The 230686-nt window shown below is 37.9% G+C and carries 183 protein-coding genes, 4 tRNA genes, 2 other RNA genes and 5 pseudogenes (2 of these 194 only partly in view); 92 read left to right on the top strand and 102 right to left on the bottom strand.

The genetic code is table 11. From position 1 onward, the window contains the following. The 4 genes from DBO93_RS04775 to DBO93_RS04760 all read left to right on the top strand — a co-directional run. On the top strand, window positions 1–1766 hold the 3' portion of the coding sequence (locus tag DBO93_RS04775; protein WP_239059116.1) for an SLC13 family permease. 10 nt of this gene lie to the left of the window's left edge; only the last 1766 of its 1776 coding nucleotides appear in the window; the start codon falls outside the window, past its left edge; it ends in the stop codon at window positions 1764–1766. Between the two features lie 427 nt (window positions 1767–2193). Next, window positions 2194–2697, top strand: a complete 504-nt coding sequence (locus tag DBO93_RS04770) for a (2Fe-2S)-binding protein (protein ID WP_108455301.1) — start codon at window positions 2194–2196, stop codon at window positions 2695–2697. Then, window positions 2694–4997: a molybdopterin cofactor-binding domain-containing protein gene (locus tag DBO93_RS04765; protein WP_204100647.1), complete on the top strand. Its 2304-nt coding sequence runs from the start codon at window positions 2694–2696 to the stop codon at window positions 4995–4997. Before DBO93_RS04770 ends, DBO93_RS04765 begins: the two co-directional genes overlap by 4 nt. Then, the gene (locus DBO93_RS04760) at window positions 4994–5686 is read left to right on the top strand and encodes a hypothetical protein (RefSeq protein ID WP_108455300.1); all 693 of its coding nucleotides are present in this window, start codon (window positions 4994–4996) and stop codon (window positions 5684–5686) included. Before DBO93_RS04765 ends, DBO93_RS04760 begins: the two co-directional genes overlap by 4 nt. Window positions 5687–5869: 183 nt before the next feature. On the opposite strand, the gene ffs is transcribed toward DBO93_RS04760, so the two are convergent. The 12 genes and pseudogenes from ffs to pspA all read right to left on the bottom strand — a co-directional run bounded on the left by ffs (window position 5870) and on the right by pspA (window position 15469). Further along, an RNA gene (gene ffs, locus DBO93_RS04755) (signal recognition particle sRNA small type) lies at window positions 5870–5966 on the bottom strand. Between the two features lie 90 nt (window positions 5967–6056). Beyond that, the gene (locus DBO93_RS04750; RefSeq protein ID WP_239059115.1) at window positions 6057–6650 is read right to left on the bottom strand and encodes a 1-acyl-sn-glycerol-3-phosphate acyltransferase; all 594 of its coding nucleotides are present in this window, start codon (window positions 6648–6650) and stop codon (window positions 6057–6059) included. Window positions 6651–6667: 17 nt separating this feature from the next. Further along, complete coding sequence (locus DBO93_RS04745; RefSeq protein WP_108455299.1) at window positions 6668–7528, bottom strand: DUF3014 domain-containing protein; 861 nt, start codon at window positions 7526–7528, stop codon at window positions 6668–6670. Between the two features lie 76 nt (window positions 7529–7604). Further along, a complete protein-coding gene (gene maiA / locus DBO93_RS04740) occupies window positions 7605–8246 on the bottom strand; it encodes a maleylacetoacetate isomerase (RefSeq protein ID WP_108455298.1) in 642 nt (213 codons plus the stop codon). Window positions 8247–8311: 65 nt separating this feature from the next. Beyond that, window positions 8312–9862, bottom strand: coding sequence for a transcriptional regulator TyrR (gene tyrR / locus DBO93_RS04735; protein ID WP_108455297.1), 1551 nt, complete (start codon window positions 9860–9862; stop codon window positions 8312–8314). A gap of 112 nt (window positions 9863–9974) precedes the next feature. After that, window positions 9975–10313 carry a 4a-hydroxytetrahydrobiopterin dehydratase gene (locus DBO93_RS04730; RefSeq protein ID WP_108455296.1) on the bottom strand — a complete coding sequence of 113 codons (339 nt, stop codon included), beginning with the start codon at window positions 10311–10313 and terminating at the stop codon, window positions 9975–9977. A gap of 9 nt (window positions 10314–10322) precedes the next feature. Then, window positions 10323–11123, bottom strand: a complete 801-nt coding sequence (gene phhA, locus DBO93_RS04725; protein WP_108455295.1) for a phenylalanine 4-monooxygenase — start codon at window positions 11121–11123, stop codon at window positions 10323–10325. 209 nt (window positions 11124–11332) lie between these two features. After that, on the bottom strand, window positions 11333–12346 hold the full coding sequence (locus DBO93_RS04720; RefSeq protein WP_239059114.1) for a TIGR01620 family protein: 1014 nt from the start codon (window positions 12344–12346) through the stop codon (window positions 11333–11335). After that, window positions 12343–13772: pseudogene (locus DBO93_RS04715) on the bottom strand (YcjX family protein). Before DBO93_RS04715 ends, DBO93_RS04720 begins: the two are co-directional and overlap by 4 nt. A gap of 274 nt (window positions 13773–14046) precedes the next feature. Beyond that, the gene (pspC, locus tag DBO93_RS04710; RefSeq protein ID WP_108455293.1) at window positions 14047–14520 is read right to left on the bottom strand and encodes an envelope stress response membrane protein PspC; all 474 of its coding nucleotides are present in this window, start codon (window positions 14518–14520) and stop codon (window positions 14047–14049) included. Further along, entirely contained in the window at window positions 14517–14744 is a 228-nt protein-coding gene (gene pspB / locus DBO93_RS04705) for an envelope stress response membrane protein PspB (protein ID WP_108455292.1), read from the bottom strand. Before pspB ends, pspC begins: the two co-directional genes overlap by 4 nt. A 53-nt stretch (window positions 14745–14797) precedes the next feature. Beyond that, window positions 14798–15469 (bottom strand): phage shock protein PspA, encoded by a 672-nt coding sequence (pspA, locus tag DBO93_RS04700; protein WP_108455291.1) that lies wholly within the window; start codon window positions 15467–15469, stop codon window positions 14798–14800. Between the two features lie 191 nt (window positions 15470–15660). On the opposite strand from pspA, the gene pspF reads away from it, so the two are divergent. The 6 genes from pspF to DBO93_RS04670 all read left to right on the top strand — a co-directional run bounded on the left by pspF (window position 15661) and on the right by DBO93_RS04670 (window position 22076). Then, entirely contained in the window at window positions 15661–16761 is a 1101-nt protein-coding gene (gene pspF / locus DBO93_RS04695) for a phage shock protein operon transcriptional activator (protein ID WP_108455290.1), read from the top strand. Window positions 16762–16770: 9 nt separating this feature from the next. Next, window positions 16771–18390, top strand: coding sequence for an ABC transporter substrate-binding protein (locus tag DBO93_RS04690; RefSeq protein WP_108455289.1), 1620 nt, complete (start codon window positions 16771–16773; stop codon window positions 18388–18390). A 1-nt stretch (window position 18391) separates the two neighbouring features. Beyond that, a complete protein-coding gene (locus DBO93_RS04685) occupies window positions 18392–19321 on the top strand; it encodes an ABC transporter permease subunit (RefSeq protein ID WP_239059113.1) in 930 nt (309 codons plus the stop codon). Between the two features lie 87 nt (window positions 19322–19408). Continuing rightward, a complete protein-coding gene (locus DBO93_RS04680) occupies window positions 19409–20302 on the top strand; it encodes an ABC transporter permease subunit (protein ID WP_108455288.1) in 894 nt (297 codons plus the stop codon). After that, window positions 20302–21294, top strand: coding sequence for an oligopeptide/dipeptide ABC transporter ATP-binding protein (locus DBO93_RS04675; protein ID WP_108455287.1), 993 nt, complete (start codon window positions 20302–20304; stop codon window positions 21292–21294). Before DBO93_RS04680 ends, DBO93_RS04675 begins: the two co-directional genes overlap by 1 nt. Further along, complete coding sequence (locus DBO93_RS04670; protein ID WP_108455286.1) at window positions 21291–22076, top strand: ATP-binding cassette domain-containing protein; 786 nt, start codon at window positions 21291–21293, stop codon at window positions 22074–22076. Before DBO93_RS04675 ends, DBO93_RS04670 begins: the two co-directional genes overlap by 4 nt. Window positions 22077–22254: 178 nt before the next feature. On the opposite strand, the gene DBO93_RS04665 is transcribed toward DBO93_RS04670, so the two are convergent. The 14 genes from DBO93_RS04665 to DBO93_RS04600 all read right to left on the bottom strand — a co-directional run bounded on the left by DBO93_RS04665 (window position 22255) and on the right by DBO93_RS04600 (window position 36939). Then, a complete protein-coding gene (locus DBO93_RS04665; RefSeq protein WP_108455285.1) occupies window positions 22255–24162 on the bottom strand; it encodes a SurA N-terminal domain-containing protein in 1908 nt (635 codons plus the stop codon). Window positions 24163–24484: 322 nt separating this feature from the next. Further along, on the bottom strand, window positions 24485–24994 hold the full coding sequence (locus DBO93_RS04660; protein ID WP_239059112.1) for a cytochrome c-type biogenesis protein: 510 nt from the start codon (window positions 24992–24994) through the stop codon (window positions 24485–24487). Continuing rightward, window positions 24994–25545, bottom strand: coding sequence for a DsbE family thiol:disulfide interchange protein (locus DBO93_RS04655; RefSeq protein WP_108455284.1), 552 nt, complete (start codon window positions 25543–25545; stop codon window positions 24994–24996). Before DBO93_RS04655 ends, DBO93_RS04660 begins: the two co-directional genes overlap by 1 nt. Window positions 25546–25549: 4 nt before the next feature. Further along, the gene (locus tag DBO93_RS04650; RefSeq protein WP_108455283.1) at window positions 25550–27538 is read right to left on the bottom strand and encodes a heme lyase CcmF/NrfE family subunit; all 1989 of its coding nucleotides are present in this window, start codon (window positions 27536–27538) and stop codon (window positions 25550–25552) included. 148 nt (window positions 27539–27686) lie between these two features. Next, complete coding sequence (gene ccmI, locus DBO93_RS04645; RefSeq protein ID WP_108455282.1) at window positions 27687–28946, bottom strand: c-type cytochrome biogenesis protein CcmI; 1260 nt, start codon at window positions 28944–28946, stop codon at window positions 27687–27689. 501 nt (window positions 28947–29447) lie between these two features. Further along, window positions 29448–29723, bottom strand: coding sequence for a nucleoid-associated protein HU-beta (gene hupB / locus DBO93_RS04640; RefSeq protein ID WP_085302046.1), 276 nt, complete (start codon window positions 29721–29723; stop codon window positions 29448–29450). Between the two features lie 287 nt (window positions 29724–30010). After that, entirely contained in the window at window positions 30011–32359 is a 2349-nt protein-coding gene (lon, locus tag DBO93_RS04635) for an endopeptidase La (RefSeq protein WP_108455281.1), read from the bottom strand. A 151-nt stretch (window positions 32360–32510) separates the two neighbouring features. Continuing rightward, complete coding sequence (gene clpX, locus DBO93_RS04630) at window positions 32511–33788, bottom strand: ATP-dependent protease ATP-binding subunit ClpX (RefSeq protein ID WP_108455280.1); 1278 nt, start codon at window positions 33786–33788, stop codon at window positions 32511–32513. Between the two features lie 92 nt (window positions 33789–33880). Further along, window positions 33881–34480 carry an ATP-dependent Clp endopeptidase proteolytic subunit ClpP gene (clpP, locus tag DBO93_RS04625; protein WP_108457750.1) on the bottom strand — a complete coding sequence of 200 codons (600 nt, stop codon included), beginning with the start codon at window positions 34478–34480 and terminating at the stop codon, window positions 33881–33883. A 128-nt stretch (window positions 34481–34608) separates the two neighbouring features. After that, window positions 34609–35916, bottom strand: a complete 1308-nt coding sequence (gene tig / locus DBO93_RS04620; protein ID WP_108455279.1) for a trigger factor — start codon at window positions 35914–35916, stop codon at window positions 34609–34611. A 406-nt stretch (window positions 35917–36322) separates the two neighbouring features. After that, a tRNA-Pro gene (locus DBO93_RS04615) sits at window positions 36323–36399 on the bottom strand. A gap of 37 nt (window positions 36400–36436) precedes the next feature. After that, window positions 36437–36512, bottom strand: a tRNA-His gene (locus DBO93_RS04610). Between the two features lie 7 nt (window positions 36513–36519). Next, a tRNA-Arg gene (locus DBO93_RS04605) sits at window positions 36520–36596 on the bottom strand. Window positions 36597–36862: 266 nt separating this feature from the next. Further along, window positions 36863–36939: transfer RNA gene (locus DBO93_RS04600), tRNA-Pro, on the bottom strand. A gap of 277 nt (window positions 36940–37216) precedes the next feature. On the opposite strand from DBO93_RS04600, the gene folD reads away from it, so the two are divergent. Further along, complete coding sequence (folD, locus tag DBO93_RS04595; protein ID WP_108455278.1) at window positions 37217–38071, top strand: bifunctional methylenetetrahydrofolate dehydrogenase/methenyltetrahydrofolate cyclohydrolase FolD; 855 nt, start codon at window positions 37217–37219, stop codon at window positions 38069–38071. A gap of 129 nt (window positions 38072–38200) precedes the next feature. Here the strand turns inward: folD and cysS are convergent. Beyond that, window positions 38201–39582, bottom strand: a pseudogene (cysS, locus tag DBO93_RS04590) (cysteine--tRNA ligase). A gap of 225 nt (window positions 39583–39807) precedes the next feature. Between cysS and DBO93_RS04585 the strand changes: the two are divergent. Beyond that, a complete protein-coding gene (locus tag DBO93_RS04585; RefSeq protein ID WP_108455277.1) occupies window positions 39808–40299 on the top strand; it encodes a peptidylprolyl isomerase in 492 nt (163 codons plus the stop codon). A gap of 24 nt (window positions 40300–40323) precedes the next feature. After that, window positions 40324–41094, top strand: coding sequence for a UDP-2,3-diacylglucosamine diphosphatase (locus DBO93_RS04580; protein WP_108457749.1), 771 nt, complete (start codon window positions 40324–40326; stop codon window positions 41092–41094). Window positions 41095–41279: 185 nt separating this feature from the next. On the opposite strand, the gene DBO93_RS04575 is transcribed toward DBO93_RS04580, so the two are convergent. Beyond that, window positions 41280–42167, bottom strand: a complete 888-nt coding sequence (locus tag DBO93_RS04575) for a LysR family transcriptional regulator (protein WP_108455276.1) — start codon at window positions 42165–42167, stop codon at window positions 41280–41282. Window positions 42168–42313: 146 nt separating this feature from the next. On the opposite strand from DBO93_RS04575, the gene DBO93_RS04570 reads away from it, so the two are divergent. The 3 genes from DBO93_RS04570 (at window position 42314) to DBO93_RS04560 (ending at window position 44402) form a co-directional block, all read left to right on the top strand. Next, window positions 42314–43036: an outer membrane beta-barrel protein gene (locus DBO93_RS04570; protein ID WP_108457748.1), complete on the top strand. Its 723-nt coding sequence runs from the start codon at window positions 42314–42316 to the stop codon at window positions 43034–43036. A gap of 35 nt (window positions 43037–43071) precedes the next feature. Then, window positions 43072–43422, top strand: a complete 351-nt coding sequence (locus DBO93_RS04565; RefSeq protein WP_108455275.1) for a hypothetical protein — start codon at window positions 43072–43074, stop codon at window positions 43420–43422. A gap of 209 nt (window positions 43423–43631) precedes the next feature. Beyond that, entirely contained in the window at window positions 43632–44402 is a 771-nt protein-coding gene (locus DBO93_RS04560; RefSeq protein WP_108455274.1) for a siderophore-interacting protein, read from the top strand. 118 nt (window positions 44403–44520) lie between these two features. Here DBO93_RS04560 and DBO93_RS04555 read toward each other — a convergent pair whose 3' ends face one another. From DBO93_RS04555 to DBO93_RS04545, 3 genes are all read right to left on the bottom strand, one after another. Continuing rightward, window positions 44521–46401 carry a DUF885 domain-containing protein gene (locus tag DBO93_RS04555; protein WP_108455273.1) on the bottom strand — a complete coding sequence of 627 codons (1881 nt, stop codon included), beginning with the start codon at window positions 46399–46401 and terminating at the stop codon, window positions 44521–44523. A 394-nt stretch (window positions 46402–46795) separates the two neighbouring features. Next, window positions 46796–47239, bottom strand: a complete 444-nt coding sequence (locus DBO93_RS04550) for a DoxX family protein (protein WP_108455272.1) — start codon at window positions 47237–47239, stop codon at window positions 46796–46798. A gap of 60 nt (window positions 47240–47299) precedes the next feature. Continuing rightward, window positions 47300–47893 (bottom strand): NAD(P)H-dependent oxidoreductase, encoded by a 594-nt coding sequence (locus DBO93_RS04545; RefSeq protein WP_108455271.1) that lies wholly within the window; start codon window positions 47891–47893, stop codon window positions 47300–47302. 343 nt (window positions 47894–48236) lie between these two features. On the opposite strand from DBO93_RS04545, the gene DBO93_RS04540 reads away from it, so the two are divergent. The 5 genes from DBO93_RS04540 (at window position 48237) to DBO93_RS04520 (ending at window position 53768) form a co-directional block, all read left to right on the top strand. After that, window positions 48237–49088: a pirin family protein gene (locus DBO93_RS04540; protein WP_108455270.1), complete on the top strand. Its 852-nt coding sequence runs from the start codon at window positions 48237–48239 to the stop codon at window positions 49086–49088. A 248-nt stretch (window positions 49089–49336) separates the two neighbouring features. Further along, a complete protein-coding gene (locus DBO93_RS04535) occupies window positions 49337–51244 on the top strand; it encodes a monovalent cation:proton antiporter-2 (CPA2) family protein (protein WP_108455269.1) in 1908 nt (635 codons plus the stop codon). A gap of 13 nt (window positions 51245–51257) precedes the next feature. Beyond that, window positions 51258–52160 carry a LysR family transcriptional regulator gene (locus DBO93_RS04530; RefSeq protein WP_108455268.1) on the top strand — a complete coding sequence of 301 codons (903 nt, stop codon included), beginning with the start codon at window positions 51258–51260 and terminating at the stop codon, window positions 52158–52160. 118 nt (window positions 52161–52278) lie between these two features. Further along, window positions 52279–52971, top strand: coding sequence for a pirin family protein (locus DBO93_RS04525; RefSeq protein ID WP_108455267.1), 693 nt, complete (start codon window positions 52279–52281; stop codon window positions 52969–52971). A 65-nt stretch (window positions 52972–53036) separates the two neighbouring features. Beyond that, window positions 53037–53768 (top strand): sulfite exporter TauE/SafE family protein, encoded by a 732-nt coding sequence (locus tag DBO93_RS04520; protein WP_108455266.1) that lies wholly within the window; start codon window positions 53037–53039, stop codon window positions 53766–53768. A gap of 74 nt (window positions 53769–53842) precedes the next feature. Here DBO93_RS04520 and DBO93_RS04515 read toward each other — a convergent pair whose 3' ends face one another. Further along, complete coding sequence (locus tag DBO93_RS04515) at window positions 53843–54607, bottom strand: tRNA isopentenyl-2-thiomethyl-A-37 hydroxylase MiaE (protein ID WP_108455265.1); 765 nt, start codon at window positions 54605–54607, stop codon at window positions 53843–53845. A gap of 564 nt (window positions 54608–55171) precedes the next feature. On the opposite strand from DBO93_RS04515, the gene DBO93_RS04510 reads away from it, so the two are divergent. Both DBO93_RS04510 and DBO93_RS04505 read left to right on the top strand, forming a co-directional pair. Continuing rightward, window positions 55172–55453, top strand: a complete 282-nt coding sequence (locus DBO93_RS04510; protein ID WP_108455264.1) for a hypothetical protein — start codon at window positions 55172–55174, stop codon at window positions 55451–55453. A 214-nt stretch (window positions 55454–55667) separates the two neighbouring features. Further along, window positions 55668–56267 (top strand): Yip1 family protein, encoded by a 600-nt coding sequence (locus DBO93_RS04505; protein ID WP_108455263.1) that lies wholly within the window; start codon window positions 55668–55670, stop codon window positions 56265–56267. Window positions 56268–56370: 103 nt separating this feature from the next. Here DBO93_RS04505 and purF read toward each other — a convergent pair whose 3' ends face one another. From purF to fabB, 11 genes are all read right to left on the bottom strand, one after another. Continuing rightward, complete coding sequence (gene purF, locus DBO93_RS04500) at window positions 56371–57888, bottom strand: amidophosphoribosyltransferase (protein ID WP_108455262.1); 1518 nt, start codon at window positions 57886–57888, stop codon at window positions 56371–56373. 32 nt (window positions 57889–57920) lie between these two features. After that, window positions 57921–58403, bottom strand: coding sequence for a CvpA family protein (locus DBO93_RS04495; protein WP_108455261.1), 483 nt, complete (start codon window positions 58401–58403; stop codon window positions 57921–57923). A 71-nt stretch (window positions 58404–58474) separates the two neighbouring features. Further along, complete coding sequence (locus DBO93_RS04490; protein ID WP_108455260.1) at window positions 58475–59107, bottom strand: SPOR domain-containing protein; 633 nt, start codon at window positions 59105–59107, stop codon at window positions 58475–58477. An 18-nt stretch (window positions 59108–59125) separates the two neighbouring features. Next, window positions 59126–60400: a bifunctional tetrahydrofolate synthase/dihydrofolate synthase gene (folC, locus tag DBO93_RS04485; protein ID WP_108455259.1), complete on the bottom strand. Its 1275-nt coding sequence runs from the start codon at window positions 60398–60400 to the stop codon at window positions 59126–59128. A gap of 10 nt (window positions 60401–60410) precedes the next feature. Next, window positions 60411–61268, bottom strand: coding sequence for an acetyl-CoA carboxylase, carboxyltransferase subunit beta (gene accD / locus DBO93_RS04480; RefSeq protein WP_108455258.1), 858 nt, complete (start codon window positions 61266–61268; stop codon window positions 60411–60413). Window positions 61269–61569: 301 nt separating this feature from the next. Further along, a complete protein-coding gene (gene truA / locus DBO93_RS04475; RefSeq protein ID WP_108455257.1) occupies window positions 61570–62352 on the bottom strand; it encodes a tRNA pseudouridine(38-40) synthase TruA in 783 nt (260 codons plus the stop codon). Between the two features lie 144 nt (window positions 62353–62496). After that, complete coding sequence (locus DBO93_RS04470) at window positions 62497–66306, bottom strand: FimV/HubP family polar landmark protein (protein WP_108455256.1); 3810 nt, start codon at window positions 66304–66306, stop codon at window positions 62497–62499. A 270-nt stretch (window positions 66307–66576) separates the two neighbouring features. Continuing rightward, a complete protein-coding gene (locus DBO93_RS04465; RefSeq protein ID WP_108455255.1) occupies window positions 66577–67602 on the bottom strand; it encodes an aspartate-semialdehyde dehydrogenase in 1026 nt (341 codons plus the stop codon). A 22-nt stretch (window positions 67603–67624) separates the two neighbouring features. Then, complete coding sequence (locus DBO93_RS04460; RefSeq protein ID WP_108455254.1) at window positions 67625–68743, bottom strand: 4-phosphoerythronate dehydrogenase; 1119 nt, start codon at window positions 68741–68743, stop codon at window positions 67625–67627. 39 nt (window positions 68744–68782) lie between these two features. Then, complete coding sequence (locus tag DBO93_RS04455; RefSeq protein WP_108457747.1) at window positions 68783–69133, bottom strand: 5-carboxymethyl-2-hydroxymuconate isomerase; 351 nt, start codon at window positions 69131–69133, stop codon at window positions 68783–68785. A 196-nt stretch (window positions 69134–69329) separates the two neighbouring features. After that, window positions 69330–70541: a beta-ketoacyl-ACP synthase I gene (gene fabB, locus DBO93_RS04450; RefSeq protein ID WP_108455253.1), complete on the bottom strand. Its 1212-nt coding sequence runs from the start codon at window positions 70539–70541 to the stop codon at window positions 69330–69332. A 171-nt stretch (window positions 70542–70712) separates the two neighbouring features. Between fabB and mnmC the strand changes: the two genes are divergently transcribed. Continuing rightward, entirely contained in the window at window positions 70713–72728 is a 2016-nt protein-coding gene (gene mnmC, locus DBO93_RS04445; RefSeq protein WP_239059111.1) for a bifunctional tRNA (5-methylaminomethyl-2-thiouridine)(34)-methyltransferase MnmD/FAD-dependent 5-carboxymethylaminomethyl-2-thiouridine(34) oxidoreductase MnmC, read from the top strand. 118 nt (window positions 72729–72846) lie between these two features. Here mnmC and DBO93_RS04440 read toward each other — a convergent pair whose 3' ends face one another. From DBO93_RS04440 to DBO93_RS04430, 3 genes are all read right to left on the bottom strand, one after another. Next, window positions 72847–73119 carry a YfcL family protein gene (locus DBO93_RS04440; RefSeq protein ID WP_239059110.1) on the bottom strand — a complete coding sequence of 91 codons (273 nt, stop codon included), beginning with the start codon at window positions 73117–73119 and terminating at the stop codon, window positions 72847–72849. 79 nt (window positions 73120–73198) lie between these two features. Next, complete coding sequence (locus DBO93_RS04435; protein ID WP_108455250.1) at window positions 73199–74332, bottom strand: ATP-NAD kinase family protein; 1134 nt, start codon at window positions 74330–74332, stop codon at window positions 73199–73201. A gap of 61 nt (window positions 74333–74393) precedes the next feature. Then, the gene (locus DBO93_RS04430; RefSeq protein WP_108455249.1) at window positions 74394–74924 is read right to left on the bottom strand and encodes an elongation factor P hydroxylase; all 531 of its coding nucleotides are present in this window, start codon (window positions 74922–74924) and stop codon (window positions 74394–74396) included. A 356-nt stretch (window positions 74925–75280) separates the two neighbouring features. Between DBO93_RS04430 and DBO93_RS18890 the strand changes: the two genes are divergently transcribed. Then, window positions 75281–75973 (top strand): response regulator transcription factor, encoded by a 693-nt coding sequence (locus DBO93_RS18890; protein WP_239059109.1) that lies wholly within the window; start codon window positions 75281–75283, stop codon window positions 75971–75973. An 85-nt stretch (window positions 75974–76058) separates the two neighbouring features. On the opposite strand, the gene DBO93_RS04420 is transcribed toward DBO93_RS18890, so the two are convergent. The 4 genes from DBO93_RS04420 to DBO93_RS04405 are packed head-to-tail and all read right to left on the bottom strand — an operon-like array spanning window position 76059 to window position 79187. Beyond that, complete coding sequence (locus tag DBO93_RS04420) at window positions 76059–76844, bottom strand: CsgG/HfaB family protein (protein WP_108455248.1); 786 nt, start codon at window positions 76842–76844, stop codon at window positions 76059–76061. A 4-nt stretch (window positions 76845–76848) separates the two neighbouring features. Continuing rightward, window positions 76849–77265 (bottom strand): curli assembly protein CsgF, encoded by a 417-nt coding sequence (locus DBO93_RS04415; protein ID WP_108455247.1) that lies wholly within the window; start codon window positions 77263–77265, stop codon window positions 76849–76851. A 17-nt stretch (window positions 77266–77282) separates the two neighbouring features. Next, window positions 77283–77675: a CsgE family curli-type amyloid fiber assembly protein gene (locus DBO93_RS04410; protein ID WP_108455246.1), complete on the bottom strand. Its 393-nt coding sequence runs from the start codon at window positions 77673–77675 to the stop codon at window positions 77283–77285. Between the two features lie 57 nt (window positions 77676–77732). Beyond that, window positions 77733–79187 (bottom strand): curlin, encoded by a 1455-nt coding sequence (locus DBO93_RS04405; protein ID WP_108455245.1) that lies wholly within the window; start codon window positions 79185–79187, stop codon window positions 77733–77735. A gap of 801 nt (window positions 79188–79988) precedes the next feature. Here DBO93_RS04405 and DBO93_RS04400 point away from each other — a divergent pair. Beyond that, entirely contained in the window at window positions 79989–82487 is a 2499-nt protein-coding gene (locus DBO93_RS04400) for a S8 family serine peptidase (RefSeq protein ID WP_108455244.1), read from the top strand. Between the two features lie 277 nt (window positions 82488–82764). Here the strand turns inward: DBO93_RS04400 and nhaA are convergent, their stop codons facing one another. Next, window positions 82765–83979 (bottom strand): Na+/H+ antiporter NhaA, encoded by a 1215-nt coding sequence (nhaA, locus tag DBO93_RS04395; RefSeq protein ID WP_204100646.1) that lies wholly within the window; start codon window positions 83977–83979, stop codon window positions 82765–82767. 246 nt (window positions 83980–84225) lie between these two features. Between nhaA and DBO93_RS04390 the strand changes: the two genes are divergently transcribed. After that, complete coding sequence (locus DBO93_RS04390) at window positions 84226–84696, top strand: Lrp/AsnC family transcriptional regulator (protein WP_108455243.1); 471 nt, start codon at window positions 84226–84228, stop codon at window positions 84694–84696. Between the two features lie 67 nt (window positions 84697–84763). On the opposite strand, the gene DBO93_RS04385 is transcribed toward DBO93_RS04390, so the two are convergent. The 4 genes from DBO93_RS04385 to grpE all read right to left on the bottom strand — a co-directional run bounded on the left by DBO93_RS04385 (window position 84764) and on the right by grpE (window position 90198). Further along, window positions 84764–85435: a hypothetical protein gene (locus tag DBO93_RS04385; protein WP_108455242.1), complete on the bottom strand. Its 672-nt coding sequence runs from the start codon at window positions 85433–85435 to the stop codon at window positions 84764–84766. Between the two features lie 344 nt (window positions 85436–85779). Then, window positions 85780–86922, bottom strand: coding sequence for a molecular chaperone DnaJ (gene dnaJ / locus DBO93_RS04380; protein WP_108455241.1), 1143 nt, complete (start codon window positions 86920–86922; stop codon window positions 85780–85782). Between the two features lie 316 nt (window positions 86923–87238). Beyond that, on the bottom strand, window positions 87239–89161 hold the full coding sequence (gene dnaK / locus DBO93_RS04375; protein WP_108455240.1) for a molecular chaperone DnaK: 1923 nt from the start codon (window positions 89159–89161) through the stop codon (window positions 87239–87241). Window positions 89162–89562: 401 nt separating this feature from the next. Then, window positions 89563–90198: a nucleotide exchange factor GrpE gene (gene grpE / locus DBO93_RS04370; protein ID WP_108455239.1), complete on the bottom strand. Its 636-nt coding sequence runs from the start codon at window positions 90196–90198 to the stop codon at window positions 89563–89565. Window positions 90199–90383: 185 nt separating this feature from the next. On the opposite strand from grpE, the gene nadK reads away from it, so the two are divergent. From nadK to bamE, 4 genes are all read left to right on the top strand, one after another. Then, window positions 90384–91265: an NAD(+) kinase gene (nadK, locus tag DBO93_RS04365; RefSeq protein ID WP_108455238.1), complete on the top strand. Its 882-nt coding sequence runs from the start codon at window positions 90384–90386 to the stop codon at window positions 91263–91265. A gap of 4 nt (window positions 91266–91269) precedes the next feature. Next, the gene (locus tag DBO93_RS04360) at window positions 91270–92022 is read left to right on the top strand and encodes a transporter substrate-binding domain-containing protein (RefSeq protein WP_108455237.1); all 753 of its coding nucleotides are present in this window, start codon (window positions 91270–91272) and stop codon (window positions 92020–92022) included. A 148-nt stretch (window positions 92023–92170) separates the two neighbouring features. Continuing rightward, window positions 92171–93835: a DNA repair protein RecN gene (gene recN / locus DBO93_RS04355; protein WP_108455236.1), complete on the top strand. Its 1665-nt coding sequence runs from the start codon at window positions 92171–92173 to the stop codon at window positions 93833–93835. Between the two features lie 105 nt (window positions 93836–93940). Beyond that, entirely contained in the window at window positions 93941–94288 is a 348-nt protein-coding gene (gene bamE, locus DBO93_RS04350; RefSeq protein WP_182256252.1) for an outer membrane protein assembly factor BamE, read from the top strand. 133 nt (window positions 94289–94421) lie between these two features. On the opposite strand, the gene DBO93_RS04345 is transcribed toward bamE, so the two are convergent. Further along, window positions 94422–94808 (bottom strand): RnfH family protein, encoded by a 387-nt coding sequence (locus DBO93_RS04345; protein WP_108455234.1) that lies wholly within the window; start codon window positions 94806–94808, stop codon window positions 94422–94424. A 33-nt stretch (window positions 94809–94841) separates the two neighbouring features. Continuing rightward, the gene (locus tag DBO93_RS04340; protein ID WP_108455233.1) at window positions 94842–95273 is read right to left on the bottom strand and encodes an SRPBCC family protein; all 432 of its coding nucleotides are present in this window, start codon (window positions 95271–95273) and stop codon (window positions 94842–94844) included. 151 nt (window positions 95274–95424) lie between these two features. Here DBO93_RS04340 and smpB point away from each other — a divergent pair, with 151 nt between their 5' ends. From smpB to DBO93_RS04290, 7 genes are all read left to right on the top strand, one after another. Continuing rightward, window positions 95425–95910, top strand: coding sequence for an SsrA-binding protein SmpB (smpB, locus tag DBO93_RS04335; RefSeq protein ID WP_108455232.1), 486 nt, complete (start codon window positions 95425–95427; stop codon window positions 95908–95910). A gap of 93 nt (window positions 95911–96003) precedes the next feature. Then, window positions 96004–96353, top strand: a transfer-messenger RNA (tmRNA) gene (ssrA, locus tag DBO93_RS04330). A gap of 278 nt (window positions 96354–96631) precedes the next feature. Further along, complete coding sequence (locus tag DBO93_RS04325; protein WP_108455231.1) at window positions 96632–97084, top strand: hypothetical protein; 453 nt, start codon at window positions 96632–96634, stop codon at window positions 97082–97084. Between the two features lie 403 nt (window positions 97085–97487). Further along, window positions 97488–97946: a hypothetical protein gene (locus tag DBO93_RS04315; protein ID WP_108455229.1), complete on the top strand. Its 459-nt coding sequence runs from the start codon at window positions 97488–97490 to the stop codon at window positions 97944–97946. A gap of 569 nt (window positions 97947–98515) precedes the next feature. Next, window positions 98516–99274, top strand: coding sequence for a TIGR04255 family protein (locus DBO93_RS04300; protein WP_108455227.1), 759 nt, complete (start codon window positions 98516–98518; stop codon window positions 99272–99274). A gap of 2 nt (window positions 99275–99276) precedes the next feature. After that, window positions 99277–99852 carry a hypothetical protein gene (locus tag DBO93_RS04295; RefSeq protein ID WP_108455226.1) on the top strand — a complete coding sequence of 192 codons (576 nt, stop codon included), beginning with the start codon at window positions 99277–99279 and terminating at the stop codon, window positions 99850–99852. 2 nt (window positions 99853–99854) lie between these two features. Then, window positions 99855–100694: a hypothetical protein gene (locus DBO93_RS04290; protein ID WP_108455225.1), complete on the top strand. Its 840-nt coding sequence runs from the start codon at window positions 99855–99857 to the stop codon at window positions 100692–100694. Window positions 100695–100902: 208 nt separating this feature from the next. Here the strand turns inward: DBO93_RS04290 and DBO93_RS04285 are convergent, their stop codons facing one another. Both DBO93_RS04285 and DBO93_RS04280 read right to left on the bottom strand, forming a co-directional pair. Continuing rightward, the gene (locus DBO93_RS04285) at window positions 100903–101562 is read right to left on the bottom strand and encodes a spondin domain-containing protein (RefSeq protein ID WP_108455224.1); all 660 of its coding nucleotides are present in this window, start codon (window positions 101560–101562) and stop codon (window positions 100903–100905) included. A gap of 356 nt (window positions 101563–101918) precedes the next feature. Continuing rightward, window positions 101919–103046, bottom strand: coding sequence for an aminotransferase class V-fold PLP-dependent enzyme (locus tag DBO93_RS04280; RefSeq protein WP_108455223.1), 1128 nt, complete (start codon window positions 103044–103046; stop codon window positions 101919–101921). A gap of 409 nt (window positions 103047–103455) precedes the next feature. Here DBO93_RS04280 and DBO93_RS04275 point away from each other — a divergent pair, with 409 nt between their 5' ends. The 4 genes from DBO93_RS04275 (at window position 103456) to DBO93_RS04260 (ending at window position 105872) form a co-directional block, all read left to right on the top strand. After that, a complete protein-coding gene (locus DBO93_RS04275) occupies window positions 103456–104577 on the top strand; it encodes an AI-2E family transporter (RefSeq protein ID WP_108455222.1) in 1122 nt (373 codons plus the stop codon). Between the two features lie 232 nt (window positions 104578–104809). After that, window positions 104810–105112, top strand: coding sequence for a DUF883 domain-containing protein (locus tag DBO93_RS04270; protein WP_108455221.1), 303 nt, complete (start codon window positions 104810–104812; stop codon window positions 105110–105112). A 26-nt stretch (window positions 105113–105138) separates the two neighbouring features. Continuing rightward, window positions 105139–105594 (top strand): phage holin family protein, encoded by a 456-nt coding sequence (locus tag DBO93_RS04265; protein WP_108455220.1) that lies wholly within the window; start codon window positions 105139–105141, stop codon window positions 105592–105594. Beyond that, window positions 105591–105872 (top strand): hypothetical protein, encoded by a 282-nt coding sequence (locus DBO93_RS04260; RefSeq protein ID WP_108455219.1) that lies wholly within the window; start codon window positions 105591–105593, stop codon window positions 105870–105872. Before DBO93_RS04265 ends, DBO93_RS04260 begins: the two co-directional genes overlap by 4 nt. 144 nt (window positions 105873–106016) lie before the next feature. Here the strand turns inward: DBO93_RS04260 and DBO93_RS04255 are convergent, their stop codons facing one another. Further along, window positions 106017–106397, bottom strand: coding sequence for a VOC family protein (locus DBO93_RS04255; RefSeq protein WP_108455218.1), 381 nt, complete (start codon window positions 106395–106397; stop codon window positions 106017–106019). A 384-nt stretch (window positions 106398–106781) separates the two neighbouring features. Here DBO93_RS04255 and DBO93_RS04250 point away from each other — a divergent pair, with 384 nt between their 5' ends. The 8 genes from DBO93_RS04250 (at window position 106782) to DBO93_RS04215 (ending at window position 115578) form a co-directional block, all read left to right on the top strand. Then, a complete protein-coding gene (locus tag DBO93_RS04250; protein ID WP_108455217.1) occupies window positions 106782–108857 on the top strand; it encodes a TonB-dependent siderophore receptor in 2076 nt (691 codons plus the stop codon). 336 nt (window positions 108858–109193) lie between these two features. Continuing rightward, window positions 109194–109793: a PepSY-associated TM helix domain-containing protein gene (locus DBO93_RS04245; protein ID WP_108455216.1), complete on the top strand. Its 600-nt coding sequence runs from the start codon at window positions 109194–109196 to the stop codon at window positions 109791–109793. Window positions 109794–109811: 18 nt separating this feature from the next. Further along, on the top strand, window positions 109812–110354 hold the full coding sequence (locus DBO93_RS04240) for a DUF2271 domain-containing protein (protein ID WP_108455215.1): 543 nt from the start codon (window positions 109812–109814) through the stop codon (window positions 110352–110354). Window positions 110355–110362: 8 nt separating this feature from the next. After that, entirely contained in the window at window positions 110363–111169 is an 807-nt protein-coding gene (locus tag DBO93_RS04235) for a DUF4198 domain-containing protein (RefSeq protein ID WP_108455214.1), read from the top strand. Between the two features lie 490 nt (window positions 111170–111659). Beyond that, complete coding sequence (locus tag DBO93_RS04230; protein WP_239059108.1) at window positions 111660–113201, top strand: dipeptidase; 1542 nt, start codon at window positions 111660–111662, stop codon at window positions 113199–113201. A gap of 166 nt (window positions 113202–113367) precedes the next feature. Further along, complete coding sequence (locus tag DBO93_RS04225; RefSeq protein ID WP_108455213.1) at window positions 113368–114093, top strand: SDR family oxidoreductase; 726 nt, start codon at window positions 113368–113370, stop codon at window positions 114091–114093. Window positions 114094–114115: 22 nt separating this feature from the next. Further along, window positions 114116–115012: an amidohydrolase family protein gene (locus DBO93_RS04220; protein WP_108455212.1), complete on the top strand. Its 897-nt coding sequence runs from the start codon at window positions 114116–114118 to the stop codon at window positions 115010–115012. Window positions 115013–115119: 107 nt separating this feature from the next. Continuing rightward, window positions 115120–115578, top strand: coding sequence for an Lrp/AsnC family transcriptional regulator (locus DBO93_RS04215; RefSeq protein WP_108455211.1), 459 nt, complete (start codon window positions 115120–115122; stop codon window positions 115576–115578). Between the two features lie 171 nt (window positions 115579–115749). Here the strand turns inward: DBO93_RS04215 and DBO93_RS04210 are convergent, their stop codons facing one another. Next, entirely contained in the window at window positions 115750–116934 is a 1185-nt protein-coding gene (locus DBO93_RS04210; RefSeq protein ID WP_108455210.1) for a mandelate racemase/muconate lactonizing enzyme family protein, read from the bottom strand. A gap of 62 nt (window positions 116935–116996) precedes the next feature. Continuing rightward, the gene (locus tag DBO93_RS04205) at window positions 116997–117767 is read right to left on the bottom strand and encodes a class II aldolase/adducin family protein (protein ID WP_108457742.1); all 771 of its coding nucleotides are present in this window, start codon (window positions 117765–117767) and stop codon (window positions 116997–116999) included. A 147-nt stretch (window positions 117768–117914) separates the two neighbouring features. On the opposite strand from DBO93_RS04205, the gene DBO93_RS04200 reads away from it, so the two are divergent. Continuing rightward, window positions 117915–118676, top strand: coding sequence for an NRDE family protein (locus DBO93_RS04200; protein ID WP_108455209.1), 762 nt, complete (start codon window positions 117915–117917; stop codon window positions 118674–118676). Window positions 118677–118698: 22 nt separating this feature from the next. Here the strand turns inward: DBO93_RS04200 and DBO93_RS18680 are convergent, their stop codons facing one another. Then, window positions 118699–118875, bottom strand: a complete 177-nt coding sequence (locus DBO93_RS18680) for a hypothetical protein (protein ID WP_162533723.1) — start codon at window positions 118873–118875, stop codon at window positions 118699–118701. A gap of 480 nt (window positions 118876–119355) precedes the next feature. Between DBO93_RS18680 and DBO93_RS04195 the strand changes: the two genes are divergently transcribed. From DBO93_RS04195 to DBO93_RS04175, 5 genes are all read left to right on the top strand, one after another. Next, window positions 119356–120582, top strand: a complete 1227-nt coding sequence (locus tag DBO93_RS04195; protein WP_108457741.1) for a threonine/serine exporter family protein — start codon at window positions 119356–119358, stop codon at window positions 120580–120582. A gap of 31 nt (window positions 120583–120613) precedes the next feature. After that, complete coding sequence (locus tag DBO93_RS04190; RefSeq protein WP_108455208.1) at window positions 120614–121222, top strand: TetR/AcrR family transcriptional regulator; 609 nt, start codon at window positions 120614–120616, stop codon at window positions 121220–121222. A 40-nt stretch (window positions 121223–121262) separates the two neighbouring features. Continuing rightward, window positions 121263–121874: a PilZ domain-containing protein gene (locus DBO93_RS04185; protein WP_108455207.1), complete on the top strand. Its 612-nt coding sequence runs from the start codon at window positions 121263–121265 to the stop codon at window positions 121872–121874. 463 nt (window positions 121875–122337) lie between these two features. Next, window positions 122338–122556, top strand: coding sequence for a hypothetical protein (locus DBO93_RS04180; protein WP_108455206.1), 219 nt, complete (start codon window positions 122338–122340; stop codon window positions 122554–122556). A gap of 76 nt (window positions 122557–122632) precedes the next feature. Continuing rightward, window positions 122633–122881 (top strand): hypothetical protein, encoded by a 249-nt coding sequence (locus DBO93_RS04175; RefSeq protein ID WP_108455205.1) that lies wholly within the window; start codon window positions 122633–122635, stop codon window positions 122879–122881. A 165-nt stretch (window positions 122882–123046) separates the two neighbouring features. Here DBO93_RS04175 and DBO93_RS04170 read toward each other — a convergent pair whose 3' ends face one another. Both DBO93_RS04170 and DBO93_RS04165 read right to left on the bottom strand, forming a co-directional pair. After that, complete coding sequence (locus tag DBO93_RS04170; protein ID WP_108455204.1) at window positions 123047–134422, bottom strand: Ig-like domain-containing protein; 11376 nt, start codon at window positions 134420–134422, stop codon at window positions 123047–123049. Window positions 134423–134934: 512 nt separating this feature from the next. Further along, window positions 134935–135186 (bottom strand): hypothetical protein, encoded by a 252-nt coding sequence (locus DBO93_RS04165; protein WP_108455203.1) that lies wholly within the window; start codon window positions 135184–135186, stop codon window positions 134935–134937. A gap of 549 nt (window positions 135187–135735) precedes the next feature. Between DBO93_RS04165 and DBO93_RS04160 the strand changes: the two genes are divergently transcribed. From DBO93_RS04160 to DBO93_RS04150, 3 genes are all read left to right on the top strand, one after another. After that, window positions 135736–137058, top strand: coding sequence for a M24 family metallopeptidase (locus tag DBO93_RS04160; protein WP_108455202.1), 1323 nt, complete (start codon window positions 135736–135738; stop codon window positions 137056–137058). A 135-nt stretch (window positions 137059–137193) separates the two neighbouring features. Then, on the top strand, window positions 137194–137778 hold the full coding sequence (locus DBO93_RS04155) for a TetR/AcrR family transcriptional regulator (protein ID WP_108455201.1): 585 nt from the start codon (window positions 137194–137196) through the stop codon (window positions 137776–137778). A 147-nt stretch (window positions 137779–137925) separates the two neighbouring features. Further along, window positions 137926–138540 carry an ABC transporter substrate-binding protein gene (locus DBO93_RS04150; protein ID WP_108455200.1) on the top strand — a complete coding sequence of 205 codons (615 nt, stop codon included), beginning with the start codon at window positions 137926–137928 and terminating at the stop codon, window positions 138538–138540. 79 nt (window positions 138541–138619) lie between these two features. Here the strand turns inward: DBO93_RS04150 and DBO93_RS04145 are convergent, their stop codons facing one another. Then, window positions 138620–141079, bottom strand: a complete 2460-nt coding sequence (locus tag DBO93_RS04145; protein WP_108455199.1) for an acylase — start codon at window positions 141077–141079, stop codon at window positions 138620–138622. 337 nt (window positions 141080–141416) lie between these two features. After that, window positions 141417–142361: a LysR family transcriptional regulator gene (locus tag DBO93_RS04140; protein WP_108455198.1), complete on the bottom strand. Its 945-nt coding sequence runs from the start codon at window positions 142359–142361 to the stop codon at window positions 141417–141419. Between the two features lie 138 nt (window positions 142362–142499). Between DBO93_RS04140 and DBO93_RS04135 the strand changes: the two genes are divergently transcribed. The 6 genes and pseudogenes from DBO93_RS04135 to DBO93_RS04110 all read left to right on the top strand — a co-directional run bounded on the left by DBO93_RS04135 (window position 142500) and on the right by DBO93_RS04110 (window position 151218). Beyond that, window positions 142500–143684 carry an efflux RND transporter periplasmic adaptor subunit gene (locus DBO93_RS04135; protein ID WP_108455197.1) on the top strand — a complete coding sequence of 395 codons (1185 nt, stop codon included), beginning with the start codon at window positions 142500–142502 and terminating at the stop codon, window positions 143682–143684. A gap of 9 nt (window positions 143685–143693) precedes the next feature. Continuing rightward, window positions 143694–146845 (top strand): annotated as a pseudogene (locus tag DBO93_RS04130) (multidrug efflux RND transporter permease subunit). Continuing rightward, window positions 146838–148250 (top strand): TolC family protein, encoded by a 1413-nt coding sequence (locus DBO93_RS04125; RefSeq protein ID WP_108455196.1) that lies wholly within the window; start codon window positions 146838–146840, stop codon window positions 148248–148250. The pseudogene DBO93_RS04130 and the gene DBO93_RS04125 overlap by 8 nt, the downstream one beginning before the upstream one ends. Window positions 148251–148261: 11 nt before the next feature. Continuing rightward, window positions 148262–149293, top strand: a complete 1032-nt coding sequence (locus DBO93_RS04120) for a zinc-binding dehydrogenase (protein ID WP_108455195.1) — start codon at window positions 148262–148264, stop codon at window positions 149291–149293. Window positions 149294–149549: 256 nt separating this feature from the next. Continuing rightward, window positions 149550–149942: a BlaI/MecI/CopY family transcriptional regulator gene (locus DBO93_RS04115; RefSeq protein ID WP_108455194.1), complete on the top strand. Its 393-nt coding sequence runs from the start codon at window positions 149550–149552 to the stop codon at window positions 149940–149942. Continuing rightward, window positions 149935–151218, top strand: coding sequence for a TonB family protein (locus DBO93_RS04110; protein ID WP_162533721.1), 1284 nt, complete (start codon window positions 149935–149937; stop codon window positions 151216–151218). Before DBO93_RS04115 ends, DBO93_RS04110 begins: the two co-directional genes overlap by 8 nt. Before the next feature lie 231 nt (window positions 151219–151449). Here DBO93_RS04110 and DBO93_RS04105 read toward each other — a convergent pair whose 3' ends face one another. The 11 genes from DBO93_RS04105 to trmJ form a co-directional block, all read right to left on the bottom strand. Further along, complete coding sequence (locus DBO93_RS04105; protein ID WP_162533720.1) at window positions 151450–153876, bottom strand: EAL domain-containing protein; 2427 nt, start codon at window positions 153874–153876, stop codon at window positions 151450–151452. Window positions 153877–154308: 432 nt separating this feature from the next. Then, window positions 154309–157983: an Ig-like domain-containing protein gene (locus DBO93_RS04100; RefSeq protein ID WP_108455191.1), complete on the bottom strand. Its 3675-nt coding sequence runs from the start codon at window positions 157981–157983 to the stop codon at window positions 154309–154311. Window positions 157984–158207: 224 nt separating this feature from the next. Then, window positions 158208–158546: an ISC system 2Fe-2S type ferredoxin gene (gene fdx, locus DBO93_RS04095; RefSeq protein ID WP_108455190.1), complete on the bottom strand. Its 339-nt coding sequence runs from the start codon at window positions 158544–158546 to the stop codon at window positions 158208–158210. A 4-nt stretch (window positions 158547–158550) separates the two neighbouring features. After that, window positions 158551–160413 carry a Fe-S protein assembly chaperone HscA gene (gene hscA, locus DBO93_RS04090; protein ID WP_108455189.1) on the bottom strand — a complete coding sequence of 621 codons (1863 nt, stop codon included), beginning with the start codon at window positions 160411–160413 and terminating at the stop codon, window positions 158551–158553. Between the two features lie 97 nt (window positions 160414–160510). After that, the gene (gene hscB, locus DBO93_RS04085; protein ID WP_239059107.1) at window positions 160511–161044 is read right to left on the bottom strand and encodes a co-chaperone HscB; all 534 of its coding nucleotides are present in this window, start codon (window positions 161042–161044) and stop codon (window positions 160511–160513) included. A 21-nt stretch (window positions 161045–161065) separates the two neighbouring features. Beyond that, entirely contained in the window at window positions 161066–161389 is a 324-nt protein-coding gene (gene iscA / locus DBO93_RS04080) for an iron-sulfur cluster assembly protein IscA (RefSeq protein WP_108455187.1), read from the bottom strand. A gap of 14 nt (window positions 161390–161403) precedes the next feature. Next, window positions 161404–161787, bottom strand: a complete 384-nt coding sequence (gene iscU, locus DBO93_RS04075; protein WP_081148934.1) for a Fe-S cluster assembly scaffold IscU — start codon at window positions 161785–161787, stop codon at window positions 161404–161406. 18 nt (window positions 161788–161805) lie between these two features. Then, window positions 161806–163020 carry an IscS subfamily cysteine desulfurase gene (locus tag DBO93_RS04070; protein WP_108455186.1) on the bottom strand — a complete coding sequence of 405 codons (1215 nt, stop codon included), beginning with the start codon at window positions 163018–163020 and terminating at the stop codon, window positions 161806–161808. A gap of 29 nt (window positions 163021–163049) precedes the next feature. Next, window positions 163050–163559, bottom strand: a complete 510-nt coding sequence (gene iscR / locus DBO93_RS04065; RefSeq protein ID WP_081148931.1) for a Fe-S cluster assembly transcriptional regulator IscR — start codon at window positions 163557–163559, stop codon at window positions 163050–163052. A 196-nt stretch (window positions 163560–163755) separates the two neighbouring features. Continuing rightward, entirely contained in the window at window positions 163756–164565 is an 810-nt protein-coding gene (gene cysE / locus DBO93_RS04060; RefSeq protein WP_108455185.1) for a serine O-acetyltransferase, read from the bottom strand. A 71-nt stretch (window positions 164566–164636) separates the two neighbouring features. Then, on the bottom strand, window positions 164637–165386 hold the full coding sequence (gene trmJ / locus DBO93_RS04055) for a tRNA (cytosine(32)/uridine(32)-2'-O)-methyltransferase TrmJ (RefSeq protein WP_108455184.1): 750 nt from the start codon (window positions 165384–165386) through the stop codon (window positions 164637–164639). A gap of 399 nt (window positions 165387–165785) precedes the next feature. Here trmJ and suhB point away from each other — a divergent pair, with 399 nt between their 5' ends. Beyond that, window positions 165786–166589, top strand: a complete 804-nt coding sequence (gene suhB / locus DBO93_RS04050; protein WP_108455183.1) for an inositol-1-monophosphatase — start codon at window positions 165786–165788, stop codon at window positions 166587–166589. Between the two features lie 566 nt (window positions 166590–167155). Here the strand turns inward: suhB and hppD are convergent. The 5 genes from hppD to DBO93_RS04020 all read right to left on the bottom strand — a co-directional run bounded on the left by hppD (window position 167156) and on the right by DBO93_RS04020 (window position 175174). Next, window positions 167156–168199 carry a 4-hydroxyphenylpyruvate dioxygenase gene (gene hppD, locus DBO93_RS04045; RefSeq protein WP_108455182.1) on the bottom strand — a complete coding sequence of 348 codons (1044 nt, stop codon included), beginning with the start codon at window positions 168197–168199 and terminating at the stop codon, window positions 167156–167158. Between the two features lie 375 nt (window positions 168200–168574). Next, window positions 168575–170383, bottom strand: a complete 1809-nt coding sequence (locus DBO93_RS04035; protein WP_108457740.1) for a DEAD/DEAH box helicase — start codon at window positions 170381–170383, stop codon at window positions 168575–168577. Window positions 170384–170751: 368 nt separating this feature from the next. Next, complete coding sequence (locus DBO93_RS04030; RefSeq protein ID WP_108455180.1) at window positions 170752–171570, bottom strand: hypothetical protein; 819 nt, start codon at window positions 171568–171570, stop codon at window positions 170752–170754. A 552-nt stretch (window positions 171571–172122) separates the two neighbouring features. Then, entirely contained in the window at window positions 172123–174513 is a 2391-nt protein-coding gene (locus DBO93_RS04025; RefSeq protein ID WP_108455179.1) for an ATP-binding protein, read from the bottom strand. Window positions 174514–174688: 175 nt separating this feature from the next. Next, the gene (locus tag DBO93_RS04020; RefSeq protein ID WP_108455178.1) at window positions 174689–175174 is read right to left on the bottom strand and encodes a zinc ribbon-containing protein; all 486 of its coding nucleotides are present in this window, start codon (window positions 175172–175174) and stop codon (window positions 174689–174691) included. A 467-nt stretch (window positions 175175–175641) separates the two neighbouring features. On the opposite strand from DBO93_RS04020, the gene leuS reads away from it, so the two are divergent. From leuS to lipA, 13 genes and pseudogenes are all read left to right on the top strand, one after another. After that, a complete protein-coding gene (leuS, locus tag DBO93_RS04015; RefSeq protein WP_108455177.1) occupies window positions 175642–178233 on the top strand; it encodes a leucine--tRNA ligase in 2592 nt (863 codons plus the stop codon). A gap of 134 nt (window positions 178234–178367) precedes the next feature. Continuing rightward, the gene (lptE, locus tag DBO93_RS04010; protein WP_108455176.1) at window positions 178368–178874 is read left to right on the top strand and encodes an LPS assembly lipoprotein LptE; all 507 of its coding nucleotides are present in this window, start codon (window positions 178368–178370) and stop codon (window positions 178872–178874) included. A 9-nt stretch (window positions 178875–178883) separates the two neighbouring features. Beyond that, on the top strand, window positions 178884–179927 hold the full coding sequence (gene holA / locus DBO93_RS04005) for a DNA polymerase III subunit delta (protein WP_108455175.1): 1044 nt from the start codon (window positions 178884–178886) through the stop codon (window positions 179925–179927). Continuing rightward, on the top strand, window positions 179914–180573 hold the full coding sequence (nadD, locus tag DBO93_RS04000) for a nicotinate-nucleotide adenylyltransferase (protein WP_108455174.1): 660 nt from the start codon (window positions 179914–179916) through the stop codon (window positions 180571–180573). Before holA ends, nadD begins: the two co-directional genes overlap by 14 nt. A gap of 178 nt (window positions 180574–180751) precedes the next feature. Next, a complete protein-coding gene (gene rsfS, locus DBO93_RS03995) occupies window positions 180752–181069 on the top strand; it encodes a ribosome silencing factor (RefSeq protein ID WP_108457739.1) in 318 nt (105 codons plus the stop codon). Between the two features lie 11 nt (window positions 181070–181080). Further along, window positions 181081–181551, top strand: a complete 471-nt coding sequence (rlmH, locus tag DBO93_RS03990) for a 23S rRNA (pseudouridine(1915)-N(3))-methyltransferase RlmH (RefSeq protein ID WP_108455173.1) — start codon at window positions 181081–181083, stop codon at window positions 181549–181551. A 3-nt stretch (window positions 181552–181554) separates the two neighbouring features. Beyond that, window positions 181555–183534 (top strand): penicillin-binding protein 2, encoded by a 1980-nt coding sequence (gene mrdA / locus DBO93_RS03985; RefSeq protein ID WP_108455172.1) that lies wholly within the window; start codon window positions 181555–181557, stop codon window positions 183532–183534. Continuing rightward, window positions 183534–184648 (top strand): annotated as a pseudogene (rodA, locus tag DBO93_RS03980) (rod shape-determining protein RodA). The gene mrdA and the pseudogene rodA overlap by 1 nt, the downstream one beginning before the upstream one ends. 50 nt (window positions 184649–184698) lie before the next feature. Next, on the top strand, window positions 184699–185607 hold the full coding sequence (locus DBO93_RS03975) for a septal ring lytic transglycosylase RlpA family protein (RefSeq protein WP_108455171.1): 909 nt from the start codon (window positions 184699–184701) through the stop codon (window positions 185605–185607). Between the two features lie 175 nt (window positions 185608–185782). Continuing rightward, complete coding sequence (locus DBO93_RS03970) at window positions 185783–186970, top strand: serine hydrolase (protein ID WP_108455170.1); 1188 nt, start codon at window positions 185783–185785, stop codon at window positions 186968–186970. Window positions 186971–187291: 321 nt separating this feature from the next. Beyond that, window positions 187292–187555 (top strand): DUF493 family protein YbeD, encoded by a 264-nt coding sequence (ybeD, locus tag DBO93_RS03965; RefSeq protein ID WP_108455169.1) that lies wholly within the window; start codon window positions 187292–187294, stop codon window positions 187553–187555. Window positions 187556–187627: 72 nt separating this feature from the next. Then, complete coding sequence (gene lipB / locus DBO93_RS03960; RefSeq protein WP_108455168.1) at window positions 187628–188290, top strand: lipoyl(octanoyl) transferase LipB; 663 nt, start codon at window positions 187628–187630, stop codon at window positions 188288–188290. After that, window positions 188280–189248 (top strand): lipoyl synthase, encoded by a 969-nt coding sequence (gene lipA, locus DBO93_RS03955; RefSeq protein ID WP_108455167.1) that lies wholly within the window; start codon window positions 188280–188282, stop codon window positions 189246–189248. Before lipB ends, lipA begins: the two co-directional genes overlap by 11 nt. Window positions 189249–189462: 214 nt before the next feature. Here the strand turns inward: lipA and aroC are convergent. After that, window positions 189463–190553: pseudogene (gene aroC / locus DBO93_RS03950) on the bottom strand (chorismate synthase). Between the two features lie 101 nt (window positions 190554–190654). Continuing rightward, on the bottom strand, window positions 190655–191578 hold the full coding sequence (gene prmB / locus DBO93_RS03945; RefSeq protein WP_239059106.1) for a 50S ribosomal protein L3 N(5)-glutamine methyltransferase: 924 nt from the start codon (window positions 191576–191578) through the stop codon (window positions 190655–190657). 84 nt (window positions 191579–191662) lie between these two features. On the opposite strand from prmB, the gene smrB reads away from it, so the two are divergent. Beyond that, the gene (gene smrB / locus DBO93_RS03940) at window positions 191663–192205 is read left to right on the top strand and encodes an endonuclease SmrB (RefSeq protein ID WP_108455165.1); all 543 of its coding nucleotides are present in this window, start codon (window positions 191663–191665) and stop codon (window positions 192203–192205) included. Between the two features lie 23 nt (window positions 192206–192228). Here the strand turns inward: smrB and sixA are convergent, their stop codons facing one another. Next, window positions 192229–192714, bottom strand: a complete 486-nt coding sequence (gene sixA / locus DBO93_RS03935) for a phosphohistidine phosphatase SixA (protein WP_108455164.1) — start codon at window positions 192712–192714, stop codon at window positions 192229–192231. A gap of 290 nt (window positions 192715–193004) precedes the next feature. Here sixA and DBO93_RS03930 point away from each other — a divergent pair, with 290 nt between their 5' ends. The 3 genes from DBO93_RS03930 to DBO93_RS03920 all read left to right on the top strand — a co-directional run bounded on the left by DBO93_RS03930 (window position 193005) and on the right by DBO93_RS03920 (window position 200994). Continuing rightward, complete coding sequence (locus DBO93_RS03930; RefSeq protein WP_108455163.1) at window positions 193005–195800, top strand: insulinase family protein; 2796 nt, start codon at window positions 193005–193007, stop codon at window positions 195798–195800. Window positions 195801–196055: 255 nt separating this feature from the next. Further along, window positions 196056–200570 (top strand): EAL domain-containing protein, encoded by a 4515-nt coding sequence (locus DBO93_RS03925; RefSeq protein WP_162533719.1) that lies wholly within the window; start codon window positions 196056–196058, stop codon window positions 200568–200570. 142 nt (window positions 200571–200712) lie between these two features. Next, window positions 200713–200994, top strand: a complete 282-nt coding sequence (locus DBO93_RS03920; protein ID WP_108455161.1) for a hypothetical protein — start codon at window positions 200713–200715, stop codon at window positions 200992–200994. Between the two features lie 224 nt (window positions 200995–201218). Here DBO93_RS03920 and DBO93_RS03915 read toward each other — a convergent pair whose 3' ends face one another. From DBO93_RS03915 to fadI, 3 genes are all read right to left on the bottom strand, one after another. Next, on the bottom strand, window positions 201219–201422 hold the full coding sequence (locus tag DBO93_RS03915) for a hypothetical protein (RefSeq protein ID WP_108455160.1): 204 nt from the start codon (window positions 201420–201422) through the stop codon (window positions 201219–201221). Window positions 201423–201668: 246 nt separating this feature from the next. Continuing rightward, complete coding sequence (gene fadJ / locus DBO93_RS03910; RefSeq protein WP_108455159.1) at window positions 201669–203819, bottom strand: fatty acid oxidation complex subunit alpha FadJ; 2151 nt, start codon at window positions 203817–203819, stop codon at window positions 201669–201671. Then, window positions 203819–205126 carry an acetyl-CoA C-acyltransferase FadI gene (gene fadI / locus DBO93_RS03905; protein ID WP_108455158.1) on the bottom strand — a complete coding sequence of 436 codons (1308 nt, stop codon included), beginning with the start codon at window positions 205124–205126 and terminating at the stop codon, window positions 203819–203821. The genes fadJ and fadI overlap by 1 nt, the downstream gene beginning before the upstream one ends. Window positions 205127–205380: 254 nt before the next feature. On the opposite strand from fadI, the gene DBO93_RS03900 reads away from it, so the two are divergent. From DBO93_RS03900 to DBO93_RS03865, 8 genes are all read left to right on the top strand, one after another. Then, window positions 205381–206337 carry a MoxR family ATPase gene (locus tag DBO93_RS03900; protein ID WP_108455157.1) on the top strand — a complete coding sequence of 319 codons (957 nt, stop codon included), beginning with the start codon at window positions 205381–205383 and terminating at the stop codon, window positions 206335–206337. A 15-nt stretch (window positions 206338–206352) separates the two neighbouring features. Then, window positions 206353–207360, top strand: coding sequence for a DUF58 domain-containing protein (locus tag DBO93_RS03895; RefSeq protein WP_108455156.1), 1008 nt, complete (start codon window positions 206353–206355; stop codon window positions 207358–207360). After that, window positions 207348–207923 carry a DUF4381 domain-containing protein gene (locus DBO93_RS03890; protein WP_108455155.1) on the top strand — a complete coding sequence of 192 codons (576 nt, stop codon included), beginning with the start codon at window positions 207348–207350 and terminating at the stop codon, window positions 207921–207923. Before DBO93_RS03895 ends, DBO93_RS03890 begins: the two co-directional genes overlap by 13 nt. Further along, window positions 207920–208939 (top strand): VWA domain-containing protein, encoded by a 1020-nt coding sequence (locus DBO93_RS03885; protein ID WP_108455154.1) that lies wholly within the window; start codon window positions 207920–207922, stop codon window positions 208937–208939. The genes DBO93_RS03890 and DBO93_RS03885 overlap by 4 nt, the downstream gene beginning before the upstream one ends. A gap of 1 nt (window position 208940) precedes the next feature. Then, window positions 208941–210815 (top strand): VWA domain-containing protein, encoded by a 1875-nt coding sequence (locus DBO93_RS03880; protein WP_108455153.1) that lies wholly within the window; start codon window positions 208941–208943, stop codon window positions 210813–210815. Then, window positions 210809–212473, top strand: a complete 1665-nt coding sequence (locus DBO93_RS03875; RefSeq protein WP_239059105.1) for a BatD family protein — start codon at window positions 210809–210811, stop codon at window positions 212471–212473. Before DBO93_RS03880 ends, DBO93_RS03875 begins: the two co-directional genes overlap by 7 nt. A 188-nt stretch (window positions 212474–212661) precedes the next feature. Continuing rightward, a complete protein-coding gene (locus DBO93_RS03870; RefSeq protein WP_239059171.1) occupies window positions 212662–213177 on the top strand; it encodes a sigma-70 family RNA polymerase sigma factor in 516 nt (171 codons plus the stop codon). After that, the gene (locus DBO93_RS03865) at window positions 213170–213883 is read left to right on the top strand and encodes a DUF3379 family protein (protein WP_108455151.1); all 714 of its coding nucleotides are present in this window, start codon (window positions 213170–213172) and stop codon (window positions 213881–213883) included. Before DBO93_RS03870 ends, DBO93_RS03865 begins: the two co-directional genes overlap by 8 nt. Before the next feature lie 122 nt (window positions 213884–214005). Here the strand turns inward: DBO93_RS03865 and putP are convergent, their stop codons facing one another. Next, complete coding sequence (gene putP / locus DBO93_RS03860; protein ID WP_108455150.1) at window positions 214006–215490, bottom strand: sodium/proline symporter PutP; 1485 nt, start codon at window positions 215488–215490, stop codon at window positions 214006–214008. Window positions 215491–215779: 289 nt separating this feature from the next. Between putP and DBO93_RS03855 the strand changes: the two genes are divergently transcribed. Beyond that, the gene (locus DBO93_RS03855) at window positions 215780–217000 is read left to right on the top strand and encodes an HDOD domain-containing protein (protein ID WP_108455149.1); all 1221 of its coding nucleotides are present in this window, start codon (window positions 215780–215782) and stop codon (window positions 216998–217000) included. Window positions 217001–217168: 168 nt separating this feature from the next. Here the strand turns inward: DBO93_RS03855 and galE are convergent, their stop codons facing one another. The 12 genes from galE to rfbA all read right to left on the bottom strand — a co-directional run. Next, window positions 217169–218179, bottom strand: a complete 1011-nt coding sequence (gene galE / locus DBO93_RS03850; protein WP_108455148.1) for a UDP-glucose 4-epimerase GalE — start codon at window positions 218177–218179, stop codon at window positions 217169–217171. Between the two features lie 52 nt (window positions 218180–218231). Next, the gene (locus DBO93_RS03845; RefSeq protein ID WP_108455147.1) at window positions 218232–219188 is read right to left on the bottom strand and encodes a DHHA1 domain-containing protein; all 957 of its coding nucleotides are present in this window, start codon (window positions 219186–219188) and stop codon (window positions 218232–218234) included. A gap of 12 nt (window positions 219189–219200) precedes the next feature. Then, window positions 219201–219797 carry an adenylyl-sulfate kinase gene (cysC, locus tag DBO93_RS03840; RefSeq protein WP_108455146.1) on the bottom strand — a complete coding sequence of 199 codons (597 nt, stop codon included), beginning with the start codon at window positions 219795–219797 and terminating at the stop codon, window positions 219201–219203. Between the two features lie 11 nt (window positions 219798–219808). Then, window positions 219809–221536, bottom strand: coding sequence for an SLC13 family permease (locus DBO93_RS03835; RefSeq protein WP_108455145.1), 1728 nt, complete (start codon window positions 221534–221536; stop codon window positions 219809–219811). Between the two features lie 157 nt (window positions 221537–221693). Continuing rightward, complete coding sequence (gene cysN / locus DBO93_RS03830) at window positions 221694–223097, bottom strand: sulfate adenylyltransferase subunit CysN (protein WP_108455144.1); 1404 nt, start codon at window positions 223095–223097, stop codon at window positions 221694–221696. A 93-nt stretch (window positions 223098–223190) separates the two neighbouring features. Next, entirely contained in the window at window positions 223191–224090 is a 900-nt protein-coding gene (gene cysD, locus DBO93_RS03825; protein ID WP_108455143.1) for a sulfate adenylyltransferase subunit CysD, read from the bottom strand. A gap of 134 nt (window positions 224091–224224) precedes the next feature. After that, a complete protein-coding gene (gene pgi / locus DBO93_RS03820; RefSeq protein ID WP_108455142.1) occupies window positions 224225–225871 on the bottom strand; it encodes a glucose-6-phosphate isomerase in 1647 nt (548 codons plus the stop codon). A gap of 117 nt (window positions 225872–225988) precedes the next feature. After that, a complete protein-coding gene (gene galU / locus DBO93_RS03815; protein WP_108455141.1) occupies window positions 225989–226891 on the bottom strand; it encodes a UTP--glucose-1-phosphate uridylyltransferase GalU in 903 nt (300 codons plus the stop codon). Between the two features lie 312 nt (window positions 226892–227203). Next, on the bottom strand, window positions 227204–228304 hold the full coding sequence (gene rfbB / locus DBO93_RS03810; protein ID WP_108455140.1) for a dTDP-glucose 4,6-dehydratase: 1101 nt from the start codon (window positions 228302–228304) through the stop codon (window positions 227204–227206). Between the two features lie 29 nt (window positions 228305–228333). Beyond that, complete coding sequence (rfbD, locus tag DBO93_RS03805) at window positions 228334–229230, bottom strand: dTDP-4-dehydrorhamnose reductase (RefSeq protein WP_108455139.1); 897 nt, start codon at window positions 229228–229230, stop codon at window positions 228334–228336. 29 nt (window positions 229231–229259) lie between these two features. After that, window positions 229260–229808 carry a dTDP-4-dehydrorhamnose 3,5-epimerase gene (rfbC, locus tag DBO93_RS03800; protein ID WP_108455138.1) on the bottom strand — a complete coding sequence of 183 codons (549 nt, stop codon included), beginning with the start codon at window positions 229806–229808 and terminating at the stop codon, window positions 229260–229262. Then, on the bottom strand, window positions 229808–230686 hold the 3' portion of the coding sequence (rfbA, locus tag DBO93_RS03795; protein WP_108455137.1) for a glucose-1-phosphate thymidylyltransferase RfbA. It continues 3 nt past the right edge of the window; the window shows 879 of its 882 coding nt (coding positions 4–882); its start codon lies off the right edge, out of view; the stop codon is at window positions 229808–229810. Before rfbA ends, rfbC begins: the two co-directional genes overlap by 1 nt.

Raw genomic sequence — 230686 nt, 5'->3', positions numbered from 1 at the left:
CAGATCTCCCTAATCATCATGCATTAGCGGTTTTGTTAATCACCGTTTTAGCATTATATTTATTTCGCCGTGAAGATATACCGCTAGAAACCTCATCGCTAGCTGTGATGGCTATATTATGTGTAATGTTTGCAGTTTTTCCATTTTCAGTTGATGGTGTTCACTTTGAACCCAGTACTTTATTTTTTGGTTTTGGCCATGAGGCTTTGGTGACCGTTTGTTCATTAATGATTATTGGTCACGGTATTGTGCGGACCGGTGCGTTAGAACCGATTGGACGATATTTAGCTAAGTTATGGAAAATCAGTCCTGCGTTGTCATTGTTAATTACACTTGTGCTAGCTGGAACTTTAAGTGCTTTTATAAATAATACGCCCGTTGTTGTATTGCTCCTGCCTATTTTAATCAGTGTATCTTTGCGAACTAAAACTGACTCGTCACCCATGTTATTACCCATGGGGCTTGCCACTTTAGTGGGCGGTATGGCAACCACTATTGGTACTTCAACCAATTTACTGGTTGTTAGTATTGCCAGCAATATGGGCGCAGCTGAATTTGGCCTTTTTGACTTTGCTAAACCAGCACTTATTGCTTCCGTTGTCGCGGTTATTTATTTATGGCTTGTAGCACCTAAGCTGCTGCCAAGTAGATCCCCTTCAATGCCTGACACATCGCCTCGGATTTTCAGTGCTTATCTTAATATTAATGAAGAAAGTGCTGTTAACGAAAAAACTATCACTGAAATAATTGCCCTAACAGACGGACAATTAAAGATAGAAAGTATTCAGCGCGGACCTGAAAATAAAAATATTATTCCCTTACCAGATACCGTACTCATTGTTGGTGACAGATTAAAAGTTCATGATTACCCGGACAGACTTAAAGAATACGAAACAGTACTTGGTGCCACCTTATTTTCAGGTCAGCATAAAGTTGATGAAGAGCATCCTTTAAAAGCTGAAAAACAAATTTTAGCTGAAATTGTCATTATTGCTGGTTCAGGTATTGAAGGTCGTACCTTACAAGAAGCTAACTTTATTAATAAACACGCCATCACCGTTGTTGCCTTACATAGAGCAGGTAAGGCTATGGAGATTGGGCGTAATGGTATTGGTAAAACCCGCTTAAAAATTGGCGATGTACTCCTTGTTCAAGGTGAAATAGAACAAATAGCCTTATTAAAAGAAAAACCGGGGTTATTGATAATAGATGGTGCAGAATCATTACCACAAACAAGTAAAGCGCCAATAGCATTAGGCACATTGCTCGCTGTGGTTGTAACGTCAGCTATTGGTATTTTACCCATTGAAATTAGTGCGGTTTGTGGTGTGTTAATCCTATTACTGACTAAATGCTTAGACTGGCAAGAAGCTTCTTCTGCGCTAAGCACTCAAGTTATATTAATTGTTGCAGCATCATTGGCGTTAGGCTCGGCTATGATGATGACTGGCGGCGCAGAATATATAGCACAAGTATTTGTTGCTTTATCATATGGTTTACCTCCAGGTGGAATTTTAGCGGCATTAATGTTGTTACTAGCCATCTTAACCAATATTGTTTCTAACAATGCTGCAGCAGTTATAGGAACGCCCATTGCGATTTCCGTGGCTAGTCAATTAAATCTATCGCCAGAACCTTTTATTTTAGCGGTATTATTTGGTGCTAACCTAAGTTACGCAACGCCTATGGCTTATAAAACCAATTTATTGGTCATGAATGCGGGGGTTATAAGTTTTCTGACTTTATGCGTATTGGTATTCCGTTAATTATACTGATGTGGATAACACTTTCTTTACTTCTAAACTGGATGTATTTATAACTGAGCCGCACAGTAGATATATTTAAAGGCAAGGTATTGATTTAATTGATACTTTGCCTTCCTCCCTTCTCAAGCTTTTGATATACAATCAATTATTATCTTCACTACATCACTAAACCGCATATACAGATAAAATATAAATGACTTTTTCATACCAAAATATAAGCATGCTAAATGTGTTATTAATAATCGATTATCTAATGCACTTGGGTTTCCCCGCACATAAAATTTAACAGCTACGGCCAGAGCAAACTTCTCAATACGCACTGGGCTTAGCTGACATTACTCATAACGCAAATTAAATGACAATATTGCAAGTATATGAGCTAGTATTAAAGGTATAAATTAATAAAGAAATATATAAAGGACTCACTATGGTGACGTTTACCTTAAATGGCAAAAATGTTGAATCTAACTCCCCACAAGATACACCACTACTTTGGGTTATTCGCGATGAATTAGGATTAAAAGGCACCAAATTTGGCTGTGGCATAGCTATGTGTGGCGCATGTACAATACATATTGACGAACAAGCGGTACGTTCTTGTAACTTTCCGCTTAAGCAAGCTCAGGGCAAAGTTATCACCACCATTGAAGGACTGAACGATTCTCATCCATTACAAAAAGCTTGGGTAGAAGAACAAGTGCCACAATGCGGCTATTGTCAGTCTGGACAAATTATGCAAGCGGCTACCTTACTAAAATACTACCCCTCACCAACAGATGAAGAAATTGTTACGCACATGAATGGCAATTTATGTCGTTGTATGGCTTATCATCGGATTAAAAAAGCGATAAAGCGCGCAGCGAAAGTAACAGACACCGATATAAGTGGTGTTAATATTTATTATCCAGATGAGCAGGAGATTCAATCATGAGCATCTCAGATAAAGGTAAAGACAACATCGACCTTTCTCGACGCAACCTACTGATTGGTTCAGTAGGTGCCGCTTTCATGGTAGCTTTTGCACCATCACTACTTGCTCAGCAATCATCAGTTAACAAAATGCTAACTGACAAGAATTTTTCTCCAACAGTTTGGTATGAAATAGATCAAAACGGCGTTATTAAGGTTAATATCGCACGCGCCGAAATGGGTCAGCATGTAGGTACTGCATTAGCTAAAATTGTTGCTGAGGAACTAGGGGCAGACTGGAATGACGTTATTATTGAGCATGTAAACACCAATCCAAAATGGGGTTACATGGTTACAGGTGGCTCTTGGTCAGTATTTCAAAGTTATGAGCCATTATCACGCGCAGGTGCTGCTGGCAGAGCCATTCTCATTGAAGCTGGCGCAAAAGCGTTAAATAAATCAATAGCAGATTGCCACGCAGAAAATGGCTTTGTCGTTTGTGGTCAGCAACGCATCAGCTTCGCTGAGTTGATTAAAACACAACAATTTAATAAAACAGTTTCTGCTGACGAGCTTAAAAACTATGCTATCAAGTCACGCAAACATCACACGATTATAGGTAAACAAAGTCAAGCCTTAGATATACCACCTAAAGTTAATGGTACTGCGGTTTACGGTATTGATGTTGAAGTGCCGGGTATGATTTTCGCACGTCCTGTAGTGCCGCCATCGCGATACGGAAATAAAGTTGAATCCGTTGATGACAGTAACGCTAAAAAAATTACTGGTTATCAAGGTTACAAGGAATTATCAGACCCAAGCGGTTGGCTTGAGGGCTGGGTTGTCGTTTTTGCTGATAATTACCCCGCTGCTGTTCAAGCAGTTGATAAAATAAAGGTCAGCTACCTTCACAACGATGCTTTGAGTATTTCTGAAGCTGATATACAAAATCGCGGTAAAGCTTTAATTGCAGATCAAGAGGCAGGCGCATTGCTAGTTGATGTCGGCAATACCGCTACCGCGCAAGAAAGTGCAGCTAGTCAATTCGACTCGACTTATACAACTTCTAGCGCAATGCATTTTCAGCTTGAGCCAGTCAACGCAGTTGTTGAATTTAAAGAGGGTGTATGGCACGTCCATAGTGGTAATCAATGGCAATCACTTACGCTCCCAGCAGTCGCGAAAGCTCTTGAAGTAGATGACTCACAAGTTATTATTCATCAATATTACTTAGGCGGTGGATTCGGTAGACGATTATTTGGCGACTACATGATCCCAGCAGTATTGGCGGCAAAAGCCATAGGTAAACCGGTAAAAATGGTATTTACCCGTGAAGATGACGCTCATTTCGATCAACCTCGCTCGCCTAGTGTCAGTAATTTAAGTGCCACACTTAATGACGACAATGAGGTTATTGGCATTGAGCACAGATTTACCTCAGGTTGGCCAACTAAAGCGATGGCAGCAGGATTTTTAGCGCCAAGTAAAGATGGTAAGAAAAAAATTGATATGCTTTCTGCAAGCGGTTCAGATCACTGGTACTCATTGCCGAACCACAAAGTGCTAGTTTATAACAATGATCTAGCACAAAAAACATTTGTTCCCGGCTGGTTAAGATCAGTAGGACCAGGTTGGATCCAATGGAGCGTTGAATCATTCATGGATGAACTCGCCCATAAAAGCGGACAAGATCCTGCAGAGTTTAGACTCGCTTTACTTGATGCTCAGGGACGACAATCTGGTAGTGCACCTCATTCAGTCGGTGGCGCTAACCGTTTAAAAAATGTTTTGAACGAATTAACTAAAAAAGTAGATACCCAACAAACTCTGCCTAAAAACCAAGGTATAGGTATCGCATTAAGCTTTGGTCAAGAGCGGTCTATGCCCACTTGGGTTGCATTAGCTGCACATATTGAAGTACACCCTGAATCAGGCAAGGTGACAGTAATAAAACTGACCTGTGTTGTTGATTGTGGTGTTGTTGTGCATCCGGACGGTGCGCTGGCGCAATTAGAAGGCTCTTTGCTATGGGGTGTCAGTCTAGCTCTGCATGAAGGTACCGAATTTAAAAACGGACAAGTAACAAGTAGCAATTTACATAACTACTTTCCATTGCGTATGAAAGACGTACCCGATATGGATATTTCGTTTGTGGAAAGTGATGAATTTCCCGTCGGTCTTGGGGAACCAGGCACTACAGTAGTTGCTCCTGCAATTGGTAACGCAATTTTTAACGCCATAGGGCTCAGACTCAAGTCATTGCCAATGACTCCACCGGTTGTAAAAGCCATGATTGAACAAAAACAAGGGGACACAGCATGAGCAGGTTAATTAAAGCCAGTGTTAGCGCCTTAGTGTTAAGCATAACGGGCATCTCAGTATCAGCCTTAGCAAATGACCCTTATCAAGCGTTTATCGACAAACCTACGGCAGCAACTGCCATTGAATATATGCACCAAGTTGCAACCCACCCGCGCTGCAAAAATTGTCATGGTGTTGTTGATAAAGAAGGTAGTTTTTATCCAACGGTTGGCGACAACCGTCGCCCTCACCCGATGAACATTACTGTTGCTAATAATGTTGTGCTATTTAAAGATGGCGAGACATTCAAACAGGTACCCGGTGTTGTATTAAGCTGTGCTTCTTGTCATCAACATAGTAATGGTGATAAAAAAGGTATGCCCCCAGGTAATATAGCACCAGCGATGCCAGGGTTTGTATGGCATATGCCACAGCAAAACATGATTATTCCTGAAGGGATCACTGTTGAGCAATTATGTAACAAGTGGCTTGATCCTGAACACAACAGCAGCCATTTAGCTCAACGTGGTGGTAAAGATGACCTTGTAACGTTCAAAAAAGAGTTTCATGAACACCACGCAAAACTTGATCCACTTGTAGCATGGAGTTGGTCACCTGGCCCAGGAAGAGAAAAAGCTCCGGGACAACACCAAGACTTCGTCAGAGCAGTAGGAGTATGGATAGATGCTGGAGCGCCTTGCCCAAAATAAGCCATTAAACTAACGCCAACATATTTATTCTGCTAGTAATGAAGGTCATTACGGCATTGAGGGTACTGAAGATAAAGAGTTTTAGTCGGGAGTATGAAGCAACATACTGTAAATAAACGCTAGCAATAGTGAAGCATTAGAATTTTTTGTAGATAACTGATTTAAAAGAAGATTGGGTGGCAACCCTAATAGCCACACTCCGGCACATGAGTCGTCTGCTGCGGTTGCTTCCTTCCGGACCTGGCCGAGTTCACAGAGTATCATTGCGGAGGGACCAAAAGGGTCACCATAGTAGCGTCAAAACAAACTCTTCAACGCGGCGCGAATTATCGCTAAACAATAGCTTGGTTGCAAGCCCTAGTTAATAAAATTAAACTGCTTGTGGTTTTTTTGCACAAACATTAGCAAATACCTGCTTAAATTCTACTAATTCTTGATTTATATCACCGGTAATAATAACGGCGTGGTGAAATTTCACTTCTTTTTTAAAGAAATCAAAACTTACGGGTACCACAGGAACATTAGCTTGTTTAGCAATATGTAAAAAACCAGTTCGCCACTCTACTGTTTTGCTTCTAGTCCCTTCTGGCGCAATACCTAAAATGAATTTCTCGTTGGAGTTAAACTCATCAACAATTTGCCCCACAACCCCATGACTATGATTACGATCGACACCAATACCCCCTATCCCGTTTAACAAGGATTTAATTGGCCAACGAAATAGACTTCCTTTCGCCAAAAAGCGTACTTTAAGGTTTAATGTAAACATGACCCCAATACCGACAAAAAAATCCCAATTTGAGGTATGCGGTGCAACGGCAAGAATAAATTTAGGTTGCTGAGGTAATTCGCCAATAATTGTCCAACCACACCGCATCATTACTTGTCGTGAAAAACGGCTTAATAGACCATAATTACGGGTTGCTATACATTCGGGTACAGTCGGTATTATCATTTTTTTCATTTACTGCGTACCAAGGATTAACGTGCTCTAGCTAGTTTTTCATTAATTTCTAGCATCACTGACTTAATAACAAGTAAATTTTCTTTGCCGAGTCTTAGTAATAGCTTTTCAGCATCATCTAATGACTCTAAAGACTCATCTTTGTATTTATACATAACACTTGGTCGTTCTAATTCTGGTTGAGTTTTAGGAATTTCCATGTCTAAAACTTTAGTTATCGCGTTATGCAGCTTGTCAGTAAAATCTTGATCAGGGTAGCCTAACTCTCCATATGCTTGGTCAATAAGTGGTTTTAGCTCAATGTACCATTGCACAAGCATTTCGCTATCCATTGAACGTAAAAGATCAACATATAGACTAAAGCGACGAGCACTACTTTCATCCCATTGCAATTTTGTGCCTTGATCAGTTTCTTGTTCAAGTGCCGTAAACTTAGTGTTTGGCATGACTAGTGGTGTGTGTTCATAAGCTAAAGTACCTTGACTGAAGTTATCAGTAAATACCACGAAACGACGGATCATATCATCCGTAACCACTAATTTAAGTAACTCTTTTCGCCAAGTTAAGGTAGGTAATTTGGTACTAAACCAGCTATCACTTTCGTCTAATTTAGGTAAGTTAATTTCAGGTTCGATATCAGCGATATCTTCTTCAATTGTCTCGGTTAGAATGTCTTGCTCAAGCAACTCTGGCTCAGCTTCAATAATTTCAACAGGCTCTTGAACTGCAGTAATAGCAACTGGAGAAGCGACTTCAATAGCACTGCTATCGTCGCCAGCAATAACATAATAATAAATAACAAAGGCGATAATCGCGGCTATAATTATCGCAATAACAGCCCAAGGCGTTTGTTTTTGTTCTGTATGTTGAATTGACATATTAACCCTTGTTTATTGAAAAAAGTGAATGATAAATAATGAATTTACCAAGTTATACCCTTGATTATAACCCTATTTATTTCTGTGCATCTTCCTGATTTTCAGGAAGTGAAGCAATAAATGCGGGATGTTTATTACAATTATCTACAACACGGCAGATATTCGGAAAATCACTCATATCAAGATTAAATCGATTAGCATTATATACTTGTGGTACTAAACAAATATCAGCCATCGTTATAAAATCACCAAAGCAATAACGCCCGGCATTCAGTTCCAATTGCTTTTCAACTGCAACAAAACCAACATTCATCCAATGATGGCTCCAAGTCAGCTTATCACTTTCTTGTAACGAAAAACTTTTTACTAAATATTGTTGCACCCTTAGGTTGTTAACTGGGTGCATTTCACAAGCTATATCAAGTGAAAGTGCCTTTACCTTAGCTTTAGCTACAATATCTTTTGGGTAAACACTTACCGATGGAAATTTATCATCTAAATACTCAATAATTGCCATTGACTGATGAAGCGTAACATCTTCATCAACAAGCGTTGGTACTAAATGCGTTGGGTTTAAATCAGTATAGGCAGCCTTGTGCTGTTCTCCACCATCTTTGACTAAATGTACTGGAATTGATTCAAACGCCAGTCCTTTAAGATGCATTGCAATTCGAACTCTATATGCGGCAGAAGAGCGCCAATAACCATATAATTTCATTTATAATACTCAATTAGCCTTGAGAAATGCCAATAATAAATCTAGACAATATTGGCAGAATCACGTTAAATTTTTACCGTTTTTTTGTTGATATCATAATCACGTAACTTATTAGCAATCGCGGTATGACTCAGTCCTAATTTTTTCGCTAATTGTCTTGTACTAGGATAAGCCGGGTAAAGCTTTCTCAGTAAATCAGCTTCAAAATTTTTCACAGCGGCATCTAATGTGCCTTCAAAATCTTGCTCTAGATAACCATGTTCGCGTGTATATGCTGGTAGCTGTAAATGTGAGGTCATAATTATATTACCTTCAATTAAAGATACCGCCCGAATTAACACATTTTCAAGCTGCCTAACATTACCTGGCCAAGGGTAGTGTTCAATAAACTCCAAACACTCAGGATCGAATGAAATATGAGTCTTACCAATACGTTGACCAAATTTAGTTACAAAAAGTTCCGCTAAAGGCACGATATCAGAACGTCGCTCTCGTAAAGATGGAATATTAAGGCCTAAAACATTTAAGCGATAATATAAATCTTCTCTGAATTCACCAAGAGACACCATGTTAAGTAAATCGCGATTTGTCGAACCTATAATACGTACATTAACTTTAATTTCTTTTTCGTCATCAATGCGTCTAAAAGTGCCATCTTGGATAACCCTTAACACTTTTGTTTGCAGTTTGGCGGACATTTCACCTACTTCATCAAAAAATATGGTGCCACCATCGGCTGACTCAAAAATACCACGTTTACTATTTACTTGCCCTGCAGCACCTGAGCCAAATAATTCAGTTTCTGCCGCGTCGTCAGGTAATGCGGCACAACTCAAGGTCATAAAAGGTTTATCGGTTCGGTCACTTGCAGCATGACAAGCGCGTGCTAATAACTCTTTGCCAGTCCCGGTTTCCCCAACAATCAACATTGAAGAGTCAAGTAAGGCCATGCGCTTGGCTTCACGAATCAATTTACGCATAGAGCTACTATTAGACTGAATGCCGTTAAAGTCATTCTCATTAGCCTTTTTAAAAACACTAATTTGCTGACCTAATCTAGCTTCAGATTTTAATATAATCACTGCACCAGCAAGTAATTGCTTTTCATCGCCATCTGCAATGTGAATAGGAATAATATCTGCAACAAAATCGTCGTCTTGAAATTTAACCCTGCGAGTTTGAGCTAGCACTTCTTCACTATCAAGCCAGCGAGAGAAATTAAACCCTTTTAGCCACTGGCCAACATGCTCTCCAATAATGTGTTCGAGCGATTCGCACATTATTTGCGCCGCGATATTATTTACCACGCGTATTTGCCCTTTGTTATCAACAGATATAAAAGGATCAGGGAAAGTTTTAACTAAGGTTTCAAATTCATTTCGTTCACGCTCTGACGGCATATAAGGTGTTGTTTTAACATCTACAATTCCGTCAATTAAACGTAATTGCGGCATAAAACTTTGTAACTCTGAAAACTCCAAATCAGGGATGTTAATAAAAATTTTTCCCGGCTGTTTAAGCTCGATACCACGTAGGTCAATCCCACGTTCAACAAATATCGCCAACACACTTTGCGCAATACCTACTCGGTCATGGCAACCAATTTCTAAACGCATTTATTAACCTCAAGCAAACATCAAAATATAATAGCGCTATTGTAAACTAATTTTTACAACAAAAAAAAGCCCCCATTGATAGGAGGCTTGGTATTATTGTTGTAAGCAAACATTACAGTAGTTGGTCAGTTTTAGCTGCACAGATAAAGTCATTCTTATGCAGCCCTTTAATAGCATGAGTCCACCAAGTAACTTTTACTTTGCCCCACTCTAATAAAATGGCCGGATGATGAAATTCTTTTTCTGCTAATTCAGAAACTTTATTTGAAAAAGCCCAAGCTAACTTATAGTTTTTGAATTTATAAACTCGCTCTAACATCATTACGCCATTGTTTACTTCAGGTACCCAGTCAGGTATTTGAGACAATAAACTTGCTAACTCATCGTCGCTAACTTTTGGAGCATCCACTTGGCATGCTTCACATTGTTGATTTGATAATTCGCCACTCATAAATATTCCTTAACTTGCTTTTAATTCAAATTTAGCTGGATGTAGACCAATTTTTTTAGCTTGCTCTACTAATTCCATAATATCTTCTACTTCTAATTTACGTATATCATCTAAATCGCTAACTTTTGTCAGCATAAAATAAACCGGTTGCATAATATCAATGCGATATTGAGTGCGAAGTACATCTAGAACATCTAGTGGTTTTCTTTCCACTGACTTATCGTTCAAGGCATATTCAGTTTCACTAGGTGAAGACAAAATTCCTCCACCGTATACGCGTAAACCTTTCGGTGTGTTAAGTAAGCCAAACTCTACAGTAAACCAATAAAGTCGAGCTAAAAACACCCTGTCTTCTTTCGAGGCATTTAAACCCATCATGCCATAAGCTTGGGTGTAATTTGCAAACGACTCATTAGTTAACAACGGACAATGACCATATATTTCATGAAATATATCGGGCTCTTGTAAATAGTCGAACTCTTCTTGTGAGCGAATAAATGTAGCTACAGGGAATTTTCTTTCTGATAATAATCTAAAAAACTCACCAAAACCGATTAAGGCTGGCACAGGTTCACAGCACCATCCTGTTGTCGCTTTTAAAACCTCACTCACTTCCCCTAATTGTGGGATACGATCAAGTGGTAGGTTAAGCTTAGTTAATCCTTCATTAAACTCATCACAAGCTGTGTCTTTTACTGTTGAAAGCTGACGAGTAATTAATGCATGCCAAATTTCATTTTCTGCTGTTGTCCATGCAATATTGCCATGTTCATCTGCAACTTTTGAAACGTATTTAGTTGCCTTCCCCATTTTTTTAACCTTACTTTATTCATATCAAATTTATAATTAATTTTGTTTTGATATGTAAACAATTTAGTTGTCACAATAGTAAGGCAACATCAGTAGAAAAAGCACTACCTGGCAAGCGGCTACTTTTTAACCAGAACAATAAATGTGTAACATTTGTGTTACATACAAATGTACAAATATAAAAATAGCTTTAAATTTCAATAGTTAAATTATTTTTTATTGACAAGTGATTGCACTTGGCTAACAACTTGTTGACGTATATGCGCTAATTTTGGCGCATCATCAGAAAAGGGAATAGGTCGACACAAATGCATTGCTTTAAGCCCTAATCGCGCCGTTAACATACCTGCGCCTAAGCCTTGTGCCATTCGTGCTGATAATTTCCCTAATAGCTCTACGCCTAACAAATCGGCACCTAAATCTGCAACTAACTCACTTGCTCCAGCATAAGCCATATTGATAATAACTTGTTTAATGAGTTTTACGCGGCTCCAATAACCCAACTTCAAGCCATATAACGCAGAAATTCTATTTACCAACCGTAAATTTCGCCACAACATCAACAGCATATCAATGATAGCAATGGGACTTAGTGCGACCAAGACTACTGATTCAGAGGAAAATTTTGCAATTTCTTTTAACGCTTTTTGATCTACCTGAGATAATACATTTCGCTCGTACAGCTGAATTATTTCTACGTCACTATACTCTTCAAGATTTAATTTTTGCCACGAGCTATGATCAAACTCAGATAAATCACTAGGTAAGCGCTTTGAAATTTTGTCACATAAGCTTTTGGCATCGACATTCGAGTCTTTTTTGAAAATACTTTGAGCCTGCTGTTGAAGGTTCTCTTGGTATTTAAACTGTCTAAGGCCCGCAAATTCTCGCCAAACAGTTCGGCCACAAACAAGTAATAAACCTGATAATAATATGGCATATAAACTGGCAATAATTGGTGATTGACTGAAACCATTAACAAAAAACTGTACAGCTTCAACCCCGACCAATGTAATAAACACAAGTCCTATCGTTCGCCATAGCCAGCTAGGTTTTTCTGTTTCGATAGTGATATTGTCTTCTACTTTCTCTATTTGTTCGTCGCAAACCCAGTCTTGTTCGTTAACAATAATTTGTGGTGTATTGTCTTTAATTGGCCCGTCATCAACATCAACACTATCAAATAGAATTTGCTGTTGGTATTTTTCTTTATTTTCTATCATTTTAATTTATCCCCAAGCAAAAATTGCAACATTTGATCCATGCGAAGATGCGGTAAACACTCGTCACTACTAACAGACTCAATCGGCGAAAAAGCAATGTAATTGAAAGGTTGCTTCTGCCAGTATTCCAACGTTGGAATACTCGCTGGTACCGCACCTGGAAATAGCGTGATCGTTTGGTCATTACTTAGTTGTCGTCCTTTAATTACAGGAATTGTTTGTCCTTGATATTGGCTTTTGCCCACTTTGGTTGCTTTAACGGATGCAATGGCCAATGTTTTCATTTTAATCGCATCAAAACTCAGTGTTTGCTTAGTTTGAAAAACAAGTTTATTCAATAGAGACACTAAGTTTTCATGTTGTTCAGGTGTGACATGATCCGCTTTTGTCGCAGCAAAAAGTAAACGGTCAATTTTAGGAGAAAACAAGCGCGAGAATATACTTGATTGACCATACTGAAAGCTTTCCATGATCATCGCTATAGCATTTTGCAAATCGGCAAAACTTTCAGGACCTTTGTTTAGTGGCGTTAAGCAATCAGCAAGCACAATTTGTCGGTCAAAATTAACAAAATGTTCTTTATAAAACTTACGTACTACACGTTCTTTATATTCAATAAATCTTGCACGTAACATACCTATATAACAATCATCCTTGGCATTTTGATACTCATTACTATCGATATCATCAAAGCCACTGTAAGGAAAAAACTGTAAAATCGGAGCATCTTCTAGCTCCCCGGAAGTATAAACCGTCCGGGTTGAATAACAGATAAACCAAGTTGATGACGAAAAAGTAACAGTAAATCGGTGTACTCTTTTGATAGTTGCGCTAAAACCGCTTCATCAACACTGGCGAAAGGATCAAATTCGGCTAATTTATCCAAAAAATCTTGAGCGTGCTCGCTTCTTGGTGCCTGTGTAAGCAACATAGTCGTTTGTTTTGACCATTCTTCGAAGGTTAGCGATAACATCGGTAAGTCGAGAAGCCATTCACCCGGATAATCAGTGATATCAATATAAAGTGTCGCTGACTCTGTAGCATATTTAAGAATTGAATCTTTCGGTTGATAACGAACAGCCAACCGTAATTCACTAATACCATTCGTTGGCTTCGGCCATTTGGGTGGCGATTGACATAATGCAGATAGTGCACCGTCATATTCAAACCTAGGTATATGGAGATGTTTTTGTGGTACACGCTTAGCAGCAATGTATCGGCCTTGATGAACAACATTAAAAAAGCTTAGCTGTGAATTACTTCCTTCATTAAGTAACTGATTGACTAATGAAGTAATGAAAGCGGTTTTACCACTGCGACTAAGCCCTGTTACGGCAAGCGTGACATGTTGATCGATAGACCGATTAACAATGTCGCTAGCTTTTTGTTTTAACTTTTCTAACTTCGCTTTATTAATAAGTGCCATACTTAATTACTATCTTTTATGTTTTTCAATATGTTGAAGAGAATAAGAATTACTGATGAACTTTAAAATGACAAGTGATATTTTCAATTACACAATTACTTTAACGTATTTTTCTAAAATTTTTATCTCGTTAACGTCTTTAAACGTTTGTTTGAAGATTATCTTAATAGACGCTATTTAACCTGATAATAGCGATTTTACGCTTTTCTTACAGTACTTGTTTAATTTAATCACTTATATTTTGACAATAAAAAAGCGGCCAGGCCGCTTTAATTTATAACTTATTAATTTCTCGAGAAACGGTAAATTCAGGTGAAGTTACATAACGTTCTATGACTTGCAATTCTAACTCTAAGGTTTGGAATTTGCGTCTAATATCATGAAATGCTTGTTTTGGCGGCTCCCCTGCTTGCCAAATACGAGACTTAACTTTAATCGATTCATTGGTAATATCATCATCAGCATCATATTGCTGCGAGCTTGCTGATTTTTTAGTTTGGTATTGGCTGCCTTGAGCAAAATTGCCTTTGTGGGCATTACCCACATTAGCTGGCTTTTTATCTAAAATAAACCAAGCAGCGATATAAATAACCACAAACCACTGCATACCTAACAATACACCTGAAACGATCAGTATGCGTACCAACCATGATTCCCAACCAAAGTAATCGGCAATGCCTGCACAGACACCAGCTAACTTTCCTTGGCTCGTATTTCTATATAACTCACCTCGGGATTTGCTGGTCATAATTTATTTCTCCACTCCGGTGTTTCAACATCTAAAATAGCTTCAAGAGTTTTAATTCTGTCTGCCATTTTGTCAGCAAGTGCCGATAGCTCAGTTAATTGAATATACTCTTCTTCACTGAAGCCCTGGTTTATTTGGCGTTTACTTCGATAGTGTAGTATTAACCAAATAGGCGCTACGACGACCATAAATATAATGACTGGGGCGATGATAATCTCATCCACAATAATTCTCCTTTAATTTTGTCTAATACAAGACATGCGCAGGTATCGTCTACTTATTTAGTTTTAGCTTCTGATTTCATTTTAGCTTTCAATTGCGCTAATTCATCATCAACTTTATCATCTGATGCTAAATCTGCAATTTCATCTGCTAATGATTTGCTGCCCATATCGTAAGACTCAACCTGTGCTTCTATGTCATCAATTTTACGTTCGTAATGGTCGAAGCGACTCAACGCGTCATTAACACGTTCACTGTCGATGTTCTTTTTCACTTTTAAACGTGAGCTAGCAGTTTTTTCACGCATAATAATCGCTTTTTGACGAGACTTAGCATCTGCTAGTTTGTCTTGTAGCTGCGAAATTTCACTTTGTAGTTTAGCAATATGTCCATCTACATGAGATAACTCGTCGGCCAATGCGCCTGCATTTTCAACACTTTTTTTCTTTTCCATTAACGCTGCTCGCGCTAAGTCTTCACGATCTTTACTTAAGGCTAACTCGGCTTTCTCTTGCCATTGCGCTGCATCAGATTCAAAACGGTTAATTTGACGTGCTAAGTCTTTCTTATCTGCTAATGTTTTTGCTGATGAAGAACGCACTTCAACTAACGTATCTTCCATTTCTTGTATGATTAAGCGCACCATTTTTGCAGGATCTTCTGCTTTGTCTAATAAGTTGTTAATATTAGAGTTAATGATATCTGTGAACCTTGAAAAAACACCCATAATTACTTCCTCATTCAAAAATTTACTTTAATTGTCTTAGCTTTTACTATTCACGTTCTGCGCCAAGTTTTAAAATTAAAGTAAACTACTGATTAGTAATACTTTATTATTAATTAAAAAAAGACTTCTATCTAAGCTGTTAATAAAATACACTATTTGTTAGTGAAAAAAACCAATTATTAGGTCAGTAAATGACACGTTTCAAACAACAAGATAATCTCATTGGTCAATCTAACAACTTTTTGGAAGTGCTTGAGCAGATTTCACAAATAGCCCCTTTAAGTAAACCCGTGCTGATTATTGGCGAACGTGGCACAGGTAAAGAACTTGTTGCTGCCCGTTTACACTACTTATCAAAACGTTGGGATCAAAATTATCTGAAACTCAACTGTGCTGCTCTAAATGAAAATTTATTAGAAACGGAATTATTCGGTTACGACAGCGGCGCCTTTACTGGCGCGAGTAAACGTCATGAAGGTCGTTTTGAACGAGCGGATAATGGCACTTTATTTTTAGATGAAATAGCGAACACTACAGGATTAATTCAAGAAAAATTACTCCGTGTTGTAGAGTACGGTGAATTTGAACGTGTCGGTGGCTCTAGAACGATTAAAACTAATGCGCGCTTAGTAGCTGCAACCAATGAAGATTTACCTTCAATGGCCGCTGCTGGTGAGTTTCGTGCAGATCTGCTAGACAGGCTAGCCTTTGATGTTATTACCCTGCCGCCTTTACGTGAACGTTTAGATGATATTATGGTACTAGCTGAGCATTTCGCTATTAATATGGCGCGTGAACTTGAGTTTGAACTTTTTAGCGGTTTTACTGAAAAAGCAAAGCGTGCCTTACTTGAATATCATTGGCCTGGTAATATTCGCGAATTAAAAAATGTTGTTGAACGTAGCGTATATCGTTGCAACAATCCTCATTTACCCGTACATGAGTTAGTCATAGACCCCTTTGAATCGCCTTATAGACCGTCTAAACGCATTAAAACCCATGATAGAATAAAAGCTACACCTAAACTAGATACAACGGAAACAGCAACGGAGGTTGAACCTCAAGTTAAGTCTGAGGTAAAAACGCTGCCAATTACTGCCTCTTTGCAATTTCCTCTATCACTAAAAGATTTATCACAAAATTATGAAGTTGATTTAATTAAATCTGCATTGGCTAATTGCCAATATAATCAAAAGAAAACTGCTGATGCCTTAGAATTAACCTATCATCAATTAAGAGGCTACTTAAAAAAATATAATCTACTCGACTCAAGTAGTTCAGACGAAGAATAAAGATTCGCTATGGCTTACTCTACAACAACATCTTACAACCTTTTAGCGCTGTTTATGATACTTGTGCTATCTGGATGTGATTCAAATGAAACACTTTCTCTCAGTAAGAAGAGTATTATCTACTGTAGTGAGGGGCCGCCGGAGAGCTTCAATCCTCAAACCGTTTCTTCTGGTACGACAATAGATGCAACCTCCAATCAATTATATAATCGTCTGATGGAGTTTGATCCCTCAGACAATGCAATTATTCCCGCTATTGCTAAGTCATGGCATGTAACACGCGATGGAAAAATGGTAACCTTTTACCTTCGCAAAGATGTTCAATTCCATCAAACTAGATACTTTACGCCAACACGGCCTCTGAATGCCGACGATGTCATTTTTAGCTTCAATCGTATGTTGGATGTAAACCATGAATACCATGAAATTTCTGGTGGCAAATATCCATTTTTTGAGAATGCACAATTAGCTAACCTTATTGATAATATAGAAAAGATTAATGACCATACGGTTCGTTTTCAACTATCGCATTCAGATAGTTCATTTCTCGCTAACATTGGTGGAGATTCAGCCGTTATTTTATCAAAAGAATATGCTGAACAACTATTGCAACTCAATACCATGCAAGAAATAGATATGTTACCGATTGGCACAGGACCATTTAAGTTTAAATGGTACAGCTCTGGCTCATTTATTCGCTATGAACCTCATGAAAATTATTGGCGAGGAAAGTCTGAACTTAAACAACTTGTTTTCGATATAACACCACGAGATACCGGTCGACTAACCAAGTTATTGGCGGGCGAGTGTGATGTTATTGCTTACCCGATTGCACACGAAAAAATTAAACAACATCCTAACTTAATACTAGAATCAGTAACCGCTTTTAATGTGGGTTATTTAGGCTTCAATACCAGCAAACCCCCGTTCAATAATCCATTAGTGCGTAAAGCATTGTCTTATGCAATAAATAAACAAGCTATTCTAGATGCTGTTTATACTGGGCAAGCCGAAATAGCTAATGGTATTATTCCAAACTCTTCTTGGGCTTACGATGCCAGCATACCGAGCCAAGAGTATTCAATTCAAAAAGCACAAGAATTACTCACACAGGCGGGCTATAGCGAAGGATTTGCGATGGATTTATGGGCTATGCCTGTGCAACGTTCCTACAACCCAGATGCTGTGACTATGGCGAAGCTTATTCAGGATGACTTACTCAGAATAGGTATCAAAGTTGATATAGTGTCAGGCTACGAATGGTCAACTTTTTTACGTAAAATTTCAGATGGCGAACATCAAAGCGTACTTTTAGGTTGGTCGGCTGATCATCCAGATCCCGATAACTTTTTTTCGCCCTTACTCAGTTGCTCTTCGGCATTAACGGGGAGTAATAGAACTTTCTGGTGTAATGAAAAATTCGACAAACTTATTCAACGAGCTTTACAAACAAACAATATTAATAAGCGTAAAGTATTCTATTCAAAAGCCTTAGCGTTAATTAATGAAGAAGTACCATTAATTCCTATTGCGCATTCAAAGCGCTTTCAAGCACGAGCAAATAATATACACGGAAAATTGTTACGCGCCATTGGTGGCATTGATTTTAATGGGGTAACAAAAAACTAATATGCTTATATTTACCCTTCGCCGCCTTAACTTATTTATTTTTACAATTTTGTTATTAACAATATTGTCTTTCAGCTTGAGTTTTTTATTCCCAGGTGAGCAACTTATCAATTTAACCGGACAGTTAAATGCTTCACCAGAGCAATTGGCAATTTTAGCTGATGAATATAAACAACAATCAGGGCTAATAAGTCAGTATTTCAGTTATCTTAGTCATTTGTTTAATGGTGAAATGGGCTACTCCATGACAAGCCATTTACCTATTTCAACCGAAATACTTAATCGGTTACCCGCAACAATTGAATTGACCTCTGTAGCATTGCTCGTTGCAATGTTTTTTGGGATTCCCATTGGTTTTTTTGCTGCTATATATCATCGTAAATTACCTGACAACTTAATACTTACCGTTGCGATGCTTGGCTATTCAATTCCGGTTTTCTGGTTAGGCATACTTGCGATACTTGTATTCTCAATTCAGTTGGGTTGGTTTCCATCAGCAGGTCAAATCAGCCTATTATTTGAAATTGAACCTGTTACCGGCTTACAGCTTATTGATATTTTGCTCAGCGACAGTCCTTATAAATGGCAAGCATTTCAAGATGCAACTCGACACCTTATATTACCCGTTATTGTGGTGGCATTAGCCCCAGCCACTATTTTTATGCGTCTGGCTCGCACGGCAATGCTAGAAGTTTTAGACACGCATTACATTAAAGCGGCTAACGCAAAAGGCTTAACCTTTGCTCAGATTATATATCGTCATGCTATGCGTAATGCCTTTATTAAAGTTATTAGAGACGTGGGCTTGCAGTTTGCCAACCTTATAACTATTGCAATGGTTACCGAGGTAATTTTTAGTTGGCCGGGCATTGGGCGTTGGTTAATCGAAAGTATTTATCAACGCGATTACACGGCAATTCAAGGGGGTTAATTGTGCTTTCTACCTTTATTTTTATCGTTCACATTATTATAGATTTTGTTTACGCTGCGCTTAACCCTTTAGCTAGGGAGCCACGTAATGCCACGAGATAAAATATATCAGGAAGAAGAGTTTCCAACACCATTAATGCAACTATGGCATAACTTTAAAGAGCCGCCTGTCGTGCTTATTGGCTTTGGCTGTTTCTTGTTTCTTATTGCACTTGCAGTACTGGCTAATGTTATTACCCCTTATTCTTCAGTAGAGAACCATTTAGATCACTTGCTTTTGCCACCCGCATGGAGTGACGATGGTAATGTGAGTTTTTTACTTGGTACAGACAACCTTGGCCGCGACATGTTATCGCGCTTGATTCATGGTACATCACTCACTTTTGGCTTAAGTATTATTGTTGTTGTTGCATCGTTAGCGATTGGCGTTGTCATTGGCTCACTATCAGCGTTAACTTCTGGTATTAAATCTAGCTTTTTGAACCACTTTCTTGATGTGATCTTGTCAATACCTTCATTATTGTTAGCGATTATCATTGTCGCAATACTCGGCCCAGGTTTAGAAAACACCTTATGGGCCATTATCATGGTATTAATACCGCAGTTTGTACACATAACTCGAAACGCTGTACGCGAAGAGTTTGCGAAAGATTATGTATTGGCATCACGCCTTGATGGTGCGAGTTCACTTCGGCTTTTACGTTATTCTATTTTCCCTAATATAATCGAAAAACTTATTAGCCAAGCAACACTTGCACAATCAGCCGCTATTTTAGATATAGCCGCACTTGGCTTTTTGGGTTTAGGCGCGCCTATTCCAATGCCTGAATGGGGTGCAATGCTAGCTAACGGTATTGATTTATTCTATATTGCGCCATGGACAGTATACCTTCCTGGTTTAGCTATTTTATTTTCGGTTGTAGCGACGAACTTAGTGGGTGAAGGCATGCGCCATGCATTAAAAGTGCGCAAGGAAAACTAATGAATCTAATTGATATACGTAATCTATCTATTGAGCTAAAAACAGCATCAAAACCCATATATGCTGTTGATCGTGTCAACCTCACCATGAAAGAAGGTGAAGTCCGCGGCTTGGTTGGTGAGTCTGGTTCAGGGAAGTCATTACTTGCGCAAGCAATTGTAGGCGTGCTTGATGAAAAATGGCGCGTAGACGCCGATCGCTTTCATTGGCGTGGTAATGACCTCATGCGTCTTTCACCCGCAGAGCGTAAAGCAGTTATATCTAAAGACGTTGCAATGATATTTCAAGAGCCTATGGCGTGTTTAGACCCCACTACGACTATTGGCGAGCAATTAGAGGAAGCGGTAGACTTCGAGCAACTTACTGGTTTTTTTTGGCAGAAACGTCAACAAAGAAAACAAGCCGCAATTAACTTATTGCATAAAGTTGGTATCAAGCAACATGAAGTATGTGTAAAAAGCTATCCACATCAACTCACCGACGCTTTATGTCAACGCGTTATGATTGCAATGGCACTTGCTAGACGTCCAATGCTATTGATTGCTGATGAACCAACCGCAGCGATGGAAAGTACAAACCAAGGCCAAATATTTCGCCTATTGGCGAGCTTAAATCAACTTAAAAATATGTCAATATTATTGATAAGTCATGATTTAGAAAACGTAACACATTGGACAAATACGATTACCGTAATGTACAGCGGACAATTTGTTGAAGCAGGAACAACAGAGCAAATATTTAACCAACCCTATCATCCTTATACACGTGCTTTAGTTGATAGTAGCCCGAGAGCGAATAGGATGATCCCTAGTAAATCTCGTTTAATGACATTGCCTGGCAGTATTCCTATATTACAACATTTACCTATTGGGTGCCGCTTGGGTCCAAGATGCCCTCGTGCGCAACAAAAGTGTGTGGATGCACCAAAAATTAAAAACTTTCATAGTCATCAAGTGAGTTGCCATTTTCCACTTAAGGATAGCTACTCGTGAGTACGGTATTATTACAAGTCAGTAATTTAAGTAAAACCTATAAAGACAAAAATTATTGGTTTAACAAAAAATGTGTCACGGCGTTAGAGCCTATTTCCTTTGATATTATGCCACATAAAACCTTAGCTATTGTCGGAGAAACTGGCTCAGGAAAATCAACCATTGCCAAGTTACTTGTAGGTGCAGAGTTACCTACAACAGGCGATATTCGCTTGAATGGTCAAACCTTAGCTCCTGGCAACTTTAAGCAACGTTGTCAGCACATTAGAATGATATTTCAAGACTCAGGAACAACGTTAAACCCAAGTTTAACCATTGAGCAATTACTTGATGAGCCTTTGCGTCTCAATACCAATCTAGATGAAAGTGAACGCCATCAATTGATAAGAGAAACATTGCAAAAGGTGGGTTTATTGGCAGATCATATGAGCTTTTATCCACATATGTTTTCTGGTGGTCAAAAGCAGCGTATTTCATTGGCCCGAGCAATTATATTACAACCACAAGTTATTATTCTTGATGAAGCATTAGCGTCTCTCGATCCATCTTTACGTTCTCAAATGATTAATTTATTGCTCGATTTACAGCAGCAGATGGGATTGGCATTTATATTAATTTCGCACAACTTAGGTATTGTTAGGCACTTCAGTGATGAAATGATGGTGATGTGTGAAGGGAAAGTATTAGAGACTGGAAAAACAATGGATATTTTGAAAAAGCCAAAGCACAAATACACTAAAAAACTGATCATGAGCCAACGCTTTCAACTATTGAACCATTAACTTGTCTTAACCAAGGAGCTTGAACGCTTTAACGCTTGATCACTTGAAGGGTATTCAGACCGAGTAATTACCTAGCCAGTTACACTGCGACTTAAAATAAAAAGCTATAAAATTAATAACCAGTAATTAAAAACAAAAAACCAGCCAATCGGCTGGTTTTTTTATAAAAGCTTTACAACTAGTATTGCGTAGTTGGCGCCTGTACTTCTTTACGTACAATCTCTGCACCGACTTTAAGTGATTCTACATAACTTAAATAAGACGCTTGTGCTAATTGCTGAGTTAGCTGCTGTGACAAGTTTGGAGAGTCTTTCGCTTCGCCTACCTTGACAGATTGCACTTCAAGTAGCGCCAGATTACCGTTACTTAAATTAACTGTTGTTGCTGATACCGCACCATCATTAGGCTTAGGTAATTTAAACGCTTCACGAGCTAAACTAGCATCTAAGCCACTTCCAACACGTGTAACAGCTGTTTTAGTTTCCATAGTTGCGCCAATAGCACTTAATTGTTCGGTAATATCAGTACCTGACTTAAATGCAGCGAGTAACTCATCAGCAACTGTTTGTGCTTTTTCAGATGCTTTTTTAGCAACCAAAATACTTTTAATTTGCGCACTTACATCAGCAAGCGGTTTAATACTCGCATCTTGATATTCATTCAAACGCATAACGATTGCTAAAGTATCACTTACTTCAATAACATCTGAGTTTAACTGCTCATTAACTACAATATCTGAAAAGGCAGCATCTACAGCAGCACTTTCATTAAAAGGTGCTACATTGGCACCGCGTGTTAACCAACCAGAGGTTTTAACTGTCGCATTAATTGCACCAGCAGCATCGTCTAAGCTATCTGGGAACTCGAAACTTAAACGCGCAACTTCTTGTTGAAGCTCAAAGAATTTATCTTGCGCTTTTTCGCTTTTAGCTTTTTTGACTATATCTTCACGCACTTCAGATAACGTTTGAACGTTTTCAGCTTTGTAGTCAGTAAGTTTAATGATGTGGAACCCAAAATCTGTTTTAACCACTTCACTTACACTACCAACACCTGTTAATGCAAAAGCGGCTTCATCAAAAGCAGCATCCATTACACCAGCGTCAATCCAATCTAAGTCGCCGCCATTTTCACCACTGAAAGTATCAGCTGAATTTTCTTTCGCTAAAGTAGCAAAGTCTTCACCGGCATTTATTTTTGCAAGTAACGCTTCTGTATCGGCTTTAGCTTTAGCTTCATCATCACCAAATTCAATTAGAATATGAGCAACACGACGTTTTTCTTCATCGCGATATTGGCTGATATTACTTTGATAATAAGCTTTAACATCTGCGTCTGTTAACACTACCTTGCTGGCAATGGTATTAACATCAAGCGTAATATAATTTACTTTTACTTGTTCTTGGTTCTCGAAACGTGACTGGTTTTCAAGGTAATAATCATTTACCTCTTCATCGCTTAGTTCGATAGTAGCTTTAAATTGCTCAGCATTAATGGTAGCAAAACGAATATCACGTTCTTGATTCTGTAAAGCTGAAAACATACTTTCTTGGTAAGGTAAGCTAAATTCGCTTGCAACCAATGCCTGAGTTAATTGACGACGTGTCATTTCAGTACGTAAGTAATCGCGAAAATCAGACGATTGGTAAAAACCAGCTTGGTTAATCATCGCTAAGTAGCGGTTGTTATCAAAAACACCGTCCACTTGAAATTCTGGCATATTGCGAATAGTACTTTTAATTCGTTGGTCAGCAACTCGAATGGCAAGCATTTCTGAGTTTTGGTCAATAAGTTTTTGGTTAATTAAGTTATCAACAACGCCCTTACGAAAGTTACTCATGTAGCCAGGATCAGATGATAACGTTTCAAACATTTCACCAAACTGTTGCGCCATACGATTACGTTGTTCTTGATAAGCTTTATTAAACTCATCTTGTGTAATTTTTTCACCATTGACGTCAGCAACTGACGAATCAACTGAATTACTGTAGCTACCAATGCCGGCAACAGCGAAGGTTAAAATAATAAAACCAAGAATAATCTTAGCGGTTAATCCTTGAGAGCTTTCTCGAATATTTTCTAACATCTTTATCTCTTTACACGCGGGTATTTTACTTTCCGGGCGACTTTATCTGCGGTATTAAATTACCGCTATTATACATAAAGTAAATAAAAACTGATGAGTGTATAAAAGTAAAATTTAACTTCTATAGCAAATCAAACAAATTATTTAATTAACTTATATGCTTTAAAATCGCGATATGAACGGGCATGTTAGCCCAATAATTATCAAAATGAAACTCTTTTACTCTAACGCACAAATAACGCTCAAATAAGCATCAATTATGTGTTCAACGTCGCTATTTCATTGTGTTCACCTTCGGATAATCACGACGCACTTTATTGGTTTATTTCTTGTTAAGAATATCGTCCAAATTAGCTTGTTCTTGCACCGACAAGTCAAGCTCATTGGTTTTCAACTTACTGCGCTTTCTTAGCACAAATACCACACCGAGAATAAACCCTAAAAGGATGACAATTGGACCAAACCATAAAATATAGGTTTGCTCTTTCAACGGTGGTCTGTAGAGAACAAAGTCACCGTAGCGATAAACCATAAAATCAATAATTTCCTGATCGGTTTTACCTTCTTGTAACAAGTTATAAAGGTTTTTTCTTAAATCAACGGCAATTTTTGAGTTAGAATCGGCTAAGTTTTGATTTTGACATTTTGGACAACGTAACTCTTTAGAGAGCACTTGAAATCGGACTTTAGTTACTTCGTCATTAAATTCAAAGGTATCTACTGGGTTTGCATTTACACTCGTTAGACCAATAGTACTTAACAGTAAGCAGGCAAATACGTAGCCTAGCATTTGCTTAACCAATAAAGCTTTTTTAATTAGGACGTTATGCATTAAGAAGCACCTTGGGCCATTTCCGTTTCTAATGTTTCAATTAGCGGTAAAAATTCTTTTTTCCATACTTCAGTATTAATAGGTCCAGCAAAACGTTTACGAATAACGCCAGTGTGATCAATCACAAAAGTTTCAGGTGCACCAAATACGCCAATGTCTAATCCCAAAGCTCCTTGTTCATCAAAAATAGAGAATACATAAGGGTCTTTATACTGTTTTAACCAACGCAAAGCTGCACTATGGTCATCGGTAAAATTAAGCCCGTAAAGCTTTATTCGTGGGTCTTTTGCTATCTCAAGTAAGTATGGATGTTCATATTTACATTGAATACACCAAGTGGCCCAAACATTAAGAAGGACAATATTACCTTTTAAATCTTCTCGTCCAACTTTTTGTTCCGTTGCCTTCAACATAGGTAATTCAAAATTAGGTAATGGTTTACCTATCATTGCTGACGGCATCGCTTGAGGATTAAGAAATAATCCTCGATAAAGCAACACACCCAATAAAACAAATAAAATTAATGGTATAAAACGAATAATACTTTTCACTAATTTACGCCTCTTTTAAAACTGCAGGGTTCGATTGTTCAGGGTCTTTCTGTTTTGGTGCTAATACTCGTTTACGATAACGTTTACTTAATATTGCTAAAAAGCCCCCTATCGCCATTAAGAATGCGCCTAGCCAAATCCATACAATAAAGGGTTTATAATATAAACGCATTGACCAAGTGTTTTTATCAAGTGGCTCGCCTAATGCTACATATATATCACGCCATAACGTTGTATGAATGGCGGCTTCTGTCATACCTGAACGTTGTACCTTGTATGTACGCTGTTCTGGTTGCAATAATGTGACAAACTTATTATCAATAGACACCTTAACTTGGCCTTGGACTGCACTGTAGTTTGGCCCTAATATATTTTTAGTGCCGCCAAACTCTATGGTATAACCTGATAAAGTTGTACTTTCTCCAGCAGCCATTTTAACGTTAATTTCTTGTTCATAGGTTGAAACCATAGTCACACCTATCACAGTAACTGCGATACCGGCATGTGCAACTGCCATACCTATATGATTAAGTGGCACGGCTGAAAATTTAAAACTACCATCAACTTGTTTTGCATTATTGAAAACATCTTTAAGCACCGCTAACACAATCCAGCACCCCAGGGTCATTCCAATAAATGCGCTAATGCTAAACTCACCCGCGAAAATAAATGGCCAAGCTGCACCAAAAATAACACTCACAATTGAGATAACATTTAAATGCTTAGATAGCTCGCCTTTACGTGCCTTTTTCCATCTAATAAGTGGACCAATCCCCATAAAGCAGAAAAGCGCAATCATCATAGGAACAAAAACCGCATTAAAATATGGTGCGCCAACTGATATTTTACCTAATCCCATAGCATCAATAATCATGGGATATAACGTGCCAAGTAAAATAGTTACCGTTGCTGTGATCAATATTGATATTGCCACTAGTATCGTATTTTCACGAGAATAAAAGGTGAAACGACTAGGACTACTCACTTTTGCAGCTCTAAAGGCATAAAGTGTCAACGAACCACCTACTGCGATTGCTAATAAAATAAGTAAGTAAAGGCCACGTCCTGGGTCAACGGCAAACGAATGCACTGAGGTAATAACCCCTGAACGTACTAAAAATGCCCCTAATAAATTTAAAGAAAAGGTCAAAATAGCTAACAGTAATGTCCAATGCTTAAATGTATTTCGTTGTTCAGTAACCGCTAAAGCATGAATCAGCGCAGTACCGGCAAGCCATGGCATAAATGAAACATTTTCAACAGGATCCCAAAACCACCAACCACCCCAACCGAGTTCATAATATGCCCACCAACTACCTAGTGCGATGCCTACAGATAAAAATGACCAAGCAGCAACGGTCCATGGACGAGACCAACGTGCCCACGCTGCATCCATTTTACCTGCCATTAAGGCTGCGATAGCAAAAGCAAACGCGACTGAAAAACCAACATAACCCATGTATAGCATTGGCGGGTGAATGATTAAGCCTATATCTTGTAACAGAGGGTTTAGATCTTGGCCTTCTAGCGGGAAGTTTGGTAATAATCGCTCAAAAGGGTTAGAAGTGAGTAAGGTAAAAAAGATAAAGCCAACCGCTATCATGCCCATTATCGCTAAAACACGTGCAACAAACTCTTTTTCGAGTTGCTTACTATAAATACTAACCGCAAATGTCCATAAAGTTAGAGAAAAAATCCATAACAGCATTGAGCCTTCATGCCCGCCCCAAACCGCACTTATTTTGAAGTAATAAGGTAATAAACTATTTGAATGGTTAGCAATATATTTGACCGAAAAGTCATCAACAGTAAAACTATAAGCTAATAGAAAAATACTAATACCAACAAATAAGAATAAGCCAAAACTTAGTGGCTTAGCACTATTGATAAGTTGCTGATTATTTCTCGCTACACCGATAAGTGGCACTATGCTTAAACATAATGCGAAAGCTAACCCGATAATGAGTGCGAAATGGCCGAGCTCTGGGATCATGATAATTCCTGTAAATCAATGTTAAAACATTATGGCAATTAGTTTAGCTGATTATAGCTAGTCAAGACTAGCGCCAAATCAGCTCATAATTAAGTAAAAATACGGTAAAGTCACGTTAATAACCTCACCTCAGCACTTTAAAAGCTCTTTAAGGAACTTGTATTGAAATTTCCATCGTTATTGGAGTTTTTGTCATGGTGTCTACATTCAACATTTCTGCTTTAAAATCACCTGACTTAATACCCACACTACCTTGCATAGACACTACTGCGTAAATATGAACTTTATTGACACTACTGAGGCGCATTTGCGGTGTCATGGCTTGTGAATCATCTAATACGATAGTGACAGGTAAATCACTGGTTTTTATTTTAACTGCAGCTAATGGCATACGAGGACCATCGGCAGCTATAGCGTATATAAATACGGTTTTATCATCACCACTGATTAATTGCTCTTGCAGACTAGACGCTAAAGAAACTTCAACGGTGAGGTGAGGCAAACTCATGTCAGATGTTTTGTTATCATTAACCAAAGGAGCTGACTCATTACGCAGGCGTAATTGGTTTTTAGCTTCTTCAACCGCATCAGCTAGCGCATCGGTGCTTATGCCAGGTCGCTCACTGTTTAATACCACTTCCCAATACTGAACCGCCTTAGCAAAATCTTGATGACTAAAACTATCCATGCCAAGTAAAATATTGGTTGCCGGATCTAGCGAGTCTAACGCTAATGCTTGATCAATCACACGCTGAACACCAGCATCTATTTGCTGATCATTTTTATAATACATAGCTTGGGCTTTTGGTCCCAATATTTCAGCGTGTTCGCCAACTTGTTCCATAACTTTATCAAACGCCGCTATCGCATTATCAAATTTACCAACAGAGATATAAGCTTGACCTAAGCTAAACCAAGCCTCTGCATTTTCAGGCTCATCAGCGACTACTTGCTCAAGTTGCTGTAGTCGAAAAGCTAACATCTGCTCTGGTGTTAATTGACTATGATCACTACTTTCGATTGCTACAGGGGTGTTTAATAATTGATAAGAACCAAGCTTCATGTAACTAAAAAAGCTAAAGCTCACCACACTTAATGCAATGACAAGTGGCCACAACCAAGATCTTGTATTTTGTTCTACATTGAGGGTGCGAGTTGAATTGGCATCTTGCAACAATGTTTTATCTAACTCTGCTTTCAACTGCAGGTAGCTATCTTGCTCAATGCTGCCTTCAGCTAAATCAGTCTCAAGTTGGGCTAGGTGTTCATGATAAAGCGTGACGTTGGTTTCTTGACGAATATTGATATTTTCAGCACCGACAGTATCTTTAGATGAAGAAAAAATACGCCAGACAATAAGTAATGCAATCACTATCAATGATAAAATTGCCAGCCAGAATGTAATCATATTATTTAATTTATACCTATGTTAAAGCAATCACTTAATTCGTTTGATATTAGCCTTGTAGAAACTTTAATTAACGCCAATCAATTTATACATACTTTTTAATCGCGTCGTAGAGTAACAATTATCATCTATTTTTCCTAGCAATTCCGTCCGAAAAATCAGCGCATTAAGCGTATTGGAAAGTTAGATTCTTCATGGGTTAAGCGTTTTTCTTGATAATGATTAGAAAGTAATAATGAATCTAATAAAAATAAAATATCATAAAAAAAAATGTGAAGATGTAATGAAAATGTACTGCCTTGCATAAAATTTATTAAACTTAGTTTTTTAAAATTTAAGCAGCGCTCTTTGGGTATAGTATGAGAGGTGTCGCGTGACAGGAATAGCGAGAAGTGGGTACTTTTATTAATCTGTACCGGTGAGTTAATATTTTTGATATCTCAGATACAATTAAGCCGCTTAAAAAGCGGCTTAATAAGTAATCTATAGCAAAGCTAAAGATTAGCCATTACATGCATCTTTAAGTGCTTTACCAGCTTTAAAAGATGGAATTTTAGCTGCTGCGATTTCAATAGTCGCACCAGTTTGTGGGTTACGGCCTGTGCGTGCTGCACGGTCACGTACTGAAAAAGTACCAAAACCTACAAGAGCAACTTGATCGCCACCCTTTAATTCTTCTGTAACTGCTTCGATAAATGAATCTAATGCACGACCAGCCGCAGCTTTAGAAATGTCAGCGCCAGCAGCAATTTTCTCGATTAGTTGAGATTTATTCACAGTGTATTCCCCTTCAAGTGTTATTATTCAGCGCTATCTTCTGTTTAGCGTCCTGCAGAAGCCTTATATTTTGCTTCTTTTTGAACATCAAGCGCCGAGTTAAAGAAAACTAAAAATATTGATAATTATTTTTATCTCTACTATGCCCCTTATACGTAGGGGCTCTAGCGTTATCAGCGTCATTAACTTACCATAGTTTCAGCGTTTGAAAAGCGTTAATTGCATTTTTTTCGAAATTTTCGCTATTTTTTTAAGTTTTTTAACAAAAACAGCTGTTTTTTAGCCATTTATTTATCTGATTGCCACTTTTCAACCGGATGTTCTAAAGCAATTTTCAACACTTCGTCTATCCATTTAACCGGATAAATGGCTAAATCTGCTTTAACATTGTCAGGTATTTCTTTCAAATCTCGCTCATTATCTTTCGGAATAATAACCGTTTTTATACCACCGCGATGCGCTGCAAGTAATTTTTCTTTTAAACCGCCAATAGCTAATACTTCACCACGCAATGTAATTTCGCCTGTCATAGCGACATCAGCTCTCACCGGATTACCTGTTAAGCTTGATACTAAAGCGGTACACATGCCAATACCGGCACTTGGACCATCTTTCGGCGTTGCACCTTCTGGCACATGCACATGAATATCGCGTTTTTCATGAAAATCTTCATTAATACGTAATTTTTCTGTGCGACTGCGTACCACTGTCATCGCAGCTTGTATTGACTCTTGCATAACATCACCTAGCGAGCCGGTATAACTTAACTTGCCTTTACCAGGTACAGAAGCAGTTTCAATCGTAAGTAACTCACCACCAACTTGTGTCCAAGCAAGACCCGTGACTAGACCTACACGGTTTTCATCGTCAGCTTTACCATAATCAAAGCGTTGAACGCCTAAAAAGTCGGATAAGTTATCTTGGTTAATCGTTACTTTTTTAACTTTTTTGTCTAACAGTATCGATTTCACTGCTTTTCGACATAACTTAGATATGTCGCGCTCTAACGCACGCACACCTGCTTCACGCGTGTAATATCGAATAATACCAATAATAGCGCTGTCTTCAATTTCAATTTCTGTACTCTTTAAACCATTGCGTTCGATTTGCTTATTTAACAAATGATTTTTCGCAATATTGAGTTTTTCATCTTCGGTATAGCCCGACAAACGAATAACTTCCATACGATCAAGTAATGGTCCAGGAATATCCATGCTATTAGATGTAGCAACAAACATTACATCAGAAAGATCATAATCAACTTCTAAGTAATGGTCATTAAAACTACTATTCTGCTCAGGATCTAGTACCTCTAGAAGTGCAGAAGCTGGATCACCACGCATATCAGAAGCCATTTTATCTATTTCATCTAACAAAAATAGTGGATTTTTAACGCCTACTTTCGCTATTTTTTGAATTAGCTTGCCAGGTAAAGAACCAATGTAAGTTCTTCTATGACCACGTATTTCAGCTTCATCACGTACACCACCTAATGCCATGCGCACATATTTTCGGCCAGTTGATTTTGCAATAGACTGCCCTAATGATGTTTTACCGACACCAGGAGGTCCTACTAAACAAAGTATCGGTCCTTTTAGTTGACTCACACGTTGCTGAACGGCCAAATACTCTAATATACGCTCTTTAACTTTATCAAGTCCGTAGTGATCTTTGTCTAACACTTCTTGTGCTAACTTAAGATTACGCTTTAATTTACTGCGTTTTTTCCACGGTACACTGATCATCCAATCGATATAACTACGCACAACAGTTGCCTCAGCAGACATTGGCGACATCATTTTCAATTTTTTCAATTCAGTTAAGGTTTTTTCTTTAGCCTCTTTAGGCATTTGAGCAGCTTCAATCTGTTTTTCTATTTGCTCAACTTCGTTGGTACCTTCTTCATCATCACCAAGTTCTTTTTGAATAGCTTTCATTTGCTCATTCAAATAGTACTCACGCTGACTTTTTTCCATTTGTTTTTTAACACGCGTGCGAATTTTCTTCTCAACTTGCAGCAGGTCAATCTCACCTTCCATTAACGCCATCAAAAACTCAAGGCGCTCTGAAACATGGGTAATTTCTAAAACTTTTTGTTTATCAACCAATTTAAGCGGCATATGCGCTGCCATGGTATCTGCTAACTGCTCGGCATCATCAATACCTGATACTGACGTTAATACTTCAGGTGGTATTTTCTTATTTAATTTAACGTAGCCTTCGAACTGAGAAATAGCAGAGCGTATTAATACTTCAGTACTATCATCAGGAACACCTTCCACATTAAGAAACTCTGCGTTGGCAGTAAAATACTCGTCGGTTTCAACATATTCAGTTATTTGAGCACGACGAACACCTTCAACCAGTACTTTAACCGTACCGTCAGGCAACTTAAGCATTTGTAAGATGGTAGCAATTGTACCCGTTTGGTATAAATCACTTTGTTTGGGGTCGTCAACTGCTGCATCTTTTTGTGCAACAAGAAAAATTTGCTTATCATTTTCATTAGCAATATCAAGACAACGGATAGATTTTTCGCGACCAACAAACAATGGGATAACCATTTGTGGATAGACAACGACATCACGTAAGGCTAATACGGGAATTTCAACTACGCCAGATAACTCTTTAGTCATTGGTTACTCTCTCGGTGAATAATATGATGTGATTTTTAAAGATATGTAATTGTATATGGGGTGTTTGTAAATACTTTCAACTGATGAATAAAAAAAAGTGACGTTACCCAAATTGGTTAACGTCACTTTTAGAATTAAATTAGCTTAGTTATTATTCTGAAGACGCTTTATCTTGCTGCGTTTCAAAAATAATAATTGGCTTAGATTCGCCTTTAATAACCGTTTCATCAACGACGACTTTAACGGCATTGTCCATTGAAGGTATTTCATACATGGTTTCAAGTAAAACCCCTTCAACGATAGATCTTAAACCACGAGCACCAGTTTTACGAACCATCGCTTTATGGGCAATAGCAGATAAAGCATCTTCTCTGAATTCAAGCTCGACGTTTTCCATATCAAATAGCGCTTTAAATTGCTTAGTTAACGCATTTTTAGGCTCTTGTAATATTTGAATTAGTGCACTTTCATCAAGTTCAGTTAACGTTGCTACTACTGGTAAACGACCAATAAATTCTGGTATCAAACCGTATTTAACTAAATCTTCTGGCTCTACATCCTGAAAACGTTGCGTTAAAGTTTTCTCTTGGTCTTTGCCACGAACAGTAGCACCAAAACCAATACCTGTACCGGTATGACAACGTTGCTCTACCACTTTATCTAAACCAGCAAATGCGCCACCACAGATAAACAGGATTTTAGAGGTATCTACCTGTAAAAACTCTTGTTGTGGATGCTTACGACCACCTTGCGGAGGAACAGAAGCAATTGTGCCTTCAATAAGCTTTAACAGTGCTTGTTGAACACCTTCACCAGAAACGTCGCGAGTAATAGAAGGATTGTCTGATTTACGCGAAATTTTATCAATTTCGTCAATGTAAACAATACCACGTTGTGCTTTCTCAACGTCATAATCACATTTTTGCAATAACTTCTGGATGATGTTTTCAACATCTTCACCCACATAACCTGCTTCAGTTAATGTTGTAGCATCCGCCATAGTAAATGGTACATCAAGTAAGCGCGCTAATGTCTGCGCTAACAATGTTTTACCACTACCTGTAGGACCAATTAGCAAAATATTACTTTTGCTAAGCTCTACACCATTATGTGAGTCGCCATTGCGTAAACGTTTATAGTGATTATAAACCGCTACAGCGAGCACTTTTTTAGCATGTTCTTGCCCGATAACATAGTCATCTAAGCTTTCACGAATTTCTTTTGGCGTTGGTAAGCTTTCTTTATCTTGCTTGGGCGAAATTTCTTTAATTTCTTCACGAATAATGTCGTTACATAACTCAACACATTCATCGCAAACAAACACAGAAGGGCCTGCAATTAACTTACGTACTTCATGCTGGCTTTTACCACAAAACGAGCAATACAGTAGCTTACCGTCATCACCGTCACCTGTTTTCATATCGGTCATACGGTACCTCTAATATTTAAAATTTTACAAACTAATACTGAACAGTATTTCATAAATCACGTAAATAACAACGCGAATAATAAAGAAGTCCGTTATTTATCGATTCTTTGTTCTAATATGGCATCAACTAAGCCATATTCAACCGCACTCTCTGCGCTTAAGAAATTATCACGATCAGTATCGCCAGATACTTTTTCAAGTGATTGACCGGTATGTTCAGCCATTAAGCGGTTAAGCTTACTTTTGATATACAAAATTTCTTTCGCATGTATTTCAAAATCAGACGCTTGACCTTGAAAACCGCCAAGTGGTTGATGGATCATAACGCGAGCATTAGGTAGACAGTAACGTTTGCCTTTTTCTCCGCCTGAAAGCAAAAATGCGCCCATACTTGCCGCTTGACCAATACAAACCGTACTAATATTTGGCTTAATAAATTTCATGGTGTCATAAATAGCCATACCAGCAGTAACTGACCCACCAGGAGAGTTGATATATAAATAAATATCTTTATCTGGGCTTTCTGACTCTAAAAATAGCAATTGCGCAACAATCAAATTGGCCATGTGGTCTTCAACTTGACCACAAAGAAAAATAACGCGTTCTTTTAATAGTCTTGAATAAATATCGTAAGAGCGTTCACCTTTGGCGGTTTGCTCAACAACCATAGGCACTAAAGCACCTTCGGTCATACTCGTTAAATCGTGAGAATTATTGTGAGAAGTAAACAACTAACTTTCCTTTTTTATAAAAAAATGGCTCATATGTCCCCATACAAGCCATTTAAGCGATTGCTCAGCAAAATGTCAATCTAAAAGGTCTATTTACCTTCAGGATTCATGATATCTTTGAAGCTTGCTTTTTTGTTTTTAACTTTAGCGCTTTCAAGTAAGAACTCAACAGCCTGCTCTTCTAATGCAACATTTTGCATTTGTTGAGCAAGTTCTTTGTTAGTTTTGTAGTACTCGATTACTTCAGCTGGGTCTTCATAAGCTGATGCAGCTGATTCAATTAACTCAGTTACTTTTGCTTCGTCAACTTTTAATTCGTTAACTTTGATAACTTCACCAAGAAGCAAGCCTGTTTTAACACGCTTTTTAGCTTGTTCTTCAAACATTTCTGCTGGAAGTTCAGGTAAGTTATTTGGATCCATTTGATCAGCAAAACGTTGCATTGCTTGCTTGCGTAACACATCAACTTCTTGTGCAATTAAAGCAGCAGGTATTTCTAATTCACTCACTTCGAGTAAACCTTCAATCACTTGCTCTTTAACTTTAGCTTTAACCGCTTGGTTAAGCTCACGAGTCATGTTTTTACCAACTTCTTCGCGAAGTGCAGCAACGCCACCTTCTTCAACACCGAATAATTTAGCAAATTCGTCATTTACTTCAGGTAATACAGCGCCTTCAGTTTTGTGAACAACGATATCAAACTCTGCATCTTTACCTTTAAGCTTTTCAGCATGGTAATCATCAGGGAAAGTTACGGTGATTGTTTTTTCATCGCCGGCTTTCATACCAATGATTTCTTTTTCGAAACCAGGGATCATGCGGTTTGAACCTAACTCAAGTTCAAAACCTTCAGCTTTACCACCTTCAAATTCTTCACCGTCTACACGGCCATTGAAATCGATAGTAAGTTTGTCGCCTTTCTTGGTTTTACGTTTGTTTTCTTTCCACGTTTTATGCTGGTTTTGCAACGTTTCAAACATTTCATCAAGATCAGCATCAGTAACGTCAACAGCTGGACGTTCTACTGCTATTTTATCTAAATCTTTTAAAACAACTTCAGGGTAAACCTCAAATGTTGCTTCAAATTCTAATGCTTTGCCATCTTCATTGCTTTTAGCAATAAATGAAGGACGACCTGCTGGGTTTAATTTCTCAGCAACAATCGCATCAACAAAGTTACGTTGCATTAATTCACCAGCAACTTCTTGACGAACAGATTGACCATAGCGTTTTTGAATAACTGACGCTGGTACTTTACCTGGACGGAAACCATTGATACGCTGTGTTTTACCGATGTGGCGAAGACGATTCTTAACTTCAACATCTACTGTTTCGGCAGGAACTGAAATCGTTAAACGACGTTCCAAACCTTGTGTAGTCTCAACTGAAACTTGCATTTAATTACCTCAAAAAACTTAGCGTATGCACGCTTTCTATAACGCATCTAAATATAGTCAACACAACCTTAAATCAAAGTTGTGCTTTCAGCTTACTTGTTTGACAAGCAGAGCCCGGAAAATCCGAATAAAGATGTTCAGATTAAAATAATGACGCGAAATTATAGCGGTGCTTTAAACAAGAGTCGAGCCTAGAACGCAAATAAATTAAAATTTAGTGCTATAGCGTTAATAAATCGCTAAAAAAAGTTAATATATAGAATATGAAGGATTAAAAAAATTAGGTATGAAAGTTTGAGAATGTGCTTTGTAAAATGAAATTCTAACTTGTGAATGAATTTAACGACATAAAATCATCACTGAACTTAAAACTAAGGTAGTTTTATAAAGTTCTTAAAAAAAGAAGTGGTCGGTGATGCAAGATTCGAACTTGCGACCCCTTGGACCCAAACCAAGTGCGCTACCAAGCTGCGCTAATCACCGATATACTTTTATCTTTTACTACAACCCATACAAAAAATGGGGTGGCTAAAGGGACTTGAACCCTCGACAACCGGAATCACAATCCGGGGCTCTACCAACTGAGCTATAGCCACCACTGTATGGCGCGCCCTGCAGGATTCGAACCTGCGACCCACGCCTTAGAAGGGCGTTGCTCTATCCAGCTGAGCTAAGGGCGCACATTTACCTACAGATGCTGAACAAACTTAACTATATAAAGTTCATTCCTTTTTCACTTAAAAGTAAAAAAGTGGTCGGTGATACAAAATTCAAATTGTGACTGAACTTTAGAATACCTAAACCAATACTTAGCCTTTCAAATTACTTAAAGTATTAAGAAAAAAAAAGTGGTCGGTAATTCAAAATTCAAACTTCGACTGAACTTTAGTATACCCAAACCAATACTTAGCCTTTCAAGTTACTTAAAGTATTAAGAAAGAAAAAGTGGTCGGTGATGCAAGATTCGAACTTGCGACCCCTTGGACCCAAACCAAGTGCGCTACCAAGCTGCGCTAATCACCGACATTTGTTAAAAACGCTTGCGTTCTCAACGGGTGCGGATATTACCTAGTTGCCCGTTGCGCGTCAAACACTTTTTTTAAATAAATGTGCGTTCGCTCACTTTTACAGCATCTTGGTTAAAATACCACTCATAATGGCTGTTAAAATATAAATATCGGCTTTTTTTACCATTATTCACCAAGAAATCATTTTTTCGACAATCAAAGCATTTATTTTCTACAAATAGCTTTTCTAATATGCGAAAATAGCCACGTTTATTAGCCTTTTGTGAAGAATTATGACTGCAGCTCTTATTGACGGTAAGTTGATCGCCCAACAACTACGCCTTTCTGTTAAAGATAAAGTTCAAAAACGTATAGAAAGTGGTTTACGTGCGCCAGGGTTAGCCGTTATTTTAGTAGGTTCAGATCCTGCATCACAAGTATATGTTGGTAGCAAAAGAAAAGCCTGTGAAGAAGTTGGTTTTGTATCTCGTTCTTATGACTTACCTCCAACCACAACACAAAAAGAGCTTTTTAATTTAATCGACGAATTAAATAACGATAATGCTATAGATGGCATTCTTGTACAGTTACCCTTGCCTGCAGGTTTAGATGCCAACTTAATTATTGAACACATTAGCCCATTGAAAGATGTTGATGGCTTTCACCCTAATAATGTCGGCAAGCTAGCATTACGCCAACCGGGTCTTCGTCCTTGCACCCCAAAAGGCATAATGACTCTGATTAAGTCAACGGGAATTGACCCACATGGTCTAGAGGCTGTTGTTGTAGGAGCTTCTAATATTGTTGGCCGACCAATGACTTTAGAACTATTACTAGCAGGTTGTACCGTAACCACAACCCATAGGTTCACTAAAGACTTAGAAACAAAAATAAGAAATGCCGACCTATTAGTTGTTGCTGTCGGCAAGCCTGAGTTTATTCCAGGCGAGTGGATTAAAGCCGGTGCTATAGTGATCGATGTGGGTATTAACCGCCTAGATAACGGTAAACTGGTTGGCGATATTGGTTTTGCTAAAGCAAAAGAAAGTGCCGCTTATATTACTCCAGTTCCAGGGGGAGTTGGGCCTATGACAGTTGCAAGTTTAATCGAAAACACACTGATTGCTTGTGAAAAGTTTCATCATTAAAATTATAACTTTCTGACAATACACGTTTTTATGATTGATTAATCAAAAATAAAAAAGAACAGCCTGCTATTGCAGGCTGTTCTTTTTTAAATCGTGTATATTTTAAAACAATGTATATTTTAAAATAATTTATGCTTTACGCCACGTTGTGCCGCCGGCACCATCTTCTAGAATAATATTTAATGCGGCTAACTTATCGCGTGCATCATCAGCCATCCCCCAGTCTTTATTCGCTCGGGCGTCATTACGTTGTTTAATTAAGGCTTCGATTTCTGCAACCTCATCACTGTCAGCATCACCACCTTGGAAAAAATCTTCAGGTGAATTTTGCGCAACACCTAAAACCTCACCAAGTGAAACTAAAATAAAAGCAAGTTTTGACGCTTCAGCTATATCTGTAGCTTTAATGCGATTGATCTCTTTCGCCAATTCAAATAACACTGGCATAGCTTCAGGACAATTAAAGTCATCATCCATCGCTTTTTCAAAACGCTTAACGTATTCGTTGCCTTTTAATTCTACTTTCGTTGGTGTCACATCTCGTAATGCCGTGTAGATACGCTCTAAACTGGCACGTGCTTGCGTTAAATTATCTTGTGAATAATTTAATTGGCTGCGGTAATGACTAGACGTTAAAAAGAAACGTACGCTTTCTGCATCATATTCATCGAGTACACTGCGCAAAGTAAAAAAGTTATTTAAAGATTTTGACATCTTTTCTTTATTTATTTGCACCATACCACCATGCATCCAGTAATTAACATATGGTGTATCATGTGCACAACAAGATTGAGCGATTTCATTTTCATGGTGTGGGAACTGTAAATCAGAGCCGCCACCATGAATATCAAAATGTTCACCCAAATGCTTTAAATTCATCGCCGAACATTCAATATGCCAACCCGGACGACCTTTCCCCAAGGTGATTCCCAACTTGGCTCGTCAGGCTTTGCCATTTTCCATAGCACAAAATCTAATGGGCTACGTTTCGCTTCATCAACGTCAACTCGAGAGCCCGATTGCAACATACCTAAATTTTGTAAACTTAATTTACCGTAATCTTTATAAGTACTGACTTCAAACATGACATCACCATTACTGGCAACATAAGCATGTTTTCGCTCAATTAAACGCTCAACTAACGCAATAATTTCATTCATATGACCGGTGACTGTCGGTGCAATATCGGGGCGCATAATGTTAAGATCATCAAAATCTTGATACATTTGCGCGGTCATACGTAAAGTTAAGTCTTCACAACTTTCACCGTTTTCATTGGCACGTTTAATTATTTTATCGTCTACGTCAGTGATGTTACGCACGTGTGTTAAGTCGTAGTCTAAATATTTAAAATAACGGGCAATAATATCGAAAGCAACATAGGTTCTGGCGTGGCCAATATGACAGCGGTCATAAATTGTAATACCACAAACATATAAACCTACCTTGTTGGAAGTGATCGGCTTAAAAACTTCTTTTTTCCTGCTTAAGGTATTATAAATTTGCAACATAACGACTGTTTTTCCTATGTAATATCAATACTTGATTAAATTCTGTTACTCCCAGAGTGGGAATTATCGCAATTGTACCCCAAGTATTGCAATGAATCATTAGCTTGGCTGTATTTGCTGTAATATTTACCGATTAATTTTTGACGACATTTTGCCGAGAAATGTTTCTTTTATTGAGTTACAATTTGCCTAATTACATTTCCTTTAGATTTATGAGTAAAAAAAATGATCACATTTAAAACAACCTTAGGCGAAGTTAAAATTGAATTAGATTTTGATAACGCACCTGTTACGGCAAAAAACTTTCAACAATACGCTGAAGATGGCTTTTATAACGGCACGATTTTTCACCGCGTAATTAAAGGTTTTATGGCGCAAGGCGGTGGATTCGCATCAGGTATGGACGAAAAAACCAGCCGCGAATCAATTCAAAATGAAGCAAATAATGGCTTAACCAATGCTCGTGGCACTTTAGCTATGGCGCGTACGCAAGAACCACATTCAGCTTCAGCACAATTTTTTATCAATTTAGCCGATAACGATTTCCTTAATTTTAAAAGTGAAGATGTGCAAGGCTGGGGTTACTGTGTATTTGGTAAAGTTGTTGAAGGCATGGACATTGTCGATAAAATGACGCTAGTTGATACAGGTCGCATGGGATTTCACGACGATGTTCCAAAAGAAGAAATAATTATTGAAGAAACAATCGTAGCGTAATTCTTGATTACCGACGTAAATGATATGAGTGAAACCTCTCATTTGAATAATCAATCAGCATTAACTTATTTTATTGCTGATTTACATCTTGCGCAAAACAGGCCTGATATTACGGCCTGTTTTTTATCTTTCTTGAAAAACGAAGCACCAAAAGCACAAGTATTATATATTTTGGGCGACTTATTCGAGTACTGGATTGGCGACGATGATGACAGTCCCTTTATTTTGCAAATTTCTCAGGCGATTAAAGCTTTATCATTGCTCGATTGTAAAGTGTATTTTATACACGGCAATCGCGACTTTTTATTAGGCAAACGCTTTGCCAAGCAATCAGGTATGGAGTTACTACCTGAAGTGACGCTAATAGACTTATATGGCACACCTGTTGTTATTATGCATGGCGATACACTTTGTACATGTGATGTTGGCTATCAAGCTTTTCGTAAAAAATCACGAAGTTGGTGGTGGCAAGCGATGATAAAAAGTTTACCCTTATTTGTTCGACGAAAAATTGCCAATAATTATCGCGAGCAAAGTGCGACAGCGACAGCGATGAAGTCGCAAGACATTATGGATGTTACTGAAAGTGAGGTTATTCTTTGTTTGGAGCAATATCAAAGTCAAATCTTGATTCATGGTCATACTCACAGACCAGCGGTACATGATGTAAAGGCAAATAACCAACATGCTCAGCGAATTGTACTAGGAGACTGGTACGAGCAAGGAGCTTGGTTGAAGGTAACACCAACCTCTATGGATTTAATGGACAAACCTTTTGAAATAAAAAGTGATTAATACCCATTAAAATTAGTAACCGATCGTGATTATTCTTTTCTACTGCTTTTTTCACTCCATTATAATGGCTGGATATAGTATATACAGCCATCGTTTTATAGTTGCCATTAGAGCAACATCACTTAAGCAAAGCCGATATTACCTCTTTAGCTAACATTTCTAATATTTCTAACAGCAATAGCGCATTACGTGTTTGCTAAACGCTCAGCTAAATAGCGCACTAAAAGTAGTGTTAGATTTTCGCGACGCGATTTATTTGGCCATACAGCATAATACCCTAACGACTTAATCTTCCAAGTTGGCAGCACATGAACTAACTCCCCTGACTGAATAGCCTCGTCAACAAGTTGCTCAGGTATATAGGTTAACCCCAAGCCCTTTTTTGCAAAATGCACTAAAGCATCTGCGCTGTTTACGCTTAAATTAGAATGGTAACTAATAGTCACTTTCTCACCGTGCTCAGATTCAAATTCAACTGAGTTGGAGCGTATATCAAAACTGATCCAATCCCAGCTTACTATATCTGAAGGCTTATACGGGATGTCACGAGATGAAACATAAGCTTTGCTTGCGACAAGTATTCGCCTACTTTCAAACAGTTTACGCGCCAACATAGAGCTATCTTTTAACCAACCAACACGGATACTTAAATCCAACGATTCATTGAGAATGTCTACTATGTGATCAGTAAAGATCAATGAAAGTGACACTTTAGGATAGAGTTTAGAAAAATCAGCAATCGCACTGGAAATAGGCGACGTTGTTAAAAACGCTGGTAATGAAATTCGCAGTGAGCCAATAGGTTGCTCTGAAAGTGCATTTAACTCGTTTAAACCTGCTTCAGCATTTTTCAGTATTTCTATAGCATGCTTGTAAAAATTACTGCCCTCATTGGTCAGGGTGAGTTTACGCGTTGTTCGATATAATAATGTCACCCCTAAGTATTGCTCAAGATCCGCTACTGTATGGCTGATACGAGACGGTGCTAAATTAAGTGTTTTAGCTGCCCCGCGAAATGAACCTTCATCCACAACCCTAGCAAAAACGGCCATATGCCTTAAGTAATTTATCATTGTTCTTATATTCGGAATTATAAAATCTAATTATTGCACGTATTCAGCACAATAAGAAAAATATATGATCATTCTACATAGAACATAGCACATGCGTAATTCGTAGAATGAATTATTCATTTTTACTAAAAACATCAGGTTTAATTATGAACAACACCAAAAAAATAGTAATTGTAAGTATGGCACTGACTTTCAGCGCTTCATTATTAGCTCAAACAGAAGGATTTTATGTTGCAGGCCAGTTAGGTGCTAGTCAGCAAGTAAAGGACTCTGAACCTTATGGAAACAATATTGCCGTTGATGACGATTTTCCGGCCACATTTGACATAGACAACAGTGCAGTTGGTAGCTTAGGTATTGGTTACATTTTAGATAAAAACATTCGTATTGAAGGTCGTATTGGCTATCGAGATAGTGACTTTAATGCTACACGCTACGGTACAGGTACACGTGCCGGTGAAGAATATATTCTTAAAGGTAGTGTTGAAAGTACCACCTTCACAATAGAAGGCTTTTACGATTTCACTAACGATAGCGCTTTCACTCCTTATATTAAAGCCGGCATTGGATTGTCAGACAACAGCTACTCAGCAAAACTAGGTGGCTCAGGTGTAGCCGCATTTGACCTATTTGATGGTGCAGCCGATGGCTATTACGATAGCTACGCTGACGGTGACTCTACTAAGTTTACTTGGAACTTCGGTGTTGGTGTTAGTTATGAATTATCAGAGCAAACTTCAATTTATGGCGAATACCAATATGCATCTTTTGGCGATGCAATGACCGGACAAGATTCATTTACTGATGGCTTTAAGATCGACAACCTAGCGACTAATGAAGTCGTCATTGGTATTCGTATAACGCTTTAAATTTTTTAGCACATAGTCTAAATAATAGGAAGATCATGAAAACATTAAATAAATTCGTATTAAGCTTGGCACTTACTTTGGTCCCTGTGATTACATTCGCAGAAGTTATTGAAATAGCTACCTTCACACTAAATAAAGGTGTTTCAAATCAAGAATTTTCTACTATTGATAAAGCAGTAGAAACAGAGCATGTAATGAAGCAGCCTGGCTTTATATCTAGAGAAACAGCAAAAAAAGAAAACGGCGAATGGTTAGTCATAGTGCATTGGAATTCACTAAAAGCTGCAGATGCGTCAATGAACAGTTTTATGCAAGTAAAAGCGGCAAGTGAATTTATGTCTAAAATTGATACATCGACCATGGCTATGAATCGCTACACTAAGTAGAACAATGGTGAGAGAAAAAAATTGTGAATGGTAAATATTTAGGCAGCAGATCATACCTAAATTAAGTAATACTAACCACAAACCACGTTATTTATCACTAATGTTAACTCCTGATACTTTTACTTCAGGGGTTAACAATTTCGTTCTTTAAACTTTAATCTAGAACTGAAAATACAAATTTATATTCAATACAATATTTGAGTGTCATTATGAAAAAACCAACGCCAATGCAACTAACCGTTGTAGGTTCACAACAAGTAACCCCTAATATGCAGCGTGTTTTTTTACAAGGCGATGCACTTGCTGACTTTCCTTTAGAATGTGAGGGAAGTTATATCAAATTTTTATTTGATGCCACTGGTAATACTGATTTGAGTGCTATAACTGACGGTTCACGACCGGTAATGCGTACTTATACCATCCGCCGTTTTTCGCCTTCAATATGCGCTATAGAAGTCGACTTTGTTCGCCACATGACACAAGACAACAAGAGTGGCTTTGCTACACGCTGGGCGATGTCGGCCAAAGTTGGCGACAAAGTTTGTATTGCCGGCCCTGGCAAAATAAAAGAGATTAACACAGATACAGATTGGGTTTTTATGGTTGCAGATATGACTGCTTTACCGGCACTTTCTGCAAAGCTTCGTCAGTTATCGTCTGAAGCTAAAGGCTACGCCGTTATCAAAGTTGCTGAAGCTGACGATATTCAAAAAATCGATTTGCCAGAAAATGTGCAGTTAATTTGGCTAACTGAAAGCCAATCACTATCAAAGTCAGTAAAGTCATTACCTTGGTTAGATGGAAAGGTTTCTATCTGGGCGGCATGCGAATTTGATGATATGCGTGAATTACGTCAATACTTTAAAAATGAAAAAGAAGTGGCTCAAGAATCCATCTACATTAGCAGTTATTGGAAAAAAGGCGTGACAGAAGATGGGCATAAGGCTTTTAAACAATTAGACGCTAAAAAAGAGCGTTAATTATAAAAAATGGATCATGGCGCTTCACAAATATAATAAATAAAATAGTTTATATTTGTGAAGGGCCAATTAATTTGTCAGATAACAGACTAGTGTCAATGACTACTTAAGCATTTTACTAATTAGGCATTTGACTACTTACCCAGTCATTTACTCTTCGCTCTAATATTGCCAACGGCATTGCTCCACCACCAAGCACGGTATCGTGAAAACTACGAATATCAAAACGTTCACCCAATGCTTGTTTGGCACTTTCACGTAATGCCAATATTTTTAACATACCAATTTTGTATGATGTTGCTTGCCCTGGTAAAACTAAATAGCGACGCACTTCAGAAACAATAGCTTCTTCAGCAATCGGGGTTTTTTCTTTAAAGTAAGCTATGGCTTGCTCCTCAGTCCAGCCCTTGGTATGTAAACCGGTATCTACCACTAAACGAACTGCACGCCACATTTCATTAACTAAGCGGCCAAAATCAGAGAAATCATCTTGATAAGCCCCCATTTCTTTTGCTAGTAATTCAGCATATAAACCCCAACCTTCGCTGTAAGCTGTAAAGTTTGCTTGCGTGCGAAATTGCGGGACTGACGTTAGCTCTTGTGCAATAGAAATTTGCATATGATGTCCCGGATTACCCTCGTGATATGCAACACCTTCCATTTCATTTTTTGGCATCGCTGACATATCAGATAAGTGCGCGTAATAAACACCTGGGCGACTACCGTCAGGTGTGCCTGGATGGTAATGCTGGGCGGCACCATCTTGCTCTCTGAACGCTTCAACCCGCTTCACGGTTAACCCTGCTTTAGGCAAAATACCAAAATATTCAGGTAGTTGTTCATTAATAAAATCTAAGTATTCTTCCGTATCTGTAATATAGCCTTGTCGGCCGCTATCTGTGTTTGGATAAAAAAATTGTTCATCTGTTTTAATAAAATTAAAAAATGCGGCTAAATCACCTTCAAAACCCACACGGTCTTTAATCTCGATCATTTCTTCTGTGATACGCGCTACCTCTGCAACACCAATGTTGTGTATTTCATTAGCAGACAATGACGTTGTTGTAGAAGCACTTAGCATATAATCGTAAAAAGCTTGACCATTTTTCTGTGTGGAGACACCTGTAGGGTTGCTAACGGTATTAACAATATCACTTTCAAACCAAGTAATTAACGCTTGATAACTCGGTAGGAAGCTTTGCAGTAGCTGCGCTTTGGCATCACTTTTTAATGATAATGCTTGTGCTGCAGTAATTTTTTCAGCATCAATTAAAGTGGTAACCTTTCGTTGTATATCCATCCAAAGTGGTGAATCTACATCCCCTTCAGCTTGAGAGAATGGAACTCCTGTAATCAGGTTGTTTGACTGTTCAATAACACCTTCGTAAGCAAACTTGGGGGGTCTAGTACCTGCGGCGGAATTTTCTTGCGCCCGAACCAGTAATTGATCAATAGCAGTACTAATACCTTTAATTCGCTTGATATAAGCCTGCATGTCACTTAAATCGTCAACTTGATGGAAGTTTATTAAAAACTCGGCAGCAAATGATTGAATGCCGTTAAATTGAGTAAATACATAGCCGTTTTTATTAAATTGTTGCCCGGCTTTAGCTTGTTCATATTGATAAATCCAAATGTCGTATGAAATTTTAGCTTCAGCGGTAAGTTTTTCATAATCAAAGTTGGAGGTTAACTCTGCAACAGTCGCTGCTTGCCAAGCTAACTGTTTTTTCTCAAACGCCACTGACATATCATTAATTTGGTCGTTTTTTTCTTTACGTCCTAAAAATGTCAACAGGATAGGGTTACTTTGCAGTTGCTCTTCATATTTAGTGGCAAACCATTGATTTAACCTTTCAGACTCACTTATATTATTTTGTGTTACACCTTGAGCAGCGGCAACCGCTGTTGGCTCTTGAGAGGTATTTTGTGAAGGACTATTGGGCTGGCATGCAGATAAACATGCTACAGCACCCACCAATGCAATCAGAGTACGCATTTATTACTTTCCTTATATATTAATTGATAGCACTTTAAGAGCGCCTATTTTCATATTACCGAGTTATGATGATAAATAAAAATTTTATCCTACTATATGCATACATATTTAGGTGTTTGTTCTACTTAGCATTATTTCCGCATGGGCAATATCTAATTATATACAGTTAAGGTGTTAGTAAGCCACGTTGAAATTTAAAATCGGAATCTTAGGCATTGATTAATTCAACTTCTTTTTCACCAAAAACTTCACCCGCTCTGTGATGTGTTTACTAGCTAATTTTTCAGTAAGAGAGATATTATTAATAATGACTTAAATTTTAGTCTGTGGAGATTATCCTCAACTTAGATTAAACATAAACTAGGTTGAGGATTATTTTGCAGAATACTAATGCTTAACTTAATTTTTTAGCGAGTACATTATCTAAAGCCAACTTACCTGAACCCGACAACGCTAATGAAATACTTGCTGCTAACAAGGCTAAGCCAAACTCATAGCCGTTGTTCGCCATAAATAAACCATTGGCAAAATGTACTGAGAAAATAGCCACGATCATAGTGAATGAAAGCGCAATAGCAGCTGGGCGTGTTAATAAACCTAACAGAATAAATAAACCACCAAAAAACTCTGCACTACCCGCTAATAACGCCATAATAAAACCAGGCGCCAAACCAATTGACTCCATCCAACCGCCCGTACCTTCAAGACCGTAGCCACCAAACCAGCCAAAGAGTTTTTGTGCGCCATGGGCCATAAAAATAATCCCAATAGGCAGACGAAGTGCTAATGCCGAGAAACCTGCATTTGAATGGGTTAACTTTGCTAATAATATTTTCATTTTAATATCCTGAACCTTGTTAATAATATTAAATGTTATTAAATTCGTTATACGGTTTTATTAGAGACTGTAGTTTTTTATCTCTGCTTGTGCTGCTGCGTACCTTTCTTCGTTACCTGGCATATTCAAACCTTCCGCGTAAATAAAAGTAATGTCATCAAGGCCGAGAAAATTAAAGAAACTCGTTAAATATTGCGTTTGTGAATCACTTACCGTGCCAGCATGTATACCACCTCGCGCCGCCACTATGACTACTTTTTTATTTTTTAATAATCCAACGGGACCATTTTCCGTATAACGAAATGTCACGCCTGCTCGAGCGACTCGGTCTACCCAAGCTTTAAACGTTGACGGCACGCCATAGTTATACATAGGCATAGCAATGACTAAGGTATCGCTAGTTGTTAACTCTTCAATTAAGCTATCAGAAATATGCGTAAGTTTGACCTGCGCGCTATTACGCTCATTTGCTGGAGTCATCCAAGCGGCCATTTCTATTTGAGTTAAATGTTCAAGCCCCTGCTCTGCTAGATCTCGTTCAACAACCTTGACCTCTGAATTTACTGATAAATTAGCGACTAACTCTTGCGCTAATATAGTTGAATTACCTTGCTCACCATTTAATGACGATTTAATAAATAAAATATTATTCATAGCTAACCTCTTATCTTGTGTAAATTTTAACTTGGTCTAGTTTTTACAGTAAAAACTAGCGCTTAAATTCGATGAGCACAGTATTCACTAAAAATGAGAAGAACAAAATTACTAATTTAAGCACAATTCATTCTATTAAATAGAATGTTGGTAACATTCATCTTTTCAATGATGCTAAGTAACAATTCCCTTTAGAAGAATGTTTTATTAACTTTTAACTAATATTGTTACCTTAAGAAGAATGTTAGATTTATTTACAGATAATATATGAGAACGAGTGACGTTAAGCGGTAACCATCGTCAGCAGTTCAATCATTCATCATTTACTAAAAGTGAGTTCAACATGGCAAAAGTACTAACAGCAATCGAACACGACCTTGGTGGTTTGCAAGTAAAACGCGTTTTACCTCATCAAGAAAAACGTATGGTAGGCCCATTTATTTTCTTTGACCAAATGGGCCCTAATGATTTCCCAGCAGGTAAAGGGATTAATGTTAGACCGCATCCACATATTGGACTATCAACCTTAACTTACTTATTTGCAGGGAATATTTTACATCGCGATTCTCTGGGTAATAACCTTGAAATAAGTCCCGGTGATGTTAATTGGATGACCGCAGGGAAAGGTATTACACACTCAGAGCGTGAGTCTTTTGAAGTAAGAGCAAACCCACATGTCATTAGTGGCTTGCAATGCTGGATAGCATTGCCAGAAGATAAAGTTGAAATTGAACCTGCCTTTATTCACGTTAAAAAACAAGACTTACCACACTCGACTTATAAAGATGTCATGATGAGGCTTATTGTAGGTGATGCATACGGGTTAAGTTCACCAGTAAAATGTTATTCACCCATGTTTTATATTGACGTAGTGGCTGGCGCAGAAAGTACTATTACTAAACCGCACCCAACACACGAAACCGCAATATTTGTTATCAGTGGTAAAATTGAAATAAATGGTCAAGCGTATGGCGCAAGTGAATTTGTTTTATTAGGTGAAAATGATCATGATATTACCATGGTCGAAGGCGGACGATTTATCATGCTTGGTGGTGAAAAGTTTCAAAAAGTTCCTTACTTACATTGGAATTTTGTCGCTTACACTAAAGAAAGAATGGAACAAGCCAAAAGCGATTGGAAAAACGGTAAATTCCCCACCATTCCTGGTGATGATAAAGAGTTTATTCCTTTATAAAGCGCGTATCACTAGACTTGTTAGCATTAGCCCTGCTAACAAGTAAAATGTCATGATATTATGTACCGCAGCGGTAAAGTGTAAAAATAAAGCCTATAAGTAGGTAAAATAAAATGAATATTTTATGCTCATTCAGTTAATAACATGCCATATAAAGCAGTAACTACTTTCTTATATGGCATGGTATTACATCGTCACAAAAACACATATATGCAGTTGTTTATTAAAATAATAAAAAAGAGAAAACTATGTTAGAAATGGCAGTCATCTATTTAGCCGCAGCCATCGTAGCTGTGCCCATTGCCAAGCGTTTAGGCCTGGGCTCTGTGCTTGGTTACCTCATTGCCGGCATTATCATTGGTCCCTTTGCTTTTGGGCTTGTTGGCGACCAAACCGATGTCATGCATTTTGCCGAGTTTGGTGTGGTCATGATGCTATTTTTAGTCGGTTTAGAACTACAGCCGTCAAGACTATGGAAGTTAAGACATTCCATAATGGGCTTAGGCGGATTACAAGTTTTACTCACTACAGCGTTATTTTTTGCTGTTGGTTATTTTATCTTAAACTTGCGCTGGGAAGCCTCACTAGCCATAGGACTTATGCTAGCGTTGTCATCAACCGCTATTGTTTTGCAAACGTTGACTGAGAAAGGTTGGATCAAACAAGAAGCCGGTCAAAATGCCTTCTCTGTACTGTTATTTCAAGATATTGCCGTTATTCCAATTTTAGCGTTATTGCCATTACTTGCCTTTAGCGAAATAACCAATGTTGCCACAAGTCATGGTAATTTAATTGAACACCTTCCTGTATACGCACAAGTATTAATATCACTGGCGACCATTGCCGCTATAATATTTTCTGGCAAATACATCGCGACACCACTTTTTCGATATATCGCGGAAACACGTTTGCGTGAGTTATTTACCCTTTTCGCTTTGTTTTTAGTCATTGTTATTGCGGTCATCATGCAAAAAATTGGTTTATCTCCGGCTTTAGGGACATTTTTAGCGGGTGTGGTATTAGCCGAAAGCGAATTTAGACATGAGTTAGAAGTCGATATTGAACCCTTTAAAGGTTTATTGCTTGGGCTGTTTTTTATTACGGTTGGTGCATCTATAGATTTCCCGCTTTTAATCGAACAATTTAGCAATGTGATGATATTTGTTATCGGGCTCATTGTGATTAAAGCTTTCGTGTTATATATCCTTGCTTACGCTTTTAACATTAAAAGTAAACAAAAATTACTGTTTACCTTAGCGTTAGCGCAAGGAGGCGAATTTGCCTTTGTCTTGTTATCACTATCCAGCACATTACAAATTCTCAGTGTAGAGCAAACCAAGTTAACCACTCTAGTTGTTGCCATATCAATGCTAATGGCCCCTTTGCTGTTGATGTTTTATGAAAAAGTTATTAACCGTGAAGATAGCACACAAAAAACCTTTGATAGCCCAGAGGAAATAGAAGCCACTAAGAATGTCATCATTGCTGGCTATGGCCGTTTTGGTCAAGTTATTGGTCGCTTATTAGCGGCGCAAGGTTATCACCTATCGATTCTTGACCATAGCCCAAGCCAAATTGAGCTACTAAGACGCTTTGGTAATAAAGTGTTATATGGCGACGCCGCGCGTATAGACTTGCTAACCGCTTCTGGTGCTAGCGAAGCACAATTACTAGTTATCGCCATTGATGACCCAGACAAAGTGCTAGAAATAGCCACTATGGCGCAAAAGCACTACCCTCATTTAAAAATTGCCGCACGTGCAATTGATCGCCGTCATGCTTATCAATTAATGAAGTTAGGTATTAGTACCTTCAAGCGTGAAACTTTCGACTCAGCACTGAACCTAGGCGTAGAAGTACTTACCCTGTTAGGCAATAAGCCTGCCGATGCCAAACGAGCGGGTGAAATATTTGCCAAACATGATCACGAGTCTTTAACTGCACTAGCTCATTTATGGGGTGATGACCACAGCTATGGCATTGCTGTTAAACAACGTATCGAAGATTTAAAACAAGTATTGAGCAACGATAGAAATGAGCAAGATAAATTAAATACTTGTCGAAAAAGTGACGGTACACCTTGTGATGACATTGTAGAAAGTAATGAGGCAAGTGTTGAAGAAAGTAATGCAACAACTTCGAAACAAACTCAATAATGCGAGCAAATAAATGCTAAGAATATCTTTAGAGCAATGGCGTATGTTTCATGCTGTTGTGGAATTTGGTGGTTTTAATCAAGCGTCTCAAGGCGTACATAAAAGCCAATCAAGTATTCATAACGCTGTCAGTAAAATAGAAGACTCGCTAGGAGTCAAACTATTTAAAATTGAAGGACGTAAAACGGTATTAACCGAGGCCGGTCAATTAATGCTTCAACGGGCAAATTATTTACTTGAAGAAGCGAGAAAAATTGAAGCTATTGGTCAAACATTAAGTCAAGGTATCGAAACTAAGTTAAAAATTGCCGTTGATGAGGTATTCCCACGCACATTGTTATATCAAGTACTGGAAAAAGTTTCCGTGCAATTTCCTTTACTGCAAATTGAATTAATTGAAACCATACTCAGCGGCGCTAGTGAGTTACTTGAACATAATGACGTTGAAATTGCTATATCCCCCATTTCACTTGGTGCTGGCTTTAGTGAAAGCTTGTGTTACATCACCTTTAACGCTGTTGCTAGTCCAACTCACCCTTTACATAAACTTAAACGCAAACTCAGCTTAGAAGACCTTAAGTCTTATCGACAAATAGTCGTGCGAGATTCAGCGCATTTAAATAAAGACAAAAAAGCCAGTGAAGGCTGGCTAGAAGCAAATCAACGCTGGACGGTCAGTCATTTACAAAGCTCAATAGACATGATTTGTCAGGGCTTAGGTTTTGCTTGGTTACCGGTGAGCTTAATTGAACAACAACTCAAAAATAAGCAACTAATCCCCTTAAAGTTAAATGAAAATAGACAGCGCTCTACTCAACTTTACCTTACCTATAAAGATGGCGATTGCCTTGGTCCTGCGGCTAGAAGTTTTATAGCAGAGCTAAGAGCACAATGTCTGAACTTGCAAAACACTTAACAATAAAAACTTTACAATAGTTCTTAAAATACGAATGACATGTACTAATAATGCTAATTTTAAGCTATCAATAAGAACGGTATGATCACTTCAAGAAAACAATTGAAGGAGTTTATCCATGAAATATATTAGAAAGTCAGCAGATCGAGGCAAAGCAAATTTTGGCTGGTTAGATAGCAAGCATAGTTTTTCGTTTGGCAATTACTACGACAAAAAGCATATGGGCGTTTCGGTATTACGGGTAATTAACGATGATATGGTTATGCCAGGAAAAGGTTTTGGTGAACATGGCCACCGCGATATGGAAATTATTTCCTATGTTATCGAAGGAGCACTACAACACGAAGATAATACCGGAAACAGCTATAAAGTGCCCGCCGGTGACGTGCAGCGTATGAGTGCTGGCCGTGGTGTATTACACTCTGAGTTTAATGCTTCAAAGAAAGATAAAGTAAAGTTTTTGCAAATTTGGATACAGCCTAATGTAACAGGCATTAAACCGAGTTATGAGCAAAAAACTATTCGCCAACAAGGTAAATTAACCTCATTAGTTAACCCCAATGGCGATAATGGCGCTTTGTCAATCAACCAAGATGCAAGCATGTCACGTTTAGTGTTGAGCAAAGACGAAGACATCACCTTAAACACTGAGCAGCGCATGGGTTATATGCATATTATTAAAGGCCAATTAAACGTTAACGGCGAACAGTTTTCAGCGGGTGATGGTTTTGCTATTGAACCTGAGCAATCGTTAGAAATAAAAGCAGATGCCGACCTTGAAGCGTTGTGGTTTGATTTACCAATGAGTTAAATCAGTACAATTCAAGACTGAACCCGCGTCTTAATATGCAATAAAGTCAGAGGTATTATTAAATAATGGATATATCCGCAGTATTACTTATTGCTGCTGTAGTTTTACTTATCGGTATTTCCAAATCAGCTTTTGCAGGGGCACTTGGCGTGTTTTCGGTGCCCATTTTAATGTTTAAGTTTAGCGCTATTGAAGCAATAACCTTGATGTTACCTTTGCTGATTATCGCAGATATGATGAGTGTAAAAAGTTTTTGGAAAAAGTGGGACACTGCTTTACTGGCTAAACTAATACCCGGTGCTATTGTGGGTGTTGTGATAGCAAATTTACTGATAGATATTGTCAATGCAGAACACCTGCGTAATTTTATTGCCTTTATTTGCATTACCTTTGCCATTAAAAACATCGGCTTTAAAACATTGCAACTGAGCTTAGTTAATAATCGCTACGGCGCGTATGTTATGTCAGCAATGTCAGGCATTACGAGTACTTTAGTTCACGCTGGCGGCCCGCCCTTAATCATCTACTTTACCGCCATCGGTTTAGCGCAATCAAAATTTGTTGCAACAGCCGCCGCCTTCTTTGCCATCATGAATATCATTAAATTAATTGGCGTTGTATCTTTAGGATTATTAACTTTTGATGTGGTACTTACAGCTCTCGCATTTGTACCTTTAGCTGTGTTCGGAAATTGGCTTGGCGTTAAAATTAATCAACACCTAGATAAACAACGCTTTCTAAAAGTAATGAATTACCTTTTGTTATTACTAGGTATTTGGTTATTCTTTACAAAATAGTGATCATTAATCGCGAAATTAACCAATTTTTAAAATAATGTTAATAAAACATAATCATTTTTGATTATAAAAAATTATTGTTTTATCGGTGAACCACTGTGAAATTTAAAGTCTGTATCTGGCGTTGAAATCAAATCTGCTTCAACCTTACCAAAATGAGCAATACGATCACTAATATCTTTATCTGCAATTTGCTCTGCTAAAGCCAAGTAGTCTTGATAATGTCGAGCTTCTGATCTTAATAACGAGGTGTAAAATTTATTTAAATCATCATCTAAATGAGGCGCTAGCTTTGCAAAGCGCTCGCATGATCTAGCTTCAATATACGCACCACAAATTAGCTTATCAATTAAGGTATCTGGCTCATGTGTTGTAACATGCGTCATCATACCTTTTGCGTAACGGCCAGCTGATGTGTTTTCAAAGGCAATATTACGGCCCTCCATTATTTCTAACACTTGATAAAAGTGATGCAACTCTTCTTTGATTAACAACACCATTTTATCAATCAAATCTTGGCCATACTCAGAGTTACTTTTAGGGAAAACTGATTTTGATAAGGCGTCTTGGTTAGCTAAAGATTGTAAATCCCCTTCTTGACGATATAAGTAACCTTCATAAGGCTTAAACCAATCAGCTAATATTTGTCCGCTTTTCTTATCAACAGCATATTTACGCATAAGGTGCATTGCCGTCTGCCCTGCCTTTAATTCACAAGCAAGGTGGTCCCTTAATATAATGGCTAAATTCTCTGGTTTTTTAGCTTCATCAATCCAAGCATTAGGCGTTTCACATTTAAGAAAGCTTAAGATTGGTGCTAATAATTTTTGGGAAGGCAATTTTTAAAACTCGGTATTTATCTAGAACATTGCAATGATTTTAACATGAATTTTTTTAAATAGGCTAGCTCTCTGACTATTAAAGAGTAATCCCCATTAGGTTTAGCCTTAAAATAAAGTGTTATCCCCTAAAGGGCTAATTTATATCGCTTATAGAACAATTTATGCTAACAATTAGAGTCTAAAAACTTACAATGTACAGATAAACAGTCAGTCCATAAAGAAGGTATTCAAAGTAAAGTACAGATAAGTGTTTGTCAGCTTCAGCTTCTTCAAGCAAAATAGTAGTATCGCTACTTTTATAAAATTATTGATCGGCATAAGTTATTTAGACACACCATAAAGAACGTTATTAATAACTTTTTTTACTTTAAAGGCCCAGTACTTGAGTTACCAATAAACCATGGTGTAATAGTTTTGATACTAAATTAACCGAGAGCTATCGGCTATTTAGGTATAACGAACTCAATTAAATGAATAAAGTTATGCTATTTGTTATGATAATAGCAATTCAATTATATTAAATTGCCTTATAATTATTTTTGACCAAAATACAGTGAACTAATGATGAAAAAAACGGAAGCAAAATCACTAACAGACAAACACAAAGACTTAACCCATAGTGAGCATCAAACCGTACTTTCACATGTACAACGTGAAGTAGATGAATGGTACTTAAATACCATCATGTTAAAAGGTATTGATGTGCCCTTTAAATATCGTAGAAAAAAGCTGTATAAATCATTACAAAATCAGCTGGTCAATATTACCTATTATCCAGCGACTGAAACGGTTGCCGGTTTTGAACTTGAAGTCATGAAAATTGTTCGAATTAAAGTCTGTTAAATCCGTTTTTCACCCGAAAAACTGGACAATTAGACTGGTAGATGGCTAAAAAACATCTATTTACGTTGAAATATCAAACAAGTCTTGACGAATCCCTCGCCATCTTACATAAATAACATATCAACAATAAAAATAAGAAAGTTGATTAGAATGTAAGGTCGCAGAATTTTACTTATATCTGCATTATTTTTGGGGACAGAGAGAGGTATTTAACATGATCTTAAATCATATCTGGGGGCTTTATACTGCACCTAAAAAAGAATGGCAAACAATTGAGAAGCGTCACGAGAGTTTAATGTATTCGATGGTGCATATACTCACCATTGCATTAATTCCAGCTATTTGTGGTTATTATGCTGCAGCGCATATTGGTTGGTCTATCGGTGCTGGAGATCCAATTAAACTGACAGAGTCAAACGCTCTATTTATGTCAGTAGCAATGTACTTTGGTTTAATTCTAGGTGTTTTTTCTTTAGCCATTTTAATTCAGTGGATGGCAAAAACTTTTGATTCAAAACCTGACTTCACCCAATCGTTAGAATTAGCAGCATACACAGCTACCCCATTATTAATGGCAGGGTTAACCGCATTATTTCCTGTTTTATGGTTTGTTGTACTCGCTGGGTTAGCGGCATTATGTTATTCAGTTTACCTACTTTATTCAGGTGTACCGATTATGATGAATATACCTGAAGAAAAAGGCTTTATTTATTCAAGCTCAGTAGTTACATGTGGTTTAGTACTTATTGTAGCCTTAATGGCCGCCAGTGCTATCGTATTTAACTCTGGTTTAGGTGTTGAATACGTCAGTTGATTTGATAACAGCCATAAAAAAACCGCTTAATAGCGGTTTTTTTATGACTTAAATTTGGTATTCAATGTTATCAGTTAATAAATACCTAAATCCCCATCATGCTTTATTCAGCACCTTCATTATACATATCAATAATTGAGTCAGCATTTTTGTCTGAAGTTTCTTTAGTTTCATTATTTCGCATCGCATCTAATCTATCTAAATAGCTTTGGTCGATGTCTTTTGTCACATATTCGCCGTTAAAAACTGAGGTTTCAAACTCTGTAATATCTGGGTTAGCCGTTGATACAGCTGACACTAAATCTTCTAAAGTTTGAAATATTAACTTATCAGCACCGATAATTTCGCAAATATCATCAAGGTCTCGACCATGTGCAATTAATTCATTTGCACTTGGCATATCAATACCATAAACATTAGGGAAGCGTATTTCAGGCGCTGCAGATGCAAAGTATACTTTTTTAGCGCCGGCTGCTCTTGCCATTTCAATGATTTGACCTGAGGTAGTGCCACGGACAATAGAGTCATCTACGAGTAAAACATTTTTACCCACAAATTCTGCACCGATAGCGTTCAGTTTACGACGTACTGATTTTTTACGCTGCTCTTGTCCTGGCATAATAAACGTGCGGCCAATGTAGCGATTTTTAACAAAACCCTGACGATATGGAATATTCAGATGACGAGCAATTTCTAGCGCTGTATCACAAGAAGTTTCAGGGATAGGGATCACAACATCTATATCGATGTCATCCCATTCTTTAGCAATTTTATCGCCAAGTTTTTTACCCATATCAACACGAGATCCGTAAACAGAAATTTTATCAATAGATGAGTCAGGGCGAGCGAAGTAAACATATTCAAAAATACAAGGGTGAAAAGAAGGGTTTTCAGCACATTGTTGGCTATGAATTTGGCCTGATTCGGTGAAGAAAATAGCTTCACCAGGCGCTACATCACGAACAAATTCGAACTCGTTAGCGTCAAGCGCAACCGATTCAGATGCAACCATATACTCAACACCTGATGTACTTTCGCGCTTACCAAATACTAGCGGACGAATACCGTTAGGGTCACGAAATGCCACCATGCCATAACCAATAATTAAGGCAACCGTTGCATAGGCGCCACGTACACGCTTATGAACATTACTTATTGCGGTAAAAATATCACTAGGGTCTAATTTATGCTGTTCTGAATTTTGTAATTCATGACCTAAAATATTAAGTAATAGTTCAGAGTCAGATGTAGTATTAACATGACGTCGAGCTTCACTGTTAAGCCATAATTTAAGCTCTTCAGCGTTCGTCAAATTACCGTTATGCGCTAATGAAATACCAAAAGGTGAGTTAGCATAAAAAGGCTGCGCTTCTGAAGAGCTAGACGTACCAGCCGTTGGGTAGCGAATATGCCCAATACCCATATTACCTTGAAGGCGCAACATATGACGAGTATGAAAAACATCTTTAACTAAACCATTACCTTTGCGTAATCTAAAGGTGTTTTCGTGAATAGTCACGATACCCGCAGCGTCTTGTCCACGATGCTGTAAAACCGTTAAACCATCATACAATGCTTGACCAACGGGGGATTTACCAACAATACCAACAATACCACACATGCACTTATTCTCCGACGAACTAGGTTTAAATACTAAGCTAAAAAACTTGACGATTGTTTGAGATATTCAAAAAACCATTCAACTATTAATGTAAATTCTGGAACCAATTGAGAGTTTTGCCACCAAGTTGCAGAGGACGCAGGTGTAAATGCGTCCATAAAAAATAAAACTGCGGCAATAATCAGTACGCCTCTTAGCGCACCAAAAACGATACCTAATACTCTGTCTGTGCCAGACAAACCAGTTTTACTAACCAGTTGTCCAATAACGTAATTAACCAATGCGCCTAAGATTAGCGTGGAGATAAATAAAATAGCAATCGAGGCAGCATTACGCAGCAGTTGGTCGGAAATATTGGTAAGTAGAGTCGACAAATTAAGATAGAAGGTACTTGCGACAAAGAAAGCACTGATCCAGACAATTAAAGACACAGCTTCTTTGACAAAGCCACGCACTAAACTTATTAAAGCTGAAATGCCAATAACAGCCAAAATGGCATAATCTATCCAAACCATAAATCGAATATTCTCATTGATTAGAGGCGCGCATTCTACCAGAAGCCGCCTAGGATTTGCTAATAATTTTATTATTTAGCGGGATAGAATCGAGCAACTTTACCTTGTACATTTGTTAGCTTTTTCAATGCTGGTAGTTTTTCTTCTAGCGATGATTTTATTAATTCAGGTCCAATAAAAACTTTGGTCAACTTTCCTGACTTAGTCTTAATAGTTTTAGTAAAGGCGGTGTAGCCTTCTTTTTGTAACTTGCTGACCAATTCATCAACATTGTTTTGGTGACGAAAACTGCCTAATTGAATAACCCATGCTTGCTCTGTTACGGCTTTACTTGGTGATTTTTTTACCACTTTATCAATCGTATTTTTTGCTGCTAGTGTAGCTTTATCCGAAGAAAAAGGTGCTTCTTTAGCTAGCGTGGTTACCGTAACATCTTTTTCTTTAAGCGCATTCGCTGAATCTATAACACTTTGATCGTCGAGCGCTAACTCATCAGTAAAATCTTCTGTGGGTAAATTAGCGAGTTTGTGCTCAGGAAAGCTGGTATTTTCTTGAGTTAAATTAACTTGCGGAGCATCTGGAATCGCTTCAAAGTTATCTTGGTATGTTTTTTTGTCGCCATCAAGTACATCAGGTAAAAATATAATAGCGATAGCCGCAACGATAATAGTACCAACTAAACGATTTTGAAATGGTGTAGACAAATTAAACTCCAATCATAGTTAAACTAACAAACGTCTTATTTCAGCAACCGTAAAGAAAGATCCAAAAACCAGAATAAGATCAGTTGCTTTTGCATTATGTTTTGCCATTTTAAATGCCTGAGAGACATTGTCAAAGCAATTCACCTTTGTCGTGTCTATTTGTGTAGATTCTAAGATACTTTTTGCTGCACGCCCCCTTGGAGCGTCAAGCGTACCAATATACCAATGCGAAACTAAAGGTAAAAGTGGCGCGACAGTATTTGTTGTATCTTTATCAGCAAGCATTCCTAAAACAGCATGTACCTTGGGATAATTCAATTGTTGTAATTGTGAGGCTAGGTATCTTGCAGCTTGTGGGTTATGCCCAACATCTAAAATAACATCGCAACCATCACTAAACTTCTCCATTCTGCCAGCAACAATAGTTTCATCAATCACTGTATTTATAAATGTGCTGTCTAGCGTTAACGCAAGCTTATCAGATAATACACTAAGCACCATTATTGCTGTGCAAACATTGTCTTGTGGTATTTTACAATCAGAAAGCCCTGAAAACTTATGCCTATCACTTTGCCACTGCCAATCATTGTTATTAGATTGTTCAATCATAAAGTTTTTGTCGCGAAAGTATGATTTAGCGCCAATGCATTTTGCATGTTCTATCATTGAGTTTGGTGGGTTGGTATCACCAATGACTGCAATTTTGTTGGAGCGCATTATCCCAGCTTTCTCAAAACCAATGGCTTCGCGAGTATTGCCCAAATAAGCTTGATGATCGAGATCAATAGTCGTAATCACAGCAACATCTGCATCAACGATATTGGTAGCATCCAAACGCCCGCCTAAACCAACCTCAAGAATAATAACATCGGGCTGCTGTGCGGTTAAAATTAACAAAGCCGCTAATGTTGTATATTCATAATAAGTTAAGGATATGTCTTCGCGAGTTCGCTCGATAGTTTCAAAGGCATTAACCAAGTCATCATCATTTACTTCAACTTTATTGAGGCGCAAACGCTCATTAAAGCGTTCAATATGTGGAGATGAATATACCGAGCACGTTAAATTTTGAGCTAAAAAAGCATTCTCTAAAAATGCACAGGTTGTGCCTTTACCATTAGTGCCAGCAACCGTGATAACAGTAGACGAAGGAAATGCAATATTAAGCTTTTTGGCAACAGCATTAATGCGAGTTAAGCCAAGCTCTATTTCAACTGAATGAATACTCTCTAAATAAGAAAGCCATTCAGTGAGATTGTTTCTCGCTGAATGGCCTTTAATCATTTTTGACATGAATTTTCCGTTATGCTGCTGGGCTATCTTGCCCCATAAACTTAGCAAGCATTCTTGCTAAAGTACTGCGCATTTCGCGACGATCTACAATAATGTCAATCGCGCCTTTTTCTTTTAAGAATTCACTACGCTGAAAGCCTTCAGGTAGTTTTTCACGTACTGTTTGTTCGATAACGCGCGGACCTGCAAAGCCAATTAATGCTTTAGGCTCGGCAACATTAATGTCACCTAACATAGCTAAACTTGCTGAAACACCACCCATAGTAGGATCGGTTAGCACTGAAACATAAGGAAGGCCTTTTTCACTCATTTTAGCTAATGCTGCACTGGTTTTTGCCATTTGCATTAGTGAAAACAATGCTTCTTGCATACGTGCGCCGCCACTGGCAGAAAAACAAACAAAGGGTACGTTATGCTTTAAACAATATTCGACACCTTTAACAAAGCGAGCACCAACAACAGACGCCATTGAGCCACCCAAGAAACCAAATTCAAATGCAGCTACCACAATAGGTTGCCCATGAAGTTCGCCTCTCATAACCACTAGCGCATCTTTTTCACCGGTACTTTTTTGCGCCGCTGAAATACGATCTTTATAGCGTTTAGAGTCTTTAAATTTAAGAATATCTTGTGCTTCAAACTCTTCACCTAGTTCAACTCGCTCGCCTTGGTCAAGAAAACCATCGATACGTTTGCGTGCAGAAATACGCATGTGATGATCACACTTTGGACAAACTGACATTTGTCGATCTAGCTCAACTTTATAAAGCACCGCGTTACAGCTAGAACACTTACTCCAAACACCTTCTGGAATATTTCTTTTTTGTGTTGCTTTTGCTTTTGGGAGAATCTTTTCAATCCAGCTCATAATATATTTTTGCCTATACACGAAAAAATTTAATAATTGTTTAAAATACAACCACTAAATATAAAATTTTTGCTAATTCGTTGAATTAGACCATAGAACACCTACACAATTATAGGAAAAACTGGTCTGTTTTCTTCTTATTCACTTATTTGAGTAATTAACTACGCTACTGTTTCATTTAAAAAAATGTCTAATGACTAACGAAAATCAAACAGTTTAATTGCGTATCTATCTTTATAACACGATTATTGCCTAAGATAGTCATTAAATAAGTTATCAATCAACATGGCTTTAATATTGATTATAGTAGAAATAATGGTCCTGGGCTACGCTTTGGAATACCGAACGTTTCTGGGTAATCCACATCAACAAAATAGAGTCCCGCAGAAGGAGCCGTAATACCCGCAACACAACGGTTTTTAGCCTCAAGTACTTCTTTGAGCCAACTAACAGGTTTTAGTTCCTGACCGACTTTCATTAAACTACCTGCAATATTTCTCACCATATGGTGTAAAAATGCATTGCCTTTAATATCAATAATAACGAACTCACCTTGGCGAGAAACATTACAATAGTGCAAAGTTCTAGTGGGCGAATTTGACTGACAGTGCACGGTTCTAAATGATGTAAAGTCATGACGTCCAACTAAGTATTGTGCCGCTTGATGCATTAAATTTTCATTTAGTGGGTAATGGCAAAAACTAATACCAGAACTTAAAATAGCCGACCGTAGACGATTATTATTAATGATATAACGGTAGCGCCGAGCTGTTGCGCTAAAGCGAGCATGAAAGTCAGTATTAACTTCTTTCACCCAAGATACGGCAATGTCTTTAGGTAAGTTAGTGTTAACCCCTAATGTCCACGCAACATCTTTACGCACCTTTTCTGTTTCAAAATGAATGACCTGATTGGTCGCATTAACCCCAGTATCGGTTCTGCCTGCGCAGACCACCTCAATGGGTTCATTGGCAATTTTTGATAAAGCTTTTTCTACCGACTCTTGAACGCTAATTACATTCTTTTGTCTTTGCCAACCGTAGTAGTTACTACCATCGTATTCTATGCCTAAAGCGTAACGCATTTTATCCTCCATTGCTAAGGTGAGACATTATCCATTATTTTACGCGTTATACCAATTGAATTAATGTATTCAACACTTTGCAATAATTAAAAAGTATAAAGGCTGCAAAGAGCAGCCTTATATTACCTACAGCATTAAAATATATTAATCTTTAAGATTATCTAATAATTGTTGAGCATCAAACTGCTGCTGTGCATCACCTTGCTTGATCACATCAAGTAAGATCACTTCGGCATTATCTTGATCGCCAATTTCTAGGTAAACTTTCGCTAAGTCTAATTTAGCGGCAATACCATTATCATCGTCATCAACATCTTCTTCGGTAATATTACCAGAAAACTCAGGAAATTCGCTTAACCCTACATCAATGTTCATTTTTTCATAGGGTTCTGTAGGCTTGCCATCAAGTAAACTATCGGATAATAAAGAATCTACAGAAATAAAATCTTCCTCTTTATTTTCCTTATTCGAATCGTTATCTTCTAAGGTAACATCTTCTGACACATCTAATTCAAAGTCATCGCCAATATCAAAACCTTCGCTGTATTCAAATTCATCGCTACTGCTTTGGCCACTTTCTTCTTCAATATTTGCTAACAAGTCATCAAAATCTAGGTTATCTAATTCTTTAATGCCTTTAACTTCCTCAACATTACTGGCTTCTGATTTTCTATCATTAGCTTGTGCCGGGGTCTCATCATCGGCAAGTAAATCAGCTAAAACATTACTATCAGTAAAGTCCGGAGATAACTCCACCATATCATTACTATCTTTTTCGTCGTTCAATAAGTTAGTTAATGTTGACTCGTCAAAGTCACCGGATAATGCCGCTAAAGTTTCTTCATCTATCGCCGCAGCTTCTTGATCTGCTAATTCGCTCTCAGATTCTTTAGACTGTAAATCACTATCAGATAATTCGGTATCAAGAACATCATCACCAATTTCTAATGCATCTTCACTCTCGGCTTCTGAGCTATGATTGACTTCTTCAATTAAAGCGTCAATGTCAAAATCATCTGAAATGTCTTCGCTATTATCGGCACTATCGCTTTTATCATTATTCTCAAGAGTTTCGCTTTCTTTACTTACTTGTTCAGCCCGTTGCTCTTGTTCAGCAGCCTTATTGGATACATCATCAGCATTGTCTGTATCCAAACTTTCGGTGGCGTTCTCATCGGATACATCGCTCAGATCAGTATCTATAAATGATTGTACGTATTCATCCGTAAAGTTATTAATGAGCTCGGTATTTTCACTTTCAGTATACTCTGACTCTGTTATTTCACTTGCATCATCAAGGCTAACGTCACTCTCGTCAATTTCCTCAGTCGAAGCTTTATTTTCTGTCGGAGTTTCGTCTTGAGCGTTAATCGAATCTAATAGTGCATCAATATCATCAGGGTCTGCTACTTCGTTTGACTCATCAAGGCTATTGTCATTCTCGTCAATATCGTCAGTAGAAGCTTTATTCTCAGTCGGAGTTTCATCTTTGTCGTTAATCGAATCTAGCAGTGCATCAATATCATCAGGGTCTGCTACTTCAAGGTTGTCTTCACTTGACGTGTCATCCTCAGTAGGTGCATCACCTTGATCGTTAATCGAGTCTAGCAGTGCATCAATATCATCAGGGTCTGCTACTTCAAGGTTGTCTTCACTTGACGTGTTATCCTCAGTAGGTGCATCACCTTGATCATTTATCGAATCTAGCAGTGCATCAATATCATCAGGGTCTGCTACTTCGTTTGACTCATCAAGGCTATTGTCATTCTCGTCAATATCGTCAGTAGAAGCTTTATTCTCAGTCGGAGTTTCATCTTTGTCGTTAATCGAATCTAGCAGTGCATCAATATCATCAGGGTCTGCTACTTCAAGGTTGTCTTCACTTGACGTGTCATCCTCAGTAGGTGCATCACCTTGATCGTTAATCGAGTCTAGCAGTGCATCAATATCATCAGGGTCTGCTACTTCAAGGTTGTCTTCACTTGACGTGTTATCCTCAGTAGGTGCATCACCTTGATCATTTATCGAATCTAGCAGTGCATCAATATCATCAGGGTCTGCTACTTCAAGGTTGTCTTCAGTTGACGTGTCATCCTCATTAGATGCATCACCTTGATCGTTAATCGAATCTAGCAGTGCATCAATATCATCAGGGTCTGCTACTTCAGGGTTGTCTTCAGTTGACGTGTCATCCTCAGTAGGTGTATCACCTTGATCGTTAATCGAATCTAGCAGTGCATCAATATCATCAGGGTCTGCTACTTCAAGGTTGTCTTCAGTTGACGTGTCATCCTCATTAGATGCATCACCTTGATCGTTAATTGAATCAAGCAAATCATCAATGTCATTAGGATCTGAAATATCTAATGAAGCTTCTTCACTAGCGCTCTCCTGTACTTCACTGACCGCGTCTAACAGAGCATCAATATCATAAGGTTCTGACACTTCGCTGATATCGACCTCAGAGTCTTCAGTCAACTCATCAGGCTCTCCTGCGGCATCAAGTAAAGCATCAATATCCTCAGGCTGAGTCAATAACTCTTCATCTTCGTTTGATTGGGGTGCATTTGCAGAGGTTTCAGCAAGTAAACTTTCTAATTCGTCCTGATCAGTTTCGTCTGAATCAAGGGAAATTTCATCTTCGTTTTCTACTTCATCCTCTAAACCTGCAAATAGAGAATCTAAGTCACTTTGATCCAGTTGACCGCCTTCTAAGGCTTCACCTTCAATTAGGTCATCATCTAAAGCAATAGTGTCCTCTTCACTGTCTAAAGCAATATCTTCAAGTTCACCTAAATCAGATAAGTCATCTAAGTCGTCATCTAGTTGAATTACGTCTTCATCAAGCGCATCTAAATCATCTGAAAATAAATCATCATGATCTTCATCATTTTCAGATAAGTCTATTGATAGCTCATCGTCGAGTGACAGTTCATCATCAAGGCTTAATTCATCTTCTAGGGTTAATTCGTTATCGACGTTTTCTGACACGGGTTGAGTTGTTGGTTTAGCTTCAGCATCGACGTTATTTTCTTTACTGTCAGACGCTAAGCTGTCATCACTTTCTTTATTGGCTTTTCGTCGAAATAAAAAGGCTAATAATGACAAAATTAAAATCGCCGGCAATGTCGCCATTAACGCAACGAACCATGAACTCGACATTAAATTGCCTTCTTCGAGTTCAGCTTTTTGTTTTTCAATTAATAACGCTTGTTCTCTGGCTTCAGCTTTTGTTAAAAGCTCTTGTTGAAGTGAGATCATATCGTCCATTTGAATTTTTATTTCTTTGCTTTTAGCAACTTCGCTTTGCATAACGTCAAGTTGGTCATTAAAGCTTGTGAGTCGCTGACGCAGTGCTTCGTTTTCTTTTAATAAACTTTGAAGGCCATCAATAGAATCTAAAACATCATTTTGAATCGTGGCTAATCGCTGTTGTTGTGTGCTGTCTATTGCTTTTAATTGTACATTTATCTCTGATTTTGCAGCATCTAAATCTTTTTTATTTACCGAAGCTTCTTCTGGTAATTGTATTTTTTTAGGCGCAACTTTAACAACCTTAGCAACTTTCTTTTGCCAAGCCTTATCATCGTTACGTGACTTTTGTTGCGCAGAATCAGTATTAATTGCTCGTATTACGTCTATAGGTGGCAGTTTTAAATACTGGCCACTAATCATGTGATTTAGATTATTTTCTTTGAAAGAGCCAGGGTTATGCTCATATAAGGCTTGCATGACTTGGTAAACTGACAAGCGCGGATCAGGTCGTACTTTTAGTGCAATATTCCATAAAGTATCTTTGCCTGTGATCGGGCCATAACGGTCGTAAGGAAAAGCATCGGTAGATTTTGGACCACGAATGCGTATACCGTCATCTTCAGCAATTGCTGGAAGACTAAAGCAGCTAATGCTAATAATAAGTACCTGCCAAAGGCACAGGCGTAAAAATGTTTGCATTAAAATTTCCTATTTATAATGATTATTCGTCAATACAATGACGGGTCCAAGTCAGGAGATTGAGAAGCAAAAATTATTCCAGTTATTAAATAATTACTGCCAGATACTTGGATAAATGCTTTTATAGCTTTTTTACTATGTTATCAGTTTAATACAACAGTTCTTATCTTATCCTTAATTTGCGCTAAGTGAAATAAAACAAAAAAACCCGTCGCTTATTATAACGACGGGTTTTCATTTTTCTTTAATAAATCTACAACTTAACGACTATTAATACTCGCTAAGGTGATCTTTGACTAATAACTCAGCAATTTGTACGCTGTTTGTGGCTGCGCCCTTTCGAACGTTATCAGCAACAATCCACATATTAATACCGTTGTTGTGGCTAATATCTTCTCGAATTCGGCCAACAAACGTTTCATCTTTGCCGCTAGCATCAGTAATTTGCGTTGGGAAGTCTTCATCATTATGACAAACCACTATCCCTGGTGCTTCACTCAATAACGCTTTTACTTCTTCAGCTGAAATAGGAGAGTTAGTTTCAATATGCAATGATTCGCCATGACCAAAAAATACCGGAACGCGAACAGCGGTAGGGTTAACCATTACTGTATCATCGCCAAGTATTTTTTGCGTTTCCCAAACCATTTTCATTTCTTCTTTGGTGTAACCATTCTCAAGAAATACATCAATTTGTGGAATAACATTAAAGGCGATTTGACGAGAGAAATTTTTCGACTCAACAGGCTTGCCAGATAATAGATCGGCAGTTTGTTTCGCTAACTCGTCCATTGCTGCTTTACCGCCGCCAGAAACTGACTGATAAGTACAAACATTAACACGAGAAATACCCACGGCGTCATAAATAGGCTTTAAAGCCACCATCATTTGAATGGTTGAACAATTAGGGTTAGCAATAATATTGCGATTGCGGTATTCAGCAAGTGCTTGAGGATTTACTTCAGGTACCACTAATGGAATATCGGCGTCGTAACGAAACTCAGAAGTATTATCAATAACAATACAACCCGCTTCACCAGCAATTGGTGCGTATTTAGCTGAAGTAGCTCCACCTGCTGAAAAGAAACCTATTTGTGCAAGGCTCCAATCAAAATTATCAGCATCTAAAACTTCAATGCTTTCACCGTTAAACTCGATAAATTCACCTGCCGAACGAGCACTGGCCAGTGGATATAACTTGTTAATAGGAAAATCACGTTGTTCTAATATTTCAATAATTGTTTTACCAACTAATCCCGTTGCACCTAGTACGCAAACATCAAATTTCTGTGCCATGATCCTCTCTCTTTTATCCAGTTTATTTATTAAAGCCAAGCTGATGTGGCGCATCTGAGCTCAACGCGTTATTCAAGGTTACCTTTATTGCCGAAAATTCCCGGCGAGTCGGGTATGTTTTGCGAATATAGTCAAATCCTTGAATATTAATTTGTTGACGAAAAATTGCATCGTCACGTCTGACATCGTAAACCATTTTGACAAGTTGGTTTAGCAGTATTTCATCAAAGTCTTGTTTAATTTCAATCGCACTAATTGCCGGTACCGGTAAAAAGTCAGCGAGTTGCTTACTTGGTAAAATATCTAACTGTTGGCATAATGCCCGATACAGAATTTCTGTGCCACGAGCTTTTCCTTCTAAGCTATAACCAGCAATGTGTGCCGTAGTAATTTCACAATGCGAGATTAACGCTAATAATATAGTCGGCTCATTTTCCCACACATCTAAAACTAACTTTAAAGGGTGGCCCTGCTGCTTCATTTTCAATAAAGCATTATTGTCGACAATTTCTCCACGACAAGCATTAATCAATATTTGGTGGTCTTTAAGTTTCGCTAGTCTTGCGGCATCTAATAAATGGTACGTTGGGTTTTCGCCCTTTCTCGTGAGAGGAACATGCAACGAAACCACATCACAGTGTAGTGCCTCCTCAAGCGAAACAAAGTCTCGCATATCAGCTGAATTTTCAGCTAATAATGGGTCACATAAAACATGCTTAATATTTAACGCACTTAATTTTTCGCTTAATCTTGAACCCGTATTACCTGCTCCGACAATACCCACGGTTAATGTTGATAAAGAGAATAAATACCGCTCTGCTAATACCACTAAAGCGCTAAGCACGTATTCAGCGACAGAGATAGCATTACAACCAGGAGCAGAATGAAACTTTACGTTTCTATTGTTCAGGTATTGTTGATCAATATGATCAACGCCAATGGTCGCAGTGCCAACAAAACTTAACGCTTTATTTTGCTGTAACAAGTGCTCATTTACTTTCGTAATTGAGCGCACTAACAGCACGTCAGCATCACGAACATCTGCTGATGTCAAAGTGCGGCCAGAAAACGCCGTTAAATCACCTAAATCTGAAAAAAACTCTGCCGCAAACGGCATGTTTTCGTCATAAAAAATATTCATGTAAAGTTCCAACCAACACTCATGCAGAAAAGTGAAACGCTATACCGTTGATGTTATCTTCTTAACATAGCTTTCTTTTTCGATTTTTGTTACTTCGACAGTAATTACCGCGTTATCGATACCCAAGCGCTCAAGTTGATTACTAACACTCTCACTTAAACTTTTACGTTGTGACAAATCGCGCCCTGATAATATTTTTAAATTTACATGCACAAACACCTGTTCAGCGCCGGGCAAGTAAAAACTGTCAAATGCGCATGCACGCACTTTTATATCACTTGAGGCGAAAAGTTCGCTTTGGTTGGCACCTTTATAAACAGCATGCATTAGCTGTTCTACAGGTAAACTTTCAGTAATCGTTGCGGAATATTCAATTATACAATGGGGCATAATAAGGCAAACATAATCAATAACAAACAGGATGCTCATTGTAGCTAAATTTAATAAAAAAAACATCGTAGCGAGAACATATTTGTTGTCGTTTTCATGATTTTTACATATAAAAAAACCGTTAACATATTAACGGTTTTTAGATTTAACCTAGCTTAGTGGAAAATTAGGCCACTGCTGATCAAACGTCGACTTATTATTTATACTTTTGCATAACAAGTGTTGCGTTAGTGCCGCCAAAACCAAAGCTGTTTGACATAACCAAGTTAAGTTCCATATCGCGCTTTTCAGTCACTATATCTAAACCTTCTGCTTGTTCATCCAAGGTATTGATATTAATTGATGGAGCTACAAAGCTATGTTCCATCATCAATAATGAGAAAATAGCTTCATGAACACCTGCAGCACCTAGTGCATGACCGGTCATTGCTTTCGTAGCACTTATTGCTGGAGAGTCTTTACCAAATACAGCTTGTATTGCGCCAAGCTCTTTAACATCGCCAACAGGTGTAGAAGTACCGTGAGTATTTAAGTAATCAACTTTAGCGTCAACACCTTGCATGGCTTGTTGCATACAACGTATAGCACCTTCACCACTAGGAGCAACCATATCGAAACCGTCTGATGTTGCACCGTAACCAACAATCTCAGCATAAATATGCGCGCCACGTGCTAGAGCATGTTCAAGCTCTTCAACCACAACCATACCGCCGCCGCCTGATATAACGAAACCGTCGCGGTCTGCATCATAAGTACGAGAAGCCATTTCTGGTGTATCGTTGTATTTAGAAGATAATGCGCCCATGCCGTCAAACATCATCGCAAGTGACCAATGAACTTCTTCACCGCCACCAGCAAATACAACGTCTTGCTTACCTAATTGAATAAGTTCAGCCGCATGACCAATACAATGAGCACTAGTAGCACAGGCAGAACTAATTGAATAGTTAACGCCTAAAATTTTAAACGGTGTCGCTAAACATGCTGAGATAGTACTCGACATTGTTTTAGGCACGGCGTATGGACCAACGCGTTTAACGCCTTTTTCACGCAAAATATCAGCAGAATTTACTACGTTTTCTGAAGATGCGCCACCAGAGCCAGCAACAATACCGGTACGGAAATTCGATACTTGCTCAGGGGTTAATTTTGAATCTTTAATTGCTTGATCCATGGCTATATAGGCAAAAGCTGACGCTTCACCCATAAAACGTAATGCTTTACGGTCAATGTGGTCTTTTACTTCAATTTCAGGTTTGCCCCAAACTTGACTGCGTAAACCCATTTCAGCAAAACTTTCAGCACGGGTAATACCTGAACGACCTTCTTTTAACGACGCTAATACTTCTTCTGCATCATTACCAATACTTGATACAATACCTAATCCGGTGATAACTACACGTTTCATATAAATAACCATATTCAATTAAAAAATCTGGGCGTATCATACATACTTTTGCCCCCTATACTGGTCTGTCCAGCGTACACTTGTACACTGAATGTTTTCATTTTTATGACAGTCCTTTGTAATAATATGTAAAATAACCTTTTTTTACCTACAACGGAAGACGTTAATATTGTGATTGATCAAACAAAGATTACCTTTCAAAGTGACGGTTCACCTTATTCAAGCCAATTTGAAGATATCTATTTTGATACAAACCACGGCACAAGCCAAAGTGAGTGCGTATTTATTAACGGTAATAAAATTAAAACAAGGTTAGCCAAATACCCCGAAAAATTTGTTATTGCAGAAACCGGTTTCGGCACCGGCTTAAACTTTTTACTCACGCTTGCGACATTTGACCAACTAAAGCAAAGCCAAAACCGACAGAACACAAGAACAGCAGCAGACAGCACTTTGCATTTTATCAGTGTCGAGAAATATCCATTATCCAAAGCGCAATTGTCCCAATCGTTGAAAATATTGCCTGAGCTTGAACAATACAGTCAACAGTTAATCGCCCAATACCCTGAACACCCAGAGCAAGACATTACTCTGAGTTTTTTAAATGGCGCTGTTACCCTACAATTAATATTTAACGATGCAACACTAGGCTTAGCGCAATTAGCGAGCGATAAAAACACCCGCGTTTCAGCGATAGTTGACGCTTGGTATCTCGATGGCTTTTCACCGGCTAAAAACCCTGAAATGTGGCATACGGGGCTTTTCCAACAAATAACGCGTTTATCTAAAGAGCAAGCGACCTTATCGACCTTTACGGTTTCGGGTAAAGTTAAACGCCAGTTAATATCGGCCGGCTTTCGGGTAGAAAAGCGCCCTACTAATGGTAAAAAGGATGAAATGCTCAGCGGCGTTTTTCAACAAAATCCTGATTCAGGCAAAGGCTATCAACAACGACCAATTATCGCTAAACCACAGCAAGTAAGTATTATTGGTGGCGGTATTGCATCAGCGTGTGCGGCTTATGCGTTAACAAAAGCGGGCGTTAAAGTTACCGTATACTGCCAAGACTTTAGTGTGGCTCAAGGTGCCTCTAGTAATCATATTGCTGCGCTATACCCTTTGATACATCAACAGGCTGACGATATTAGTCTGTTTTACCAACAAGCTTTCGAGCAAGCCGTAAGTTATTATAAAAGCATATTGGCGCAAGGCTTTAATTTTGATCACGACTGGTGCGGCCTATTAGAAATATCTTACAAGCCCGCTTTAGCACTTCGTCAACAGCATATTGAAAACTCAACTGTGTGGCCAAAAAGCCTTATCCACAGTGTTGATAAACAAACAGCGAGTGAGTTAGCAAGCATAGCGCTTGATCATGGAGGGTTATTTTTCCCAAAAGCTGGTTGGATAGCCCCTGCTCAATTGGTTAAACAAATTTTCAGTGCCGCAGAATCAACTAATCGCTTGCGAATAGAAACGGGTTGTAAAATAAACAATATTAACCAGCAAGCTGATGGAAAATGGTTATTGCAAAGTGATAAAGAAAACCATTTAGTCGGTATGCTAATTTATTGCGGTGGCGCTCAAGGCATCCCGCTAAATTTAATAAAGCAATTACCTTTAACATCTGTTCGTGGCCAAGTGAGTAGCATGGCGAGTAATGACAAAATTAAATCGTTATCAACGGTTATTTGTCATAAAGGTTACTTAACGCCAGAAAACAAAAATTTACACTGTATCGGAGCCACCTTCCAAAAGAACAGTTTTGACACAGAAAACAAAACCGAAGACGACCAATTTAACCTCAACATGCTAGATAAGTGTTTACCGGGGTTAACTGACTGGAATACCAAAGATATTATACAAAGCAAAGCCCGCTTAAGATGTATGACACCTGATCACTTACCTATGGTAGGTGCAATGCCAGATATAGACGCCCATAAACAGCAATATCCGCATCTAAGTAAAGATAAACGTTGGCGCTATAACCAACCTGCCCCAATTATTGACAATCTATATATGCTAACGGGGTTGGGCGCGCGTGGGCTTTGCACAGCACCATTATTGGCCGATATACTAACTGCAGATATTTGCGGTACGCCATACCCATTAAACAATGAACAGTTATTTAACTTAGCGCCAAACCGTTTTGTTATTCGAGATATTATTCGTCGTAAATTCGATTAAACTTTGTGTTTAAAGCTGATGTTAATTGAAATAAATAATCGTCTATTGGCCACACTCTAAAATGAAAAAAGCAGCTAATTCAAAATGAACAGCTGCTTTTAAAATGTGTAAAGCTGTATTATTCAGTAAATGCCGTTTGAAGTTGAAGCCAATAATCTTGCACTATTTGACGATCTTGCGGTGTAAGCTCTGTGCGAGCAGCTTGTAGTTTCTCACTAATATTTGTTGCTAGCGCTTGTGTTAATACTTGTGACTCATCGCCATATTCACTGCCCGCCAAACTAATAAAGCCTCTTAGATAACTGCCGGCGAATAGCTCGTCGGCACTAACATCTTGCTCTACTTGTTCATCTAAAAAATGATATAACGCGGTAAGGTTTTCAAATTGCATACTTAATTCCAAGTTCATTTAGGCAAGTGTTCAACATTGCCAGTTTTAAAATATTTAATGTTTAAATTTTTATCGTTAACTATTGCGGGCTGGCAACTGGGTATAATACTTGATCATTATAGCCAGTAGTCACGGCTAAATAGCCTGACAACTCTATGTCGAGTTCGTTATCGCCAGTATCGGCAATTAATGGTCGAGCTTGCAGCGCATTCAATTTAGTTTTCGTCGCTATAATAAAAATATTTTCTTTACCTATAGCGCGAATAACGCGCGGGCTCAATTGTTGATTGCCGCGACCAAATATATGTCCTTGGCCACCGATTAACGTGATCACAAGTTTAACTTTACCTGGTGCGTATGGTTGAATTAACTGCCATAGTTGTGGCTCAGTTAAATCTTTCGCCATTAACGCTTGCTCACATATAGCATCAACGCCAAGCAAAGTATTTTCTAATCCCAGTTCTTCCATTACAAATGCTGTAGTAGAGCCTGAGCCGATAATAAACAGTTCGTCATCCATTTTTGAAATAACATCAGCGGCGATATCTTGCAAAACTAATTCATCAGACTCTTTACCACCTGATTTAACCGCTTGAATATAACGCAACTCGGATGGCACCTGCATTTCTCCAAAACGTTTTGCTTTAACTATGCCTTGGCGAAATAAACTTTCATCTATATCCATAACATCAGCATCAGTTAAGCTAACTAACTGATTGGTGATCATTAGCTCAACCACGCGCCCTGCCGCTTTAGGCGTAATAGCATAAACACCTGAATGAATTTTACAACCGGCAGGAATGCCTAATACAGGAAACTTGTCTTCAACGATATGGCAAACATTACGAGCTGTGCCATCACCGCCAGCAAACAACAGTAAGTCAATGTCATGCTTAATTAATGTTGTTACAGCCTGCTCTGTATCAAACGCTGTTGTTATTGCATTTGTAAGTTCATATACAACTTCTGTTTTAAATCCTAACGCTTGCGCTAAGCTCTCACCCATATCGCCAGTAGCCGTATAAATAACAATACTGTCTCGATAAGGTAATAATATTTCCAACGCAAGTGATGCTCGTGCATTAGACTTTGGGGCAGCCCCGAGCGCGATAGCTTGTTCAGCAATACCAACACCGTCACTTCCCTTTAACGCTACGCTACCGCCAATTCCTGCTATAGGATTAATAACTAAGCCTAATTTAAATTGTTTCATTCATCCATCTCAATTATTTCAGCCACTAAAAGTAAGTACTGATCAGCAGTATATTTAATGTTTAACATGAAAAGTGCTCAGGAGTTAAAGGCCAAGTGGTTTGATAATGTTGGGCTAATACCGTAATAAATTTTGCAGCATCTGTTGGGAAACCAAACTCTAGATAAAATTGCACTTGCTTAAATACTTTAGCTTTAAACGCCACTCTGTCAGTTTCACCCTCACCCAGCAAATTATCGGTAGAAACATCAAAGTCTTTGCCACTGGCAACACAAAGCGCCCATTCTATTGCTTGTGGCTTTATTTCTACGCTTTCAAACTTTGCTTGTTGTTGATGATCTCGCCCATCGGGAATATACCAATAACCGTAGTCTTCTAATAATCGCCTAGATTGACCAGCTAGGCACCAATGAGCAACTTCATGTAACGCACTAGAAAAATAACCATGTGCGAATATAATTTGATTAAATTGACATACGTCATTGGCTGGCAAATAAATAGGTTCATCGTTACCTTTTATTAACCTAGTATTATATTTTTTTTTAAAAGTACTTTCAAAAAGACAAATTAACTCTTTAAAACAATGTTTCATTAAATCCAAATAAATTAAGTTAGTTATTTAATACCGCCGAGCCAAATATAGACTGACTTACAAGTCATACCAGTATAACTAACATATCTTCAAAAAATCTTTAAAAATAAAAGAGTTATATGCTAGACATAGATGAGCTAACCGCGTACTTTACTAATTGTAAGTAAAATGTAATACCAGTGTTAATCTAACGTTAAAACAGGCATTATATTCACATACATAATATTAAATGCTGAATTATAATTTGATTTGCCGCTAAACTTCAACCTGACAGTAAATATCATATGGTCACAATGATATTGGCACAGATGTTAGTTAATGAATTTTGCAATATCGATTAGTAATATGGAGAATTAATGATGTCAACGGAAATGACAAAACTACGTGCGTTTGTTTTAACGCCAAAAGTTAAAAATACAGAGCGGTCACATTTAACGCTATTTAAACGCTTTACCGGTTTGATCGAAGCATGCGGTATCGATATTGAGATAGGAAACACTCCCCCTGAAAAATCTCTGTTGTTATCATATCAATTTCTGTTGATCGATTTATTTGATTATCAAACAGGAAATGGTCTGCCCAGTAATATTTCAGCGCTAGCAGCCAATAACACCACAATTCTCTTCAACGCCACTAATGGCATTACCTGTGAGGTAACTGCCCTATTGTCACATGTCAAAGGCATATTTTATCAAAATGACCGACCAGACATCATGTTAAAAGGTCTGGATTCTATTATCAAAGAAGAATCTTGGTTTAAACGTTCGACGATGAACAAAGCCATTCACGATCTACTTATATGCAGCAAAACTCGGCAAACTAAACCTGTTGATGCAAAACCTGAAAGCCTTTTCCCGAGCTTAACCAAGCGCGAAAGAACCATCATAAATCTCGTATCTAGAGGCGCTCAAAATAGAGAAATAGCCGACCAACTCCACATCAGCCCTAATACGGTAAAAACTCACCTCTACAGTATTTTTCGAAAAACTAGCTCTCGAAATCGTATTGAGCTTATTAGCCGGACACAAAATTATGGCACTACGAATTGATAAAGTAATATTTTAAAAAATATAATGAATAAAAAAAATCAGTGATAAACACTGATTTTTTTAGTTTTTTAAACACTTACCTCAATTATGCATCGGCGCGCCAGACCTTACGCTCTATACCTTTAATCACTAACTCGGTAATTGCTTTCTCAATGGCTTGTTGCACACAAACATGCATCGGCTCATTATCACTAAAACCGCCTTCGGCTTCTGCTAAGCGTTTAAAGCTAACGTAACGGAAAAAACCAGCTCGTACCTCCTGGCTCAACACCTTTTTATTAGTTGATACTGATACCAGCACTTGTCCAGTTCGCACATCAACCGCTCGCATATAAACTGTAATTTGATCTTCACGATAAAGCTCTGAAGCACCAATACCAAAATACTCTGCGCCAAAGCCGCCTGTTCGGGTATTAGAGTCGTAACTGATAATGCCACCTTCAAGTAATATTTTTGCAGTAGTTAAAGGCGGTAATTCAATATTTTCAGTGGCTTTATTTGCTTGATTAGCTGCCCGAGTAATTTTTCGCTCTGTTAATACATTTTGCAAACCTTCTCGCTCGACAGGTAAAAACCAATCCGAATCACTTAAAGCTTGCATCAAAATGGATGTCGCTCCTTGTGTAACAGCAGTAGAAAATGAGCTTACATTCGCTTGCGGTTTATATTGCCCTGTTTGGTCCCGATAAGCATATACCGAAACCGGTATGGCGCCTTTGGGCTTAGGCAGTGCTTTGAGCTCTTTAAAACTTTCCAAAGGCATAACTTTTGTTGCTAAAGACTGCTCTGGTGGAAATAGTTTACTTGCGTGATCTAATGCGCTGCAAGCCGACAAAAGACTCACGAGGCTTAAAATTATAATTTTTCTCATGAATTTATCCAAACTTCGGTATTTCAATGATAGTGATTTTGTTACTCAATAAGTCAGTAATTTGTATCGTGATGGTATCGCTGTTAGCAGACACAATATCTATTTGATAATCTCCACTGATAAAAGTCGCATCTTCTCCGATATTTATATTTTGCTCTTCACCTAAGACTGTATCTTTATATTTACTAACAATATCACTGAGTGTCGCTCGCTCTAGCGCGTCTGATACTTTTTCTTCAAAGCTTTTTTCACTCAACTCTGCTTTATGTTTATTTTGCCCTTGCGCTTTGCTTAATAAGAAGCTGCCGTTCATCGCACTACCACCAAAGCTAGGATTAATTGGTGCATAAACTAACTCGGTACTCTGTGCAGAATTGGTTATGCTCATGCAAACTGCACACGCTAAAATTAATTTCTTCATTACTAATATCCTTATGATTACCAGCCACTTTCAGCCATATCAACACTATCTTGGCTATATTGTGTCTTCGCCATGGCATCAATCAAAATAAATACGGCTTGTTCTACTTTTTCTTTTACGGGAGATTGTCTACGCCCAAAATGAGTAACATAAATAAGTCGGCCATTAAGTAAAATACTAAGCTTAGTGCCTGCTCTCGGTACAATCTGCTCAATAAGCTGAACGTTTATACCTTGCGTATTTGGTATGTCACGCCATAACTGACTAAATTGAAAATAAAAATCATGGCCCAAGCGACTTTTAGTGCTATCAAGTAATAAACCACCAATTTCAACTTCGCTAGCAGCATGACATATAGGAGTGAATAACAAGCACAGTGTTACTAACCATGCTGATATATTTTTAGACATATTATTATAGATAAAAAGGGGCCTTAAGCCCCTTGTTAACTTATATTCAATGAACAATTATTGCTGCACAATTACTGCGCTATTCCAATCACCCATTTGCGTGACAGAAACCGAACCTGAGTCGCTAATAAATGACCCTTCAACAATATTACCATTACCAACTTGGCTGATGTTAAAGGCAATATTAACACCACCAATTAGCATCGAACTACCGTCAGCACCCGTGATAAGGTTATCTTCACCGTCTTGCATGATATCTATTTGATGGTTACTACCTTCAACAAGAATATCTAACGAGTTCACATCACCTGTTTGTGCGATATCAATGATATTAGCATTACTATCAAGGATAGTACTTAATGTTACGACCGCGTCATTAGCGAAGCCATTTTGCACAACATCAATATCGTTATCACTAGTGGTCAACGAATTGTCATCAGCTGAAGCTTCTAAAACTAGCACGTTTTCAGAACCTGACTGAGTAACGTTAATATCATTATCGTTACCGTTAAAGTTCACTATATGGCTTTCGTTTAAGTCACCTACTTGCAAAGAACTATATTCGTTATTAAGACCTAAAGTTCCCATGTAGCTGATATTGCCATCACCTGATTGAGTGAAGTTAAATTCATTGTCGTCACCAATAACCTCAAATGTTGCTAGGTTATCTGCACCGTTTTGTGCAACGTCAACTGAGTTATCATTGCCGGTAAATAAGTTAGATACTGCGTTATTTCTATCACCTTCTTGATCAATAGAAATGTCATTATCGTCACCTTCAATTGCAGCAATAGTAACGATATTTCGGTCACCTTCTTGTTCAATATCAAGCTCATTGTCGCTACCGGTAATAGCATCAATTGTTGCAACGTTCCAGTAACCATCTTGTACTGACTCTACATCGTTACTGTCACCAGTAATGCTATTGAAATAAGTTTCGTTCCAAGTACCGTCTTGTACAAACTCAACATTATTATTTGAACCGGTTAATTCACCGTTAATAGCCCAATGACCGCCATCACCTTGATCAACGATGATCTCATTACCATCACCGACAACTTCATTAATCGCTCGACTACCGATACCTAAGTAACCAGCACCTACCTGAGATACATCAACAATATTTTCGTTGCCAGTAACATTGTTTGATGTCTCATTAATTTCGCCGTCTTGTAAAACAGACAATAAATTGCTGTTACCGGTATAAGTACCAATGGCTATATTTTCAGAACCTACTTGCTCGATTTCAACAATATTGCCTTCGCCAACAACAGTAAAATCGGTACCGTTTACATCTCCATCTTGAAGAATATAGGTTTCATTTCCTTCACCGGTACCCGATCTAGAGTCTTGTGATAAAACAATCACATTACCTTGCGCATTAACTATTATGTCTGATTGGATTGTAACGGCTTCGGTTTCTTGCTTGGTTTCTTCACCCGCAACAGCTGTTTGATTTAAGCCTAAAGCCATAAGTACAGCGCAAGTGATCATTGATTTATTAAGTTTCACGATATATCCCAATGTTTATTTTATGTAAGAAAAAAAATAACTTACAAAGTTTATTAATGGATAAGTAGACGATGTCTTACCTTCCGTGGAGTTTTCGTATTCCCATAGTGCTTAATAATAATAACGAACCGTATTATTAGAAAAACAAGTCGTAACCTTAAAATAATGTTGTAGTGAGCTTTAAAAGATTGACCTTAACGGCTGTTATCTTATATCGCTCGTCTTAACTGTTTTATATCAGGGGTATGCCGGCTTAATATAGATAGTTAACACATATAACAATAAATAATTAAATAGCACCCTACCCGCTTATTTCGATGACTTAACAGTCAAAAACAAGTGTTTTACTGTGGCTTTACTTTATAACCACAACAACTCAAATATAAACTCATTAAGCTTTAATACGTTGCATTGAAAACTTTACATTACTTTATCAAAAATAAAAATAACCCTATTTTACCATTCAAAATAAACACTTAAAAACAATGACTTAAAAACAGTAAAACATAAAAACAAAAAAAACATTAGAAAATCAAACCAATACTAGTAAAAAAGTACTAGCTGGTATTTTCTAATAAAAAAGTAGTAATAAAACCATAAAAACCTCTAGTTAGTAATGAAAAAGTCGTGTTTGTCTCGTTTTTATAGGCATAAGTCTATTTTTATGATTAAAGTAATAAGGTTGCGTAATCCCATAGACGTAGAAAATTAAAATAATAAAGAACGGTATATAGACCAATAATGACCGTTGACCTAAAAATATTAAAGAACTCAACATACCAAATAAAAATGGAGCAAAACATGAAAGCAAAATTATCAGTCTTAACATTAGCGTTATTGCCAGTGTTAGCGAATGCATCTGTAGAGCTAAATCCTAAACAGAGCATTACTTATAAATCGGACTCTATTATTGTTGTTTACAAAGATGATGCCTCTAAGTTTGATCGTCGTACAGCACGTAATACAGTCAGCGCTAAAATTTCAGATCTAAACAGTGACGAAGTTGATGACAGATATAACAATTTAGCGAAAGGTCGTTTAGCTAAGTTCAAACTTGATGGTATTTCAGTAAAAAATGCCCTTGAAAAAATACGTAAAAACCCTGCGGTTTTATATGCTGAACCAGATTACATTGTTAGTGCCGCTGGGATTCCTGATGACGCTCGTTTTGATGAGCTTTGGGGCATGCATAATACGGGACAAACAGGCGGTGTAGATGACGCTGATATTGATGCGCCTGAAGCTTGGGATATTTCTACCGGTAGCCGCGATGTAGTTGTTGGTGTTATTGATACTGGCGTAGATTATAGCCATCCAGACTTAGCAGCGAACATGTGGGCAAACCCTGGCGAAATTGCAGGAGATGGCATCGATAATGATGGCAATGGCTTTATTGATGATATTCATGGAATTAACGCTATTACTAATAGTGGTGACCCTATGGATGACAATGGCCATGGTACTCATGTGTCGGGCACAATTGGCGCAACAGGTAATGACGGTATAGGCGTTGTAGGTGTTAACCACAATGTATCTATTATTGGTTGTAAGTTCCTAGATTCTGCTGGTAGTGGTGCAAGCTCTGACGCTTTAACATGTATCGATTATTTTGTTGATTTAAAAAATAACCATAACGTTGACATCCGTACCTTAAACAACAGTTGGGGTGGTGGTGGTTTTAGCCAAGCATTATACGACGCAATTACGGCAACCTCTGATGCTAATATATTATTTGTCGCAGCGGCAGGTAATAGTGGCTCTGATAATGATGCAAGCCCTAGCTATCCGGCAAGTTATGATCACGACAGCATTCTTGCAGTAGCAGGAACGAATCATACTGATGCTATGTACACATCATCACAATACGGTTTAACCTCAGTAGATATTGCCGCTCCTGCGCGTAATGTACTATCAACTGTGCCTGGTGGCGGCTATTCTTCTTTTACTGGTACATCAATGGCTACACCACATGTAGCAGGTGCTGCGGCATTAGTATTATCAGTTAACCCAGAGTTATCTACGGTAGAATTGAAAGAGTTATTAATGAATTCTGGTGACGCTAACCCGGCTACAGAAGGTAAAACTGTTTCGGGCAAGCGTTTGAATATTTATAACGCTTTACTTGACGCAGATCCAACACCAGGATTTACGCTAAAAGCGACACCAAATTCTAGTACAATTGAAGCTGGCGAAACGGCAATCTATAGTTTTGACATTGGTTCAGTTGCTGAGTGGGACGGCGAAGTAAACTTAACATTAGTCGGTTCACTTGCGGGTGCAACATTATCAACTGATACCGCGGCACCAGGCGCAACATTTGAGCTGATGGTACCAACGACGAGCGAAACCCAATGGGGTGAGTACGACTTTACGGTAACAGCGACAAGCGATGAATTAGTCAAAACCGCTAGCGTTAGCTTAATGGTTAATCCTGAAGGTTTGAATGAATTCACTTACACAAATGAAGAAGTTATTAACATTCCAGATAACGATGCTACTGGCATCACTTCAGTAATTAACGTTGCTGATGACCTTACCGTTTTTGCATCTGACATTTATGTGAACATTTCGCACACTTGGATTGGTGACTTAACCGTTATGTTAACTTCACCTGCAGGTACTTCTGCTACATTACACAATGCGACTGGTGGCAATGCTGTAGATATCGATCAAACCTTTAGTTCATCAGCATTTAACGGCGAAGTAGCTACCGGCGACTGGACTTTAAGTGTTGCAGATAATGCTGGAAGTGATACAGGTTCATTAAACAACTGGGCAATTACTATTACAGGTATTGGTGAAGTACTTCCTAGTGCTCCAGAAGTTAGTTTTGCTTATGAAGCTGAAGGTCTAACAGCTACCTTTACTGATAGCAGTACAGATAGAAATGACGATATGGTTAGTTGGAGCTGGAGTTTTGGTGACGGCGCAGTATCAAGCGAGCAAAATCCTATTCATACTTTTGCGGAAACAGGTAACTATGACGTTATGCTTACCGTAACTGATGCTGAAGGCTTAAGCAGCAGTGAATCTGTTATGGTTACTGTTTCATCTACGAGTATTGAAGCTACGGTCAAACGAGCATATAAATCTCGTTTAGGTCGTTTGCGTGTAGATATTACATGGGAAGGTACTTCCGCTGAAATGGTAGATATTTTCCGTAATAGTATTAAAATTGACACTGTTGAAAATGACGGAATTTACCGTGACCGCGAACGCCGCACAACGGATAGTCAGTTCATCTACCAAATATGTGATGCATCAACAGCTTGTTCAAATGAAGTAACCGTAAACTTTTAGCCATTATATTTTAATATGTAATAAGGACTGCTAAGTAAATTAGCAGTCCTTTTTTTTCCGGGTAAAACTTCTATTCTTTCAACACTATCAATAAAAGACACTGTAAAATACAAACAAGTACTATCTGCACTTATGCTTCACTAAAGCGTTTTACAATGCCATATGGCACTCATTGACTATATAAAAAAGAGCCAATGCCAGCGTTCACTATCGCCGCACAATAATGATAGATTTTACTGGGATATGAAATGTGTCTACTTTCATAACTATTTCTTTTTTATTTTGTATTATTTGTAGTTTCATCAGTCTCATCATTTTCTTCAATGTTTTTGACTCCACCTTTAATAATAAAGTAGCCAAAAACACCTGAAATTAATGAACCTATGACGATACCTAGTCTGTCTTGGAAAATAAGGTTGGCACCTTGTCCCTGTTCAAAAGCTAGCGAGCCAATAAATAAACTCATGGTGAAACCAACACCACACAATATGGCTGCACCATAGAGTAAACGCCAATTAACATTTGCTGGTAATTTAGCCCAACCTAACTTTATGGCAATAAAACAAAAACCAAATACGCCAAGCTGTTTTCCAACGATTAGACCAACAATAATCCCCAATGGCACAGGAGCAATAACTTGCTCGATACCGACACCAGCAAAACTGATACCTGCGTTCGCAAATGCAAATACCGGCAAAATAATAAAAGCGACTAAGGAATGTAAGTTGTTCTCTAAAGATTTTAACGGCGAGGGTTCGTCCTCATCACCCTTTATTGGGATAAAAAACGCTAAAATAACACCCGCTAATGTTGCGTGAACACCAGACTTTAATACTGCTACCCACAATACAATACCTAAAAATATATAAGGTGCAGTACTAGTGACTCCTCGTTTATTCATCACAAATAAAATGGCAATGATACTTGCGCCAAAAACTAGAGATAATAATGAGAGTTGGTCAGTGTAAAATAACGCGATAACAATAATAGCGCCTAAATCATCAAATATGGCTAACGAGGTTAAAAACACTTTTAGTTGCAATGGCACTTTACTGCCTATGACTGACAATATACCTAAGGCAAAAGCAATATCAGTCGCGGTAGGAATTGCCCACCCCTTAATAGCATCGGGATCATTGTAGTTAAAAGCGACATAACATAAAGCGGGTATTAGCATACCACCCAAGGCACCAATAGCAGGTAATGTAACTTGCCCTGGTTGAGATAAATCACCTTCTAAAAACTCACGCTTTAGCTCTAAACCTACGAGGAAAAAAAACAACGCCATAAGGCCATCATTTATCCACAATAGTAAAGGCTTAGCTATTTCAAAAGTTCCAACCGCTACTTGAACAGGAATATTCAACAGCATGTCGTAATAAACCATAAACGGTGAGTTGGCGATAATCATTGCCGCTACAGCAGCAAACATTAAAATAATGCCACTAGCAGCTTCAAGCTTTAAAAAATTGTTAACACTTTTAATAATCATTTGTTCTCATTATTTTATTTAATTAGGGACATAATATGTCACAACAATATTTTTTACAAATTTGCCAATGTAATAATTTGTAAAAATGACCAAGCTGTTCAATCCATTAATTGGATGAAAATTCGGAAACTAGCAACTATATCGATAATAGTTCATTTTTATGATGGTTTTACTGATAATATTGGAATTAATAAGTGTAATACTTTCCAATAAAAAAATAAGTGCAACGTCTAGAGGCAAACACGCATGAAAAAACTTGATGACATAGATTTACGTATTCTTACATTGCTTTATAAAGATGCCGATATCACCAATAAAGAATTAGCTTCGCAGATAGGTATTGCACCATCAACATGTTTAGAACGCGTAAAACGCATGAAATACAATGGCGTTATAAATAATGCCTTCATTGATATTAATTTTAAAAGTATTGGGGGTAATATTGAAGCCATTGCAGCAATTAAACTACAACCTTACTCAGAATTAATTGTAAATAAACTTAGAGATGATTTACTTAAATTGCCTGAAATTGTTAGCTTGTACCACATGGGGGGCAGCTACGATTACTTTATTCATATGTCAGTAAAAGATAGCGAGCACTTACGTCAGTTTGTATTCAATGCCATAACCTCTCGTGAAGAAGTTACAACGGTTGAAACTTCACTTATTTTTGAACATAGCCGTAGCGGTGTTTTACCTATTTTTGATGATGAGTGATCACGACTTATAAAACTAAAGGTAGTCAACCACTCGTTATTTCTAGCCAATCAGTTGATTCACAATGTTATTTATTATCAAAACTTTGTGTTTCAAAATATAACGGCTTCATGGTGCCGCAGTTAAAAAATTTATACTGTAATTCATTCTCTTTTGGAACGGGTGAGGAAGTATTGAATTTAGTCAAACAACCGGCATTTACATCTATATGCAGGACATGATCGTAGCTTGGCGCTTGCTGTATACGATGAATATAAATTTTGTTGGTTTTACGATACGACACAACATCATATTCCTGTTTATTACTCGACGGTTCAATTTCATCAAGCTTACGCATATATAATTGTTCAGCAAAGCTTATCGTCATGTTCTCGTAAACCAACATTCCATCACGCTCAAAGTGCCCAAGATATACATCGGCATTAACCACAACTTTCTCACCTCGCATTAAACGCTGTAAGTTAAAAGGTTTGGGTTTAATTGTAACCATGTCATTGTCACGAACCAACTGCACCAATGCGACATTTTTAACGTCAAGCTTATACAGTAATTGAACATTTTTTGGTTTTTCATAAAGCGATAAATGATAGGCAAAAATAGCTGAAGACTTATTCAGTAAAACCATGCCATGCTCACCTTCATAAGCAGGATCAAGTGGCGGTAGTTCTTCAGGCGCAGACTCAGCAAAATTATTAAAACTGACTAAAGCAATTAACAGGGAACTAAATAAAATTTTCATTCTATGACACTCTCTTCACATTAATTTATAAATGCAGGTAGATCCCAACTTGGCCAATCACACATTCTACTTGTTCATTATAACCAAATAATATCCATATATTTTATACTCAACATGACTATATCAGAATAAAGCAAAGCGAATAGGTTAAATCACTAACAGAGCTCGTAACCGATAGAAGTTAAAGCTTACCAATGCTCAAGTTACTTAAGCGTACGCATGTTGTGGAGTTGGTTCTCGAAATACGAGTGCTTACAAAATAATGTTTTAGTAAAAAAGGGCTGAACATAAAAATCCCGCATCAGTATGCGGGATTTTAGTGTTGGTTTTATTCTTGAGTAGTATTAGCTTTTAAGATCATCGAAGAATTTTTTCACACCGTCGAAGAAGCCTGTTTCTTTCGGGCTATGCTTACTGGTGCTTTTACCCATTTTTTCTTCTAACTGGCGTAGTAAGTCAGCTTGATCGCCCGATAAACTTACCGGTGTTTCAATCACAACTTTACACATTAAGTCGCCCACTGAATGACTACGTACTGATTTAACACCTTTGCCACGCAAACGGAACATTTTGCCTGTTTGAGTTTCTTTCGGTATTTTCAGCTTAACTTTACCTTCAAGTGTTGGCACTTCAATGTCGCCACCTAAAGCCGCCGTTGTGAAACTAATCGGCACTTCACAGTACAAATGGTTTTCATCACGAACAAATATTTTATGGTCACGCACATTGGCTTGAACATATAAATCACCTGCCGGAGCACCATGTTCACCTGCTTCACCTTCACCAGATAAACGAATTCTATCACCGGTATCAACACCTGGTGGAATTTTAACTGATAGTGTTTTATTTTTCTCTACACGCCCTTTACCACGACATGAAGTACAAGGGTCTGAAATAACTTTACCTTGACCAGAACATGTTGGACACGTTTGCTGCACAGCGAACAAGCCCTGACGCATTTGTACTTGGCCATGGCCATGACATGTAGAACACGTTTTGGCACTGGTGCCTTTTTTCGCGCCACTACCATCACAAGGTTCACAACTCACAAAAGTGGGTACTTTAATTTCTAAGGTTTTACCCTTAACGGCTTCTTCAAGGCTTAAGTCAAGGTTATAGCGTAAATCTGAGCCACGACGTTGGCGAGATTGACCACCACGTCCGCGACCACCGCCACCGAAAATATCACCAAAAATATCACCAAAGGCATCGCCGAAGTCTTGTCCGCCGCCAAAGCCGCCGCCGCCACCATGACCACCTTGTTCAAACGCCGCGTGGCCGTATTGATCATACGCCGCGCGCTTTTGATCATTGTTTAATATTTCATAAGCTTCTTTAACTTCTTTAAACTGTTCTTCTTTAGATTTATCACCTTGAGTTCTATCAGGATGATATTTCATTGCTAAACGTTTGTAAGCTTTTTTGATATCGCGCTCAGCTGCATCTTTCGATACACCTAGCACTTCATAATAATCGCGTTTTGACATAGGTTTTATTTCTTTACTTCAAATTTATGGATACTAATTTGTTTAACTTCTTTCTTAGATACGGTAAGCATTGTCATTACCCTTTAAAAATCTAAGCAAATTACCATCGTTAATAATTAGGTTTTCGTTACTGCTTTAACATAGTAAAGCGCCGATAATTATCGACGCTTTAATTTATGTTAATTAAACCACTCAGCTTAAATGTTTATTGTTGATATTGTAACGTTCTAGAGCATGTAGGTCACACTGAGCATACATTGTATGTGAGCATGTCCAACGCTGCTGTTGAGCGTTACAAGTACAACCTAACAAATAATTACTTGTCGTCTTTAACTTCTTCAAACTCAGCATCAACTACATCATCACCACCAGCTGCATCTGCTTCAGGTGCTTCACCTTCAGGAGCGCCGCTTTGTGCTTGTGCTTTGGTTTGAGCAATTTCCATTAACTTAGCAGAAGCTTCGATAACGGCTTGAGATTTAGCATCGATTTCTTCTTTGCTATCGCCTTTAATGGCAACTTCAAGCTCAGCTAATGCAGCTTCAATTTTCTCTTTGTCTTCACTTGGTAAATCTTCGCCTGCTTCTTCAATTTGCTTACGCGTTGAATGAACCATGCCATCAGCTTGGTTACGAGCTTGAACTAGCTCTTCAAATTTCGCATCTTCGTCAGCATTTGCTTCAGCGTCACGTACCATTTGCTCTACTTCTTCATCTGATAAACCAGAAGAGGCTTTAATAGTGATTTTTTGTTCTTTACCTGTGTTCTTATCTTTAGCCGTTACATGCAAGATACCATCAGCATCTAAATCGAAAGTTACTTCGATTTGTGGCGTACCACGTTGTGCAGGGGCAATACCTTCAAGGTTAAATTGACCAAGAGATTTATTTGCAGAAGCTTGCTTACGCTCACCTTGCATTACATGTACCGTTACAGCTGCTTGGTTATCATCAGCAGTTGAGAATGTTTGAGATTGCTTAGTTGGGATAGTGGTGTTTTTATCGATAACTTTCGTCATCACGCCGCCCATAGTCTCAATACCTAATGATAATGGTGTAACGTCTAATAATAGAACGTCTGTTACATCACCAGAAAGTACACCAGCTTGAATCGCAGCACCTGCAGCTACAGCTTCATCAGGGTTAACATCTTTACGTGGCTCTTTACCAAAGAATTCAGTAACAACTTTTTGTACCATAGGCATACGTGTTTGACCACCAACCATGATTACGTCGTTAATGTCGCTAATTGAAAGGTCTGCATCTTTAAGTGCTTGCTTAAGCGGACCTAAAGTAGCTTTAACCATGTCTTCAACTAAAGACTCTAATTTAGCGCGCGTTACTTTGATGTTCATGTGCTTAGGGCCTGAACCATCAGCAGTAATGTATGGCAAGTTAACGTCTGTTTGTTGTGCTGAAGAAAGCTCACATTTCGCTTTTTCTGCCGCTTCTTTCAAACGTTGCATTGCTAATGGATCTTGCGTTAAGTCCATGCCTTGATCTTTTTTGAATTCAGCTACTAGATAGTTGATTAAACGGTTATCAAAATCTTCACCACCTAAGTGAGTGTCGCCGTTTGTCGCAAGTACTTCAAACGTGTGCTCGCCTTCAACTTCATCAATTTCGATGATAGAGATATCAAATGTACCACCACCTAAATCGTATACTGCAACAACTTTATCGCCTTCTTGCTTGTCCATGCCGTAAGCAAGTGCAGCAGCCGTTGGCTCGTTGATGATACGTTTAACATCAAGACCAGCAATACGACCTGCATCTTTAGTTGCTTGACGTTGTGCATCGTTAAAGTATGCAGGAACGGTAATTACCGCTTCAGTTACTTTTTCGCCTAAGTAATCTTCGGCTGTTTTTTTCATTTTTGCTAAAACTTCAGCAGAAACTTGTGGAGGAGCGATATTTTTATCACGCGCTGTAACCCAAGCATCACCGTTGTCAGCTTTAACAATGCCAAAAGGCATAATTTTAATATCGCGTTGAACTTCTTCATCTTCAAAACGACGACCGATTAAACGCTTAATAGCGAACAATGTATTTTTAGGGTTAGTTACAGACTGACGTTTAGCAGGTTGTCCAACTAACGTCTCGCCTTCTTCTGTGTAAGCAATGATTGAAGGAGTTGTACGATCGCCTTCTGCATTTTCAATTACACGTGCTTTACCACCATCTAGAACAGCAACACAAGAGTTTGTTGTTCCTAGATCAATACCAATAATTTTGCCCATCTTGACGATCTCCGAATACATATTTAATAAAAATAAAGATTAAATCTTTTGATGAACAGTTAGTGGGGGCAGGAAAAAGTCTTTTCAACTATTTTTATCGAAATAAATTAAAAAATTTTATTTTTATTTGCTCTGCTCTTTATTAATGACCATTAAGCATTCGCCATATTAAGTATTATGTTTAAACATGAGCAGCAACGCACACAACGCTTATCTAGCATTAAATACGATTAACAAGCTTGAAGAGCATTAAGAACTTAATTGAGTATAACTTGGCTATTACAGTACAAAGTCATCAATCAAAGCAAAGTGCAATTAATAGAGGCAATAGAAAAAAGGGCATAAAAAAACCAGACATATGTCTGGTTTTTCTTATCAGGTAAAGTTAGCTAAGCATATTATTATGCCGTGGTATCAACACTTGGCTTAGCTTTTGACACCATCACCATTGCAGGACGTATTAAACGACCATTTAACTCATAACCTTTTTGCATAACAGCAATAACAGTATTAGGCGCAACACCTTCAACTTCTTGCATTGACATAGCTTGATGCAATTCAGGGTTGAATGGTTGATCTTGAGGATCAATCGCTTTAATAGCAAATTTCTCTAACGAAGCTAATAAACCTTGATAAGTTAATTCAATACCTTCAACAATGGCGGTATTGCGTTCATCATCTTTATCAATACTTTGTAATGCGCGTTCTAAGTTATCAACCGTAGTTAACATTTCAGCAGCAAACTTCTCTAAAGCAAACTTACGTGCTTTTTCAACATCTTGTGCTGCACGACGGCGCACATTGTCGACTTCTGCTTTCGCACGAATAACAGAATCTTTTTGATCAGCAACCGTTGATTTAGCGGTAGCTAATGCAAGTTCAAGCTCGTTTATTTTTTCTTGTTCTGCACTGATATTTTCAGCGGCAGTATCAAGTTGAACTTCAACTTGCTCGTCTGCATGCTCAATAATTTCAGCGGCTAATGCGTCTGCTGCAATTTCTTCAGCACTTTTATTGTCGGTTGACTCGTTGGCCATGAAAAACTCCAAAGTAGGTCTAAAAATTCAAAATATATAAAACTGATAACGCTAATTATGGGGGCTTGTTTTTATGATTCAAGCACAAAAGTAAATCATTTAAAAAAAAGTCAACTTTACAAGCGAGTAAAATAGCGCGAAACTGCTGATAGTCCTTAATTATATTACATATTGATAAGCACCGTATGAGTAATTTATACAACACCATTGGCCTGATTGGCAAACCTCACCATGAAGGTGCCAGCTCCACTATAGAAGCGTTACATCAATATTTGTCGCAAAATGGTTACAAAGTGCTAATAGAAAATTCTGTTGCACAAACCGTTAATATCGACAACGTAAACATGGCTTCACTTACCAATATTGGTGAACGTGCAGACTTGGCTATTGTTATAGGTGGTGACGGTTATATGCTTGGCGCCGCAAGAGTTCTAGCTTGTTATAACGTTGGCGTAATCGGTGTTAACCGCGGTAACTTAGGCTTTCTAACTGACTTATCTCCTGATGACCTCATTGCTCCGCTTGAAGCCATTTTAAAAGGAGAGTCACGTTCTGAACAACGCTTTATTATTGAAGCCGAAGTTTATCGCCACGGCAAACTAAAAAGTTCTAACAGTGCGGTAAACGAAGCGGTTCTGCATGCGGGTAAAGTCGCCAACATGATAGAGTTTGAAGTCTATATTGATGGTAGCTTTATGTTTAGTCAGCGCTCTGACGGGCTTATAGTATCAACGCCAACAGGCTCAACGGCCTATTCAATGTCTGCGGGTGGCCCAATATTAACCCCTAATTTAAACGCGCTTTCACTCGTACCAATGTTCCCTCACACCTTATCTAGTCGACCCATTGTGGTAGACGGTAACAGTGAAATAAAACTAAAATTAGCAAATGAAAACTATGAAAACCTACAAGTAAGTTGCGACGGGCATGTAATTTTAGCCGTGATGCCTGGTGATGAAGTTATCATTAAAAAAAGTGAGTTTACGTTGCGTTTAATTCACCCGCTTGATCACAACTACTTTAATGTTTTAAGAAATAAACTAAGTTGGGGCAATAAACTATACTAACGTAATGAAATTAAATCTTAAATTTAACCAACTGCTACTCATTATTTTTGTTTTATGTTCATTTTTTGCAAAAAGTGAACATAAGCTAAATATAATTGACGTTATTTGGGTAACAGATAATTGGCAAAACTATACAAATAAAGACGGTACTGGGCTTTATCATGAAATGTTTGAAGCCATTTTTCAGCACTCGCCATACAATATCCACCTAAAATATTTACCCTGGAAACGGGCGCTACGCGAAATTGAAACAAAAAAAGCCAATATCAGTGGCGCATTACCGAATAATGGCAAATATCTCTTTGCTAATTTACCTATTCTCACGCAACCTATCAGCATATTAATTCCAAAAACAAAATCTGATTTAACACTACAGCAAATAAGCAATTTAGTTGGCGTATGGCCAGAAGTATATACTGAAGAGATTATACAACCTTCAATATCACCCTATATTAATGGGGTTAGTGCACACTATCGTGAAGACGCAGTTAACTTACTGAAAAATAAAAAAGTGGATTACTACATCGACATACGATCTATGCTAGAAGTGCAACTGGCTTCCTTACCAACAATTGAACAGCAGCAATACCAAATCCAAAATTTAGCTTCGTTAAAGCTATTTCTAGTTTTTAGTGACGATCCAAAAGGCAGAGCATTAAAGCGTTTTTACGACACAAGAACACAAACACTTTTAGATAAACATATTCTACAAAATATTTATCAAAAATATCATGTGAACTTCTCATACCCTGAATAAATTTTAAACAATATATAAATTAGTTATTGCATAAAAAACAGATACTGTATAAATTAACAGTATCTGTTTTTTTTGTAATTAAAGGCGTTGATTTATCCACTTGCTAAGTAAAGTGAGGTGACATTAAATTAACCCATCAGGACTAACTATGTTATTGCAGCTCAACATTCAAAATTTTGCCATTGTGCGCTCACTCGATATTGATTGGCAACAAGGCATGACCACCATTACCGGTGAAACTGGTGCAGGTAAATCAATCGCTATCGATGCCCTTGGGCTTTGTTTAGGTGATAGAGCTGTAACGAATGTCGTTAGGCCTAATTGTACCAAAGCAGAGTTAGCTGCCACCTTTGATACAACCAAGAATAAGCAAGCCAAAAACTGGCTAAAAAAACATGATATGTTGCTCGACAACGAATGCATTCTTCGTCGAGTAATATCAGCTGAAGGTCGCTCAAAAGCTTATATTAATGGCAGCCAAGTTCCTTTAGCTCAACTGAAAGAAATAGGCCAATTGCTCATTAATATTCATGGCCAACACGATCATCAACTAATCGTTAAAGCCAGTGAGCAACGCAATATTCTTGATGCCTACGCTAGCCATCAACATTTGTTAGACGAGGTTAAGTTTTATTATCATCAATGGCGTGAACTTAACCAAGAGGCAAAAATATTACAGGAAAGTAAATTTCAGCGTGAAGCTAAACAGCAGCTTTTACAATACCAAGTAAATGAACTCGACGAGTTTTCACTGCAAATTGACGAATTTGAAACCTTAGAAACAGACTATAAACGCCAAAGTAACGGGCAACATATTTTAAGTGAAACTTTAGTTGCTGTGCAGCAGTTATCTGAAAATGAACAATTTAATGTAGTCGACAGTTTACAGCACAGCGCAGAACAAATTACAGCATTAGGCAATTACGATCCCGTTTTAAAAGCAATAGCAGAGCAACTTAACGAAGCCTTAATACAAGTAGAAGATGCAAGCCAAGAAATTAAACATTATTATGAAAGCTTAGAGCTTGACCCACAAGCCTACACGTTAATTGAAGAGCGATATTCAACAGCGGTACTGCTCGCTAAAAAGCACCAAATTTCGCCTGATGCGTTGGCTAGCTTTCATCAACAATTACTACAAGAGTTACAACTATTTAGCTCTGATGAAACACGCCTAACGCAAATTAACGACGATATAGAAGCAGCAAAACAAAAATATCAGCACGCTGCAGAGGCTCTATCTGACTCTAGAAAAAAAGCGGCCACTAAACTCAGCAAAATGATCACTAAAAGTATGGGTGAACTTAACATGCAGCATGGAAAGTTCTTTATTGATATTTGCCAAGATAAAAACGAAGGATTATCCGTAAACGGCAGCGATACAGTAAGTTATCTCGCAAGCTTAAACCCTGGGCAGGCACTTGAAGCTATGAACAAAGTTGCTTCAGGTGGTGAGTTGTCAAGAATTAGCTTAGCCATGCAAGTTATTTTAGCCGATAAAATTGTTACCCCGACCTTAATATTTGATGAGGTAGATGTTGGTATCAGCGGACCTACCGCCGCCATGGTTGGCACGAAGTTAAAGCAATTAGCAAAAAACACGCAAGTTATCTGTGTAACACACTTACCGCAAGTTGCGAGTAAAGGACATCAGCAATTATTTGTTGCTAAATTAACTGATGGTGAACACACCGAAACTACGGTTACGGAACTTTCTAGCAATGGGCGCGTCCAAGAAATTGCCCGTTTATTGGCTGGTGATAAAATTACCGAAAATAGTCTGGCGAATGCACAAGAATTACTGGCTGGATAAAGTAAAGCTTAACGAGTGGGTAAAATAAACTAAAAATTATTTTGTATCTGACAGCCCGCTTCGCTATTATCCCCGTTCAAACTATAAAGGATAAATATAATTACCATGTTGTTTCGAGTATTAACTATTGTAATCGCCTTGTCTGTTTCTGCCTGTTCTAGTTGGGTTTATCGTATAGATATTCCACAAGGAAACTATTTAGAGCAAAAAGATATCGACAAACTTCAAATTGGCATGACAAAAGAACAAGTTAAATTTGTATTAGGTAGCCCTGTTGTTGAAGATGCGTTTAATACCGACATTTGGCATTATGTTTATCGGTTCAAGTCTGGTAGAAGCTCAGACTTTAACGCAGAAAAACAATTCACCATCACGTTTAAAGATAACCTAATAGTGAATGCAGAAGGTGATTTTGAATTACCAGAAAGCTATCACGTGCCAATGGTTAACTAAAATCTTTAACTAGCTTAAAGCTATATTGAAGTTTTGTGAAATGAAAGCATGTTATTGATAACATGCTTTTTTGTTTTTATCGTTTTATAAAATTTACAAAAAGATTCATTAAGAGATTAATAAGCAGCAAAGTTTAACTATCATTTGCCTTACTTCTACGTGGGTCAACCCGACCGCCAGTCACTTTATCTGCGCGCCCTTCTTCTTTCGCTTTTTCTGCTCGGCGTTTACGTACTTCTTTTGGATCTGCAAGCAATGGACGATAAACTTCAATACGATCTAGGTCATTTACCAAATCAGTTAACTTAGCAACACGATTCCATATACCAACGTTGTTTACTGATAAATCAATCTCTGGGAACACATCAACAATACCTGAAGCTAAAATAGCTTGTTCTATCGTAGTATGTGGCTCAACAGTACAACTAATGATTTCCTGATGCGTTGGTGTGCCATAAACAACTTCAATGGTTAGTTGTTCTTGCTCGCTGCTCTCTTCATTCATAATCTGTTCATTCATGTTACTGTAAACTCTTATAATAAATTTCGACTGCTAACCGTAAATTTCTTTCGCGCGCTGGGTAAAAGCCTGCACCATATTGTTGGCCAAATTATTAAATACCCGACCAAATGCTAAATCAAACATTTTATTAGAAAACTCGTAATCTAAAGTTAGCTCTATTTTACAAGCGTCATCAGACAATGCTTTTAATTGCCACCCGCCAACCAGGTATTTAAAAGGCCCGTCGACTAAGCTCATTTTAACTTCTTGATTACTCACCAGTACATTTTGGGTAGTAAACCACTTTTTAAGACCACCTTTTGACACCAATAATGCAGCTGTCATACCTACTTCATCTTGAGCAATTATTTTACTATCACTACAATCAGGTAAGAATTTTGGGTAAGCAAGTACATCATTAATTAAATAATACATATCTTCTACACTGTGCATCACTAATGCACTACGGCTTATGTTCGGCATTCACCCTCCAATTCTCAAGGGCGCTATCATAACAAATGTCTTTTAAAAACGCATTAAAGTGAAAAATGATAAATAAGCCATTTAAATAACAATAATTCCCCGTATAATGTTGGAGATTGCTATTTTTGGTAGTAAACAGAATGGAAATATAATGGCAAAGAAAAAAAAATCATCAAGCAGTAATACAATCGCACTGAATAAAAAAGCGCGTCACAACTATAACTTAACCGACAAATATGAAGCGGGTATGAGTTTACAAGGTTGGGAAATAAAAAGTATACGCAGTGGTAAAGCTAACATCTCAGACTGCTATGTCTTTGTTAAAGACCGTGAGGCATTTTTAGTAGGCGCAGAAATTATGCCGCTAAATGCAGCCTCAAGCCATGTGGTGTGTGATCCTAACCGTGCTCGAAAACTGCTATTAAACCGTCGTGAACTTGACCAACTCATGTTTGCCGTTGACCGAGATGGCTATTCACTCATTGCAACTGCAATGTATTGGAAGGCATGTTGGGTAAAACTTGAGTTTTATCTTGGTAAAGGTAAGAAAGATCACGACAAGCGTGCCGATATTAAAGATCGTGAATGGGCGGTTGATAAAGGTCGTTTAATGAAAAATAAAAACTTAGATAGATAGTTGGTTAAAAAATACCACGTTGTCTATTTAAATAAAGCGTTGTACAATGCGTTTTGTAGACTGATTTAGTCTATAATAAAAGAGTTAAACTTTGGGGCGGATCTAGGATTCGACAAGATTCACGAAACCCAAGGTGCATGCCGAGGGGCGGTTGGCCTCGTAAAAAGCCGCAAAACTATAATTGCAAACGACGAAACGTTCGCACTAGCCGCTTAGGCTAGCCATCGCCTCAAAAATTCTCCTATTGTTTAGAGGATCGATGGTCACCCCAAATAGGATAGCGAGGGAAGCACGCTTAAGGCTGAACCGCGAAATAGTATTAAGCTCACCATGACGAAGCCTGTCGATTGGCGTCTAATTGGTTAAACAAATAATCGACTAAGCATGTAGTACCGAGGATGTAGGTTTTTTGGACGGGGGTTCGATTCCCCCCCGCTCCACCAAAATAAAGACCTTTTTTAGTTTATTCGTTATACCTAGTAACTTATAAATTTGGCCATAGTCTGGCAACAGACTATGATAAAAAAAAACCGCTTAATTGCGGTTTTTTTATGTCTGAAATTTAATGTATACCTGACCCCATTGAATCTATGATCGCTTGATCGTTATATTAATTATTAATGTTTTTCTTACTAATCATTTCAACAATTATATTTGTAATATTTGACATGTATCTAATCGCGAACTATTTTTAATTTGTTTATTAAAAGGATCTAATATTATGCCTATATCACCAGCTGACTTATCCGATATCAAACAATTATTAAGTATTATAGTTAAGGAGTCGCTTAACCACTTTTCAGAGCTAGTTAATAGTAAAGATATTTTTTATCATAAAGAGTCTAAAATCACTGATTCATTCTATTTAGCATTTTATGAGTTTTGTGATGCTGATTTAAACAATGAAATACCAATGGAAAGTACGATAGAAAATATAACGACACGGATTAATAATGCTTTAGCTGAAGATTTTAAAACAGCTGGACTATATGGCCATCAACTTGAAACTAAAATAGGTCTTATAAACGTTAATAAATTCATTAACCCTAAAAGATGGCTAGAATGCCTGAAATCTTTGATGATGAGTATATTATCAATAACTGGCGGTGATGAAGCACTTAAAGAACTTATGGATATGGGCATAAACATCATCACAGACCAAGCAGATTCTTAATGAAAAGTTAAGTATTCCTCAATAACGCACCTTTTTTAGTTACGTGATCAAAGCTAAAAATGTGCTCACGTGGCGATTCGTTACATAATCCTATGAGTCGTCCCTTAAATTCTCTTTTACCTTTTTCAATCTCAACTATATTATTACATATAGGGCATTTCCCTTTATAAATGACAAATTCTAGCTTTCTATATGGTCTGCCATTTTTACTACGTTTATTTAGTTTAATTGACTCTATTTGTGCTGAAAATTGCAACAGACTCAATAGGAATTGAGATGCTATCACAATGCCTAAACCATTGGTTTTATAAATAGGTCATATTGAATTACCTAGTAGATAAGCAACAATTCCAATCGATAAATAACTAGCAACTTTGATACTTTGGGTGTGACAAAAGATTGAATGAATAAGCCTACACCTGAGGACAAAGCGAATACCGTAACTATTAAAGAAATGATTAATGAATGGTTTAAGCGTACTCAAGACCAATGGGAGTATTCAACAAAACGCGGATACATCAGCAAAAAAAATCATCATATTGAACCTAACTTTGGTCATATTTATGTGAATGAATTTAAGCCTAGTTTATTTAAAGACTGGGGAGCTACGGCTACTAAAATAAATTCAAATGAATCACTTTCAGGTAAAACTAAAAATGAAATACGTTCAACTCTTCATTCTGCATTCCAAGAACTTTATATTGATGAAATCATTGACGGAAACCCTATAGACCGAATAAAACGATTTAAACATATCAAAGCTGAACCTGAACCATTTAATGCAAATGAACGTGAAAAGATAGTAGCTAAAATGTCAGGACAAGTACGAAATTTACTTTTGGACAGGTTTACGCACAAGTGAATTATTAGCTCTTAGAAAGTGTGATATTGATTTAAAGCGTAGGGTTACCTTTGTAAAGAAAGCCTTAGTACATGGAAGAGAAAAAGGTACAAAAACAAAATCAGGTGAACGTACTCATGAACTTCATGAAAAAGCATTCAAACTCTAATTGCACAATTAAAGTTAAATACAGGAAACCAAGAACGAATATTTCTTAACCCTAAAACAAATCAATCATGACGTGATGATCGTGCTATTTATCATAATTGCTGGCAACCTGCTCTTAAAAGTTCAGGCGTTAAATTTCGAAAACAATATAACACTCGACATACGTACGCTTCAATCATGTTAACTGAAAATAAACCTATCGGTTGGGTAGCAAAACAATTGGGCCATAGTGATATAGGTATGACAATAAGAACTTATGCTCGATGGATACCTGAGAGTGTATAATCTGCAAAATATCAAATTATATCTAGATAAATTGAACTTTATCTTCTAATCTCTACTCTATATCTTATAAATGTGTAATTGCATGTGTAATTCAATGAATGTATACTGCAAATTCAAAATAATTCCAAGGTAAAATAATGGGTTTAGTATATTCTTTAGCGGTTATTAGTGTAGCAGAAATAGCGGCTAATAAATTAAATACTATGAACGAAGAAGTTCATGAGTTATTGCGAGAAAAGTACCCTTTAAAAATGGAAGACTTAGCTAAAAACGTATCTGTTCAGATAGATGAAGATAACAAGGTAAACTCTATTACTAAAACAAGTCCTGTATTTACATTTATTTCTGCAGATAGAAATGATGCTATTATGATAGCTTGTGAACAGATTACATTTCATACAAAAAAAGAGCATGGTACTGATTACATCGTTAATGAGCTTAAATACGTATTTTCAAAAATTGCTACTATTCTTGAAATTAAACATGTTGGAAATGTCGCAATTCGAAATATTCATAATTTTTCGTTAAATGATGATGGTGTTTCATTTAATGGTTTTAATGCGACTAATTTATTAGCTCCAACAATTAATTCTATGCCACAGAAAGGTCCGTCTGTATTTGAATGTCATTATGTAAAACAAAAAAACATTCTTAGATTAAAGACAAGCGTTGAAATGAGCACTTCCATTCTGCCCAATGAATTAATGGATTCAGCAATTAAGCATCTAAAAATTTCAAGTGATATAATAAATATTTTAGTTAGAATAGATATAGATACAATTTATAATTGTGATGGAACATTTAGATTGTTTAATATTGATGAAATAGTTAGTAACTTTACCGAAATAGGTAATCAAGCTGATACCGTTTATGCTGAGATACAAAAAGGAGTTTAACTATGTATGTTGTAAAGCAAGAAATCAGTATTACTAAGTCGGCATTTATTGCAATTGCAGCAAGTGCAACAACAGTTGTAAGTGCTACTGAAAGTATTCAATTATCTGTCTCTTCATATGATCATGTTATTAAGTCGAGTGATAGTAATAACACCAATCCTAATAAGTTAGTAACCCTTAATAGTGAATGGAAATTTGATCTTTCAACTCCCAGTTTAACTAAAGTAGAAAATAATGTTAATAAATCTGAGCGTTTAAGAGAGTCTTTTAATTTTGGTGTGAAGCAATGGTGTGCCATTTTAGGTGTTGCAAGAGAAACACGCTATAAATGGCTTAAAAAACCAGAAACTGAAATGAACCAAAACACATTAGATAAACTTTTAGTAATGGAAAAAATGTCTGAAATTATGGAAACGGATCATTTGCCGTTTCTTTCTACTCTAGCTTTTGGTCGTCAAAAATTAGACTCTGTGGCAACAGAGTTAACAAGTAACGATTTTTCAGTAGATTCAGTTGATGAGTTTTATGATCAATACTACTTTAAACTTGAAGGTTTACTGAAAAGAAGTGTTGCATAGCATTGGATAGAGAAAGCCTAATAGACAGTGGCTGGTCAAGAGGCTCTGTAATTGATTTATCTATAGATGAGAACTTGAGTTTAATTAATAACTTACCTATTAAAGTTCAAGCCTATATTGCAGATAAAAAAGCGTATGCAATTATATCTTTATATGATTGCGCGCTTGTACACTCTAGTTTAGAAAGTGAACCATGGTTTTACATTTTTATAGCAACTGAAATTGACAAACTAAATGGTAGCTTTTCATACGGAAAAAATGAGAGACGACTTAATTTTGAGTTGCAGACACCTGAATGTGATATTTTTCTTGAAACTAATGCATTAACGTGTAATTTAAATATCGATAGAGAGATATTATCACAATTAATGTTTTCATCTATTTTAGCTTCTAAAGAGTTAGAAGTAGCACTGAACTGGATATCAGATAGGATAACTAGACCTGTATTCACAGATGAATTTAATACAGATGTAAAGAGTAAAGCTGAAAAAGTATTTAAAGACATTAGAATGGAAAGTATATCTTCAGTATACCTGAAAGAAACAGTTTTCGAAGGTAAAACCAAGAATGAAGTAAAAGTATTCTTGACAGTTCCTCAAGAAATAGGCCGACCAAAATACAAGAAATTATCAACAGAAAAACAAAATGGCGAAACAATTGAAGAACGGATGAATGCGATATTTCCATTGAACAAGTATCGAGCAACTACACTTTTAATTCCAGAGGCTGAAATATCAATAGCAATGCTTAAAGATTATAAAAAATGGTCACCCGATTATTTTTCAGATAGAGTGAATAAAGAAGACACTGAAAAAACAACGTTTAAAAATCAGTCATTTTAATAAGTTATTTGTCTCATAAACGTATAACCAACAGAAAATAAAGAGTTTTATATGGGTTCGATTCCCCCGCCCCACCAAAATAAAAACCCTTTTTAATCCATTAGTTATACCTAGTAACTTATAAATTTGGCCATAGTCTGGCAACAGACTATGATAAAAAAAACCGCTTAATGGCGGTTTTTTTATGTCTGAAATTTCTGTTAGTTATTTACTTAACGACTTCAATTACCACTTTAGCTACAGCGCCATTCCAGTTATACATTTGTCGTGAAAGATCAGCCTCGCCATGAATGGCTGGGCTTGGGTAAATATATCCTTCGCCAGCATCTTCTGGTGAAAATGGTACGCCACCACAATGGGGGCCTGGAATATTGTTACAATATTCGTCATTAGTTTCAGTGCCGCCGTCATAAGCTTTTAAAAAGTAAACTTGCTTACCTTTCTTTGGTAAAGATTTACCTAATAATGCAACCATAGTGTCGTTTGTTGGTAATAACATAGCAGCAATACTAATTTGTTTATATTTACCATGCCTCTCCATAGTAAGTTCTACACTTGCTCCAGGTGCAAGCAAACCTTCAGAGTTAGTTGTTGAAAGAACATTTCTAGAATCATCTAATGCTGTTTTTAGCATTGAAATGTCACCGCCTTCAGCTATACGCTCAATCATTTTTGAAGCTGGCTCTCCTACTTTAAAAAAGCTAATATCGCGATTATGTGTAGCGACTAATAAAGGGGTAAAAGAAACACCTTTTGTTAGGTTAGTTACGGTAACTTTATATGTTTTATTGTCATTTTTTCCGGCACTTGCGCCTAATGAAATAATTGAGCTAAGTACTAACACCAATATTGATAGTTTTAATTTCATAATATAATCCTTTTTACTTATAGTTAGATTTTGCTGTATTTTTAAAACGTTGTTTTATATCGACATCAAATTTTTTGATATTGCAAAGCAGAGTTTATATACAATTAATCACAGTCAACTCACGTAAAGTTAACAAAACTATCACAGCAAAAAAAAGCGATTAGAATTAAACCGTTAATATAAATAATAAGTTAAAGAGGAAGTTAAGCGTAGGTATTGGTGATTGTGGCAATTAAATATATTAATTAGAAGCTGACTTAATTTTCGTTGAATTGGATCAGTGTATATAAGAAGAAAGGTTAAACGCTTGCCACTAATTACCTTTGTAAATAAATGACAAGCGTTAGATTGGAATATTACAAAATACTAACCAGTGCTTTTTCTAGCTCAGTTACCGTTCGGTCAACATTATGAAGCTTGTCTAAACCGAATAAGCCAATGCGGAAAGTTTTAAAATCAGCACGTTCGCCAACTTGCATTGGTACGCCAGCGGCTATCTGCAAACCTACAGAGGCGAATTTTTTGCCATTCTGGAATTCATCATCAGTTGTATAACTGACAACAACACCCGGCGCTGTAAAACCTTCAGCAGCTACACTTTTAATACCGTGTTGGTTGAGTAATGCACGTACACGTTGACCAAGTTCGTGTTGCTCTTGGCATACTTTATCAAAGCCATAGGCTTTGGTTTCTTTAATAATATCTCTAAAACGCGTTAAACCGTCTGTTGGCATAGTGGCGTGATAAGCATGACCACCATTTTCATAAGCTTCCATAATTTGCAGCCACTTTTTCAGATCACAAGCAAAGCTGTCACTGGTGGTTGACTCTATACGATCGCGCGCCAACTCACTAAGCATAACTAGTGCGCAACACGGTGAAGCACTCCAACCTTTTTGCGGGGCGCTAATTAATACGTCAACACCCGTTGCTTTCATATCTACCCAGATAGTGCCTGATGCGATACAGTCAAGCACCATAATCCCGCCCACTTGGTGTACGGCTTGTGCCATGGCTTTTATATAATCGTCGGGTAATATAATACCGGCAGAGGTTTCAACATGAGGAGCAAATACAAGGTCTGGCGATTCAGCTAAAATAGTAGCAACTACTTCATCTATCGGTGGTGGTGTAAAGGGCGCTTGGGCTTCATCACTAGTTTGTTGTGCTTTCAAAACAGTTTCGTGACTTGGTATATCACCCATTTCAAAAATTTGGCTCCAACGATAGCTAAACCAACCATTTCGTACCACTAATACTTTTTTGTTACGGGCAAATTGTCGAGCAACCGCTTCCATACCAAAAGTTCCACTACCGGGAACAACTATGGTGCTTTTCGCTTGATAAACCTCTTTTAAGTCAGCAGAGATATCTTGCATAACTTGCTGAAAGGAACCAGACATATGGTTTAATGAGCGGTCAGTGTAAACAACGGAGTATTCTAATAATCCATCAGGGTCAATATTGGGTAGCAATCCAGCCATGTGAGGTCTCTTTATATCGTATATATATGCATGATATTGCCGCAGATACCAAAGACTATCAATGCCTTTTACGTAATATTTAGTATCACGATGTGGAGAATTAAAAAACTTGATCACGGTTAGTGACATTGAAAGAGGATAAGTAATAACTAGATGAAACTGACCTTAACACCAACACCTAAATGAATAGGGTAAAATAAGTCCCCTTTATGTTTGAAAACCTATGCTAAAACACTCTAAATTTATAATTTTTGACATTACTCTTAGGTAAAGTAATGGGTCACTAACTTTACCTAATACTTTTAAAAACAGATAAATCTACCCGTTAGTCGTCATAAAGCTAGTGCAGTTAAGCTAGGATGCTATACACTCTATTTTATTGACACTATTGTAAAAAGGATCTTCTGTTGTGAGCTCAACTATTAGCAACTACCAACCACTTAAATGGTTATTTGCCCTTGCGGTTTTATATACACTTTACCTTGCCCAATCGTTGTTTATTCCTATTTTATTCTCTGGTTTTATTGCGCTTTTACTAAGTCCACCCGTTAAATTATTAAAAACGTTTTATATCCCCCGCACTGTTTCCTCTTTTGTATTATTAGCTTTACTTGTTGCACCATTTACATTCTTAGCTTCAGAGTTAGTTGAGCCAGCTCAAAAGTGGGCACAGTTATTACCTAAAATTACTGTTCAGCTAAACCAGAAAATAGATAACATTAGTGATGAGTTTGATAACCAAAAGCAGCAAGTCGAAGCAGAGGTTGCCGCCAGAAATAAAAAAGCTGAAAAATTTAGTTTTTTTGGCTTATTCTCAAGTGATAAACCACAACCTAAAAAGGCAGCTGAAACAGACGGAAATACAGTAGAAAAACATATTAAACAAAGTGGTATTAAATTATTGATTGCCGGATTAAGTAGCGCTCCTTTATTTTTAGCTCAATGTTTTGGGTGCTTAATATTAATACTATTTTTGCTGATATACGGCCCATCTGTTTACATTGCGGCCAGAAGCTTTCCTCATATTGCCAATAAGAAAAAGCTCGACTCTATTGTTTACGAAGTACAAAAAGTATTATCAAAATATATTATTACCATCAGTGTTATTAATTTTATTCTTGGTGCTGCCTCCGCTATAGCGTTTGCGTTTTTGGGCTTAGACGACCCTATATTATGGGGAGCTTTAGTAGGTTTACTTAACTTTGTACCCTATGTTGGTTCAGCAATTAGTATTGTTATTTTAACTTTGGTGGGTTCAGTTCAATTTGGTTTAACGTTATTTGCCCTAGTACCTGCCTTTGCGTTTTTATGTATTAACATTCTAGAGTCACAATTGCTTACCCCTATGGTATTGGGCACAAAAATGCAGCTTAATCCACTTGTGACTATTTTGTGGTTGTTTTTTCTTGGTTGGCTTTGGGGAATGCTTGGCGTATTGCTAGCGGTGCCTATTTTAGTGTCGATAAAATTAACACTAGAGCGACTTAAGCTACTTACCCATTGGGTAACCTTTATTGAAGCCAAAGCTTAAATAAGCGCTTAATAAATGAAAGTATATATAGTTTTTGGTGCAGAGAATGAAAAATAAGTAAGTAAAGTTTTCATTCTTCTGTGTCAATATTGCAAAACAAAACACGCACATACTTATCGAAAAATATAAGCACCTGAATTAAAACAGATTAATTTCAAATAATACTTGGCTCAATGATTGCTCTACTTAAACCAGTTAATAAAAACTGTTATGTAAAAAGGAGAATAATCACATGGCTACTAAAACTTCAAACATCGATAAGCAATCAAATTCTACGCACCCTATTTCAGATAAAGTAAAAGATACTTTGCATGAGTCTGTCGATACTCTAGCTCAAAAAGCAGCAACAACAGAAGATCGTTTACGTAATGCTGCGCAATCTGGTAGTGAAAACTTCACAGCGAAGCAAGAAGAAGTAAAAGCACAATGGGAACAATCTTCAATAAAAAAATATGCCACAGAAAACCCTGTAGCAACAGCCGGTATTGCATTTGCTGCAGGTGTATTGTTAACCAGTCTTTTACGCAGAAAATAATAACAACTGAATAGGAAGCGAATATAGTGACTATAAGCGAAGACTCAGGTACTCAGCAAAAGCATGATAATGCTGAGGCTGAAAGCTTACGCCTTTCACAGGAGCAACAGCAAGCAGTTGAGGCTGAAGCTTCTTTTCGTGAAACCTATTCGGCTATCATTAAGCTTTTCAATGTTAAACAAAAAAAGTATAAAAGCACCCTCGACCTAGCACTTTTAGAGGGAAAAATATCACTTAAAGCTATGGCAGTATTTGGTATTTTAATGTTAGCGGCATTCGTTATTGTTGCTGTTCTTTGGGGCTTATTTAACGTGGCGTTAGTATTAGGCGTTATGCATTGGTCTTCTTCAGTTTGGCTGGGTTTAATGGTTGCGGCTGGGGTTAATGTTCTACTATTTTTCATTTGTTTTAACTTAATGAAGAAGGTAAAACGTGAAGTTGGATTTAATCGCACGCAACGCGTATTTAAAGGTGACTTATGATATTTTCATTATTTAAACAGATTAAACATGCTGATCAATGTGCCGCTAATGTAATGTTACTTCGTAAACTCGACAAAGCACAAAGTGTTAGGGCAAAAGAAAAATCTTTAGCGCTAATAACATCCCCAAAAGGCTTAGCCACAATTTTCACTGTAGGCTTAGCTAGAGGATTGATAACACCGAGTATTGCGACACAGCTTAAAAGTATGGCGGTTATATACGGTAAAACTAATTTAGATGGTTGGTTAACTGGCGACGAAATTCAAAGGCCTGAATAGCTCACTGTAAAAACTTAATTTTATTGTAAGTGAATATCTACTCGATACTTAGTTATAAGTTGGTAAACGATATATTAAAAAAGACGCCTTAAGCGTCTTTTTTATTGGGTATTTATAGCTGAGCGCTATAAAATTAAACTTTGCTTACCCTACTCGGTGCAGAGCACACAGTTTATTGCCAGAAGGATCACGTAAATAAGCAAGATAAAGCTTACCTGCGGGTGCTTCCCTTACGCCTGGTGCATCTTCACAAGCTTCGCCTCCATTGGCTACTCCTGCTGCTTGCCATGCATCAGCCTGAGCTGGTGAAGTAGCAGCAAAACCTACTGTACTGCCATTGCCATTACATGCTTTTTCACCATTAATTGGCTTACTTATTGAAAATACACCAGTATCTGTAAAGTAAAAACAGCGGCCTTTTTCATCAATAACGCCTGGCTCGTGGCCTAATTCACCTAAAATAGCATCGTAAAAAATTTTTGATGCGTTTACATCGTTAGCACCGACCATAATATGACTAAACATTGGATTTCCTCTTTTTTAAATGACTTGACTGTTTTTAACACAATAACCTATTGAATAAATACAATAATACTGGGTTTATATAATAATAGCTGAATTTATACAGTCTCAGCATGCACGAAAATCAGCCTCCAATACAAGAATAATTTAATTTTTTTCAATGACTCATGTCTATAAAACATGGGTTATTAAATATTTAGACATTAATCAAAACACTTATTTGTATATTAATCCGTCTATCAAAGCAATTATCTGATTTTATATGACTTTTTTTAATATAAACTACAAATTTGTATTGCAAATGATAATCACTCTCATTATCATTGCGTTTAACTTGATGCTTAAAGCATTTACTTGAACACATTCGTTGATAATTTGGAGATTAACATGAAGTACTCACCGCTGTTTTTGGCAATATCTATGGCAACGCCAATAACTGCATATGCTAATAGCAGTCCTTTAGAAGTTATTGAGGTTACAGGTAGTTATTTTAATGATTACAAAGTCGATGAAGCAAAGGGAGCCATGCGTACCGATGTTTCATTACTTGAAACCGCACAATCAGTGACCGTAATTTCAAGTACTATTGTTGAAGAACAATTAGCAACCACTTTAGGTGAAGTACTTACCAATGACGCCAGCCTTTCTGCAGGCTCCAAGCAACGTAATCGTGAGGTATTTAACTTACGCGGTTTTGAGCTAAGCTCTTCAAATGGTTATTTACGCGATGGCCACCAACATTGGTCACACTACCAACAACCAATAGAAACTTTAGAAGCGGTTGAAGTGATTAAAGGTCCTTCAAGTATTTTATACGGTCAATCGGGTCCCGGTGGCTTAGTAAATATGGTTACTAAAAAGCCAACTGCTAACACCTTATTTACTATCGGTGCAGATACCGACCAAGAAGGTTCAACCCGTTTTACCTTAGATGCAGGCGGCGCGCTAAACGACGACGAATCGCTTCGTTATCGTGGCATTTTAGTGAAGCAAGATGTTACTTATCAACGTGAATATCAAAACGGTGATCAGCGTGAGCGCGATCGTTTCTTAGGTGCACTTGTTGTTGATTATGATGTTTCAGATGACTTATCACTGAGTGTTCATTATGACTACACAAACGACAAAGCAGGATTAGACACTGGTGGTTGGTTAAACGAAGACGGCAATTTAATTGGCGATCGTAAAACTATTCGTGATATGTCGTGGGCATTCACCGACATTGACGTTGAAAACTACGGCGCTGATATTAATTATAATATGAGTGATACATGGCGAGTAACCCTTGGCTACAACAAGCAAACCTTTGAACGCCAACGTTTCGAGTCTTCGCCAAAATATGGCAGTACTTTTAATGTTGAGGGCGATAGCTATACCTCAAATCCTTATGACCGTTTTGACGACTGGCAATTCACGACTACCTTTATCGACTTTGTTGGCGAATTTGAGTTTGCAGGTGTTAGCCACCAGCTTTTAATCGGTGCTAACTCACTAGATTATTCTTACGACCAAGTTAAAGCTAATGGCACAGCAATTACTTATTCAGCAGGACAAGTCGAACCACCAAAGCCAGATATTAGTTATAAAAATCCAGATACAAGATCACATAGCGAATACGACTACTACGGTATATACGTGCAAGATTTGGTTACCTTTAACGAGACTTGGCAGGTTTCATTCGGTGGTCGTTATGACAAGCAAAACAAAGAAGGTGCTGATAATGAATCTTTCTTGCCTAAGTTTGGTGTGCTGTATCACCCCTCTGAACAAGCCACTATTTACTATAGCTACACTGAAGGTTTTGAACCACAAAGTAGCGAAACTTTAGATAACGATACTGATATCAATCATGGTATGAAACTAGAGGCTATGGAATCTAAGCAAAGCGAAATTGGCGTAAAATGGCAACTTGTTGACGACAGACTTCTTCTAAGTGGCGCTATTTTTGATATCAGCAAAATGGGTAAGTTAATCAAAGAAGATCTGATTGATTCTGCATTTGAATCTCGCACAACGCAAGCTGGCGAGCAACGCCATAAAGGTTTTGAATTGGGCGCTCAAGGTGCCATTAATGACAAATTATTTATTATGTCATCGTTGATAAATATCGACGCTGAATATGAACGCGACGCATTATATCAAGGCAATACGCCAGTTGATGTACCGGAATGGTCTGCGGCTTTATGGTCACGCTACGAGTTAACTGAAAAACTTGCCTTTAATGCCGGTGCATTTTACGAGGGATCGCGCTTTGCAGATAACCAAAACACCATCAAAAAAGACAGCTATACCCGCATTGATGTCGGAGCAACTTATCAAATGGATATTAAAGAGCATGAACTAAACCTGCGCTTTAACATTAATAACTTGCTAGACAAAAGATACTTAATTGGCGGCGGAACCACGAGTGTAACAGCAGCTGATGGTATTAGCTTCCGCTTAGCAGCTCAGTTGGCATTCTAGTGAAAAGTTAGTAAATAATTCAGGTTAAGGCGACACACTTTATGTAGGTCGCCTTTTCTGATTTTGTACTTTTTATATCAAGCAGATTAAATTATTTTTCTTCATTTGATGAAAATAACGATTCAAATTCAGGTGAGTAATTGGTTCTTACATAGTTGTAAGCCTAGAGAGCTGTGCAAGAGCATATTGCCGAGAAATAGCAATTGAACATAACGCGGAAATTGGATTACTTGAGCATTGGTAGGTATTCAATAAATTAGTCCGTTTGGTATTAGCATTTTTACTAGTAATAGTTCAATCGCATTTTAATAACATTAATGAAGAAAATAAGTAGTAATGAAGCCTTCTAAAAAAACCTTAAATCTTGCCCGACTTATTCACGTTTATGTGTCTATGGCGTTACTGACCTTGTTACTGTTTTTTTCAGTTACAGGCATCACCCTAAACCACCCTGAATGGTTTAGTAGTCATATAGCGAAGGTTGTAGAAAGTGAACTAACGATCAATTCCATTGCCGAGCTTGCAATTAACGATAACAAGGTAACACCTAAGCAACAGCAATTTATTACCTATGAAGTAGAGCAAACCTTTGGGGTTTCTTTAACAGATATAAAGCCCGAGTTCATGTCAGGTGAATTTTTTTATAGCATTAAACAGGCAGGAAAAAGTGCCAGCATTGCCGTTGAACTTGAAACCGGTGACGCTTTTTATGAACAAACCCATTACGGCTGGTGGGCTGTGCTTAATGATTTACATAAAGGCCGAAACACCAGTAACTTTTGGGGCTGGATTATCGATCTTTCCAGTGTACTTTTTATTGTTTTTGCTATCACGGGCTTTATTTTAGCCATGCCACAAAAACGTTTTCATCGCACTTTAGTGGTCAGTGTTAGCAGCACATTACTGGCCATTTTGAGTATTATTTACTTTGCCTAAAAGGAATTTATACCTCTTATGAATAATTTTATATCAAGCCATGCAAATAGCATCAGCAAAATAGTCTTACTTGTATTTTTTACCCTGTTATTTATTTTGCCAGCATCAGCGCAAGCCAATGAAAACAGTCCTGCTAATTTAGAAATAAAATTAACATTAAAGCAGCAACAAGGTGAATACCATCCTCCTTATGTTGCCGCTTGGTTAGAAAACACCGAAAGAAAGCCGGTTAGAACACTCATACTTTGGCGCAAAGAACCTAAATGGCTGAAAGATATTCGCCGTTGGTGGCGCAATGTAGGCCGAAAAGATGCCGAACTCGTTGATGCAATAACCTCAGCAACACATGCTGCTGGAACATTTCCATTGTCGTTTAAGGCCACCGACGATCAACAACAAGCCCTGCCTGCAGGAGACTACACACTTTATATTGAAGCAGTACGAGAGAAAGGCGGCCGAGTATTACTCAAACAGACTTTTACGCTCGACAACAAAGCACAGCATTTTACCCTCAATGAAACCGCCGAAACTGGCAACATTACTTTTACTGTTACACCTTAGGAGCTCAAATGAACTTAACAAAATCACTATTATTTTTCTTGGCTGTTGCCATTAGTAGCCAAGCTAGCGCGCATTCACGTTGGTTATTACCTAGTCACTTTACGCTTTCGTCAGAGCAAGGTGCGTGGATCGCGATTGACGCTTCTGCTTCAAACGAAGTATTTAATGTTGATAAAGCATTGAGTATAGATAACATGAGTATTGTCATGCCGTCAGGTAAAATCACTCGTCCTTCATCAAGCTACAAAGCCCATAGAAAATCAGTAGCTGACTATTTTATTGAAGACAGCGGTACTTACAAAATAACCAATAACGCCAGTGCAAGTTACTTCTCTAGTTATAAAGTTGCTGATAAGCGCAAGCGTGCCCGTGCCAACAAAGCAGAATTGAAAGCCATGATCCCGGCTAATGCCACTGATTTACAAACAACTTACGGACTAACACGTGTAGAAACTTACATTACGATGAATAACCCTACTGAGAACTACCCTAGCGACGGCCAATTTCTAGAGTTATTACCAAAAACACATCCGGCAGAAATTGTAGAGAATGAACCAGCTACTTTTACTTTTACTTATCATGGTAAAGTGCAAGCCGGAGTTGAAGTTGAGATCGCTCCAGACGGTGCTCGTTACCGTAACGCACCTAACGTATTAAAATTAGCTACTGACGAAAATGGTGAAATTACTTTTACCCCAGCTCAAGCCGGTCGTTATTTATTGATTGCTGAATATGAACAAGACGCTAAAAACAAAACCTTAGCAGATAAAGAGCAAGGTGGCGTATTCCTTACTTTTGAAGCGCAACTCCAATAGCAATAATGTAAAAACTAGTCACTCACGTTAAACAAGTGAGCTAGCTTAAGTTTGAGTTGAAGTTGAGGCTACGTTAATTTGTAGCCTTTTTCATTTCATTTAGTAACCTTTATTACGAATATTAAGTACATTGCCTGCCTGAGCAAACCTATTATTTAAAACAATTAAACTTATCTGTAAAAATCGAGTCTACTGGTTTCTGTCATCCTAATTTAATACCAAACGGATTAAATGTTTTATCCTCATTCAATGAAGATAATGATTCAAGTTTAAGCCGTGTGATTGATTCTTACATGAGTATTGTAAGCTAAGGCAATGCATTGGCATATTGGCGAGCAATAGTGAGCAATAGCGAGCTAGTGCGCTTGAACACAATGCAAAAATTAAATTTATTGAGCATTCAAAGATGATCAATAAATTAGTCCGCTTGGTATAACTTACGTTAATATAGCGATGAGAAAAATTGAACCACCAATTACTGGAGCACCTTTTGCTTAAAAAATTAACGCTTTTATCTGCATCAATCATTACCTCTGGGCTTATGTCTTTAACATTAAACGCAGAGGTTAACGCCACTAGCACTAAATCTACACAAATTAGCTACAGTGCAAAAAGTACAGCTGACTATGCCGTAGCAACCTATCAGCAAGCTATGGTAGATAGTCTACGTGAGCTAGTAAAACATAATACCGTTGCTGAAGATGGCGTATCGATTGATGATAATCGTGCACATGTTGCTTTTAAAGCCGAGCTTAAAAAACAGGCACAAGCACTTGGTTTAGATTACCTAGATGACGGATACGTAGTCGTAATTGGCTTAGGCGATCAAAAAGAGCGCGTTGGCATTATTACTCATGGTGATGTTCAACCTGTTAACCCAAAAAAATGGCAAAAATCACCTTTTGAATTAGACACAACCACTGAGCCAGGGCGACTAATTGGTCGTGGTACAGAAGATGATAAAGGCCCAATCTCAACCGCTTTGTATGCAATGAAAGCAATTAAAGATAAAAAATTAACACTGAATAAGCGTATAGAACTATACGTTTATATGGCAGAAGAGTCAGATTGGGAGCCGTTAAAGGCTTATATTAAAACCCATGACTTGCCACAAACAAATATTACTATCGATGCTGAATACCCTGTAGTAACGGCAGAAAAAGGTTATGGCACAGTTAAACTTGTTTTCAATAAAAACGATAAACCAACTATTTCACCTTATGTTAGTGAGTTCAGCGGTGGTTTTTTTGGTAGTCAGATCCCTGAAGATGCTAGCGCAACTATCGAAAATGCCAATATTGTTTTACTGCAAAGACTAATGAGAAAAGCACGCAGCTACCAAGGTGTTAGTTTTGATCTAGAGTTAAAAGACAGCACGTTAACGATTAATGCATTAGGAAAATCAGCACATTCTTCAAAACCCGACGAAGGGGTAAATGCTATACCTTATTTGGCTGACTTATTATCGAGCACACGCTGGGAAAATAATGGTCCGGGTACTTTAGTAAACTTTATAAACGATAATATTGGTCTTGGATTAGAGGGCAAAAAGTTTGGTAATATTGCCTATCAAGATGATTTTATGGGCGCGATGACTTTTTCACCTACAGTAATTAAACAGCACGAAAATAATATTGAACTGAACATCAATCTACGTCGACCGCAAGGTAAAAGTAAACAGCAATTAAACGATGAAATTCATCAAGCAGTACAGAGCTGGAATAATAAATTTGATGCTGAGGTTATAGAGTTAGAGCATTACATTGGTGACCCCTTTGTACAAAAAGATGCACCGCATATTGATACATTATTAGCTGTATTTAGTCACTTTACAGGTATTAAAGATGCAAAGCCGATTGCTATTGGCGGCGGTACTAACTCGCGATTATTTCCTAACGCGGTGAGTTTTGGTCCTTCAATGCCGAACAATGAATATACCGGTCATTCTGAGCATGAGTTTATTACGATGGAACAATTTATTCTAAATTTAAAAATGTATACTGCGGCACTGGTTGAGCTAGCTCAGAAATAGTGAGCCGCTCGAAGCTGTCCACTTTTAATAAAGCAGTTGTGTACAGCTTCACCCTTGCGTTGTTTTTTAGCTCTATTAAGTTCGCTGCGTTATAAAAAGTTTAATACCTTGGTATTAAGTGCTTTTAAGCGATATTATTTAATAAAATTATTGATGTGTTTTTACTATGAAAAAAGTTTGTGTGGTTACCGGTGGTAGTTCAGGTATTGGCTTAAGTATTGTTAAGCTTTTTTTGGCGAAAAAATATCAAGTATTCAATCTAGATGTTACCCCATCTAACGTTGGCGATTTTTGTCATTGTGATATTACCGATGTTAATGCGGTTAAGCACATTATGGCTGATATTAGTAAACAAGGCCGAATCGACGTATTAGTATCTAACGCCGGCATACATTTTTCAGGCTCAATAGAAAACACCAGTGAAGCTGATTTAGAGCGGGTTTTTAATATTAACGTTAAAGGCGCTTATGCTGCGATAAAAGCGGTGTTACCTGTAATGAAAGTACAAAAAAATGGCGCTATTATTTTAATGTCGTCTGATCAAGCCCTTATTGCCAAGCATAACTCGTTTGCTTACAACATGAGCAAAGCCGCGTTAGCTTCAATGGCAAAAACTACTGCGCTCGATTACGCGCAATTTAATATACGCGCCAATGCCGTTTGCCCTGGCACAATAGAAACTCCACTTTATCATCAAGCCATTAACAACTATTGTGAAAAGTCTGGTGCGAATAAAGCTGAGGTACATGCTGAAGAAGCCGCTTTACAACCGCTAGGACGACTTGGACAAGCTGAAGAAGTAGCGGAGTTAGTCTACTTTTTAGCTTCAGATAACGCTAAGTTTATCACTGGCAGTATACAAGTTATTGATGGTGGCTATACTGCCCAGTAACGTGAGTAGCCGATAATAAACAATGAAAATAATCGACCCGCATTTACATTTATTTGATCTTAGCCAAGGAGAATATTCATGGCTGAAGCCCGAATGCCCACCATTCTGGTCAGATAAATCTTTAATTGCGAAAAATTTTTCTGAAAATGATCTCACTCTTTCCAAACCTTTAACACTTGCAGGCTTTGTTCATATTGAAGCGGGTTTTGATAATCAACAACCATGGCGTGAAATCGCTTGGTTAGAAAGCACCTGTAAAATACCCTTTCGCAGTATTGCACTGCTCGATATTACTTTGCCAAAAGCATTGTTTTTAACACAACTCGAATCACTAATGACCTATCAGAGTGTCGTTGGTGTTCGCTATATTTTAGATGACGATGCGTTAACTATTCTTAACAACAAAAATAGCGCAGTTAACTTAGCCATTTTAGCCGCCAAAAAGCTCAGTTTTGAATTACAAATGTCACTAGCAAACAATGCGGCTACCGAGCGTTTAATCACAATATTATCAAGTAATACAGATTTACAGGTTTGTATTAATCATGCAGGTTGGCCAACGCAGAATAATGCACAATCATTGTGCTGGTTACAAAACCTTAAGCGCTTAGCGAGTTTTGATAATGTTTTTGTTAAATGCTCTGGCTTTGAAATGGCAAACCGGCATTACTCAGCAAACTGGGCAGGTAAAATCATTCATCAATGTATCGAAAGCTTTGGTATTTATCGTGTCATGTTAGCGAGTAATTTTCCGCTAAGTTTATTCCATACAAGTTATGAAAATACTTGGAACTCTTACCTCAGTATAGGGAGTAATAACTTAGGTGAGAATGAGCCTGCGGATATAAAGCCTTTATATAGTAAAGAGCAATTAACACAATTATGTTTTAGTAATGCACAACGATTTTATCAATTTTAAAAAAATCCCTACAGATTGAAAAAATATATCTCGCAATAACGCCCTCTTTATCGCAAAATAATTCCTCATGAACTTATAATTAGGTAAAACCATTTCGTTTAACGCTTATGGATGCATTTGATAAAAAAATACTCAATATTTTACAGCATGACTGTACTGCTTCGGTTAGTGAAGTAGCAAATAAAGTAGGCCTGTCAACAACCCCTTGTTGGCGCCGCATACAGGCAATGGAAAAGTCTGGCATTATTAAAGGTCGTGTCGCCTTAGCAGATCCTGAACAACTGAATGTAGGATTAACGGTGTTTGTGACCATTAAAACTAATCAGCACAATCCAAACTGGCTAAATGAATTTAGAAAAGTAGCGATGGATTTTCCAGAAATTTTAGAATTTTATCGTATGAGTGGTGAAGTTGATTATCTACTGCGCGTTGTAGTACCAGATATGAAGGCTTACGATAGTTTTTATCAACGCTTAATTACTCGGGCAAGCTTTGCTGATATTAGTTCTAGCTTTGCGATGGAAGAAATAAAATACACCACCGCGCTACCCATTGATTATATTTAACTTAAACTTGAGTTAATAAACATGCTATTCAGCTGATAAAAATAGTTATCAGCTGAATCATTCACGCCACATTTTAAGCCAAAAATTAAAAAAGGTAGCCAAGCTACCTTTTTTAAAACACTAGCTTATTCAAAGCTTATCGCTAATTACTAAGCATATACTTCAAAGTTTTTACTTCAAAGCATTAACCGTAACATTCGGTGAGCGCTTTACAATTTCATCATTGAGCTCAATACCAATACCTGGGGTTTCTGATACTTCGAAAAAGCCATTTACCGGTTGTGGATCTTGTAAACACAATTCACGATTCCAATCTTTAATCGCATAAGTATGATGCTCATGAATTAAAAAGTTAGGAATAGCCGTTTCAAGGTGTAAAGATGCTGCTGTCGCTACGGGACCACCACAAACATGGGCTTGAATACGAATGTCGTAAACATCGGCATAATCACATACTTTTTTAGCTTCGGTGAAACCACCACACAAGCCAATATCAGGTTGTAACACGTCAATGCTTTGATCTTCAAAATAAGGGCGTACGTCCCAGCGGTGATACAAACGCTCGCCGCCAGCAATCGGGACATTAACATTATCAGAAACTTTTTTATGCACTGCTGAGTTTAAGTAGTTCACTGGCTCTTCGTAGAACATGCAACCAACTTCTTCCACAATTCGTCCCATTTGAATAGCAGATGCCGCGCCCATTAATGAATGAGATTCAAAAATAATGTCGACATCTTCGCCAACAGCATCACGAATAGCGCGTAAACGATTACCAAATAAGCGCATTTGTTTTGGAGTAAATAGCTTGGTTCGATCAAATGAAGAACTGCCATCATGGTTATAAACAATAGGATCAACCTTTACCGCATCATACCCTTGAGCGACAGCTTTTAATGCGGCTTCGGCATATTGCGCAGGTTCAATCAGTTTATTGATTTTTTCGTCCCAATCAAACTGTAATTGGCTAGCATAAGTGCGCAGTTTGCCATTGGTTTTTCCGCCTAATAATTGATAAACAGGTAAACCAAGTGCTTTACCTTTTATATCCCATAAAGCGGTGTCAATTGCACTCATTGCTGAATAAAGTACCGGTCCGCCACCTAAGCCCCAAAAGCTTTCTCGTAGCATACGCGACCATAATAATTCGGTATTAAAAGGGTTAAATCCGATCAATACGGCTTCACTAATTTCTTTGAGCATTGCAGCGGCTGCGCTATGTCCCCAGTCATAAGCTAGGCCAGCTTCACCAACCCCTGTTATGCCTTCATCGGTATGTACACGAATAAAAACCGGATTCCAACCTGGACGTTTAGGACATTCAATATCAAAAATTTCTACATGAGTTACTTTCATTACGCTCTCTTTATAAACTTTTAAAGGCTGTTTTCAAATAATAACCGAACGGTAAATATTGGTTATAGTGCGAAATTTGGATCTTCTTTATATACTCGACGCAACATAGCTGGCCACGCTTTTTGACCGCCTGTTAGTCCAGTATGAACAATATTTGCTTGTGCTTTAATACCATCAACAATACTTTGATCAACTAATAAAGGCTTCATTCCTGTTGACATAACTTGTACTTGAATTTGGCAAGCACGTATTAAGTCATACATATGCATAAAGGCATCTCCAATGGTTTTGCCCATTGTTAATGCGCCGTGATTACGCAACAACATAAAGTTTTTATCACCTAAATCTTTTTGAATTCTAAGCTTCTCTTCATCGTTAACCGCTAAACCTTCATAATCGTGATAACTTAACGAAGCAAGTGCGAACATTGAATATTGGCTAATCGGCAATAACCCTTCTTGCAAACTCGCAACAGCGACAGCTTCATTACTATGAACATGTAACGCACAAATATCGTCGTGACGTACTTCATGAATGGCACTATGAATGGTAAAACCTGCGGGGTTAAATTCAAACGGGCAATCGGCATCGACAATATTACCCTCCATATCAACCTTAACTAAGTTTGATGCGGTAATTTCATCAAACCTCAGTCCAAAAGCATTGATAAGCACATGTTCAGTATCTGGAATTCGCACAGAAACATGGGTGTAAATAAGATCATCCCAGCCATGCAGTGCAATCAAACGATAACATGCAGCTAAATCAACTCTCAGTTGCCACTCTTGCGCTGATACTTTATTTTTTAAATCGATTACTGGAAGTGTTAACATCAGCATTTACTACCTTTTATTTAAGATGACTTTAGGACTTCACGCTAAATACCTAAAGTACTCAGATAACTATGCGACAAACTTTATCCTATGACAGCATGGAGTGAAAGCACCAGATATTCTTTCATAGAACAAAATAGGTGAATTATGTGTGTTTTATTTATTGCTGTTGAACAGCACCCCGATTACCCGCTTATTATCTGTGCAAATCGGGATGAATTTCATCAACGTTTGACAAAAAAAATGCACTGGTGGACAGAGCAAAATATATTAGCAGGTCAAGACTTACAAGCAGGTGGCACTTGGCTAGGTTTAAGCCGTGATGGATATTTTTCAGCATTAACTAATTTTCGCAGACCCGATAGTTTTGATGCCACTAAACGGTCTCGCGGTGATTTAGTAATACAAGCACTCAAAAATGATATCAAACAAACCCAACAAGACCTTTTGATAAACGCGCATAAATATAACGACTTCAATCTTGTTTTTGGTCCATTGAATGATTTACAAGCCTTTGATAGCGTAAATCAACAGTTTGTTAAACTAGACAAGGGCTTTCACAGTGTTTGCAACGGTGCATTGGATGATGTTTGGCCGAAAATGGCTTTAGGTTTACAAGTGTTAGAAACTGCAATTACAAACCGTGATGTCGATATTGAAACACTGCTGTCGGTGTTAACGAATCAAACGACTGCTGAGCCAAGTACTTTGCCTAATACAGGCGTTAGCGCGATATTAGAGACATTGCTTAGCAGCATTTTTATTACCTCTCCTGAGTATGGAACTCGCTCTAGTGCCATTATTTTACAATCAACAACAGGTGAGCTTTGCGTGTATGAATATACTTACGATAAAACTGGAACAATACATACTCAAGATAACTTTAATTTTTCTCCAACAGTGAAGTAATTATGGCTAAGCTGCACATCGGCTAGGCCATCATTTGGCGAATGATCGCAGCGACAATCGCAATAAAGACTACTACCCACAGTATTTTCGAATATTTTTGCTGTTGCTCAGCTTCCATTGGTTTACCAAAACGTTGTCCTAATACCACCATTAAAGCAACCGAAGCGAATACACAAAATAAAATAATTAATAGCGTCATAAAAATATAATCCTGAAAGTTAAATCTGAAATAAATATAGGTTGGCTAAGTTGAAAATGCTGCAAATTTTAGTTTGCAGATTATTTATCATACCCAGATTTTCACATGCTGCAAATTTTTTCAACCAAACTCCATACCTGTGATCTGTTGTTGTGCAAATGCGCATAACTTTTTCTCTACATACTTTCTAGCTCACTTAGTTCATTTAACACTGATCTAACCCTTCCTCAAAAAATAGCGAATGGATGTTAGTCGCATGATATTGAACTAAGGGTTTATCTAACGTGCAACTTTAAAGTGCAATATTCAAATCTGTAGTCAAAAAATAATCAATGGAAGTAAAAATATGCACCGAAATCATCACATAGGTGATTTCGGTGCATGTTAATCAACAATTTTAACCAGATTTTACATCTGTGCTTTCATTTTAAAATTAATCATTTACCATATGAAACTCTATTCATTGCGAACAATATCTCCATGCCAAATACTGATAGTTTTACCGATAAACGTCGATTTATAATTCGTTTGGGCAAAGCCTTACATAAATTTGGCACACCGGCTTATAGATTAGAGGCGCATCTAACTGATGTATCAAATAGTCTCGGCGTTTTTGGCTCTTTTGTTATTACGCCAACCTCGATGACATTTGTATTATCTGAAGACGATGAAAATCAAGATTACAACCATATTCTTCGCGTAGCCCCTGGTGAACTCGACTTGGGATCATTAGCGCGTGCCGATGAATTAGTTGATGAACTTACCTCAGGTCAACGCTCGTTATCAGAAGCAATTGAACGTTTAGATGAAATAGCCAATAAACCTAATCCATACGGACGTTTTTTAACTTTCCTAGCTTTTGGCGCTTCAAGTGGCGCTTTCGCCATGCTAATGCACACCAGTTGGAATGACGTTTTTTGGTCATCTTTGCTCGGTTTAATTGTTTGTTTATTTACCTTTTGGGCTGAACGTTCTCGTCGTGTTACCGACATGTTAGAACCTATTGCCGCCATGACAACAGCTATATTAGCTACCGCTATTGCCTTAATTGACCCTAGTATCAATATTCCGTTAGTGGTGCTGTCGAGTATTATTGCTTTTATTCCCGGCTTATCTTTAACCTTGGCATTATCGGAACTCGCCGCGCGAAATTTAATATCAGGTACCGCAAGGTTGATGGATGCCTTAATGATATTATTCAAAATTTACTTTGGTGGTGTATTAGGTATCGCATTAGGTAAAATGATGTGGGGCGAAGTTGCCTTTATTCAGCCACCGAGCACACCAAATTGGACCTCTTGGGCTGCGGTTACGACTTTATCAATTAGCTTAGTTATTTTATTTAAGTGTCGAAAAAAGGATGCGCCTTGGGGTATTATTTCCGGCTATGTTGCCTTTGGTGCAAGCATTGTTGGTGCAGAATATTTAGGGGTTGCTCTTGGTGCTTTTGTAGGTGCTTTTGCCTTAGGCATTTATGGTAGTATATTTTCACGCATAATGAATTTACCTTCGAGTATTGTTAAATTAATGGGCCTTGTTGTGTTGGTACCAGGAAGTAAAGTGTATATTGGCCTAAGCAACGCGGTATCCGGACAAACAATGTTAAACGCGACGGATATTGGCTCACAAACATTCTTGATTTTCATGTCATTAGTCGCAGGACTAATTTTTGCAAATGTAGCATTTCCATCGAGAAAAATACTGTAATGAACAGCACTAAAACTAGGCGACTACATGTATGGTAACTAAAACAAAATACCACCATGGTGACTTACGAAAATCTCTAGTAATTACGGCTACTGAAATGGTGACAGAAGGTGGTATTGAAGGCTTGTCTTTTCGTAAGCTAGCCGAACGTATTGGTGTGTCGCGCACCGCGGCTTACCATCACTTCACCGATAAAAATGACTTGTTGTGTGCTATAGCCGAACAAGGTTTTGAGCAATGGCATCAGCGTGTAAGTGAAATTTTTTCTGAAGAAAATCTATCTAATGAACATAAATATCGCAACTTTGTTCATGCCTATATAGGTTTTGCTACAAGTAACCCATCGTTATACGAATTAATGTTTGGCCGTATTATTTGGAAAGAAAATAACAGTACTGAAACATTAAAAAAAATTGCCTATGCTAGCTTTAACTATCAGGTTGAAATGACCAAGTTATGGCAAGAGCAAGGTATTATGATACAAGATGAAAATTCGCTAAGATTAGCTCAAGTTACTTGGGCTACTTTACATGGTATAGCGCGCTTAGTTATTGATGGTATTTACGCGCAAGCAAGTCAAATTGATGAAATGTGCGAATGTGCTGTAAACGTTTTTCTTTCAAGTACCCATAAAACATAAACCACGCTGAAACGTAGTCACATAAAAAGGTAATTTATTTATGAAAACTGATGAAAATCAAACGAAGCTAGCCCAATTTGATGAGTTTTTCTCTATAAAATACACTTTTAATATCAACGCTAGTATTATCAGCAAAGCACAGTTACCTGATTATCAGCAATTTATAGCTAATATGCCGACGCCCTTTAAAATTGCATCAGAGGTTAACAACTTAGAACAAAGTGCCCTGCGCCCACTACAAGCTGTTGCGGGTGTTGCCAGCCAATTGATGGAATATCTAAATCATCAGTCAAAAAAAATGGACTTGTTAATCGGTTACATTCTTGGCCAGCAAGACGACGATAATGCGAGATTTGAAGCCATTAAATTTGGTGGTGGCGGTATTATATTTCAAACTGACGATTCTCAGCTATTTAATACCAGCGACTTTATTGAATTAAAGTTGTTTTTTCCTGAAGAAAATAGTGCTTTATATTGTGTTGGTGAAATTGTAGATACTGAGTTAGTTGATAGCATTAACCAGCATAAAGTGATTTTTCATCATATTCGCGAAGAAGATCGAGAAGCATTAGTTCGTAATAGCTTACATCAACAATCGAAACAGCTTCAAGCTTTAGCTCAACAGCGAAGCCAAGAAAAAAAACTTAAATAAAAGCTTATAAAAACCTAAATAAAACGTTAGAAATTAACTGATAATTACTACATTTCCCTTTCAACCGTTAAAAATAAATTAACGGTTTTATAGCTAATTCATGATTTTTAGTGATGACCACAAGGAAAATTTCCATCAATTTTTGCTTAAAAGCACTTCTACGTTTCAACTTTATCGTTTATCTCTGCAATTAAAATTCACAATCCATATATTACCCACAAGTAAAGCATCACAAAACAATAAATATAAAAACTTGATTATTAATGTTTTTTTCTAATTAAAGCATCCCATAGTTAATCACAAAATTTTTAGTTAGTTATTTATTTATTACGTTTTTATTCATGCTTTTTATTTGATAAAAAATTTTGATTAATAATCGCAAAATATTTCACTTTTCAATTATCAATTTTGGGAACATTATCTAATCGAAAATACAACAATGATGTTTTTATAAGGTAAAGAAATGAACATTGATACGTATGATGACACTGATATTGATGACGATTCAAATTTTGATACTGGTATTGCTGGTTTTGAAATTGCCTATGGTTCAACCAACAAAAAAGCAATTAGAAAAACCGCAAAACAAACTTACCGGGTCAGACAGCGATTAGATTCTTTAAACGAAAAAAGATTCCTAGATAGACAACTTAACTCATTAAGTGACTTTTGGGACATGTAATTAAATAAATATTCGTATCTTAATATTTAGGCTTAATAGCTTTAAATGATACGGATATTAATTATCGAGATTTATTATGAAAAAATTAATTTTAGCATTAGCTGTAATGGCATTAACGTCAACTGCGGCGTTTAGCCAAGATGAAGAGCCAGAGTTAATGGCAGCGTCGCCAGACTATATTATGAGCCTGTTTGAACAGTGCAAAAGTGATGCTGTAGAAGATGAAGTTAGCGAATCAGAAATGAATAGTTACTTATTAACTTGTATTAATGACGAGTTAGAAGCTAGCTACTACGAACTCATTAAAGTTCTACCTAAAGGTTAAGCTACTTATCTAGTCATAAACGTTAAGTAACTCAAATTATTTAACTCATTTATTAAGTGGGTTGATTAATTTGAGTTCACTTATTTATCATATTTTTTTGCTTTCAGTCTTCTTAATCAAATCAAATCAAATCAAATCAATTATTTTATTTTCACTTATCTACACTTACCTACACTTATTACACTGAATAGTTAAACAAACACGTGTATTGCGCTTAATCGCTAAGAGTAACAACATCAAAATAATGAAACCGCCTACATTGCCAGACCCTTTCAGCGTACTTTGTACTTTTCTCTGATCTTGGGTAGCATCATTAATACCATCGCTATTAAAGTCGCCATTTTCATCTTTATCAGCTATACCATCATTATCGCTGTCTAAATCTAAAAAGTTAGGCGTTCCGTCATTGTCGCTATCAATTTCACCTTCTTCTATATCGCTCAGACCATCTCCGTCACTGTCTAAGTCTAAAAAGTTAGGATCTCCGTCTACATCAAAATCACTTTCTCCTTCGACTGCGTCACTTATACCGTCATCATCACTGTCTAAGTCTAAAAAGTTCGACGCCCCATCACTGTCAAAGTCGGTATCTCCTTCTATTTCATCGCTTATACCATCATTATCACTATCAAGATCTTTATAGTTAGAAGCACCATCACCATCAAAATCATTTATTGTTTCTCTAGCATCACTAATACTGTCGTTATCACTGTCTAGATCTAAAAAGTCTGGTGATCCATCAGCATCAAAGTCAATGTTTCCTTCATATTCATCACTTATATTGTCACCATCGCTATCAAGGTCTAAGAAGTTAGAGGCTCCATCAAGGTCGAAGTCATTAAGCCCTTCTATAGCATCACTAATTTTATCGTTATCACTATCAAGATCTAGATAGTTTGGCGTTCCATCACCATCAAAGTCACGCGCCTGTTCATTAATGTCTTCGATACCATCACCATCGCTGTCGGTATCTTGAAAATTTAATATGTTATCGCCATCAGGGTTTGATAAAACCACCAGTGTGTCGTCAATGCCGTCTAAGTTATCATCTTGATTGCTATTAAACGCAGGATCAAATGCATCATCAATCCCATTACCATTAGTATCAACACCTGAAGGAGGAACAGTAAGTTGTTCTATGTTATCGCTAATTTTATCATTATCGCTATCAAGATCTAAATAATCAGGGGCTGAGTCTTGGTCTGTATCTTTAACGATAAAAATATCATCAACACCGTCTTGGTCATTATCTACACCGCCGGTAAAGTCAGCATCGAATACATCGTCAATGCCATCTTTATCATGATCAAATCCGGATAAATTGGGTCTGCCATTTTCAATTAGATCTGAAATACCGTCATTATCACTGTCACGATCTTTTTCATTTATAATACCGTCATTGTCTGAATCCATTGCTTGTCGAGTATCTATTGACGACATTCTGCGCGCGTTGGTGATTTGGTTTCCATCTATGTTTTCAATGTCATTTAGGTTATTTTCAAATCTCCGCTCAGTAACATCTGCAATACCGTCGTTATCGTCGTCTTTATCTATTACGTCAATCACAGAGTCACCATCGCTGTCAGCATTACTGCCATGACCAAGTACTTGTGTGTTGCCGTCAATTGAGTCGTCTATGCCGTCGCCATCAATGTCTTCAGTAAGATCAACTCGTCCATCATTATTTAAGTCGAACGCGCTGTTTGCATTGTTTTGAATATCAAAAACACCGTCGTTGTCACTGTCTAAATCTAAATAATCAAGGATACTATCGGCATCAGTATCAATAACATCGGTCATTACCGGCGTGCCTATATCTGCAATGCCATCTTTGTCATCATCTTGAACGTTAGCTTCTGAAGTATCTGTATCACCATCATTGTCGCTATCAAGATCATTCATATCGATAATGCCATCAGCATCTGTATCGATAAAAATGAAAGTATCAATAATACCGTCATTATTAACATCTAATTCATTAGATAGGTCAGAATCGAAGGCATCGTCGATACCATCATTATCATGGTCAAAGCCAGTAATGTTAGCTTCAATACTGTCATGAATACCGTCGCTGTCACTGTCTATATCAAGATGATCAGGCCTAAAGTTTTTGTTGTGATCATTTAATATAATCAATAAATCATTAATACCATCGTTATCAACATCTAAACCATTAGTTTGGTCAGCGTCGTATAAATCATCGATGCCATCGTTGTCTATATCTGAGCCCAGAGTGTAGCTTTGGTCGTATCTATCCCAAATACCGTCATTGTCTAAATCTTGAAAGCCTATAAAAGCCTCTAGTGCATCAGGGATGCGATCACCATCAGAGTCTACATCTAAGAAGTCTGCTATGCCGTCATTATCGGTATCAATAATTTGATAGGTTATGCCATCACCATCAGGGTCATCACCGCCTATATCTGCATCAAATATGTCATCAATACCGTCATTATCAATATCGTTTCCGGAAATTTGTGCTTCAAATCCATCAACGATGCCATCATTGTCACTGTCGATATCAAAGGCATTAATGACGCCGTCATTATCAATATCCGTATTACCTTCAATAACATCAGGTACGCCATCAGCATCTTCGTCCAAATTAGTATCTAGATAATTAGGAATATTATCGCGATCATCATCGCCAACCCCTTCTTCACTATCAGGAATACCATCATTATCAGAATCGGTATCTTGAGCGTCTGGTATGCCGTCATTGTCGCTATCACCATAGCCTTCAACAGAGTTTTTGATACCATCATTATCTTCATCAAAATTTACGGTTTGCGAGAAATAAATAATGCTTAAGTTTTCTGCTTCGTCTTGTGCCTCAGCCCTTAGGTCATAAGTTCCTTCTGATAAAACAATGCCACTCTCGCAATTCCAAGCTTTGTTATTCACTGGTGCTTCACATAAGTTATTATCGGTTGACTCTATAATTGATATTGCCGATCCGTCTTCTGTGTCAGATGTGCCGCTAAATATTAATGCATCGTTTTGGCTATAAATAACTCGGTTAATACTAATAACTGGCTTTTCAGTGTCTTTATCAATAACAACAGGCTCTGCATTACCAATATTGCCTGCACTGTCAGTTTGGTTAGCGTTAACGGTTACTGCTGCTGCACCGTCTGCAATAGCACTCATATCTTTATTCAATACCCACAGTCCTTCATCACAGTTAACTGAGTTGGGGCTTAAAGTATTAACGATAACGACGACGACATTTTCGTCATCGCATGTGCCTTCTATATTATAATTCGATTGATTAACGATATTGATAGTTGGGCCGTTTATAATAGTTATTTCAGGTGCGGTAATATCATATTGGCTGGTAACTTCTGCAGCAGCAGTATTAAAATTAGCATTACTGTCTTGTGCAACATTTTCGTTTACATTTAACGTAACATCACCTTCTGAAATTGGTGTTATTAGCGCTGTATAGTTACTGGCATCAATAACAACAAAGTTATTGATGGTTGCATTGGTTGCACTAATATCACCAACAACAAAGTCTTGAACTGGTTCACTAAAAACAATAGTCGCTGTGAAAGCATTACGTGTAACTGCAGGAGAATTTTGAATAACAACGGCCGGGCGACTTGCATCAAATTGGCTAGTCACCTGAACTGCTGCAGTATTGAGGTTACCTATAGTGTCTTGTGCTACATTAGCGTTAACATCTATCGTCACTAAACCTTCGGCTATAGGCGTGATTAAAGCAGTATAGTTGCGGTCATCAACGATGGTAAAGTTACTTATAGTCGCATTACTTAGACTAATATCGCTGAGAATAAAATTGATCACTGGTTCACTAAATGCAAAGGTCGCAGTAAAAGCACTTTGGCTATTTAAAGGAACATTTTCAATGGTAATTGATGGGCGGCTTGCGTCATACAGGCTTGTAACCTGCGTTGCCGCCGTATTGAGATTACCACTACTGTCTTGAGCAACCCCTTCACTAACGTCCAAAGTAACTGACCCGTCAGCTGTAGGCGTAATTAATGCAGTATAAGTACTGCCATCAACAACAGTGAAGTTAGTAATATCAGCATTAGTAATGCCAATATCACTCAGTAAAAATTCAATGACTGTTTTACTAAATACAAAAGTAGCGGTGAATGGGCTAGCACTATTTACAGGTACATTTTGAATAACTACTGAAGGACGACTAACATCATACTGGCTAGTGACTTGCGCCGCTGCCGTATTGAGATTGCCAATGCTATCTTGTGCGATATTAGCATTAACATTTAAGGTAACAAGCCCATTAGCAACAGGTGTTATCAGCGCAGTATAATTACTCGCATTTACGGCAGTAAAATTACTTATATTAGCGTTAGTAGCAGTAATATCACTTTGAATAAAGTTGATGACATTTTCACTAAAAACAAATGATGCAGTAAATGCACTGCTACTATTTGTTGGTACATTTTGAATGGTAATTGAAGGACGAGTACCGTCATATTGACTCGTCACTTGAGTCGCCGCTGTGTTTAAGTTTCCAGTTGTGTCTTGTGCAACATTTGCATTTACATTTAAAGTAACAACTCCGTCACTTGTCGGCGTGATAAGCGCGGTATAACTGCTGCTGCTAACAACAGTAAAGTTACTAATAACGGCATTTGAAACACTGATATCACTGAGAATGAAATTTATCACGGCTTCATTAAAGGAAAAAGTTGCGGTGAATGCATTATTGCTATTTGCTGGAACGTTTTGAATAGCAACCGATGGTCGGCTGATATCATATTGGCTAATAACTTCAGTCGCTGCCGTATTCAAATTACCCACACTGTCTTGTGCTACATTCGCATTTATATTTACGGTTACTGCACCGTCAGTGATAGGTGTTATCAATGCGGAGTAAGTGCTGCTATTTACCGTCGTAAAACCGCTAGCAGCAGCATTAGTCAACGTTATATCGCCAACAACAAATCCGGTGACAGCCTCGCTAAATGCGAAGGTAGTTGTAAATGCATTATTACTTGTCGTTGGGACATTTTGGATTGCAACTGACGGACGGCTAGCATCATATTGGCTAGTGACTTGAGTCGCAGCAGTGTTCAAATTACCAACAGTGTCTTGCGCAACATTAGCATTTATATTGACGGTTACAGCTCCATCAGCGGTAGGTGTGATTAATGCATTGTAGTTACTACCATTTACGGCAGTAAAGTTACTTACGGTCGCATTGGTAACACTGATATCACTAACAATAAAATTAAGCACTGTTTCACTAAAAGCAAAGGTTGCCGTAAATGAATTATTGCTATTCCCTGGAACATTTTGGATTACAACTGAAGGGCGACTTGCATCATATAGACTAGTAACTTGCGTGGCGGCTGTATTGAGATTGCCAATACTGTCTTGTGCTACATTAGCATTAACATCTAATGTCACAAGACCTTCAGCTATAGGTGAGATCAACGTAGTATAAGTACTGCCATTAACTGTTGTAAAACTGCTAGCAGCAGCATTAGTCAACGTTATATCTCCAAGCACAAAACCGGTAACGTCTGCACTAAAGGCGAACGTTGCAGTAAAACTACTGTTACCACTAGTAGGTACATTTTGAATAGTTACTGATGGGCGACTCACATCATAATTACTGTTGGCTTGAATCGCAGCTGTATTCAAATTTCCCGCACTGTCTTGTGCAATATTAACGTTTACATCTAACGTCACCGCACCGGTAACTAATGGTGTGATCAATGCTGTATAAGTACTACCATTTACCGCAGTAAAACTGCTCGCGGTAGCATTAGTCAACGTGATATCAGTAACAATAAACCCTGTAACTACTTCACTAAAAGCAAATGTTGCTGTAAAGCTACTGTTAGAGCTAGCAGGTACATTCTGAATTACAACTGACGGACTACTCGCATCATATTGGCTAGTTACTTGAGTTGCCGCCGTATTCAAATTACCCACACTGTCTTGTGCAACATTAGCGTTTACATCTAAAGTTACCGCACCATCTGCTACTGGTGTGATCAAAGCGGTATAAGTACTCGTATTTACGGTAGTAAAACTATTAGCACTGCCATTACCAACAATGATATCGCCAACAACAAACCCTGAAACAGCTTCACTGAATGTAAACATAACGGTGAATGCAGCATTACTTGTTGCTGGTACATTTTGAATTAAAACTGATGGACGACTTGCATCATAAGTACTGCTGACTTGAGTCGCCGCCGTATTAAAGTTACCTACACTATCTTGTGCAACATTAGCATTAACATTTAACGTTACAGTTCCATCAGCTATAGGTGTGATCAATGCCGTATAAGTACTGGTGTTTACGGTAGTAAAACTGCTCGCGGTAGCATTAGTTAACGTGATATCACCAACAACAAAGCCTATTACCGCTTCGCTAAAAGTAAACGTAACGGTAAATGGCGCATTACTTGTTGCTGGTACATTTTGAATTGCAACTGACGGACGGCTTGCATCATAGTTACTGCTGACTTGAGTCGCAGACGTATTAAAATTACCCACACTGTCCTGAGCTACATTAGCGTTTACATCTAGTGTCACAGAACCATCTGCAGTCGGTGTGATCAACGCAGTATAAGTACTCGTATTTACCGTAGTAAAACCACTAGCATTGCCATTCCCAACACTGATATCGCCAACAGCAAACCCTGAAACAGCTTCACTGAAAGTAAACGTAACAGTGAATGGAGCATTACTTGTCGCAGGCACATTTTGAATTAAAACTGACGGACGACTTGCATCATAAGTACTGCTGACTTGAGTCGCCGCCGTATTAAAGTTACCTACACTATCTTGTGCAACATTAGCATTAACATTTAACGTTACAGTTCCATCAGCTATAGGTGTGATCAATGCCGTATAAGTACTGGTGTTTACCGTAGTAAAACTGCTCGCGGTAGCATTAGTTAACGTGATATCACCAACAACAAAGCCTATTACCGCTTCGCTAAAAGTAAACGTAACGGTAAATGGCGCATTACTTGTTGCTGGTACATTTTGAATTGCAACTGACGGACGGCTTGCATCATAGTTACTGCTGACTTGAGTCGCAGACGTATTAAAATTACCCACACTGTCCTGAGTTACATTAGCGTTTACATCTAGTGTCACAGAACCATCTGCAGTCGGTGTGATCAACGCAGTATAAGTACTCGTATTTACCGTAGTAAAACCACTAGCATTGCCATTCCCAACACTGATATCGCCAACAACAAACCCTGAAACAGCTTCACTGAAAGTAAACGTAACAGTGAATGGAGCATTACTTGTCGCAGGTACATTTTGAATAATGACTGATGGACGACTGGCATCATATTGGCTAGTTACTTGAGTTGCCGCCGTATTCAAATTACCCACACTGTCTTGTGCAACATTAGCATTTACATCTAACGTTACCGCACCATCTGCGGTCGGTGTGATCAATGCGGTATAAGTACTCGTATTTACGGTAGTAAAACTATTAGCACTGCCATTACCAACACTAATATCACCCACAACAAACTCTGTAACAACTTCACTGAATGTAAACGTAACGGTGAATGCAGCATTACTTGTTGCTGGCACATTTTGAATTAAAACTGATGGACGACTCGCATCATAAGTACTGCTAACTTGAGTCGCAGCCGTATTAAAATTACCCGCACTGTCTTGAGCAACATTAGCATTTACATCTAACGTTACCGCACCATCTGCTATAGGTGTGATCAAAGCAGTATAAGTGCTGCTATTAACTGTAGCAAAACTACTAGCACTACCGTTTCCAACACTGATATCACCAACAACAAAATCTGCTACCGCTTCGCTAAAAGCAAAGGTTGCAGTAAAGCTACTGTTAGAATTAGCAGGTACATTCTGAATTACAACTGACGGTCGACTTGCATCATAATTACTACTGACTTGAGTAGCAGCCGTATTAAAATTACCCACACTGTCCTGAGCGATATTAGCGTTTACATCTAAAGTTACCACTCCATCAGTTGTTGGTGTGATCAATGCGGTATAGACACTCGTGTTTACGGAGGTAAAACTGCTCGCGCCACCATTCCCGACACTGATATCACCAACATCAAAATTTATTACCGCTTCGCTAAAAGTAAACGTAACAGTGAATGGCGCATTACTTGTGGCTGGTACATTTTGAATAGTAATTGATGGACGACTTGCATCATAAGTACTACTGACTTGAGTTGCCGCCGTATTAAAATTCCCTGCACTGTCTTGAGCGACATTAGCATTAACATTTAACGTTACAGTTCCATCAGCTATAGGGGTGATCAATGCAGTATAAGTACTGGTATTTACGGTAGTAAAACTAATAGCATTGCCATTACCAACACTGATATCACCCACAACAAAGTCTGTTACCGCTTCACTGAAAGAAAACGTAACGGTGAATGGAGCATTACTTGTGGCAGGCACATTCTGAATTAAAACTGACGGACGACTTCCATCATAAGTACTGCTGACTTGAGTCGCAGCCGTATTAAGATTACCTACACTATCTTGTGCAATATTAGCATTAACATCCAACGTTACCGCTCCATCTGCAGTCGGTGTGATCAATGCAGTATAAGTACTCGTATTAACCGTAGTAAAACTGCTCGCATTACCATTACCAACACTGATATCACCAACAACAAAGCCTATTACCGCTTCGCTAAAAGCAAACGTAACGGTGAATGCAGCATTACTTGTTGCAGGTACATTTTGAATAGTGACTGAAGGACGACTAGCATCATATTGGCTAGTTACTTGGGTTGCAGCCGTATTAAAATTACCTACACTGTCCAGAGCTACATTAGCACTTACACCTATTGTCACAGTTCCATCTGCTGTCGGTGTGATCAAGGCGCTATAAGTACTCGTGTTTACGGTAGTAAAACTGCTCGCACTGCCATTACCAACACTGATATCACCCACAATAAAATCTGTTACCGCTTCGCTAAAAGAAAACGTAACGGTGAATTGAGCATTACTTGTGGCAGGCACATTCTGAATTAAAACTGACGGACGACTTCCATCATAAGTACTGCTGACTTGAGTCGCAGCCGTATTAAGATTACCTACACTATCTTGTGCAATATTAGCATTAACATCTAACGTTACCGCACCATCTGCGGTCGGTGTGATCAATGCGGTATAAGTACTCGTGTTTACGGTAGTAAAACTGCTCGCACTGCCATTACCAACACTGATATCACCCACAACAAAGTCTGTTACCGCTTCACTAAAAACAAACGTAACGGTGAATGGAGCATTACTTGTCGCTGGCACATTTTGAATTACAACTGAAGGACGACTCGCATCATAAGTACTGCTGGCTTGAGTTGCCACCGTATTAAAATTACCCACACTATCTTGTGCAACATTAGCGTTTATATCTAACGTTACCACTCCATCATTTGTTGGTGTGATCAATGCTGTATAGGTACTCGTGTTTACGGTAGTAAAACTACTAGCACTGCCATTACCAACAATGATATCACCAACAACAAAGTCTGTTACAGCTTCACTGAAAACAAACGTAACGGTGAATGGAGCATTACTTGTCGCGGGTACATTTTGAATTGCAACTGATGGACGACTTGCATCATAAATAGTGCTGGCTTGAGTCGCCACCGTATTAAAATTACCCACACTGTCTTGAGCAACATTAGCGTTTATATCTAACGTCACAGTTCCATCAGCTATAGGTGTGATCAACGCGGTATAAGTGCTCGTGTTTACGGTACTAAAACTACTCGCACTGCCATTACCAACAATGATATCGCCAACATCAAAGTCTGAAACATCCTCACTAAAGGCAAAAGTTGCTGTGAAAGCAATATTAGTATTGGCTGGAACATTTTGAATTTGAACTGAAGGCTGACTCGAATCTACCGTTAATTCAGCATTAGTTTGATCCGAAAGACTGTCAACGCCATTAGTTACTGTCGCAATAACGTTATAGACGCCATCGAGCATGGTGTCTGCAGGAGGTACAATTAACGACCATTGATTATTTGTAACTACAAAATCAACATTTTCATGATAAGAAATATTGTTCAGTTCAATAGTTAATAACTCTGAATCAACTAATGAACGATAAGCTAAACCGCTTAATGTCGGTGTAGGGTCAGCTGTATTTAAGTTATCTACGGTTGGTATGCAACTACCTCCATTTATTGCAAATACTTTTTCTGTCGCATTCCCAATACTAATGCCTAATGCATCTGCCGTGGGGTCAGCAAAATTTGTCACAATATCACTAATAACAGGAGATAAAATATCATCAACAACAAGACTACGAATCAAATTTAACAGTAATGTCGTATTGACTAATGCTGGGCTCGGAGTCGTGGTAAGTACTGTATTAGAGAATAAAGTGCTTAGTAGCGTATTAACCACGCCAACACCCGCTGTTGTGGTTTGACTTTCAGGAAATGGAGAAACAAAATTAAGGCTTTCTAAAGTGCCATTTGCATTGGCGTTAGCACGTGCTTCTAATGCAATAGTTTCATTACTACCTATGCCTAGATTAATGTAAATACTACCTATAACTACAGGCGCTACTTCTGTTGCATAATCAATATTACTGGTTAATGTTCTATCATTAAAGTTAGCCGCACTAATCTGGCCTAAGTATAAACTTGCGACTCCCGGCGTTACATTTAAACGTAAAGTTTGCGTTAAATAAGAAAGCTGATCAACGGTCCCATTAGCTCTCGCAACGTCGGCATAAATTTCAAAGTCTGTCAGAGTTACCTCAACACTTGCTAAACCTAGCGTCAAGGGAGCGGCAGCCACATCAATAAGATCTGCTAATATTCTTAGCCTAATAGATGAGGTAGTAAATGCGGTTCCAACAGGTCCACTGACTAATTTAGGACCTTCAACAGCAATCAAGGCAGCAGATACATCACTAAGAGAAATAGATAACGGACCAAATGTACCGTTAAGTCCAAGGGTAGATAAATTTAAAGAAATGTTTTGAGCACTGATAGCATTTTGGTGGTTAAATGCTTGTATTATCAACATGTGAAAATCGAGAACATTAACGGTTGTAGATAATACAGCGCTATCTTCTACATTTAAATCAATAACATCTAAGAACGAAAAAGTACCCGCAGGTAACTGAAATTTAATATTATTTAACGTTGCAATGGCAACAGTATTGCCACCTTGATTTTGTAAAACTGTAATTGCTGCATCTATAGCTTGCACTAAGCTGATATTGGCAGCAACTGCATCAGATTTATTAGCAACACTTAAATCTATCGCTAAAGTATCAAGGTATTCTTCGAGCTCTATCCCCGCCGTTAATAATGAGCTATATCCAGTATCTGCAATAGAAAGTTTTACATTTAACCCTAACAACCCACCAGTTATAAAGTTAATTAATTCTGCATCAGCGCTACTAACGGTAGCCACGCCACTGCTGGCAACAAAAATCGCTTCGCAAGTTTCAGTTGCTTTTACATAATACGATGTAATGAGCAGCTGAAAAACAAAAAACCACCTAAAGGTCTTAAGTACCTTTTTTAAATAAATATCCATATCTATTGATCACCAGCATTTTGAAAAATCTATAACACATCAAAAATTGTTCAACGTATTAATAGAGCCTAGATCAAGAATTTGAAAAGTAAAAAATAAAATAAAAATATATTTATATAAAAATACCTCATACGCCTACTTTGGTGGGTTTACGTAACCACATTATCGATTAAGGCATGATTTAGCTTTATTATTAAGAGGTTAACTGGGTGTTCGAGGGGGTTGCTATATGAAGAGTACTTTTCTACTTAATATCCATTGTAAATTTAAAGTTACAAAAAATGCAATAAAGTTGAAATACTCAGATAGCTTGAAACTAAGTAGGCTTATTTATAAGCGGAAGAACAATCATTTTATAGACAGCTTTGCAGACAGCGTAATATCATGTATTTAATAAAAAAAGAGAGGGATGTAAGAGCACCTAAATATGATTTGTTGTATATAAAAAGTATATTGATTTTAAAGCGTTCACTATGTTTTCAGATTAATCTTAGCTCCTTAAACAGTTAGCGTTACTTAAACCAAACCTTACCACCAATAAATTTATAAGCCGGCAATCCACGGATCAAAGTTTCGCGAGCAAACGGTTTTTGGCACTTAGGGCAAACACAAGACTCAACAGTATAGTCTTGGCTGATCCTTTCTTTAAAACTTTTAACTAACGCCCCTTTACCCCCCTTTCGATATTTAAATAATAAGCAGTTACAAGCTACGCAAAAAATATCAACGGTTTTTGTTGGGCCTTTTTTATTTGGTTTTGCCATAAATAATTACAAAATAAATGTACAGATTTGATGATTGATGTGGTCAGTATTAAGAAGTGAACTTTAACTTACTTTGGAAGCTTAAACACCATAAAGGTTATTTCACTTTACTAACTAAACACTAATTAAATACTAATTAAATACTAACCAACCTATTTATATCAATATTTAATTAGTATTTAAAACTTAATTCTCTGTGATAAAGCAAGCCTTCATGCTTTAGTGACTTTTTCTAGGTTAAGTACCCTAGAAAAACTTTATTCTTACTATGTATAGTTGCTTACTAAACCACTTACTGGGCACTATTCAAACTTACAGCAAAGAAACTAATGTAAAAGAATAATGCGATTTCGCCCCGTTTAATTACCCCGTTTAATTACATAATCTACAACTAAAAGTGCTGACGAGTTCTCATTCATATTCATACACCTCATGAAAATGTCTTTTTGTCGGTAACTACTTGCTCATGAATAAAATAACCGCTAGCGTAAAGCTATAAAGCTTTACTATTCCACCTGAGTAACACTTTTACTTTATATAGGAAAAAATATGAACATCAGTAAAAGAACTTTTTTAAAAGCAAGTGGTGCAAGCGTTGCCACTATGGCGATTGCTACCCAAACACTTACATCAACCAGTATTGCAAAGCCTTTCGGTGCTCAATCTACTACAAATAAACAACCAAATTATCCACTCAAGTCTATTACCAACACCATTGAGGGCATAACTAAAGCAGAGCGACTTGAGCGAATAGCTAAGGCTCAAAAATTAATGACAGCACTTGATATTTCTGCACTGATCCTTGAGCCCGGTGCTGCTATGGATTATTTTTCAGGAGTACAGTGGTGGCGCAGTGAACGCTTAACAGCCGTTATTATCCCACGTGAAGGCAACATATCTGTTGTCTGTCCTTTTTTTGAAGAGCCAAGTGTTCGGGAAAGTTTAGCCGTAGGTGACGACATAAGAGTTTGGCAAGAACACGAAAGTCCTTTCTCATTAATTCAACAAATATTACACGACTCAGGATCAGACAAAGGTAAAATCGCCTTTGAAAACTCTGTCAGATACTTTGTTTTAAGTGGTGTCATGTCGAAGTTGTCTAACATGCAACATGTCAGTGCTGAGCCAGTAACTCGTGGTTGTCGTATGTATAAAAGTCAACACGAACTTGAATTAATGCACAAAGCGAATGAAGTGACCTTACTTGCCTATGCCGATGTATTTTCAAAGCTGAAAGCGGGTATGAGTCAAAGCGATGTAAAAGCATTAATGAACACTGCCCAAGAACAATTAGGCGGGAAAGGTGCATGGAATATGGCGCTGTTTAATCAAGCCAGTGCATATCCTCATGGTACTAAGCAAAAACAAATACTCACTGAAGGCTCAGTCGTGTTAATGGATTGCGGTTGTAATGTTCATGGTTATCAATCTGATATCAGTCGAACTTTTGTCTTTGGCGAGCCAACCAAGCGCCAGCGTGATGTTTGGCAGACGGTAAGACAAGGCCAAGAAATAGCTTTTGAACAAGCGAAAATAGGTACACAAGCAGGCTTAGTTGATGATGCAGTACGTAAATTCTACCAAACTAAGGGCTTTGGCCCAGGCTATAAACTTCCGGGTTTGTCTCATCGAACTGGACACGGAATTGGTATGGAAGGACATGAAAGTGTCAACTTTGTTCATGGTGAAACTACCCTGTTAAAACCCGGCATGTGTTTCTCTAATGAACCTGGTATTTATATTCAGGGGGAGTTTGGCGTGCGTTTAGAAGATTGTATTTACATGACTAAAAATGGACCGCAATGGTTCACTATGCCACCCGCATCATTAGACGAACCGATAGGGAAATTAATTAAACTAAATACCACTTAACTTTATATTTTAGTTTTAATAAGTTAATACCTTAGTCATTTATTTGTGTACCTCTTCATAATTTTGCTTTGCAACCGACCTTGCGGTCGGTTAAACTTACACTATTATATTACTAAGGTGCTTTAAGGTAATCCCATGAGAGACTCAGAGCAAACTCGTCAAAAAATATTAGAAGTCAGTGCTGATGAAATCCATAAAAAGGGTTTTACTGCGACTAGTTTATCTTGTATTTTAGCGCGCTGTGAAATATCTAAAGGGGCTTTATATCATCATTTTGCTAATAAAATGGAGCTGGGCTATGCCGTTTTTGAAGAAGTTTACGCCCCTGCTTTTCTCGAACTTTGGCAACCTCCAGTAGAAGCAGAAGATCCAATAGAAGGCTTGTGTGAGTTTTTTAGCGCAATTTCAAAAACCATGAGTTGTGACGAACTAGTTTGCGGTTGCCCTTTAAATAATCTATGTCAGGAGATGTCTGGTGTAGATGAAGGTTTTCGAATTCGTATACTTGCAGTTCAAAAACAGTTGAATTTATTAATTGCGACAAACTTATCGCGTGTTAGCCGACACCTGCAACCAAATCTTGATTATAGCCAAGTAGCCTACTTCATCGTTTCTACCTATCATGGCTCTTCAAGTTTAAGTAAAAGCTCATTAAATAAAGAGCTGTTTGACAAAGTCATTAAAGAACTTTGTCGTTACATACGACAGTTAAAACGGTAGTTACAAAAAAATTTCATCCTGAAATAACAATTCTTAACACTTTATCGACTATCTTAATCCAAAAAGCTATTTCCGACCGCGCGGTCGGTATGTATAATAGCAACAATTCTGATTCACTTTACATTAACAGCACTACCAAGGACCATCATGAAAAAGCTCTTATTACTGATTGTATTATTCACTAATTTTGTACAAGCCAGTACCGCAGCTGAGACTGCACAAGTAGTCTCTCCTTATCAAGTAATAGAAGTAACAGGTAATAATCTGTTTACGAAAATTGCCAATAAACAAGATGCTTTAAAAAAATTCCCTGATTTAATGCGAGATATCGTTGAAGAAGAATTAATGCCATCAGTTGATTACCAATATGCGGCATTTAAAATTTTAGGTAAACACTTAAAAAATACAACCAAAGAGCAACGTGTAAATTTTATTTCTGCCATGCGCTCATATTTAGTTCGTACTTACGCCAATGCTTTAATGCAATACAGCAATCAAAAAGTATTGTTTGAGCCAGAGGGTAAGTTAAAAGATAATGCAAAGTCGGCTTCTGTGGATGTTAAAATCATCGATACCGGTAAGCCAGATATTAATATCACTTTTCAAATGCGTAAAGACACTCAGTCACAAGAGTGGAAAGCTTACGATATGATAGTTGAAGGCATCTCATTAATTAGCAGTAAGCAAGCTGAAGTAAATCGTAGAATATCTGATTTAGGTTTAGATCAAGTTACTTTAGAACTTGCTTCAATCGCAAGTTAATACCAAACAAATTATTGCTAAAAAAAAGCCCGTATAACTTCTAAGTTATACGGGCTTTTTTGTAAGTTACTTAATCTTATTACTGTGGAGCAGAGCTAATCGTCATTTCCGTTACTTTATTTGCTTCAATATCAGCTTCAGTAAAACGTAATGGTCTAAGTTGCGGTTGTTGTGAATATAGTAAGCTTTGATCTAGGTTATGGTCACTGCCATATTCTGACGATTGTGAATAACTTAATAAACCTCTCGCTACAGGGCCTTCATCAGTAAAGTTTACTACTGTCATCCAGCTACTTCCGTAATTAATATGATAGCCTTTACCTTCTGCACTTAAAATAGAGTCACTATTTTGTGCAGGGTAAACGTGTCGAGGTACTAAAGATCCATCATTACCTGTGCGGGTACTAAACACATTAAAACCGCCTTCAATATTGTGCGCACCAGCCCAAGGTATTTTAACCCCTGAAGCACTGCCATCGGGTAAGCTGCGTTCAACAAACTGTACTGTACCTAAGGTTGCATCTAGCGCTAAACCTGCTGACTCAACATTCAAAATTGCTTGGGCAAACTGCTCTAATGTTGTGTTGTTGCTTGCTAAGCCACTAGGCGTTGAAGTGACGTTATCGGTCGTGAAATTATTACGCCATTGTGGGTTTTTGCTAAACTGAAAAGCAAACTCTCTAAACAAATGCGCTGAACTGCTCTCTTTATTCATGCTGCCATCCCACAAAGCGAGAGCGGCACAACCAGCACTAATATCGACACTTTCACTGCCAACTGAAACCGCAGTGCTACCTTGTGCTTGGCATATAGCTAAAAGCTCTGTCAGTATATTTTCAGCAAGATAATTACGATTATTTAGTAAGGCTTGCTCAACCTCCACAGGGTTAAATAAGCCATCACTGCCAGCACTATCAGCTAATAATTTATGCGCCATGCGTGAGCGAAGCGATTGCTGGTTGTCAACGGGTCCATATAAAGGTGAAACACCTGTAATAGGCGAATCTAGGTTAGTTAGCCAAAAACTGTCATTTGAGTTTTGAACATAATCAGTGCCTGAATATTTTGGTGCATTTTCATAAGGCACTGCTCGATCAAAATCAAACGCAGATAAAAATCCGGGTAATATGGTAAACCCTGCCGCTTGCTTAGCCCCAACAAGAAGTGGGTTCGTGGTCATTTCATTAATTGCTGTAGCGGTTAAGTGCGGTACGGTTGAATCATCAATATAGAAAACATTACCTTCACTATCAGCTGACATAGTATTATTAAAAATAACGCCATCGAAGTCTTTAAAAGCTTGTTTAAACTCATCGATATTGCCAGCTAAATTCATAGCCAACCAATGATCGATAATATCAACATTACCTAAATTAGCGTCTTTTATAGCAAAAGCATTACCACCTGGACCCCATTCAAAATTACCAGGCACCACAACCATCGGACCATGGTGAGTAGCATAAGTCATTTTAGCCAGTTTAATGGTTTGACCCGGCGCAACAGCAACATCAATAACGATTTCTTTAGCTGTTATTAAACGATTTGTTCCGTCGATAACTTGTGACATTTGAGCAGGATCACCAGGATTTAAAGTTAACTGATAAATCACAAAATGCTCTGCTGATGAAAAGGTGTGAGTCCATGCAACATTTTCATTAAAACCAATATTTACAACCCCAGGTACACCAGTAAGCGAGCCACCCATAACGTTTAAATGATCAGGGATAGTTATATGAAACTGCCAAAAACGTAAGTTACCGGTATGTGGAAAGTGTGGATTAGCTAATACCATACCCTTACCGTTTTCTGTTTTATCTTTACCTAATCCCCACCCGTTCGAACCTAAATCACTAGGATTTTTTTCAGGAAGTGTAATCACTGGTTTTGAGTTAACTACATAACTATCAACGCCAACACTTTGTGGATAAGGTGCAAAACTTTCTCCTGGAGGAGCGGCTAAAAACATAGGCCCAAGAAAGTTAGCTGCGCCGGGTAACAAGGCAATTCCTAGTGAATAGGTCAACATATCAATATTAGTTATCGGTTGTATCCAAGGCATATTGGCACATGACGCATCTATGTTAGCAACGCCAGTATCCGCTAGGTACTTATTATAACCTTGTGCATAACCCGATAGTAATGCTTGGCTATTAGCTGAAAGTGAATTGATATTTTGTTCTGCATGCGCTCTTATGCCCATGGTTAAAAAACCAAAGTCATTAATTAAATGCGCTGAGTCTCCCGAGGCTGGCACTATATCAGGACCGTAATATTTTGCGCGTTGAGAGTTATACTTCAAAATTTGATCGGCCAGTATGCAGATATTATCTTTTGCGAACGCATATCCCACACCGTAAGACATACTTTCTAAATTATCAGCTTTAATATGCGGCACACCATAATCGGTCCAACGAATATTAGCCGTTAGCACCCCGTCATCATCAAATGAAGGTACGGGTGTTACAACTGCTGGTGGTGTAATGGGTGTTGGGGTTACAGGCTCTGGCGCACCAATATAGGTATGTTCGCCCCCCCACATGCTGATAAAACTGAAAGTAGACCTATGATTGAAATAGGTTTTATTGTATTTTTTATTGAATAATTCAAAATAAACTCCCTTTAAATTCTCTTATTTTTATCATACGTAAAACTGTACTTACCTAGTCATACTTGCACAATAAACCATCAATCTCAAACAATTATTAATCGATGACATTCAATAAAAATTTATAACTTGAGTTTAGGACTTAATCGAAATAAAAAGGATCTATGGGTTAATTTGCAGCCTCCAACAGTCGCAGTAATAGCACGATACCCATATGGTTTTTCTTAACTTTTTATCGCTTATTTACTGGTCAGAAAAAACTAAATGTGATTTAACCTTGGTATATCTGGTCAAAATTTGGAATTTTATTTTCCCAAATGGGTATATCTTTACCGATGTGCTCTCGAACGGCGTCAAAAAATAACCGTGTTCTTACCGGCAGATCTCTATGTGGATAAATAGCATACATGGCACTGAAATCAGATAATTTTATATCAGGTAGCAGTGGCACTAACTTTCCGTCAATAGCCTCCTGTTCTAAAATGAACGCGGGCAACACCACAAAGGCGGTGCCTGAAAGTGCTTTTAATAATAAAACCTCGCCGTCATTAGCACGAAAAACACTTTTTATGGTTTTTTCTCTGGTCTGACCGTTTTTATCTATATAGTTAATACTGGTAACTCTTAAAGAATTACTGTTATATGTTGCCGCTGGCAAAAGTGCGAGTTCATCAATATTTTTAGGCATACCATAAGTATTAATAAACTCAGGAGAGGCCAATATAACAAGCCTATTACGGGCAATTTTTCTAGCAATTAACGTTGAGTCTTTCGGCTCGCCGACACGAAAGGCCAAATCAAAACCTTCGGCTACAATATCCATAACACGATCTTCTAAACGTAACTCAACTTCAACCTGCGGAAAACGTTTTTGAAAGTCATTGATCACCGGCTGTAAGTAACGCTTAGCAATAATGGTAGACGAGGTTATTTTTAAGACCCCTTGCGGCTCTTGATGATAATTTTCAGCTAATCTTACGGTTTGCCCTAACAAGTCTCGCAGTTCACGAGATTTTTTGATCATTTCTGCGCCAGCTGCTGTTAATGAAAAAGAGCGTGTTGTTCTATTTAACAACCGCACACCTAAGTCATCTTCTAATCGACTAATTTGCTTCGAAATAACAGAACGGTCAATGTTTCTGTGATCTGCTGCACTTGCGAACGACCCCAGTTCAACGACATCAAGTAACATCAATAACCGGCTGGTTGTATCCATTATTTTTCCTACATCTATTTTATTGATGCCATTTTCGCACTAATGAAATTAAAAAACTATGCTTTTTTTGCACGTATATATTGCGTAAAATCTCACTATTAATTTATGCACCGTCATTTTGACCAAAAGAGAAACACCATGAGCAAAAAAATATTTATTGCCGCAAGCGTTATTTCCATCAGTTTAGTTTTAGCAGCATGCTCTGAAGAACCAATGCAAAAAACAGCATCACAACCACTACAGCCTATCGATGTAGCTGAAGTATTAGTTGAGCCAGTACAAAATTGGCATGTTTACACGAGTCGTTTAGAGTCTCCTGAAGAAGTAGCATTAATGCCGCGCGTTTCAGGTGTTATTGACCGTATTGCTTTTAAAGAAGGCGATAATGTAAAGCAAGGTGACTTATTATTTCAACTTGACGATCGTCCTTTTGCTGCTGTAGTTGCTAGTTTAGAAGCTCAAATTCTTAGTGCAAATGCAGCCTTAGATCAAGCGCAAAGTGAAGCTAAACGTGCAGTACGATTAACCGAACGAAAAGCTATTTCAACTGAACAAGCACAAGCTAGAACTTCAACTTTACATCAACGTGAAGCTCAGTTGGCGGCACTACAAGCACAGTTAACTTCAGCTGAACTTGATTTAGAGTTTACTGCTATTCGATCACCAATTAATGGGGTTATTTCACGTGCAAATATCACCCGTGGTAACAACGTGCTTGCAGGACAAAGCATATTAACGTCAATCGTTTCAAATAATGAAATGTATGCCTATTTTGATATCGATGAACGCACTTGGAATAGTTCATTTGCTGATGTTACAGCTGATAGTAAGCAACAAGTCGTTATGCAAAAAGTAGGACAGAAAAACTTCAGACATGAAGGCCACATCAACTTTATTGATAATCGTATTAATTCCTCAACAGGTACTTTACGTGTGCGCGCTATTTTTGAAGGTCAACATAATGAAGTTAATGACCAATTACGAGCTGGCTCATTTGCGCGAATTAAACTTGCGGCTAACGAGATTACGAAACAAATTCTTATTCCTGAACGTGCTATTGGTACAGACTTAAAAAATCGCTTTGTACTTACCGTTGGTGAAAACAACATTTTAGAGTACAAGCTAGTTGAAATAGGTGAACGATATGGAAAGTTGCGCGCTATTACTTCAGGTTTAAACAAAGGCGACATTATCGCTGTTAACGGCCCTGCTCGTGTTGGTCCTGGCATGCCTATTAACCCAACAACTGTCACTATTGATACAACCGATATCGCATTTACTTTGTCATCAATTGACGATGTAAGCCTTGTAGCTAAATACTAAGAGCTGAACATGAATTTTTCTCACTTTTTTATTCAACGCCCCATTTTTGCGGCGGTACTATCGCTCATCATTTTGATCGGTGGTGGTATTTCATTATTTCAATTACCGATAAGTGAATACCCTGAAGTTGTGCCTCCAACCGTTGTAGTCACGGCGAGTTATCCTGGTGCAAACCCAACGGTTATTGCTCAAACAGTTGCAACACCGCTTGAGCAAGAGATTAACGGCACTGAAAACATGCTATATATGTTTTCACAAGGTACCAGCGATGGTCGCATGACTTTAACAGTTACCTTTGCATTAGGTACCGATTTAGACCGTGCTCAAGTGCAAGTACAAAACCGTGTAAACAGTGCATTGCCGCGTTTACCTGAAGAAGTACAGCGTCTTGGTGTAGTGGCTGAGAAGTCATCACCCGACTTAACTATGGTAGTACATTTATATTCACCAGAAAAAACGCACGATACCGCGTATTTATCTAACTATGCTGATTTAAACATTAAAGATGAAATTGCTCGTTTACCCGGTGTAGGCGACATTCGTTTATTTGGTGGCGGCAAATACGCAATGCGCGTTTGGTTAAATCCCGATGTTCTTGCATCACGTGGGCTTACGGCTACTGATGTCGTTACAGCATTACGTGCTCAAAACCAGCAAGTTGCCGCGGGTAGTTTAGGTGCACAACCTATTTCGAACGATAATCAATTTCAAATATTATTAAATGTTAAAGGTCGTTTAAATAGTATTGAAGAATTTGAACAAGTTATTATTAAAGTTGGTGAGCAAGGTCAAATAACCCGCTTATCTGATGTTGCACGTGTTGAATTAGGTCAAGACTCATACTCACTAAGAGCTGAACTTGATAACCAACCCGCTTTAGCTATGCCTATTTTCCAACGTCCTGGTTCAAACGCTATAGAGCTTTCTGATCAAGTACGTGAAACTATGGCGCGTTTAGCAAAGGATTTTCCTACTGGCGTTGAATACGACATTGTTTATGATCCAACCGTATTCGTACGTGGCTCTATTGACGCGGTAATTACCACACTATTAGAAGCAATTGCGCTTGTGGTTATTGTGGTTATTGTGTTTTTACAAACATGGCGTGCATCTATTATTCCATTAATTGCTGTACCTATTTCATTAATTGGTACCTTTGCTGTTATGCAATGGCTAGGTGTATCGATAAATACTCTGTCACTATTTGGCTTAGTACTTGCCATTGGTATTGTGGTAGATGATGCTATTGTTGTAGTAGAAAATGTTGAACGAAATATCGAAAAAGGTTTATCTCCACTTGAAGCAACCCGCGTTGCCATGAGTGAAGTTACAGGGCCAATTATTGCTATTGCCTTAGTCTTGAGTGCGGTATTTATTCCAACTGCTTTTATCACTGGCTTATCAGGACAATTCTATAAGCAATTTGCATTAACAATCACTATTTCGACTATTATTTCAGCCTTTAATTCACTAACACTATCACCGGCGTTAGCGGCATTATTATTAAAACCCCATGATGCAAAACCAGATGCTTTCACTCGCTTACTCAATAAGTTATTTGGCCGTTGGTTGTTTACACCATTTAACCGCGTATTTAATCGTGGTGCTAAAGGTTACGAAAAATTAGTCCAAAAACTTATCCGTATGACTGTTGTTGTTATGGTGGCTTACTTTGCTTTAGTTAGCGGTACGATTAAGTTGTTTGATACTGTACCTGGTGGCTTTATTCCTCAACAAGATAAACAATACTTAGTCGCGATTGCCCAGTTACCTGATGCGGCCAGCCTTGACAGAACCGAAGCGGTATTGGCAGAAATGCAGCGAATGGCTTTAGATGTTCCCGGCGTAGCGCACACAGTAGCCTTCCCTGGTTTATCAGTTAACGGATTTACCAACAGTCCTAACAGCGGTATTGTATTTACGCCACTTGATAGTTTTGACAAGCGTAATAATCCAAGCTTGTCGGCTCAAGCAATAGCGGCACAATTAAACCAACGTTTTGCAGCCATTGATGAAGCATTTGTTGCGGTATTCCCACCACCACCAATTCAAGGTTTAGGGACTACGGGCGGCTTTAAACTGCAAATTGAAGATAGAGCTAACAAAGGCTTCGAAGCCTTATTTAATAGCTTACAAGCCGTTATTGGTAAAGCGCAAAAAGATCCTGCATTAATGGGACTCTACTCAAGTTTTCGTATTCAAGTACCTCAAATGGATATCGATATTGATCGCGAGCAAGCGCTTATTCAAGGTATTCCATTAAATGAAGTATTTGACGCCTTGCAGATTTACTTAGGCTCAGTGTATGTAAATGACTTCAACTTGTTTGGTCGTACTTACCAAGTTAATGCCCAAGCTGATGCTGACTTTAGACAAGATCCAGAACAAATTTTAAATCTAAAAGTACGTAACCGTAACGGTAACATGGTGCCATTAGGTTCAATATTAACAGTAACACCTGCTATTGGGCCTGATCGTGTAATGCATTACAACGGTTACCCAAGTGCAGAACTTAACGGCAGTCCAGCGCCTGGTTATAGCTCTGATCAAGCTCAACTCGCCATTGAGAAAGTACTTGCCGACACGCTACCTGCTGGTATTGAGTATGAATGGACAGAAGTAACATATCAGCAAGTACTTGCCGGTAACACCATGGTTTATATATTCCCATTAGTTGTTTTACTGGTGTTTATGGTGCTTGCTGCTCAATACGAAAGCTTGCGCTTGCCATTGGCAATTATATTAATCGTGCCTATGACTATTTTCTCAGCATTATTGGGGGTTTGGTTTGTCGGCTCAGACAATAATATATTTACCCAAATAGCGTTAATAGTGCTGGTGGCTTTAGCCTCCAAAAACGCCATATTAATGGTCGAGTTCGCTAAAGATAGGCACGACAACGGCTTATCGCACTTAGACGCCATACTTGAGGCCTGTCGTATGCGTTTACGCCCAATCTTAATGACCTCAATTGCCTTTACTGCTGGTGTTGTGCCATTAGTGTTGGCCACAGGTGCCGGAGCAGAAATGCGTCATGCTATGGGTAACGCTGTATTTTCAGGGATGATTGGTGTCACTGTGTTTGGCTTATTATTTACCCCGTGTTTTATATGTTAGTAACAAGTAAAAAAGAAAAAATTCAAGAGGTTTCTCATGACTAAATTAAGAAAAATGAGACCTGTAAAAGGTTTTACGGTCAGTGCAATTTTAGCCGTTGTGTTTTTATCAGGCTGTGCCAACAAAATTGACATTGCTGATGAGCAAAGCCAAGTGAGTAAGTTAATCACTAAAGCCAATATTGCTAGCGAGTTAAGCGGTGAAAATGAAATTAATTGGTGGCAAAAGCTTGATTCAACACAGTTGAACCAGCTTGTAGTCGACTCTTTAGCAAATAACTACGATTTAAAAACTAGCCAATTAACACTTAAAAGTGCCTTAGCACGATTAGGTGAACAAAAAGCGCAATACTTACCGCAAGGTGGTGTTGCTATAGGAGCTACACGCAGCGATGTGGTTTCTACTTTTGATCGTCAATCAAGTGCTAGTTTAGCGCTTGATTGGCAGTTAGATTTATTTGGACGAATTACTGCGTTGGTTGATGCTGCAAATGCATCAACCATGAGCCAAGCTGAACAAGTACGTTTATTACAAATTGAAGTGGTTTCGTCTGTAGTAAAAGGCTTTGTGAGTTATCAAGGTAATGTTGAAAAACAAAACATAATTGCCTTGCAAATTGATGCGCTAACGCAAGGCATTGATGTACTTCAAGCACGGGTGGATGAAGGCGTTGCGAACGAGCTTGATTTAAACCGAACTATGGCTCAATTGCGACAACAACAAGCCTTAATACCCGCGATTCAATACGCTAAATATCGCGATTTATCGACCTTAGCTGTATTAACTGGTCGCTTAGTGCAAGATGTAGTTTTAGCTGATGAGCAAGCGATTTTAGCCCATGAGTTTAACGTAACACTTAGCGAACCAAATAATGCTATAGCCCTTAGACCCGACATTAGCCGTGCTCTTTATGATTTTAGCCAAGCTCACAGCTTAAGTGTGTCAGCAAGTAAAGCATTGCTACCCGACATCAGTTTAAGTGCTTTTAGTGGGATATTAAGTATTGATAGTACAGGCCTGAGCAATACACAACAGCAATGGCAAATAGCGCCAACACTACAGTGGTCAATACTCAGTTATCCTGCGCTTTTAGCTCAGCGTGACGCACAGCAGTTTTTAAGTGAAGCCGCATATAGCGATTACCAACAAGTGGTGTTAAAGGCGCTTAGTGAAAGTGAACTTGCATTACAATTATTGGTAAATCAAGACCAGCAAAAGCGCTTTGCCGATCAGCGATATAGCTTTGCTAATAAAGCATTTTTACAAGCAAATGCCATGTATGAAGAAGGTCAAATACCTTACTTAGAGTTGTTAGATGCGCGTCAGGATGTTTTAATAGCTCAAGAAAATGCTGTTGATTTAACCATTTCAGCCTTGCTTGCTAAAGTGAATGCCTACCAGTCATTTAATGGGCAATGGAGCTATGCAATTAGCAACAATAATATGTAGAGTTAATTTAGATGCCAAATACTGATATTTTACCCGAAATCACTTCCTCTAATACTATGCGGGCCATTGTTTTAGCCGAAGCAAACGCACAAATTCGATTAGAAAACATTGAGCTTAATGTACCTGAATGTAGTGATAACGAACTGTTAATAAAAGTGGAGTATGTTGGTCTTAACCCTTTAGATGCACAATACGCAAAAACTGGGTTTTGTCATTGGCAATACCCACATGTGCTTGGTTTAGATGCGGTTGGCATTGTAATTAACGCGCCAAAGGGTATTTACCCGAATATTGGTGCACGTGTTATGTGGCATGCCAGCATGGGCGATCATGGCGTACTAAGCGAGTACGCTAAAGTGCCAAACTATGCAGTATCGGTAGTGCCTGACAGCATAAAACCTGAACACGCGGCAACACTGCCTTGTGCTGGAATGACCGCATTAATATCACTCGACAAGTTACAAATTACAGAAGGTGATACTTTACTCATTGAAGCAGGTGCCGGTGCAGTTGGCCAATTTGCCATTCAATTCGCTAAGCAGCGAGGTGCTGATGTATTTACCACAGCAGCGAAGTGTAATCATAAGTTAGTAAAATCGTTAGGTGCTGACGTGGTTTTTGATTATAAAGATAAAAATCTTTGTCAGAAAATTCGTCGAGAGTTAGGTCCGCAAGGTTTTGACGCCGTATTAGATTCTGTTGGCGGTGAGACTACGGTTCGTAATATCGAATTAATGCGCTTTTGTGGCCGTATTGCTTGTTTAAAACCTTTGCCTACTTTTGAAGATGAATTACTGTTTAGAAAAGCACCTAATATAAGTATTGTATCACTTGCTGGTGCTTGGTTAGCCAATAGCTTATGCGCACAACAACGCATGAGTTTTATGAGTAATTTACTGCTTGAAAGTGTAGCTAACGATGAGTTAAAAGTACCGGAAATTAATCTCATCAAATTTAATGCAGAGCATATTTCTACAGCGCTGAAAACTCAATTAGCAGGTGGTTTCACTGGCAAACAAGTGGTAAAAGTCAGCATAGACTAATCTTACTAGTACCCTAAACTCTCAGTGCTTTCCGCTAATTTATAGCTAATCTAAAAAAGCTAATAACTTTACTGTTATTAGCTTTTTTTATGGTAAAAATTAAAACTAAAAATTATATCCCCCTTTACCTTCAACGACAGGTACTAAAAGCTCTTAAATTAAAAACTCTTGCATACATAGATTACAAGTGTAATTATAAAGCCATCGATTACACGTGTAATATGTTTATTTTAGCTTTAGAGTAAGAGGAATAGCCATGTCAAACTCAGTTCCAGAAATTAGTGATGCCGAATTTTCAGTATTAGATGTACTTTGGCAGCACAATCCAGCAAGTGCAAATGACATTATTGCCAAGCTAAATGAAACCAAGCCATGGCATGAAAAAACCGTAAAAACACTGCTCAATCGTTTAGTCAAAAAACAAGCCATTAGCTATCAAAAGCAACAACGTAGCTATTTATATTCTCCGTTAATTGAACGTGAAAGCTACCTAGTAAAACAAAGTAAAACCTTGGTTGATAAACTATTTCGGGGTCACCTTTCTCCGCTTGTCACTGGTTTCGCTCAGCAAAGTCGATTAAAAAAAGACGATATCGATGCGCTTAAAAGTATTATTGCCGATTGGGAAAAGGAGCAGAAACATGATTAACCTTGTTTTAGAGCTATTGTGGCCATTAACGCTAATGCTTGTATTGCTACTAATCAGTCATAAGCTAATCTTAAAACATTGCGGTGCTAAGCTAACTTATGCCTTATGGGGCTTAGTTCCCGTAGCTTTAGCTATTTATATGTTACCGATGCCATGGCACAAAGTCGTCGCACAGGCTCCAAATTTAGCAATACAACACTATCTAGTTAAGCCTTCAGAACAATTTATTAGTGTTCAGCCAGGTTGGCTTTTTATTACATGGTTAGCCGGTGCTTTATTAATTATTGGTTACTGGCTTGTAAGCCATTTTCGCTTTAGTCAGCAACTGAGCATCACTAAACTAAGCACCAGTGAACTTGCTTTAGCTTTACCAAAAAAACTTAAAGCGTATAGAAGTGATATAGCCTACAGCCCTATGCTACTAGGTCTTTTCAAACAAAAACTTATTATTCCAGTAGACTTTTCTAACCGCTTTACTCGCTCACAGCAAAAGTTAATTTTGGAACACGAAATTTGTCATTTTGATCGCAATGACATTTATTGGAACACACTAGCGCTATTTTTTGTTGCGCTATTTTGGTTCCACCCTTTGATTTGGCTAGCTTATTTTAAGTTTCGTCAAGATCAAGAATTGTCCTGCGACCAAATTGTTCTGGCGCGCAAACAAATTGCAAGCAGGATTGAGTATAGCAAAGCGTTATTGGTGGTAGCAGAATTCGCTCCCAACATTGCCTTTGCGCAACTTTCATTCAAAAAATATGGAGATAAACACATGATGTTTGAACGTATCAAGCAAATTAAAGCCAACACCCAAGTAAAAAAATTGTCCCTAGCGGTGATTGCTGCCGTTTCGGTAGGTTTACTATCAGGCGTTAGTTTTGCAGGTAACCAAGGTCAGACGACAGAACAACAATATCGTGAAGACCTGTCTGGAAAAGATCAAATGCGAAGAATTCCACCAAAGCAGGAAAATGCGGTAAAACCTACTTACAGAGTTGAGCCAAAATATCCTGCTAAGGCTGCGGCAGAAAGTATTGAAGGTTCTGTCGTATTAAAGTTCGATATTGATCGTACTGGCATGGTGAAAAATGTTGAAGTGGTTAACGGCTCACCAGCCTACGTGTTCGATAAAGTCGCAAAAACTGCACTAGAGCAATGGCAATATGAGCCATCAAACTCGTATCACAAAAATAACCTCGTTCAATTAGATTTTGCCATGAATGAAAATTCAGCTAAGCGGGAAAGTTTAATTGAACAAGTTAAAGTGACAAACTAGGTAAAACGCTGTTAACTGTCATAAAAAAGGCTGATAACGTCACAGTTATTAGTCTTTTTTATTAATCGATATGGTCAAAATTATTTCAGAGAAAATTTAGGGTATTGTGCATCCTACCATAGCCATTTTTATCAACCATTGCCTCCTGGGAGCTGGAGGTATTATAACAAATGCACTCTGATTACTTTATCTCAGCAATTTATAAGCACTAAAAAGCAAATGGATTAAAGCTTAAGCGATTTGCCTTGGGATACTTCTATATAATAAAAAACGTTTAAACTCTGCATCAAGCAACGGTTTAGCGATATGATAACCTTGCCCTAAATCGCAACCAATTTCTTTCAACTTTTTATATTGTTCAAGTGTTTCGATACCCTCAGCAGTAGTTTTTATATTTAACGCTTTCGCTAGGTTGACTACAGCATCTAAAATCAAGACTTTATTGCTTACTTCATTTAAGTCATCCACAAAACTTTTGTCTATTTTTAAATAATCTAAAGAAAACTGATGTAAGTAACTGAGTGACGAATAGCCAGTACCAAAGTCATCTAAAGCGACTAGGATATTTAAACTTTTTAATATCTCTAAATGTTTTTTCACTGCATCAACGTTTAAAATTAAGCTTTCTTCGGTAATTTCTACACAAAGTCGAGCCGTAATATTTTCAGATAATTGATGTTGCTCTTGCAGGTATGTAATCAACTCTTGAGAAGCAAAGCCTGATGTTGATACATTAACATTCAGTTTAAATTTAACCGGTAGCCATGCTTTCCAGAGGTTTAAATTACTTATTGCTAACTTCAGCATATAAAGGTCAAGTTGAACTATTTGTCCTGATTTTTCTAAAATAGAAATAAAAACATCGGGTTGCAACAGCCCTAATTTAGGATGTTGCCAACGAACCAAAATTTCAGCCCCAATAACATCACCCGTATCAAAGTCAATTAAAGGTTGATAGTTTCCAACAAACTCTTGGTTTTTAATGGCCCTTTCAAAGTCATATTCGAGCTTCACATTGGTTGATTTATTTTGTTCTTCAAGTGCTTCAAAAAACACGTATTGATTTCGACCCTTTAACTTGGCCTGATACATAGCGTGATCAGCATCAATTAATAATTGATCCGCATTTTTACTGGCATGATTATATGTTGCGATACCAATGCTTAAGCTACTTGAAATATTCAAACCGTCGATATTAAATGCGTCAGCCATTGCATTAATAATGCTCTCAGTAATGCGGCATATTGTCTCATGATCAATTTTACCGTCAAGTAATATGGCAAATTCATCACCACCTAAACGGGCTAGGGTATCAGTATTTCTTAATGTAGTTTTAATCGACTTTACAATGGCGATAAGTAGTTTATCGCCAACGTGATGGCCATAGGTATCATTAACTTGTTTAAACCTATCTACATCAATAAAAAGAATCGCGATATTGTCGTGACGATTATTCTCGCAATGTAAAAACGCATGCTGGATTCTATCTTTAAATAGGGATCTATTAGGTAAGTCTGTGAGAGGATCATGTAACGCTAAAAACTCAAGTTTCTGCTTAGCCTCCATTCTTTCTATCGCATCGTTAATATGCTTTGCGACAAATGATAGAAGTTGTTTGTCTTTCTCTTGGAATAAAAAATCAGTGCTATAACTTTGTACAACCACAATACCTTTATTATCACCAGAGCCAAAAGGTACGCCTAACCAAGCTTTTGGAATGCTACCTAGAATATAAAGCTCTTTGCTATCCAACATTTTTTGAATATCTTTTTCATACAATAAAAAAGGGGTATCTTTTGATAAGGTATAACCAGTAATACTTAAATTTTCCGGATCAATTCTAACTTTTTCAAAAATTTCACCTAGATCAAACTCATCAACAGCATCTTGATCAAGTTCGTCTACAGCATAAGGAAATTCAATGGTCTCTCCATTATCTTTAAGCAAGGCAACAAAAAAGTTTTTTGCAAAAGTAAGGCGACCAATACATTGATGTAAATGCCGATAAAATTCACCCATTGTTTTGGTTTTAAAGGTAAGTTCAGCAATTTCGAATAAGGCATCTTGAATTTTATTGGCATACTCTAAATTTTCAATAATCTCTTCCAAACCATCAACTCTGATGATTTGAGATATTTTCATTGCCGCAATAGAGGCTAGTGCGGTGAGTGTTTTTAGGTGATATTCAGTATAAAAATCGGCTCGGGCATGTTCGGTATCAATAACACCAAGTAATTGTTCTTTAAATAATATTGGCACCGCTAGCTCTGAAAGCGTAGTTTCTCCATCTTGTATGTAGCCATCAAACTTTCGTGTATCTTTAACTAATATGGGTTGTTTTGTTGCGGCTACTTTTCCAATAACCCCTTGATTAAAAGGTATAACCATTAAGTTGGCAGAGGTGTCACTGAGTCGAGTATTGGTGATTTTATCATTATCCAGAAAGGTGCTTTTTTTAAAGCCAGACATGCGACTTAAGGTCTTAGCGCCTGCATCTAAGGTATAAATTACAGCATCATCAAAGCCTAGCTTTTCAACAATATTTTCGGCTAAATATTGCCAAACTTCATTCGGGGTGTTTAATAACAAAATATCAGTAGCAAACTGATTCGTAATAGTTAAACTTTTAATCGTTTGTGATTTAGATAGTTCTGACAAAATATTGATGCCCAATAGTTAAATACCACCTCATCAAGCTGAAAATTGGATGTGTGATTTTTTATTATTTTTATTATTTTTATTATTTTTAATTAGAGCAAAATTATAATCGGAAGTCTATTGAGCAATAGCAGTATAAAAAAAGACGTTAATTCACTGTACAATATCGGCCTGTTTGCTGTAAAACTTCCTTACTAGCTTGAAATCAATAATGAATATTTTATTTTTCATCATTAATATTTTGCAAGCCCACCGTAACTTATTACGTAGCTAAATAAATAGCAAACGATACCTGACTAAATAGACAAGTTTATGAGAGTAAAAGCCCAACTCTAAATACGTTAGACAATACCGCTTTTACAGATAAAAATGGGGAATAACAGTGCTACTCCCCTTATTAATCAAGTTGATTTATCTAAATTATGATTTTTTTCAGACACCATAGCCACGACTAAATTTTAGTCTAAATCCAAACAATATAACTAAGCTAAACAACATAAAATATCCCAAACTACCACCTGAGCTTGATTCGGTTTTAGTAGGCTCTGCAGCTGATTGCACCACAAATGAAACTGTTGCTTGCCCTATGTTGTCGTTTACATCACGAACTTCGTATGTGAATGAATCATTGCCGGAAAACCCAACATTAGGAGAATATTTGTATTGCCCTGCTTCTGATAAAGTAAGTACCCCACTTTTAACATCAGTAACAATACGATAACTCAGAGATTGTCCGTCAACATCCGTTGTTGGTAAACTTTGTGAGATATTTCCATTAAAAAGTAAGGAAAGTGAAGTGCTTTCTGGTTCTGGTACATCTTCAACTGCATTGACTGTAATTTTAATAATTTGACTAGTAGACTTAGCTTCACTATCAGTTACTTTTACGGTGAATGAGGTTTCACCGTAAAAGTTTAAAGCAGGATCAAAACTAAACTTCCCATCGCTTTCAACGTTCACACTACCTTCTATGTCTGCATCACTTATTAGTTCAATCGTCATTGATTGTCCTTCAATGTCAGTTGCCTTTAACTCACTCGTTAATAAATTATCCTCATCCACAGAAAAAGATGTGGTGGTAAAAGTAGGTGCATCATTGACAGGGGCAATAGTTATGTTAACTAACCCTTCAACACTTGCACCATGCTCATCTGTGAGGCGAACAGTAAAACTTTCTAACCCTGAAAAATTATTACTCGGAGTATAAGTAAAAGCAGAACCGCCATTTAACTCAACAGTGCCATTAGTTGCAGGAGTCACAAGCTCAGCTGTGTGAACCCCAGAGTCTACATCAAAGAAAAGTATATTCTGTGTTAATGCTGTATCTTCATTTATGAAAAAATTATTTACTTCAAAAACAGGTGCATCATTCACAGGGTTAACATCAATAATAATTTTGGTCTGACTCATCCCTCCTTGTTCATCTGTAACTGCAACTTCAAAACTATCTTGTTGGTCATAATCAGCATTTGGCTGATAGTTGAAGTGACCTGAGTCTTGCAAATTTAAGGCACCTGATTCAGGGGCAGAGATAATTGAAAACGTTAATGTTTCACTATCAACATCTGTGGCTGTAATTTGATCAGATAGCAAACGATCTTCATCAATATTAAAAGTCATGCTAACAATTTCAGGCTTGTCATTTACAGAAGTAACCGTTATCGCTATTTCCTTTTCACTAACACCGTTATTTTGATCGGTAATTGAAACAACAAGCGAGTCTTCACCAAAAAAATTCACCTCAGGGGTATAAGTTAACAAACCCTGTAAAGAAATAGACACTAAACCATTGGTAGGTTCCGTTATTAAATTAAATTCTACATCGTCATTCTCTATATCTTCAAAAGCGATTTCAGACGTCAACACTATGTCTTCATCGGTTGATAACGCGCTTGTTATAATGGTAGGTGCGTCATTAATTGAATTTACAGTAACCAATAATTCGTGCTCACTAAAGTTACCATGTATATCTTCAGCTTTTATCGAAATGGAGTCTTCACCATTAAAGTTTCCATTTGGTGTGTATGTTATTTCTTCGCCATCAACGGTTACCTCACCATGAAGAGCATCATTAATAATAGAAACGTCTAAAGCATCTGCCTCTGGATCTATAAAGGCACTTAAAGGTTCTGAAATTTCATCTTCATTGATCTCAAGCGAGAAAACATTAGCTATTGGCGCTTTGTTTATTTGAAAAAACTTTACCTGTCCTTGATCTTTGGTTGTCACAAGCACATAACTATCTGCTATTTGAAAGTTGGCCTCACGCCACTCAAAATCATTTATTTTTGCTTTCGAGATCAAGGTTGGCAAGTTAGGCTCAGAGGTATCAAACAGATGAAAATAAAAGCCATCTGAAATAAGTAAATAGCCTTCTAAAATGTCAGCACTTATACCATTGAGTGCTGAAAATGCCATATCAATTGAATTAACTTCTACGAATTCTTCAGACTCTGTCAGTTCAACAATTTTTATTCCTTGCGGACTTATCAGATAAATATAGTCGTTACCTATCACTAGCTGATAATAGCTAAACCCAAGTTCTATTGTTTTACTGTATGCAAAATCGTCGGTGTCATAGTCTGTAAATAAATGGAATCTATTATTCCCACATGGGTCTGATGCTATTAGTGTATCCGCAAGAAAACCTAATTTTTGTGGGCAAGAGTTGATAGGGTCAGAGATGCTAGCTTCCTTAGGAACCTCATACAAACTATAAGGTGAGATAACGTTATGTCGCATAACTGAAGATTCAGTATCAAAATTTGTGTTAAATATATTACTACCTTTAAATAATAGTGGAGCGGTTTTATTATTAACTGTAACTTCGCTGTTTAGTTGAATTTCACTATCACTCACTATTGTTTTATTACTAATCATTATCTCGTTAGAAAAAAATAAATTAGCTGATATTCTCTCTATGTCTTTAACATCTTCGATAATACTATTTTGCAAAGTAATATTGTCAATATCAGCAATGTTAACAATATCTATGCGTGATTCACGAGGTAAATATACCAGGTTGCTTTCAATAACAGCCTTACCCATATGGCCGCTTTGATTATAAGAAAATGCTACGCTATCTATAGCGCCATTAATAAGTTCTATTTCAAAAACACCTGATTTAGTATTAAGACCAATAAGCTTGTCATCACGCCAGTACACATAACGCATATAAGAGTTTGAAAAGAAGTAATCGGTTAAACTTTCTGTATAAGAAGTACTTATTGTATTGGCTTCAGTGATTTGAAATGTATAAATCGCGTTGTCAGAAATGGCTTTAACAGTATTTTCTTTTGCTGTTAAATGAAAGATTTTGTTATATTGAATAGTATCAAAGTCATTTAAAATACTGACTTGCCCATCCATTAATTTAATCAAATATAAATATTGATAATTAGAAATGACAAAGCGTCCATCCCCCAAATAAACACTGTTCCCAGATATACCAATACCTTCTAGTACCCCTGAATCACTTAACGTTAAGTCTGCGAGTTGGTATGACTCTATCTTAGTCGAAAGTGTTTGGCCCTGTTGCACTCTATATACATAATAAAGCGTTGAACCTTCAATAAATAAATTTCGATCAGAAACATAAACCTCTTCATTATAGTCACTTTCTTGTGATTGAATGACATTGGTAAGACTGAAAACGCCTTCGGTTTCTTCAATGACGTAAATTTTGCTATCGCCATCTACGTAATATAAATTATCACCTTGATAAGCCACTGTGACATTCCAATGCCCTAAAACAGTTAATGAGTAAACTTGCGTAATATTTGTAACGTCAGCGATACTATATATATTAATTTTGTCGTTAGTTAAAATAACTAAAAAATCTTTAAACTTAGTGATTGCACGAATATCAGGTTCAAAATCAAATTTTATTTGATCTATAAGTGAGTCCTCTCCTGTTAATTCAGGGTCGATTACATCAACTTCCCCAGAACTAGTTGCTATATAGTAATGGTTATCAATTTCTACCATATGCTCATAACTACCCGAGCCCCACTCTGCCTTTTTTACTAGCTTAGCTTCTTGAGCAACAGCATAATTTGATAATAAAATATTTGACAACAACAAAACCACATAGACAAAACACTTCATTTTTCATTCCCTTGATAGAGCCGATATAATAATTACATCGAATTTAACATATTATTTACAATTTAAAAACTTGTTTAATAAGTGTAAATTAAGCGCTTAAATAAAATTTATCTAGCATTTTATTACAAATGAAATAGCAGTTTATGCACTTTGAGCATAAACGTAAAAAGGGTAATAACATTGCTGTTATTACCCTTTTATATAAATCGATGTAGCTAAATCAACTAGTGATTTTCAGACACCATATTGACAGTATATTTAGGAATTTCGACGACTAGGTCTTCATCACCGACTAACGCCTGGCAACTTAAACGTGATTCAGGCTCTAATCCCCATGCTTTATCAAGCATGTCATCTTCAAGTTCGTCGCCCTCAGCAATTGAGTCGAAGCCTTCGCGAATAATCATATGACATGTAGTACATGCACAAACTTTTTCACAAGCATGTTCAACACCAATATCATTTCTCAGTGCTACGTTTAATACGCTTTCGCCTTTTTCGGCTTGAACAACTGCCCCATCTGGACATAGTTCTTCGTTCGGTAAAAATATAATCTGTGGCATGTAACTAAACCTCGTCTACTGAATGGCCAGATAGTGCTGTTTTGATAGATGAATCCATTCTACGCTCAGCAAATATGGCGGTACTATTATTTAATGTGTCTAACGCCGCTTCGATTTCATCGGCATTACCTGTTTGGCTTATTTTATCGAGTGCAGTAATAGCATCATTAATGACGTTTATCTCGTCATTTTCAAGTAATGCACTATCAGCGGTAAGTGCTGCTTTAACTGACTCTATAACACGTGATGCTTCAACTTGTTGCTCTTTAAGCATACGTGCCTGAATATCTTGTTCTGCATTTTCCATTGAGTCTTTTAACATCGTCGTAATTTCATCAGCTTCTAAACCAAAGCTTGGTTTAACGGTAATGCCTGACTCAACACCTGTTGATTTTTCCATTGCAGAAACTTCTAGCAAGCCATCTGCGTCTACTTTAAAAGTAACGCGAATGTGTGCAGCACCTGCGGTCATAGCAGGTATACCTCTTAGCTCAAAGCGTGCTAAAGAACGACAGTCTTCAACAAGCTCTCGTTCACCTTGTAATACATGGACTGCCATGGCTGTTTGGCCATCTTTGAAAGTAGTAAATTCTTGGGCTTTAGCGACAGGGATCGTGGTATTGCGTGAAATAACTTTCTCAACTAGGCCGCCCATGGTTTCTAAACCTAATGACAAAGGGATAACATCAAGTAATAAAATGTCACTGTCAGGTTTATTACCCGCCAATATATCTGCTTGAATAGCGGCGCCTAACGCAACAACTTTATCAGGGTCAATTGAGGTTAAAGGCTGTCGTTTGAAGAAATTTTCAACTTCGATGCGAACTAAAGGAACACGTGTAGAACCGCCAACCATGACAACTTCTATAACATCTTCAATCACAAGTTCAGCATCTTTTACTGCACGTCGACAAGCACGTAATGTTTTTTTCACTAAAGGAGCAATAAGTTGTTCAAAGTCACTACGCGTAACTTTACCTGTCCATGTTTTGTCGTCGGCAAGGGCTAATGAAACATCAACACTCTCAGTGTTTGATAATTGTTCTTTAGCCAAACACGCTTGTTGTGTTAGTTGTCGTTCCATAGAAGTAGTCAGTGGGCGAACTAAACCAGCTTGTGCGATAAGATATTCAACTAATATGCCATCAAAGTCATCGCCACCAAGTGCAGAATCGCCACCGGTTGCTAATACTTCAAATACACCTTTATTTAAGCGCAATATTGAAATATCAAACGTACCACCACCTAAATCATAAACCGCTACAACGCCTTCTTGTCCACTGTCTAAACCATAAGCAACCGCTGCGGCTGTTGGTTCGTTAAGCAAACGTAGTACGTTAACACCGGCTAATTTTGCCGCGTCTTTCGTGCTATGACGTTGTGCGTCATCAAAATATGCTGGCACCGTGATCACCACACCAGTAAGCTCGCCACCTAAGGAAGCTTCTGCACGCTTTACCAGAGTTTTAAGAATTTCAGCTGACACTTGCACAGGATTAACATCCCCCGTTCGTGTCACAATTGACGGGTGGTTTTCATCACCAGCAAAGGAATAAGGCAGCGATGCATATTTGTTGTTAATATCAGTTTTAGAACGTCCGATTAAACGCTTTGCCGATACGATGGTATTTTCAGGGTCACTTACAGCAAAAGCCTTCGCGTCGTTACCGACAAGAATGTCATTGCTTTGGTAGCTTACTACAGAAGGTAAAATGTCGAGGCCATGCGCATCAACAATAGTTTCAGCCAAGCCACTTTTTACGCTAGCAATTAATGAATTTGTGGTACCGAGGTCAATGCCAGCGGCGAGTCGATGTTCATGAGGAACGGTACTTTGCCCAGGTTCAGCGATTTGTAATAATGCCATTGTAAAAGCTCGTTAGGTAATAGTTTTACGGATTTTTTATTAATAACGACATCGTTTTTATACAGTAATGTCGCTATTAACGTCTTAATTTTGTAACTTAGTCGTCTAACAACAACTCTTCGAGTTTTTCGAGTTCAACATGCAGTTTTTGATAAAATTTAAGTTTTCTTAAATTGTCGCATGCTGAACTGTTTGACTCAGTTGTGTTATCTGCCAATTGCGTTTGCAACTGAGTAAACAGTTGCTGATATTCTGTTTCAAACACTTGTGAAGCGTTAAACACGGCTGCATCTATATCATCAGCTTGTTTAACGTCATCTAGCATTTCACGCAATTCCATTTGGTGCATTAAAAAGCTCACATCACCAAATGAAGCTTGCTCGCTAGGCATGCTAACACCGCGCAATTCTAATAAGTATTGCGCACGTTTTAGCGGTTTTTTCAGTGTTTGATAGGCATCGTTAATCAGCGTTGATTTCTTAACGGCTAACATTTGCTCTTGGCTAGATGCATGAGCAAAACGGTCAGGATGCACTTTTTTTTGTAATGTTTGATAAAGTGTTGAAAGTTTAGCCAAATCAATATTGAACTGAATATCTAAACCAAATAATTCAAAATAATTCAAAACCACTCCAGTGAAGTTAGTCGTTCACTAAACATTAAAACTTTCACCACAGCCACATTCGCCTTTAGCGTTTGGGTTGGTGAATTTAAAGCCTTCGTTCAAACCTTCTTTAACAAAATCAAGTTCGATACCATCAAGGTAAACCAAGCTTTTACCATCAATAATGATATTACAGTCATTGATGGAAAACAGCGTGTCGTCTTCATTTAGATCATCTACAAATTCAAGTACATAAGCTAAACCAGAACAACCTGTTGTTTTAATACCTAATCGTAAACCAAGGCCCTTGCCTCGGTTTTCGATAAACGACTTTACCCTGTCAGATGCAGCAGGTGTCATCGTTACACTCATAGTTTATCTCCAGCTTAAGCTTTTTGCTTACTACGGTAATCTTCGATTGCCGCTTTAATTGCGTCTTCCGCTAGGATTGAACAGTGAATTTTTACTGGCGGTAATGCAAGTTCTTCAGCAATAGCGGTGTTTTTAATTTCGCCAGCTTCATCAATTGATTTACCTTTAACCCATTCTGTTACTAATGAGCTTGATGCAATTGCAGAACCACAACCGTAAGTTTTAAATTTCGCATCTTCGATAATACCGTCTGCAGAAATTTTAAGTTGTAGTTTCATAACATCACCACACGCGGGTGCGCCAACCATACCTGTAGCAACTTGTGGATCGTTTTTATCTAATGAACCAACGTTGCGTGGATTTTCATAATGATCAATTACTTTTTCGCTATAAGCCATGTTATTTCTCCTAGTGCTCTAATGAGCAGCCCACTCTATTGAGTCTAAATCGATACCGTCTTTGAACATTTCCCAAAGCGGTGACATGTCACGTAAATGGCCAATTGCCTTTTTAATCAGGTCAATGGCATAGTCAATTTCTTCTTCTGTAGTGAAACGACCAAAGCTAAAACGAATTGAGCTATGTGCCATTTCATCATTAAGCCCTAAAGCTCGTAATACGTATGACGGCTCTAAACTTGCTGATGTACAAGCTGAACCTGAAGATACAGCTAAGTCTTTAAGCGCCATAATTAACGATTCGCCTTCAACAAAGTTAAAGCTAACGTTTAAGTTACCCGGGTAGCGTTTGTCTGCATCGCCGTTAATAAAAACTTGTTCCATATCGTTCAAACCAGCCCATAAACGATCACGCATTGTAATTACATGTGCTTCGTCTTGTGCTAATTCTTCTTTGGCAATTCTAAATGCTTCACCCATACCAACAATTTGGTGTGTCGCTAATGTACCAGAGCGCATACCACGCTCATGACCGCCACCGTGCATTTGCGCTTCAAGGCGAATACGAGGCTTACGACGAACATAAAGTGCACCAATACCTTTAGGACCATAAATTTTATGAGCCGAGAAAGACATAAGGTCAACTTTTAAATGTTGCAAGTCTATGTTGATTTTACCAGCGCTTTGCGCAGCATCAACATGGAATATAATTTTACGAGCACGACACATTTCGCCAATTTCAGCAATGTCTTGAATAACACCAATTTCGTTATTCACATGCATAATGCTCACTAATACTGTGTCATCACGCATTGCATCGTTTAATTTGTTTAAATCAATTAAACCATTACTTTCTGGGTCAAGGTACGTTACCTCAAAACCTTGACGTTCAAGTTCACGACAAGTGTCTAGTACAGCTTTATGCTCAGTTTTACAGGTAATAATGTGCTTACCTTTTTTGCTATAAAACTTAGCGGCACCTTTAATACCAAGGTTATTCGACTCTGTTGCACCAGAAGTAATAACAATTTCACGTGGATCAGCGTTGATCAAGTCAGCAATTTGATTACGAGCGATATCAACCGCTTCTTCTGCTTGCCAGCCGAATTTGTGTGAGCGTGATGCTGGGTTTCCGTAAAAACCATCAGTTGTCATATATTGCATCATTTTTTCAGCTACACGCTTGTCTACTGGTGTGGTCGCTGAATAATCAAAATAAATAGGAAGCTTCATTGATTAATAATCTCCAATTGTACTAGCCATTAATGCCAGTCATTCATAATATTGCGAGTGGTAATTAAGGTCTCTAACGAGGGTGATTTGCGCGCTTTCGCTGTGGCTTCATCTTGTCGTTGTGACACAATTTTAACATTTCGTTGCTCGACGAGCTCGGCAAGTGAAATGCTTTTTAAAAAATCTTCAATTCTATCGCTTAAATCAGTCCATAAGTAATGCGTTAAGCATTGTTGTCCATCTTGACAATTACCTGTACCGCCACATTTGGTGGCATTGATACTTTCATCAACAGCGTTGATAACATCGGCAACGGTAATTTGTGCTGAACATTGACCTAAACGATAACCACCACCTGGGCCACGAACACTATTTACAAGTCCGTACTTTCTTAGGCGTGAAAAAAGTTGTTCTAAGTATGATAATGAAATGCCTTGGCGTTCTGAAATATCAGCCAATGGCACAGGTCCTGTTACGGCATGTATAGCCACATCAAGCATCGCTGTTACCGCATATCGGCCTTTAGACGTCAATTTCATTTAATACTCCTATCAATTTGCTGCGCAATTTTACATATCCCTATAAAATAGTCAACTAAATACCCGAGTGATTTACTCAGGTATTTTACGCGGCTTTAATAATTAGTCAATAAAAAGGAGAATATTGGTGGGCATTAACACATAAAACTTAACTATTTTGTCTATATATCATATAAAAACGGTTTATATCTAAAAGCTATATTGTTGGGTCAAAAGACTCTTTAATGCCTTCTCTGCGTTTAGCAGCAGCTTTTTCATCTTCGTCGAACTCACCAACTTTTAATTCAGGTAGATCTTCTTGACAAACTTCACCACCTAACTGGTTAACCTCTCGACATAAAGAAGAAATTTTATTGTCCATTAAGTGCATATGATCAAGCAAACGACCAATTGCCTTAGCAACAGGATCAGGGTTATCTGTAGCAACAGCATAAGCATCAAAGCCATATTTTTTAGCTACTTTTTCACGCTTTTCCGCATCGCCTTTATTCTTGTTAGAATTAACAATTCGAGCAGGTATGCCAACCGCAGTTGCATTTTCAGGTACATCTTTTACCACAACAGAGTTTGATCCAACTTTGCCGTGCTTGCCAATAGTAATGGGCCCTAATATTTTAGCACCAGCACCAATAACAACATTGTCCATTAAAGTTGGATGGCGTTTGCCTTCTTTCCAACTTGTACCACCTAAAGTAACACCTTGATATAAAGTAACGTCGTCACCAATTTCTGCAGTGCCACCAATAACTACCCCCATACCATGATCGATAAAAAATCGACGACCAATAGTTGCACCAGGATGAATCTCGATGCCAGTTAACCAACGTGAAAATGTCGATAAAGAGCGCCCTAACCATTTCCAGTTGTTTTTCCACAAACTGTGGCTCAAACGGTGAAACCAAACCGCATGCAAACCAGGGTAGTTTGTTAAAACTTCAAAGACATTGCGTGCTGCAGGATCTCGATCAAATACACTATTGATGTCTTCTTTCATGCGGTCAAACATTTTACGTTCCTTAATTCTTTATTCGAAAGCCATAATTAGATAAATAGTTGAGTCACTATTTATGGCTATCATTAATCTTTATTGTCACTTTTAGCAGCGCGTTCAACTGAGGCTAAAATACCACGCATCATTTTCAACTCTTTAACATCAGGTCTAGCACGATTAAACAAACGACGTAACTTTGTCATCACCAAACCTGGATGGCTTGGTACAATAAAGCCAGTGTCTTTTAATGCATTTTCAAAGTGTTGATAAAAGCGCTCAGTTTCATCAACAAGCGGATATTCTTCGTTGTCAGCCTGCGTGAACGCTTCTTGTTCATGAATCAAAAAGCTTGTGCGTACTTCATAACTTAATGTTTGTACCGCCATAGCTAAATTCAATGAACTGTATTCTGGATTCGCTGGAATTTGCACATGAAAATGACATAACTGCAGTTCTTCATTGGTTAAACCGCTACTTTCACGACCAAATACCAAGGCAACTGGATATTCTTGTGCTTCGGTGATCAGTTTTTCACCACAGCCGCGAGGCTCTAGCATAGGCCAAGGTAATGTGCGTGAACGAGCACTTGTACCCACCACTAAACCACAATCATCAATGGCTTCTTCTAGCGTCGATACAACTCTGGCACCTTTTAGCACATCTGTTGCGCCAGCGGCTAAAGCTTGCGCCTGACCGTTAGGCATTTCAATAGGATCAACTAAAACGAGATCTGTTAAGCCCATTGTTTTCATAGCGCGAGCTGCTGAACCGATATTACGACAATCTGAGGTATTAACGAGGACTATGCGTACTTTGTTTAATAAAGAATCTGACATTATTTACACTTACTTAATTCGAAGACAACAATTTAAATATAATGTTGCCTATCTAGATGGCTAAAATTGCCGATAATATTAACATAGAACCTTATACTTGTACTGCGAAAAAATCACGTCTTTTATATTTGTTAATTAGTGTTTATCAATATGGCTTAGCTCTTTCGCTTATATAGATAAATTAAAGACAGCTAAGTTTGAATTGATACGCTATAACTTTATTTAAGATAAGTAAGTTCTATTAGTTATTAATAAAGAAGGGTATCGCAAATTGATTATTAGTTTGCTATAATTCGCGCGCTTAATTTTAGGGGTTCATCACTGTATGGCTTGCTAAAATTAACCTCGTTCTTTTACATAGCTGTTTATGACATTTTACAACATATAGGGTAGTCGATAATGCATCCGATGCTAAATATTGCCGTGCGCTCTGCGCGTGCTGCGGGCAAAGTAATTCTGCGCGCTTTTGAACAAGTAGATAAGATTGAAATTGAATCTAAGGGTACTAACGATATCGTTACTAATGTTGATATAAGTGCTGAACTAGCTATTGTTGAAACAATTCAAAAATCTTACCCAAATCACACGATTATTGGTGAAGAGTGTGGCGTAATTGAAGGTAAAGACAATGATTACCAGTGGATTATTGATCCACTAGACGGAACGTCAAATTTCGTTAAAGGTATTCCACACTTTGCAGTATCAATTGCACTAAAAGTTAAAGGGAAATTAGATCAATCTGTGATCTACGATCCTATCCGTGGTGAACTATTTACGGCAAGTCGCGGTAAAGGTGCTCAATTAAACGGTTTCCGTATTCGCGTAAAACAATCTAAAGATCTTAACGGTTCTATTTTAGCGACAGGTTTTCCTTTTAAGCATAAGCAACATACCAATGCTTATTTAGAAATGTTTAAAACACTTTTCGGTAAAACATCAGATATGCGTCGTGCTGGCTCTGCTGCACTTGATTTAGCTTATGTTGCTGCAGGCCGAGTTGACGGTTATTTCGAGATTGGTTTAAAACCATGGGATACCGCAGCCGGTGAGTTAATGGTAATTGAAGCTGGTGGTTTAGTAACTGACTTTGTTGGTGGCCATAATCACAGTAACTCAGGCAACATTGTTGCTAGTAGCCCGCGTTTAGCAAAAGAAATATTAAAAGATATTCGCCCTCACTTAGGTGAAGCTCTAAGCAAATAACGCTTAATAATTACTGTTAAAAAGCGCCTTCTGGCGCTTTTTTTATGCCTGTAATATAGGAAGTTTTGCGTAAGAGCTTCATGGCGACTGAAGTCGCCTACGAAAGCAACGCATTATTAGGTATGAAAACTATGTCGGCCGAATAACACTTTCTCACAGGGAGAAAACAAAGAGAAGTGAAGGAGAAAGTACAAAATCATTATTATCCCTATAAAAACCTCATTATTTTCTCATTTTCTTCTCCCTGTAAAATACAATGCTTGCAGACAGTGCTGCAATCTTAGGGGCTAAATGAGTAAATGTGTACCTGCCCCACTTTAGATAGGGGCATAATGACTTCTCGGATTAGCGCTCAGCGCGCCTCTGCCTTTCTCGGTGGTGAATTATATTTTATGTTTTTCTGCGGCTAAAACCACACATACAAGACATTAAGTCTTTATCCTTCGTAAGGGGCCGATTTCAGTCGTCTATTTATTACTCCAATAAATCCGCCCATTCCGACTAAAAGAAGCACATAAAAAAACCAGCAAACGCTGGCTTTTAAAAGTGCCTATCGTGTTAAGTGCTTAAAGCACACCACGCTCTATTTGATTCAACTCGATTGACTTAAATAAAGCAGTGAAGTTACCTTCTCCAAAACCTTTATCGTCAACACGTTGGATCATTTCAATAAAGATAGGACCAAAGATATTTTTAGTGAATATCTGTAACAGGTATGAATTTTCTTTTTGACTATCAACCAATACTTGATGATCACGAATTCGTTGTTGGTCTTCTTTAACCCAAGGAATGCGGTCAAAAACATCATCATAATATTCAGGCACAATATTTAGTGTATCGATAATGTTTTTATCGAGTTTATCCAATGAGCCTAATAGATCATCTGAAATAAATGCTAAATGCTGAACACCCGGGCCATTATATTCATTTAGGTATTCATCTATTTGGTTATTGCTAGTGCCTTTACCTTCGTTAATAGGAATACAGAACGTGCCACACGGAGATTGTAAAGCGTATGATACTAATGCTGATTTCTCACCTTTAATATCAAAGTAACGTACGTCAGTGAAGCCAAATATATTCTTATAAAAGTCAGCCCAAAATTCCATTGTGCCTTGATAAACGTTGTTAGTTAAATGATCAACAGCTTTAAAGCCTTTATCTTTCACTAATACTGGTTCAGCAATATCTTCACAATCATCTTCATATATTGAGCCTTTAGCGCCAAATTTTTCAATGAAGTAAATTAAGCTATCACCAATACCAAAAATAGCAGGGTAAGGTAATTTTTTATCAACATTTTGGGCTGATTTAGCACCACGCTCAACGGCTTGCTCGAAAGCAAAATCCGCATCTTCTACACGCCAACCCATTGAACAAATAGCAGGTCCGTGGCTTTTAGCAAATTCTTTAGAGAATCCAGCTTGCTCGTTGTTTAAGAAAAAATGGATATCATTTTGATTAAAATAATCAATATCACGGCCTTTGAATTTTTTTGTTTTTGAAAAACCAAAGCCGTAGAAAGCGTCAGCCATAAAGTCAGAATCTGGCGATGCATATTCAATAAATTCGATACCACGTAAATTTAGCGGGTTTGTTACTTCTTTCATAATTGTTTCTCTCACTGTAGCAATAGAGCGATTATTACTGTGAAATCATCGCAGAGGAAGTGAATGAAAAAACGGGTGTTATTTGAAGCGTAAATCTATTGTTACGTTAAAATCAGATGAATTATTAGCTGCAAGGATCTAAGCTATAGCGAGTAGTGCACGCAGATGTAACGTTATTTTTACAGCTATATATTGATGCAAAAAATTGCTCAGATAACCACCTAAAGCAAGCTCAGTATATGGTCACTTTATCGATCAATATTGTTTTTAGTATCGATTTAAACGTAGAAATAAAGTCGGTCTACTTTCAGCAGATGAAAAAAAACGCCAACCTTTTTAAAAAAGTTGACGCTTAGTTTTACTAATCAAAAGTGATTAGTTAGTGCGTTGCTCTTTACGTGGACGAGATGGACGCTCAGCTGCTGGCTGCGTATCTGACACTGTAATAGCAAGTGCTTGACGACGAACTTGAACACGCTTTAACTGTGTAAAAGACTTCTCAGGCATACCTTTAGGCAACTGCACAAAGCTATGTTTTTCATGTAAGTTGATAGCACCAATGTAGCTGCTGTCTAATGAAATTTCATTAGCGATTGCGCCAACGATATCACCAGGACGTGCACCATGCTCTTTACCTACTTCTAGGCGGTAAGTCTGCCAATCAACATCTGAACGGGCAACTTTAGCTTTACGAGGAGCGCGCTCTGCACGGTTCTCATTACGGTTATCACCACGAGATTCATTGCGACCTCCGCGAGCATCATTGCGACCACCGCGGCTATCGTTACGACCACCACGAGTATCACGAGCATCATTGCGGCCATTACTTTCACGCGCATCACGACGAGGCTTAGGATCTTCTTTCGGTTGTAAAGGTTGCTTTAACTGTTTTTGATAAAGTAACGCTGCGGCTAAATCTGTCATTGAAAGCTCTGACTCACTAGCCATTGTTTCAATAATTTCACGCATCGCTGTTAATTCTTTATCAGCAACAATAGACGCTAACTCATTACAAGTACGCTCAATACGGGCTTTACCAATTTCTTGAATATTTGGTAAGTCGTACATTGCAATCGTACCAGAGGTTAAACGCTCATAATGACGCAAAGAATACATTTCACGTGGACGAACAAATGAAATCGCTGTACCACTACGACCAGCACGGCCTGTACGGCCTATACGGTGAACGTAAGCTTCGTTGTCACCCGGTAAATCATAGTTAATAACTAATGAAAGACGCGGAATATCAAGACCACGAGCAACAACATCAGTCGCTACAAGAATTGATGAAACACCTGATTTAAGTTGGTCAACAGTACGTTCACGTTGTGCTTGGTTCATATCACCGTTCAAGGCAACAGAAGCATAACCTGCACGTTCTAATTTCTCAGCAACGTCAATCGTGTCATTACGAGTACGAACGAAGATTAGCATTGCATCATATTCAACAGTTTCAGCAATACGCTCTAAAGCTGTCATTTTGTTAATACCGCTAACTTTCCAAGCGTATTGTGTAATATTGGCTTTTTCTTTTTTCACTGCAGCAACTTTAATGTGCTCAGGATTTTTCAAAAAGCGATTCGCTACTTTGCGAATTTGTGGAGGCATGGTTGCAGAGAACAACGCCATTTGTGTTTCTTTAGGCAGATGCTCAAGGATCCACTCAATATCTTCTAAAAAGCCCATGTTTAACATTTCATCAGCTTCATCAAGCACACAAAATGATAAGTTGTCTAATTTAAGGCTCTTACGACGTAAGTGATCCATTAAACGACCAGGTGTACCAACAACAACTTGTGCACCACGTTCTAGTTGTTGAAATTGTGGTTGGTAAGATTGACCACCGTATAAGGTAGCAACTTTTAAGCCTTTCATGTCTTTAGCAAAAGTTTCAATCGCTTCTGCTACTTGAATAGCTAATTCACGTGTTGGCGCTAGCACCATTAATTGTGGCTTACGAAGCGTCACATCAATTTTTGCTAGTGCAGGCAAACCAAAGGCAGCAGTTTTACCTGTACCTGTTTGTGCTTCACCAAGAACGTCTTTACCTTGAAGTAAAGGTGGAATTGTTTGCGCTTGGATTGGCGTAGATGATTCAAAACCTAGTGCTTTTACAGCAGATACTAAGTTTTCAGGCAAACCAAGGGCGTCAAAGCCTACAGAGGCATTGTTAAGATCAGTCATATAATTTTGTCTTCTCATGGTAGAAACTGGCTATACGCCAAAATTCCTACATACATATACGAGGAAACCACCAGGAAGACTTAAGGCACATTCATTACGTTAACGTTGAAAGGTTAACTGGGCAAGTCTATGGGCGGATATACCCCACTCATTTTTAAAATTCTGTGATTATCTACGTTTACTATCTAAGGTTCTTAAAGAAACCATTTCGATTCACGATCACAGAGGCGCGCATTATACAGACGTAGTAAAATTATACAAGTGATAATGTAAACTTTACCGTATTTAAACATGAAAATAGCTTTAAATGCTTAAAATAAGCACTTAAAGCTACTTTAACTCGAAAAAACCATTGAAGTTATTATAGGCTAGTTATCTATTTCAAAACCGCCTTTTACCTTTTTAACTCGCATACCACCTGAGCCACTATTGATAATTTTTAAACCACCCGCTTGTTCCACATCAATGCCACCAGAGCCATCGTCAATTGTGACTAAACCCTCAATATTTCTGACAGTTAACTCGCCAGAACCATCTTCAAAAACGGCATCGCCCGATACATTCTTTACAAAAATGCTGCCCGAACCATCATCAATATCAAGGTTACCGTCAACGTTCTTCACTTCTATTTCACCAGAGCCATCAATAATACTGACATTACCTATGACTTGACTTATGTATACGCCGCCGGAACCATCATTGATCTTAAGATCATTATTAATATCGTCAATAGTCATGTCACCTGATCCATCTTTTATTTCAACTGCTGCATAAATATGGCTAATAGAGATAGCACCTGAGCCATCATCAATTTTTAACATAAGCTGGCTTGGCATGATGACTTTAATATCAATATGTGGCGAATCTCCTTGCCAAAAACCATTACTGTCAACTTTCGCCACTAAATACGCACTTTTACCTGATTGCGTTAAAGTTAATTCGACGTCATTTGAATCTCGACCTTCGGTATATATATCAGCGACTACAGTAATTTCTGTCACATCTTCAGAGCCTTCAATGACCAAAGAGCCTGCTCCTGCTTCGATATCCAATGCGTTAAGTTTTTTGGCATCAATTATCAGTTCTTGTTGGCTATGATAATTAGCATAAGATGGGCTTGCCACGACAATACAGCCACTTAAGATGGTTACGCCTGATATAAATAATAATGCTTGGGTTAATTTCATTGGGTTATTTCCTTGTAAACTATCGTTTTTTAATCATTGTTTTACAATACAATCAAAAATCACGCCAAACAATAAATACCATTAATATTAATAACTTAGAAGGAAATGCTATAAAGGGTAAAATATTTATTGATATATTTTGGTGAAAATAACAATTTATTAGTGAATTTGTAAGTAACAATTAAGTACTTACCTGTTGATTAGATACCTTAGGAAAAACACTATAATTTAAGCTTATAGTCATTAAGCTATGCCTAAGACTTACTTGCGTATGACTTACTTACGGCTATAGCTTTATTAGTCGTTTCAATTGTCTTAAACGACTCGAATAATCACGGGTAAATGCACTAGCTATATTAAGCCGAGTTATAATAACCATAGTTATAGCAATCATAGTTATTAAACATTTATCAAGCACGTAATTGCTTGGCTTAAAATATATGGTTTCTAATAAGCCACATCTAAGTCACATCGTTAAAAAGCAATAAACACGACGCTTGCCGTGTTTATTTATCTGATGGTATTTATAGAGAAATTAGTAACTAATGTTAGCTATTCTTCAGCACCATTAAGTAGATCTGAAAATGCAGACAATTTATTAAGCACCATACCGTGTATTGATTTTCTTGGATATCGCCCTGTTCTGGTCATTTTCCCTGCCGGCTGTGACATTAAAATTTCTATCGCTTGATCAATGTTTTCTACAGCATAAATAGCAAACTTGCCATCAGCCACCGCTTGAATAACATCAGGTGCCAACATCAAATTGATGGTATTAGTTTTAGGAATAATAACACCTTGTTTACCTGTTAAGCCTTTGTCTTGACAGAGACGATAAAAACCTTCAATTTTTTCATTAACACCACCAATAGATTGCACTTCGCCATGCTGGTTCATTGACCCCGTAATCGCTATACCTTGGTTTATCGGTAATTTAGCAATGGCAGAAATTAACGCACATAACTCAGCCATTGAAGCACTATCACCATCGATATGACCATAGGATTGTTCAATAGCAATATTGGCGGATATAGTCACTGGGAATTCCTGCCCATATTTATGACCCAAGTAACCGGTTAAAATCAACACGCCTTTGGAGTGAATAGATTTACCTAAGTCGACTTCTCGCTCAATATCAGTAACGCCTTGACTACCGGCATATACAGTTGAGGTTATTCGCGCGGGTGTGCCAAAAACGCTATCGCCAATTTCGAGTACCGTTAGGCCATTTATTTTACCTATTTGCTCACCTTCAGTATCAATAAGCAGTTGGCGTTCTTTAATTTCTTCTAACCAAGCTTCGCTCATCCGCCCTGTTCTGCGCTGCTTTGCCGCTAATGCCATGGTGACATGTTTGCCGCATAAACCATTTTTACCGTCAGATAACTTCCATAAATAAAAGGCTTCATCTAATAGGTCGTTAACTTGTACGATATTGGCTGATATTTTATGCTGATGCTCTGCGCGCCTTAAGGCATATTTAACCAATTCTAAAATCGCTTCGTCTGTTACTTCGGGATAATTATTACGATGAGCACGTTGACGAATTAAATTGGCGTAGTCGTTCAAGTTATGCTGATTTTTCTCTAAATGGCGATCAAAATCGGCTAAAACTCTGAATAACTCGGTAAATTCTTGATCATAATCTTGCAAAGTGTAATAAATTTCAGGATCGCCCAGTAAAATAACTTTGACATTTAATGGGATTTTTTCAGGTTGCAGACTAAATACACCAGGTTGCGCATATTCTAAGTGCGGATTTTCGATAGTTATTTGTTGGGTTTTCAGCGCCAACTTTAAGCGAGCCCATACAAGCGGTTGCGTTAGTAATTTATCTGCTTCAAGTAATATATATCCACCATTAGCTTTATGAAGAGCACCCGGTCTTATGAGGCGATAACTTGTATAACTAGCACCTTGAAAGCTGCCAAAATCCACATGGCCAAACAGGTTTTGGAAGGTAGGGTTTTGCTCATAAACAACTGGTGCACCTTCGTCGGCTTTTCGAGTGACTAATAAATTAGGTAAAAAGCGCTCAACCATTAACTTACGCATATCTTTATCATTAGGCGTGTCGTTACTTTCATCAACCAGCAATTCTAAAACGGCATCAACAACATGTGTTTTCACTTTTGCTAAATACTTTTGTACGCCAATATTACTCACAAACTCAGCTTCTAGCTCTTCTAAAAAAGGTTGAATACTTTGTGCGGCAGTTTCATGCTTTAACTTGCGTAATTTATCAGATGAAATACGTTTCCATTGTGGTAGTTCAATTAACTTTTCGGATAATAAATCTTCTAATTTAGCTAATATGATATAAAAATCGGCACGCTTTGGCTCTTTCAGTTCAGCAAACTCTTTATCATTAAGCGGTTTACCTGCAACCAGAGGTGAAAAACCAATTTCACCATTTTCTTCAAACAACAACACATTACTTTTTAATGCTGTCTCTTCCACTTCAGTAATAGCTTGATCATATTTTTTATTAAAATCACGATCGAGTGCAGCCTTTTGTCTTTGATAGCCAGGGTTATCAAATATTTCTGGAAATAAATCCATTAACTCGTCAATAAATGTATTCATGCGAGTAAGTAACTGCTTACCATCACCAGGACTAACATGGAGGTTATGTGGCGAATTAGGATCATCAAAATTGTTAATGTAACACCATTCATCTGGTGTGGGCTCTTTGCTGGCTGTTGCCGCTAACATTTGTTTGATTAACGTTTGGCGCCCAGTACCATGCTCTCCCATGGCATAAACATTAAAACCGGGCGCATCCATCGACAAGCCAAAAACCAATGCTTCTTTAGCTCTTTCATGACCAATAAATACTTGCTCTATTTCAGCAGTAGGTGTGGCATTGGCAAATTGTTTAACCGTTAAGTCTGCGGTTAATTGGCAAGGTTTAAGGCGTGTGTTGGTTGACACATTTGTCATAGAAAATCTCTTGGGTGCGAGTTTAATAGCGTGTAGGGTAAAATTTAGCGAACTGACTTAATATTCAGATAACTAATTAGCAAATAGCTATAGATACGGTTTCATTAAATACAGTGTACAGCGACAACCCTATTAACAGCAAAACAATATCAACAACTATCTGAAAAATTTGCTTCTAGGGTGTTAAACTAATGCGATTAAAGTCTTTGCCACCACAAGTAATACACTCCGCAACAACATTTGCATGACTATACGTTACACAGTGCTGGCATGCTCGACACTGCAATTGTCCAAAACCTACATGGTCGCCAACATGGTAACCATCATGATGTTGAAAATCATCCATAAGCTCTGACCATTCTACTTGTGATTTGTCGGTAATTTGTGCCAAATTTTCCCAAAGACTCTCATTCAATATATCTAAATAAATGGAATGTTTAATATCGGCTTGGTACTGCTGGTAAAAATCACTTAAATCATATTTCAGGTTAGTGATGAACTGCTTAACTTGCTGTTCTGGAATTTGTTCGGCAGCGATTAAAATCTTTTTGGCTTGTTCAATTAACTCAACAATTGAGCGCACTTCATTATCGCTAGTATCTCCGAGCCATGTTTGTAAGTTTTGATATACCTCTTGCATACGAGGTTGTTCTTGTTTCATAACGCCTCCGTCATTAAATGCTCACTTTTTAGTATAATTATTAAAGTGATAAAAGCCACCATTAACCACCTTAATTAAAGTACAAAGTAATGATAAACGTGGTTTTTCTTGGTTATTCCCCTTTGATTCATTAAGAGTGCTACTTTTTCATGAGTAAAAATGAACAAATGCCAGGTATAAAATCTAATAAGCACTTATGCTACTTATCAATTTTATAACGCTGTAGCTTTTCATTTTAACCATTAAAAATGCACAAATAATTAATCAACTGAGTATTAGACCGAGATAATGTTGAAAAATCTGCAGCATTAACCTGCTTTAACTTGTCGCAATGGCTAGAGATAAGGTATCCTATCGGGATAATTTTTATCGCTAAAACCTAAGCTTAAAATAACAAATTTTATCTTTATAAATTTGCCAACAAAGTCAGGTGAAGCACTTATTTTAAGCGTGTTTGAGAAATATTAATGGAATCCATTTACAATCCCCAATCAATAGAAGCCGATGTTCAGAAATTTTGGACTGATAACAACACCTTCAAAGCTGAAGAGTTACCAGGAAAAGAAAAATTTTATTGCTTGGCAATGTTTCCATATCCTAGTGGTCGACTCCACATGGGCCACGTGCGAAATTACAGTTTAGGTGATGTTATTTCTCGTTACCAACGCATGCAAGGCAAAAACGTGATGCAACCTATGGGTTGGGATGCTTTTGGTTTACCTGCTGAAAACGCTGCAATTAAAAATAATTCTGCACCAGCTAAATGGACTTACGAAAACATTGATTACATGCGTAACCAATTAAAGTCTTTAGGATTTGGTTACGACTGGAGTCGTGAATTAGCCACTTGTAAAAAAGACTACTATCGTTGGGAACAATGGTTTTTCACTCAGCTTTATGAAAAAGGCTTAGTGTATAAGAAAAATGCTACGGTAAATTGGGATCCAGTTGATCAAACAGTACTTGCTAACGAACAAGTTATTGATGGTCGCGGTTGGCGTTCAGGCGCGCTTGTTGAGCGTAAAGAAATTCCACAGTGGTTTATCAAAATTACTGACTATGCAGAAGAATTAATTAACGATTTAGACCAATTAACCGATTGGCCTGAGCAAGTTAAAACCATGCAACGTAACTGGATTGGTCGCTCTGAAGGTGTAGAAATGACCTTCCAAGTTGCTGACTCATCAGAAAGCTTCGATATATACACTACCCGCCCTGATACGTTAATGGGTGTAACTTATGTGGCATTGGCAGCACAACATCCTTTAGCCCTTGCAGCTGCAGAAAATAATACTGAACTTGCTGAGTTTATTCAAAGCTGTAAAACCAATAAATCTACTGAAGCTGATATGGCGACAATGGAGAAAAAAGGTGTTGATACTGGCTTAAAAGCTATTCACCCAATCAGTGGTGAAATAGTACCTGTTTGGGCAGCAAACTTTGTTTTAATGGATTATGGCTCAGGCGCGGTGATGTCTGTACCAGGTCATGACCAACGTGATTGGGAATTTGCGACTAAGTACGGTTTAGAAATCAAACAAGTTATCGCCGGTACTGAAGACGATGACGTAACCAAAGCGGCTATTACTGAAAAAAATGTTTTAGTTAATTCAGGTGAATTTGATGGCTTAAGTTTTGAAGATGGCTTTAAAGCTATTTCTGATAAATTAATCAGTGAAAACAAAGGTAAAGTAACAGTAAATTACCGCTTACGTGACTGGGGTGTTTCTCGTCAACGTTACTGGGGTACACCTATTCCAATGATGCACCTTGCCAATGGTGAATCTGTACCAGTACCTGCTGATCAATTACCGGTTGAACTACCTGAAGATGTCATCATGAATGGCGTAACTTCGCCAATTAAAGATAACCCTGAATGGGCTAAAACCACATACAATGGTGAAGAAGCATTCCGCGAAACAGATACCTTTGATACCTTCATGGAGTCATCATGGTATTACGCACGATACTGTTCACCAAACGACGATACACAAATGTTAGATCCTGCTAAAGCCAATTACTGGTTACCCGTTGATCAATACATCGGTGGCATTGAACACGCGATTTTACATTTACTTTATGCACGCTTTTTCCATAAGTTATTACGTGATGCTGGTTTAGTTACCTCTGATGAACCATTTAAGAAACTACTTTGCCAAGGCATGGTGCTCGCTGACACATATTACCGTGAAGCTGATAATGGTGGACAAGATTGGATTGCACCAACTGATGTTGACGTTGAACGTGACGAAAAAGGTCTAGTTACTTCTGCTATTAGTAAGTTAGATGGTAAACCGGTTATTTCTGCTGGCATGAGCAAAATGTCAAAATCGAAAAACAACGGTATTGACCCTCAAGAAGTGATTAATCTTTATGGTGCTGACACCGTACGATTATTTATTATGTTTACTTCACCGCCAGAGCAAACTTTAGAATGGTCTGACTCAGGTGTTGAAGGCGCTCATCGTTTCTTAAAGCGCGTTTGGAAATTAACTTACGACTTTACACAAGCAGCTGATGTGTCAAATGCCGCCCCAAGTAATGCGGGTTTAACGCTTAATGCAGCACAAAAGTTACTGCGTCGTGAATTACATAAAACCATTGCTAAAGTGAGTGATGATATTGGTCGTCGTAACACTTTCAATACCGCTATTGCTGCGATAATGGAATTAATGAATCACTTAAGTAAAGCGAGCATTGAAAGCAATGAAGACCGCGTAGTTATGCACGAAGCAATTCGCGCTGTGGTATTAATGCTAACGCCTATCGTTCCGCACTTAAGCCACCATTTATGGAATATGGTTGGTGATGGTAATCCAGTTGAAAATACCGCTTGGCCAGTTGTTGACGACAGTGCTTTAATTGAAGATGAAAAGCTTATTATTGTGCAAGTTAACGGTAAGTTACGCGCTAAAATTACTGTTTCAGCTGATGCGACCAAAGAAGCGGTAGAAGAAACCGGTTTTAACGATGAAAACGTTAGCAAATTTATAGATGGTAAAACCGTACGTAAAGTTATTTATGTACCGGGTAAATTATTAAATATTGTAGCTAATTAATTAGTACTTTTTCGCATAGTAAATCATGAGTATTAATAAACTCATGATTTACGTTGTAGCCACTTATCAGTGCATAGCTAATCTTATTTACTCTGCACTGATAAAATTTTCATCCATTAAAAAGTGAACACTTTATGAAGCAATTGATCATAGGTCGAATTAGCAAACTGTTATCATTTTGCCTAGTGTTAATAATGATAACGGGTTGTGGTTTTCAACTACGCGGTAATTACTTATTAGCACCTGAATTACAAACCATTGCTTTTAGCTCGGTAGACCAATATGGCGAACTTACACGCTTGGTTAAGCAGCATTTAAGTATTAATGATGTGAAATTAGTACAAAAAAGTGACGCCGACATCCCGCAAATGCGTATGTTAAAAGACAATTTAGACAGACGAACCTTATCTGTTTTCCCTAATGGGCAAGTTGCTGAATACGAACTAATTTATACAGTTAGGTATCAAATTTTAATTCCAGGGCAAGATATTCAAAACTTCCGTTTTGAGCTTAATCGTGATTATCAAGATGATCCTGACATAGCGCTGGCAAAAAGTAGGGAATTATCGTTAATGTTACGAGAAATGCGCCAAGAAGCTGCCAAGAAAATCTTACGTGATATGGCTAGCATTCAGCTGTAGGTAAACTTCATGCGTATATACCATAGTAACCTCGACAAAACGCTTAACCAAGGCTTTCAGCCAATATGGTTAGTATTTGGTGATGAGCTATGGCAAAAAAATGATGCCTTAGAGAAAATTAAGCTGCATGCCAAAAAACAAGGTTTTGCGGAAATAATTCGCTTTAGTATCGACGATAAATTTGATTGGGACGAACTCTTTCAAGAGTACCTATCGATGAGTTTGTTTTCGCCATTACGTATTATCGAAATAGAATTTACTTCAGGTAAAATTGGCGATAATGGCGCTAAGGGTGTAGCAAAATTACTCACCCTTTTACATCAAGATATTCAACTTATATTCCATGGTCCAAAATTGGATGCGGCAACGCAAAAGCGAAAGTGGTTTAAGTCTTTAGAAGCAGCAGGTTGTTTTGTACCTTTGTATGATGTTGAAGGTAAGCAATTAAAACAATGGTTGAATAATCAAGCAAGGCACTTACAACTTAACTTAGCACCTGATGTCATTGATTTAATGGCAGAGTTATTTGAAGGTAACCTCCCTGCACTTGAGCAAGAGTTGCAAAAGCTTTCAATTTTGTTTTCACAACAAACAGTAACCTTTGAAGAAGCTGAAAACCTTTTTATCAAACAAGCTAAGTTTAGCCCTTTTCAACTTATCGATACGTTATTGATTGGCGACTTAAAGAAATGTTTGAAAATTTTAGACCAAATGCAGCACGACGGTAGTGCTTTTGGTCAATTAATTTGGGTTGTGCATAAGGAAATAAGCCAACTTTATGCCATGTTAGAACAAATGGATCAAGGCAGTGGTATTAACGATATTTTTAAACAATATCGCATATGGGAAAAGAAAAAACCTTTATATCAACATGCGTTAAAGCACATTACCTTAACGCAAGCAGAGCAAGCTTTAGCAAGGTTAGCGCAGGTTGATTTACTCAGTAAAACGAGCAGTGACTTTAACGCGTTTATTTTACTCAGTGATGTTTTCATCAGCTTATTTCATCATGAACTAAGTCAAAACTTTAGTTTAGATTATGAGTATAACTAAGCAAAATCCGCCAAAAATTATTGCTGTGCTTGGCGGTACTTTCGATCCCATTCATTTAGGTCATACTCTGCCTGCCCAAGAAACAGTTAAGTGGATTGGAGCAGAAAAATTATTTTTAATTCCTGCTCATATTCCCCCACATAAACTTGGCACCCATGCCAATGCCAAACAGCGTGCTGAAATGGTGTCATTAGTTTGTGATAACAATGATAATTTCATGCTTGATAGTCGCGAACTTAATCGACATACCCCCTCTTTTACTGTCGATACGTTAAATGAAATTAAAGCTGATCACCCGAATACAAGTTTATATTTTATAATGGGTATGGACTCACTATTAACATTTACCACTTGGCACTGTTGGCAAGAAATTTTAACTTTATGCAACTTAGTCGTTAATATTCGCCCAGGTTATTCACATCTGGAACTGGAAGACACGCTTACGCCAGAGTTAAAGGCTCGTCTGATATTTAATTTAACCGATTTGCAGCCGCAAAAATCTGGTCAAATAGTTATACATGAAAGCAAGCCAGTTAATATTTCATCAACAGAAATTAGAGCGAGAATAAAATCTGGTTTAGATTGTAGCCAGTACCTAGAAAAACCGGTTTTCGACTTTATAAAGCAGCATAAGCTTTATAACTAAGTTCGAACTAATTCTATTTTCTGTCAAAAAAACGCTATTTATAACGACTTTTGTTCCTGACTTAGTGAAATATATCAATTGTTGAGTAAAAAAGAGGCTAACGACAACATTAGATGGTTAACTGACAAACAAAATAATGCTATTATCGCCGATTATTGCTAATTATAGAGATCCCACTTTGCAAAGTTCAGAACTAATTACTTTTGTTACCGAAAAAATAGAAGACATGAAAGGCCGAGATATCGTTACTTTAGAGGTATCTAAAAAATCGGGTTTCACTGACTATATGTTAGTTTGCTCTGGTAACTCAAAACGTCACGTTATTTCAATTGCTCAATCACTTACTATTGAATGCCGCGCAGCTGGTATTGAAGCCTTAGGTGTTGAAGGTAATGATATCGGTGAATGGTCTTTAGTTGATTTAGGTGATGTAGTTGTTCACATAATGACCGATGAGATCCGCGATCGTTATCAACTAGAACAACTATGGGAATAATCTAAACAACAATGCGCATTACCTTATATGCTGTTGGTAATAAAATGCCCGCTTGGGTTAGCCAAGGGTTTAACGAATATTGTCGCAGATTTCCTCGTGATATGAGTTTTCATCTAGTTGAAATTTCACCTGGAAAACGTGGTAAAAATGCCGATATTGCTCGCATTCTCGAAAAAGAAGGTGAGCATACATTAGCGGCTATTCCTAAGGGTAATCGCATTGTGACATTAGAAGTTGAAGGTAAGCCTTGGACTACGCCTCAACTTGCCAAGCAACTTGACCGCTGGCATGTTGATAGCAGAGATGTTGCTCTGCTTGTTGGTGGCCCAGAAGGTTTAGCGCCCGCTTGTATTGAAGCATCAGAGCAAAAATGGTCGTTATCGCCACTGACATTACCACATCCAATGGTTAGAGTAATCGTAGCTGAAAGCCTCTATCGTGCTTGGTCAATCAATAATAATCACCCTTATCACAGAGAATAAGTAATGGCTCGAAAAAAACGCGTTGCCATTAGAAACCATAGCGCTGAAGCCAATTTATTTGCACGCCGTACGTTTATTACTTTCATTGCGGTCATCATAATGTCTTTGCTGTTGTTCAGTAATATTTATGATCTGGGCGTTAACTCTTATCAAAAATATCAAACACGCTCTAACTCTAACCGTATAAAACTTTTACCCGTTGCGCCAAATAGAGGCTTAATCTACGATAGAAATGGTGTTCTACTGGCTGATAATACGCCTGTATACAGTTTAGAAGTTATCCCAGAGCAAGTAACCGACATTAAGCAAAGCCTTGCTGCCGTTAGCCAATTATTAGATATAAGCCAAGAAAAACAAGACGAACTACTTAAAGCCGTAAAAAGCAAACGTCGCTTTAAACCGATCGAGCTATATTCTCGTTTGAGCGAACAGCAGGTTTCTTTGTTTTCGGTAAATCAGCATAAGTTTCCTGGTTTTTTTATTGATGCGCGTTTAAAGCGATATTATCCCTTTGCTGATTTAACAACCCATTCGCTCGGTTATGTCGCGCGTATTAATGGTCGAGATTCTGTTGCCCTTGAAAAGCAAGGTTTAGCTGAAAATTACGCTGCCACTCGTAATATTGGTAAGCTTGGTTTAGAAAAATATTATCAAGATATTTTACACGGAACCATTGGGCATCAAGAAGTTGAAATAAACAACTTAGGTCGTATCATTCGAACGTTAAATTTTACCCCTCCCATTCCAGGAAAAGATCTTACTTTAACTTTAGATATTGAATTACAAATGATCGCAAAACGAGCGCTTTCAGGAAAGCGTGGTGCGATTGTAGCCATTGATCCAAGAGATGGTGGCGTATTGGCCATGTATTCAAACCCTAGTTTTGATGGCAATTTATTTGTCCATGGTATTAGTAGTAAAAAATATAAAAAGCTTTTAGCACCAGAGAGTAACAAACCGCTTTTAAATCGTGCGGTACAAGGTTATCCGCCCGCTTCAACAATTAAGCCACTACTCGCCCTTACGGGTCTAGACGATGGTGTTATTACTCCAGAAACTGAAATTTATGATCCTGGTTTTTATCAACTCCCTGGCATTGAGACTAAACGTCGTGATTGGAAAAAATGGGGTCATGGAAAAGTTAATTTAACTAAATCATTAGAGCAATCTTGTAATATTTATTACTATGATTTGGCCTACAAGCTCGGTATTACCAAAATTAGTCAAATGATGAGAAAATTTGGTTTTGGTGATTACACTGGGATTGATCTTCACGAAGAAAGTCGTGCCATAATGCCTAGCATTGAGTGGAAAAGAGAGCGATACAATAAAGGTTGGTATACCGGAGAAACGCTTTCAGTAGGTATCGGACAAAGCTACTGGTCAGTTACGCCCTTGCAGTTATCCCAAGCGATATCTATCTTGGTTAACAAAGGACAAATTAAAGTACCACACTTGTTAAAGTCTACCAGTGAAGTGCCTGTAGACGAGCAAGGTATAAGCTCACATATACCTGTAATTACCGAGTATGTCGTTGATGAAAAAGCACCCATTGTCTTAAAAGATCAAAAAAGTTGGGATGTGGTTTTAGATGGTTTACATAATACGGTGCAAAAATTCGGCGCTACCGGCTATAGTGCATTTAAAGGCAGTAAATATGATGCCGCCGGAAAAACAGGGTCTGCACAAACCGCAAATATCGCACAAGACGAAGAGTACGACGCCAGTAAAGTTAAAGAAAGCAAACGTGATAATGCCATGTTTATAGCTTTTGCGCCTTACGAAAATCCTGAAATTGTGGTGGCTGTTGCAATAGAAAATGTCGCGAAAGGCGGTGGTGGAACAAATGCCGGTCCTGTAGCTCGACAAATTATGGATCAGTACTTTGGTGATCGAGAAATTGTCAGTAAAGACCAACGAAAGCATCCCCATCATACCAATGTTTATCAACAAAATATCAGTAATACAGCAGGTAATCCCTAGTGCGTAGTACCGGACATGATCAACAACGCCAACGAACCTTTTGGCAACGCTTACACATTGACTTACCTCTACTAAGCGGTATTTTAGTATTAATGACGCTTGGGCTATTTGTTGTTTATAGTGCTGGTGGTCAAGAGACTGCAGTTTTGATCCGACACGCAAAACGTGTAGGTCTAGCACTTTTTGTGATGTTTATTGTCGCGCAAATCCCCCACTGTCTTATCGTAAATGGGCTGTTCCAGTATTTATTATCGGCTTAATGTTATTAACAGCGGTTTTACTTTTTGGTCATGTCGGTAAAGGTGCTCAACGTTGGCTAGACCTTGGTGTAACTAAGTTTCAACCCTCTGAAATCATGAAGCTTGTCGTGCCAATTATGATCGCATGGTATGTCAGTCAACATGATTTACCCATTAAAATGTCGAAGATTATTATTGCTTTTACTTTAGTGCTGTTACCAACATTGCTCATTGCAAGACAGCCTGACTTAGGCACTTCTTTACTGATTGCAAGCTCAGGCGTTTTTGTGATATTTCTTGCTGGGGCAAGTTGGAAACTGATCGGACTTTGTGTTGGCTTAGCTTCAGCGTTCGCGCCTGTTTTATGGATGTTTTTAATGAAACCATACCAAAAACAGCGAGTGTTAACTTTTTTAAATCCTGAGCAAGATCCACTTGGTTCTGGCTATCACATTATTCAATCTAAAATAGCTATTGGCTCAGGAGGCATTCACGGTAAAGGCTGGCTTCAAGGTACGCAATCCCAACTAGAGTTTCTCCCTGAGCGTCATACAGATTTTATTTTCGCGGTATTTAGTGAAGAATTTGGCTTGATTGGTGTTGGCTTATTATTAACGGTATACCTAGCGATTGTTATGCGCGGTTTATGGATTGCGGTCAATGCTCAACATGCGTTTACCAAGCTTTTAGCCGGTAGCCTAACCTTAACATTCTTTGTTTATATTTTTGTAAATATTGGCATGGTCTCTGGATTACTGCCTGTGGTAGGTGTACCTTTACCATTGGTTAGCTATGGCGGTACTTCAATGGTGACATTAATGGCAGGATTTGGCATTCTAATGGCCGTCAGTACGCATAGACGATTTAATATCTAGCAGAAAACACTCATAAACAACGAGCATATTAAAAGAATGATAGATATTTTATGGAAAAATTAAACACAACCCTGCTTATCTGCATAATTTTACTTCTAACAGTAATGTCTGCTTGTAGTACTCAAAATAACAATAGCCGTTACCAACAAAAGCATGATAGTACGCCAACGCGCACGCCTAATGCCAGTGAACTTATTAACGCTACGCCTCGAGCAGAAACACATAGCCGAGGAGGCAACAAACATTACCAAGTATTTGGCAAACATTACCAAGTACTAAAAACGGCAGAAAACTTTAGCCAAACAGGAACAGCCTCGTGGTATGGCAAAAAATTTCATGGTCATTTAACGTCAAACGGTGAAATTTATGACATGTACGCAATGAGTGCGGCACATAAAAACTTACCACTGCCCACCTATTTAAAAGTAACCAACAATAGTAACGCAAAGTCAGTTATTGTGAGAGTGAATGATCGAGGCCCATTTCATCAAAGTCGGATCATAGATTTGTCTTATAGTGCGGCTTATAAACTCGATATGCTAAAAACAGGCACAGCTGATGTCACTATTACAGCAATTAATGATTTTAGCGCTGAAGGTATAGAAAAACTGCAACTTAACACGCCTCACCTAACTGCCGACAATACTGTTATTACGGCATTACCAAAAGAAAAAGTGGTTACTATTCCTCATGCAGGCATAAAGCAGGTTCAGGATAAGACATTATCTTCGCCTGCTTTTAAAAATAAATTTATACAGGTTTTTGCCAGTAAAAGTCAGCTTCAAGCATCTAAAATTGCAAAGGCATTATTACAACAACATAAAAAGAATACACAAATAGAAGAAAAAAATGGAATTTTTCGAGTCCTTGTTGGTCCGATAATAACTAACGATGAATTAACGCGTTTATTATTAGCGATTAAAGACAATGGTCACCCTAAAGCTTTTATTCGAAAATAGCGCTTTTAAACTTTATGGTTTTCACTAAATTTGACCATTAAACTGTATAGATAACAAGCCAAAATCATCAACGGTAACAATTTGATGCTAGAGCTCATTAGAAATCAAAACGAAAAATGTTATACTCCATTAAATATTTATAATTTCCATTAATCGATAGTGCTGTAGGACAATTATGCCCCATATCAAGTTTACTCAAGCGCCTAAAAAACAGATAAAATTATTAACTTTTTTAGGCTCTGTATTATTAAGTGTTTGCTCTCTTTCTCATGCTCAAACTATTATCCCATCAGCTCCAGAGGTCAATGCTAAAGGTCATATTTTAATCGACTACGCTACAGGTAAAGTTATTGCAGAAAGCAATGCTGATATTTTACTAGCGCCGGCCAGCTTAACTAAGATGATGACCAGTTACATTATTGGTAAAGAGTTAGCGAGTGGTAACATTAGCAATGAAGACCCAGTAAGAATTAGCGAAAAAGCTTGGGCAAAAAACTTCCCTGAATCTTCAAAAATGTTTATTGAAGTAGGCACAGAAGTACCGGTTAGCTTATTAAACCAAGGTATTATCGTTGCATCGGGTAATGACGCATGTGTTGCAATGGCTGAACATATTGCCGGTAGCGAAGGCGCATTTGCACAATTAATGAATGCTCATGCAGAACAGTTAGGCATGTATAGTAGCTTCTTTGAAAATAGCCACGGGCTAGATAGCAAAGAGCATAAAACTACCGCACGTGATATGGCAACGTTAGCCATTGCTCTTATTCGTGATGTTCCAGAAGAATATAAACTTTATAGCCAAAAGTCTTTTACCTATAACAACATTAAACAATATAACCGCAACAGCTTATTGTGGGATAAAAGTATGAATGTTGACGGTTTAAAAACCGGCCACACGTCACAAGCAGGTTATAGTTTAGTCACCTCTGCAACTAAAGGTGACATGCGTTTGGTCAGTGTTGTAATGGGTACAGATAGTGAACGTGCTCGTAAAGTAGAAAGTAAAAAATTATTAAACTATGGCTTCCGTTTTTACGAAACTTACACACCTTATAAAGCCGGTGAAAAATTTGTTAGTAATCGTGTTTGGATGGGTGATCTTAAAGAAGTTGATTTAGGCATTATGGTTAACACTCCAATCACAATTCCTCGTGGTCAGCGAAAAAACTTACAAGCTAACTTTGAATTAGACAAGCAATTAACTGCCCCACTGCAAAAAGGTGAAGTAGTAGGAAAATTATTCTTGCAACTTGACGGTGAAGATATTGCTCAATACCCTCTAGTTACGTTACAAGAGGTCAATGAAGGCAGCATGTTTAATAAATTAATGGATTATGTCAAACTTCAGTTTGTCGATTAATTTTATTCAAAAACATCAGTACACGATTATTTTATCAATATAAACTCAGCTTCGGCTGAGTTTTTATCTTTTATTATCTTCATTTTATAAAATATAATCACCACTAAGCATTGATATTAGATAACATCCCCCTCACCTATAGCCTATTAATTAGCGGCAATTGATCACATTCGTAACAAATAGTGTTAAAATATCGCCAATTAAAAAATACAGACCATTTTAATAGCGAATAATAGCTTGGTACAATTAACATTTGTCTAAGTTTTTCGCCATTTTAAAGCACTTAACATAACGTTGTTTTACCGATTTAAGAGAAAAAAAATGAATACTAATTTTGATGAATTATTAGATTTTCCCACTGTATTGAACTTTAAAGTTATGGGTGTCGCATGTGACGAACTCCCAGACCTAGTGATAGGCGAGTTACAAAAACATACGCCGGGCGATTATTCACCAAAAATAAAACCAAGCTCAAAAGGTAATTACCATTCAATTGCGGTAGCCGTTACGGTAACAAGTAAAGAGCATATCGAAAAAATATATAAAACCTTAAACGCGATTGAGCAAGTTCGCTACGTACTTTAATCCCTACTAATTGTCCGGTGTATTCCAATTAGTATTTGGATATAATGCGCGCAATGAAATTGATAGAGATGTATTTTGAAAAACACTTTGATTATTCGGCAACTGAATAACCTCGACTATGTCGATGTTTGGCATGCCATGCAAAACTTCACCGATAATCGAGATGAAAATACCGCCGACGAACTTTGGTTAGTTGAACACCCTCCAGTATTTACCCAAGGGCAAGCAGGAAAAGACGAACACCTGCTCATGCCTGGTGATATTCCAGTGGTGAAAGTGGATCGTGGTGGACAAGTTACTTACCATGGCCCTGGTCAACAAGTTATATACTTTATGATAAACTTGCGCCGCAGAAAAATGGGCGTTAGGCAATTAGTCACTCTCATTGAAAATGGAATTGTCGCTTCAATGGCTGACTTTGGCATTAATGCTAATGCAAAGCCAGATGCACCAGGAGTTTATGTTAACGACAAAAAAATTGCTTCCTTAGGTCTTAGAGTTCGAAAAGGCTGCTCTTTTCATGGTTTAGCAATCAACGTCAATATGGACTTATCACCATTTCTACGTATTAACCCTTGTGGATATCAAGGCTTAGAAATGATACAAACAATCGATTTACAGGGCCCTGCCACTGTAGAGCAAGCGGGTGAATCACTGGTTAAACACCTTAGTGAACTATTAGACACTCAGCATTTATCTTATCAAACGGGATTGGAAACAATACATGACCACTAAATCATCACGCATTACCCCAGGCACTAAATTACGCGATGCCGAGAAAATGGCCCATATACCAATTAAAGTGGTGACTTCTGAGCGTGAAACTATGCTAAGAAAGCCAAATTGGTTACGTATTAAACTGCCAAAAAGTACAGAACGTATTGATAGTATAAAAGCAGCATTGCGTAAACATGATTTGCATTCTGTCTGTGAAGAAGCTTCATGCCCAAATTTATCAGAATGTTTTAACCACGGCACAGCAACCTTTATGATCTTAGGTGACATATGTACTCGTCGCTGTCCATTTTGTGATGTTGGTCATGGTCGTCCTCTTGCTGCAGACAAAGCAGAGCCACGTAAATTAGCCTTAACGCTAAAAGATATGAAATTGAAATACGTGGTTATTACTTCAGTTGATCGCGATGACTTACGTGATGGTGGTGCACAACAATTTGTTGATTGTATAACAGAAATAGCCGAGCATTCTCCACATACTAAAGTAGAAATATTAGTGCCAGATTTCCGCGGCCGTATGGATCGCGCTTTAGAAATTTTAAATACGCATCCCCCTGGCGTATTCAATCACAACTTAGAAACAGCTCCACGTTTATACACCAAAGCTCGCCCAGGTGCTAACTACCAATGGTCTTTAGACTTGTTGAAAAAATTTGGGGAAGCAAACCCTACTGTTCCAACTAAGTCTGGCTTAATGGTTGGTTTAGGTGAAACTAACGAAGAGATTTTGCAAGTAATGCGAGATTTACGTGCGCATGGCGTAACTATGTTAACCATCGGCCAATACTTACAGCCGAGTAAACATCATTTACCGGTAGAGCGTTATGTTCACCCTGATGACTTTGACATGTTTAAACGTGAAGCAGATAAAATGGGCTTTGATCACGCAGCTTGTGGTCCATTGGTACGTTCAAGTTATCATGCTGATAAACAAGCCGCTGGTGAAGAAGTAAAATAATCGTATAGCGATTAACTCAGTTAAACGGTTTGAAATAAAAAAAGCTAGAAGTATTAACTTCTAGCTTTTTTGTTTCTGCTATATTTTCACAGTAAAGTTAGTACTTATATTTCAGTCCAACAATGCTAAGTAAAAAATATCCGTAAACTGCGACTATTTAAAGTGCTACTTAAAGTGTTATTTAAAGTTGTTTTACACAAAAAACTTTATTTTATTAACTTTCAATATCTGGCGTTTGACAAACTACATCCATATTTTGTGCACGATGTCTTAAATAATGATCCATCAACGTTAACGCGAGCATTGCTTCAGCAATAGGGACCGCTCTAATGCCTACACAAGGATCATGACGACCTTTAGTCACGATATCAGCAGGCTGACCTTCAAGATCAACGGTTTTTCCGCTAACACCAATACTAGAGGTAGGCTTTAAAGCAATTGATGCCACAATAGGTTGACCTGAAGATATCCCTCCTAAAACGCCCCCGCGTGATTAGAGGCAAAGCCATCAGGTGTTAACTCATCTCGGTGTTGTGAACCTTTTTGATTAACAACACCAAATCCATCACCAACCTCTACCGCTTTAACTGCATTTATACCCATTAGAGCATGCGCAATATCAGCGTCTAAACGGTCAAAAATAGGCTCGCCTAAACCAACAGGTACATTGTTCGCAACAACCATCAATTTTGCACCAATAGAGTCTTTTTGGCGCATAATGCCACGCAATAACTCGTCTAGTTGCTCAAGCTTGTTGGCATCAGGGAAGAAAAAAGGATTCTCTTCAACAATATTCCAATCAAAATTCTCTGCACATACTTCACCAATTTGAGTAACACAGGCTTGAATAGTGATACCAAATTTTTGTTTTAAATATTTTTTTGCCACAGCGCCCGCAGCAACACGCATTGCGGTTTCACGTGCTGATGAGCGACCACCACCACGATAATCACGAATGCCATATTTTTGCCAATAAGTATAATCCGCATGACCTGGGCGAAATGTTTTCGCTATATCGCCATAGTCTTGCGAGCGTTGGTCGGTGTTTTCAATTAATAAACCTATGGGTGTTCCCGTAGTTTTACCTTCAAAAACCCCTGACATTATTTTGACTTCGTCAGCTTCGCGACGTGCGGTGGTAAAGCGAGAAGTGCCAGGTCGGCGTCGGTCAAGATCGAGTTGTAAATCTGCCTCACAAAGCTCTAAACCTGGTGGACAACCATCTATAATCGCTCCTAAGCCTAAACCATGGCTTTCACCGAATGAAGTAACCGTAAATAACTTACCGAAAGTATTACCTGACATAATAAATATTACCTGTTAAATATGATGAGATACCAGTGTTCCAATGAATATTAGTATCAAAGTACCCACCAGAAATGTACCAATCTGGCTAGTTTAATTAATTATTGCTCAAAATCTTGCTGATGACTTTCTAATTGTGCTTTCGTTAATCTAAACACACCATGACCGCCTCGCTCGAACTCCAACCATTGAAATGGTACGGTTGGAAAAGCTGCCGTTAAATGAATTTGTGAATTACCCACTTCGCAAATTAATACACCGTTTTCATTAAGGTGACTTGCCGCTTGCGCTAAAATTTGTCTTACGATATCTAAACCGTCAAAACCGCTACCTAACCCCATTACAGGCTCATGCAAATACTCTTGCGGTAATGAGTCAACATCTTCTTGATCTACATACGGCGGATTTGTCACTATTAAATCATAGCTTTGCCCTTTAACCCCAGAAAAAACATCAGATTGAATTGGAATAACTTGTGCTGATAATCCATGGCCATCAATGTTGATTTGTGCCACATTCAGTGCATCAATAGAAAGATCAACTGCATCAACTTCAGCTTCTGGAAAAGCGACAGCGCAGGCAATAGCAATACAACCACTGCCTGTACATAAATCTAAAATTCGGTTTGGCGATTGTTCAATTAAGCCGGTAAAACTCTGCTCAATTAATTCACCTATGGGTGAACGTGGCACAAGTACCCGTTCATCAACATAAAAAGGTAAGCCACAAAACATTGCTTGATTAGTTAAATACGCTGCCGGTAACCCTTCTACAATTCTGCGTTCAAATAACTGTAAAATAGCCACTCGCTCTGATGAGACTAAACGACACTGCATTAATTCGTTAGCTAACTCTTGAGGCAAAGCCAGTTCATGCATAACTAACGTAAGTGCTTCATGCCACGCGTTGTTTGTACCGTGGCCAAAATATAAATCAGCCTGATTAAACCGACTAGCACCAAAACGCACATAGTCATTAACGGTATGCAATTGTTCACTTACCTCTGTAAAGTTTATTATTTCCACGCTTTCCTCGGGATGATCATCGTAATGCATATATTTATTATACTTTCACTTGTTATTGTTCGTCGATGTTTTTAGACTTCGCACATGAAATTTAAAGACGCGCTAAATGCGGATGAAAAAAAGTTATTTAAAGATGCTATAGGCAAGGTAAAGCCTATGGTACAAGATAGGGTACACCCGGTAAAAAGAACCATCAAGCAGAAAACCACTTTAACAAAACAAAAACACAACAAAGCCCTTGCAGAATTTCACTTTTCAGATGAATTTGAACCTAATTTAAATACTAATGGGCCTGTTAAATACGTGCGTGAAGGTGTAGACAGTTTTGAAGCTAAAAATTTACGACGCGGCCAATATAGTCCTGATTTGATTTTAGATTTACATGGCCTTGACCAACACCAGTCAAAGCGTGAAATAGCGGCATTACTTGCCGCTTGCGATAAAGAACATGCACAGTGTGTTTGTATCGTTCATGGCTTAGGGGGGCGCGTATTAAAAAATAAAGTACCGCATTGGTTAGTGCAACACCCCGATGTAATGGCCTTCCATCAAGCGCCACTCGAATGGGGCGGCAATGGCGCAATACTGGTTTTAGTCGAACTAAAAGATAAATTTATTAGAGATTAAACTGGCCAATAAATAAAAAACAATTAAAGCGCTCGTTTAAAATCATTTGGTGAAACGATATTAACCAACTCACCAGACATTTTATCTACACTATATTCAATTTGCGCTACTGAGGCGGTTTGAAACATAGGCATGGCGTGATCGGTTGTCAGTTCAGCAACCAAATAGCTTACTAACGGCATATGCGACACAAGTAATATATTTTGGTATTGCTCTTCTACACAAACAGCATCTAAATAATCATGCACGTCTTTCGCACTATCTTCTGGGGTAATAATGCCTAAAGTTTTTCTTTTAACCACATCATTAAATTCACCTATCAATGCATCAGCTGTTTGTTGTGCTCTTACATAGGGGCTAACAAATACACAATCAAATATTGTGTTGTTTTTTAATAACCATTGGCCAATAAATTTAGCTTCTTTAATGCCGGTTTCAGTCAGCGGTCGTTGTTCATCGCTAGGAGCAACCATTTCAGCTTGACCATGACGCATAACAAAAATTTGCATAAACACCTTATTAACACAATGTATAGTTCACATAAGCAATGTGAACACTTTTCAGTTAGTGAGACTAAAATACCCTCTGTATTTTAACACTAACTATATAGCGTTAAAGACTCATTAGGTATATATCTTAAGAATTGGCGCTATAGTAAAGTAATTGTTTATATTTTTATAACATCTGTTAAGAATAAAATGGACTCACCTTATTCCTTAATGTAATTTAGAACGATAAAAAAATAGTATACATAAACTATAGCAAAGCCCTGCTGTAGTTAAACTGTGCGGGAGCGAAAGTGAAAATAAGCCCGAATGACACTAAACAATATAAATCAATTACGTTAAGCAATGGCTTAAGAGCTTTATTGGTTCATAATTTAGCTTCAAATAAGTCTGCTGCTGCCTTAGCCGTTAATGTTGGGCATTTCGATGATCCTAACCATAGGCAAGGACTAGCTCACTTTCTTGAACACATGTTATTTCTGGGTACAGAAAACTTTCCAGATGGCAGCGAATATCAAAAATTTATCAATGAACATGGTGGCAGTAATAATGCTTGGACAGCCACAGAGCACACTTGTTTTTTCTTCGACATTGGCCATCAGCACTTTGGCTCTGCAATAGAACGATTTGGTGAGTTTTTTACAGCCCCCCTACTGTCTGAAGAATTTGTAAATAAAGAACGAAAAAATATTGATGCAGAGTTTAAACTCAAACTTAAAGATGACATCCGCCGCCTTTACGATGTTCATAAAGAAACAATCAACCAAGCTCATCCTTTTGCTAAGTTTTCAGTAGGCAGTAGTGAAACTTTAGCTGATAAAGCAGGATATAATTTACGCGAAGAGTTATGCAATTTTTTTGAAAAAAATTACCAAGCGCATTTCATGACTTTAGTATTGGAAGGTCCGCAAACCATTAATGAACTAGAACATTTAGCGAATAACCATTTCTCTAAAATTCAATCAAATGGACTTGAAAAAATTCAAATTAGCCAACCTCTTTATTATCCGCAGCATCAACAAAAATGGATATCAGTACAGCCGGTTAGGAACGATCAACAACTCATTATTAGTTTTGCTATGCCGAGCATAGATAAATATTATCGCCAAAAACCTGAATCGATATTAGCTTACTTAATTGGGCATGAAGGCCCAGGTAGCATATTGTCATTATTAAAAAGTAAGCAATGGGCTCTGGGCTTAACGGCCGGCTCTGGTATAAATGGCTCTAACTTTAAAGATTTTAATATTAGTATCTCACTTTCAGGACTAGGTGCGAAAAATACCAATGAGATTATAAGTACTGTATTTTCATATCTAAATTTACTAAAAAATGCACCACTTAATGAACAATATTACCAAGAGAAGAAAGCATTAGCAGTATTATCATTTTGTTATCAAGAAAAGCTATCGCCGCTTGACTCTGTTAGCCAACTCGTCATTAACATGCAGCACTACCCAGAGCACGATTATATTTTTGGCGACTATGTTATGGAAGGCCAAAAACAAGAAACGCTAACTAACCTACTCGGGTATTTAGTTGCTAGTAATATGCGTATTATTTCTATCGATAAGAATAACGCCGGCCAACCCCACAATAATATGAGTAAATGGTATCAAGTACCTTATTCTATTCAAGATATTGATCAGCATACCATCGAAAATTGGCAACAAGCAGCGACTTTAAACACACTAGCTTTACCTAAAAAAAATCCATACATAGTCGCACAACCAAAGCTGATTAAAGATGATGATGAAGACAATACTCCACAAAAACCACCAGAAAATATTTATCAGCAAAATGGATTAAATGCTTGGTTTAAACATGATACCAGCTTCAACACGCCAAAAGGCTATATATACCTATCTGTAGACTCACCTGCAGTTATAGAAAATGCTAGCACTATTGCAATGACAAGGCTTTTTATTGATTTATATAGTGACGCTGTCATTGAAGAACATTACGATGCAGAGTTAGCGGGTATTCACTATCATTTATATTCTCACCAAAGTGGGCTAACACTGCAATTATCAGGTATTAGCACTAAACAAGAACAATTATTGCCGCGCTTATTAGCCAGCTTAATGCAAGGTAAGTTTTGTGCTAATAAATTCGAATTATTTAAACAACAACTTCTCAGTCATTGGCAAAATGCAGAAAGTAGTAAGTCTATATCACAGCTGTTTGCTAAACTTAGCGCTTCAATGCAACCGACTAGCCCAAGTAGCAAAACGTTAATTAGTGCCCTTGAAAAAATAGAATTTAAACAGTTTAAAAGTTTTCTCCCTAAGATTTTTGAAAATACCGCGGTAGACGTTCTAATACACGGAAATTGGTCTAAACAGTCGGCAAATAAAATTATCTCAGATATTAAAAAAGTATTCGTTAATAAATTGTCGGATAGTAATCAAGTTAAAATCCCCTGTAATGATATTCAAGGAAAAGGTACTTTAACGCTGCCAATGGCATTACCCGCTCATGATCATGCTGCTGTTCTGTATTATCCCATGCCAAATAAAGATCTACGCACAGTCGCATTGACCATGTTAACCAACCAGTTATTGTCTCCTATTTTTTTCCAAGAAATGCGAACAGAAAAGCAATATGGTTATTTAGTCGGTGTTGGCTTTATTCCAATTAATCGCTACCCTGGTATAGCATTTTATATACAGTCACCTCATACAGACTCTGTCACATTAACAGCGGCAATGAACGATTTTATAGCGCGTTCTGGTGATTTTATTAATCAATTACCTGCTGAACATTGGCAACATTTACAATTTGGTCTCGCTAGTCAGTTACAAGAAAAAGACTCAAATTTAAGAATTAAGAGTCAACGATACTGGGCTGCTATCTGTAATAAAGAAGCGTCATTCGACCAAAAGCAAAAGCTCATTTCAATTATTGAAAAACTATCCATAAAAGATGTAGCAGAATTTATCAAAGCTTACTTTCAACACACCGATAATACAGATTGCTTGTCATTACTGAGTTACGAAAACAACGAACAATTTGCATTAATGACGAAAGGTTTAACCATTAAGGACGATGAAGAAACTTTATTGAAAAAATGTCAAAGAAAATATTAATCTAGCCGATACATAACTATATTGCTTTTATGACGATTAAATTACTTCAAAACCCGTCATAAAGTGCCAAAGATTGACTTACCCCTCGACATCATTTTAAATGGGGTGTGACATCCAAAAATAATAAAAATATATGGCATATCTAAGTAAGTTAAATTAATTAGATATGGGTTTCACTACCAAAAGGTTGTATTTGTGCTTTTGCTTCTTTTAAGAAATAAATTAATTCCCCAATGCTATTCGATGGTCGCTCTGTTGACTTTGATCGTTTTACTATTCCCTCATACCAAGGCCCTAGCTTCAGATCACAACATTAACCAAAATCCCTTAAAATTTGAACGAATCTCGATAGCTGAAGGTTTATCTCAGAGTCATGTCTACGATATTATACAAGACAAAAATGGCTTTATTTGGATTGCCACTCAAGACGGACTAAATCGTTACGATGGCAAAAATTTTGTTGCTTATCGTCACGACAGTAACAAACAAAACTCTATTGCTGATAACTTTATTCGTAAGCTTTTTATAGATAATCAAAATACTCTATGGATTGGAACAAATAATGGTTTGAGTAGATATAACGAAGTTTTTGATAACTTCGATAACTTTTTGTATAACAAAAACGACAGTAATTCACTCAAAGACAATGAAATTTGGGATATTTATCAAGATAAACAAGATACTTTATTTATCTCAACTAAAGAAGGCTTACAAAAGTTTGATGTCGAAAATAGAAATTTTTTCCGTATTCGTTTTCGAGGTTTTGAAAATGAATTAAAAGAAATTAAAACCATCTTTCAAGACGAAAAAGGTAACTACTGGTTAGGTACCTATGATAAAGGCATATTTTTAACCAATAGTACTATGTCCTTTGTGGTTTCATTAAGTGACCAGAATAAATGGAGCTTAAAATTAACTGCTAACGCGCTTTATGATTTGCAATTTATTGATAATCAATATTGGCTAGGAACCGACAACGGACTGTTTATCATTTCAAAAGATTATCAAATTGTTAAACACTACACAGAAAACAGCACAGATAAAAATCTAGATATATTATCTAAAACAGTCCGCTCAATTGAGAAAATTAATGATTCAGCTATTTGGCTAGGTACAGAAAACGGCTTAAATAGCATTAACATTTTAACTGGCGGAGTCGCTGCATTTCAAAGTGCTCAACATAAAAATGCACTATCTAGCAACGTCATTTACAAGGTTTATAAAAGTAATGATGGGAATATATGGTTAGGTACTAACGCTGGTGGAGTCAACACTTTTAGTCCAATTCAATTAAATATTAACCACGGTTTATTTAGTTATACAAACTCTGAACAAGCTGTTTATGCATTTGCCGAATCAACTGATGGCACAATTTGGTTTACTACCGATAATGGCAACTTAAGTAAAATTGAAAAAACTGGTGTTATTAACACTATGTCTTTCCATAACAAAAAGCCTTTTAGTCATCTTATTGCAGATAATCAAAATAACCTTTGGTTAAAGGCAGAACCAGAAAGCCCTTCAGAACCTGGGACTCTATATTACTATCAAACTGATCTAAATAAATTAACAGAACACAAGGAATGGGCTAACAAATCAACTCAACAAGACAATAGTAAAATACTATATTCAAATGAAAAAATATGGTTTATAAACAAAAAAGGTCAATTATCGAGTTATAATACAGAGGTTAGCGAATTTTATACTTACAAAAATGAATTGTTCTCTCGATTTACTGCTTTTACTAGTGATTATGAAGGTAACCTTTGGCTATCAAGTGATAGTAATCAAATTATTAAATTTGATTTCATTAAGAAAACATTCACAAAAATAGCGACTTTAAAATCAAAAATTAATAACTTTAAAGATATTACCACTATTGCAACATCAAAAAATTGGATTTGGCTAGGCTCTAGAGACCAAGGCATAACGTTACTTAATAAAATGGATTTAAAAGAGGTTAATTTCAATGAGGCTACAGGTTTATCAAATAATTTTATTGCTGGAATCAAAACAGATAACTCAGAAAACGCTTGGGTATCAACAAACAAAGGCATTAATGCAATTGATCCTAATTCAAAGATTATACAATCTTTTAACCAAGCCCTAAAGTTATATGATAATGAATTTATTAGTGATAGTTCATTAATATCTAAAGAGCAGGTGATATATTTTGGTAGCTTTAATGGCTACCATGCTTTTACGCCACATGATATTTTAAGAATTACTCAAAATTTGCCTACACCATACATTTCTAACTTTTTAGTGGCAAACAAGGAAGTCCCAGTTTCAAAAGATGCAATTAGCAATTTTCATCTAAAGGGCAACCCTAATTCTTTAGATAAACTTACTTTAGCTCACGAGCAATCTCAATTTAGTATAGAATTTATATCACCGAATGCTAAGTTTCCGAGTCACGTAAAATACCGTTACCGTCTTATTGGCTTAGACGAAGATTGGATAGATGCAGGTAAAAACAACCTGCGTGCTACATACACTAATCTAAGTTCAGGAGACTATGTTTTTGAAGTTCAATCTTATGACCTGCAAAATGGTCAAGAGAGCGAGATCAAACACCTTAACCTTACAATTATGCCACCTTGGTGGTTATCTCATAGTGCCCTGTTGATCTATAGCCTTTTCACACTTCTAATCATCGCTTATATACTGCAACAAGTCCGTCATAAGCGTTTGTATCATCTACAGATAAAGCTAAGTGAAGAACGTCTTAAATTATCACTTTGGGGGAGCGGTGATGAAATGTGGGATTGGAATATTAAAAGCGGTAAAATATTTCGTTCAAACATCTGGGGGATATTAGAGTTTCCACAAGATGGTAAACGTAATGTAGGCGCTGATCAAACTAATATCCATCAACATGATATCCCTCGTGTTAGAGAAGCATTAAACCAGCACTTTGAAGACAGCAGTAAACATTTTGAAGCGACATATCGTGTAAAAGATAAAGATGAAAAATGGATTTGGGTACTCGATCGCGGAAAAATTGTTGAACGTGACGAAAAAAACAAACCTAGCAGGATGACTGGCACGCTAAAAGATATTAGTCAAATAAAACGCGCTGATGAACGCTTAAAGCTCTTTGCTAAATGTATAGAAAACATCTCTGATGCTATTGTTATTTACGATCGTCAATTTACTGTCGTCGATGTTAACAAAGCCTTTCAAAGAATTACCGGTAGAAGTAAGTTACAAATGCGTGGCACCTTACTCAAATTTGAACGCTATCCGGACAGCTTTAACCAAAATGTAAAAAAACACTTAATTACCAAAGGCAGTTGGCACGGTGAAATCGAAAACACCCGCGATAACGGTGACCTTTACTTAACCGATTTAAATATTGATATTATTCGTGATGAAAGTGGTAATGTTTCACACTTTGTTGGTGTTTTCTCTGATATAACCAAGCGCAAACAAACAGAAGCAGAGTTAAGAAAACTTGCAAATACCGACACTCTAACAGGCCTGCCTAATCGCGCTTATTTCCAAGCAAACCAGCAGAAGTTGGTTAAGAGTAAAGTCCCACACGCGCTGCTAGTATTCGATTTAGACAACTTTAAAAAAGTAAATGACTCATTAGGTCATGAAGTTGGCGATGTATTGTTGTGTAAAGTTGCTGAGCGTATAAAAAGCCTAGGAAGAAACCTTGATACTGTTTATCGTTTAGGTGGTGATGAGTTTAGTTTAATTATTGAAAACACGAATGATATTCACACGATCACAACTATTGGGAAAGAGATTTTAAAATCTATTGCTTTGCCACTTAGACTCAAAAGCCAAGAAATTGTACTTTATAGTAGTATTGGTATTGTGCTTTACCCTGAGGATGGAAAAACCCCACAAGAATTGCTTAAAAATGCAGATACCGCTATGTACCATGCTAAAAATATCGGTGGTAATAAGTACCAATTTTTCAGTGACTCGATGAATAAAACCGCCGTTAAACGCCTGCAAATAGAGAGTTTAATTCGACACGGTTTAAAAGAGGATTTGTTTTCGGTTTTTTATCAGCCAAAAATCGAGATCACTACCGGGAAAATAGCCGGTATGGAAGCGTTAGTGCGTTTTGAGACTCCTAAAAAAGGCATCATAAGTCCTGTGGTATTTATACCGGTTTCTGAAGAGACAGGACAAATAATCGATATTGGTGAAGTCGTACTACGAAAGGCCTGTATTGCTACCAAAAAATGGGTAGATTCTGGTCTTTTTGATGGTCGTGTTGCAGTTAACCTCTCAGCTGTGCAGTTTACTCAGCCAAATTTAGTCGCAATGATTGCTGATGCGTTAAAAGAAAGTCGCTTGCCTGCAAAGTATTTAGAGTTAGAGATAACTGAGGGTACCGTGATGGACTCACCTCAAAAAGCGATTGATACTATGCTTCAAATTCGCGCGATGGGGATTCACTTATCATTAGATGATTTTGGCACGGGTTACTCTTCGTTGGCATACTTGAAAAAATTCCCATTAAATACGCTAAAAATAGACAAAGCCTTTGTTGATGATATTGAAACCTCTGAGCAAGGTAGAAATATGGTTGCTACGATAGTCACTATAGCTCACAACCTAGGGATGCAAGTTGTGGCAGAGGGCGTTGAAACAAACCAACAGCTGAGTTTTTTATCAGGTTTACGTTGTGAGCAATTACAAGGTTACTTATACAGTAAACCGCTCCCTGAAAATGATTTTCAAAAATATTTACTTTCCTTTCAAATTACAAATAAATCCACATCCTTTGGTTCAAATAAACTTTAACTCTTTAGCGTCGACTTTCTGACACTTAAGTTTACTTTGCTCTACATTAAGTTCAAAGCCTTACAGATAAAGGCTTTGAACTTTTGGCACGTTTCTAGCTTGTATACTATTGAATATAATAATAACTTAAATAGGAAGTAGTATGATTAGTTCATTAATTTTATCTTTGGTAATGTCAGGTACACCAAATGCTGTAACAGTAAATGATTTCAACTCAAATATTGTAGAAGCTGGTACTCGTAAAGACCAAGTACGCATTGGTACTCGTAAAGACCAAGTACGCATTGGTACTCGTAAAGACCAAGTACGCATCGGTACTCGTAAAGACCAAGTACGCATCGGTACTCGTAAAGACCAAGTACGCATTGGTACTCGTAAAGACCAAGTACGCATTGGCACTCGTAAAGACCAAGTACGCATTTAGGAGGCTTTATGATTAATTTAATTAAATCATTATTTGTTACTGAAAAGACTGGAAATACTATTGCTGCAGGTATCGAAATTAAAGAGATGCCAGCTAGTACATGGTGGAATTAAGCACTTTTAGTCTAACATTAGGCTATAAAAGTGTATTAGACATTAGCTACAAGGAAGGTAGCGTGTTTACAATAAGCTCAAGCTATTTATAAACACCAAATAGTTAACGGATTATGCTGAAAACAATAAACAATCAAAACCAAAACGCTGATAAGTCTTTAAACGTTTTTTCATACAGAACATTGGCCAAACAAAGGGCCCAAACATCAAACCCGCCGTTGCCCATCGCTTTACACCCAAACCACTACTTATTGCCTGACAATAAAAAAATACAGAAAAAACAACGCTCAATATCACACTTAATAATATAATCATGCTCTACTCACTTCGAAAAAATATCTACTTACAAAAGAGAAGTCCAATAAAAGCGCAAATTTTAGCAAGTTTAGAGTAAATATTCAAAAACTATTTCCTCTTGATTAGTGATTAATTTATTGAACCAGCCATATATGATTTTTAAAAAGCATAAAAAAAAGAGGCAGTTTACTGCCTCTTTTTTAGTCAATTATTGCCGCTGTTTCGGCAACTATGTGCCGTTAGCACAATATGATGTTTGGTATGCTAGTTATAATAGCTCTCGCCTTGCTCAGCCATTTTTATTAATGCATCACAAGGTGTAAATCGTTCACCGAATTCAGCTTGCCATTGGCTGAGTTTACTTACTAGCGTTGTAGCACCTATTTTATCCATATATTGGAATGGTCCACCAAGGAATGGAGGGAAGCCAATCCCAAATATAGCGCCAATATCTCCGTCTCGCGCATTTCGAACTATTCCTTCATCAAGGCAACGAGCCGCTTCATTAAGCATCATATAAACACAACGCTCAGCTTGCGCATCTGTCACGGTTGTATTACTAACTTGCAGACCTAATAGGGTATATACACTATCATCAACTAATTTCTTCTTACTCTTGGTATTGTATTGATAAAAGCCTTTTTTAACTTTTTTACCTAAACGGCCGTCATCAATTAATTTAGAAAATGCGGCAGGTGGTGCAAATCGCTCACCTAGCTCTGCTTGTAAAATAGGACCAATTTTAGCACCTACATCAATACCCACTTCATCTAATAACTGCATAGGTCCAACAGGAAAACCAAATTTAACCATGGCTTTATCAAGTGCTTCAATTGAGCAACCTTCCAATAATAAAATAGCCGCCTCATTCATGTAAGGCGCTAAAATTCTATTGACATAAAATCCTGCTTTGTCTTTAACAACAATCGGTGTTTTACCTTGTTGTTTAGCAAACGCAACGGTTGTAGAAATGGTTTGATCTGAGGTCTTCTCATGAGCAATGATCTCAGCTAACGGCATTTTATCAACAGGCGAAAAATAATGTAGTCCAATAACATTTTCAGGACGTAAAGCTTTCTCTGCTATTTGGCCAATAGGCAAACTTGAAGTATTACTGGCAAAAATAGTTTCTTCTTTACAATGGCTTTCAATGTCTGCAACCATCTTTTGTTTTAATGTTAGATCTTCAAATACCGCTTCAACAACAATATCTACGTCATTAAAGCCCGTATAATCAGTAGTGCCTGTAATTAACGCTAGCTGACTTTGCATTTCGCTATGGCGCATAAAACGGCGTTTAACTTTTTTATTTAACAAGTCATAACCATACTTCAAGGCATAACTAATACCTTGATGTGAAATATCTTTAATACGCACGGGTAATTTAGCTTTTGTTGCCGTAACAAAAGCAATACCACCGCCCATTAACCCACCACCAAGTACCGCGGCTTTTGTAATTTTTTCTGGAGCAACACCTGCTACTCCTTGCTCTTTCTTCATATCAGTTGTTGCAAAAAATAGTTGTCTAAGCTGCGCTGAAACATCTGACATTACTAATTGACCAAAATGGTCGGCTTCCACTTGATAACCTTTTGAAGGCGCTTGCTCTACACTTGCTCTAATGCATTCAATTATTTTTAAAGGTGCAGGGTAATTTCCTTTAGTTTGGCTTAACACCATTTTGGTTGCTTTACTAAATAAAACGCTTCGACCTAAACCGTTGCCTTCAAGCAACTTATCCATCATTGATAATTTACGAGCTTTAGGTTTTACCTTACCAGACAACGCTAATTTTTCTGCTGTTTGAAGCAAAACACTATTCGGCACTACATCACTAACTAAGCCAGCCTTTAATGCTTGCTTAGCACGAAGCTGTTTACCGGTTAGCATCATATCTAATGCTTTTTGAATACCAACTCGCTTGGGTAGTCTTTGTGTTCCGCCGCCGCCAGGCAGCAAACCTAATTGTACTTCCGGCAAGCCTAACGCTGTTTTAGGACTATCACTACACACTATGGCATGACACGCCATAGCAAGTTCTAATCCACCGCCTAAACAAGCACCATGAACGGCTGCTACAACCGGAATAGATAAGTTCTCTAGTTGATCAAAAATCATTTGACCTTGGCGAGATAAAGCCGTGGCTTCCGAAGCAGAAGTACAGTTCGCTAACATGTGTACGTCAGCACCTGCGACAAAAGAATCGGTTTTACCACTGACTAAAACAATGCCTGCAATTGTTTGATCTTGACGTATCTCTTTTAATATTTCTGAAATTTCATCGCCAAACTCAGCTTTTAGCGTATTCATGGAGTCGCCTTTAACATCCATAATTAAATGTGCAATGCCATTTTCTTGGCGCGCCAAGCTAAAGGTCTTGTTATTTTCTTGTTCTGTAATTTTTACATCAGTCATTAGTCTGTCTCCACGATCATAGCCGCACCTAATCCACCCGCTGCACAAGCGGTGGTTAAGCCTACACCGCCGCCACGACGGTTAAGTTCATTCAATGTTTGTACAATCAAGCGTGTACCTGTTGCAGCAAATGGATGTCCATAAGCTAAAGAGCCACCCATAACATTAAACTTGTCCATATCAATTTCGCCTATGGCCTTATCGCGACCTAAGTGTGTTTGCGCAAACTTATTGCTGGCAAACATTTTCACATTAGCCAGTGCTTGAGCTGCAAATGCTTCGTGCATCTCAATAAGATCTAAGTCGGCTAAATTCATCCCTGCACGCTGTAAAGCTATTGGTGAAGCATAGCTTGGGCCCATCAACATGTCTTCCCAAACATCTATGGCAGCAAAACCATAACTGCGAATATAACCTAGTGGTTTATAGCCTAGCTCTTTCGCTCGACCTTCACGCATCATTAAAATTGCTGAAGCACCATCGGTTAGCGGTGTACTTGTTGCAGCGGTAACTGTACCGTGTTTTCGATCAAAAACAGGACGTAATTTCGCATAACTGGCTAATTCAGAGTTTTCACGAATACAATTATCTTTTTCAATAAATGATTTGTAAGGTTCGCTGTGTGCGGTCATTACTTCGCCAGCTAACTTACCTTCTTGCCAGCTTTTTGTTGCTAAAGTATGAGAACGATGAGCTAACGCGTCTTGCGCCTCACGAGTAATACCGTGAGTTTTTGCCATTTGCTCAGCAGTATGCCCCATTGACAAACCAGTAGAGTATTCAGCAACCGCAGGCGGAACCGGTAATATATCTTTAAAATTAAGTTTACGAATAAGTGCCATTTTCGCACCAAATGAACGAGCTTTACTTAAATCAAGTAAAGTACGTGCGAACTTTTTCGATACTCCAATGGGTGCAACAGAAGATGAGTCAGCACCACCAGCAACACCAACATCAACAAAACCGGCCATAATTGACTCAGCTACATTAACCGTTGATTGAAAGCTAGTCGCACAAGCGCGTGATACACTGTAGGCATCAGTATGAACATTCATTCCTGTGCCTAAAACAATTTCACGTGCAATATTTGGTGCTTCTGGCATTTGCACAACTTGACCAAAAACTAACTGATCAATAATTTTAGGATCAACGTCATGCTTTTGCAGTAACTCATTAACAACAATTTTGCCTAAGTCGACCGCAGGAATACCATGAAACGCAGTCGCCTGTTTTGCGAAAGGTGTACGCAAACCAGCAACTATTGCTATGCGCTCTCCACTACCGGTTACTAATTTTGATTTTGTCATTTTTAATTCCATCTTATTGCAACACTTAAGAGGTCAGACCTCTTTGGATTTATTATAATTCTAAACATATATAGAAATAATTCAATGATTAGCTCACAAAACTTAGTAAAATTAATACCAAGGCATTAAAAAAGCTAATAAAAAATCTTAAAATTTTTATCATTATGCTTGTTTTTTTTAAACCTGAACCTTATATCTATCTGTGGGTCAGAAGTGCTGACGTAAACTTTTTTAATCAATAAGAACGATAAACTATGGCTATTGAACATTTTTCCTCATTAAAAGAACATTTATCTTCACAAATTATCGGACAGCACGCGCTGGTTGAAAACTTACTCATTGCACTTTTAGCTAATGGTCACCTTATTGTAGAAGGTCCTCCGGGTTTAGCAAAAACTCGAGCTGTTAATGCGTTAGCTCAAGGGTTAGAGGCAGACTTTCATCGAGTTCAATTTACCCCTGATTTATTACCAGCAGATTTAACGGGCACCGATATCTATCGCCCAGAAGATGGCACCTTTGTTTTTCAACCAGGACCACTGTTTCGTAATTTAGTCTTGGCTGATGAAATAAACCGTGCGCCAGCAAAAGTACAATCGGCTTTATTAGAAGCGATGGCTGAGGGCCAGATTACTGTTGGTCGCAATACTTACCCACTACCCGAATTATTTTTAGTGATGGCAACACAAAACCCGATAGAGCAAGAAGGTACTTACCCTTTACCTGAAGCACAGCTCGATCGCTTTTTAATGCATGTTGAAATTGGCTACCCAGATGCAGCGAGCGAGTTAGAAATTTTAAAACTTAATCGTGGTGAAGCATTAAAAACAAAACAAAAAGCCGTTAAAGAAATCACTCAAGCCGATATTTTTGCAGCACGTGAACAAGTGATGAAAATTCACATGGCACCTGCGGTAGAAACTTATATCGTCGATTTAATTATGGCGACTCGTCAGCCAGAAAAATATGATGACAAATTAAAACAGTGGCTTGCTTATGGTGCTAGTCCTCGTGCCACTATCGCATTAGATCGTTGTGCACGAGCAAGAGCTTGGCTAAATAACCGAGACTTTGTTAGCCCTGAAGACGTACAGGCGGTTTTTCATAATGTATTGCGTCATCGCATAATCATGACTTATCAAGCTGAGGCCGAAGGTATCAGTAGTAATCAACTACTTGATCACTTGCTCAGTTTAGTGGCAGTTGCCTAGGCGCAAGTTACCCTTATGTGGTTTAATCAAAAAAAATTAACTGAGCAAAACAATCCGCAAACTTTGCTTGATGAACTTGTCAGTAACGGTATTGAATTAAACATAGATGAACTTATTCGTTATCAAACGAAAAGTTCACTAATTAATTTAGCCGCGGCTAAAAGCTCACACGGAAAAATGTCAGGAAACTATCTCGCTCGCAGTAAAGGCAGAGGGATGGAATTCGACGAAGTACGTCATTATCAAAACGGTGACGATATTCGTGCTATTGACTGGCGAGTCACGGCGCGTACAGGTAAAACACACACAAAATTATTTCGTGAAGAAGTTGAACGCCCGGTACTTATCGCCACTGACTTAAGTACCAGTATGCTATTTGGCAGCCGTTTACTTTTTAAATCGGTACAAGCAGCACATGTAGCATCTTTAGTCGCTTGGCATGCTAAGTCGCGTGGTGATCGCGTTGGTGGTGTCGTGTTTAATCAACATAGTCACACTGAATTAAAACCGCGCAGCCGACAACAAGGCGTGCTGCATTACTTGCATGCTTTAGTCAAATGCCATGCTGACTCTTTACAGGCTAGCGAAACCTTAGATCGAGAACAAGCACGGTTAGCCTTTGAGCAAAATTGCGCGCGTTTACGCCAACTTTCAAAACCAGGCAGTTTAGTTTATTTAATTACTGATGCATTTAACCTTTCAGATGAAGCGGTGCGTCATTTGGCTAATATTAGTCGACACTGTGAATTAGTCGTTTGCTTGATTAGCGATCCACTCGAGCAACAACTCCCTGACAGTGTTAATAAAATTAGCGTTGCCATTACTAACGGTGATAACAACGAGCGACAACAATTTATTCTGGGTGATAAAGGTTTTGCTGAAAAGTATCATCAACAAGCAATGAGCTTAAACGAAACCCTAGAGCAGCAATTAACTAAAGCTGGCGCACGTTTACTGCACTTTTGTGCCAGCGAAGCGCTCGAAACCCAATTACATCGCGGAGTAGCATCATGGATCCGTTAGCACAACTTAGCGATATTCACTTACCTAATAATGTACATAACTACCCTATTGCGCCAGGTTGGTGGTTAATCGCCGTTATTGTTCTGGCGTTTATGATTTACGGTGTAATAAAAATTCGTCAATATTATAGTAAACGTAAAGTACAAAAATTAGCATTAAAGCAATTAGCGGCAACAACTGAAATAAGTACTATGGTTACCATACTAAAATGGGCAGCTTTACAATATTTTCCACGAGAACAAGTAGCTCACTTAACGGGTGAAGCATTTAAAGTGTTCTTAAAAAGCACCTTACCCGTTAAACACCAAAGCAATTTTTTTGAGTTGAGTGGCGAGCATTTTACTTCTGTCTACCAAAATGATTCCGCTAGCCAAATATCTAGCGATTTTTCTTCTGCGGCAAAATTGTGGCTTAAATATGCTCTACCGCCGAAACAAGACCTATCGAAGTTAAGTCATTCTAAAATTAAAGATGAATACGTTTCAGTGCAGAGTGTTAGCAGTACAGAAGTTGAAAATGAATCAGTCGACATTACTACAGACAAAAGTGGAGTCAAAGCATGATCCATTTTGACTTCCTTTGGGCATTAATCGCCCTGCCGTTACCATTACTCATTTATTGGCTACCGGCAAAAAAACAAGTTCAAGCTGCACCACTGAGAATGCCAACCATCATTAAAGGTATGCATACCCAAGAGTTTGCGCCAGAAAAGAAAAAAGGCTCACTGTTAATACTCAGTCTTATTTGGTTGTTAATTGTATTAGCTAGCACTCAACCTCAATGGCTTGGCGAAGCCGTTAATGTGCCGACTGAAGGCCGTGAAATGATGATCGCTGTCGATCTATCTGGCAGTATGCAAGTTGAAGATATGAGTTTGAATGGTCGCAGTGTCAATCGCCTAGATATGTTAAAAGTTTTACTCGGTGAGTTTATAGAACGCCGCAGTGGCGATAGACTAGGTCTGATTTTATTTGGTGACGATGCCTATATGCAAACACCTATGACCTTTGATCGTAAAACTGTGCAACAAATGCTCGATGAAACAGTATTAGGTCTTGTGGGTAAACAAACTGCTATTGGTGATGCTATTGCACTAGCCGTTAAACGTTTTGACGAAAAGAAAGATTCTAACCGCGTATTATTGTTATTAACTGACGGTCAAAATACCGCAGGTAAGATCACACCCGAACAAGCACTTGAGCTAGCGGTTGCCAAAGACATTACCATATACTCTATCGGTATTGGCGCTGATGTCATGATCCAAAATTCATTATTTGGCTCTCGTCGTGTTAACCCCTCTAGTGAACTTGATGAAGAATCTTTACAACGCCTTGCTGACGAAACCGGCGGTTATTATTTCAGAGCTAGGGCTAGCGAAGACATGAGTAAAATTTATAAGTTATTAGATGACTTAGAGCCTGTAGAACAAGAACAACAACAAATGCGCCCACTCAGCGCATTGTTTTACTGGCCTTTAGGTTTAGCATTATTGATAAGTTTATTAACTTTGTTAGTTAAAAGTTTATCTAATACCCAATTATTTGTTCGAAAAAAAGAACTTTCAGGAGGTAAGCATTAATATGGCTGACTTTCATTTTATTCGCCCGTTCTGGCTACTCGCCATTATTGTCTTATTTTTCATGTTGTACTTGCTCAAAAAACTACGTGTTAAACAATCGGGTTGGCAACAACTTTTACCCGCACATCTATCGAAAGTACTTGTGCAAGGTAACAGTAAAGCAAAATCGAGCTCATTAGCACTCCCTTTTATTATTGGTTTACTCTCAATATTAGCCATGGCGGGGCCGAGTTGGCAAAAATTACCTCAACCAGTTTATCAAGTAGCACAAGGCTCAGTGCTAATCATGGACATGTCATATTCTATGTATTCAACCGACGTTGTGCCCAACCGATTAACACGTGCGCGCTACAAAGCTATCGATTTACTCGATAATATTAAAGAAGGTGAAATCGGACTTATCGCTTATGCTGGCGATGCTTTTAGCATTAGTCCATTAACTGACGATAGCAATAATATAAAATTACTTTTACCGTCTTTAAGCCCAGAGTTAATGCCGGTGCTTGGTAGCAACCCATTTGCAGCACTATCGTTGGCTAATGAAATGCTAATTAATGCAGGCCATAACGATGGAGATATATATTGGTTTACCGATGGTATCGATAATATAGATATTCAAGATATAACCCAATGGTCGCGTGAACACCCTTACCGCCTCAATATTCTTGGCGTGGGTACAAAAACCGGTGCGCCAATAAAACTCAGTAATGGCGAGTTAATGAAAGACGACAATGGCGCGATTATTGTGCCTAAATTAACGGTACAAGCATTACGAGGTTTGGCAAAGCGAGGCAGAGGAAACTACACCACCCTTACCCATGACAACAAAGATATTGAGCGACTTACCTACAAGCCTCTCGTTAATGATACTGACAACACTAAAGAAAGTGAAAATACTGGCGATCAATGGCAAGAGTTCGGGCCCTATTTACTCTTGTTAATTCTGCCACTGCTATTAGGCTACTTTCGACGTGGTGCCTTAATGGTTACATTGCCGTTTGCCCTAATGTTAATACCTAATAACAATGCGTATGCCGATATTTGGCAAGATCTATTCAAAACTAAAGACCAGCAAGGTCAAACGCATTTTAATAACGAGCAATATCAGCAAGCAGCAGAAGAATTTAAAAACCCTTTGTGGCAAGGCAGCGCACATTACAAAGCGGGTAATTACGAAAAAGCCTTATCGGCATTTCAACAAGAAAGCACCGCAGATGCGCTATACAACCAAGGTAATACACTAGCAAAATTACAAAAAATTGACGAAGCAATAGCGGCTTATGATAAAGCATTACAGCAGGATCCAAATTTAGAAGATGCAAAAAGTAATAAAGCTATTCTTGAGCAATTAAAAAAACAGCAAGAGAATCAAGAACAACAATCAGGTGACGATCAACAACAAGACAAAGATCAAGAGCAACAAGATCAAGATGGTGATAGTCAAGAAAGTGACAATCAAGAAAACCAAAGTCAAAGCGATGAAAGTAAAGAAGGCGAACAGCAACAAGGTGATCAACAAGGTCAGCAAAACTCAGAGCCCAAAGATCAATCGAAGCAAGATGAGTCTGCTGAGCAAGAAAATTCTGAAGAGCAAAAACAACAAGAACAAAATAACAGCGAGCAGCAAGAACAGTCAGATGAACAACAAGCTAACAAGGCGCAACAAGCCGAAGAAGCCGAATTATCTAACGAAGAACAAAGCGCTGAAGCGCAACAACTGGCTGAGCAATTAGCCAAAGAAACCGAACAAAAGCATCAGCAATTGTTGAACAAAGTAACAGACGACCCATACATGTTGCTGAGAAACAAAATGCAATTAGAGTATCAAAAACGAAATCAAGATCGCCGAAATGTAGGAGTTAAGAAAAAGTGGTAAGAATAATAATTTCTTTGTTGGCTATTTCATTATCGTTTCATAGCTACGCGTTAACATCAGTCAGTGCATCGGTAGACAAAAATCCGGTCATGATTAATGAGTCGTTAATACTTACCGTTACTGCCGACGACGATATTGACAGAAACGCATTAGATACTTCCGCGTTGTTAACTGACTTTATAGTTGGCCGAACTTCGGTGAATTCTCAAACAAGTATGGTTAACTTTAATACCACACGTACCACTACATGGAATACGGTATTAATACCTCGTCAATCTGGTGAAATTGTTATTCCTAGGTTCGAGATAGACGGCGTTAAAACCCAAGCGATCAAGCTAAACGTATTAGCGGCTGACAAATCTGTCACTTCAACTCAGCAAGATTTATTTATTACGACGCAAGTATCGGCTACTGAGTTATACGTTCAACAACAAATTACCTTAACAGTAAAGTTGCATTTCGCAGCAGAACTTAAACGCGGTAGTTTAACTGAGCCAACATTAACTGGCGCTAATATTTTACAAATTGGCAAAGATAAAGAATCAGAAAACATTATTAACGGTAAACGTTACCGTATTATTGAACGTATATATGCTATTAGCCCACAAAAAAGTGGTGACGTGATATTAAAGTCGCCCATTTTTTCAGGCGAAATTATGATGCCATCAACTCGACGCTCAAACTTTCTCAGCTTTGCAGATACTAAGCCAGTAAGTGTTATTGGTGATGATATTGCATTAACGATCAAAGCTATTCCAGCTGAAATAACCGGCGCATGGTTACCTAGCGAGTTATTAGCGCTACACCAAGAATGGCAACCAGAGCCAAGTAAATTTAAAGTGGGTGAGCCGATTACACGCACCATTACATTAACAGCAGCTGGACTTTCAGAAGAGCAGTTGCCTGAAATTACTATGGAAGTGCCGCAAGGATTAAAAGTTTATCCTGATCAGCCAGAACTTCACACCGGCCTAAACAATGAGCGACTTGTCAGCCAGAAGGTGATTAATTTTGCTATTGTTGCCAGTCAAGCAGGTGAATACCAGTTACCCGAAATTACCATCCCTTGGTGGAATACAGTCACAAATAAAGCCGAACTCGCAAAAATACCAGGGCAAAAAATCAGCGTATTACCTAATACAGATATAATTCCCGTGACGACACAACAACCACCAAGCGTTAACCTTGAAAACCCAACAGCACCCAAAGTAATAGAAAAGATAGTTATTCAATCTGATAACTTTTTGCAATGGCTATTTCTTGGTCTTTGGCTTTTAACCTTATTGGCTTGGTTTATATCAGCTAAACGAGCTACAAGATCAGTAAAAACAACAAAAGTGTCTGACCCAAAAGTAAATAACGCATATCTTGCCCTATTAGCAGCATGTAAAAAAAATAACGGCGAATTAGCCTTAGCTAACTTACTACCTTGGGCACAATCACAAAGTTCAAACAACGAGTTATTAACCACACTAGATTCAATACATAGCCACTATAAAGATACAGCGCTTTCTAACGCTATTATTGAGTTGCAAAAAAGTTATTATGGGAAAAACCCTAGCCAGTGGTCTGGTAATAACCTAATCGATGCGATACAAAACTTAAATAAGCAAAATAATGTAAAGTTAGTTAACACTGAACTCAGCCTTAATCCATAGGCTAGCGTGTAAATTTACTACAGCAAAAGGAGCTATAGAAAATAGCTCCTTTTAACATTGCTATTTCCACTCAATAATTACCAAAACCTCCCCACTAACTTTCTTCTACATTTCAAGATATAATATATTTATCTAAAAAATATGTATTCGTGTGAAATAAAATGACAAAGCCTCAGGTCTCTTACAACATGGCGACTAAACAAGTTAGATACGAAGCACTCGTTAAAGCATTACATGCAGATTTATATCGGTATGCCTATTGGCTATGCCACGATAAACACATTGCTGAAGACCTAGTGCAAGAAACATTTTTACGTGCATGGCGTGCGCTTGACTCGTTGAAAGACGAAAAAGCGGCAAAGTCATGGTTAATTACTATTCTGCGTAGAGAAAATGCCCGTCGATTTGAGCGAAAGCGATTTGAGATGAGCGAATACGAAGAAGCGACCATCACTGATGTGAAAGCAACCAGCAGTGAACAAGAAATTGAAAACCATTGGTTACGTGAAAAAATAGCTCAAATGCCTGAAGAATACCGTGAACCATTAGTTTTACAGGTAATTGGTGGCTTTAGTGGTGAAGAAATTGCCACCATGTTGTCATTAAACAAAAATACTGTGATGACACGATTATTTCGTGCTCGCAATCAATTGAAAGAGGCCGTAGACGACGAGCCAAAATTGAGAGGTCTACACAATGGATGATTTGCAATTTAGACGTAGCATCTTAGCCGATCCCAAAAGTCGTGACGATGCAATATATGCCGCCATAAAAAATGATCCGGCAAAGCAAAAGTTTGTTCAAGAAACTGAGCACTTAGATAATAAAATTGCACAGGCAATGAATATACCTGTGCCTGACGATTTAGTTAACAAGTTAATTTTACGTCAAACGTTAGCTAGCCATCAGCAACAAAAAAGTAAAACCCGTGTGCGTTTAGCCATGGCTGCTTCTGTAGCACTAGTAATGGGGTTAACAGCTAACTTTATGATGTTCTCTAGCACTTATAAAAATTTAGCTGATTATGCTATTGCCCATGTTAATTATGAAGCAAAGCATTTTTCTAACACTGCAGAGCCAACAGTTACCTTAGCATCATTGAATGAAAAAATGGCCGTATTTAAAGGCAGTTTTGATAGTACCTTTGGTACACTCATTTTTGCTGACTATTGTCGTTTTGACGGTAATAAAAGTCTGCACTTAGTTTTTCAAGGTCAATCAAGCCCGGTTAATGTTTTCATTTTACCCGATGATAAAGATCTTGAGTTTGTCGCTAATTTTGAAGATGCCAAATTACGCGGTAAGTCTTTACACTTTAATCACTCGAATATTGTTGTGGTTGGAGATAAAAACGAACCTATAAAACAATGGCAAGAACGAGTTAATAAAAATATTACTTGGTCAATTTAGTGATTAACTACTTGATATCATAAAGCTGTATTTACTATAAAACTTGCGTTTAGCACAATCAAAAAAGCCATGACAATGTCATGGCTTTTTTATGGATAGTCAAAGCTTCATTTATTATTGATTTAGTGCTTGGCAGCAACTTGATCAAATAATGCTTCTATCTCTGGTTGCTCTTTTGTCGTCATTTTACTCACCGTTACAATTGCAATACTTGCCACAATAAAGCCAGGTACAATTTCATACATAACCGAACTGAGAGACTGGCCATTAATGGTAATCGGCGCATAAATCCATATTAATACAGTAATAGCGCCTGTTAACATACCGGCTAACGCGCCATGACGATTCATTTTCTTCCAATATAGACTCATAATAACTAAAGGTCCAAATGCTGCACCGAATCCGGCCCAAGCATTACTTACCAAAGTTAATATTGAACTATCTCGATCATAAGCAAGAAAAATAGCCACAAGTGCTACCGCTGCTACCGATACACGCCCGACTAAAACAAGTTGCTTTTCACTAGCATCTTTATTTAAAAACGCTTGGTAGAAGTCACCTGTTAACGAACTAGACGTCACTAACAACTGTGAAGAAATGGTACTCATAATTGCCGCTAATATCGCAGCAAGTAAGAAACCAGCAATAAGTGGATGAAAAAGTACTTGTCCCAATAAAATAAATATTGTTTCAGCATCGTTTACGGCTAAACCTGTTTTAGCAACATAAGCTACGCCAGCAAAACCTGTTGCCATAGCGCCAAATAACGCAACTATCATCCAACTCATGCCTATTCTTCTTGCCGTTGGTAAATCATCTACCGAGCGAATAGCCATAAAACGCACAATAATATGCGGTTGACCAAAATAGCCAAGTCCCCAAGCCATAGCAGATATAATAGCAATAAGACTGACGCCACTAAAAAAATCTAAAAACTCAGGATTTAATTGCTCAATGGTGGTCAGCATTGCATCTGTACCTCCAACATCTGATATTGCTACAACAGGCACCAGCACCAAAGCAACAAACATAATACAGCCTTGAACAAAGTCAGTCATACTTACCGCTAAGAAACCACCAAACAGCGTGTAAAGCACAACAACGCCTGCGGTTACATAGAGACCAACTTCATAACTTAACCCGAATGAACTTTCAAACAGCTTCCCGCCAGCAACAATACCTGAAGAGGTATAAAGCGTAAAAAACAAAATAATAACGATTGAGGAAGTAATACGAAGTGCGCGAGAACTATCAGCAAAGCGATTTTCAAAAAAGTCTGGCAAGGTAATAGAGTCATTTGCCATTTCGGTATAGGTTCTTAATCTTGGTGCAACAATGAGATAATTTAAATACGCGCCAAGGATTAAACCGAGTGAAATCCAAACACTACTCAAACCTACTGTATACATAAGTCCAGGAACGCCCATCAGCATCCAACCACTCATGTCTGAAGCCCCAGCAGATAAGGCTGTTACCCCAGGGCCTAAACTACGGCCTCCCAACATAAAACCAGAAACGTCACTGGTTGACTTTTTAAACGCATATAAACCTATTCCTAACATTACAGCAAAATATAGTGCCAATGAAATCATTGTTCCTATAGCCATTTAACCTCCAAAAAAAATTCTACCCATCGAACTGTGTTATTTTTAACTTAACAAGTACTGACCCGATTGGCATTAAAACTGTTCAAAAAATAACATTTTGTTAATCAATTGAACGTGAACAACAATAATATGCTTACTTAATAGCTGTTTCCATGTTTTTTCGTGAGTATTCACAAATATATGTGTTATAACTAAGAAAGCTAATGTGCAAATCTATTTTGCCGAACAATAATACTAAGTTAAAATAAAAAAATTATCTGTTATAACATCGGATTAATTAGGAATTTGTATGTACTTTTATGCAGCTAGGCAACCCATCCTAGATATAGATAAAAACCTATTTGCCTATGAGCTTTTATTTCGCGACAGTATAATTAATGTCTTCCCTGACATTGATGGTGACGAAGCAACGACAAAAATGATCGAAGCCAGTAATTTCAACCTTGGCATCAGTGAATTTACAGGGAATAAACCTGCTTTTATCAATTTTACTTTAGAAACCCTAATTAAAGGCTACCCTGAAACCTTAACTACTGAAGAGTTAGTAGTAGAAATACTAGAAACGGTAAAGCCGGGTAAAAAATTATTATCAATATGTAAAGACTTGCATGAAAAAGGCTATACCATCGCACTCGATGATTATATTCATCAGCCTGTTTGGCAACACTTTTATCCCTTTATACATATAATTAAAATCGATTGGCAAGACACTACATTAGAAATTATAAAAGAAGTAAAAGCCGCTATTGTAGATTTTCCACATATAAAGCTTTTAGCAGAAAAAGTTGAAACTTATGAGCAATATAACCAAGCATTAGAGCTAGGTTTTGTGCTATTTCAAGGTTTTTTCTTCGCCAAGCCTGAAATGGTAAAGACTAAAAATTTATCACCATCGCAAATTGCCATGGCAGAATTACTTTATGAAACATCAAAAACAGAAGTAGATTTAGCCAGTATTACCGCAGTTTTCGAACATGACGTGACGTTATCATATAAATTATTACGTTACGCAAATTCTGCGATTTTCAAACGTAGAACTGAAATCTCAACAATAAAGCAAGCACTAGTAACATTAGGCTCTGCTGAATTAAAACGTTTTCTTGGTTTAATGTTTGCAGCAAATATTAACCCCGAAAAACCGTCTGAACTTATCAATGCAGCAATGGCTCGTGCAAAGTTTTGTGATCTAACGGCTAAAGACGTTAAGTCACCTATAGACCAAGCTATTGCCTTTTTAACTGGCTTACTGTCATTAATTGATGCCATTGTAGATGAAGATTTAGAAAGCATTCTAACTAAGCTACCACTTGCTCAAGAAATAAAAGACACCTTGTTAACGCGCGAAGGTGATATGGCCGCTTTAATTATGTTAGCAGAGTTTATTGAGCGCGCTGAGTGGTCAAAAACATCCGTAATAATGAAAAGACTTGGTTTAGAGAAAGCTAGCGTACTTCAACATTATAATGAAGCCATTGCTTGGGCTGATGAACAAACCATGGCCAACTATTAATTAGTTAAAACCCATTCTTAAAGTACCAAACTAAAAAAACCTAATATGAGAATATTAGGTTTTTTGTTTTTATCGCATTTTTATCGATTGGACTAGAGTCCATCAATGCTATTAATCATCTAAACCATCAAATTGACAAAATAGATGCAGGCCGACGCCAAGTGTTAACTATTCAAAACCATTAGGATTTTGTGACTGCCAGCGCCAAGTATCAGTGATCATAGTTGCTAAATCACGCTTTGCATGCCAATTCAGTAAGGTGTTAGCAACATTAGCATCAGCATAAACCGTGGCAATATCTCCAGCGCGTCGTGGCGCAATATTATAAGGAATATCTTGTCCTGAAATCTCTTTAAACGTGTTAACTATTTCTAAAACTGACGTGCCATTACCTGTACCTAAATTAATCGGTACACAGCCTTTAATTTCGCTTAACTTCTCAAGCGCTTTAACATGGCCTTGGGCTAAATCAACAACATGAATATAGTCTCTAACGCCTGTACCATCAGTTGTTGGATAATCATCACCAAAAATTTGCAACTGGGCTAATCGGCCAACGGCAACTTGTGATACATAAGGTAATAAATTATTGGGAATACCATTAGGATTTTCACCAATCAAGCCAGAATCATGCGCGCCAATCGGATTAAAATAACGTAAACAAGCAATAGACCATTGCTCATCACTTCGGGCTAAATCAAACAAAATATTCTCTATCATGAGTTTGGTTTGGCCGTAAGGATTAGTCGCTGACGTTGGCATAGTTTCATCAAGTGGCGAAGGGTTATTTTCACCATAAACCGTTGCTGATGAACTAAACACCAAGTTTTTCACGTTTTGCTCAGACATAACTTGTAAAAGCGTTACCGAACCAGAAACATTATTATGATAATAACTTAGCGGTATTTCACTCGACTCACCAACAGCCTTTAAACCAGCAAAGTGAACAACCGCTTCAATATTATGTTGCTGAAAAACGTTTGTTAATGCTTGGTGATCACATATATCTGCCTGAATAAATGTCACCGACTTACCTGTTATTTGTTTAATACGGTCAAGTACTAACGTAGAAGAATTCGATAAGTTATCAACAATAACAATATCTTTATCTAGCGCGAGCAATTCAACAACCGTGTGGCTACCAATAAAACCCGTACCACCTGTGATCAACAAACTCATGTTTAATTCCTTATAAGATTTATTCAGCCAATTTTTTAAAAAGCATTATCTTTTATTGGTAATATTTTGACACTAACGCAATGAACTTACCAAGTTTTTCTTTCGGTAATTCATTGATCCCTGCGGCAGCTGCCCTACCACCACCGGTGTCAAACTGAGCGCATAATTCACCAGCACCTATTTTATTATTTATAGGTGCACGCAAGCTCACTGTATAAGTATTATCAATATTTAACGTGAAAACTGCATGGGCTTTATTTGGGTTGAGGTTGGCCAACTCATTACCATAAACTCCACTTACACGGCGAGACCAAGCGGCATCTTCAAGTTCAATAACCTGCAATGCAGAATCGTCATGTAAAACCTTTGCTTGTTTAGCTTGGGTCATATCACTTAAGTAAGCTTGTTCAAGTAAGGTAAATATTGAATCAGCTTCATTGACTAAGGTGAATGGGTCGGGGTAATTAAGTAGCGTGTTAAATAAAGTATCAGGCGCAATGTGTAAGTCTTCAACGCTTCGACCGTAGCCATTGTAGTTAATATAAATGCCTAACGCTTTTAATTGTGCTTGTTCTTGAGCTGATAAACCCGCTTGCTGTGATAGTTGCTCAGCGGCTTGTAACATATTATCACCAAATGCCGCGACAATAGCCCAAAGCGCATATTGGCCCGCTAAATGTTGATTGACCAACAAACTGGTGCAAGTGTTAGCATCGGTATCAATAAGTTCAGTTAAGTACTCAGAGTTTGGCACTAAGCCGGTACGATGATGATCAACATAAAATACTTCAACTTTTTTCGCCAGCAACCCTGCTAATGCCGCAATATTTTTTTCCATCGATATATCTAACACGGTAACCGACGTTGCAAGATTCACCGGTACTTGCTGTAATAATTGAATATCGCGTTTAACGCCTGTGATCAGTTTTGAAACCTTAGGCTCAGCTAAACGTAATTGTAGTAGCGCGATAATGCCATCTGCATCACCATTAAAAACATCATAATGCACGCAAAACCTCCTTTAAATAAAACCATGTTCAAATAAGTAATCAACGACTTGCTGTGCACATTGCTCAATACTTTTATCACTAGTATCAATATGAATCGCAGGGTTTTCAGGTGCTTCGTAAGTTGAGTCTATACCGGTAAAGTCTTTAATCTCTCCAGCGCGAGCTTTCTTATATAGCCCTTTAGGGTCTCGTTGCTCACAAATGGCAATCGGAGTATCAATAAATACTTCAATAAACTCGCCAGCGCCAAGTTTCTTCGCCGCTATTTCACGATCGGCGGCAAAAGGCGAAATAAAGGCGGTTGAAACAATTAGCCCTGCATCAACAAACAATTGCGCTACTTCACTAATACGGCGAATATTTTCAATTCTGTCTTCATCGCTAAAGCCTAAATCACCATTTAAGCCATGGCGAACATTATCACCATCAAGTAAATAACTATGACAGTCACGTTGAAATAATAAAGCGTCTACGGCATTAGCGATGGTAGATTTACCTGAGCCACTCAGGCCGGTGTACCATAATAAACAAGCTTTTTGCTTTTTCAATTCAGCTCGTTGCGTTTTACTCACTTGTTGAGTGTGCCAAACAGTATTTTCAGTTTTCATATTATTCCATCTTAAAAAGGAAATATTTGTGGTAACAACATTAACACCACAAAACTATAAGTAAGCGTTATCGGCCAACCAAATTTAATAAAATCAGCGACTTTATAATTACCGGCATTAAACACCATAATATTAGTTTGATATCCGTAAGGACTGATAAAGCTTCCACTCGCACCAAATGCAACCGCCATCACTAAAGGTAAAGGGTTAACGCCTAAGCCAATGGCAATATTATAAGCGACTGGGAATACCAAAGCAGCAGCGGCACTATTAGTAATAACCTCAGTCAATAACAAGGTAATAAAGAAAATCACAACTAAAGCAATTAACGCACTTTTTCCTGCCAATAATTGTTCGATCTCATTGGCAAAAATAGCTGCGACACCGCTATGTTCAAAAGCTTGTGCCAACGTTAAGGCGCCTAACACAATTAACCAAATTTCAATTGGGAAGCGACGTTTAATTTCATTCACGGTTAAACAGCCTGATAAAATAAGCAACGCTAGATAAAACATTAAACTCGCCAGTAAACTTATGCTGGTAAACATGGTCAATGCAATGGCAATTATAAAGCCAAAAATAGCTAACGAGTCACGCCAACCTGACAGCATATTGTCAGGTTTATGACCTGATAGAATATAAAAGTTTTTTGTTAAGTTTGTTCGAGCACAAAAATCAGAACCAACCGCCAACACTAAAAAGTCGCCCGCTTGTACCGTAATATCACCAAGTTTACCTGAAAGCGATGTACCTTCTCGACGAATAGCAACCACAGCCGCATCAAATCTCGCTCGAAAACCTGCAGATTTTAAGGTTTCACCAACAATAGCAGAATCAGGTTTAATTAATACTTCAGTTAAGTTCTCACGCAGTAAACCATCAAGCTGAGCAAATAAAGTAAGCCCATCAAATTGCTGTAGTACTAATACCTTACTAACGTCACCACTAAAGATAAGTCTGTCTTCAGGTTGAATAACCTCATCAGGCGTTACTGGTGAAATAAGTCTACCTTCACGCACTAACTCAACTAAGAATAGTGTATCTAAATTTCTTAAACCATTGGCTTCTATGCTCTTTCCAACAAGTTTAGAGTTTGGTTTTACCTGTGCTTCAACAAGATATTCTTTTACCTCTAACTGATCACTTGGCATATCAGCTAAGGTATTTTGACGTAGCAATATAACCAATAAGCACGCAACAAGTGCAGCACCACCGACAAGTGTAAAATCAAAAAAACCTAAACTTTCTTGGCCTTGCTCAAGCCATAAAGAGTTAACAATTAAGTTAGTCGACGTACCAATTAAGGTTAAGGTGCCACCGAGAATAGCAGCGAATGATAAGGGTAATAATAATTTACCGGGGTTAACGACGGTATTTTTTTTAACTACCGAAATTAAGGTAGCAACAACAGCGGTATTACTAATTAATGCTGAGCTTAAAGCGGTAAAACTGAGGGTTCTAAAACTGGCTGTAGTCGTCTTGCCATTGAGCATTAATGCCGAAATACGTCTTATAATACTGGTGCGTTCATAAGCAAAAGAACATAACACTAATAATAATAAAGTAACTAAACCAGGATTAACGGCATTACTAAGAATATCATCGGTGCTGACAAATGATGCCGCTAAACACAATAATGTCGTACTACCAAAAACACGTTCAGGTTTATTAGGAAAAAAAACCAGCCCGATAAGTGTTAATGCAAATATTGCAACAAGTAGCCACTGCGTTAACAACATAATGTAAACCTAACCCTGACTAAATAAATTTGTGTACATAAACAACTATTTTAAAATAGCTGTTAGTAAAATAAAGCCTCTCAAACTAGACTATTTGTTTTACTAACAGCTGATAACTAGGTACTTATAGCTAAAGAATAACTAAAAGTACTTATTACTATTTCAATAAATCGCGCGCGCCCCAATGTGGGAAGTGCTTACGAACTAAAGTATTCAACTCTTGCTCAAATGCTGAGTACTGATGCTCTTCTTGAGCTTCAAGCGCTCCGTTTATCATGCCCGCACCAACTGTAACATTACTCAATCGGTCGATGATAATAAAAGCACCTGTTGCCTTGTTATCGCCATAAGCATCAAAGTGTAATGCTTCAGAAACTTCCATATGCACAACACCAATTTCATTCAATGCTAATTGGTCAACATCAAACTTTTCTAGCGTATTAACGTCGATACGGTGATCAATTTTTATAGCATGACCAGTCGTTAGCTTACTACCGTGCTTAATATAATATTCACGGCCTGGCTCTAATTCGTCTTCATGCATCCAAACAATAGTAGCACTTAACTCTTTTGCTGATGCTGGAAGACAGCCTTTCTTAACTATCATTTCACCGCGGCTGATATCTATTTCATTTTCAAGCGTTAAAGTAACAGCCATTCCATGATCAGCACGATCAATTTCACCTTCAAAAGTAACAATTGATTTTATCTTGCTTTCTTTACCTGATGGTAGTGCAACTATTTCATCACCAACACGAATATGGCCAGAGCCAACGGTGCCAGCAAAACCTCTGAAATCTAAGTTTGGTCGGTTAACATACTGCACTTGCAAGCGAAACTGTGTGAAGTTCTTTTTGTCATCAACTTTAATCGTATTTAATAACTTCATTAAAGTGGCACCCGGGTACCAAGACATTTTGCTACTTTCTTCAACCACATTATCGCCATTTAAGGCTGAAATTGGCACAAAGCGAACATCTTCAAAAGCTAAGTCGTCAGCAAATTTACGATAATCTTTTTTGATTTCTTGATAACGGTCTTGGCTATAATCAACCAAGTCCATTTTGTTAACAGCAACTAAAACATGTTTAATGCCTAACAATGAACAAATAAATGAATGACGACGAGTTTGTACTTGCACACCGTGGCGAGCATCAATCAAAATAATAGCGAGATCACAAGTTGAAGCGCCTGTTGCCATATTTCGCGTATATTGCTCATGGCCAGGAGTATCAGCAATAATAAACTTACGTTTATCGGTCGCAAAATAACGATAAGCCACATCAATAGTAATGCCCTGCTCTCGCTCTGACTGTAAGCCGTCAACTAACAAAGCTAAGTCAATGGCTTCACCAGTAGTGCCCGACTTTTTACTGTCGTTTTTAATTGCCGCTAATTGATCTTCAAAGATCATTTTAGAATCGTGAAGTAAACGACCAATTAAGGTACTTTTACCATCATCAACGCTACCACAAGTAAAAAAGCGCACCATTTCTTTATTTTCATGCTGTTTCAAATAAGCTTCAATATCTGTTTCAAGTAAGTCTTCTGTCTGACTCATGTTTTTTCCTTGGAAATCTTTACTCGACAAATTGTCGATTTAGTTAAAATGCTAATACCGTTAAATAAACTGGAATAAGATCAATAATGTAGGTTAAAAGTAACCTTCCATTTTTTTCTTCTCCATTGAGCCTGATGAGTCGTGATCAATAACACGGCCTTGTCGCTCAGAGGTTTTGGTTAATAGCATTTCTTGAATAATTTCAGGTAACGTAGCTGCTGTTGACTCAACTGCACCAGTTAATGGGTAGCAACCTAAGGTTCTAAAGCGCACACTTTTCATTTGTACTACTTCATCTTTACCAATAGGCATACGCTCGTCATCAACCATAATTAAGCTGCCGTCACGCTCAACTACTGGGCGTTTTTCAGCTAAATAAAGTGGCACAATTTTAATACCTTCTAGATAGATATATTGCCAAATATCAAGTTCGGTCCAGTTCGACAACGGAAATACGCGAATACTTTCGCCTTTATTAACTTTACCGTTGTATATATTCCAAAGCTCAGGACGTTGGCTTTTAGGATCCCAACGATGATTTTTATCACGAAATGAATACACTCGCTCTTTAGCACGAGATTTTTCTTCATCACGACGTGCGCCACCAAATGCAGCGTCAAAACCATATTGGTCAAGCGCTTGTTTTAATCCTTGGGTTTTCATTATGTCAGTATGCTTAGCACTACCGTGTTCAAAAGGACTAATATTCATGGCAATGCCTTCTGGATTTTTATGTACCAGTAAGTCAAAACCATACTCTTTAGCCATTTTGTCACGAAATTCAATCATTTCTTTGAATTTCCAGTTGGTATCAACATGTAATAGCGGAAAAGGTATTTTTCCAGGTGCAAAGGCTTTTCGGGCAAGGTGAAGTAGAACGGCGGAATCCTTCCCAACCGAGTAAAGCATCACAGGATTATCAAATTCTGCGGCAACTTCTCGAATAATGTGAATAGATTCGGCTTCTAGCTTTTGTAAATGGGTTAAATGCATTGCTGTTCACTAATGGTGGCATAATATTATTGAGTAATATAATGCCACAGCCTTACGGCCTTATCCATATAAGTAAAAGCTTGTTTATATCAAAAAGGTATAACCAACAAAATCATATACTGTAAAGTTTAAAATTAAACTTTATCTAAGTTATCTTTATAGCGACGAATTAGCGCCAGCGATGATGAAGAAAGCTTTTCACTTTCAATGTCAGCCATTGGCTGTGCCATAACGCTTAGTACTTCATTGCCTAACTGTTTGCCTAATTCAACACCCCATTGGTCGTATGAATTAACCTGCCATAAAACGCCTTGAACAAAAATTTTATGCTCATAAAGCGCCAATAAAGCGCCAAGTGAATGAGGGTCTAACCTTTCCATCAAAATAGTATTACTGGGGGTATTACCTTTCATGGTTTTATGCGCAGCCAATCTATTTGCTTCGGCCTCACTTGCGCCAGCCTTTAGTAACTCAGCTTTTGCCTGTGCTAGCGTTTTACCTTGCATTAGCGCTTCACTTTGAGCGAAGCAATTCGCTACTAAAGCATCATGATTCGCTAAATGTTCGCTCGTAGGCGCCATAGAAAGAATAAAGTCAGTAGGGATTATATCGGCACTTTGATGCATTAATTGCATAAAAGCATGCTGACCGTTTGTACCTTCTTGACCAAAAACCACTGGCGCGGTTAAGTAATTAAGCGTTTTCCCCTCAATAGAAACCGATTTACCATTACTTTCCATATCAGTTTGTTGCAAGTAACCTGGCAAAGCTCTCAGTGCATGGTTGTAAGGCAAAATTGCTAAGCTTGGGTAGCCTAAGCCATTTCGATTCCAAATACCCAACAAGGCCATGATCACAGGCATATTTTGCTCAAACGTTGCATGTTTAAAATGCTCGTCCATCGCATGTGCACCCGCCTTTAAAGCGTTAAAATGCGCATTACCAATAATCAAAGCGAGTGGCAAACCAACCGCTGACCATAAAGAGAATCGACCTCCGACCCAATCCCACATTGGCAAGATATTTTCCGCATCGATGCCAAATGCTGTTGCCGCCGCAATATTCGTACTCACTGCATACCAGTGCTGAGCAATAATGTCTGCAGATGAATAATGGGTATCATTTAAAGCGTTAAGCATCCAAGCTTTAACAATGGTGGCATTAAGCAATGTTTCTTGAGTAGAGAAAGTTTTAGAAATAACTACCACGAGAGTGGTTGAGGCGTTCAGTTTTGCAAATTTTTCTTGTGCTGCATCACCGTCAACATTGGCAAGCACATGTGCTTTTAAACCTTTTTGATGATAAGGAACCAGTGCCGACAAGGCCACTTTAACGCCATAATATGAGCCACCAATACCTATAGCAAGAATATCAGTAAACTTTTCACCGGTGACCGAATTAACCCTGCCTGACTGCACGTCATCAACAATCGCCGCCATTTTAGCTTCGGTATCAATAACCGCTTGCGCTTGCTCACCTAAAACATCAACTTTCATCTCATCAGGTGCACGCAATACGGTATGCAATACCGCACGTTGTTCGGTAGAATTTAATTCATCACCAGCAAACTGTGCTGATATTTTATCGGCAAGTCCAACTTGTTCAGCTAAGTTAAATAATGGCGTAAACTCGCAATCAACAATATTTTGTTTGGCATAATCTAAGAATAAACCCGCTGCAGAAACAGAGTAGTTATTACTCCGATCAGGGTCGGTAAATAGTGAAAAAATATTTCGAGTTATTGCCTGTTCAGTGAACTGCGATAAATTAGTTACGTCCATATACTTATGCTTCCAAAAAATGACTTAAAATTAACGTTGTTGCTAGCTGTCATCTATCATTTTCTTGTAACTGAAAGTTTATAAATTATCGATGACAGCTTTATCTTGTCTGAAAGTTTATTGTTTAATTAACTGCTTCAAATATTCAGTAAACTCTTCCGCCAATTCAGGATGGCGCATGCCATATTCAACATTGGCTTTCATATAACCTAGCTTAGAACCACAATCGTGTGATCTGCCTGTCATGTGAAATGCTTCAACAGTTTCTTTTTCCATTAGCATCGCAATGGCATCAGTTAGTTGAATTTCGTCACCGGCACCAGGTGGAGTAAGTTTTAACAAGTCCCAAATCTTTTCAGACAACACATAACGACCCACTACCGCTAAATTAGACGGAGCTTCTTCAACTGGAGGTTTTTCAACAATCGCAGTCATAGGTTGAGACTCACCAGGCGATAGCTCAACACCGCCGCAATCAACCACACCATAACTGCTCACTTGTTCCATAGGAACAGGCTCAACCATAATTTGGCTGTAACCACCGACTTCGTTGTAACGGCTTAACATGGCTGCCAAATTTTCAGTTTTTAAATTTGCCGTAGCATCATCTAAAATCACATCAGGTAACACTACAACAAAAGGTTCATTACCAATAATAGGGCGAGCTTTTAATACCGCATGACCTAAACCTTTTGCTTCGCCTTGGCGAACATGCAATATGGTAACGTCTTTCGGGCAAATCGCTTGAATTTCATCAAGTAACTGTCGCTTAACACGCTTTTCTAAAGTTGTTTCAAGCTCAAAAGATTTATCAAAATGATTTTCAATGGCGTTTTTAGAAGAATGTGTAACTAAAACAATTTCTTTAATACCTGCAGAAATACATTCATTAACAATATATTGGATAAGGGGTTTATCAACAATCGGAAGCATTTCTTTTGGAATAGCTTTAGTTGCTGGTAACATCCGAGTTCCTAAACCAGCAACAGGTATTACCGCTTTTGTGATTTTATTTGGCATTTTTGTCCTTATTGGCAACTTTTAATTCATTGTATGGATTGTTTAAGTGCTTGTCATGACATTTATAAGTGAAAAATTTTAAGCTATATTGTCTAGACAATTAAACCATTAAATCGTTTATAAACGCCTTCAAACTATTACTCAAGATATTACCTAAAACTAAACTCAGCTCAAACTTACAACAGCTCACTATATTAAATCAGTAAACATACTTATAACAACTCAATAATTTAATATAAAAAAGGTCGGAAATCCGACCTTTTAATGGTAACAATTATATATATTTCAGTTGTTTTTAGCTATGGGTAAAATTTATGAGTATTGCTCTGCTATCCAGTTCTGATAAGAGCCATCCATAACACTTTGCCACCAAGCTTCATTATTTAAATACCAAGCAACGGTTTTAGCAATGCCTGTTTCAAATGACTCTTTTGGCTGGTAATTCAGCTCATTATTAGTTTTAGTCGCATCAATAGCATAACGACGGTCATGACCAAGTCTGTCTTTCACGTAAGTAATAAGTGACTCAGTGTTCTGCGTCATTGCCGCTTTAGCTGCAGGAAAACGCGTAGCTAAATCTTTATTTTTAACAAACTCTTGTTCAACCAATTTTGAAATGGTTTTAACAATATCAATATTTGCCCATTCATTATCGCCGCCAATATTGTAATTTTCACCCACGCGACCATTTTGTAATACTAAGTCAATACCATAGGCATGGTCTTCAACGTATAACCAATCACGAATTTGTTGACCATCACCGTATATTGGTAAGGCTTTATCATGCAAAATATTAGTAATAACTAAAGGAATAAGCTTTTCAGGAAAATGAAACGGCCCATAGTTATTTGAACAATTACTAGTAGTAACATTTAAACCATAAGTATGATGATAAGCACGCACTAAATGATCACTAGCCGCTTTACTCGCCGAATAAGGTGAATTAGGCGCATAAGCTGTATCTTCGGTAAAAGCAGGGTCAGTAGGTGAAAGCGTACCATAAACTTCATCTGTAGAAACATGATGAAAACGATGCCCTTCAACAATACTTTCGCCATCTAACCACACTTTTTTAGCCGCTTTAAGTAAGCTATAAGTACCCATGATATTAGTTTCAATAAACGCATCAGGGCCAGTAATAGAACGATCTACATGCGACTCAGCTGCAAAATGCACTAAGGTATCAATACTATGTTCAACCAGTAAGGTTTCAATTAACGCTTGGTCACAAATGTTACCATGTACAAAAGTAAAGTTATCTTCATCTTTTACACTGTCTAAATTAGCAATGTTTCCCGCGTAAGTTAGTGCGTCAAGTACCACAACTTTATCGGCTGAATATTTTTCCATCCAATAATGAACAAAGTTAGCGCCAATAAAACCTGCACCACCTGTAACTAATAATTTTTTCATAAAAATCTCGAATTAATAATATAATTTAACTATGCTTCGCGCTCATCTTTTAACGCTGTCATCATATCTGTTAGCTGTTCTTGCCAATGCATTAACGAAAGTTCAGGCAAAGCGTTAACTAAACTCGCTTTATTTAACACACTGTAATGTGGTCGCTGGGCAGGTGTTGGGTATTGTGCAGTTGTAATAGGTTTTATCAGAATTTTTTTATCTAATAAACCCAATTCTAGTCCAATGTTTTGAATTGCTACAGCAAAATCAAACCAACTAGCCACACCAGTATCAGTATAATGATGAACGCCAACCACTTGGCTATGTAAACTGGCAATACAAGCTTGTGCCAAACCTTTAGCATAAGTTGGCGTACCAATTTGATCACTAATCACACCCAACTCAGGTTTAGATGCCATCAAATTAAGCATCGTTTTTACAAAGTTATTACCGTGCGTTGAATATACCCAAGACGTGCGAATAATAACACTTCGCTCAGGGTAAATATTGGCAATTAACTGTTCACCTTGCGCTTTACTCGCACCATAAACACCTAACGGGTTTATTTCATCACTGGGTAAATAAGGCGAACCTTTATCACCATGAAAAACAAAGTCTGTTGAAATATGCACAAATGGCACTGACAGTGCTTTGCACGCTTGTGCTAAATTCCCCACAGCCATTGCATTTAACGCAAAGGCATTTGCAACATCGCCTTCAGCTTTATCAACTGCGGTGTAGGCTGAAGCATTAATAACACCTAAGGCGTTATGCTGTTTTAAACTGCTAATTAATGATGAAACATCTTGCAAATCAACATCATCACGGCCTAAGCAAACAACTTCTTGTTCAGGTGTTGAAAGTTGACTTAATTCCCAAGCGAGTTGGCCAGATTTTCCAATAACGATTATTTTCATTGTGTTGTGATCTGTCATTATCTATTTATTTATATTTAGCAAAGTATTTATTTAAATGCAGGTGCATCTTTAAACAATAAACCGACTTCATCTTTTGCTGATAACGAAGGTTTATCGCCATCGCGAAGCGGCCATTGAATATTTAACGCTGGATCGTTCCATAACAACGACACTTCATGCTCGGGTGCATAATAGTCGGTGCATTTATAAACGAACTCTGCTGAGTCACTCATGACATAAAAGCCATGCGCAAAACCTTCTGGCACCCACAACTGACGTTTATTTTCGCCAGAAAGTACTACGCCTACATGTTGACCATAAGTAGGTGACGATTTACGCATATCAACCGCAACATCATAAACTTCACCAGACGTAACCCGAACCAATTTGCCTTGGGTATTTTTCAGTTGATAATGTAAACCACGTAATATGCCATGACTCGATTTACTATGATTGTCTTGCACAAAGGTACGATCTGAACATTGTGAAGTAAATTCATCAACACGAAAGGTTTCCATAAAAAAACCACGTTCGTCACCAAACACATTCGGTTCAATTATTTTAACATCCGCAATAGCGGTATCAATGTATTGCATTAAAATACACGCTCTTCAATCAGTTTTATTAAATATTCGCCGTAACCGCTTTTACGTAAAGGTTGTGCAATTTCACGTAGCTTTGATTCACTTAACCAGCCATTACGATATGCCACTTCTTCAGGGCAATTAACTTTTAAACCTTGTCGTTTATCAATAGTAGCGATAAATTGTGCCGCTGCGAGTAAATCATCGTGAGTCCCCGTATCAAGCCAAGCAGTACCACGTCCCATAATCTCAACTTTTAACTCGCCTGCTTTTAAATATTGATCAATTACATCAGTAATTTCTAATTCACCACGAGGCGAAGGCTTAACATTTTTAGCGAATTCAACCACACGTGAATCAAAAAAGTACAAACCAGGAACCGCATAGTTTGACTTTGGTTCAACAGGCTTTTCTTCAATCGAAATTGCCGTACCACTATCATCAAATGCAACCACACCGTATGAACGAGGGTTTGAAACATGATAACCAAAAACCGTACCTCCAGTTTCTTGCGAATTGGCATTTTGCAGCGACTTAGTTAAATCATGCCCATAGAACATGTTATCACCAAGCACTAGTGCAGCAGGGGCTCCATCAAGAAATTCTTCAGCAAGGATGAAAGCTTGCGCTAAACCATCTGGGCTAGGTTGTTCTTTATAAGAGATTGAAACACCGAAGTTTTCGCCATTGCCGAGTAAATCTTCAAATCGATTAATTTCTTCAGGAGTCGAAATAATCAGTATTTCCCTAATACCTGCCTGCATTAACGTAGCAAGGGGATAGTAAACCATTGGTTTATCGTACACTGGCATCAATTGCTTACTAACTACTTTGGTTAGCGGGTAGAGGCGAGTGCCGCTGCCACCAGCTAAAATAATTCCTTTTCTTTT

The organism is Colwellia sp. Arc7-D, from assembly GCF_003061515.1.
GTDB lineage: Bacteria > Pseudomonadota > Gammaproteobacteria > Enterobacterales > Alteromonadaceae > Cognaticolwellia.
Note: the sequence above shows the minus strand (reverse complement) of the source record. Positions and strands in the feature narration are given on the sequence as shown.

Excerpts from the sequence above, each read along its gene's own strand:
- DBO93_RS04770 (WP_108455301.1), top strand. The coding sequence starts at position 2,194 with ATGGTGACGTTTACCTTAAATGGCAAAAATGTTGAATCTAACTCCCCA.
- DBO93_RS04765 (WP_204100647.1), top strand. The coding sequence starts at position 2,694 with ATGAGCATCTCAGATAAAGGTAAAGACAACATCGACCTTTCTCGACGC.
- DBO93_RS04760 (WP_108455300.1), top strand. The coding sequence starts at position 4,994 with ATGAGCAGGTTAATTAAAGCCAGTGTTAGCGCCTTAGTGTTAAGCATA.
- DBO93_RS04750 (WP_239059115.1), bottom strand. The coding sequence starts at position 6,650 with ATGAAAAAAATGATAATACCGACTGTACCCGAATGTATAGCAACCCGT.
- DBO93_RS04745 (WP_108455299.1), bottom strand. The coding sequence starts at position 7,528 with ATGTCAATTCAACATACAGAACAAAAACAAACGCCTTGGGCTGTTATT.
- maiA (WP_108455298.1), bottom strand. The coding sequence starts at position 8,246 with ATGAAATTATATGGTTATTGGCGCTCTTCTGCCGCATATAGAGTTCGA.
- tyrR (WP_108455297.1), bottom strand. The coding sequence starts at position 9,862 with ATGCGTTTAGAAATTGGTTGCCATGACCGAGTAGGTATTGCGCAAAGT.
- DBO93_RS04730 (WP_108455296.1), bottom strand. The coding sequence starts at position 10,313 with ATGAGTGGCGAATTATCAAATCAACAATGTGAAGCATGCCAAGTGGAT.
- phhA (WP_108455295.1), bottom strand. The coding sequence starts at position 11,123 with ATGGGGAAGGCAACTAAATACGTTTCAAAAGTTGCAGATGAACATGGC.
- DBO93_RS04720 (WP_239059114.1), bottom strand. The coding sequence starts at position 12,346 with ATGATAGAAAATAAAGAAAAATACCAACAGCAAATTCTATTTGATAGT.
- pspC (WP_108455293.1), bottom strand. The coding sequence starts at position 14,520 with ATGACCAGCAAATCCCGAGGTGAGTTATATAGAAATACGAGCCAAGGA.
- pspA (WP_108455291.1), bottom strand. The coding sequence starts at position 15,469 with ATGGGTGTTTTTTCAAGGTTCACAGATATCATTAACTCTAATATTAAC.
- pspF (WP_108455290.1), top strand. The coding sequence starts at position 15,661 with ATGACACGTTTCAAACAACAAGATAATCTCATTGGTCAATCTAACAAC.
- DBO93_RS04690 (WP_108455289.1), top strand. The coding sequence starts at position 16,771 with ATGGCTTACTCTACAACAACATCTTACAACCTTTTAGCGCTGTTTATG.
- DBO93_RS04685 (WP_239059113.1), top strand. The coding sequence starts at position 18,392 with ATGCTTATATTTACCCTTCGCCGCCTTAACTTATTTATTTTTACAATT.
- DBO93_RS04680 (WP_108455288.1), top strand. The coding sequence starts at position 19,409 with ATGCCACGAGATAAAATATATCAGGAAGAAGAGTTTCCAACACCATTA.
- DBO93_RS04675 (WP_108455287.1), top strand. The coding sequence starts at position 20,302 with ATGAATCTAATTGATATACGTAATCTATCTATTGAGCTAAAAACAGCA.
- DBO93_RS04665 (WP_108455285.1), bottom strand. The coding sequence starts at position 24,162 with ATGTTAGAAAATATTCGAGAAAGCTCTCAAGGATTAACCGCTAAGATT.
- DBO93_RS04660 (WP_239059112.1), bottom strand. The coding sequence starts at position 24,994 with ATGCATAACGTCCTAATTAAAAAAGCTTTATTGGTTAAGCAAATGCTA.
- DBO93_RS04650 (WP_108455283.1), bottom strand. The coding sequence starts at position 27,538 with ATGATCCCAGAGCTCGGCCATTTCGCACTCATTATCGGGTTAGCTTTC.
- ccmI (WP_108455282.1), bottom strand. The coding sequence starts at position 28,946 with ATGATTACATTCTGGCTGGCAATTTTATCATTGATAGTGATTGCATTA.
- lon (WP_108455281.1), bottom strand. The coding sequence starts at position 32,359 with ATGACTAAAGAGTTATCTGGCGTAGTTGAAATTCCCGTATTAGCCTTA.
- clpX (WP_108455280.1), bottom strand. The coding sequence starts at position 33,788 with ATGACCGATATGAAAACAGGTGACGGTGATGACGGTAAGCTACTGTAT.
- clpP (WP_108457750.1), bottom strand. The coding sequence starts at position 34,480 with ATGACCGAAGGTGCTTTAGTGCCTATGGTTGTTGAGCAAACCGCCAAA.
- tig (WP_108455279.1), bottom strand. The coding sequence starts at position 35,916 with ATGCAAGTTTCAGTTGAGACTACACAAGGTTTGGAACGTCGTTTAACG.
- folD (WP_108455278.1), top strand. The coding sequence starts at position 37,217 with ATGACTGCAGCTCTTATTGACGGTAAGTTGATCGCCCAACAACTACGC.
- DBO93_RS04585 (WP_108455277.1), top strand. The coding sequence starts at position 39,808 with ATGATCACATTTAAAACAACCTTAGGCGAAGTTAAAATTGAATTAGAT.
- DBO93_RS04580 (WP_108457749.1), top strand. The coding sequence starts at position 40,324 with ATGAGTGAAACCTCTCATTTGAATAATCAATCAGCATTAACTTATTTT.
- DBO93_RS04575 (WP_108455276.1), bottom strand. The coding sequence starts at position 42,167 with ATGATAAATTACTTAAGGCATATGGCCGTTTTTGCTAGGGTTGTGGAT.
- DBO93_RS04570 (WP_108457748.1), top strand. The coding sequence starts at position 42,314 with ATGAACAACACCAAAAAAATAGTAATTGTAAGTATGGCACTGACTTTC.
- DBO93_RS04565 (WP_108455275.1), top strand. The coding sequence starts at position 43,072 with ATGAAAACATTAAATAAATTCGTATTAAGCTTGGCACTTACTTTGGTC.
- DBO93_RS04560 (WP_108455274.1), top strand. The coding sequence starts at position 43,632 with ATGAAAAAACCAACGCCAATGCAACTAACCGTTGTAGGTTCACAACAA.
- DBO93_RS04555 (WP_108455273.1), bottom strand. The coding sequence starts at position 46,401 with ATGCGTACTCTGATTGCATTGGTGGGTGCTGTAGCATGTTTATCTGCA.
- DBO93_RS04550 (WP_108455272.1), bottom strand. The coding sequence starts at position 47,239 with ATGAAAATATTATTAGCAAAGTTAACCCATTCAAATGCAGGTTTCTCG.
- DBO93_RS04545 (WP_108455271.1), bottom strand. The coding sequence starts at position 47,893 with ATGAATAATATTTTATTTATTAAATCGTCATTAAATGGTGAGCAAGGT.
- DBO93_RS04540 (WP_108455270.1), top strand. The coding sequence starts at position 48,237 with ATGGCAAAAGTACTAACAGCAATCGAACACGACCTTGGTGGTTTGCAA.
- DBO93_RS04535 (WP_108455269.1), top strand. The coding sequence starts at position 49,337 with ATGTTAGAAATGGCAGTCATCTATTTAGCCGCAGCCATCGTAGCTGTG.
- DBO93_RS04530 (WP_108455268.1), top strand. The coding sequence starts at position 51,258 with ATGCTAAGAATATCTTTAGAGCAATGGCGTATGTTTCATGCTGTTGTG.
- DBO93_RS04525 (WP_108455267.1), top strand. The coding sequence starts at position 52,279 with ATGAAATATATTAGAAAGTCAGCAGATCGAGGCAAAGCAAATTTTGGC.
- DBO93_RS04520 (WP_108455266.1), top strand. The coding sequence starts at position 53,037 with ATGGATATATCCGCAGTATTACTTATTGCTGCTGTAGTTTTACTTATC.
- DBO93_RS04510 (WP_108455264.1), top strand. The coding sequence starts at position 55,172 with ATGATGAAAAAAACGGAAGCAAAATCACTAACAGACAAACACAAAGAC.
- DBO93_RS04505 (WP_108455263.1), top strand. The coding sequence starts at position 55,668 with ATGATCTTAAATCATATCTGGGGGCTTTATACTGCACCTAAAAAAGAA.
- purF (WP_108455262.1), bottom strand. The coding sequence starts at position 57,888 with ATGTGTGGTATTGTTGGTATTGTTGGTAAATCCCCCGTTGGTCAAGCA.
- DBO93_RS04495 (WP_108455261.1), bottom strand. The coding sequence starts at position 58,403 with ATGGTTTGGATAGATTATGCCATTTTGGCTGTTATTGGCATTTCAGCT.
- folC (WP_108455259.1), bottom strand. The coding sequence starts at position 60,400 with ATGTCAAAAATGATTAAAGGCCATTCAGCGAGAAACAATCTCACTGAA.
- accD (WP_108455258.1), bottom strand. The coding sequence starts at position 61,268 with ATGAGCTGGATTGAAAAGATTCTCCCAAAAGCAAAAGCAACACAAAAA.
- truA (WP_108455257.1), bottom strand. The coding sequence starts at position 62,352 with ATGCGTTACGCTTTAGGCATAGAATACGATGGTAGTAACTACTACGGT.
- DBO93_RS04470 (WP_108455256.1), bottom strand. The coding sequence starts at position 66,306 with ATGCAAACATTTTTACGCCTGTGCCTTTGGCAGGTACTTATTATTAGC.
- DBO93_RS04465 (WP_108455255.1), bottom strand. The coding sequence starts at position 67,602 with ATGGCACAGAAATTTGATGTTTGCGTACTAGGTGCAACGGGATTAGTT.
- DBO93_RS04460 (WP_108455254.1), bottom strand. The coding sequence starts at position 68,743 with ATGAATATTTTTTATGACGAAAACATGCCGTTTGCGGCAGAGTTTTTT.
- DBO93_RS04455 (WP_108457747.1), bottom strand. The coding sequence starts at position 69,133 with ATGCCCCATTGTATAATTGAATATTCCGCAACGATTACTGAAAGTTTA.
- fabB (WP_108455253.1), bottom strand. The coding sequence starts at position 70,541 with ATGAAACGTGTAGTTATCACCGGATTAGGTATTGTATCAAGTATTGGT.
- DBO93_RS04440 (WP_239059110.1), bottom strand. The coding sequence starts at position 73,119 with ATGCAATTTGAAAACCTTACCGCGTTATATCATTTTTTAGATGAACAA.
- DBO93_RS04435 (WP_108455250.1), bottom strand. The coding sequence starts at position 74,332 with ATGAAACAATTTAAATTAGGCTTAGTTATTAATCCTATAGCAGGAATT.
- DBO93_RS04430 (WP_108455249.1), bottom strand. The coding sequence starts at position 74,924 with ATGAAACATTGTTTTAAAGAGTTAATTTGTCTTTTTGAAAGTACTTTT.
- DBO93_RS18890 (WP_239059109.1), top strand. The coding sequence starts at position 75,281 with ATGATGTCAACGGAAATGACAAAACTACGTGCGTTTGTTTTAACGCCA.
- DBO93_RS04420 (WP_108455248.1), bottom strand. The coding sequence starts at position 76,844 with ATGAGAAAAATTATAATTTTAAGCCTCGTGAGTCTTTTGTCGGCTTGC.
- DBO93_RS04415 (WP_108455247.1), bottom strand. The coding sequence starts at position 77,265 with ATGAAGAAATTAATTTTAGCGTGTGCAGTTTGCATGAGCATAACCAAT.
- DBO93_RS04410 (WP_108455246.1), bottom strand. The coding sequence starts at position 77,675 with ATGTCTAAAAATATATCAGCATGGTTAGTAACACTGTGCTTGTTATTC.
- DBO93_RS04400 (WP_108455244.1), top strand. The coding sequence starts at position 79,989 with ATGAAAGCAAAATTATCAGTCTTAACATTAGCGTTATTGCCAGTGTTA.
- nhaA (WP_204100646.1), bottom strand. The coding sequence starts at position 83,979 with ATGATTATTAAAAGTGTTAACAATTTTTTAAAGCTTGAAGCTGCTAGT.
- DBO93_RS04390 (WP_108455243.1), top strand. The coding sequence starts at position 84,226 with ATGAAAAAACTTGATGACATAGATTTACGTATTCTTACATTGCTTTAT.
- DBO93_RS04385 (WP_108455242.1), bottom strand. The coding sequence starts at position 85,435 with ATGAAAATTTTATTTAGTTCCCTGTTAATTGCTTTAGTCAGTTTTAAT.
- dnaJ (WP_108455241.1), bottom strand. The coding sequence starts at position 86,922 with ATGTCAAAACGCGATTATTATGAAGTGCTAGGTGTATCGAAAGATGCA.
- dnaK (WP_108455240.1), bottom strand. The coding sequence starts at position 89,161 with ATGGGCAAAATTATTGGTATTGATCTAGGAACAACAAACTCTTGTGTT.
- grpE (WP_108455239.1), bottom strand. The coding sequence starts at position 90,198 with ATGGCCAACGAGTCAACCGACAATAAAAGTGCTGAAGAAATTGCAGCA.
- nadK (WP_108455238.1), top strand. The coding sequence starts at position 90,384 with ATGAGTAATTTATACAACACCATTGGCCTGATTGGCAAACCTCACCAT.
- DBO93_RS04360 (WP_108455237.1), top strand. The coding sequence starts at position 91,270 with ATGAAATTAAATCTTAAATTTAACCAACTGCTACTCATTATTTTTGTT.
- recN (WP_108455236.1), top strand. The coding sequence starts at position 92,171 with ATGTTATTGCAGCTCAACATTCAAAATTTTGCCATTGTGCGCTCACTC.
- bamE (WP_182256252.1), top strand. The coding sequence starts at position 93,941 with ATGTTGTTTCGAGTATTAACTATTGTAATCGCCTTGTCTGTTTCTGCC.
- DBO93_RS04345 (WP_108455234.1), bottom strand. The coding sequence starts at position 94,808 with ATGAATGAACAGATTATGAATGAAGAGAGCAGCGAGCAAGAACAACTA.
- DBO93_RS04340 (WP_108455233.1), bottom strand. The coding sequence starts at position 95,273 with ATGCCGAACATAAGCCGTAGTGCATTAGTGATGCACAGTGTAGAAGAT.
- smpB (WP_108455232.1), top strand. The coding sequence starts at position 95,425 with ATGGCAAAGAAAAAAAAATCATCAAGCAGTAATACAATCGCACTGAAT.
- DBO93_RS04325 (WP_108455231.1), top strand. The coding sequence starts at position 96,632 with ATGCCTATATCACCAGCTGACTTATCCGATATCAAACAATTATTAAGT.
- DBO93_RS04315 (WP_108455229.1), top strand. The coding sequence starts at position 97,488 with ATGAATAAGCCTACACCTGAGGACAAAGCGAATACCGTAACTATTAAA.
- DBO93_RS04300 (WP_108455227.1), top strand. The coding sequence starts at position 98,516 with ATGGGTTTAGTATATTCTTTAGCGGTTATTAGTGTAGCAGAAATAGCG.
- DBO93_RS04295 (WP_108455226.1), top strand. The coding sequence starts at position 99,277 with ATGTATGTTGTAAAGCAAGAAATCAGTATTACTAAGTCGGCATTTATT.
- DBO93_RS04285 (WP_108455224.1), bottom strand. The coding sequence starts at position 101,562 with ATGAAATTAAAACTATCAATATTGGTGTTAGTACTTAGCTCAATTATT.
- DBO93_RS04280 (WP_108455223.1), bottom strand. The coding sequence starts at position 103,046 with ATGGCTGGATTGCTACCCAATATTGACCCTGATGGATTATTAGAATAC.
- DBO93_RS04270 (WP_108455221.1), top strand. The coding sequence starts at position 104,810 with ATGGCTACTAAAACTTCAAACATCGATAAGCAATCAAATTCTACGCAC.
- DBO93_RS04260 (WP_108455219.1), top strand. The coding sequence starts at position 105,591 with ATGATATTTTCATTATTTAAACAGATTAAACATGCTGATCAATGTGCC.
- DBO93_RS04255 (WP_108455218.1), bottom strand. The coding sequence starts at position 106,397 with ATGTTTAGTCATATTATGGTCGGTGCTAACGATGTAAACGCATCAAAA.
- DBO93_RS04250 (WP_108455217.1), top strand. The coding sequence starts at position 106,782 with ATGAAGTACTCACCGCTGTTTTTGGCAATATCTATGGCAACGCCAATA.
- DBO93_RS04245 (WP_108455216.1), top strand. The coding sequence starts at position 109,194 with ATGAAGCCTTCTAAAAAAACCTTAAATCTTGCCCGACTTATTCACGTT.
- DBO93_RS04240 (WP_108455215.1), top strand. The coding sequence starts at position 109,812 with ATGAATAATTTTATATCAAGCCATGCAAATAGCATCAGCAAAATAGTC.
- DBO93_RS04235 (WP_108455214.1), top strand. The coding sequence starts at position 110,363 with ATGAACTTAACAAAATCACTATTATTTTTCTTGGCTGTTGCCATTAGT.
- DBO93_RS04225 (WP_108455213.1), top strand. The coding sequence starts at position 113,368 with ATGAAAAAAGTTTGTGTGGTTACCGGTGGTAGTTCAGGTATTGGCTTA.
- DBO93_RS04220 (WP_108455212.1), top strand. The coding sequence starts at position 114,116 with ATGAAAATAATCGACCCGCATTTACATTTATTTGATCTTAGCCAAGGA.
- DBO93_RS04215 (WP_108455211.1), top strand. The coding sequence starts at position 115,120 with ATGGATGCATTTGATAAAAAAATACTCAATATTTTACAGCATGACTGT.
- DBO93_RS04210 (WP_108455210.1), bottom strand. The coding sequence starts at position 116,934 with ATGAAAGTAACTCATGTAGAAATTTTTGATATTGAATGTCCTAAACGT.
- DBO93_RS04205 (WP_108457742.1), bottom strand. The coding sequence starts at position 117,767 with ATGTTAACACTTCCAGTAATCGATTTAAAAAATAAAGTATCAGCGCAA.
- DBO93_RS04200 (WP_108455209.1), top strand. The coding sequence starts at position 117,915 with ATGTGTGTTTTATTTATTGCTGTTGAACAGCACCCCGATTACCCGCTT.
- DBO93_RS18680 (WP_162533723.1), bottom strand. The coding sequence starts at position 118,875 with ATGACGCTATTAATTATTTTATTTTGTGTATTCGCTTCGGTTGCTTTA.
- DBO93_RS04195 (WP_108457741.1), top strand. The coding sequence starts at position 119,356 with ATGCCAAATACTGATAGTTTTACCGATAAACGTCGATTTATAATTCGT.
- DBO93_RS04190 (WP_108455208.1), top strand. The coding sequence starts at position 120,614 with ATGGTAACTAAAACAAAATACCACCATGGTGACTTACGAAAATCTCTA.
- DBO93_RS04185 (WP_108455207.1), top strand. The coding sequence starts at position 121,263 with ATGAAAACTGATGAAAATCAAACGAAGCTAGCCCAATTTGATGAGTTT.
- DBO93_RS04180 (WP_108455206.1), top strand. The coding sequence starts at position 122,338 with ATGAACATTGATACGTATGATGACACTGATATTGATGACGATTCAAAT.
- DBO93_RS04175 (WP_108455205.1), top strand. The coding sequence starts at position 122,633 with ATGAAAAAATTAATTTTAGCATTAGCTGTAATGGCATTAACGTCAACT.
- DBO93_RS04170 (WP_108455204.1), bottom strand. The coding sequence starts at position 134,422 with ATGGATATTTATTTAAAAAAGGTACTTAAGACCTTTAGGTGGTTTTTT.
- DBO93_RS04165 (WP_108455203.1), bottom strand. The coding sequence starts at position 135,186 with ATGGCAAAACCAAATAAAAAAGGCCCAACAAAAACCGTTGATATTTTT.
- DBO93_RS04160 (WP_108455202.1), top strand. The coding sequence starts at position 135,736 with ATGAACATCAGTAAAAGAACTTTTTTAAAAGCAAGTGGTGCAAGCGTT.
- DBO93_RS04155 (WP_108455201.1), top strand. The coding sequence starts at position 137,194 with ATGAGAGACTCAGAGCAAACTCGTCAAAAAATATTAGAAGTCAGTGCT.
- DBO93_RS04150 (WP_108455200.1), top strand. The coding sequence starts at position 137,926 with ATGAAAAAGCTCTTATTACTGATTGTATTATTCACTAATTTTGTACAA.
- DBO93_RS04145 (WP_108455199.1), bottom strand. The coding sequence starts at position 141,079 with ATGTGGGGGGGCGAACATACCTATATTGGTGCGCCAGAGCCTGTAACC.
- DBO93_RS04140 (WP_108455198.1), bottom strand. The coding sequence starts at position 142,361 with ATGGATACAACCAGCCGGTTATTGATGTTACTTGATGTCGTTGAACTG.
- DBO93_RS04135 (WP_108455197.1), top strand. The coding sequence starts at position 142,500 with ATGAGCAAAAAAATATTTATTGCCGCAAGCGTTATTTCCATCAGTTTA.
- DBO93_RS04125 (WP_108455196.1), top strand. The coding sequence starts at position 146,838 with ATGACTAAATTAAGAAAAATGAGACCTGTAAAAGGTTTTACGGTCAGT.
- DBO93_RS04120 (WP_108455195.1), top strand. The coding sequence starts at position 148,262 with ATGCCAAATACTGATATTTTACCCGAAATCACTTCCTCTAATACTATG.
- DBO93_RS04115 (WP_108455194.1), top strand. The coding sequence starts at position 149,550 with ATGTCAAACTCAGTTCCAGAAATTAGTGATGCCGAATTTTCAGTATTA.
- DBO93_RS04110 (WP_162533721.1), top strand. The coding sequence starts at position 149,935 with ATGATTAACCTTGTTTTAGAGCTATTGTGGCCATTAACGCTAATGCTT.
- DBO93_RS04100 (WP_108455191.1), bottom strand. The coding sequence starts at position 157,983 with ATGAAGTGTTTTGTCTATGTGGTTTTGTTGTTGTCAAATATTTTATTA.
- fdx (WP_108455190.1), bottom strand. The coding sequence starts at position 158,546 with ATGCCACAGATTATATTTTTACCGAACGAAGAACTATGTCCAGATGGG.
- hscA (WP_108455189.1), bottom strand. The coding sequence starts at position 160,413 with ATGGCATTATTACAAATCGCTGAACCTGGGCAAAGTACCGTTCCTCAT.
- iscA (WP_108455187.1), bottom strand. The coding sequence starts at position 161,389 with ATGAGTGTAACGATGACACCTGCTGCATCTGACAGGGTAAAGTCGTTT.
- iscU (WP_081148934.1), bottom strand. The coding sequence starts at position 161,787 with ATGGCTTATAGCGAAAAAGTAATTGATCATTATGAAAATCCACGCAAC.
- DBO93_RS04070 (WP_108455186.1), bottom strand. The coding sequence starts at position 163,020 with ATGAAGCTTCCTATTTATTTTGATTATTCAGCGACCACACCAGTAGAC.
- iscR (WP_081148931.1), bottom strand. The coding sequence starts at position 163,559 with ATGAAATTGACGTCTAAAGGCCGATATGCGGTAACAGCGATGCTTGAT.
- cysE (WP_108455185.1), bottom strand. The coding sequence starts at position 164,565 with ATGTTTGACCGCATGAAAGAAGACATCAATAGTGTATTTGATCGAGAT.
- trmJ (WP_108455184.1), bottom strand. The coding sequence starts at position 165,386 with ATGTCAGATTCTTTATTAAACAAAGTACGCATAGTCCTCGTTAATACC.
- suhB (WP_108455183.1), top strand. The coding sequence starts at position 165,786 with ATGCATCCGATGCTAAATATTGCCGTGCGCTCTGCGCGTGCTGCGGGC.
- hppD (WP_108455182.1), bottom strand. The coding sequence starts at position 168,199 with ATGAAAGAAGTAACAAACCCGCTAAATTTACGTGGTATCGAATTTATT.
- DBO93_RS04035 (WP_108457740.1), bottom strand. The coding sequence starts at position 170,383 with ATGACTGATCTTAACAATGCCTCTGTAGGCTTTGACGCCCTTGGTTTG.
- DBO93_RS04030 (WP_108455180.1), bottom strand. The coding sequence starts at position 171,570 with ATGAAATTAACCCAAGCATTATTATTTATATCAGGCGTAACCATCTTA.
- DBO93_RS04025 (WP_108455179.1), bottom strand. The coding sequence starts at position 174,513 with ATGACAAATGTGTCAACCAACACACGCCTTAAACCTTGCCAATTAACC.
- DBO93_RS04020 (WP_108455178.1), bottom strand. The coding sequence starts at position 175,174 with ATGAAACAAGAACAACCTCGTATGCAAGAGGTATATCAAAACTTACAA.
- leuS (WP_108455177.1), top strand. The coding sequence starts at position 175,642 with ATGGAATCCATTTACAATCCCCAATCAATAGAAGCCGATGTTCAGAAA.
- lptE (WP_108455176.1), top strand. The coding sequence starts at position 178,368 with ATGAAGCAATTGATCATAGGTCGAATTAGCAAACTGTTATCATTTTGC.
- holA (WP_108455175.1), top strand. The coding sequence starts at position 178,884 with ATGCGTATATACCATAGTAACCTCGACAAAACGCTTAACCAAGGCTTT.
- nadD (WP_108455174.1), top strand. The coding sequence starts at position 179,914 with ATGAGTATAACTAAGCAAAATCCGCCAAAAATTATTGCTGTGCTTGGC.
- rlmH (WP_108455173.1), top strand. The coding sequence starts at position 181,081 with ATGCGCATTACCTTATATGCTGTTGGTAATAAAATGCCCGCTTGGGTT.
- mrdA (WP_108455172.1), top strand. The coding sequence starts at position 181,555 with ATGGCTCGAAAAAAACGCGTTGCCATTAGAAACCATAGCGCTGAAGCC.
- DBO93_RS03975 (WP_108455171.1), top strand. The coding sequence starts at position 184,699 with ATGGAAAAATTAAACACAACCCTGCTTATCTGCATAATTTTACTTCTA.
- DBO93_RS03970 (WP_108455170.1), top strand. The coding sequence starts at position 185,783 with ATGCCCCATATCAAGTTTACTCAAGCGCCTAAAAAACAGATAAAATTA.
- ybeD (WP_108455169.1), top strand. The coding sequence starts at position 187,292 with ATGAATACTAATTTTGATGAATTATTAGATTTTCCCACTGTATTGAAC.
- lipA (WP_108455167.1), top strand. The coding sequence starts at position 188,280 with ATGACCACTAAATCATCACGCATTACCCCAGGCACTAAATTACGCGAT.
- smrB (WP_108455165.1), top strand. The coding sequence starts at position 191,663 with ATGAAATTTAAAGACGCGCTAAATGCGGATGAAAAAAAGTTATTTAAA.
- sixA (WP_108455164.1), bottom strand. The coding sequence starts at position 192,714 with ATGCAAATTTTTGTTATGCGTCATGGTCAAGCTGAAATGGTTGCTCCT.
- DBO93_RS03920 (WP_108455161.1), top strand. The coding sequence starts at position 200,713 with ATGATTAGTTCATTAATTTTATCTTTGGTAATGTCAGGTACACCAAAT.
- DBO93_RS03915 (WP_108455160.1), bottom strand. The coding sequence starts at position 201,422 with ATGATTATATTATTAAGTGTGATATTGAGCGTTGTTTTTTCTGTATTT.
- fadJ (WP_108455159.1), bottom strand. The coding sequence starts at position 203,819 with ATGACTGATGTAAAAATTACAGAACAAGAAAATAACAAGACCTTTAGC.
- fadI (WP_108455158.1), bottom strand. The coding sequence starts at position 205,126 with ATGACAAAATCAAAATTAGTAACCGGTAGTGGAGAGCGCATAGCAATA.
- DBO93_RS03900 (WP_108455157.1), top strand. The coding sequence starts at position 205,381 with ATGGCTATTGAACATTTTTCCTCATTAAAAGAACATTTATCTTCACAA.
- DBO93_RS03895 (WP_108455156.1), top strand. The coding sequence starts at position 206,353 with ATGTGGTTTAATCAAAAAAAATTAACTGAGCAAAACAATCCGCAAACT.
- DBO93_RS03890 (WP_108455155.1), top strand. The coding sequence starts at position 207,348 with ATGGATCCGTTAGCACAACTTAGCGATATTCACTTACCTAATAATGTA.
- DBO93_RS03885 (WP_108455154.1), top strand. The coding sequence starts at position 207,920 with ATGATCCATTTTGACTTCCTTTGGGCATTAATCGCCCTGCCGTTACCA.
- DBO93_RS03880 (WP_108455153.1), top strand. The coding sequence starts at position 208,941 with ATGGCTGACTTTCATTTTATTCGCCCGTTCTGGCTACTCGCCATTATT.
- DBO93_RS03870 (WP_239059171.1), top strand. The coding sequence starts at position 212,662 with ATGGCGACTAAACAAGTTAGATACGAAGCACTCGTTAAAGCATTACAT.
- DBO93_RS03865 (WP_108455151.1), top strand. The coding sequence starts at position 213,170 with ATGGATGATTTGCAATTTAGACGTAGCATCTTAGCCGATCCCAAAAGT.
- putP (WP_108455150.1), bottom strand. The coding sequence starts at position 215,490 with ATGGCTATAGGAACAATGATTTCATTGGCACTATATTTTGCTGTAATG.
- DBO93_RS03855 (WP_108455149.1), top strand. The coding sequence starts at position 215,780 with ATGTACTTTTATGCAGCTAGGCAACCCATCCTAGATATAGATAAAAAC.
- galE (WP_108455148.1), bottom strand. The coding sequence starts at position 218,179 with ATGAGTTTGTTGATCACAGGTGGTACGGGTTTTATTGGTAGCCACACG.
- cysC (WP_108455146.1), bottom strand. The coding sequence starts at position 219,797 with ATGAAAACTGAAAATACTGTTTGGCACACTCAACAAGTGAGTAAAACG.
- DBO93_RS03835 (WP_108455145.1), bottom strand. The coding sequence starts at position 221,536 with ATGTTGTTAACGCAGTGGCTACTTGTTGCAATATTTGCATTAACACTT.
- cysN (WP_108455144.1), bottom strand. The coding sequence starts at position 223,097 with ATGAGTCAGACAGAAGACTTACTTGAAACAGATATTGAAGCTTATTTG.
- cysD (WP_108455143.1), bottom strand. The coding sequence starts at position 224,090 with ATGCATTTAACCCATTTACAAAAGCTAGAAGCCGAATCTATTCACATT.
- pgi (WP_108455142.1), bottom strand. The coding sequence starts at position 225,871 with ATGGACGTAACTAATTTATCGCAGTTCACTGAACAGGCAATAACTCGA.
- galU (WP_108455141.1), bottom strand. The coding sequence starts at position 226,891 with ATGCCAAATAAAATCACAAAAGCGGTAATACCTGTTGCTGGTTTAGGA.
- rfbB (WP_108455140.1), bottom strand. The coding sequence starts at position 228,304 with ATGAAAAAATTATTAGTTACAGGTGGTGCAGGTTTTATTGGCGCTAAC.
- rfbD (WP_108455139.1), bottom strand. The coding sequence starts at position 229,230 with ATGACAGATCACAACACAATGAAAATAATCGTTATTGGAAAATCTGGC.
- rfbC (WP_108455138.1), bottom strand. The coding sequence starts at position 229,808 with ATGCAATACATTGATACCGCTATTGCGGATGTTAAAATAATTGAACCG.